We start from the raw sequence: 230,686 nt of genomic DNA, 5'->3' as shown, positions 1-230,686 counted from the left end.
CGAAGCGCCCTCAACCTATCCGCCCTACGCCGGCGCCCCGCAATATGCCGCCCGCGGCATCGGCGCGCTGTCGCCCGTGCAGCCGGTGCCGGTGCGTCCGGCTCCGTCCTTCGACAATCGCGCCGTGCCGCTGGACCCCACGCCCTGCGACCTTCGGCCGGCCGAACCCGGTCAGGACAGCGCCGTGCAGCCGCCCCCTGGCCAGGCCCCGGAAGACGGCGCCGCGATCCCCGGCCTGGGCGCCTCGCTGTCCGGCGATGGCAGCGGTGACGCCGCGCCCCCCGCCGCTCCGCTAGGCTGCGGCCAGGAGGCGCCGCCCGAACCGCCGCCGGAATATGCGCTGGACCTGGAGAGCGCCGACATCCCCCGCGGCCCGGTGATGGTGTACTCCGGCGTCTCGCGGCGCTCGCGCGCCTGGTTTTCCTCGGTCGGCGGACAAGGCGGGCTGCGCTACGGCGACCAGAACTGGATCTACCGCGACACCAGCGGCCCGGCCGTGGCGGTCGGCAACCTGAATACCAACGCCCCGTTCTGGGGCAGCGCGGCGCCGGTCGGCGGCCTGCAGATCTCGAACTGGACAGGTTCAGGCGCCGCCTTGCCGGAAGGCCGCTTCGGCTACTCCTCGTCGGTCGGCCGGCTCAACCGCATGGACCCCGGCGCCAGTTCCGGCGCCGTCGACTACGGCGCCTCGGTGGGCAGCGGCACGGTACGCTACGGCCTGACGCCGGCGCTCACCGTCGAGGGCCAGATGCAGAGCGCGCCCACCCTGACCACCCGCGGCATGGGCACCACCTACCAGGCTGGCGACTACGGCACGATCCAGGCCGGCGCCACGCAAAGCTCCTTCGACGCGGTCAACGCCTGGCGCTACCGCTTCGGCTACAACGTCGACGTGTCCGAGAACCTGAACCTGGGCTATACCAACGAGCAGATCGGCGCCGGCTTCGGCGACCTGTCCAACTACGGCGGCGGCGGCGTGGGCACCGCGCAGACCCGCAACACGCTGTCCGCCGGCGTGCCCATCCATGGCTGGGGCACGCTCAGCGGCACCTATTCCGGCTTGCGCGAAGGCACCACGCTGTCATCGCAGCGCGTCGGCCTGGCGCACAGCATGTTCGTGGCGCCGACCGTGAAGCTGGCGGTGGGAGCGGACCGCGACATCCTTACCGGCAATTACGAATGGCGCGCCAACCTGAGCATGCCGGTGGACACCTTCATGCGCGGCACCTGGCTGCAGTGGTAGCCCCGGCCTCGCGGCGGACGGAAAAGTCATCCCCGGCCGCCGCCCGCCGGATTGGGGCTTAAAATCCCCGCCATGATGCTTCCGACCTACCCCCATGTCTGACGCGCGCGCCCTTGAAATCCTGCAGCGCGTCTTCGGTTACGAATCCTTCCGCGGCGACCAGCAAGCCATCGTCGACCAGGTGATCGGCGGCGGCGACGCGCTCGTGCTCATGCCCACCGGCGGCGGCAAGTCGCTGTGCTACCAGATCCCCTCGCTGGTGCGCGAAGGCACCGGCATCGTCGTATCGCCGCTGATCGCGCTGATGCAGGATCAGGTCGACGCGCTGACCGAACTCGGCGTGCGCGCCGCGTTCCTGAACTCGACCCAGGAATGGCAGGTCGCCCGCGACGTGGAACGCGCCTTCCTGGCGGGCGAGCTGGACCTGCTGTACGTCGCGCCGGAACGCCTCTTGACCGACCGCTGCCTGCAGCTGCTGGAACGCGGCCGCATCGCGCTGTTCGCCATCGACGAGGCGCACTGCGTATCCCAATGGGGCCATGACTTCCGGCCGGAATACCTGGGCCTGTCCATGCTGCACGAGCGCTGGCCCGATGTGCCGCGCATCGCGCTGACGGCCACCGCCACCGCGGCCACCCGAAGCGAAATCGCGCAGCGCCTGTCGCTGGACGAGGCGCGCCATTTCGTCTCCAGCTTCGACCGCCCCAACATCCGCTACCGCATCGTCGAGAAGAACGAGGTGCGCAAGCAGCTGCTGGACATGATCCAGAACGAACACGAAGGCGAATCGGGCGTGGTCTATTGCCTGTCGCGCGCCCGGGTCGAGGAAACCGCCGAATTCCTGTGCAACCAGGGCATCGACGCCATGCCCTACCACGCCGGCCTGAGCGCCCAGGTGCGCGCCACCAACCAGTCGCGCTTTCTGCGCGAGGACGGCGTGGTCATGGTGGCCACCATCGCCTTCGGCATGGGCATCGACAAGCCCGACGTGCGCTTCGTGGCCCACATCGACCTGCCCAAGTCGGTCGAAGGCTACTACCAGGAAACCGGCCGCGCCGGCCGCGACGGCCTGCCCGCCACCGCCTGGTTGGCCTACGGCCTGCAGGACGTGGTGCAGCAGCGCCGCATGATCGACGAATCGCCTGGCGATGAAGCCTATCGCCGGCGCCTGGGCCAGCAGCTCGACGCCATGCTGGGCCTGTGCGAGACGGTCGAATGCCGCCGCGTGCGGCTGCTGGCCTACTTCGGCCAGCACATCAGCGCCTGCGGCAACTGCGACGTCTGCCTGGACCCGCCGCAGGCCTGGGACGGCACGGTGGCGGCGCAGAAAGTGCTGTCGGCCGTGTACCGTCTATGGAAGGAACGCGGCCAGCGCTACGGCGCCGGCCACATCATCGATATCCTGCGCGGCAAGTCCACCGAGCGCACCAAGCAGCACGGCCACGAGACGCTGAGCGTCTTCGGCGTCGGCGCCGACCTGAGCGACACCGCCTGGCGCGGCGTGCTGCGCCAACTGCTGGCGCAGGGCCTGCTGACCGTGGACAACGAGGGGTACGGCACGCTGGCGCTGACCGAAGGCAGCCGCGCCGTGCTCAAGGGCGAGCACCAGCTCATGCTACGTCGCGAATCCGAAAAGAAGGGCCGCGCGAGCAAGACCGGCAGCGGACGCGCCAAGGCCGCCGCCGTGGACCTGCCGCCGGAACTGCAACCGCTGTTCGAGGCGCTGCGCGCCTGGCGCGGCGAAGTGGCCAAGAGCCACGGCGTGCCGGCCTACGTCATCTTCCACGACGCCACGCTGCGCGAGATCGCGCTGGCCCAGCCCGAGACGCTGGACGCGCTCAGCCACATCAGCGGCGTGGGCGCGCGCAAGCTCGAAGCCTACGGCGAGGAAATCCTGCAGCGGGTGGCTCGGCCCATCGTCTGAGGCCGTCAAAACGCAAGCGCGGCGCCCGGGCGCCGCGCACAGGTTCCGCGCCCCGGGTCAGGGCGACGGCGGCGGCAGCAGCGGCACGGGCGGGCGCTCCTTGCCGAACACCGAGCGGTACGCCAGGATGTTGAACACCAGCACCACCGGAATCCCGATCACCGCGCCCGCCATGACCAGCCGCATCGAGCCCAGCGCGCCGGCGCCGTCCCACAGCGTCATGTCGTCCAGGATCAGGTAGGGGAACAGGCTGTAGGCCAGCCCGCACAGCATCAGCAGGAACAGCGCCACGCACAGCACGAAAGGCAGCCAGCTGAAACGGTCGGCCTGCCCCGGCAGTCGCGCCAGCAGCATTTCCGCCGCGACGAAGCCGCCCAGCATCAGCACCCAGACCGTGGCCGCGAGGCTCAGATGGGCGATGTTGCTCCACTTGTAGAAGATGCCCGCGTTGGCCAGGCCCAGCGTCACCGCGATCGCCACCATGCCCACGGCCGTCCAGCGGATGGCGTGGCGGGCCCAGTTCGCGGCCCGGCGCTGCAGGTCGCCATCGACCCGCATCACCAGCCATGACGCGCCCAGCAGCACATAGGCCGCCACCGCGCACAGACCCACGAACAACGCGAACCAGCCATAGCCGGCGTCGGATTGGTAGCCGGTGGCGATACGGCCCAGCAGCATGCCCTGGCCGAAGGCCGTCATCAGCGACCCCGCCCAGAAGGCGAAGATCCAGCGCGGCTTGTGCTCGTTGCGGGCGCGGATGCGGAACTCGAACGCCACGCTGCGCAGCACCACGCCCAGCACCATGAAGGTCAGCGGGCCATACAGCTTGCCCAGCACCGCGCCCCAGGCGAAGGGAAAGGCCGAGGCGAACAGGCCCATGCCCAGCAGCAGCCAGAACTCGTTGGCGTCGCGCCAGGGGCTGAGCAGGCTCATCATGCGGCCGCGCTCTTCGGCCGGCGCCAGTTGCAGCAGGATGCCCACGCCCAGGTCGAAGCCGTCCAGCACCACGCCGGCGGCGATCACCACGAACAGCAACGCCATGAAGGCCAGCGGCATCCAGAACGAGGGATCGTCGGGATTGAGCCCTTGCGAAGCGGCCAGCATCGCGATCATTGCGCACCTCCGCCCAGTTTGCGCACCGGCACCACGCCGTAGCGCGCCGCGTGGAACAGCATCCCGGCGAACGCGGCCAGCAACAGCGCGTACAGCAGGCCGTAGCCGATCAGGCCGTACAGCACCGCGCCGGACGAGGCCGTGCCCAGCACCTCCGTCTGCGTGATGGTGCCGTTCACCACGAAGGGCTGCAGACCGATGATCGACACCCACCAGCCCGCCACCACCGCGATGCCGCCCGAGAACATCATGCCGCACAGCATCCGCAGCCATCCGCGCGGCAGGCCGGACGGATCCAGCTCGCGCCGCCAGGTCCACATCAGCGTGACGCAGGACGCGACCAGCATCAGCAGTCCCAGCCCGACCGCCACGCGCAGGGACCAGAAGGTCAGCGCCACGGGCGGCAGCATGCCGGAATACTTGTCCAGCCCTTGATAGGAGCCATCGTCATTGCGATGCAGCCAGCGGCCGCCGGCATTGGAGATGGCCAGTTCGGCCTGATTCTGGTGCGACAGCGCGTCCGGCCAGGCGAACAGCACCAGGTTGGGCCTGGCGCCGCTTTCCCAGTAGCCCGCGGCGGCGGCGGCCTTGGCCGGCTGGTACTTGGCCATCACCTGCGCCGCGCCCACCACCGCCGGCCCTTGCAGCAAGGCGGCGGCCGCGGCGATGACCAGCGCGGCCTTGAAGGCGCAGCGCTCGCCGTCGCCCAGCGGCCGGCGCAGCGCCTGCAGCGCCGTCACGCCGATGATGAGAAACGCGGCCGCCAGGGCCGAGCCGAGCGCCACCTGCGCCATGCGCCAGCCGATCGACGGATTGAACACCACGGCAGCCCAGTCATAGACCTGATAGCGGCCATCCACCAGCAGCGCGCCGTCGGGCGTCTGCATCCACGATTGCAGGGCCAGCACCCAGAACACCGCCACCAGCTGGCCCACCGCCACCATCAGCACCGCCAGCGTATGGGCGCCGTCGGACACGCGGCGCTGGCCGAACAGCATGACGCCCAGGAAGCAGGACTTGAGAATGAAGACCGACAGGATGCCGTAGCCCAGCAAGGGGCCGGCCACATTGCCGATCTTGTCCATCAGGCCCGCCCACAGGCTGCCAAGCTGGATCAGCACCGGCACGCTGGCCGCCAGCGTCAGCACGAAGGACAGGGCGAAGATGCGAACCCAGAAGCGATAGGCGGCGGTCCAGCCGCCGTTGCCGCTCATGCGGGCGCGCAGCTTGAAGAACAGCAGGATCCAGGCCAGCGCCAGGGCGACGGACAGGAACAGCGCCAGGAAACTCAGACTGGTCACGAACTGCGCACGGGCCAGTGATAGAGTGGATATATCCATGATGCCAACAGGGTAGACAGGCCCATAAGTGTAGAGCCTGTCCCCGGAAGATGGGAGCCATTTGCAACCCGGCTTGACCAGCCCCCGGAGGCCCTCCTTGCGGATCATGGCAAAATTGACGCTTTGTCGCCGCTTTTTCCTATTCTTTCAAGAATGACTTCCGCCCCGACGCCGCCTTCCTCGCCGACTCCGGCCGCCGCCGCCCCCGCGGCCGCGTCCAATTTCCTGCTGAACATCGTCACGGACGATCTCCAGGCCAACCGCTACCAGGACAAGCGCTGGGCGGGCAAGCCCGGCCCGGCGGCGGTGCAGCAGCAGGGTCAGCCCGACCCGGCCCGGATCCGCACGCGCTTCCCGCCGGAGCCCAACGGCTACCTGCACATCGGCCACGCCAAGAGCATCTGCGTGAACTTCGGCCTGGCGCGCGACTTCGGCGGCGTCTGCCACCTGCGCTTCGACGACACCAATCCCGAGAAGGAAGACCAGGAGTACGTCGACGCCATCATCGAGGCCGTGCACTGGCTGGGCTTCGACTGGAAGGCCGACGGCAACGACAACCTGTATTTCGCCAGCGACTACTTCGGCTACATGTACGAGTTCGCCGAAGCGCTGATCGAGGCCGGCCACGCCTACGTGGACGCGCAGAGCGCCGACGAGATCCGCGCCAACCGCGGCACGCTGACCGAACCGGGCGTCAACTCGCCCTGGCGCGACCGCCCGGCCGCCGAATCGCTCGCGCTGCTGCGCGAGATGCGCGACGGCAAGCATCCTGACGGCAGCCTGGTGCTGCGCGCCAAGATCAACATGGCCTCGCCCAACATCAACCTGCGCGACCCGGTCATGTACCGCGTGCGCCACGCCCACCATCACCGCACCGGCGACAAGTGGTGCATCTACCCGATGTACAGCTGGGCGCATCCGGTCGAGGACGCGCTCGAAGGCATCACGCACAGCGTCTGCACGCTGGAATTCGAAGACCAGCGCCCGTTCTACGACTGGATCCTGGCGCGCCTGGCCGAACTGGGCAAGCTGGCGCAGCCGCTGCCGCGCCAGTACGAATTCGCCCGCCTGAACCTGAGCTACATCGTCACCAGCAAGCGCAAGCTGCTGCAACTGGTGCGCGAAGGCCACGTCGACGGCTGGGACGACCCCCGCATGCCGACCATCTTCGGCCTGCGCCGCCGCGGCTACACCGCGTCGTCGATCCGCCTGTTCTGCGACCGCACCGCCGTGTCCAAGTCCGACTCGCGCATCGACTACAGCCTGCTGGAGCAGGCCGTGCGCGACGACCTGGATCCGGTGGCCGCGCGCTCGGTGGCGGTGCTGGACCCGCTCAAGCTGGTCATCACCAACTACCCCGAAGGCCAGAGCGAAATCTGCACGGCGCCGCGCAATCCGCACGACCCCGAGGCCGGCCAGCGCGAATTCCCGCTGACGCGCGAGCTCTGGATCGAGCGCGACGACTTCCGCGAGGAAGCGCCGAAGAAGTACTTCCGCCTGTTCCCCGGCAACACCGTGCGCCTGAAGTACGGCTACGTGGTGCGCTGCACCGGCTTCACCAAGAACGAGGCCGGCGAGGTCGTGGAAGTCCAGGCCGAATACCTGCCGGACACCAAGAGCGGCACGCCGGGCGCCGACAGCGTCAAGGTCAAGGGCAACATCACCTGGGTCAGCGCCGCGCATGCCGTGCCCGCGCAGATCCATCTGTATGACCGCCTGTTCGCCGACCCGCGTCCGGACGGCGGCGACAAGGATTTCCTGACCTGCCTGAACCCGAACTCCAAACAGACCGTGACGGCCTGGCTGGAACCGGGCACCGTGGCGACGCCTGGCGCGACCTGGCAGTTCGAGCGCCTGGGCTACTTCACGGCGGACCTGAAGGAATCGACGGCGGAAAACCCCGTCCTGAACCGCGTCGTCACCCTGCGCGACTCTTGGGCGCAGGGCTGATTCCGGTTGCTTCGGCCAAAGGGCGCCTCCGGGCGCCCTTTTTGCATCTCCGAGGCCCGACCGGGCCGTCGAGGCAAGCGTCCGGGCCGGTGGCAAAAGGCGGAAAACACCCCGATTTCCCCTGAGCCAAACCGGAAGAAACCTCCCCCGGCGGGTTATCATGCCCGACATCCGCGCGCCGGCGGAACGGGCCCTTTTTCCCGTGCCCGGCCGCCATCCCACACCAAGATGAACACTGAATCCCTAGCCCTGGACTTCAAGAGCGCCACCCTGTATGCGATCCGGGTGGTCCTGCACAGCGCCGATCCCGAGCGCCTGAGCGCCGCGCTGGCCAAGCGCATGGCCGACGCCGGCAGCTTCTTCGAGAACGAACCCGTGGTGGTCGATGCCAGCCGCGTCGAGGAAACCATCGACTGGCCGGCGCTGATCGCCGCGCTGCGCGGGCACAACCTGCCGCCCATCGGCGTGGTGGCCGAAGGCGCCAACCTGGAAGCGGCCCGCAAGGCGGGCCTGACGCCCGTGGAACTGTCCACGCCGGCCCCGCGTCCCGCCCAGGCGGTGGACATGGCCCCGGCCAATGACGTCTCCACGCCGGTTCCCTCGATCCAGGCCGCCGCCGTGACGACCGCGCCCGCGCCCAGCGACATCGCCGAACCCGCGTCCTCCGGCAAGGCCGCGCCCTCGCCCAACCCCATGCCGGAACGCGAGGCCGCCAGCGCCACCTCGGCGCCTGCCCCGACCGCCTTCGCGCCGCACTCCTCGTCGGCGCTGGTCATCACCAAGCCGCTGCGCTCGGGCCAGCGCGTCTATGCGCGCCACACCGACCTGGTGGTCATCGGCATGGTCAGCCAGGGCGCCGAGGTCATCGCCGACGGCAACGTGCATGTGTACGGCCCGCTGCGCGGCAAGGCCATGGCGGGCGCGCGCGGCGATGCCACGGCCCGCATCTTCACCACGCACCTGGACGCCGAGCTGCTGGCCGTTGCCGGCGTGTATCGCGTGGTCGAGGACAAGCTCGACCGCTCGCTGCACAACCAACCGGCGCTGGTCCGACTGGACGGCGACACGCTGCGCATCGAGGCCCTGAAGGCCTGACGCAACACCCGATTCGCGCAAGGGCGCAAATCAACTACACACATTCTGTAAGAAGCCTTACAAGGGCTTTTTGCTTTACGATAACGCGATTTATTCGAACATAAGGGTTTGATCGTCATGACACGCATCGTTGTGGTGACTTCCGGCAAAGGCGGCGTGGGCAAGACCACGACCAGCGCCAGTTTTTCCGCGGGACTCGCGATGCGGGGCCACAAGACCGCTGTCATCGACTTCGACGTCGGCCTGCGCAACCTGGACCTCATCATGGGCTGCGAACGGCGCGTGGTGTACGACTTCGTCAACGTGATCCAGGGCGAAGCCACGCTGAACCAGGCCCTGATCAAGGACAAGCAGCTCGAGAACCTCTTCATCCTGCCCGCGTCGCAGACCCGCGACAAGGACGCGCTGACCCAGGAAGGCGTGGAAAAGGTCATCAACGACCTGAAGGAAATGGGCTTCGAGTACATCGTCTGCGATTCGCCGGCCGGCATCGAGACCGGCGCGCTGATGGCCGCCTACTTCGCCGATGACGCCATCGTCGTGACCAACCCCGAAGTCTCCTCGGTGCGCGACTCCGACCGTATCCTGGGCATCCTGGCCGCCAAGTCCAAGCGCGCCGTGGAAGGCAACGAGCCGGTCAAGGAATTCCTGCTGCTCACGCGCTACAACCCCAAGCGCGTAGTCGACGGCGAGATGCTGTCGCTGACCGACATCGAGGACATCCTGCGCATCAAGCTGATCGGCGTGATCCCCGAATCCGAAGCCGTGCTGCAGGCGTCCAACCAGGGCCTGCCGGCCATCCACCTGAAAGACACCGACGTGTCCGAAGCCTACAAGGACGTCGTCGCCCGCTACCTGGGCGAAGACAAGGCCCTGCGCTTCACCGACTACGAAAAGCCCGGTTTCCTGAAACGCCTGTTCGGAGGCAAGTAAGCAATGTCCTTCCTGTCGTTTCTGCTCGGTCAAAAGAAAACGTCCGCCTCCGTCGCCAAGGAGCGGCTGCAGATCATCCTGGCCCACGAGCGGGGCCGTGGCGATTCGCCCGACTACCTGCCGCAGCTGCAGCAGGAACTCATCGCCGTGATCTCCAAGTACGTCAAGATCAACCCCGAGGACATCAAGGTGCACCTGGAACGCCAGGACACGCTGGAAGTCCTGGAGGTGAAGATCGAGATGCCGCAAGGCGAGACCTCGAGCCCCAACGCCTGACGCCCGCCGGCGGGATCGCAAGTTCCCGCCCGCGCGCAACGGAGCACGGCCGCCACGCGGCGGCCGGCCAAAGCAAAACGCCCGGCATCGCGCCGGGCGTTTTTTCATGGGTGGCCGGAATGCAGCCGCCGCGTCAGCGCCGCTTGCCGACCTGGTCGCCGATCACGCCGCCGATGGCCGCGCCGCCGACCGTGCCGAGGATGCCGCCGTTGGTGATCACCGCGCCGGCCACGCCGCCCAACGCGGCGCCGCCCACGGTGCTTTTCTGGCGATGGCTCATGCTGTCCCACGACGAGCAGCCCGCCATGGTGACAGCCAGCGCGGTCGCCGCGCAGATCTTGGTGATGGATGCGATTTTCATGATGGGACTCCTGTTCTTGTTCCCGGAAAAGCGCTGGATCCTGCTGGTTGCGAGCGCGCGCTTCCCTCTTGGGTTGGAGCCTTCAGGATCGCAAAATATTCGCCTGCGCGCTGTGAAGTTTGCCCAGGAATTGTGTCAAACAGCGAGATAATCTTTGCGTTCCCTGGGGACAATGTTGCAGCCGGGGCCGCTATTTGACCAGACGTAACACGTCGCGAAAGCGCGGGTGCTCGCAGGTTTCCATCCACTCGAAGATCGCCATTTCGGTGGTGACGATATCCGCGCCATGCGCCCGCGCGCGGCGCAGCGCCGCATGATGGTCGGACGGCTTGCGCGAACCCGCCGCATCGGACACCAGCACGGCGCGATAGCCCATCTCGGTCAGCCCGATCACGGTCTGCAGCACGCAGATGTGCGCCTCGCAGCCCGTCACCAGCACGGTCTTGCGCGCGGCCGGCAGCCAGCCCTCGAAGCCCGGCTCGCGCGCCGACGAGAAGTGCATTTTCTGGAAGGTCGATTGCACCAGTTCGGCCAGCGGCGCCACGGTCACGCCCAGCATCTTGCTGTGATGCTCGGTGGCGACCACCGGCACCTCCAGCAGCCGCGCGGCCTGGGCCAGCTTGACGTTGGCCGCCAGGACCGCATCGCCGTCGTGGATCACGGGCATCAGGCGGCCCTGCATGTCGACGATGAGCAGCGTGGAATCGGAGGCTGGCAGCAGCATGGGGGATCTCCAGGAAAGCGGGCGCGGCAGCGAGCGCCGCACGGTTGACTCAATGATATCGCGGCGCCCGGCGATGGCCGAGTGAATGGCTACAGGTGAAAACTGAAAGATCACTCGGGATCATCGCGGATTGCCCCTGGCCGTCTCGGGATGGCATTCAGGGTGGGCGAACTTTCTCCCAAGCCGGCGAGGCGTTTGGCGGCCTCTCTCTGCACGAGTTGCCTCAACGCGCTTTGCACAAGCGCTGACGTAGCCTGGATTCCCGTGTATGAACGCACCAATTCAAGCAACTCGTCGTCCAGCGTCACGGTGGCGCGCATGTCGATCTCCTGCATGGCGAGTGAATAGGGATGCACCTCAAACGAGGCGGGCCTTCATTCCACCATCCAAAAAAAACCCGGCACGAACGGGCCGGGATTTTCGGACTGCCTAACAGGACGCCTTAATTCAAGGACACCCTGCTTCAAGAACGCCTTACTTCAGCGCCTTGTACCGCAGGCGCTTGGGCTTGGCGCCCTCGTCGCCCAGGCGGCGCTTCTTGTCGGCTTCGTATTCCTGGTAGTTGCCGTCGAAGAACACGACTTGCGAGTCGCCTTCGAACGCCAGGATGTGCGTGGCGATGCGGTCCAGGAACCAGCGATCGTGGCTGATGACCATGACGCTGCCAGGGAACTCCAGCAGCGCGTCTTCCAGGGCGCGCAGCGTTTCGACGTCCAGGTCGTTGGACGGCTCGTCCAGCAGCAGCACGTTGCCGCCGGCGATCAGCGTCTTGGCCATGTGCAGGCGGCCGCGTTCGCCGCCGGACAGCTGGCCCACGACCTTGTTCTGGTCGCCGCCCTTGAAGTTGAAGCGGCCCAGGTAGGCGCGCGAGGACATCTCGAACTTGCCCACCGTCAGCAGGTCGGCGCCGTCGGCCACGGCGTCGAACACGGTCTTCTTGTCTTCCAGCGCGTCGCGCGACTGGTCGACGTAGGCCAGCTTGACGGTCTGGCCGATCTTGACCTCGCCCGAATCCGGCTGCTCGCGGCCCGCGATCATGCGGAACAGCGTCGATTTACCGGCGCCGTTGGCGCCGATGATGCCGACGATGGCGCCCGGCGGGATCTTGAAGCTGAGGTTGTCGATCAGCAGGCGGTCGCCATAGGCCTTGCTGACGTTGTTGAATTCGATGACCTCGTTGCCCAGGCGCTCGCCCACCGGAATGAAGATTTCCTGGGTTTCGTTGCGCTTCTGGTATTCGTAGGACGACAGTTCCTCGAAGCGGGCCAGGCGCGCCTTGGCCTTGGCCTGGCGGCCCTTCGGGTTCTGGCGCACCCACTCCAGTTCCTTCTTGATGGTCTTCTGGCGGGCCGACTCGGAGGCCTCTTCCTGCTTGAGGCGGTCTTCCTTCTGCTCCAGCCAGGAGCTGTAGTTGCCCTTCCACGGAATACCGTAGCCGCGATCCAGTTCCAGGATCCATTCGGCGGCATTGTCCAGGAAGTAGCGATCGTGGGTCACGCCGACGACAGTGCCGGGGAACTTGTGCAGGAACTGCTCCAGCCACTCCACGCTTTCGGCGTCCAGGTGGTTGGTGGGCTCGTCCAGCAGCAGCATGTCGGGCTTGGACAGCAGCAGGCGGCACAGCGCCACGCGGCGCTTCTCGCCGCCGGACAGCTTGCCGACGATGGCGTCCCAGGGCGGCAGGCGCAGCGCGTCGGCGGCGATTTCCATCTGGTGCTCGATGTCGTCGGCGCCGCTGGAGGCGGCGGCGGCGATGATGGCTTCAAGCTCGGCCTGCTCGGCGGCCAGCGCGTCGAAATCGGCGTCCGGCTCGGCGTAGGCCGCATAGACCTCGTCCAGGCGCTTCTTGGCCGTGACCACCGCGCCCAGGCCTTCCTCGACGGCCTGGCGCACCGTGTGCTCGGGGTTGAGCTGCGGCTCCTGCGGCAGGTAGCCGATGTTCAGGCCCGGCATGGGGATGGCTTCGCCTTCGATCTCGCGGTCCACGCCCGCCATGATCTTCAGCAGCGTCGACTTGCCCGAGCCGTTCAGGCCCAGCACGCCGATCTTGGCGCCAGGAAAAAACGAAAGGGAGATGTCGCGCAGGATCTGCCGCTTCGGCGGCACGATCTTGCCGACGCGGTTCATGGTGTAGACGTATTGGGCCATGGGCTCGTATCGGATATGAGACTGGGAAACCGTCGATTGTAGGCCGGAACCCTTGCGGGCGCGCGACAGCGGCCGCGCGCCCTTGAGTGCCTCCCCGAGCGCGCCCGTCTCAGGACGATTTGCACAGGGACGGATCCTGCTCCGCCGCCTTGCGCCGCGCCTTCGCGGGCCGCCCCACGCGCATCTGCGCCAGCATCACGCCAGCCAGCGCCATGGCGCCGCCGACCAGGTGGAACAGATGCGGCTTTTCGCCCAGGAAGGTGGCGGCGATCGCCACGGTGACCACCGGCATCACGTTCAGGAAGATGCTGGCGCGGTTCGGCCCCAGGTGACGCACGCCCTGGATCCACAGGAACGGCGCGAACAGCGACGGGAATACGCCGGCGTAGAGCACCAGCGGCAGGTTGTCGGCATTGAGCGGCGACGGCGGCGCCAGCAGGAAGGTCGGCAGCAGGAACAGCGTGCCGAAGGCGATCTGCGCGTACAGCGATTGCCACGGCCCCAGCGGCAGCGCCCACAGGCGCAGCAGCACGCCATACAGCGCATAGGCCAGCGCGGCCACGCCCATCAGCAGGTCGCCCGGATTGGCGCCCACCTGCAGCAGCCGGGCCGGATCGCCCTCGCCGATCAGCAGCGACAGGCCGGCCAGCGACACCAGGCCGCCCAGCAGCGCCATCAGCGTGGGCCGCTCGCGCAGCACCAGCGCGCTGACCACGATGGTGAGCAGCGGGATCATGGCGGTGATGATGCCCATGTTGGTGGCGGTGGTGGTCGACGCGGCCACATAGGCCAGCCCCTGGTACAGCGCCATCGCCAGGCCGCCCAGCACGGCCAGCTTGGGCCAATGGCGCAGGATCTGGGCGCGCTGCGCCCAGGCGCCCGGCAGGGCGAAGGGCGTGAGCAGCGCGCCGGCCAGCGCCCAGCGATAGAAGCCGATGGCGGCGGGCGCGATGAGGCCGGCGGACATCTTGGTGACGATCATGTTGACCGACCAGATCAGGGCCGCCAACAGCGGGAAGAACAGGTAACGGGCGGGAGGATGGGAAACGGAAGCTTGCTGCATGATGCGCTCTTGCGGGAACGAGCGCTCAGTGTAGGACTTGTCTGACTCCAGGCATATAATGAATTTCAGACAAAGCACGCTCGAATCCGGACATGGACCCCGCTTCCTCCGCCCAACTGGCCAGCCACCTGCCCTACCCGCTGGCCTGCCGCATCCTGCATTTCACGCCGCATTCCAGCATGGCGCGCCACCGCTCCGATTGGGGCGAATTGAACTTCGCCATCTCCGGCATCATGGAGATCGGCATCGAAGGCGTGCTGTACCTGTCGCCGCCGCAGTACGCCATCTGGATACCGCCGGGCGTGTCCCACTGCTGCCAGAACGAGGGCGAAGTCCACTACGCCTGCATCGACATCCCGGCGGCGGCCTGCGCCGGCCTGCCGGCCGCTCCCTGCACGCTGGAGATCAGCCCCGTCATGCGCGCCGTGCTGGCCGATTTCGAGCGGCGCGGCATCACCTATCCGGATACGCCGGAAGACCGGCGCATGGCGCAGGTGGTGATCGACCAGACGCGCCAGGCGCGCGCCTACGCCAGCTATCTGCCGTCCACCACCGAGCTGCCGCTGGCCCCGATCCTGGCGGCGCTGCAGCGCGAGCCCGGCGACAAGCGCGGCGCGGCGCACTGGGCCGCCACCGCCGGCATCACCGAGCGCACGCTGCTGCGCCACTGCCAGCAGCATCTGGGCATGTCGTTCAACGACTGGCGCCAGCGGCTGCGCGTGGTCAGCGCGCTGGGCATGCTGGACGCGGGATTGCCGGTGCAGGATGTCGCGCGCCGGCTCGGCTACAGCACGCCCTCGGCGTTCATCGCCATGTTCCAACGACTGACCGGGGAATCGCCCGACAGCGCGCGGCGGCGCAGCGGCGACGCGCCGCGGGCATCGGCGTAGGACATTGCGGGCGATCCGCCGCCCCCGGCTGGCGGCGCGCGCCCTGCGAACCGCGTCATCCACGCGTCCGATGCAAGGCACGGCCGAACGCGCGACAATAGCGCCTGACCCGAATCCCCAAGCTACTCAATCTCATGCAGCGCCGCGCCATCAGAGCGCGGGCGCGCCCAGGAATCCTCATGTCCGCCTCCGCCACGCCTCCCGCCTCCTTGACCCGTTTCAGCTCGGCCGAGCTGGACATGCTGGCCAAGACGGCCGACGCCCTCAGCGCCTTCCTGGGCAAGCCCGTGCTGGCTGAAGTCGTGTTGGGCGAGGAAGGCACCGAATGGGTGACTTTCGGCGTGCCGCTGGACGAGAAGGCCGAAGCCGACGAATCCCAGGTCCATGTGCAGCTGGGCGGCCCCGGCGCGCGCCTGCTGGGCAATCGCGGCGGCCTGCCGCCGGCCGACGACGACACCTACGACTGCCTGTACCTGTGGGCCATCCAGATCACGCTCGGCGAGGGCGAGCGCTTCGTCAAGCTCGACCATGATGGCGAAGAGTCCGCCTGGTCGGACAGCCTGGAAGACGTGCTGCCCTTCGCGCTGAGCGAGGATCCGGACCTGGCGCAGGACGACGAGGATGAGGAGGACGAAGACGATGAAGACGACGACGCGGCCGATGGCGAACATCGGCACTGAGCCACGCGGCCACGAGGCGCCGCCTGCCCGCGCTTGAAATCGTGGCGTCCGCCGCCACGGACGGACGCCACGGACCACGCCTCAGGCCGTGATCCGCCCCTCCTGCACCGCATGACAAGCCACCACCGCCGGCCCGGCCGCGAGTGCCTGCGGCGCCTCGGTCTTGCAGCGCTCGTTGGCGTGCGGGCAACGCGGATGGAAGGTGCAGCCCGACGGCGGGTTCAGCGGATTGGGCACCTCGCCCGCCACCGCCGTGCGCGGCTTGCCGGCGCCGTTGATGTCGGGAATCGCCTCCAGCAGCATGCGCGTGTACGGATGACGCGGCCGCGCGAACAGCTCGTCGCGCGGCGCGACCTCCACCATGCGGCCCAGGTACATCACGCCGACGCGGTCGGCCACGTGATGCACCACCGCCAGGTTGTGCGAAATGAACAGATAGGTCAGGCCCAGCTCGCGCTGCAGATCCTTCATCAGGTTCAGCACCTGCGCCTGCACCGACACGTCCAGCGCCGAGGTCGGCTCGTCGCAGACCAGGAACTCCGGATTGACCGCCAGCGCGCGCGCGATCGAGATGCGCTGGCGCTGGCCGCCCGAGAACTGGTGCGGATAGCGGCCCTGGTCGGCCGGATCCAGCCCCACCTGCTTGAGCAGCTGGCCCACGCGCGCCGTGCGCTCGGCCGGCGTCATGGTGGTGTGGGTCAGCATGGGCTCGGCGATGATGCGGCCCACGCGCCAGCGCGGATTCAGGCTGGCATACGGGTCCTGGAAGATCATCTGCAGGCGCTTGCGCATGGCCCGGCCGCCGGATTCGGCCATGCCGGCCAGGGGCTGGCCGTCGAAGCGGATATCGCCGCGCGTCAGGCCGTACAGCCCGACCAGCATGCGCGCCACGGTGGACTTGCCGCAGCCCGACTCGCCCACCAGCGCCAGCGTCTCGCCGCGCGCGATGTCGAAGGACACGCCGTCGACGGCGCGCAGCATGACCTTGGGCTTGCCGGACAACTTGCGCTCCAGCCACGGCGGCGACACGTCGAACCAGCGGGCCGCGTCCCGGACTTCTACCAACGGGTGAGTGCCGCTCATGCCGCCACCTTTTCTTCATGCAACCAACAGGCGGCGCGGGAAGTGCCGGCCGCCATCAATTCAGGACGATCCTGCGTGCAGCGCGGCAGCTTCTGGCCGCAACGCGGATTGAACGCACAGCCCGTCGGGATGGCGTTCAAGCGCGGCATGCTGCCGTCGATCTGCACCAGCCGCTGGGCGTGGCTATCCAGCGCCGGGATCGAGCCCATCAGGCCGGCCGTGTAAGGGTGACGCGGCTTGTGGATCACGTCGGCCACCGGGCCGATCTCGGCCACGCGGCCCGCGTACATCACGGCGACGCGGTCGGCGGTCTCGGCGATCACGCCCATGTCGTGGGTGATCAGCATGACGGCCGTGCCCTGCTCGCGGCACAGGCGCTTGAGCAGTTCGATGATCTGCGCCTGGATCGACACGTCCAGCGCGGTGGTGGGCTCGTCGGCCACCACCAGGCGCGGTTCGGCGGCCAGGGCCAGCGCGATCACCACGCGCTGGCGCATGCCGCCGGAGAACTGGTGCGGATAGTGGTCGATGCGCTCGCGCGCCGCCGGGATGCCGGTGGCCGCCAGCAGCTCAACCGCGCGCGTGCGCGCCTGCGACCAGCTCAGGTCCAGGTGCGTGACGATGGTCTCGGCCAGCTGCCGACCCACGGTGTACAGCGGATTCAGCGAGGTCAGCGGATCCTGGAACACGGCGCCGATCTCGCGGCCGCGCACGCGGCGCATCTGCTCGTCGGGCAGGTTGTCGATGCGGCGACCGCCCAGCAGGATCTCGCCGGCGGCCACGCGCCCGGGCGGCTCCAGCAGGCCGATGATGGCCGCGCCGGTCAGCGACTTGCCGGCGCCGGATTCGCCGACCACGCCCAGGACCTCGCCCGCCTCGATCGAGAAGGACACGTCGTCCAGCGCGCGCAGCGTGCCGCGGCGCGTGGGGAACTCCACGCGCAGGTTGCGGACTTCAAGTAATGCGCTCATGGAAAAACCTCAATTCAGTCGCGGGTTGAGCGCGTCGCGCAGCCAGTCACCCAGGAGGTTGACCGACAGCACCAACAGCACCAGCGCCAGTCCGGGGAAGATGACGATCCACCATTCGCCGGAGAACAGGAAATCGTTGCCGATGCGGATCAACGTGCCCAGCGACGGCGACGTCGGCGGCACGCCCACGCCCAGGAACGACAGCGTCGCCTCGGTGATGATGGCGGTGGCCAGGTGCACCGTGGCCAGCACCAGCACCGGTCCCAGCACATTGGGCAGCACGTGGCGGAACATGATGACGGGCGAGGCCACGCCGATCACGCGCGCGGCCTGCACGTATTCGCGGTTCTTCTCCACCAGGGTGGAGCCGCGCACCGTGCGGGCGTACTGCGGCCAGCCGGCAAGCGCGATCGCGCCGACCAGCACCGGGAAGGCGATCACCTCGTGCAGCTCGCGCGGCACTGCGGCGCGCGCCACGCCGTCGATCAGCAGCGCGATCAGGATGGCCGGGAACGACAGCTGCACGTCGGCCACGCGCATGATGAAGGCGTCGATGCGCCCGCCCGCGTAGCCCGAGACCAGGCCCAGCACGATGCCGATGACCATGGACAGCGCCACCGCGGCCAGGCCGATCAGCAGGGACACCCGCGTGCCGTACAGAATGGCCGAGTACAGGTCGCGGCCCTGGCTGTCGGTGCCCAGCAGGTAGGTCGGCTGGCCATTGGCCTGCCATGCCGGCGGCAGCAGCGCGTCCAGCAGTTCCACCTTGGTCAGGTCGAAGGGATTGTGCGGCGCCACCCAGCCGGCGCCAAAGGAACCGATCAGCAGCAGCGCCAGCAGGATGGTGGCGGCGATGGCGACCGGGGCGCGGCGCCAGGCCCAGGCCAGGTCGCTGTCCCACCAGCGTTTGAGTACGGCGCGCATCAGTGAGCCCCCCCGGCGCGGGTCATCCCGGCGCGCAGGCGCGGGTCCACGACGAAATACAGAAGATCGACGATCAGGTTGATCACCACGAAGACCAGCGCGATCAGGCACAGATAGGCGGCCATGACCGGCACGTCGGCGAATTGCACGGCCTGGATGAACAGCAGGCCCATGCCCGGCCACTGGAACACGGTTTCCGTGACGATGGCGAAGGCGATGATGCCGCCCAGCTGCAGGCCGGTGATGGTGATGACGGGCACCATCGTGTTCTTGAGCGCGTGGCCGAAGTGGATGGCGCGGCGCTTGAGCCCGCGCGCACGGGCGAACTTGATGTAGTCCGAGCGCAGCACTTCCAGCATTTCCGAGCGCACCAGGCGCAGCACCAGCGTCATCTGGAACAGCGACAGCGTGATCGACGGCAGGATCAGGTGCTTCCAGCCATCGGCCGTGAACAGGCCCGACGACCACCAGCCCAGGCTGACGGTCTCGCCGCGTCCGTAGCTGGGCAGCCAGCCCAGCTGCACCGAGAACACCAGGATCAGCAGGATGCCGATGAGGAAAGTAGGCAGCGACACGCCCAGCAGCGAGCCGGCCAGCAGCAGCTGCGACAGCATGCTGTTGCGCTTGAGCGCGGTATACACGCCCAGCGGCACGCCGACCACCAGCGCCAGCACCGCCGCGACCAGCGACAGTTCCAGCGTGGCCGGCAGGCGCGACTTCAGCAGCGAGGAAACGGGTTCGCTCTGGCGCAGGGAGATGCCGAAATTGCCCTGCGCGGCGTTGGCGACGAAGTGGCCGAACTGGACGACGGCGGGCTCGTTCAGGCCCAGGCGCTCACGCAGCTCGACGCGTTCGGCGTCGGTGGCGTCCTGGCCCAGCATGATGGTGACGGGATCGCCGACGTATTGAAATAGCACGAATGCCAGCAGCGCGACGGTGAGCATCACCGCCACAGCCTGCAGCAGGCGGCGGAGTATGAAAGCGAACATAGGCGGAAAAAGGCAGGCAGGCGGCGCGCCTCAGCGCGCCGCCTGCGGGTTGGCCTGAATCAGTCGACCTTGACCCAATCGGCGACCAGACGGTTGTCGGCGCGATGGATGACGGTGACGTTCTTGCGCATGGCCCAGGGAATGACCTGGTCATGCAGGGGGATGTGACCGAAGTCCTTGGCGTGGCCTTCCAGCACCTTGATGATGTCGGCGTCGCGCTTGGCGGCGTCGGTCTGGGTCTTGATGCTGTCGATGACGGCGTCAAGCTCCTTGTTGCTGTAGTTGCCCAGGTTGTACATGCCGTCCGCGCCCTCGCCCTTGGTGCGGATCAGGTTCTGCAGCGTGTACATGGCGTCGAAGGTCGGCACGCCCCAGCCGAACAGATAGGCGCTGGTGTCGAACGACTGCACCTTGGGGAAGTAGGTCGAGCGCGGCATCGCGTTCAGCGTGGCCTTCACGCCGACCTTGGCCCACATGCCCACCACCGCCTGACAGATCGCCTCGTCGTTGATGTAGCGATTGTTCGGGCAGTCCAGCGTGAAGTTCAGCGTGCCGTCATAGCCGGCTTCCTTCAGCAGGGCGCGCGACTTCTCGGGATCGTAGGGCACGCGCTTGTGGACCGATTCGGCCCAGCCGTGCACCTGCGGCGCGATCATGGTGCCGGTGGGCGCCGACAGGCCGCGCATCACGGCGCGCTTGATGGCGTCCACGTCGATGGCGCGGTACAGCGCCTCGCGCACGCGGATGTCCTGGAACGGGTTCTTGCCCTTGATGTTCGAGTACTGCAGCTCGGGACGCTTCTGGTCCAGGCCCAGGTAGATGGTGCGGTATTCGTTGCCCTCGACCACCTTGGCCGACTGGCGCAGGCGGTCCAGGTCCTGGGCGGCCGGGTCCAGCACGAAGTCGATCTCGCCGGACAGCAGGGCCGCGGTGCGGGTGGCGTTCTGCTTGATCGGGGTGAACACCACCTCGGTCACGTTGCCGACCTTGCCGGCCTTGTTCCACCAGTCCTTGTTCTCTTCGAACACGGTGCGCACGTCGACTTCGCGCGTCTTCAGCTTGTAGGGGCCGGTGCCGTTGGTGTTGCGGGCGCCGTAGGTCTCTTCCTTGTTGACGTAATCCTGCGGCTTGGCGATGTTGTGCTTTTCCGCCCAGGCCTTGTTCATGATGAACACGTTGGTCAGCTGGCGCAGCAGCACCGGGTTCGGCGCCGACGTTTCGACCTCGAGGGTCAGGTCGTCGATCTTGCGCGCTTCCTTGATGCCGGTCGTGTAGGCCTTGTAGTTCGAGGTCGGCGCCATGGCGCGGTGGATCGAGAACACCGCGTCGTCGGCGGTGAAGGCCGCGCCGTCGTGGAACTTGACGCCGGGGCGCAGCTTGAAACGGTACAGCGTGGGCGAGACCTGCTCCCACTCCGTGGCCAGGCGCGGCACCACCTTGAAGGACTTGTCGTAGTCCACCAGCGGTTCGTACACATAGCTGTTGGCGGCGATGGTCATGCCTTCGTTCTGCGAGTGCGGGTCGAAGGTGAGGATGTCGCCCTGGGCGGCCCAGCGGAAAGTCTTGGCCTGTCCGATCGAGGGCACGGCCACGGCGGCGGCGATCGCGATAGCAATCAAAGTGCGGCGCATAGGTTCAACTCCTGACTGTAGTCTGAAAATACCGGCGCGATATTGCCTAGCGCCGGAACCCGCGTCAATTCAGGGTTTATGCGTACCGGAGACGGTTTTCAGAGAGAGGAACAAAACAGGGACGCATATGCTCGTAACAAAATAATTGAAGCGAACAGCGTTCGATCAAACACGCGACGCGCGACATTCCCGGAAAGCGGAACTCGGCCGGCATCCGGACGCTCAATCCTCGTCCGTTTCGGCCGTCGCCATCTCCAGCGGCACGTGCTCGGTCATCAACACTTCCAGCATCTCTATCAGCAACGTCGCCCGTTCTTCGCCGAACGGCGCCAGCACGGCCTTCTGATGCTGCAAGGCCTGTTCGCACAGGCCCGCGATCAGATTGCGGCCCTTGGTGGTGATGCACACGCGCGTCTGGCGCCGGTCGGCGCGCACGCCGGTGCGCTCGACCAGGCCATCAGCCTCCATCCGTTGCACCACCTTGCTCAGCGTGGGCTGCTTGGTGATGGCCAGCACGGCCAGCGTGCCGATGGTCTCGCCGGCGCTGCCTTCCAGGCTGGCCAGCACCCGCCATTCCGTGACCGACAGGCCGGCCGCGCGCACCTGCAGATGAAACTCGGCGGAAATGCGCTGGCTGGCCTGCGCCAGCAGATAGGCCAGATAACCGTCGACGAAACGCCCGCCGCCGGCGCCGGCCTGAATGCTCTTCTGCTTCTGCCACGCCATGTCTGTACGCTCCCGCGCCCGGTTGTTCGAGATTGTCATGCCCGTCCCGCATGCTTGCCGCGGACCATCGGCACGCGCATTGCACCACGGCGATGCGCGGCCGCGCCATGATGTGCCGCAATGCTGTTGCGCAGCACAGGGTATACCCGGAATCGCAACCCGTTTTTGCACAGTATTAGGGCGGATTGGCGGGTCAACACCTAAAGGATAGCCAGTATATACACCCTTGTTTTAGCGTGATATTTTTTTGATTCCATGAAATTTCATCTTTTTTGTTGACAGCTAAAAAGTTGACTTCTAAAGTATTTTTTAGAGCATGGATCCGCGACCATTCGATGTTGCGGAGCAGCAAGGCGCAAGGACCCGCGCAGCGGTCCGCGACTAGGGGTTCGAGATGGCTGAAAGGTCCTTCAAAAAAGAAGTCCAGCAATTGCGCATCGGCGCGGGCGAAGAGTTCCGCGGCGAAGGCATCCTCGCGGTCACCAAGGCCCTGCTGCAGTCCGGCGTGGGCTATGTGGCCGGCTACCAGGGTTCGCCCATCTCGCACCTGATGGACGTGCTGGCCGACGCCAACGAGATCCTGCAGGAACTCGGCGTGCACTTCGAGGCCAGCGCCTCGGAAGCCACCGCCGCCGCCACGCTGGCGGCCTCGGTCATGTATCCGATCCGTGGCGCCGTCACCTGGAAATCCACGGTCGGCACCAACGTCGCCTCGGACGCGCTGGCCAACCTGGCATCCGGCGGCGTCACCGGCGGCGCGCTGGTGATCGTGGGCGAGGACTACGGCGAAGGCTCGTCCATCATGCAGGAACGCTCGCACGCGTTCGCCATGAAATCGCAGATCTGGCTGCTGGACCCGCGCCCCAATCTCGAAAGCATGGTCAAGGCGGTGGAAGACGGCTTTTCGCTGTCCGAGGCCAGCAAGACGCCGGTGATGCTGCAATTGCGCATTCGCGGCTGCCATGTGCATGGCCGCTTCATCGCCAAGGAAAACAAGCGTCCCGCCTTCAGCCTGGCGCAGGCGCTGGAAAGCCCGGCGCGCGACACCAGCCGCATCGTGCTGCCGCCCGCGTCCTTCCTGCACGAGCAGGAAAAGATCAAGGACCGCTGGCCCGCCGCCATCCGCTATATCAAGGAACACAAGCTCAACGAGCATTTCGACGGCGACCAGTCCGACATCGGCCTGATCCTGCAGGGCGGCCTGTACAACGGCGTCATCCGCGCGTTGCAGCTGCTGGGCCTGGCCGACCACTTCGGCAACAGCCGCATCCCGCTGTACGTCATGAACGTGACCTACCCCGTCATCGAGGACGAGGTCATCGACTTCTGCCGCGACAAGCGCGCCGTGCTGCTGCTCGAGGAAGGCCAGCCCGACTACATCGAGCAGAACCTGCACGCGGTGCTGCGCAAGGCCGGCATCGCCACGCAGCTCTCGGGCAAGGACGTGCTGCCCATGGCCGGCGAGTACACCACCCAGGTCATGCGCGAGGGCCTGCGCGAATTCCTGCGCCGCAACCGACCCGAATCGCTGCAGACGCATCCGGCCGTGGCCGCCGACGCAGCCGCCGTCAGCGCCGCCCAGCCCGAGATCGTCGAGATCGCGCGCGCGCGGCCCGCCAGGCCCGTCGAGCAGCCCATCACCTTCCACAAGCATGTCGAGGGGCTGGCGGCGGTGGTGCCGCCGCGCCCGGCCGGCTTCTGTACCGGCTGCCCCGAGCGCCCGATCTTCTCGGCGCTGACGCTGGCGCAGGAAACGCTGGGCCAGCACCATATTTCCTGCGACATCGGCTGCCACCTGTTCTCGATCCTGCCGCCCTTCAACCTGGGCGCCACCACCATGGGCTACGGCCTGGGCGCGTCCAGCGCGGCGGCCTTCAACGTGCCGGCGGCCAAGCGCCCGATCTCCATCATGGGCGACGGCGGCTTCTGGCACAACGGCCTGTCCTCGGGCATCGGCAACGCCGTGTTCAACAAGTACGACGGCGTCATCGTCATCGTCGACAACTACTACGCGTCGGCAACCGGCGGCCAGGACATCCTGTCCTCGCGCGCCGAGAACCCCGACCGCTCCACCAACAACCCCATCGACCGCGCCGTGCGCGGCGTGGGCGTGCAATGGGTGCGCACGCTGGATCGCACCTACGACGTGGCCAAGGTGCGCGCCACCATCGAGGAAGCGCTCACCACCGACGTCAAGGGCCCCAAGGTCATCATCGCGCAGTCCGAGTGCATGCTGAACAAGCAGCGCCGCATCAAGCCGCTGTTCAACAAGGCGGTCAAGGAAGGCAAGCGCGCGGTCAAGGAACGCTTCGGCGTCGACCCCGACGTCTGCACCGGCGACCACGCCTGTATCCGGCTGTCCGGCTGCCCCTCGCTGACCGTCAAGGACAGTGGCGATCCGCTAAAGGAAGACCCGGTCGCGCATGTGGAAAGCAGCTGCGTGGGCTGCGGCAACTGCGGTGAAGTGGCCCATGCCGCCGTGCTGTGCCCCTCGTTCTATCGCGCCGACATCGTCCACAACCCCACCGGCGGCGACAGGTTCTTGGCCCGCGTGCGCGGGGCGGTGATCGGTTTCCTGCAGCGCCGCCGCGCGGCGCGCCTGGCGCAACTCGCACTCTGAGGCTCGGACATGGACAGCAGCATCAACACTTCCGCCGCCCCGCGCGCCGCCTCGCCGATCAAGATCGCCGTCCTGGCCATGGGCGGCCAGGGCGGCGGCGTGCTCGCCGACTGGATCGTCGACATGGCCGAGCACGCCGGCTGGTGGGCGCAGACCACCTCGGTGCCGGGCGTGGCCCAGCGCACCGGCGCCACCATCTATTACCTGGAACTGCTGCCCGAGGCCGACGTCGAACGCGCCGGCCGCGCGCCCGCGCTGGCGCTGATGCCCACGCCGGGCGACGTGGACCTGGTGGTGGCGGCCGAACTGATGGAAGGCGGCCGCGCCATCCAGCGCGGCCTGGTCACGCCCGACCGCAGCGTGCTGATCACGTCCTCGCACCGCAGCTACGCGGTCAGCGAGAAATCCGCGCCCGGCAACGGCATCGCCGATCCGAACAAGGTGCTGGAGGCCGGCCGCGCCGCCGCCAAGCGCTTCATGTGCTTCGACCTGCAGGACCTGGCCGACCGCGCCGGCAGCGTCATCAGCGCCAGCCTGTTCGGCGCGGTCGCCGGCAGCGGCGCCTTGCCCTTCTCGCGCGATGATTTCGAGGCCACCGTGCGCCGCGCCGGCCTGGGCGTGGACGCCAGCCTGCGCGCCTTCGCGCTGGGCTTCGACGCCGCCGCCCAGGCGCCCGAGCAGCCCGCGCCCATCGACCTGTCGCGTCCCGTGCCGGCCGCGCCGGAACAGGCCGCCAGCGCGCGCACCCAGCCGCTGCTGGACATGATCCGGCGCGACTTTCCCGCCTGTGCCCAGCCCATGCTGACGGCCGGCGTGCGCCGTCAGCTCGAGTTCCAGGACCTGGCCTATGCCCGCGAATACCTGGAGCGCATGAAGGCGCTGCGCGACCTGGACGCGCGCCACGGCGGCGAGGCGCGGCAATGGGAACTGACCTGCGCCGCCGCTCGCTACCTGGCGACCGCCATGGCCTACGACGACGTGATCCGCGTGGCCGACCTGAAGACCCGCGCCACGCGCTTCGAGCGCGTGCGCCAGGAAGTCGGCGCGCGCCCGGACCAGCTGGTCTACACCACCGAATTCATGCACCCGCGCCTGGAGGAAATCTGCGGCACCCTGCCCGCCGGGCTGGGCCGCTGGCTGGAAAACTCCAAGGCCTTCGGCGGCTTCGTCGAGCGCCGCCTGGGCAAGGGCCGCCGCATGCGCAGCGGCACGCTGAGCGGCTTCCTGATGCTGTACGCGCTGGCCGGCATGCGACGCTTCCGCCGCGCCACGCTGCGCCACCAGATCGAGAAGGCCGGCCTGGAGCAATGGCTGGATCTGGTCGCGCGGCTCGCGCCGCAGGACTATGCGCTGGCCGTGGAAACGGTCAACTGCCGTCGCCTGGTGAAGGGCTACAGCGACACCCACGTGCGCGGCGGCGGCAAATACCGCCAGCTGCTCGCGGCCGCCGAGAAACTGGCCGGCCGCCCCGACGCGGCCGCCAGCCTGCGCGCGCTGCGCGAAACGGCCCTGGCCAACGAGAAATGCGGCCCCATGGAACGCCAGCTGGCCGACCAGCTGGCGGCCTGAGACTCCCCGACGAATCACGCAAGAGGCAAGCGCCGTGCAAACCCTGAAACTCATCGTCCGCGAAGTCCGGCAGGAATCGCCGCTGATCCGTTCCTTCCGCCTGGCGCGCGAGGACGGCGGCGCGCTGCCCGCCTTCGGTCCGGGCGCGCACCTGAAGATCTCCGTCCCCGGCCTGCGCGAGCCGCGCAGCTATTCGCTGGTGCAGCTGACGCCGGACGCCGGCTGTTTCGCCGCGCCCGGCGAATACCGCCTGGGCGTGCGCCTGGAGGAAGACAGCCAGGGCGGCTCGCGCCACATGCACGCGCTGGTCGAGGGCGACACGCTGGCCGCCGAGGGCCCGCGCAACGACTTTCCGCTGCACGAAGCGCCGGCCGGCGACGATCCGGTGCTGCTGATCGCCGGCGGCATCGGCATCACGCCGGTGGCCTCGATGGCCGCCGCGCTGCGGGCCGCCGGCCGCGCCTTCCACCTGCATTACTGCGGCCGCAGCAAGGACCAGCTGGCCTTCGTGCCCGAGCTGCAGGCGCTGGCCGGCGACAGCCTGTCGCTGCACGGCGACGACGATCCCGCCAGCCGCTTCGACCTGCAGGCGCTGCTGGACGCCGCCTCGCCGCGCCAGCACCTGTACGTCTGCGGCCCCAAGGGGCTGATCGACGCCGTCATCGCCGGCGCCAAGGCCCGCCACTGGCCCGACGCCCACGTGCATTTCGAGCTGTTCGCCACGGCCGCGCCGCAGGCGGGCGACCAGCCCTTCGAGGTCGAGCTGCGCCAGTCCGGCCGCGTGCTGACCATTCCCGCCGACAAGACCATCGTCGACGTCATGGAAGAGGAAGGCTGCGATCCCATGTACGACTGCAAGCGCGGCGAGTGCGGCGTCTGCCAGGCCACCGTGCTGGAAGGCGAGCCCGACCACCGCGACTACTACCTCTCGGACACCGAGAAGGCCAGCGGCAAGGTCATCCAGATCTGCATCTCGCGCGCCAAGTCCGCGCGCCTGGTGCTGGATCTCTAGGAACACCCAGCCGCCGCCCCAACCAAGGAAGCGAACCGACATGGCCAAATACCGCGACAACCCCGACGCCATCCGCGCCCTGCTGCGCGAGACCGAGGTGCACCGTGACCTGTTCATCGACCAGGAGCTGTTCGAACTGGAGATGGAACGGCTGTATGCCAACACCTGGGTCTATGTCGGCCACGACAGCCAGGTGCCCAATCCCGGCGACTACATCACCACCACCGTCGGCAATCAGCCCGTGGTCATGGTGCGCCACGGCGATCGCTCGGTGCGGGTGCTGCACAACCGCTGCCCGCACAAGGGCACCATGGTGGCCGGCGAGGCCTGCGGCAATACCGGCAAGTTCTTCCGCTGCCCCTATCACGCCTGGACCTTCAAGACCGACGGCAGCCTGCTGTCCATCCCGCTGAAGAAAGGCTACGAGAACACCGGCCTGGAGCAGTGCGAGGCCAGCCAGGGCATGGCCGCCGTCAAAGACGTGCGCAACCACCGAGGCTTCGTGTTCTGCCGCCTGAATCCCGAGGGTCAGTCCTTCGAGGACTTCTTCGGCGAATCGCTGACCACGCTGGACAACATGGCCGACCGCTCGCCCGAGGGCCGGCTGGAGGTCGCCGGCGGCGTGATGCGCTACATGCACCGCTGCAACTGGAAGATGCTGGTCGACAACCAGACGGACACCTGTCACCCCATGGTCGCGCACGAGTCCTCGGCCGGCACCGCCGTCAAGGTCTGGGAGCAGGCGCCCGCCGGCACGCCCAAGCCCATGGCGGTGGAGTTGTTCGCGCCCTTCATCTCGCCCTATGAGTTCTTCGAGAACATGGGCATCCGCGTATGGGAAAACGGCCACGGCCACACCGGCGTGGCCGACTCGATCCACGCCGCCTACTCCGGCGTGCCCGGCTACTGGGAAGCCATGACGGCGGCCTATGGCGAGGAACGCGCCAAGCAGATCCTGGGCGATGTGCGCCACAACACCGTCTATTTCCCCAACATCATGGTGAAGGGCCCGATCCAGACGCTGCGCGTCTTCAAGCCCATCGCCGCCGACCGCACGCTGGTCGAGTCCTGGACCTTCCGCCTGGTCGGCGCGCCCGACCTGCTGCTGGAACGCACGCTGATGTACAACCGGCTCATCAACGCGCCCACCTCCGTGGTCGGACACGATGACCTGGAAATGTACGAGCGCGCCCAGGACGGGCTGCAATCGCGCGCCCGCGAATGGGTCAACGTCGGTCGCCTCTACTCGCCCGACGAACTGGGCCGGAAAAACGTCGTCACCAACGGCACCAACGAATGGCAGATGCGCAACCAGTACCGCGCATGGGGCCGCTACATGACCGGACAGGAGGCTTGAATGGCCGTCAGCGACCGCGAACTGATCGATTTCGTCTACGCCGAGGCGCGCATGCTCGATGAGCTGCGCTTCGAGGACTGGCTGGACCTGTACACCGAGGACGGCCATTACTGGATGCCGCTGGCCCACGGCCAGACCGACGCCAAGCTGCACGCCTCGCTGATGTACGAGGACAAGCTGCTGCTGCGCGTGCGCGTCGAGCGGCTGGCCGGCCAGCGCACCTTCTCGCAGCAACCCAAGAGCCGCTGCCACCATCTGCTGCAGGCGCCAACTGTCGAGCACGGCCATCCCGAATCCGCGCCGGCCGAAGGCCGCCACGTGGTGCGCACCGCCTTCCACTACGTCGAGACGCGCCAGGACGCGCAGACCCTGTATGCCGGCTGGACCACGCATCACCTGGTCGAACAGGACGGCGCGCTGCGCATCCGCCTGAAACGCGTCGACCTGGTGAACTGCGACGCCGCCTTCGGCAACATCCAATTGTTCATGTAGGAGCCGGTCGTGAGCGCGACAGTCCATCAAGCCTTCCGCGACAGCGCGGCCCGCCACGGCGCCCAGCCTTTCCTGTGCATCCTGCCCGAAACGGCCGAGGCCTACGGCATCGCCGCCGGCGAGCTGGCCTATGGCGCGGCCGCCGAGGCCATCGAGACGCTGCGCGCCGCCTATGCGCGCGCCGGCTATGGCCACGGCCACCGCGCCGGCCTGCTGCTTGAAAACCGCCCCGCATTCTTCCTGCACTGGTTCGCGCTCAACGCGCTGGGCGTGTCGGTGGTGCCCATCAATCCCGACCTGCGCGCCGCCGAACTCGAATACCTGACCGGCCACTCCGAAATCGCGCTGGCCGTGGCCCTGCCCGGCCGCCATGCCGAGCTGCTGGCCGCCGCCGCGCGCGCCGGCCGCGAACTGCGCGTGATGGGGCCCGACGACGCGCCCCCCGCCGCGCCCTTCGCCGCGCCGCTGGCCGGCAGCGAGCCGGGCGAGCTGAGCGAATGCGCGCTGCTGTACACGTCCGGCACCACCGGCCGGCCCAAGGGCTGCATCCTGCCCAACCGCTATTTCCTGCACGCCGGCGGCTGGTACGCGCGCATAGGCGGCCTGGCCGCGCTGCGCCCCGGCCAGGAACGCATGCTGACCCCGCTGCCGCTGGTGCACATGAACGCCATGGCCTATTCCGCCATGGCCATGGTGCTGACGGGCGGCTGCCTGATCCCGCTGGACCGCTTCCACCCGCGCAGCTGGTGGGACAGCGTGCGCGACTCGCGCGCCACGGTGCTGCACTACCTGGGCGTGATGCCCGCCATCCTGATGAAGGCCGAGCCCTCGCCCAAGGACGCGCAGCCGGGCATCCGCTTCGGCTTCGGCGCGGGCGTGGACCGCAAGCTGCACGCGCCCTTCGAGGCGCGCTTCGGCTTCCCGCTGCTGGAAGCCTGGGCCATGACCGAGACCGGCGCGGGCGCCGTCATCATCGCCAACAAGGAGCCGCGCCACATCGGCAGCAGCTGCTTCGGCGCCGAGGAAGACGACGTGCAGGTACGCATCGTCACTGACGCGGGCGTCGAGGCCGCCACGGGCGAACCCGGCGAGCTGCTGGTGCGCCACGCCGGCGACGATCCGCGCTACGGTTTCTTCGCCGGCTACCTGAAGGACGCCGCGGCGACGGACGAGGCCTGGGAAGGCGGCTGGTTCCACACCGGCGACATCGTGCGCCGCGAGGCCGACGGCGCACTGCGCTTCGTCGACCGCAAGAAGAACGTGATCCGCCGCAGCGGCGAGAACATCTCGGCCGTGGAAGTCGAAAGCGTGCTGATGCAGCACCCGCTGGTCAAGGCCGTGGCCGTGGCCGCCGTGCCGGACGCGGTGCGCGGCGACGAAGTGCTGGCCTGCGTGGTGCCGGCCGATCCGCTCGCTACCGACGCGGACCGGCAGGAAGCCGCCCGCGCCATCGTGCAATGGAGCCTGGAGCAGCTGGCCTACTACAAGGCGCCCGGCTACGTGGCCTTCGTCGACAGCCTGCCGCTGACCACCACCAACAAGATCCAGCGCGGCGAAATGAAGGCGCTGGCGCCCACGCTGCCCGGCACCGCGCACTGCGTGGACACCTGCGCGATGAAGAAGAAAAGCCCCGAGAATGCCCACGCCGGAGCCGCGCGATGAGCCGCCTCGGCTATGACGGCGTGGTAGCGGCGCTGCCCGTCACCATTCCCTACGAACGCTACAGCACGCATGCCGCGCACTGGTGGCTGGGCCGCGCCCTCGGCGCGCTGATCCGCCAGGCCGGCCTGGCCAAGACCGACGTGGACGGGCTGTGCGTGTCCAGCTTCACGCTGGCGCCCGACAGCGCCGTGGGCCTGGTCCAGCACCTGGGCATGAGCCCGCGCTGGCTGGACCACATTCCCATGGGCGGCGCCAGCGGCGTGGCCGCGCTGCGGCGCGCCGCGCGCGCCGTGCAGGCCGGCGACGCCGAGATCGTGGCCTGCATCGCGGGCGACACCAATCACGTGGACTCGTTCCGCAACACCGTCAGCCAGTTCTCGCGCTTCGCCCAGGACGCCGTGTATCCCTACGGCGCCGGCGGCCCGAACGCCAGCTTCGCGCTGCTGACCGCGCACTACATGCGCGAGTCCGGCGCCACCCGCGAGGACTTCGGCAAGCTCTGCGTGGCTCAGCGCGACAACGCGCTGCGCTACCCGCATGCGCTGATGAAGAAGCCGCTGACGCTGGAACAGTACCTGGGCGCGCGCGTCATCACCGATCCCATCCACCTGTTCGACTGCGTCATGCCCTGCGCCGGCGCCGACGCCTTCCTGGTGATGAGCGAATCGCGCGCGCGGGCGCTCAAGCTGCCCCATGCCCGCATCCTGTCCACCATCGAGCGCCACAACGCCTGGATCGACGACCCGATCCAGACGCGCGGCGGCTGGACCATGGACGTGGACGAGCTGTACGGCATGGCCGGCTGCGCGCCCGCCGACATGGACTTCCTGCAGGCCTATGACGATTACCCGGTCATCAACCTGATGCAGCTGGAAGACCTGGGCTTCTGCGCCAAGAACGAGGGACCGGAATTCGTGCGCCGCCACAGCTTCACCATCGACGGCAGCTTCCCGTTCAACACCAACGGCGGCCAGCTGTCGGTCGGCCAGGCCGGCGCCGCCGGCGGCTACCTGGGCCTGACCGAAGCGCTGCGCCAGCTGACCGGCACGGCCGGCGGCACCCAGGTGGCCGACGCCCGCATCGGCATGGTGAGCGGTTTCGGCATGATCAACTACGACCGCGGGCTGTGCACCGCCGCGGCCATCCTGGCGCGGAGCGACGCATGACCCAGCCCCTGGCCAAGCCTCCCAAGAAAGATCCGGTCGCGCGCACGCGCCAGCCCACGCTGCCGCCCGGCTGGCGCAGCCGCGCCGCGCTGGGCCTGACCGCCGCCGCGGCCGAGGGCCGCTTCGAATTGCAGGTCTGCGCCGATTGCGGCGCGGTCCAGTATCCGCCGCGCGAAGTCTGCGGCGGCTGCCTGTCCGAACAACTGTCCTGGCGCGCGGTGGATCCGTCCGGCACGCTGCTGGTCAGCACCACGCTGCACCATAGCAACGACCTGTATTTCCGTGAGCGCCTGCCCTGGCGCGTGGGCACGGTGCGCATGAGCGCCGGCCCCTCGGTGGTGGCGCACGTGCACCAGGATTGCGCCGACGGCGCGCCGGTGCGGCTGGCGCTCAAGCTCGACCGCAGCGGCCAGGCCGTGATGATCGCCCTGCCAGAAAGGAACACGCCGAACATGGAAGACGACAAGACCCTGCGCGAAACCTCCTGCGACCCCAAGTTCCGCCGCGCCCTGATCACCGACGGCAAGTCGGCGGTCGGCCTGGCGGTGGCGCGCGCGCTGCTGGACGCCGGCTGCCCGATGGTGTTCCTGGGCGACCCGCAGACCTGGCGCCGCGACCCGGCCTACGACGGGCTCGCGGCCGACGGCCGGGTGCAGACGCTGGCGCTGGACGTGACCGACACCGACTCGGTGGACCGCGCGGCGGCCTCCATCGGCGGCAAGGTCGAGATCCTGGTCAACACCGCCGACCTGGAGCGCGAAGGCGGGCTGATGCAGCGCAAGGACGTCAACACCGCACGCGACGCGCTGGACGTGAACGTGCTGGGCATGATGCGCCTGGCGCAGGCCTTCGGCCCCGGCCTGTGCGCGCGCGCCGCCGACGGCGTCAACAGCGCCGCCGCCTGGGTCAACGTGCTGTCCATCTACGCCCACATGAACCTGCCCGCGCGCGGCATGTGGTCCGCCTCGAAGGCGGCCGCGCTGTCGCTGGCCCAGTGCCTGCGCGCCGAGATGCGCGGCGCCGGCGTGCGCGTGCTGAACGTGTTTCCCGGTCCGCTGGACCATGAGTGGGAACAGCGCACCCCGCCACCGCGCGTGGCCCCGGTCACCGTCGCCGCCGCCATCGTCAAGGCCCTGCGCGACGGCGTGGAAGACGTGTACGTGGGCGACGTGGCGCAGGAATTCCGCGCCCGCATGGCCGAGAACCCCAAGGGACTGGAGCGCGAGCTGGGCGCCTGACGCCCGGCCACGCCCCTAAACGCCTCGCGCCCCGCGCGGGACCGAGCAGCAAACAACAAGGAGACGCAGCATGAGCCAGAACATCCTCGCCCAATTCATGACCGAACTGGTCTCCGGCCGCATCCGGCTGGTGGACCTGACCGAGACGCTGACGCCGGAATTCCCCACCATCGTGCTGCCGCCGGAATTCGGCCAGGCCTGGCCGTTCCGCATCGAGGAGATCTCGCGCTACGACGAGCGCGGCCCGGCCTGGTACTGGAACAACTTCTCCTGCTCCGAGCACACCGGCACGCACTTCGACGCGCCGGCGCACTGGATCTCCGGCAAGGACCAGCCCGACAACACGGTCGACACGATTCCGGTGGAGGCCTTCATCGCCAGCGCCTGCGTGATCGACTGTTCGGCCGAGGCGCGCGACAACCCCGACTTCCTGCTGACGATCGATTTCGTCAAGCAATGGGAAGCGAAGCATGGCCGCATCCCGGCGCGCTCCTGGGTGCTGATGCGCACCGACTGGTCCAAGCGCGCCAAGCCCGCCGAGTACCTGAACATGAAGGAAGACGGCGCGCATTCGCCCGGCCCGGACGCGGACGTGGTGCCCTGGCTGATCAAGGAGCGCGACGTGCACGGCTTCGGCACCGAATCGGTCGGCACGGACGCGGGGCAGGCCCAGCACCTGGATCCGCCGTACCCCTGCCACTACTACATGCACGGCAACAACCGCTACGGCCTGCAATGCCTGACCAACCTGGACCAGCTGCCGCCCACGGGCGCCGTGATTTTCTCGGCGCCGCTGAAGATCCGCAGCGGCTCGGGCAGCCCATTGCGCGTCCTGGCCATGGTGGCATGACCCACCCCCGAAGCGCCTGCGGCGCTTCCCCCTCCAGGGGGCGGCGCTGCGGACCGGCAAAGCCGGCTCCGCGCGCCCCCGCTCGCAGCGTCTCAAGACTGAATGAACTCGCTGCCAACACACAGCGCGATCAACAACCGACATGACAGGCAGGAACAACGCCATGAACCAACCTCAAGCAGCCATCGTCACCGGCGGCAGCGCCGGGATCGGCGCCGAGATCTGCCGCGCCATGCTGGACGCCGGCTATGACGTGATTTCCATGGCGCGGCGCGCGGGCGAGATGAGCCATCCGCGCCTGACCCACATGCAGGTGGACCTGCTGGACGAGCAGGCCACGGCCCAGGCCGCCGCCGAGGCGGTGGCGCGCCATCCGGTCAGCCACGTGATCCACAACGCCGGCGTGATCTGGCCCAACCTGCTGCCCGACGTCACGCAACAGGAACTGCACGGACTGACGCAGATCCACCTGGGCGCGGCCATCAGCCTGGTGCAGGCCGCCCTGCCCGGCATGCGCGAACGCGGTTTCGGCCGCATCGTGATGATGTCCTCGCGCGGCGCGCTGGGCCTGCCCACCCGCACCGCCTATTCCGCCACCAAGGCCGGCATGATCGGCATGGCGCGCACCTGGGCGCTGGAGCTGGCGCCGCATGGCATCACCGTCAACGTGGTCGCGCCCGGCCCCATCCAGACCGACATGTTCTACGACGTGATCGAGGCCGGCAGCGAGCGCGAGAAGCAGATCGCCAACGGCATTCCGGTCAAGCGCCTGGGCCGCTCGGACGACGTGGCGCGCGCGGTCATGTTCTTTTCCGATCCGGCCAACAGTTTCATCACCGGACAGACGCTGTACGTCTGCGGCGGCGCCAGCGTCAGTTCGATCACGATCTGAGGCTCGTCGCGCTACGGGTTTTGACGGATAGGTAAGCGCATGCGCCGCGTCTACAGTGCATTGCCTTGCCGTTCGTCCGCCGGCGGCCCGCCGCCGGCGCTGCGCCACCCGCCGCAGTCTCCGCAACACCGGCTGTCCCCAACGGTCAGCCGCAACAAACTCTGCTCCCACTCCGGAGGTTTTGCCATGCTGTCGAAGAAGCTCCCCCTGGCCGCCGCCCTCGCCGCCGCAGCGCTGTTCTCCCTGCCCGCGCTGGCGCAAGTCAAGGTCGGCGTCGTGTCCTCGTCGACCGGCCCCACCGCCCTGGTCGGCATCCCCCAGAAGAACACCGTGCCGCTGCTGCCCAAGAAGATTGGCGACCTGACGGTGGAATACATCTCGCTGGACGACGCCAGCGATTCCACCAACTCGGTCACCGCCTTCAAGAAGCTGATCTCCGAGCAGAACGTGGACGCGCTGATCGGCCCCTCGGGCTCGCCCAACGCCATGGGCGTGATCCAGTTCGCCGCCGAGGCCGGCGTGCCGATGCTGGCGCCGGTGGGCACGGCGGCCGTGGTGCTGCCGATGAATGAACAGAAGAAGTGGGTCTTCAAGACCACGCAGAACGACGACATCATCGCGCGCGCGCTGGTCGACCACATGGCCAAGACCGGCATCAAGACCGTCGGCTTCATCGGCCTGAACGATCCCTATGGCGAAAACTGGCACAAGGTGTTCTCGGCGCTGGCCGCCGAGAAGGGCATCAAGATCACCGCCAACGAACGCTACCTGCGCTTCGACAGCTCGGTCACCGGCCAGGCGCTGAAGATCCTGGCAGCCAAGCCCGACGCGGTGCTGGTGGCCGCCCCCGGCGCGGCCAGCGTGCTACCGCAGACGACGCTGTTCGACCAGGGCTACAAGGGCAAGTTCTACCAGACCCACGGCGCGGCGCTGCCGGACTTCCTGAAGCTGGGCGGCAAGAAGGTGGAAGGCACGATCCTGGCCGCCAGCCTGATGCTGGTGCTGCCGGAAATGCCCGACAACAATCCGTCCAAGAAGGTCGCGGCCGACTACATCGCCGCCTACGAGAAGCTCAACGGCTCCAAGCCCGCCACCTTCGGCGCCAACGTCTACGACGCCGGCCTGCTGCTGGAGAAGGCCATCCCGCAGGCCGAGAAGGCCGGCAAGCCGGGCACCAAGGAGTTCCGTAACGCGCTGCGCGACGCGCTGGAGCAGACCAAGGAGCTGGTGGGCACGCAGGGCGTCTACAACATGACGGCCGCTGACCACAGCGGTTTCGATGATCGCGGCCGCGAGCTGATCACCGTGAAGGACGGTAACTGGACGCTGGTGAAGTAGAAGGCCCCCCCGAAGCGCTCACGCGCTTCCCCCCAGGGGCATGCCTACGGACCGGCGGAGCCGGATCCGTGGCATCCCGATGGGGGGGCACCGTTTTTTTGGTACGAGGGTGGCGTGCCTGCGTGCTTTGTCTTACCCGGAATTCTGCATGAATGCTCAGATCGCCCTGATACTCGGGCAGGACGGCATCACCAATGGCGCGATCTATGCGCTGCTGGCCTTGTCCATCCTGCTGGTGTTTACCGTTACCCGCGTCCTATTCATTCCGCAAGGCGAGTTCGTCGCCTTCGGCGCGCTGACCATGGCCTCGCTGCAGGCCGGCAAGCCGGTGGCGCTGGTGTGGCTGCTGCTGGCCTTCGCGCTGGCCGAAGCCGTCTGTGACCTGCTGGCCTGGCGCAAGCGGCCGGCGCGCATGCGCGTCTGGCGCATCGCCGCCAAGGCGGTCTACCCCCTGATCCTGGCCGCCCTGCTCTACCGGCTGCCGCTGGCGCAGCTGCCGATGGCGGCGCAGGCGCTGCTGACGCTGCTGCTGGTGGTGCCGATGGGGCCGCAGCTGTACCGCCTGTTCTATCAGCCGATCGCGGCCGCCTCCACGCTGGTGCTGCTGATCGTCTCGATCGCCGTGCACCTGGCGCTGGTCGGGCTGGGCCTGCTGGCCTTCGGCGCCGAAGGCGCGCGCACCGCGCCGTTCAGCGACGCCGGGCTGACGCTGGGACCGGTCAACGTCAACAGCCAGGCGCTGTGGGTGGTGGCGGTGTCGGCGCTGCTGATCGTCGTGCTGTACCAGTTCTTCGAGCGTTCCATGTACGGCAAGGCCCTGCGCGCGGCGGCCTTCAACCGGCTGGGCGCGCGCCTGATGGGTATCTCGCCGGTGTTCGCCGGCCGCGCCACCTTCTTCCTGGCGGCGCTGATCGGCACGGTGTCGGGCATCCTGATCGCGCCCATCACCACCATGTATTTCGATTCCGGCTTCATGGTCAGCCTGAAAGGCTTCGTCGGCGCCATCATCGGCGGACTGGTCAGCTATCCGCTGGCCGCCGCGGGCGCGGTGCTGGTGGGCCTGATCGAGGCTTTCTCCTCGTTCTGGGCCAGCGCCTACAAGGAAATCGTCGTGTTCACCCTGATCATTCCCGTGCTGCTCTGGCGCTCGCTCAAGAGCCATCACGTCGAAGAGGAAGAAGAATGAATCCCCGCTTCGTCCTCCTGGCCTTCCTGGCCCTGCTGGCGCTGGCGCCGCCATTCCTGCCGCCGTTCTATGTCACGCTGCTGAACTACATCGGCCTGTACGCGCTGGTGGCGCTGGGCCTGGTGCTGCTGACCGGCGTGGGCGGGCTGACCAGCTTCGGCCAGGCCGCCTTCGTGGGCCTGGGCGCCTACACCACGGCCATCCTGACCACGCGCGCCGACAGCCTGCCGTCCTGGCTGGGCTGGCTTGGCGCCTCGCCCTGGCTGACGCTGCTGGCCGGCCTGCTGCTGACGCTGGTGGTGGCCTGGCTGCTAGGCGCGATCACGCTCAAGCTGTCCGGCCATTTCCTGCCGCTGGGCACCATCGCCTGGGGGCTGTCGCTGTACTTCGCCTTTGGTTCGATGGAAGGCCTGGGCGGACATACCGGCATTCCGGACATTCCCGCCATCTCGCTGTTCGGCAAGGCGCTGGACCAGGGCGAGACCATCTACTACCTGATCTGGGCCTTCCTGCTGCTGGCGGTCTGGTCCACCCGCAATCTGCTGGACTCGCGCGAGGGCCGCGCGATCCGCGCGCTCAAGGGCGGCCGCGTCATGGCCGAGTCGATGGGCGTGGACACGGCCCGCTCGCGCATGGTGATCTTCATCATCGCCGCGCTGCAGGCCTGCGCCTCGGGCTGGCTGTACGCGCACATGCAGCGCTTCGTCAATCCGAATCCGTTCGGCCTGCAGATGGGCATCGAGTACCTGTTCATGACCGTCATCGGCGGCGCGGGCCAGGTATGGGGCGCGCTGGTGGGCGCGGGCGTGTTCACCGTGCTCAAGCAGTGGCTGCAGGACCTGCTGCCCAAGGTGCTGGGCCAGACCGGCAATTTCGAGGTCATCGTGTTCGGCTTCGGCATGGTGCTGCTGCTGCACCGCGCGCGCAGCGGCCTGTGGCCCTTGCTGACGCGCTGGGTGCCGGTGCGCAAGGTCGAGCGCAAGCTGGACCTGGACGCCGCGCCGCTGCCGCGCAAGCCCATGCCGCCGCGCGGCGAGGTGGTGCTCAAGGCGGTGGACGTGACCCGCAAGTTCGGCGGGCTGGTGGCCAACAACGCCATGAACCTGGAGATCCGCGCGGGCGAGATCCTGGCGCTGATCGGCCCCAACGGCGCAGGCAAGAGCACCATGTTCAACCAGATATCCGGCGTGGACACGCCCACCTCGGGCCAGGTCACGCTGCTGGGCCAGCAGGTGGCCGGCGCCGGCGCGCGTCGCATCGCGCGGCTGGGTCTGTCGCGCACCTTCCAGCACGTGCGCCTGCTGGGCCGCATGAGCGTGCTGGAGAACGTGGCGATCGGCGCGCACCTGCGCGGCCATCGCGGCGTCATGCCGGCCGCCTGGCGGCTGGACCGCGCCGAGGAATCGCGCCTCCTGGCCGAGGCCGCGCGCCAGGTCGAACGCGTGGGCCTGGGCCGGCACCTGCATGACGAGGCCGGCTCGCTGGCGCTGGGTCAGCAGCGCATCCTGGAGATCGCGCGGGCGCTGGCTTCGGATCCCTGCATTCTGCTGCTGGACGAACCGGCCGCCGGGCTGCGCTACCAGGAAAAGCGCGAGCTGGCCGAGCTGCTGCGCAAGCTGCGCGCCGAAGGCATGGCGATCCTGCTGGTCGAGCACGACATGGATTTCGTGATGGGCCTGGTGGACCGCGTGGTCGTGATGGACTTCGGCGAGAAGATCGCCGAGGGCCTGCCCGCCGAAATCCAGCACAATCCGGCGGTGCTTGAAGCCTATCTGGGCGGAGTGGAATAAATGGCGGCGAAACTGCTGGAAGTGCAAGGCCTGCGCGTGGCCTACGACAAGATCGAGGCCGTCACGGGCGTGGACCTGGCGGTCGGCCAGGGCCAGATCGTGACCGTGATCGGCCCCAACGGCGCTGGCAAGACCACGCTGCTGTCGGCCATCATGGGCGTGCTGCCCTCGAGCGGACGCATCGTGTTCGACGGCAAGCCGCGCGAGCACGCCGAAATCGAGGAAATGGTCGCGGCCGGCATGAACCTGGTGCCGGAAAAGCGCGAGCTGTTCTCCGAGATGACGGTGGAGGACAACCTGATGCTGGGCGCCTTCGATCGCTACCGGCGCGGCCAGCGCGACCACGACGGCACGCTGGCCGAGGTCTATGACCTGTTCCCGCGCCTGCGCGAACGGCGCGGCCAGCTATCCGGCACGCTGTCCGGCGGCGAACGGCAGATGCTGGCGGTGGGCCGCGCGCTGATGGCCAAGCCCAAGCTGCTGATGCTGGACGAACCCAGCCTGGGCCTGGCGCCGCGCATCGTGCGCGAGGTCTTTCACATCGTCGCGCGCCTGCGCGACATGGGCGTGTCCATCCTGCTCATCGAGCAGAACGCGCGCGCCGCGCTGCAGGTGGCGGACTATGCCTATGTGCTGGAAACCGGCGCGGTGACGCTGGAAGGCCCGGCGGCGCAGGTGGCGCAGGATCCGCGCGTGGTCGAGGTCTATCTGGGGCTGGGGCACGGCGCGGCGGCGCAGGCGCCGGCCTGAAGCGGCGATCCTGGCATCCGCGCGCATGGGTCCCGGCGCCGGCCGCCGGGGAAACGGCTGGCGCTAGGCGATGCCCCGGCGCCGGTCGCGGCGGTACAGCGCGTAACCGAGCGGCCACATCAGCCCCACCATCAGCCGGCCCAGCGGCCGCGTCAGGCGGTAGGCTTGCACGGCCGTGGCCACGCCGGAGTGCTCCAGGTGCAGGCGGAACCGGGTGTAGCGCGCCGCCGCCATGATGAACTCGCGCGGCCGGTAGCGGAAGTATTCAAGATGGTGCTGCAGCATGTCCCAGGCCAGCAGGTACAGGCCCTGGGCATTGCTGCCCACCGCGACCGTGCCGCGGCTCAGGCTGTCCGTGCTGTCGTGGTAGACCCGCACCACCTGGTTGATGAAGCGGCTCAGATAGCCGGCGCGCGAGATCGCCCACCACACCAGGCTTTCCGGCACGAAACCGGCCACGTCCTCGGGGAAGGGAAACTTGCGCAGCACGCTGGTGCGCATGCAGCCGAACTTCTCGCCCTTGATGCGGTGGCGGAAATACACGTCGACGGCGGTGCTGTCGAACACGTCCTGCGGATAGCGGTCGCCGACGACGGAGCCATCGGGCCGGGCGCACAGGCCGGTCACGGCCACGTAGGAGTCGCGGCGCGCGGGCGGGATCGAGTCCCAGACCGACTTGAAGATCTGCAACGCGTCCGGCGGCATTTCGTCGTCGCTGTCCAGCCCGACGATCAGCTCGCCGCGCGCCTCGCGCACGCCGCGGTTGAACGCCGTTTTCTTGTGCTGGTTGTTTTGCCAGACATAGCGGATGGGAAACGCCGCGCGCGCCTGCCAGGCCAGCACCGAGGCGTGCGTGTTGTCCGTGGAGCCATCATCCACCACAACCCATTCGAAGTCCTTGAAGGTCTGCTGACAGAGCGACTCGTACACCCGGTGCAGCGTGCCCGCCCGGTTGTAGGTTGGGGTCAGAATGGTAAAGAACGGTGGTGTGTCGGCCATGCCTGCTATGCCCCTTTGCGATCGTCTGGGAACCGCTGCGGTCTTGATTTTGGTGTCTTCGTTGGTGTTTTCGCCTGAAGTTTAGGGGATATGCGCGTGCCCGCCCATGCCGCGGCATTTGAATTTGCAATCAAATCTGACAAGACGTCGTCTGATCTCCGGCGATCAACCAGGGCTCTCCGATCCGGGCAGCCGGAGTGGCGTAAACTCGGGCGGCAAAAACCGGAACGCCCATGGAAGCCCCGACCGTCCAGCTCAACGACATCGCCCTGTTTGTGGAAGTTGCCAAGCGCAAGAGTTTCAGCCTGGCCGCGCGCGCGCTGGACATGCCCACGTCCACCTTATCCCGCCGCATCAACGAGCTGGAGCGGGCCATCGGGCTGCGCCTGATCAACCGCAACACCCGCCGCCTGGACCTGACCGAGGCCGGCGCGGCCTACATGCGCCGCTGCCAGGGCCTGATCGACGAGGCCCGCCTGGCCCACGAGCAGCTGCTGGCGCTGGCCGGCGGCCCGTCCGGCAACCTGCGCGTGTCCATGCCTTACAGCCTGGCGATCTGGCTGCTGCCCGAGATCATCAACGATTTCACCGAGCGCTATCCGGACATCGAATGCGAGTTCGACCTCAGCATGCTGACCGCCTCGGATACGCAGGGTACGCCCTTCGACATCATGCTGCGCTTCGGCCGCAACTCCGACTACAACCTGCCGCCCACGGGCGAGCAGGGCAATGGCGGCCATAGCGGCGCCGTGGTGCAGGAGCTGGTGCGGCTGGACAACTACCTGTATGCGTCCGACCGCTACCTGGAGCGCCACGGCGAGCCGCTGACGCCGCAGGACCTGAGCGCGCACCAGTGCCTGCGCACCACCATCGACGACGAGCATTCGCACTGGATGCTGCACAACGGCAGCATCAGCGAGATGGTGCCGGTCAGCGGCCACCTGGCCGCCAACAACATGAGCATCGCCGGCACGCTGGCCGGCCTGGACCTGGCCATCACCCGCATGCCCCACTGCCGCGCGCTCGATCCCATCATCAAGCGCAACTCGCTCAAGCGCCTGCTGCCGGGCTGGTCGGTGGACCCGATTTCCATCTACGTCACCTACCCGTCCAGCATCCAGCCGGCCAAGACGCGGGCGTTCATGGATTTCATCCTGCCGATGCTGGGCCCGGCGCAGTAAGCGCTGCGGGCGAGCCCGCTTGCCGGCGGCGCGCCGTCAGCGAGCGCTTACCCTGACCACCGGCCCCTGGCCGGATTGGCGACGCAGAGCGGAAACGACAAAAAACCCGCATGGCTCGCGCCAGGCGGGTTTTTTCAGATCAGGACGCGGACCTAGTCGGCCCCGCGTCTCGCGTCAGAGCTTAGACGCGCTTGATCTTTTCCAGCATCTTGAAGACGCCCTTGGGCGACTTGACGAAGAGGCGCTTGAAAGCCTTGCCCAGGCAACGGCGTTCCAGGGTGTTGCGACGGACGCGCTTGCGTTCTGCCATGTTGATTCTCCTGCGTAGTAGGTTGGCGGGTAGCCGGATTTGCGGGTATCGGATTTGCGAATCAGGCTGCGGCAACCGCAATTGGCACCCAGCCCATCGCCCGCACAACCCAGTCACCATCTAACGACAGGCTGGCGGAAAATTCGGATAACTTGGCATTTTAGCCTGAAATCCGAAAAACACGCCAACCGGCCCTAAAAGAGCCCAAATCCAGGGCGGATCCTACAGTTTCGCCTGGACCTGCTCCGCGCTGGGCAGGGGCTCGACCGCGCCATACCCCAGCGTGGACAGGGCCGCCGCCACATTGGCATAGCGCACCGCGTCCTCCCAGGAATCGCCCTTGCAGCGGCGGGCCAGCAGGCTGCCGGCGAAGCAGTCGCCCGCGCCGGTGGCGTCGACCGCCTCCACCCGCAGCGCCGCCACCGGCTTGCGCCCGTGGCCGTCGTCGATGATGGAGCCGTCCTTGCCCAGCTTGAGCACCACCACCCCGGTGGCGCCGGCGTCGCGGATCCAGTCCAGCGTGCGTTCCGGGTCGTCATTGCCGGTCAGGTGCTGCATGTCGTCCATGCTGGGCAGGAACAGGTCGGCCTGGCGCAGCGCCTCGCGCAGGATGGCGCGGGCGCGGTCCACCGGCCACAGGCGCAGCCGCAGGTTGGAATCCAGGCTGACCTGGACGCCGGCGGCATGGGCGCGCTCGATGGCGGCGAACACGGTATCGCAGGCCGAGGTGCTGATGGCCAGGCTGATGCCCGAGACATGCAGGTAGCGGGCGCGCTCGATCAGCTGGCCCTTGAGACTGGCCGGCGTCATGCGGCTGGCGGCGGAATCGCGCCGCAGGTAGCTGAAGGAATGGCCCTGCGGGCCGTGCTGCACGAAGTACAGGCCGGTATGGGCGTCCGGGTCCACTTCCACGCCGGACGTGTCCACGCCCTCGGCCTTCCACAGTTCCAGCAGCTGGGCGCCGAAGCTGTCCCCGCCCACCCGCGTCAGGTAGGCGCAGCGCGCGCCCTGGCGGGCGGCGGCGATGACGGCGTTGGAGGTGTCGCCGCCGAAGCCCTGCTGGTATTGCGGCTCGCCGGCGCGGGTCTGGTTGAGTTCGACCAGGGGTTCGCCCAGGGCGACGATATCGATATCAGGCATGGGCGGCCTCGCGGGTCTGGATGATCTGCTTGACCAGCGCGGCGGTGTCGCGCGCGGCGAAGGCGGCTTTGTCATAGAGATTGCTGCCGATGCCGACGATGCTGGCCCCGGCGGCGAAATAGGCGCCCATGTTGTCCACCGTCACGCCGCCCGTGGGGCAGAACACCGTGTCCGGGTAGACCGACTTGAGCGCGGCCAGGTGCTTGGGGCCACCTGTGTCGGCGGGGAAGATCTTCACCATATCCACGCCCGCGCGCCGCGCGGCCAGCACCTCGGTGGGCGTGAAGGCGCCCAGCAGGCACAGGGCGCCGGCGGCATGGGCCATGTCCACGGCCTCGGTCGCCAGGGCCGGCGAGACCAGGAAGTCGGCGCCGGCCACCAGCGCCTCGCGCGCCTGGCTTTCGTCCAGCACGGTGCCCACGCCCAGCAGCAGCGCGTCGCCGTGCTTGTCGCGCAGCGCGCGCAGCAGGTCGGTCACGCCCGGGATGGTCCAGGTGAGTTCCAGCGTGGTGCAGCCGGCGGCCACCGCGACCTCGGCCGCATAGGCGGCGGCGGACGCGTCGGTGTAGCGCAGCACGGGCACCACCCTGGCGGCCAGCAGGGCGGCCAGCTTGGAGGCGCGGGAATCGACGGAGGCGTTCATGGGGTTCCTTTGGTGGGAGTTCGGACGGACGCGGCGCTCAGACGGCGCCGGAAGCCGCCGGCAGCATGGCGAGTTTGGCGGCGGCCGCATCGCGCAGCCGCAGCAGGGGATCGATATAGGCGGATTGCGGATCGTCGCGGCGGCGGAACAGCAGCGTGCTGACGCTGACACCGGCCACCGGCCGGCCGCCCGCGTCGCGCAGCGCCACGCCGTAGCAGACGATGCCGGGCTCGTTTTCCTCGTCGTCGACGGCATAGCCGCGCGCGGCGGTCTCGGCCAGCGCGACGCGCAGGGCCGGCAGGCTGGCCAGCGTGGACGGCATGCGCGCTTCCAGCGGCAGTCCGTCCAGCAGCCGTTCGCGCTCGGCCTCGCCCAGCGCGGCAAGATAAGCCTTGCCCACGGCGCTGGAATGCAGGGCCACGCCCGCGCCCACGCGCGACACCATGCGCACCGGACCGGGACTTTCCAGCTTGTCGATATAGACCATCTCGGCGCCGGCGGGCACCGCCAGGTGCACGGTCTCGCCGGTGGCGTCGCGCAGCGCCTGCAGCTCGGGCGCCAGCGCGGCGCGCAGGTCGAACTGGGACCAGGAGCGGCTGGCCAGCTGTAGCAGGCGCGGCCCGAGACGATAGCCGCCGCCGCTTTCCATCAGCATGCCCTGCTCGGCCAGCGCGGCCAGGATCCGGTAGACCGTGGGCCTGGGATAGCCGCAGGCGCGCGCCAGCGCCGCCGCGGTGGGCGGCTGCTGCGCATCGGCCACGGCCTGCAGCACGGTCATGAACTTGGCGAACGCCGCGGCGCCCGCCACCTTGGTCTCCAGCAAGGAATTCCCCATCCATTATCGGGTTATTCGCGTATGCCCAACGCATGACGCACGATTTTCAGACGAATCTGCGATACTGTTTATTTGTACAGTTTGGCGCAGCATGCTGTCCATAATATAGACAGCGTGCTCACGATATAGGCAATTATTCCATATCGCCGCGCCCGGAACCAGCGGCGCCGAGGCCGCCCGGACCAGCCCATTCCTTCAGGCTACGATACCGCCCCATGAGCTCAGAAATCCGCATCGTTGGCGCACGCCAGAACAACCTCAAGAACCTGGACCTGACCATCGCCACGGGCGAACTCGTGGTCGTGACCGGGGTATCCGGCTCGGGCAAAAGCTCGCTGGCCTTCGACACCCTGTACGCCGAGGGCCAGCGCCGCTACGTGGAAACCTTCTCGCCCTATGCGCGCCAGTTCCTGGATCGCATGGACAAGCCGCAGGTGGACCGCATCGAGGGCATCCTGCCGGCCATCGCCATCGACCAGACCAACCCGGTGCGCAGCTCGCGCAGCACGGTCGGCACGATGACCGAGCTGAACGACCACCTGAAGCTGCTGTTCGCGCGCGGCGCGCGCCTGTTCTGCCGGGGTTGCGGCAAGCTGGTGCGGCGCGACACGCCCGACTCGATCTTCCACGCGCTGGCCGAACGCTCGGCCGCCGCCGGCGATCCGCGCCTGGTCGTGACCTTCCCGATCGCGGTGCCGGCCAACTTCACCGAAGAAGAAGTCCGCGGCTTCCTGGAGCAACAGGGCTACACCCGCGTGCACGCCGAGGAAAACGCCGTGCCGCGCGCCGCCGCGCCGGCGAAGAAGGGCAAGGAAAAAGGCAAGGCCGCCAAGGCCGGCGCCGAGGCCCGCCGCATCCTGCACGTGGTGCAGGACCGCTTCCGCTTTTCCGGCGCCGAGCGTGAGCGCGTGATGGAAGCGCTGGACACGGCCCTGCGCATGGGCGCCGGCCACCTGGCCGTGCACGTCATGGACGACGAGGGCCAGGACGCCCAGGTCTGGAAGTACAGCGACCGCCTGCACTGCGCCGACTGCGATATCGAATACACCGATCCGCTGCCCAGCAGCTTCTCGTTCAATTCGCCGCTGGGCGCCTGCGAATCCTGCCGTGGCTTCGGCCGCGTCATCGGCATCGACTTCGGCCTGGTGATCCCGGACGAGACCAAGACCCTGCTCGAAGGCGCCATCAAGCCCTGGACCACGCCGTCCTACAAGGAATGCCAGGACGACCTGCAGAAGTACGCGCCGCGCGCCGGCGTGCCGCTGGGCGTGCCCTGGAAGGACATGAAGCCCGAGCACAAGCACTGGGTGCTGCACGGCACGCCCGACTGGAAGGGCGGCAACGACGCCTGGAAGCACCAGTGGTACGGCGTGCAGCGCTTCTTCGACTGGCTCGAAACCAAGGCCTACAAGATGCACGTGCGCGTGCTGCTGTCCAAGTACCGCAGCTACACGCCCTGCCCCGCCTGCAATGGCGCGCGCCTGAAGCCGGACGCGCTGCTCTGGCGCCTGGGCACGAAGGAAGAAGCCGACGCCGTGCTGCCGCCCGACGATGGCCGCTACCGCCGCTTCATGCCGGTGGGCGCGAGCTGGACGCGCGAACAGCTGGACGCGCTGGACGGCCTGTCGGTGCATGACGTGATGCTGCTGCCGATCGAGCGCGTGCGCCTGTTCTTCGACAAGCTGTCCTTCACCGGCGCGCTGGACGCCGCCACCGACCTGCTCATGACCGAGGTGCGCGCGCGCCTGAAGTTCCTGTGCGACGTGGGCCTGGGCTACCTGACGCTGGACCGCCAGAGCCGCACGCTGTCCGGCGGCGAGGTGCAGCGCATCAACCTGACCACGGCGCTGGGCACCTCGCTGGTGAACACGCTGTTCGTACTGGACGAGCCGTCCATCGGCCTGCACCCGCGCGACATGCACCGCGTGGTCGAGGTCATGCACCGGCTGCGCAACGCCGGCAACACGCTGGTGGTGGTCGAGCACGACCCGCAGGTCATGGTGGCCGCCGACCGCGTCATCGACATCGGCCCCGGCCCCGGCGAACGCGGCGGCCGCATCGTCTTCGACGGCACGCCCGCCGCGCTGCGCGCCGCGCCCACCCTGACCGGCGACTATCTCGGCAGCCGCCTGCGCGTCGAGGCGCCGCGCCCCATGCCGGTGGCGGCCAACACGCCGCGCCTGATCCTGGAAGGCGTCAGCGCGCACAACCTGAAGAACGTCTCGGTCGAGCTGCCGCTGGGCCGGCTGGTCTGCGTGACCGGCGTGTCCGGATCGGGCAAGTCCACGCTGGTGCAGGACGTGCTCTACCCCGCCCTGCTCAAGCAGAAGGGCAAGCCGACCGAGGCGCCCGGCGCCTTCCAGCGCCTGCTGGGCGCCGAGCAGATCGCCGACGTGGTCATGGTGGACCAGACCCCCATCGGCAAGACCGCCCGCTCCAACCCGGCCAGCTATGTCGGCGCCTTCGACGCGATCCGCAAGCTGTTCGCGCAGGCGCCGCTGGCGCGCGAGCGCGGCTACACCGCCGGCACCTTCAGCTTCAACGGCGGCGACGGCCGCTGCCCGACCTGCGGCGGCACCGGCTTCGAGCACGTGGAAATGCAGTTCCTGTCGGACGTCTACCTGCGCTGCCCCGACTGCGACGGCAAGCGCTTCCGCCCCGAGGTGCTGGAAGTGCGCGTCGAGCACCTGGGCAAGAGCGCGTCCATCGACGAAGTGCTGGAAATGACGGTCAGCGAGGCGCTGGACTTCTTCAAGGGCCTGCGCGACGTGCAGACCGGGCTGGCGCCGCTGGGCGACGTGGGCCTGGAATACGTGCGCCTGGGCCAGCCCGTGCCGACGCTGTCCGGCGGCGAGGCGCAGCGCCTGAAGCTGGCCGGCCACCTGGCCGAGGCCGCGCGCAGCGGCATCTCCACCGCCAAGGTCGCCAAGAAGGGCAGCCTGTTCCTGTTCGACGAACCCACCACCGGCCTGCACTTCGATGACGTGGCGCGGCTGATGCGCGCCTTCCGCAAGCTGCTGGCCGCCGGCCACACGCTGCTGGTGATCGAGCACAACCTGGACGTGATCCGCGCAGCCGACTGGCTGATCGACCTGGGCCCCGAAGGCGGCGACGCCGGCGGCCTGGTGATCGGCGCCGGCACGCCGCAGGACCTGATGGACAACCCCAAGTCGCATACCGGCGCGGCGCTGCGCGACTATGAAACCAGCATCCTGCCGACCCCGGTCGCCGACGTGGTCGTGTCCAGCGACATCGACGCGCAGGAAGCCGAACAAGCCGGCCTGAGCGCGCGCATCGCCGAGCCGGATGCGCCCTATGGCGCCGGCGACGGCACGCCGCTGCAATCGCTGATGCGCGCGCGCCGCCAGAGCGCCATGTCCATCGAGATCCGCAACGCGCGCGAGCACAACCTGAAGAACGTCAACGTCGAGATCCCGCGCGACAAGTTCACCGTGATCACCGGCGTGTCCGGCTCGGGCAAGTCCACGCTGGCCTTCGACATCCTCTTCAACGAAGGCCAGCGCCGCTACCTGGAATCGCTCAACGCCTACGCCCGCGCCATCGTGCAGCCTGCCGGCAAGCCCGACGTGGACGCCATCTTCGGCATCCCGCCCACGGTCGCCATCGAGCAGCGCACCAGCCGCGGCGGACGCAAGTCCACCGTGGCCACGATGACCGAGATCCATCACTTCCTGCGCCTGCTCTACGTCAAGCTCGGCACGCAGTACTGCCCCGACTGCAATGTCGCCGTCGAGCCCCAGAACACCGACCAGATCGTGGCCCGCCTGCTGCGCGAGCGCAAGGGCGAGCACATCGGCCTCCTGGCCCCGCTGGTCACCGCGCGCAAGGGCTACTACACCGACCTGGCCAAGTGGGCCGGCGCGCGCGGCCACTCGCACCTGCGCGTCGACGGTCAGTTCATTCCCGTGGCGCCGTGGCCGCGCCTGGATCGTTACAAGGAACACACCATCGAGCTGCCGGTGGCGGACGTGGTGGTCGATCCGGCCAACGAGGCCGAGCTGCGCGCCGCGGTCAAGAGCGCGCTGGAGAACGGCCAGGGCGTGATGTCCGTGGTCTGGCCGGTGAACAAGCTGCACGAGGCGCTGGACAGCGACCTGCAGCAACAGCACTTCTCGGTCAAGCGCGCCTGCCCGTCCTGCGGCATCAGCTTCCCCGAACCCGATCCGCGCCTGTTCTCGTACAACTCCAAGCACGGCTGGTGCACCGGCTGCTTCGGCACCGGCCTGCAACTGCAGGGCTTTGACGAGGAACAGACCGGCGAGGAAACCGCCTGGAACGCCTGGTACGAAGGCGAGGCCAAGGTCTGCACGCAGTGCGATGGCCAGCGCCTGAACCGCGTCGCCCGCGCCGTGCGCTGGCGCGACAAGTCGATCGCCGAACTGGCCTCGCTGCCGGTGTCGGACGCGCACACCTTCTTCACCGGGCTGGTGGCGCGCGGCCGCGAGGGCGAGATCGCCCGCGACATCCTCACCGAGATCCGCGGCCGCCTGAACTTCATGCAGGAAGTCGGCCTGAACTACCTGGCGCTGGACCGCGCCGCACCCACGCTGTCCGGCGGCGAGGCGCAGCGCATCCGGCTGGCCGCGCAGCTGGGCTCGAACCTGCAGGGCGTGTGCTATGTGCTGGACGAGCCCACCATCGGCCTGCACCCGCGCGACAACCGCATCCTGCTGGACGCGCTGGCGCGGCTGGAAGGCAACGGCAACACGCTGGTGGTGGTCGAGCATGACGACGACACCATCCGCCGCGCCTCGCACATCATCGACATCGGCCCCGGCGCCGGCGTGCGCGGCGGCCGCGTGGTGGCCCAGGGCAGCGCCCAGGACCTGATCGACGCCCCCGAATCCGTCACCGGCCGCTACCTGGCCCAGCCGCTCAAGCACCCGCTGCAGGGCCGCCGCCCGGTCGAGGCCGACACGCCCATGATCCAGATCCGCGGCGCGCGCCTGCACAACCTGCGCCATGTCGACGCGCAGATCCCGGTGGGCCGGCTGAGCGTGGTGACGGGCGTGTCCGGCTCGGGCAAGTCCACGCTGGCGCGCGAAGTGCTGCTGGACAACCTGATGCAGGCCGTCTCGCAGGGCAAGGCGCCCGGCTGGGCCGGCTGCGACAGCATCACCGGCTGGGAAGCCATCGACCGCGTGCTGGAAGTGGACCAGACGCCTATCGGCAAGACGCCGCGCTCCTGCCCCGCCACCTACGTGGGCTTCTGGGACGACGTGCGCAAGCAGTTCGCCGACACGCGCGAGGCCCGCATGCGCGGCTGGACCTCGGCGCGCTTCTCTTTCAACACCGGCGACGGCCGCTGCCCGATCTGCGAGGGCCAGGGCATGCGCACCATCGAGATGAACTTCCTGCCGGACGTGAAGGTACCCTGCGACGCCTGCAACGGCGCGCGCTTCAACCAGGACACGCTGAGCGTGCAGATGCGCGGCAAGAACGCCGGCGAACTGCTGTCCATGGAAGTGGACGACGCCATCGGCTACTTCGCCGCCCATCCCAAGATCCACCGACCGCTGCAGCTGATGCAGGACGTGGGCCTGGGCTACCTGACGCTGGGCCAGCCCTCGCCCACGCTGTCCGGCGGTGAGGCGCAGCGCATCAAGCTGGTGACCGAGCTGTCCAAGGCCCGCCTGACCGACGGCCTGATCAAGACCGGCCGCGCCTCGCGCATCCCGCACACGCTGTACGTGCTGGACGAGCCGACGGTCGGCCTGTCGATGGCGGACGTGGAGAAACTGATCCACGTGCTGCACCGGCTGGTCGAGGCGGGCAACACCGTGGTCGTGATCGAGCACAACCTGGACGTGATCGCCGAGGCCGACTGGCTGCTGGACCTGGGCCCCGAGGGCGGCACCGGCGGCGGCCAGCTGGTCGCCCAGGGTTCGCCGGAACACGTGATGACCCTGAAGGACAAGTCCCACACCGGCCGCGTCCTGACGGAATTCCTGGCTCATCAGCAATAGGCAAGCATGCTTTGTCGCTTTGAAGACCGGCTGGCCGGCCGCGCCCTGCGGCTGGACGGCTTGCGCCGCCGCATCGAGGCGCGCGCCGCCGCCGAGGTCGGCCCGGCGCTCCAGGCCATCGAGGCCGAGCGCCGCCAGGGCCGCTGGGTCGCGCTGATGCTGGACTACGAGCTGGGCGAATGGCTGCTGCCCGAGGCCGCGCGGGCCGCGCCCGGCGGCCCCTGGACGCCGCCGGCCGACGACGGCCGGCCACGGCTGCGCGCGCTGGTCTTCGACGGCAAGACCGACGAAGCGCCCTGGGACTCGCCCGGCCCGGACGCGCCCGCCGCCACGCTCACGCCCGCCGCGCCACGCATGGCCGAGGCCGACTACCTGCGCCGCATCGACGAGATCCGCGACCTGATCGGCGCCGGCGAGCTGTACCAGGTCAACTACACCCAGCCGCTGGACCTGCGCCTGGCCGGCGATCCGGCCACGCTTTACCGCCGCATCGCCGCGCGCAATCCGGTGGCGCACGCCGCCTTCATCCAGGACGGCGAGCGCAGCGTGCTGTCCTTCTCGCCCGAACTGTTCATCCGGCGCGACGGCGAGCGCCTGACCACCCGGCCCATGAAGGGCACGGCGCCGCGCCATCCCGACCGGACCGAGGACGAGCGCCTGGGCCGCGAGCTGCTGGCCAGCGAGAAGAACCGCGCCGAGAACCTGATGATCGTGGACCTGCTGCGCAACGACCTGGGCCGGCTGGCCGAGCCCGGCTCGGTGACGGTGGACGCGCTGTTCTCGCTGGAACGCTATCCCACGGTCTGGACCATGACGTCCACCGTCTCGGCGCGCGCCCCCCGCGCCTCGCTGGAAGACGTGCTGCGCGCGCTGTTCCCCTGCGGCTCCATCACCGGCGCGCCCAAGATCGCCGCCATGCGCCGCATCCGCCAGATGGAGATCGCGCCGCGCGGCCTGTACTGCGGCAGCATCGGCTGGCTGGCGCCGGACGGCGATTTCTCGCTGAACGTGGCGATCCGCACGCTGGTCGTGGACGCGGCGGGCGCCGGCGTCTACGGCGTGGGCGGCGGCATCGTCCATGACTCCGATCCGGCCTCCGAATGGCAGGAATGCCACTGGAAAGCCCGCATTCTCAAGGCCTGAGGGCCCAAATTCCCCGGGCCGGTAGTAGGATAGAACGCGGCCCGCGCCCGTCCCCCCTTCCCCAGGAGCGTCCCATGCAACCCGAACTGATCGAGACCATCCTGGTCGATGCCCAGCGCCGCATGCCGCTGCTGGCGCGGCACCTGAAGCGGCTGGAAGCCTCCTGCAAGGCGCTGGACTATGCCTGGGCCGGCCCCCCCGTCGAGGCCGACATCCTGGTCGCCGCCCTGGCCCTGTCCGCGCCCGGCCCGCACCGGCTGCGCCTGCTGGTGGCGCGCGACGGCGGCCGCAGCATCCAGACCGCCCCCCTGCCGCCGCTGCCGGCCGTGCAGGAAGTGATGCTGGCGCCCGAGGCGCTGCGTTCGTCCGAACCGCTGCTGCGCTACAAGACCACCCACCGCCCCTGGTACACCAAGACCATCGAGTGGCTGCCGTCCCACCCGCACCTGTTCGACCTGCTCTACCTGAACGAGCGCGGCGAGCTGTGCGAAGGCAGCCGCAGCAACGTCTACCTGCGCCTGGGCGCGCACTGGTACACGCCGCCGGTCGATTGCGGCTGCCTGCCGGGGGTGCAGCGCGCCGAGCTGCTGGAAACCGGCCAGGCGAAGGAAAAGGTGCTGACCCTGGCCGACCTGCACGCGGCGGACGGAATCCGCCTGTCCAACGCCTTGCGCGGCTGGATCGACGTGACGCTGCGCGCGGCCTGAGCCGACGCCGGCGCCAGTCGTCCACCCGGACGGCACACTAGACCGCCTCGCCCACGCCGCGCCGCTGGCCCAGCTGCTCGCGCGCCATGGCCAGCGCGATGCGCGGCGCATCCCACAAGGCCGGCAGGATCAGCAGCGAGACCGGCACGGCGGTGATCACGATGAACGATTGCAGCGCGCTCACGCCTCCCGCTCCGATCGTGATCAACACCACGGCGGCCAGTCCCATGCCGACGCACCAGAAGGCGCGCAGCCATTTCCTGGGCGTGTCGTTGCCGGACATGGCCATGGCCACGGTATAGGCCATGGCGTCGCCATTGGTGGCGACCGAGATGAAGCTCAGGAAGATGAACAGCGCGGACACCAGCCCGGCCCAGGGCAGATTCTGCGTGATGCCCAGCAGCATCGCCTCGGGTTCGTTGCCATGGGCCGTGACGCTGCCCGGATTCTGCAATTCGAGCCCGATGCCGGCGCCCCCCACCACCGTGAACCAGAACATGGTCACCAGCGGCGCGACGATGGACAGCGTGCCGATGATCTGGCGTATGCTGCGGCCGCGCGACACCTTGGCGACGTACAGGCCCATCATCGGCGCATAGCCGATGAACCAGCCCCAGTAGAAGATGGTCCACCAGTCCAGCCACTTCGGATCCGCGCGATACGTCGTCATCGGCAGGAAGTACTCCAGCTGCAAGCCGAACGCCGTGGGAAAGGCCGACAGGATGAACAGCGTCGGCCCGGCCACGATCATGAACAGCGCCAACCCGATCATGAGCCAGACATTGATCTCGCTGACCACGCGGATGCCGTTCAACCCCACCAGGCAGGACGTGGTGTACATGGCCGTCACCAGGACGATGGTGATGGACTGCGTGGTCAGGTCGTTCGGCAGGCCCCACACGGCGTGCAGCGCATTGCTGATCTGCAGGCCCAGGAAGCCGATCGGGCCGATGGTGCCGGCCACCACCGCGATGATGCAGGCGGCGTCGACCAGGCTGCCGATCATCCCCTTGAGCGCGCGCTCGCCCAGCAGCGGATACAGCAGCGTGCGAGGCGCCAGCGGCAGGCCCTTGTCGTAGTGCAGGTGCATCAGCACGATGGCCAGCAGGCTGCCGAGCACGGCCCAGGCCAGGAAGCCCCAGTGCACGAAGGACTGCGCCAGCGCCACGTGCGCCGCCATTTCGGTCTTCGGCTGCACCTGGGCAAACAGGGGCGGCGGACTGGCGAAGTGCATCAAGGGCTCGGCGGCGGCCCAGAACGCGCCGCCGCCCGCCAGCAGCGCGCACATGATCACGGCGATCCAGTTGAAGGTGCTGATGTCGGGCCGTCTGTCCACGCCGCCCAGGCGCACGCGGCCGCAGCGGCTGAAGCCGATGCCCAGGCTGATAACGAAGGTCGCCAGCATCAGGATCTGCCAGTACAGGCCGAACACCTTCGTCGACCAGGCGAACAAGGCGCTGACCAGCGCCGACACGGCGTCGATGTCCACCAGGGCCGCCGCCAGGAAGCACAGCAGGAAGCCGCCGCTGACGGCCAGCAGCGGCCAGTCCATGCCCTGCATAAGCGCGGGCCGCGCCTGCTCGCCGCCCGCTGCGCGGGCCGGAATCTCGTTCATGATTGTCTCCTCGTTATTTTTCCCCAAAGCCGCCCCAGACCTCATCGGAGGGCTGCCAGCCCGCGTGAACGGGCGTGGCGTGGGGTTTTCTTCATGGCCCCGCCGGCTCTCAAGGCCGTGGCGCGGTGCCCTGCTCCAGCTGATGCAGCCAGTTCAGCCCCATGATCCTGCGCAGTTCATCATCGACGAAGCCCCGCTCGCGCAGGCCCGCCGCGATCACGGGAAAGTCCCGGCTGTCGCGGAACCACGGCAGGGGCGCCGGCCAGTCCGCGTTGGCGGCCGATCCCTCGCCATAATCCTTGGCCTTGCTCCAGCGGCCGTTGCGCATCCATTCCAACACCTGCAGCGGCTGCTGCTGGCACAGGTCGGTGCCGATGCCGATGTGGTCCACGCCCATCAGGTCCGCCGTGCGCGCCACCATGTCGCAGAACTCGTCCAGGCGGCAGGCCGGGCCGCCGCGCAGATGGAAGGGATAGGTGCTGAAGCCCAGCAGCCCCCCGGATTGCGCGATCGCGCGCAACACGGCATCGGACTTGTTGCGCCGGGCAGGATGGAAGCTGCTGGGGTTGGCGTGGGAAATGATCACCGGCCGCGCGGACAGTTCAATGGCCTGCAGGGTGCTGCGCTCGGCGCTGTGCGACATGTCGATCAGCATGCCGACGCGATTCATCTCGCCGATCACCTGCCTGCCGAAGCGCGAAATGCCGTTGTCCTCGCTTTCGTAGCAGCCCGAGGCCAGCAGGCTCTGGTTGTTGTAGGTCAGCTGCATGACGAAGACCCCCAGCTGGCGAAACACCTCGACCAGGTCGATATCGTCCTCGATGGGCGAGCAGTTCTGGAAGCCGAAGAATACGCCTACCCGCCCCTCCCGTTGCGCCAGCGTAATGTCCGACGCCTGCCGCACGGGGCGGATCAGCCCGGGCCAGGCCTCGAAGCGGCGATTCCATTCCCCGATGCGCGACAGCGTCTCGCGCGCGGTCTCATGGTAGGCGATCGTCGCGTGCACGGCGCTCAGGCCGCCCTCGCGCATCTGGCGGAACAGCGCCTCGCTCCAGTTGGAATATTGCAGGCCGTCGATCACCAGCATGTCTTGCATGATCATGTTTCCTCAAGGACGGATGTAGACGGTCTTGACCGCCGTATAGAAATCGCGGGCGTACTGCCCCTGCTCCCTGGGGCCGAAGCTGGAATCGCCACGGCCGCCGAACGGCACGTGATAGTCGGTGCCGGCGGTGGGCAGGTTGACCATGACGCAGCCGGTGCGGGCGCGCCGCTTGAAATCGCTGGCATGCCGCAGCGACCGGGTGACGATGCCGGCCGTAAGGCCGAAACGCGTGTCGTTGAGCAAGGTCAGCGCATCCTCGTAGTCGCGCGCCTTGATGACGCAGGCGATCGGACCGAAGACTTCATCGCGGTTGATGCGCATGTCATTGCGCGTGTCGACGAACAGCGCGGGACGCATGTAGTACCCGGGGCGCTCATCCTCGATGCGCTCGCCGCCGCAGGCCAGTCGCGCGCCCTCGGCCCGCGCCAGCTCGATGTAACGCAGGTTCCGCGCCAGCTGGCCCTCGTCGATCACCGGACCGATGTGCACGCCCTCGCGCAAGGGATGGCCGACCTTCAGCTGCCCGATGCGTTCCACCAGCGCCTGCACGTAGCGGTCGTGTATGCCCTCGGTCACGATCAGTCGGGATGAGGCGGTGCACTTCTGCCCGGTGCCGAAGAACGCGCCATTCACCGCGCATTCCACCGCCAGGGGCAGATCGGCGTCGTCCAGCACCACCAAGGCATTCTTGCTGCCCATTTCCAGTTGACAGCGCACGAAATTGGCGGCCGTCGCGGCCGCGACCCGGCGGCCGGTCTCGACCGAGCCCGTGAAGCTCAGCGCCTGGATCGCCGCCGACTGGATCAGCCGCTCCCCGACCTCGGCGCCGCTGCCCATGACCAGGTTGAAGGCGCCTGCGGGCAGGGGCTGGCGCGCGATGATCTCGGTCAGCGCCCAGGCGCTGGCAGGCACGGCGTTGGCGGGCTTGAACACGACCGCGTTGCCAAAGGCCAGCGCCGGCGCGATCTTCCAGGCCGCCGTGGCCATCGGGAAATTCCACGGCGTGATGATGGCGACCACGCCGACCGGCTCGCGGCGCACCTCGATTTCCACGCCCGGACGCACGGAGTCCGCCGTCTCGCCCAGCTGCCGCAACACTTCGGCCGCGTAGTAGTGGAAAAACTGGCCCGAACGATGCACTTCGCCCACGCCCTCGGCCAGCGTCTTGCCTTCTTCGCGCGACAACTGCTCGCCCAGTTCTGCCTTGCGCGCGATCAGCTCGTCACCGATCGCCATGAGCACGCGCCAGCGTTCCTCCAGCCCGCTGCGCGCCCAGGCGGGCTGGGCGGCGGCCGCCGCCGCGATGGCCCGGTCGACCTGATCGGCGTCCGCCTGCGCATAGCGTCCCACCACGTCTTCGGTGTCGGCGGGGCTGCGATTGACGATGCTGGAAGCGCCCTCGACCCAGGCGCCGTTGATGTAGTTGCTGAATATGCTGCTGGCCATGCCTGCCTCCCTATGCTGTTGATCGCATGGTAGGAGCCGGCACATATAAAATAAAGTTAGTTCCAACTATTGTTTGATAAGTGAAACTTACCATGCTGCCAGACCTCAGGATCGTCCAGTTGCGCCATTTCGTCTGGGTCGTGGAACTGCAGGGGTTCCATGCCGCCGCGGAACGGGCGCATCGCACCCAGCCCGCCATATCCCTGTCCATCCGCGACCTGGAAGACAAGCTGGGCCAGCCCCTGTTCGAAAAACGCAATGCGCGCGTCGTCAAGCCGGACCTGACGCCCTTCGGCCAGCAGTTCCTCGCCTACGCCAGGGAATTGATCGACCATCACGACCGCGTGATGCGCGAGATGAACCTGGTGGCGCAGAACAAGTCCGGACATCTGCGCATCGCCTCGGTGCCATCGGTCGCCAGCCGCCTGCTGCCGGATATCCTCACGCGCTTCATCGGCCAGGATGCCGGCCTGCATGTCAGCCTGTTCGACGACAGCTCCGAGGCGGTGCTGGCCATGGTGAAGAACCGCCAGGTGGATTTCGGCATTTCCAGCGTCTGGGAGCCGGAAAGCGATCTGCGCTTCACGCCGATCTGGAAGGACAGCATCGGCGTGGTCTGCCACCGGGACCATCCGCTGGCGGCCAGGAAAAAGCTCGACTGGCAGCAGCTGCGCGGCCACCGGCTGATCGCCAACGGCACGTCCCGGCTGCTCGCGGGGACCAGCGCCGGCGAGCTGATCGCCGAATCGCAGATCTACATCTCGAACATGATTTCACTGCTGGCCATGATCGAGGCCGGCATGGGCATCACCACCCTGCCCCGCCTGGCGTTTCCCGCCGAGCCCGGCGCATTGCGCTTCATTCCGCTGGCCGCGCCCCTCGCCAGCCGCGACATCGGCCTGGTGCGCCTGGCCAATCGCTCGCTGCCGGTGGCCGCTCAGGCGCTGTTCGACTTCATCCTGCGCGACAACGGCCTCGCCTCCCGGAACTGAGCAGCCCCACTCATCAAAAACAGTCTCTCCATAAATTCCGCTTATCAAGCAATAGACCGATCTGAATTGCGCCGCCGGTCAGCCTGTCCCAATATCGACGGCACATCGACGCCTCGCATCCTGCTGTCCGCCATGCTGTCGCGGACGCACGGCGCCATTCCATTGAGAGTCCGAGTATGAACACGCTTAGCACCGGGGAAGCCAGCCAGGCCGAAGCCGCGACCCTGCCCATGCGCCCGGCCGGCCAGGTCATGGATCTGGAACGGCTGGGCAGCCTGCATCAGAGCCGCCTGAGCTTCATGCGCGCCCTGGTGCGCCGGATCATGCGCGAGCGCTGGCGGATCGACGCCTCGCGCTTCGAGCTGGACGCCGATGGCCACGGCACCGCGATCTACCGCATCCACACACCCAACGGCCTGTTCAGCTTCGTGCTGTTCTCCCAATACCTGGCGCCGGAAAAGCGCAACGACCGCGTCATCGCCAGCGAATGGGACCTGACCATGGCGCTGTGCGAAGGCGAGGTCGATCCGGACCAGTTGGACAGCCTGCGCCGCAACGTGCCCTTGCAGGAAGCCGGCAGGCTGGACGCCCGCACGATGGTGCTGTCGCGCGCCAACCGGAGCGTGCGCAACTTCGACTATGTCGTGGACGCGCTGGCCCGAGGGCGGCAGCCCGACGCGGCCCGGATCACGCGCGTCGGCTACCTGTACCGCACCACGGCGGTCTACGGCAGCGGCAAGCTGGGCATGGCCGACTGGGAAAAGATCCGGGACAGGCATCCTGATTTCGCCCGCCCCTTCGCCGCGGAAATGTTCACCTGTTTCATGCTGCGCAACTTCAGCCTGCGGCAGGCCGAGCATATCGCCCGCCATCGCGCGCCCGCCACGGCGGTGGCGCTCGAACCGGCGCTCAAGCGCTACTTCGGCATCGGCAATTCGACGGGCCTGGGCATGGCGCCCTACCTGATCAACCATCCGCAGCTCATCAGCCGCTGGGTCGAGATGCGCGAACTGGCGCTCGCCCGCATCGTCGCCGCGCCCGCCCCCGCCGCCGCGCGCGCACGACTGCCGCAGCTGCTGGACCGCGCCATCCGCCATCTCCGGGAGACCCATACCGAGGACGAATGGCAGACCGGCAACAACCAGCGCACCCTCGCGGACATGCAGGCCCTGTCCGGCTGGCTGGAAGGCGCGCGGCTGGAATCCTGGAATCCGCTGCTGGAGTGGGCGACGCGCCATTGCAGCCTGCAGGGCCAGGAACTGCTCAACTGCATCCTGCTGGAACTGCACCCGGAGCGGGTGGATGACCTGGATGAACGCCTGGCGCTGCCCGAACGCCTGGAACTGAGGCCGGACATGCCGTCCGCCGAGCTGCGCGCGCTGATCGAATCCGCCTACCGCTGGGCCCTGGAGATCGACTTCGACGCCGACGGCGCGCAGGCGACATTCTGGTACCGGTCGCAGGAAAAGCAGGAACCCCGGCTCGGCCTGTGCGGCATCGACGCGGGCCGCGAAAAACAGATGCCGCTGGGCATCGCCCTCTTGGCGCAGCAATGCCACCGGCGGCTGGTCCGTGACCTGGCCACGCATCCTCACGACCGGGTCGCGGATTTTCTCTTCCGCCATCCCGAGGATCGCGGGATCGTTCGCCGCATCCAGACCATGGCGGCGACGCGCTACGGCGAAATCCGCGCCAACCTGCTGGACCGCGACGTGCTGCCCATGCACCTGCTGCGCTGCAAGCTGTCCTTCTTCGGAGTGAGCAAGTTCGACCCGCGCTCGCGCCTGTGGGTCCGCAACACCATGTTCCAGGGGGCTCCCTTGCTGGAAGATATCGGACACCCCTTTGACGACGACTGGTTCCTGCCACTCGCACCCGCCCAGGAAACCGCCTGATGCTGATCTCCGCCAACGAACTGGCCGCCCTGCTCAAACGCGTCTTCGAAGGGCTGGGCTACCCGCAAGGCCAATACGAGGATGCCGCCGCCATGGCCGGCTGGCTGCCGCTGCATGGCGAAGACGGCCTGGACGCGCTGGCGTGGCAGGCCGACCCCGCGCTGCCCGCCACCGAACTGAGCGTCCCGGCCCCCGGCCGCCTGGTCGCACGATGCCATGGTCGCAGCGCGCTGGACGCCCTGCCGTCCCTGCTGGACCTGGCCTGCCTGCGCGCGTCCCGGCAAGGCCGGATCCAGCTGGAAATCCTGGACTGCCGCGATCGCAAGTGCGTCCTCAAGCTGCTGGCGGATTGCGCCCGCAAGGGCTGCTGGGCCCAGGCGCGATGGGACGACGGCGATGCGCCAGCGCATCGCCACACCGCCTGGATCGAAAGCGGCGCCGATTATCCGAGCTACCAGACGGCGGCCCTGCCGGAACGCGGCGCTGCGGAATCGCCACGCTCCCTGACGCTGACGCTGGATATCGAGCCCCTGCCTGCTCCCGCCCTCGAGGCCGACGCCGCCCGGATCGCCCGACGGGTCACGCCGGCGGACTACGCACAGGCCGGCCGGCGCGCGCTGGAACACGGTACAGAGGTGTCCCCGACGCTGTGGCAACGCCTGAACCGGCTCGCCGAAGCGGTCTTGGTGGAGAACTCGGAACAGTCGCGCAGCGGCGCGGGCGGTCGATGAGCCTGTAGGCCGGGGAGCGCGAAGCCTTCCTGGTTCTCAGAACCGGATCGAGCAGCGTATCCCCGCCGGGATGGCGTTGCCTTTGTTCTCGACCTTGAGCAGCACGGTGAAGGTGCCGCTGGCGGCGTCCATCACCCGGTCGATGCGCCAGACCTTGGCCTGAAGCGGCTTGTCGCTGATGGCCGCGTTGACCGTGACCTGGGCGCCGGCATCGGCCTTGATCTGACCGTAAAGGCCGTCGGGCACGACCACCTTGACCACCAGCGGATCGATCTGCGCGAGCTTGACGATCTTGTTGTCGTTGATGCGGTCGCCGGGGCCGGCATAGCGCTCGGCCACCACGCCGTCGAACGGGCTCTTGATGCTGCGCTCGGCCAGGATGGCCTGCTGCAGGGCGACCTGCAGCTGCGCCTGACGGCTGCGCGACGTCATCTCGTCGTAGTCGCCGGCGGGCAGCAGCTTGCGCTGGTACAGGTCGGCGTTGCGCTCCACCACGCGGCCCAGGTAGGCGGCCTCGGCGCGGCGCAGTTGCAGCGTGGCCTCGTCCACATTGGTGTTCAGCTCGGCCACCACCTGCCCCTTCCTGACCTCGTCGCCGCGCTGCACCAGCACCTTGTTCAGCACGCCGGCCGAGGGACTGCCCAGCTCCGACACCTGGAACGGCTCGATCAGGCAGGCCATGGGATGGCCCAGGCTGTCCGCCGGCGCGCCCAGGCCGGTCAGCGGCGGCAAGGCGGCATCGGGCGGCAGGCCCTGGGCCTGCGCGGCGCAGGCCAGCGCGGCGGCAAGGCCAAGGCAGGCGGGACGGAATGCGGCGGAAATCTTCATCTTCGACGGACCTCAGTCTCCCTGTCCGGAAAATGACAGGGAATTCTCCAATTCTTCGTCCGCGGACACCATGCTGCGGCGTTCGCGGGCCAGTTTTCTTTCGGTGCGCGCCTGCGCGTGGCGCAGCCAGCGCGCCGCGACGGCGCGCCAGCCGGGGAAGCTCATCGCCAGCAGCGCATCCATCGGCCGCGACCAGAGGCTGTTCCTGACGCTGTCCAGCACGGCGTCCTCCAGCGACAGGATGGCCTCGGCATGGCCGGGATCGCCCTGGCGGCCGCTGCGGCCTTCGAGCTGGCGGTCGATGCGGGCGGACTCGTGCCGCTCGGTCAGGATGACGTGCAGGCCGCCGGCCTCGCGCGCGGCGTCCGACAAGGGAATGTCGGTGCCGCGCCCGGCCATGTTGGTGGCGATCATGATGCTGCCGATCTCCCCGGCGCGCCCGACCAGCGCGGCCTCGTCGGCGTCCTGCTTGGCGTTGAGCACGACCGCCGGCAGCGCCGCCTCGGCCAGCACCCGGGCCACCTCCTCCGACGCCGCCACCGAGCGCGTGCCGATCAGCACCGGCACGCCGCGCGCATGCAGCGCGCGACAGCGTTCGCGCACGGCCGCCCATTTGTCCGCCATGGTTCGGTGCACGCTGTCCGGCGCGTGGATCCGGCGCGACTTGCGATGCGTGGGGATGCGGACCACGGGCAGGTTGTATACGCGGCCCAGCTCCGCCCGGATCTCGGCGGCGGTGCCCGTCATGCCGGCCAGCAACAGGTAGTGCTTGAAGAAGCGCTGGTAGCTGATGCTCTTGAGCGTGGCGCGCGGATCGCTGAGTTCCAGGCCTTCCTTGTGCTCGATCATCTGGTGCAGGCCCTGGCCCCAGGAACGGTCGGGCATGACGCGTCCGGTGAACTCGTCCACCACCATGACCTTGCCGTCGCGCACGATGTACTGCTCATCGAGCCGATACAGGTGCAGCACGGTCAGCGCGCTCAGGATCAGCTCTTCGCGCCGGAACGGAATGCCCCAGGGCGCGGGCAGGGCCGCGCAGGCCAGGCGCAGATGCTCGCGGCCGGACTCGGTGAGCGCGGCCCGCCGATGCTCCCGCTGGATCAGGTAATGTTCCTCCCGCATGCCCGCCGCCAGTTCCATGGCCTGGGCGGTGACGGCGCCGCCGTCCTCTTCCTGCACGCCCGAAATGATGAGCGGCGTGCGCGCCTCGTCGACCAGCACGCTGTCGGCCTCGTCCACGATGGCGAAGCACAAGCCGCGCAGGAACAGCTCGCCGACGCGCCCCTCGCCGCCGCGCAGCCGTTCCAGCCGCAGCCGGTCCTCGTCCTTGTCGTCGTCCAGCACGATCAGGTCGCGCAGATAGTCGAAGACCAGGGTCTTGTTCGAGCAGTACACGATGTCGGCCCGATAGGCCCGCCGCCGCTCGGCCGGATCCATTTCCATGCTGACCCAGGCCACGCTCAGGCCCAGCGCCTGATACAGCGGCGTCATGATCTGCGCGTCGCGCTCGACCAGATAATCGTTGGTGGTGATGACATGCACCGGCAGCCCGGCCAGCGCCGCCGTGGCGGCCGGCAGCGTGGCGGTCAGCGTCTTGCCCTCGCCCGTGTTCATCTCGGCCACCATGCCCTGCAGCATGGCCCAGCCGCCCAGCAGCTGCACATCGAAATGCGCCTTGCCCAGCGCCAGCCGGCCCGCCTGCCGCACCAGCGCGAAGGCGCGCGCGGCGCCGGCCTGGGTGATGCCGTTGCAGCGCAGGTCGAACGCCACCTCGTCGGCGCGCGCGCGCACGCCGGCCAGATCCAGCCCGGCCAGCCGGCCGGCCTCGCGATGCACCTGCGCCAGGATGCGGCGGGTGCGCCACAGCGGCTGACGCCGCTTGCGCGCCAGCCAGCGCAGCGCCGCCGTGCCCCAGGCCTCCAGCTTGTTGGCGTGCCGCTCGCTCTCCCTTTCGGGATAGAGCGGGTCGGGCGCCAAAGCAGCACAAATATCCATTTCAGTCATATCCACGAAGTGGAACGTCACAACTTGGCAAAACCGTCACGACCAGGGCCACACGGATCCGGCTATGCCGGTCCGTAGTGGCGCCCCCTTGAGGGGGGCCGCCCAGGTGGGAAGCGCGCAGCGCTGCGGGGGTGGGTTTCCTCCATTAGAGTTTTAGCTGGCGCAGCACCATCTGGCGCACCGCATCGTAGGCTCGCAGCGCGATCGGCCGGGGCTCGTGGGAGAACTTCACATAGACGCGCGCGCCCACGTAGCCGAGCGGCGCGTCCGGCGGCAATTGCAGGTCCATGACGAACAGGTTCTCCGCCGACTTGGCCCGCCCTTCCTGCGACTTGCGCGGATCCACGCCGATGCTGCCGCCGCCCTGCAGGCTCAGCGCCATGCTGGGCAGCTCGTCGGTGGCCGACGGCACTTCGCGCAGCACGCGCGCCTCGAACACGCGGCCCGCGTCCTGCACCAGCCGCACGCGCACGCCTTCCAGCGAGCGATGGATCCGCTCCAGGCTGGACTGCGGCACCACCACGCGCACCGTCTCGGCCTCGGTCAGCACATAGCCCAGCAGCTCGCCGCGCTGGACGTAGCGGCCGGTCATGTCCTCGGGCTGGGCCGAGACGTAGCGGCCGGCGTGCCGGCTGCGCACCTGTTGCGACTGCACCTGTTCATCGACCGCGCGCTTCTCGGTCAGCAGGCTCTGCCATTGATGGCGCGTGATGGCGGCCTGCACCGGATTCTGGGCATGGGCCTGCACGTAGCGCGCCTGGTACTCGTCGACCTGGGCGGCCAGCATGGCGTCGCGCCGCTGCAGTTCGTCGTTCTCCAGCGCCAGCAGCGGCGCGCCCGCCGCCACGAGCGCATCGTCCGCCGCCTGGCGCTCGCGGACGAAGCCGGCCACCGGCGCGCGCACCTGGGCCGACGGCGGCACCCAGACCACGCCCTCGGTATCGGTCGAGGACGGCATGGGCACGGCGCCCGCCAGTCCGGCCGCCGCCAGCACGCAGAGCGCGGTGATGGCATAGGACCGCCCCCGGCGCGCCTGGATCTGCGGGTCGGTGAACAGCTGCCGCGCCAGCCGCCACAGCGGCATGACGATGGTGTTCAGGATGGCCCAGCAGGCCAGCAGGACGCCGAAGAAAAAGAACTGCCCCGCCACCAGGAAGATGGCCAGGAACATGATGAACATGCGGTAGACAAAGGACAGCAGCGCATAGCCCACGAACCACCACTGCTCGCCCCGGCTGGCGCGCGGCGCCTCGACGGCGGCCAGGCCCAGCACGTAGCGCTTGAACAGATACCCGAGCCAGGCATTGGCGCGCTGCCCCAGGTTGGGAATCTCGATGGCGTCCGACAGCACGTAGTAGCCGTCATAGCGCAGCAGGGGATTGCCGTTCATGAAGAGCGTGGACACGCCGCACAGGATGATGACGTTGTAGGCCACGGACCGGCCCAGGCCCGGCTCCAGCTGCGTCCAGGCGATCATGGCCAGCGCCGCCAGGAACAGCTCCACCAGGATGCCCGCCCCCCCCACCAGCATGCGCCAGCGCTTGTCGGCGAAGCCGGCCGCCGCCGACGCGTCCACATAGGGAATGGGCACCAGCAGCAGGAACATCAGCCCGATCTCGTGGACCTCGCCGCCGCGCGCCTTGACCGCGCAGGCGTGGCCCAGCTCGTGGACGGCCTTGACCAGCGGATACACCAGCGCCATGGCCAGCACATTGCCGGCCGAGAACACCTGGTCCCAGACGTTGTGCGTCAGCGCCTTCCAGTGCATGGCGCCCAGCGCAGCGCCGTAGAGCACCACGGCCAGCCACAGCAGCCCGCCCACCCAGGTGAACAGCCAGCGGTAGTACGGCAGCGCGGCGCTCAGCCAGCGGTCGGGATCGAGCAGCGGCAGCTTGAGCGCGCTGGGATTGCCGACGTACTGCTTGATCTTCTGCGCGCGCTGGCGGCGGCGGCGCTGCACCAGGTCGCGCACGTCCGGCGCGCGATCGGTCATCAGCACGTCGGCGCGGTGCAGCTGGGACATCAGGCGGATGACCTCGTCCTGCGGCATGGCGTCGTCATCCAGCTGAGCGCAGGCGATCTCCCAGATCTGCTGCACGCTGCGGCGTCCATCCATCAGGCTGATCAGCAGGTTGGCCTCGGGCGTGTAGCGGTGGAATTCGCCGTTGCTCTGGTCCTGCATCACATACCAGACCTGCCCCCGGTAGGTGTGGCGCTGGATGTGGATGTGCGAGCGCAGGCGCGGCCGCAGCGCGCTGACGCGGTGCCAGGAATTGCTGTAGAGGGCGGTGGCCGTCATGTTCCGCTTCCTACCCGAACCAGGCCCACCACTTCAGGCGCAGCCAGTCCATGAAGCCGTGGGTCCAGATCCAGGCGTAGCGGCGCTCGCCGATGTCGATGCGCCCCACGCCCTCCATGCCCGGGCGCAGCGTGGCGCTCTCGCCCGGCGTCAGGCTGGCCTCCAGGCGGAACACCGTCTTGCCTTCCTGGACCTGGGCCAGCGGCACGATGCGCGTGACCGTGAAGGGGATCTGCCGGTCGGGCATGGCGGCCAGCGCCACCCTGCCGGTCTGCCCCACCGCCACGTCGTCGATCTGGCGATCCTCCACGTCCAGCCACAGGCGGTAGCCGTCCAGCGGCGAGAGCTTGAACAGCTCCTGACCGCGCTTGACCGCCTCGCCCAGCTGCTGGCTCAGGTCGCCGCTGACCAGCACGCCGTCGAACGGCGCGCGCAGGCTGGAACGCTGGATCTGCTGCCGGTAGAACTGGATCTGGGCCATGGCCTGGCGCGCCTGCGCCTGGGCGATGGCGGCGGCGGCGCTGTCGCCGCGCGCCATGGCCTCCTCGCCCTGGCGGCGGTACTGCACCTCCAGGTTGCCGGCGCGCAGCAGCTCCAGCTCGGTCTCGCGGGTATCCAGCACGGCCAGCACATCGCCCTGCCTGACCTCGTCGCCGGCGCGGCGGGTGGCCTCGGCGATATAGCCCTCGAACGGCGCCGCGACCACGCGCTGCACCACGCCCTGCACGGTGGCGAACGCGCCGACGCGATAGGGCCCGTGGGCCAGCGCGGCGAACAGCGCCAGCGCCGCCACCGCCAGCACCAGCAGCTTGCGGCCGATGTAGCGCGCGCCGAACAAGCGGCCCGCTTCGCGCAGCAGCGCGTCGCGGCCCTTGCGCCACAGGGGCCGTTCCTGGCGCAGCCGCTGGTACAGCACCCGGCCCGCCAGCAGCGCCACGCTCTGGCACAGCTCGATGTCCTGGCGGTCGAAACCGCGCCCGTCCGGCCGCTCGAACAGCAAGGCGCCGCGCGCCTCGGCGTCGGGCGCGAAGGGCACGGTCAGCACGTGGCGGTTGCCGAACTCGCGCGCCAGCTTGTGGTGGGCGCGCAGCTGGATGGTGCGGCCCTCGTCCTGGGGCAGGCAGAGCGTGGTGTTCTGGTCCACGGCCTCGTCCATGGCCTCGGCCACCGCCTGCACCAGGTTCATGTTCTGCACCAGGCGGCTGCTGTGCGACAGCGCCTGCACCTTGATGCGCCCGTCCTGGCGAAAGCCGATGCTCACGCGGTCGCATTCCAGGCGGGTCGCCAGGTCGGTCACCAGCGTCAGCGCCACGTCCTTGAAGCGGCCCTCCTTCAAGGCGCGCGCGACGCTGTTGACGACGTACATCAGCCGCTCGATGGTCAGCGCGCTGTCGTTGCGCTCGCCCTGCAGCAGCCAGGCCTCCAGCACGCCCGCGCCCCAGCGCAGGGCCTGCACCACGGGCTCGGGCGGCTGCGGCGCGGTCTCGAAGGCGGCCACGCCATGCAGGCGGCCGCCCAGCACGATGGGATAGGCCACGGTCAGGGCGCGGCCGTCGGCGGCCACGGCCGTCTCGCGGCCCTGCAGGCAATCATCCACCAGGTTGTAGAAACCCGGCCCGGGACGGCTGCCGGCGGGCGTGGCGGCCGCCACCTCGAACGGCCCGGTGTCCGGCTCGCCCAGGATCAGCGCGCCATGGCGCAGGTCCGCGAGCTGGCTGGCCTGCAGGGCCACCCAGGCTTGCAAGAACGCCTGCCGGTCGGCGCTGGAAGACAGCGCCGACCACCAGGCCAGGTCCGCGCGCTTCACCTGCGCGGCGACGATCGGATCATTCATCCTCGCTCAGGGCCTGCGCCTCCTCCAGCGGCATGTCCTGGCGGATCATGCGCACACCGGTCTTGCGACGGGCCTTGTTCTCCCATGTATTGGTTTTGGAATTGAACACCACCGAGCCGGTCGCGCCCAGCGCGCCGGACAGGCCCAGCACGCCCACGCCGGCCGCCAGGGCCGCGCGCTCGTCAGGCGCCCGATCCGGCGCGGCGGACGGCTGGAGCGCCGCCTCGCCGGCGGACGCCCGCGGACGCGGATCCTGCTCCTGCCCGTCGGCCTGCCGCCCTTGCTGCTGCTCCTCCTGATCCTGTTCCTGATGCGCGCCGTCCCCCGGCGCTTCCGTCCCGGCCGGGCCGGACAGCGCCATGCTTCGGCCCGCGTCCGACGCGTCCGCGCCACCACGCATGCTGACTACGCCAGGCGCGGCATCGCCGGCAGCATAGATCGAAATGCCGCCGTCGTGGCGTTCGATGACGATATCCGGACGCTCCGGCGCCACGCTGACGCGGCCACCATCCTGCGCGGCGTGGCCGGCGGACAGGAAGGCCACGCTGCGTTGCGTCCAGGCGCGTTCGAAAACCGGATGCGGCGCATGCCCCAGCGTGCCGGGCCAGGAATACAGCGCTTCCAGCGAGCGGGTGATCAGGTCGGGCGAGTTGCCGCCCGGGCCGAATCGCGTCAGGTTGACGACGCGGCTGCCCGACAGATCGAAGTAGATGGCCGCGAAATCGCCCACCATCACGTCCTTGGAGAAGCTGCCCCGGAACATGTCGGAACCGCTGCCGCCCAGCATGAAATTGCCGCCGGTGCCCGCCAGCAGGATGTCGTTGCCGCCGTAGGCGATGTCCAGCGTCTCGGCGACGCTGAAGCGATCGTTGACGAAGGTCACCCTGCCGTTGTCGCCGAACATGACGTTGGATCCGGCGCCGCTTTCCAGCACGTCGTTGCCGACGCCGCCGATCATCACGCCTTCGCCATTGTTGTAGAGCGAATTGTTGCCGCCCTGCGATGGGAAGGTGGAAGCGAAGGACAGGATGCGCCCCGCCGCCGTGTACAGCGCCTGCGCCGCGTTGCCGGCCATCAGGTTGAAGCCGCCGGCCGCCCGGATGCTGTCGTCGCCCATGCCGCCGAACAGCACGTTGCGCCCGCTGCCGACCGAGATGGCATTGCGGCCCGCCGTCGGCACATTGATGGTTTCCAGCGCGAGCAGGCCGGCGCCCGCCAGGTAACGGGCCTCGCCGCCCGGCGCGGCGGGATCGATGAAATCACCCCGATCGCGCAGGTAGTTGACCGGCGTCACCGTCACGATGCGGCCGAAGTTGGCGAACACGATGTTGTTGCCGTCGCCCGCGGTGATGGTGTTGCCGCCGACGGCCAGCCGGTCCGCCGCCGCGCCCACCGCCTGTCCGGCGGCCTGATCCGGACTCAGCACCAGCGTCAGCGCGTACAGCGAACGCAGGTCCGGCGAGCTGCGCATGTCCATGGGCGTCCCCAGGTCGATGTTCAGGCCGGCATTGCCGAACACGATGTTGTTGCCCTGGCCGGCATGGATCGTGTTGTTGCCGCCGCCGCCGGCGATCAGGTCGTTGCCCGAGCCGCCGTAGATCAGGTCGTCGCCGGCGCCGCCGTACAGGATCACGCCCTGGGTCGCCCCGCGCGCGTCCAGCACATTGTTGCCCGCCCTGCCGAAGGCCAGCGCCTGGCCCGCCACCCGGTGGCCGGGCGTGGCGGTGTAGTAGCGGTCGTCCTGGCTGGTGGAGCCGAACAGCAGCACCGGCCGGCTGGCGCCGCCCACGGTATCTCCCTGGACCACCAGCGTGTTGTTGCCGCCGCCGCCCTGCCCCAGGGTCACGGTGCCCACGGGCGCATGGCGCACGGTGTAGGTATCGTCGCCCTGACCCAGCATGGTGTTGACCGACTGCACGCCGTGGAAGACGATGCCGCGGTCATAGCCATGGATGCCGGCTTCGCTGGCCTGGAAGATGCTGCCCGCCGCCACGCCCACGCCCGGCGTCATGCCCAGTCCGGTGATGCGGCCGAAGTCGCCCGCCTGCGGGTTGTTATACAGCCTGCCCAGGCCGCTCAGCTGCGCGGCCATGTCCTGCATGCCCACCTGGCCGGTGAGCGAGCCGTCGTCGAACAGGCGGATGCGGTTGTTGGCCGCGGCCGTCGGCGCCTGGCCGGTATTGCGCGCGCCCAGCGGCGCGTCGGTCTCGCCGGGCAGGCCCACGCCGGCGCGCAGCGCGCCGTCGTAGTCCGGCTTGTCCAGCGCGCCGCCCTCGATCAGCAGGCTGCCCTGGATGCCGGACACGTCGTGCGGCTGGTCGGGATAGTTGGCATAGCTCACGCCCGTGACCGGATCCACGACGATCGTTGGCTGGTCGGTGGCGCGCGGCGCGCGCACCTTGCCCGGATCGTTGGGCGGTCCGGCGTGACCCGGATCGGCCACCGGCACGACGATGGATGGCAGGGCCACATCGTGCATGCCGGGCAGCGTGGTGAACAGCGTGGCCGACAGCCGCAGGTCGCGGCCGGCCAGGCTCACCGGCGGCAGGCCGATGCCCGGGCCGTCCTCCAGCTTGACCAGCACCTGCCGGGTCGTATCCCAGCCCTGCCCGCCGACGCCATTGGCGTCGAACGCCAGCACCACGCTTTCATGCCAGGTCTGACCGCCGTCGGTCGACAGCAGCAGGCCACGGCCCTGCAGGCCCTGGCGCACGGCCGCCAGCCCATCGCCGGCGGACAGGCCCGTGCCTTGCGTCAGCGAGCCGTAGAGCGCGGACGCCAGCATGGCGCTGGTCAGCGACACATAAGCCTGGCCGCTGGCCGGACGCGGCAGGATGCCCATGTCCAGGCTCACCGACAACGCCAACGGCGCGCCGCCGCTGCCGTTCAGCGCGCCCGGCTGGGCGGTGACGACGACGGGCTGCTTGCCGTCCAGCACGCCGCGCGAGCCGTCGCGGCCGCTGACGATGGTATTGCCCGCCGCATCGCCCGACAGGTCGAAGGTATTGCTGCCGCTGCCGCCGATCAGGGTGGTGATCACGTTGCTGCGCGTGGACAGCACATAGATGTGGTCGTTGCCCTCGCGCGCGTCCAGGTTCACCCTCTGGATATTCTGGTAGCGGGTGTTCAGCCCGGCGCCGCGCAGCCCTTCCTGCGTCAGCACGAAGGCATCATCCTCCTCCGTGCCCAGCGTGGTGTAGGTGTTCACGCCCGCGCCGCCGTCGATGGACAGTTCGCCGTTGACCACATAGCCGCGCGCGCCGCCGGCCTGCGCCTGATCCTGCTTGAAGGCGTAGACCATGAAGGCGTCGTCGCGCTTGCCGCCATGCAGCGCCAGCGGCGCGGCATTGCTGTAGACGCGGAACACGTTGACGCTGTTCTCGGCGCCGTAGATCGTCATGCCATGGCTGTTGCCGCGCGACAGATAGCCCTGCGTGGTGCGCACGGTATCAATCCCGTCGCCCGCCGCCACGCTCGGCGGCAGCCGGTCCAGCCCGTACAGCTGGCCGATCTGGAACTCGTTGCGCTTGGCCGGATCGCTGCCGAGGCCGCCGTCGATGACGACCTGCGTGCCGGTGTCGTCAATATAGAAACGGTTGCCGCCGTCCACCGCGTTCAGGCGCAGCCCGCCCGTGCTGGTGCGGTCATAGTTCACGCGCTGCACCGCGTCGGCGTAGCCCGCGCCCTGCGGCGTCAGCTTGGCCAGATAGCCGGCGCGCAGCAGGAAGGTCTCGTCCTGCGCGGTGCCATTGATGGTCAGCTGATTGACGCCCGCCAGGTTCTCGCGGCCCTGGCCGTCGGAATGATGGACATCGATCAGCACGGAGGTCAGCGTCTCGGCCAGATTGACGATGACGCGGTTGGAGCCCGCGCCGCCGTCGACGTCGACGCGATCGACCTGGCCGGGAACGGTCTGCCGGCTGCTCAGCGACGGCAGCTGGTCCAGCACGATGAGGTCGTTGCCCGCTCCCCCGGAAATCGACACGCCGCCCGCCAGCGCCCGCGCCGACAGATAGATGTAATCGTCGCCATCGCCGCCCAGCACCGTCGCGCCGGCTGCCAGCAGGATCCGGGACATCCAGATCTTGTCGTCGCCGGCGCCGGATTCGACGTGCAAACGGCCCAGGAAGTCCGCCATCGACAGGCTGACGAGATCCTGGCCCTTGCCGGTCAGGATCGTCGTCGCGCCATGCTGCACGGTCTCGGACAGCAACGCGCGGTTGTCGCCGTCGCCGGCGTCGATCCGCAGCATGCCCTGGCCGATTGTCCGCGTCAGCGTGATCTGGTCGGCATCCCTGCCGGTGATGATGGACGTATCGCCGCCCATCCTGACCGTGTCCAGCGCGACGACATTGCCGCCGTCGCCAGCGTCGATCGTCAGGTCGCCGGTCAGGCCGCTGTTCACCAGCGCGATCTGGTCCGCATCCTTGCCGGTCGTGACGGACGTATCGCCGCCCACCGTCGTGGTGTCCAGCTTGACGACGTTGCCGCCGTCGCCGGCATCGATCGTCAGGCCGCCGGCCAGGCCGCTGTTGACCAGCGTGATCTGATCTACGTCCTTGCCGCTCGTGATGCGCGTGTCGCCGCCCACCGTCACCGTCTCCAGCTTGACGACGTTGCCGCCGTCGCCGGCGTCGATCGTCAGGCCGCCGGTCAGGCCGCTGTTGACCAGCGTGATCTGATCCGCGTCCTTGCCGGTCGTGATGCGTGTAGCGCCGCCCACCGTCGTGGTATCCAGCCTGACGACATTGCCGCCGTCGCCGGCGTCGATCGTCAGACCGCCGGTCAGACCGCTGTTGACCAGCGTGATCTGGTCCGCGTCCTTGCCGCTCGTGATGGACGTGTCGCCGCCGACCGTCGCCGTGTCCAGCGTGACGACATTGCCGCCGTCGCCGGTCAAGATGGACAATCCGCCGCCGACGCGCGTGCCGATCACGGATACCGTGTCGTTGCCCGCGCCCGTCTCGATGCGCACGCCGCCCGAGGTTTCGGTCGACTGCAGCACCACGCGGTCATCACCGTCCTGCGTGGACACCGTCAGCAGCTGCTGCGCGATCAGGCGCGCGCGGATCTCGATATCGTCCTGGCCGGACCCGCCCAGGATCCGCATCGTGTTGCCCTGGGTCAGCAAGCCGTTGCCGTCCAGCGCGCCGCCAGCGTCGGCGGTCGCCCCGAAGCGGACGGTGTTGGCGCCGGTCTCGCTGCCGTGGATGACGATTTCCGGCGCCAGCAGGCGGCCGTCTATCGTGATGGCCGAGGCCTTGCCGTAGGCGCCGCGGTCATCGCGGTCCACGCGCAGGTTCATGCGCTGTCCGGCCGAGATCAGGCCGCCGGGCTGACCATTGGACGGAGCGGCGACATACAGGTTGTTGCCGGCCAGCAGGCTCGCCACGCCCACGGCGCTGAGCGCCGAGCCGGCCGCCACATGAATGTCCCCGCCCACGCCAGCCGCGCTGGAACGCGCCGCCAGCCAGACGTTGCGCGCCTCGATCCGGCCCACGTTGAGCGCCAGCGTCTGCGTGGCGCCCTGCGCATCGTCAGCCTGGGCCACCTGCGCCAGCGCGACGTCGCCGCCGGCCGTGGCGTTGAGCGTGGCCTGCGGCCCGATGGCCGCCACGATCAGCGCGTCGTTGACCGCCGCGCCGGCGGCGTCGGATTGGCCGTAGCCGCCGACCGAGCCGGCCGCCGTGAAATACAGGCTGCCGCCGATGACGACCGGATCGGCGCGGCCGGCGGACAGGCCCGGATGCGCGGTCTTGTCGTTGACGATACTGGCCTGGCTGCTCAGGCGGATCTCGTCGCGGTTGCGCGATTCCACGTGCGCCAGCGCCAGGTCATGCGCGCCCAGCTGGCTGATCGCCACGGCCCCCTGGGCCAGCGCGATCAGATAGCCGGACAGATCGGTCAACAGCGGCTGCGCCGCCACGCCGATGCCGCCGGACAGGGTGCCCAGCCAGGCATTGCGCGCGGTCAGCGCGGCCTGGCCCGGCGCCGTGCCGTTCAGGATGTCTTCCAGCGCGTAGATCCGCGCGTCGCCGCGCAGGCCATTGCCGTCCGCCACCGTCACGCCGCCCAGCCGCAGGCCATGCAGGCCATAGACGTTCAGGCTGGTTCCGGCCTGCGCCTTCAGCACGGCCTGACTATCGCTGGCCGACAGATTGACCAGCACGGGCGACCCGTCCGCCGACAGGTCCGCGCCCAGCTGGCCGACGGACTGCCCCGCGATCAGGACCACCTCCCGCGCATAGCCCAGCGCCGCAAGCGCCTGCGCGCTCAGTTCGCTGAGCGTGACGTTGGCGTATTGGCGCTGGCCCGCCGCCGTGGCGTTCAGGATCGACTGCCCCGCCTGCAGCGTGACGTTGCCGGCGGCGATCACCTGGCCCACGCGCAGGTTGGCGTCGGCCTGGTAGCTGGAGCCGGCCTGGGCCGTGCCCTTGGTATTGGCCAGCACCAGGTTCAGGTCGACGCCGCCCTGCTGCGCCACCCGCGCCACGCCGCCCGCCTCGACATAGAGCGCATGGCCCGCGCCCAGATTGAGTTGCAGCGCCTTGGCGCCGTCGTACTGGTAGATGCCGTTGGCGTCGCGGGTGCCCCCCACGATGTCGCGATTGGCGACCAGGCTGACCTGGCCCTGGCTCTCCAGCGTGCCCGCGTCGGTGCCGATGATGGAACCGCCCTGGGCGCTGACCGTGATGGTGATGCCCTTGGCGGCATGGATGTCGCCCAGGCGGATGCTGCCCTTGGGCGAGTCCAGGCCCACCGTGGTGTCGCTATAGGCCGACACCACGCCGTCGACCGCCTGCACCGCCAGCGAGCGGGTCAGGTTGATGGTGAGATAGCGCGGATCGCGCATGTCGCCCACCAGCGCGCCCGTCTTCAGCTGCTGCGCGCTGGCGCCGTCCTGCGCCACGAATGGCACGTCGACGGCCTTCCAGACCGGGTCCAGGAAGCCGCTGCCGATGTCCACCACCTGCAGGCCGGCGGTCCGGGCCGCGGCGATGTTCGCCTGCAGCTGCGCCAGCTGTCCGCCGGTCGCGCCTTCCAGCATCCGGCTGTTGTAGACGAAGACCTCGCGGCTGTTCTCGAACAGGCCGAAGCGGTCGGCGAACAGGAATTGCAGTTCGGTGCCCGCCGCCAGCCTGGCGCCGAGCTGCAGCGCGGCATCGTTCGAGAACATGGGATTGACCGCCCGCCACAGGCTGGCGTCGGTGAAGTCCACGTGGGCGCGGTCCAGCGAGACCGTGCCGGCGGGCCCGATATAGCGGTACAGCGTGTGATAGACGCCCGCCAGGTTGGCGGCATTGGCGCGCGACAGGATGGCCTTGTCGGCCTCCGGCAGCGCGTCGAAGATGTTGGCGCGCTGGTCGCCGCTGATCGTGCTCAGGTCGGGCAGCTTCAGCGTGTATTCGCCCAGCTGCGCGCCGATCGAGCCCTGCCCCGAGGTGCGCAGCGTAATGCCCTGCCCCGCCTTCACATTCAGGAAGCGATCCGCCGGCGGCACGCCTTCGGACTGGCTGTCGATATCGAAGACCTTTTCGTTGATGGTGGCGGACACCGGATACAGCAGGTTGTTCTCGATATTGCGCAGCGTCGCCGCCGAGAAGTAGAAGAAGTACCCGGTCCGGTAGCTGCTGCCGTACAACGCGATCTCGTCGGCCGTCTGCGCCGGCGCGTCGGTCTTCTGGACATAGTTGCGCACATAGGCCTGCGCGCTCGCCAGGTCAGCGGCCTTGAAGTCCACCGTGACAGCCTTGCCCATGCCGGGATACAGGGCCAGCAGGGCATCGTTCTGGCCCGCGCCCGTCTGGTAGAGCATGGCGTCGGCCAGCGTGGCCGCCAGGCGGATGCTGCCGTCGGCGCCGACGATGGCGTAGTACGCGGTGTCGGCCCGCAGTCCGCCGACCGCGTCGCGGAAGTAGATCTCGTCGCCGGTCGCCAGCGCGCGCAAGCCGCCCTTGCCGTCATCCACGATGAACATGTTGGCGAGCTTGAAGCTGCCGTCGGCCAGCCCCGTCAGCGCCGAAGACGCGCCCACGGTCGAGGTCAGGCGCTCGCGCCAATAGTTGTGGTACTCGGCCGTCTGCGCCAGTTCCTTGTTCACGGCGTAGTCATAGACCACCTGGTTGCGCACCGACTTCACCAGGTCCTGGACGCCCGCCAGGTTCAGGCTGGACGGCAGGTGATTGGGGTCGTAGGCCTGGTTCTTGAACTGCTCGTGCAGGGCCTGCATCTGCGCGCTCAGGCTCGCCGGATCCGCCATGGCCTGGGCCTGGAACAGATGCGTGCTGACCGTGAACATGCCGCGCAGATTGGCAGCGGCGAATCCCGTCAGCAACTGCGGCATGATGCCCGCGTCGGTGAACAGCGATTTAATCAGGGCCTGCCCGTCCGGCGTCTGCCTGAGCTGCTCGAACTGCTGGTACAGCATGGCCTGTTCCTTGGACGCGAACAGGCGAACGCGGTTGCCGCTCTCGACCAGCACGTAGTAGGCCACGTTGTTCTGCAGGCTGATGGTCTTGCCATCCTTGGCCAGCGCGTCGTTCAGGTAGACCCGGTCGTAGTTCTGCAGATTGCGGTAGCCGGTCACGTTGCCGGCGGCATCGAGCACCGGCACGATGTCGGTCTTGGTCAGGGTGATGACGTCGTCCGTGGCGACGGACGCGCCGCTGGCCGAGGCGTCCAGCAGCCTGACCGAGATGGCGCCGGGCGTGGCGCCCACGGCCTTCAGGATCTGCTCCAGCGTCAGCGCCTCGCCATTGGGCAGGAAGGCGTTGTCCGCCGTGTCGGCCAGCGTCACCACGCGGCCGTTCACGCTCTTGATGTAGTAGACCAGCGTCTGGCTGGAGCCGGCGAAGCTCAGCTCCACGCGCTGGCCGCGCGTCAGCGCGTCGTTGCCGGCCAGCGTCAGCGAGGCCGCGCCCTTGGCGGCCAGCGACTGCTGCGCGAAACCGGAATCGACCAGCCGGATGCCCGCGTTGACCACCATGCCGCCCAGATCGATCGGCTTCTGGCTCCAGTTCGGATCATTGGTGTCCAGATTGCGGTAGGCGTACAGCGCCTTGAGCTGCGATTCCTCGGCGTAGACATCGCCGGCGAACACGATCCGGCCCTTGAGCCAGGCGCTGTCCGGGCTCTGGGCCGTCAGCGGATTGCCGAACTCGTCCACCACGGATACGATCTTGAGCTTGCCGTTGTCGTAGACGCCCAGCTGATGGCCCGTGCGCGTCGTGCCGTCGTTGGTCATGAACAGGTCCAGGCCGGTCAGCGAAATGTTCTGGCCGCTGGCGAGCAGGGACTTGATCGCGTTGAGCATCTGGATGCGCGCGCCGTCGCTCAGGTTGGACGCGCTCAGGTCCCAGCTGAAGCCGTTGCCCAGGCTCACATAGTTGCCATACCTGGCCGCGCCGCCCGTTGTCGTCTCGGTGTACTGGTAGAAGGTGAGGTTCTGATTGCCCCACCAGCCCCAGGCCGAGCGGCTGTCCACCGCGAGCGAGCCCTGCATGAGCGCGGTCGCGCCCAGGCCGCGCCGGATCGCATAGGCGATCTCGCCCTTGTTGTCGCCCTTGCCCAGGCCCGTCAGGCCGAAGGTCAGTTCGGACGGCAGCTGCTGGGCGACGACGGTGTCGCTGCCGTCGCGCACGTAGTAGTGCTTCAGCGTGACGGTATCGTCCAGCACCAGCGACAGATAGTTGTCCGGGTGGTAGATGCCCATGGACACCGAACCGTCCGCGCGCTTCAGGTCGAAGGACTGGATCCGGCGCGTGACCTCGACGCCGTCGATGGTCAGCTTGATCTCGCTGCCCACCAGGCCATTGGCCGGGTCGTTGAGCCAGGCGACGTATTCCTGCACCGACGAGACAGTGGCCGGAATCTGCCAGCCGAGGGCAGCACCGGCCAGCGCGATGGTATTGCTGGTGACGCTGCGCTGGATCACCGAGCCGGCCTTGCCCAGCGCGGTGTTGGTCAGCAGGTCGTACAGCGAACCCGGGCCGGTCGGGATCTTGGCCGAGGGATGGGCGGTGTTGTAGGCGTTGATCGCCGCGATGACCGCATTCGTGATGTCGCTGTCGCCAGCCGGCGGGTTCTTGACCTGCGTTCCGTTGGCCGGCACCCCGGGCCGCGCGGCCTGGACCTTGTCGGCGTAGTTCTCGCCGCCATACTCGCCGCTGCCGCCGCCCAGCACCACATTGAGCGACACGTGGCCGTTGGTCGACGCGGAGATGCCCACATAGGGCGTCTTCAGCGTGATCAGCACCGTGTCGAAGTCCTGCGATCCCCAGTACCCGCCATTCTTCATGACCGGCAGGATCAGGTCGATCAGCAGCTTCTGGCCGCCGATCTCGACATAGGTGTACTTGCGCAGCGCGGCCAGCACGTCGGCGCCATTGCCGCTGGCGGCCAGCTGGTTCAGCTGCGCCTGCGTGAACGTCATCTGCAGGACGCCGGACCCCAGGGTCGACGCGGGCAACGTCGCCGGCAGGGTGAAGCGGATCGGCAGGTTGGCGTTGGACGTGTCGGTGGCGCCGGCCAGGCCATAGGCCGGGCCGAACAGCACGCCCTGGCTGCCGGCGGTGTAGCCGAGCGAGGCCATCGACACCGGCGCGGCAAACAGGCCGGTCGCCGAATCGTAGACCGAGAACTGGAAGCGGTAGTTCAGGCCGTCGTTCGACACCGCGATCAGCTTGCCCAGGATTTCCTGGCGCGCGTTGCCGTTCAGGCTGTTGTTGTACGCCAGGCGCACCAGGCGCCCGCCGTCCACCGCCGCCTTCAGCAGGACCTCGTAGTCGCCGGCGCGCTCGAAAGCCACGGCCAGGTAGCGCCCATCGCCTTCGAGCTGGGTGCTCAGGAAGGTCCCGGCGCCGCCCAGCGTGATGCTGGCCACCTGCAATGCCCGCACGCCCGACCAATAGCCTTCGTACCGCGCGATCTGCGCGTTCAGATCCGCCAGGATCCTGGCCGTGACCGTGGGATAGGCCTTCTCGGTCGCGGTGCGGGTATCGGCCTTCTCGCCGTCCAGCAGCGAGCCGCCGTTGAGCGTGATGCTGACACTGCCCAGCTGCGAGTACACCGAGGCCTGCGGATTGACCCAGTTCACCGGCTTGACCAGCACCAGGTCGGCGTTGGCCACGTTCTGCGCGATGTAAATGCTCTTGTCGGCGCCGGCCACGCCGCCGGCCAGTCCGGCCTGGGCCGCGAAGCCCTGGCGCGCATGGATGGACAGCGCCTTGGCGGCCGAGCCGATGGCGCCATAGCCGGCGTTCAGCTCGACGCGATTGCCCAGCACCACGGTGTCGTTGCCGGCCGAGGCGTGCGCGTAGATGCCGTTGAGCGCCTCGATATAGACGGTCCCGGCCGACGAGGCCACCTTCTGCAGCATGGCCCGGGAGCTGGTGCCGCCCTCGGAGAAATATGTCAGCCGGATATCGTTGCGCGCCTCGGCCCGGGTATAGCCCGCCGAACCCATGACGTTCAACTGGATGGAACCGCCCAGCGCGTAGGCCTCGACATTCACCGAGGCGGTGCCCGGCTGGATCTGCCCATTGGGATCGCGCGCCAGGATGCCGACCTCGCCGCGAGTCGTGATGGACGTCGACTTCGACGACGACACGGCCTCGATGCGCACGGTCTTGCCATTGCCGACGATCACGTTGCCGCCCAGCGTCACGTCGCCGTTGCTGCGGATATAGACCGCGTTCGGCTGCGAGCTGGAGCCCAGGAACGTCAGGTTGATGTCCTGCGAGGCCGGCACGTAGAAGGTATAAAGCTCCTGCTGCTTCTTCTCGACCACCTGCGTCAGCGTGGTGGTCTTGGTGCGCAGCCAGCCGCCGCCGCTGGAATGCGGCCCGTCGTTGCGCACGATGACGCTGGTGTTGTACTTGCGGTAGGTGACGACGAAGTCGGAACTCTCCAGCTGCTGGCCGCCCACCGTCACCACGCTGAAGCGGCCCAGGCCCGGGATGTAGATCGGCCCGTTCGGGTCCGCCCGCAGCTCCTGCTTGCCGCTGCCTTCCACGTAGTTCGGCAGGACCACGTCTTTCAGCTTGCCGCTGGCCGCGAGCTGGTCCCGCAGCACGCCAGGCACGGAAGATTCACTGGTATAGGCCACCACGGTCGACACCAGCACCGGGCGCGACTGCGCATAGGTGACGTAGGGGCCCTTCTTGGTGGTGTTCTTGTTGGTCAGCCAGCCCAGCGGATCGACGCCGTCGCCGATCAGGTTGAGCTGCTTGGTGACGTAGGTGGTCGTGGTCGTTTCGCTGGATTCCCAGCCCATGACCCAGACCATCACCTGGCCTTGGGCCGGCTTGTAGGTCGTGGTCAGCTGGCCGCCCAGGTTCCCCACCACGGCGCTGGAGCCGGCCGTGTTGCCCGGGCCACTGCCGTTGTCGTAGACCCAGACCCAGCCCGGCTGCCCCACGCCGGCGTTCGTCACCTGGACGAACTTGTTCCAGACCGTGTGCACCACCTGGTCCGCGCCGTTGAGCTCGTACAGGTCGCGCTGGCCGCGCGCGGTGTCGATGATCTCGATGCGGCCCTTGCGGTAGGTGCTGACGTCGATGTCGCCGGTCACCAGCGCATAGGTGGTCTGGTTGTCGATGCGCACCGAGGCATAACCGTTGGCGACGATCAGGTTGCCGTTGCCCACCGAGATGATCTGGCCCGTCAGCGTGATGCTGCCGCCCGCCAGCCGGATCGGATCCAGGATGATGGTCTGCGTGGCGTAGTCGAAGCGGCCCGTGATCGCGCCAAAGCGATTCATGGATCCGTCGGCGCTGTACGACACGCCGCTGCTCGCGTAGCCATTGTTGTCCTGCAACGACTTGTTCTTGTCGCCCCGGAAGGACGAATCGATGCGGATATAGGCGTCCGTGACCCCGCTCTGGATCTTGCCGTCGATGTTCAGCGTCAGGGCCGATATGTTCACCGCGCCCAGCGCGAAGATGCGCGAATCGCTGGCCGCCTTGTCTCTGGCGATGTAGGAGGAGAAGGAACCGAGGTTGCGGTAGCCCCACTTCAGCAGCACGTCCGAGGCCGTTTCACTGGCGCCCGTGCTGGCGGCATTGTTCTTGAAATAGTCGACGATGAACTTCCAGCTGTTCTCCAGCACCGTGGGATCGGCGCCGGTATTGAACCAGCCGTCGCTCTGCAGGCTGAAGTTGCCCTTGGCCTGGATGTCCAGGCTCAGCGCCGAGATCGTGCCGGTGACGTTGATGCTGCCCAGCGTGTTGACCACCGAGACCTTGCCCAGCGGATTGACCACCGCGCCCAGCAGGTTCAGGTCCACCGGCGCGTTGCCCACCAGCGCCATCATCTCGGCGTCCAGCGCGCCGCCGAATGGATCGGCGGCCCAGCCGTTCTTCAGCTGCAACACGCGCACTTCCGCCACGTCGGAACCGGTCGCGCCCTTGACCGACGCGTCGTTGATGTACAGATGACCGGACCTGAAGATCTTCATCTCGCCGTCGGAGCCCGGGCGGATGATGGTGCCGTCCATGACGACGGCGTCGTTCACGTTCATCAGCATCGGCGAATCGTTGACGATGTTGATCTGTGTGTTGGCGCGCGCGTCGATGCCGCCCGTCTTCACCCCGCTGGTATCGGCCGCGCTCACATAGACCGAGCCGCCGGACGCATACAGGTTGGGGATATCGACGTAGAAGGTGTAGAACGAATCCAGGTAACGGCCCTTGCTGTCCGTCAGCTGCAGGCTCTTGAGCTGCTGCTGCAGCGCCGCGATGTTGGCCTGGTAGCGCGCCACCGCCTGCGGGTCGGAGGCGTGCTCGGACTGCATCTTGGTCAGCGTGCGGATCTGCTGGCTGATGATGTTCTGCTGGCTGGCGTAGCGCAGCACCGGCTGGCCCAGGTCCACCGTCTTCAGCACGTAGTAGATGCTGCCCACCTTGTCGGCCGCGAAGCTGCCGAAGTCCCAGTCCAGCGCGCCGTCCTTGTCGTCCTGCGTCAGCGAGGGCGGGTTCTTCTTCCAGTAGCTGTTGCCGTAGTTTTCCGTGGCCAGGTTCAGGTTGCGGCTGTCCAGGCTGTCGTAGTAGTAATAGTCGTTGCCCTTCTTGATGATCATGCCGGTCGTGACGTTGACCTCGATGTCCTGCGCGCGGAACGCCGTCAGCTCATAGCGCACGTCGATGTTGACCGTGCCGCCGGCGCCGTTCAGGCTGGTCGAGTTGGCGCCCAGCAGCTTTTCCAGGATGGCCTTGACGGCGGGCGAATTCGGGTCGAACGAGACCGTCGGGTTGGCCTGCGTGGGCAGCACCAGCACGCCCGCCTGGGCCAGCGCCTTGAGCAGCTCGGCCGGGATCACGAATACATTCGCCGCGTTATTCACGCCGGCGATGATGCGCGTGGCGGACGAGGTCGCGACCTTGCTCGATGCCTTGTCGACCACGCCGGCGGCCAGCTTGACCGTCGGGTTCAGGTTCAGGCCGATCACCTGCACCGAACCGTTCACCTTGGCCTGGTCCAGCATCGACGGGTTGGTTTCCAGGCGCACGTTGCGCTGCGCCTTGATCAGCGAGCCATTCGTCGCCACGCCGTCGATCAGGATGGTGTTGATCTGGCGCGCCTTGGCGCCGCTGTTGACCAGCGGGATCTGCGCCACGCCCACCATCGTGAACGAGACGTTGTCGTTGGCCAGCAGATAGCCCGTGGACAGCGGATCCGAGACCTTGCTGTTGCCGGCCAGCGCCAGGATGTTGTCGCCCTCGATCGACGAATTGTCGATCTGGATGCTGTTGCGCACGGTCAGGTCGTTGTTGCTGTCGGTCTTGCTCGCGCTGGCCACCGAGATGATCAGCATGTCGCTGATCGTCGTGGTCACGCCGCGCGTATTGGCCGCCAGCGTCACGTCGCCGAAGGTGTTGCGCACGAAGGCGCCGTTGATCTTGACCTGGGCCAGCGCGCCGTCGGTGCTCAGGTGGTTGGTCGACAGCGTGACGGTGAATCCCGCCACGCCGGTGATCTTGTTGCGCTGGGTGTAGATGATGTCGTTGGTCGCCACCATGTCCAGCATGCCCGGAGTGCCGTAGTTCCCCCTGGCCTGCACCACCGTCGCGCCGGCCGTGTCGATGGTGTCGCCGGCCGCGCGCGCGCCGCTCACCTCGATGACGGACTGCGGACGGATCTTGACGTCATGCTTGCTGACGTCGGCGCCCACCAGCTTGACCGAATAGGCGCTGAGCGCGGATTCGCCGCGCACCGTGTTGCTGGCGCGGATGTCGACCTTGTTGCCGATGACCCGCGCCCCGCCGCTGATGCCGACATAGGACGAGCCGCCGATGTCGGCCTCGATCTTGCCCTGCCGGCCCGCCACCAGGGCGATGGTGCCGGCGTCCATGCTGACGCCCACCGACTGCGCCTGGCTGGCCGAGATGTTCAGCAGCGTGCCCTCGATCTGCGCGCGGTTGGAGATTTCCACGCGCGCGTCCAGGCTGGTGCTCAGCCTGGCGCTGTCCACCGAAATGGTGAGGCCGCCCACTTCCAGCGAGCGCGCCTCGGCCAGCAGGCCGGCCTCGCCGTTGCGGTCGGTCGTCGCCCTGGCCGTGACGCCGATCACGTCGCCGCGCAGGCTGGCGTTGTCGACCACGGCCTTGAGCGAGCCCTGCAGCACGGTTTCGGCGCTCATCACGCCGACGCCGATCACGCCGCCGGTGATCGCCTTGGAATAGGCCTTGCCATAGTACGTGCCTTGCGCGTTGACGCTGACCAGGCCGGGCGTGCGGCCGGACGCCGTGGTCACGCCCACGCCGTTCAGCACGGCGCCGTTGCGCGCCTCGGCCAGCGTGGTCGCGCCGATATCCACCTTCGCCTTGTTGACGTTCACGGCCAGGCCCGTCGTGGCGGCCACGCCGGCGGTCTGGGTGCGGCTGAAGTCCACCGCCACCAGCGCGTCCACGCTGACGCTCGGCGCCGACACCTGCGCCTCGGACACCGAGGCCGTGGTGGTGTCGCGGGAGATGTTCTCCGCGATGCCCACGCCCACCGCCGCGCCGATCACGCCCACGGCCACGCTGACCTGGGTCAGGTCGATTTCCGTCAACACATTGGTGTCGGCCTTCACGGCCAGCGCGCCCAAGGCGCCGACCTTGCCATTGCCGGTGATGCGGGCGCTGACGTTGTTGCGCGTGTTGTTGGTGACGCGCACGCCTGCGCCCGCGCCGGCCACGCCGGCGCTGGCCGCGACCGAGGCCGTCACCGCCTCCAGGTTCTTGAACTGCGTTTTCTCCAGCGCCAGCACCGACAGATTGTCATAGGCGCCCACCTCCTTGCCACCGGCCGTGCCGATGTAGGCCGACACGGTGTTTTCCGCCGTGGTGTCGACCAGCGACACCACCAGCGACACGCTGGCGCCGGGCGCCAGGCCCAGCGACGCCGCCACGCCATAGGCAGCCGAGCGTTCAATGATGCTGTCGTCCTTGGCCCGCACCGTCAGCGAGCCGCGCTCGCCGTCGATGCCGACGGTGATCGTCGAGCCGTCTATGTAGGCCGAGGTGTTGCTGGCATAGCGGTTACTGACCTGCACGCCCGAGCCGGCCACCGCCACGCCCGCGCCGACCACGGCCAGCGCGCCGGCGAAGTTGACGCTGTTCAGGGTCTCGCTGGACGTCGCCAGCACATCGAGATTGCCCTTGGCCACGGTGACGGTGCTGTTGGCGATGTAGGCCTGCGCGCCGTTGGTGCGCGTCACGCCGTCACCCGAATAGGCGCCGAAGGTATTGCTGGCGATGGACACGCCCATGCTGGCGCCCAGGCCGGCGCCGGTGACGCTGGCCGCCACCGCGCCGGTCACGGCGGTGATGGTCGACGTATTCTCGGCCGTGACCGACACGCCGGTGCCGGCTGTCACGGTCGAGCCCGTGAGGCGGCTGCCCGTCTCGTTCGCCACGACCTGGGAACTGCCCGCGCCCGCGCCGGAAACCGCCACGCCCGTCAGCGCGACCGCCGCCGAGGCCGCCACGGAGACACTGTCCACCGTGGCGGTTTGCCTGGCCGTGACCGATACGCCGTCGGACACCGTGATCGTGGCGCCGCTGACGCGCGCCTGCACGCTGGCCGCCGCCACATTCTTGACATCGGTGGCGCCCACCGCCACCGAACCGCCCTGCATGGAGAAGGCCAGCGAGGCGCCGACGGCCTTGGCCTTCAGGGTGCTGCCGTCCTGCGCAGCGACGCTCAGGCGCGCCATCTGCGCGCCCGTGCCCGTCACCGACAACACGCTGTTGTCGACATAGGCCTCGACGGCTCCCAGGGTCTTGTTGCCGGCCACGGCCGCGCCCACCGACAGGGCCAGGCCGGAACCCGTTCCCGCCGCGCTGGCGCCGACCGCCGTCGCCTCCAGCGTCGAGGTATTGGTCGCCTTGACCGTCAGGCTCTCGGCCGCGCGCACGGCGGTGTCGACCTGGGTCAGGCCATCCACATAGGCACGGGTGACCGCCTTGCTCGTGTTGAAGGCCGCCGCGCCGGCGCCGGCCAGCGCCACGCCGCCCATGGCCACCGCCACCGCGCCGGCCCCGACCTTGGCTTCCAGCCGCTGCACGCTGTCGGCCGTGACCGACACCGCGCCCAGGTTGGACAGCTTGCTGCCGGTCAGTCCGGCGCGCGCGCCGGCCGTTTCCGTGATGCTGTTCTCGGCCAGCGCCGAGCCAATGGCCAGCGAGGCGCCGGCCGCCGTGAAGCCCACGCTGGCGACCACCACGGTCGCCTTGATGGTGCCGCTCATGTCGGCATCGATATTCAAGGCATTGCCGGCATTGCCGTCGATGCGCGAGCCGTTGACCAGCGCCGTCGCGGACGAGCCGATCAGGTTGCGCGCATTGGCGCCGCCGCCCGCGAGCGAGACGCCGCCCAGGCCCGCGCCCACGCTCACCGACACCGCGACCGACACGGTCGTGATGGCGGCCTGGCTGTCGGCCTTGACCGTGATCGCCGGCGCGCCGGCGATCCGCAAGCCGTCCATGGTCGCCAGCGTGGTGTTGCCGATCTCGTTCTGCGCCAGCGAGGCGGCCACCGACAAGGCGGCGGTCGCGCCCAGCGACACCGCCACGGCGATCGCCACCGCGGCGATGGTGCTGTTGATCTCGGCCTGGTCCAGCGCCCTGACGGTCACGCTGCCCGCCTCGAAGCGGTTCTGCTGGTTCTGGTCGCTGATGCGCGCCGTGATGCCGGTCTGGATCTTGTTGACCGCGCGCGCGCCAGCGCCGGCGCCGGAGACGGCCAGGCTGGCGCCGTCGACGACGGGCGGCGCATAGGCCACCGACACCGCCACCGCGCCGGCCACCACGACCGCGTCGATGCTCTGCTTGCGGTCCACGTCGCCGTTGGCTTTGAACGAGACGTTGCGCGCATCCACGCTGACCGCGCCCGCCGTGACGGCGCTGCGGTCGATGAAGGCCACGATCTCATTGGCCGGACGGCCCGCGCCCAGCGCGACCACCTGGCCAGCGCTGTTGACGTCGTAGCCGATGACGTTCTCGGCCATAGCCACGCCGATCGAGGCCGAGGCCGCGGCGTACTGGCTGACCGAGACCGAGGCCGACATGCCCAACACCACCGCGTTGATGCGCGACAGGCCCAAGGCCAGCACGTCCACCGCGCCCGCCGCGCCGCCCGAGGCGCGGGTGTCGATGATGGCGCCGCTGATGCCGGCGCGCACGCTGGCCGAAATCACGTTGCGCGCCAGCGCGCCGCCGCCGCCGATGGCGGCGTTGGCGCTGCTGCCCGCCGACACCGCGACGGATGCGCCCAGGACCACCGACAGGATATCCGCCTGCTGGGTGGCGCTGAGCGTCAGCTTGCCGCCGCCCGTCTCGATGCGGCCGCCCGAGACCGTGGCCTCGACCGTGTTGAATACCTTGTTGACCGCGACGCTGGTGCCGACCGCGATGGCCACGCCGGCCGCGCCGGCCTGCACCGCGACCGCGCCGCCGATGGCGATCGCCGTGATGCTGGCCTCGTCGCTGGCCTTGACGGTGACGCCGGCATTGGCCACGCGCAGGACGGAATCCTCCACCCGCGCGCGCACCGTGGTGGCGATGCTGCTGATCGCCACCGACACGCCGATGGACGCGCCCACGCCGGCGCTGCCGGCCGATACCGCCACGCCCAGCGCGCCGGCCACGGTCACGATGCTGCCCGTGTTCGCGGCCGAGACGCGCACCGCGCCTTGATTCAGCGTGCCGCCGGACGGCGTGTCGACCCGCGTCAGGCGCGCCTCGACCGAGCCTTCGATGGTGTTGCCGCTGCCGGCGCCGGCGCCCGCGCCGGCAAAGCCCTGCCCCGCGGCCACCGCCGCCGCCACGCCGATGGAGACGGAGACGATGCGCGAATTGTTGACCGCATCGACCGAAATGCCGGTCTGCGTGCGCACCAGGGTGGTGGAGCCCGCATTGGTCTCGCTGGTGCCGTCGATGTAGGCCAGCGTCTGGTTGCCGATCCGGTTGTCGGTCGCCGCGACCCCGGCCGCGATGCCCGCGCCGCTGCCCGGCGACACCGCCACGCCCAGCCCGCCGGCCACGGCCAGCACATAGCCGTCGTCGCGCGCCTGCACCGCCACGCCCGCCAGCGAGCCGCCGGTCGCGCGCGATTCGATCTGGCGGGCATTGCGGATGCCTGCCTCGTTGCGGCTGTTGACCCGGTTGATGGACACGGAGCCGCCCACCGCCACCGCCACGGTGCCCACGGCCACGCTGCCTGCGACGGTGATGTTGTTGATCGCGCCCTCGAAGCGCGAGGACACCTGCACGTGTCCGCCGCTCACCAGGCCTTCGGTGTCGCGGATCAGCGCCTTCACGGAATGCGAGCGCGAGATGCCCAGCGGCGCGCCGCCCACGTAGTTGTACGACAGGCTGGCGCCCACGGCGACGCTGGCGCCCTGGCTGCCCAGGCCCAGCGCCACCGCGCCGGCCAGGCTGTTGATGGTGGAGGCGTCGCGCGCCTGGACCAGCAGGTCGCCGCCCGCCGTCACGGCCTGGCCGCTGGCGGTGCCGGCGATCTCGGCCGTGATGGTGTTGGCGATCCAGTTGAGCACCGCCGAGCCGCCGAAGCCCACGTTGGCGCCGGACCCGCCGGCCGCGACCGCGCCGCTGACCGCCATGGTGGATATCTGGGCGTCCAATCCCGGCGGCATGTCGTCGGGCCGGGCGAAGGTCGCCTGGACCACGATGTCGCCCGCGGCGGACAGCGCCGATCCCACCGCGCCCGCGTAGACGGTGTCGAACACCCGGTTGACCGCGAAGGCCATGCCGGCCGCCACGCGGCCGCCGATGGACACGGACACGTTGCCGGCCAGCGCCGAAATGCTGGCCGTGTCGCGGGCGGTGATGCGGATGTCGCCCGTGGTGGCCGTGATTGTCGATCCGTCCGTGACGCCCGCGTACACCGTGTTCTGGATGGTGTTGACCGCCAGCGAGCCGCTCACGGCCACGCCGGCGCCGCCGGCCAGGCCGACGGAGACGTTGTAGATGCTGGCGCGTTCTTCCGCGCTCACCTGCACGGCCTGCGCCGTCACCTGCGCGCCGCGGATGAGGGCGCGCACGCCGTTCTGCATGTCAGCCACGCCGACCGAGGCGCCGATAGCCGCCGAGGCGCCCTGCGTGGTGGAGATGCCCAGCGCGCCCGTGGCCGTGACGATGCGGCTGCTGTCCTGGGCCGAGACCGAGACGCGCCCGGCATCGGCGCGCAGCTGCGTGCCGGCGGCCGCGCCGCTGTTGTCGATGACCGCCTGCACTTCGGTGCGCGACAGGTTCACGCCGATGGCGCCCGCGCCGCCCAGGGACTTGCCGCCCGCGCCGGCCACGGTGATGCTGAGCATGCTGTTGGTCAGGCCGTGGCCCTGCGTCAGCGCGCCGATGTCCAGCGAAATCATGCCGCCGCCGCTGTCGAGCTTGTCGACCACCTTGCGCAGCGTGACGCCGCCCGAGCCGCTGGTCGCGCCCAGCTGGATGGCGATGCCGTCCTTGGCGTTCTGCAGCGAGGTGGCCAGCTGATAGCGGTAGCTGCCGTTCTCGGACACATTGATGACGTAGTAGCGCAGGCCGTCCACCAGGCCGGCAATGGCCGTGCCCTGGCTTTGGTAGACCACCAGGTCGCCGGTGGCCAGTCCGCCGTCGGTGGCCAGGCCCAGGCTGTTCTCGGCCGGATTGCGCGCATTGCCCGAGGCGGCGCTCAGCGTCGCGTCCTGGGCCGGGCCCTGGCTGATGACGGTCTGCTGGGTGCCATCGGGCTTGGTCGTGGTGGTGGACTGCGAGGTCTGCTGGTCGAGCTTGACCCGCGTGATGCCGATCATTGCATCCGGATTGACGGCGCTGGGCTTGCCCTGGCCGTCGAGCAGCTTGTTGCCCGCGGCATCGGCCAGGTAGTACTGGTAGCGTCCCGTGGCGGCGTTGAATTCGGACACATAGCCCAGCTGGGCCAGCGTCACGGCGCTGCCGTCGACCTGCTTGAAGCGCAGCGTGTTGCTGTCGATCACCTCGACCACGTAGACGTGGTTGTCGGTCAGCCCGGTCAGCACGCCCTGGGCGCCCAGGTTGACCACCACCTTGTCGCCCGTCGCCAGACCATGCGCCTTGGGCAGCGTCAGGCTGCCATTGGCGTTGAGCAAGGCGCCGGCGGGATTGTCCACGCTGAAGCGCTGCATCGCGCCGCCCGTCGTGGCGCCGCTGAAGTTCACCAGATTGCCCTGGCCGTCGCGCAGCTGGAACGACACCTGGCCGTTGACGGACCGGTCCAGATTGACCACGTAGTAGGTCACGCCGACCTTGAGCACGTCCTGGCCCTGGCGCAGGATGCGGTTGGCCAGCACGTTCTCGATCTGGCCATTGGCCAGCGAACCGCTGTAGACGATGGCCGAGCCTTCCTGCACGCCATCGAACGGGGCGTTGACCACCAGCCGGTTGTTGGCGCTGTCCACGCCCACCGTCGCGTCCGCGCCGTGGTACGGCTGCAGGTTGACGCGCGTGGCCTCTTGCATGCGCACGTGGGCGAAGCGGATGCCGGCGATGTTGCTCACCGCGCCGAACGCCAGCGCCTTGCCGCGCAGCGCGTCCTCCTGGGTGTCGGCCAGCTGGATGATGGCCTGGCCGTCCGGCGCCGCGCGCCGGATGATGTAGTAGATGCGGTCGCCGCGCAGGCTGCTGCCGTCGGCCAGCGTGATATTGCCGGCGCCGGCGCTCAGGTAGATGCCGTCGCCGGTCTGCCAGCCCGAGAACTCCTTGCCGGAACTGCCTTGCGGCGCGCTCATGCCGGCGTTGCCGGTCGTGTCCTTGCCGTTGATGATCTCGGCGGCCGCGCCGGTGAAGGTCAGCGAGCTGCCGCCCTGATTCACCGTGATGGCGCCGTCGTTCACCGCCAGCACGCTGCCGCCGTTCAACTGGGCGTTGCCGCCCGCCGCCAGCGGATCCACCAGGCCGGCGTACACGTTGATGTCGCCGCGAGTGACGCGCACGTCGCTGGCCACGATGGCGGCGGTCACCTTGGGATTGGTCGCCGGCGAGCCGTTGCCGGCCACCTCGGCGATCTGCACCTGCGCGCCCGAATCGGCCAGCTGCTTGCTGTCGAAGCTCAGCAGGTTGCGGTCGAAGGCGGTATTGCCGCCCATGATGTTGACGGCCACGGCCAGGCCCACGGCCGCTCCCTCGGTCGCCACCGCGCCCGCCACCGTGATGGCGTACAGCGCCGACGCATCCGAGGCATTGACGCGCACGGCCTGCCCCGAGAAGCCGGCCGCCTGGCCCGCCTTGACGGTGCTGTTCGAGATGCGCGCCTCGGTGGCGCCCCGCATCATGTTGACGTTGACCGCGCCGGCCAGCGCGAACTTCTTGGACAGCGCGCCTGCCGCGCCCACCGACACCATCAGCGGCGAGGAATGCGCCGACAGATCCAGCTTGCCCTGCACATCGATCGCGCTGTTCTCGATCAGCGCGCTGGTGCGCGAGCTGAATTCGTTGACGCTCACCGAGGCCCCCACGGCCACGGATCCGCCCAGCGTCACCGCCACGCCGCCGGTCACGGCCACCAGCGTATTGTTCTCGGTGGCCTTTACCGTCAGCGCGTTGGCCGTGATGGCGCTGCTGCCGGCCACGGCCGCGTTGTTGACATAGCGCGGCAGCACATAGGCCGCCACCGCCGAATGCACGCGGTTGACCTGGATCGAGCCCGCGCCCGCGAACATGGCCTCGCCCATGCCCACGCCGACGCCCACGGCGCCGCCGCCCAGGGCCGAGTTGTCCTCGGCGGTCACGCTGACCGAGCCGCCCTTGTTGTTCACGACCGAGCCCTGGATGCCGGCCAGCACCGCGTTGCCGATCTCGTTGTAGCTGATGGCGATGCCCACGCCGGCCTTCTTGCCCACGCCGGCGGCGCCGGTGATGGCGATCAGCGTGGTCTTGTCCAGCGCGCTGACGTTGATGTCGTGGCCGCTGCTGTCCGTGCCGTCATAGCGGACCTGGCTGTTCAGGATATAGCTCTCGATGCGGTTGGCGATCACGTTGACCGTCACCGAGCCGCCCACGCCGGCGCCGTCGCGCGCCACGCCCAGCGCGCCGGCGAAGCCCACCGCCACCTGGCTGGATTCGGCCGACACGTCGAGCTTGCCGGTATAGAGCAGTTCGATGGCCTGGCGGATGCCGGCCTCGACCCGGGTGCTGCTGATGTTCACCGCGACCGCCGCGCCCACGCCGGCCTTGCCGTCCGTCACCGCGCCGGATCCGGCCACCGTGGCCAGCACGCTGCCGTCGCGCGCCTCGACCTTCACGCCGCGCGCGCTGATCTTGGTGGCGTTGCCCAGCAGGGCGATATTGCCGTAGTTGGCCGTCGTCACCGCGGCCGAGCCGGCCAGGGCCACGCCCTTCTGGCCCTTGGCGCCGGCCATGCCGGCCGCCAGCGTCACCGCCACGCCCGTGCGGCGGGCCGACAGGGCCAGGTCGCCGGCCACCAGCAGGCTGCCCACCAGGGCAACCTCGGCGCGCGCCTCGCCGCCCAGCCCGTTCATGCTGTAGGCGCCGGCGATGCCGACGTTGGTCTTGGCATTGTCGGACTGCGCCAGCGCCACCGCGCCGGAAAGCGCCAGCGCATGGGTGCCGTTGGTCGCGCTGATGGTGGCGTCGCCGCCGATGGTGATCGTCAGACCGGCCGCGTTGATGTAGGCCTGGGCGAAGTCGTTGACCATGTTCACGGCGACCGCGCCGGATATCGCCACGCCCGCCTTGGACTGCTGCTGGCTGCCGCCGCCGCCCGAACCCGAGCCCGAGCCGCTGTCCTGCGTCAGCGTCGAGGTCGAGTTGCTCAGTTCCTTCAGGATGTCCGACAGCGACAGCAGCTCGTCGGGATCCGGCGCCGCGCTGTCCTTGCCCGGCGTCGCGCCGCCCTGGCTGGCCGGCGCCTTGGTGCCCAGCACATCGGTGCCGCCGCCGGCCGTGCCGCCCGCGCCGCCCGCGCCGGTCCCGTCGCCCGCGCCCGCCACCGGGCTGGATACCCGCGAGCCGGAGACGGCCAGATTGCCGACAAAGCCCTTGTTCTCGCTGCCGATGAGCAGCTTGCCCGCCGAGAACGAACCGGCGGCGCCCGACACCGGCGTGGCGTCGTCGCGCCGCTGGCCGATCAGGGCCTGGGTATCGCGGTTGACGTCATTGATGGCCACGCTCATGCCCACGCCCACGGTCTGGGAGCCGGCGGCGGCGCCGGCCACGGTGCCGACCCAGGTCGCGTCGCGCGCCTGGATCGACGCCGTGCCCGTGGCCGCCACGGTGGCGCCGCGCGCCACCTGGGCGACGGTAGTGGCGCTGGTCACGTTGACCAGCACCACGCCGTTCACGGCCACCGTCTTGGCCTGCCCGCCCGATGCGCCCAGCGTCACCGACACCAGCTCGTTGCCGGCCTCGACGTTCAAGTCCTTCGAGTAGATCCTGGCCGTGTCGGCGACGACGGCCTGGGTGTCGTGGGTCGCCACGTTGACATAGACCGACACGCCGATGGCCGAGCCGTCCTTGGATTGGCTGCCGTAGTCGAAGCCGTCCACCTTGGGCGTGAGAAAACCCTTGGCCAGATCCTTGCCGTAGGCCAGCCGGCCCTGCGTCTTTTCGCGGTCGGGCGCCTGCTTCAGCGATTTCTCGCCGCCGATCGACATCGACGGCAGGATGATGTTGCCCACCAGGTTCATGCGCTGGGTCGAATTCAGCGCCTTGATGTCGACATTGCCGGCCGCGCCGCCCGTGCCGCCGCGCGTGTCGATGAGGCCCGCCACGGTCGTGCGGGTCTGGGTCGATTGCACGTCGATGGAAAAAGCCCCCGACAGCGCCAGCTTCTTGCTCTTGGCGGTCGCGCTGACCCAGCTGCTGAAGCTGGACGAGATGCCGCCCGTGCTGCTCAGCGTGGCCTGGAGATTGTTCAGGAAGGCCTTGGCCGCGCCGGTCGCCACGCCCATCTTGGCCGAAGTGCCGTCGGCCGCCTTCCACTTGGCCTCGATGCCGTCGAACGGCGCGTACAGGTTGACCAGCCAGAGCTTGTTCGGGTCGATCTGGTTCAGGCTCTGCGCCGACACGGAGACGGCGCCGCCCTTGGTGGAAATGCTGGCGTTGGCGGCCACGCTCGCCGTCGTCTTGATGTCGTCGATGCTGACCACCACCGCCGCCGCCGCGCCCAGGTCGGAACCGTCCGGTCCGACATTGCGCTTGACCTGGTCGGTGGTGACGTCGTTCTTCTTTTTCAGGAACGATTGCTTGTCGGCGACAACCTTGTCGTCGACGCCGCTCATCACCGTGAATTTGGTGTTGTAGTTGCTGCGCGCCTCGACCTGCACGGCGCCGCCCGCGGTCGTGATCTGCGCGGCGTTCTGGCCATCGCCGATGCGCACCGTGGTGCTGAAGTTGTTGATCGCCATGCCCAGCGCGGCGCCGACCTGGAACTCGGTCGACGGCTTGTCGATCTCCTTCTGGATATCCTTGTCGTAGTCGATGATCTTCTGCGCGTCCTTCTTGGCCTTGACGTCGCGCAGCTTCTCCTTGAAGGTCCGGCTGTTGCTGTCCTCGACCAGCGCGCCGAAGAATGACTTCACGTACTGCGTGCCGGTGCCCAGGCCCTTGGTCACCGCGCCGGAAATGGGCGTGGCGACCTTGCCGATGACGGCCGACTTGGCTTCATACTGCACCTTGCTGGCATAGTCGCCGCCCGTGGCGGCGCGGCCGCCCAGGATGGTCTTGACCGAGATCGCGCTGCCGCCATCCAGCGTCAGCGCCTGCACCAGCACCTTGCCCGCGTCGCGCGCGACGATGACGCCGTCCATGAAGACTTCGGTGTTGACCTGGCTGTAGGCGAAGCCCACCGCCGCGCCAACCTTGGCGTACTTGGCGTCGTACTTGCCCGACTCCTGGGCGGGGCCGGTCGACGTGCTGCCCGACGCCGGCGGCACGACCTTGGTGTCGTCGCTCTCGGCCATGCTGCCCGAGACAGAGATGCTGATGCCGACCTTGTGCTTGGTCTGGGCCGCGACGGTCACGTCGCCGCCCATGCCGCTCGCGACGTAGGTGTAGGGATCGACGGTGGCGCGCAGCCCCGTCTCCAGCCTGGCGCCGCTGCCGATATGCACGGAGGCGTCGCTCAGCACCACGCTCACGCCCACGCCGATCACGGCCGGCACGGCGCCGATCTGGCCCGGCGTCAGCGAGATGGTCAGCGACTGGTCGCTGTCGGCCCGCACGGTGATGCTCTTGGCCGCCACCAGCCTGCCGTCGATGGTCACGCGGGAATAGCTCTCCAGCACGCCGACGGCGATGCCGGCGATCTTGGCCACCAGCGGGCTCAGCTCCACCTTGACGGTGTTGCTGGCCTTGACCGAGATGTCGCTGTTGGACACCAGCCTGGCATTGCTGCCGACATTGATGGACGTGCTGTACTTGATGCCGGCCCAGGCGGCCATGGCGCCGGCCGTGTCGGTGAAGGCCTTCACCGCCTCCAGCGCCTTGCTCGCGCCGCCGGTGATCTTGCCCCAGATGCCGCTCGACGCCGGACCGTTGTCGGGCTGCTTGTACAGGGCGCTGTCCAGCTTGGCGTCCAGGCTGATGCCGCCGCCGTTGGCGTTGGTCGCCCAGAGCGTGGCGTTCCTGACCGTGATGGCGGCCTCGACCGTGTAGATCTGCGCGACCGTGCTGCGCCACGGGCGATAGCTCTGCGCCACCACCTGGATCGCGCCGGCCGTCAGCAGGATGTTGGCGCCCGTGTCCTTGCCGATCGTGATCTGCTGGCCTTCCAGGCGCAGCGTGTGCTGGTTGTCGACGGTGATGTCATGCTCGACCGTGTAGGTCCCGCCCTTGACGGTCACGTTGCGCCCGGCGGCGGCCTTGCCGGGGTCGATGTCGACCACGCCCTTGTCGCCCAGGTCCAGCACGTAACCGACGTTGTCGGTGTTGGTGTCCATCTTGACGCCGACCAGCGCGCCGTTGGCCTGCAGCAGTTCGGACAGCGAGGTCGAGACGGCCGGAGCCGAGCCGGTCGCCTCGGCGGCGTACTTGAAGATCTGCACCGTGTTGTTGCTGCCGCCGGCCTGCGCCAGCGACAGGACGACCTGCGCGCCGCCGGTGACGGCCGGCTGCTGCACCACGAAGCTGACGTTGCTGGTGTTGCCCTTCAGGATGTTGAAGCCGCCGTGGCTGGCCAGCGTGACGGGCGCGTTCCAGGCCGTGGCGTCCAGTGTCACCGATCCGGTTTCGTTGCGGGCGTACAGCGCGGCGTCGTTCATGGCGCCGGCGGTGAACAGCACCTTGCCAAGCTGAGTGGCGCCGCTCAGGTAATAGACACTGTCCGTCGCGCCGGCGCCGGACGCTAGCACCACGCTCTGCTTTGTGTTGACCACCAGATGATGGGTGCCGGTTCCGGCCTGTGTCTGGATGCGGTTGCCTTCGCCTGTATCGCTGGCGCCCATGCCGTAGTTGACGATATAGGTGTTGTCGCCGCCGCCCGAGCGCACCAGGGCATTGCCGCCGGCCAGCGTGAACTCGGTGCGGTGGCCGACGGCCAGCGCGTCGCCCCGCAGCACGCCGTTGGCGTCGGAACCGCGCTGCAGCGCGCCTTGCGCGATCAGGCCCAGCTGCCAGGCGGCCTGCGACACGAGCACCGTGGAACTGGATGTGGTGCCGTCGGGGTTGAGCTGCGCCTGCATGCCGGGCAGCAGCGTATAGGCACCCGACAGGCCGGCGTTCAGCGCATCCTGGCTGTAGCGGATCTCCAGCTGTCCCTGGGCATTCAGGCTGGCGTCCAGCGCATACAGATAATCCCAGCGCGTGCTGGTGTCGGAGGCGGCCAGCAGCTTGCCGGCATTGGGGCCTTCCACGGCGACGCGCAGCGGCGCGCCGGCGGCGTCCACCATCACGCTGGCCTTGATCGCGTCGATCAGGTCCTGGATCGTGCGTATGCCTTCCAGGCCCACGTCCACGCGGGCGTTGCCGGCGGTGGGAAAGAGCAGGCTCAGCGCGGGACCGTTGCTGGCCTGGTAGCCGCTCTTCAGGTCGCTGAGATAGGTCTTGGTGGTGACGCCGGTGAAACCGGTGGTGTCGACGACGCGGCCATTGTCCTGCACGGTGATGGCGAAATCGTTGACGTTGGTGAAGGTCGAGACCAGCGTCTGCCCGCCGCTCGCGGCGAAGGTCAGGCGGCCGTTGGTGACGGTCAGGCTGTTGGCGCCCGTAGCGACGCGGATGGTGTTGTCGCCGGCCGAGCCAATGACGTCGCTGACGTAGGCGTTGCCGATGATGAAGGTGTTCGCCCGGCCGGCGCTGCCGTCGATGCTGACCCGCCCCCTGAATTCAGAGGTGTCGATCCAGTTGCTGTAGTCCCCGCCCACCACCTTGGCGGACGTGATGTTGCGGAACTTCGATCCGGTGATGTCGGTGGCGCCGCGCTGGATCCAGCCGTCCCAGCCCGCGCTGGCATTGCTGGTGCGCAGGGCCAGCCAGCCCGCGCCCTTGCGGGCGTCGGCATCGGCCTTCAGCTCGGCCGCCGTCGCGCCCGTCAGGCCATCGGCCATGGCCACCAGCTCGGTGCTGGCGTTCAGGCCGGTGCCGCCGGTGATGTCGTAGACGCCGCCCAGCAGGATGATCTGGTGCTGGCGGTTGGCGCCGTTGCCGGCCTTGATCACGCCGCCGGCCATCAGGCCGCTCACCAGCACGGTGTTGCCCGAGAAGGCCGAGGCATCGATCAGGGTGGCGTTCAGGCCGCCGTTCAGCATGGCGTCCGTGAACGTGCCATGCAGCGTATTGCTCAGGACCGCGCCGGCGCCGCCATTGGTGCCCAGGCCGTCGTCCACATGGGTGGCCTGCAGGCCCGTGTTGGTCAGGACGAAGTTCCAGCTGCCGTTCTCGGACAGCTTGTTGCTCAGCGCGCCCGCCTGGGCCCAGAGATCGTTGTTCCCTTGATAGCCGGTGAACGTGTTGTTGCCCAGGCCGCCGCGCAGCACGTTGGCGCCGGCGCTGCCGATCAGGGTCAGGTCGCCCGAATAGCCCGAGCCGTCCAGCGTGACAAGGGTGGCGGCGTGATAGGCGCTGCCCGGCGCCGCCGCGCTGTCGATGGTGCGATAGTCCTGCAGGGTCACGGCGGCCACGCCGTGCAGATCGACCCGGGTGGACGCCGTCGCGCCCGGCGGCGTGTTGGTCAGCACCGCCGTGGTCCTGTCGCCCGTCAGCGTCGCGTCGCTCTCGACGCCGCCAATGTACTCGGTGGTGCCGCCGTTCAGATTGCCGTTGCCGTAGATGACGTCGTTGCCGCCGCCGCCGCTGATGCGGTTGACGCCTCGACTGTTGGCCACGGTGATGATGTTGTCGCCCAGGCCGCCGACGATGTCGTTGCCATACTTGCCGCCCGCGCCGATCACGTTGGCGATGTTCAGCACGCCGCTCAGGCCGCTGGCGTCGTACAGGGCGGTGGCCTCGTCCTGGTAGTTCAGGTTGACGCTGACGTTGTCTTCGTAGGCCGAGTAGTCCAGCGTGGTCTTGCCCGCCACGCCGACGAAAATCTGGATGTCGAGATTGCTGACGAGCGCGGTCGCGCCCGCGAAGCTGTTGATGCTGCCGTCGCGCGCCACGCCGGCGCCCAGGTAGACGCTCACGCCGCCCTGCGTCTGCACGCGGGCGGTGATGTCGGCGCCGAATTGGGAGAGGTCCAGTGTGTTGCCGCTTTGGCCAGCCTGCTGGGTCAGGGTGAATCCGCTGATGCCGGCGCCGACGATGTAGGTGTTGCCGCCGCCGCTGCCCTTGATGATGTCCTGCGCGTTGCTGATGGTGACGGTGGTGTCGCCCACCACGGTGATGCGGTTGCCGCCTTGGGCCGAGCCCTTCACCGCGCTGATCGCCCGCACGTAGCCGAATCCGGTCGGCGGCGGCGGCGGCACGGCTTCGCCGTTGCCGCTGGCCGTGGGACCGGACAGGTCCACCGTCACGCCGGTCGCATAGCCGCTGTAGTCCAGCAGCGTCTTGCCGTTCTGCGAGGTGCCGACCAGGTTGAAGGTCTTGTCGCCGATCTTCAGGCTCTGGCTGCCGTCGGCCGACTTGAACACCACGTTGACCGTGCGCTCGGTCCAGTTGTTGTTGGCGTCGACCGTGGTGTAGCGGATCTGGTAGCTGTCGTTGTTGCTGATGATGGCGGTGACGTTGCCCTTGATCGCCGAGAAGTCCAGCGTGTTGTTGTCGTTGGCGTCGTCCTGGTTGCGCACCCAGACCCCATTCTCCTGCTTCATGCCCTGGCGCAGTTCGATGGTCGTGGTCGCGGCGGTGGAACTGTTGTTGAACACGAAGGTGTTGCCGCTGCCGTAGGCCACCAGCTTGTCGTTGGTCGCCACGCCGACCAGCGTGGAGCCGCCGGTCTGCACGCCGGTGGACGTCGCCATCACGCCATCCCAGCGCGCCACGGTCAGCGTGGTGGCCTCGATGGCGCCGTGACGGTAGTCCAGCACCCAGTCGCCGCCCAGCGCGGCGCTGCCGACGGTATGCGTGGCCGCGGCCACGTCGGCGCGCGTGATGGCGGACAGGCTGTCCACGAAGGCCACGCCGCCCTTGCCGGCGGCCACGTTGCAGCCGTAGAGCAGGATGTCACCGTGTTCGGCCATCGCGTCGCCCCAGGCGCGCAACTGGTCCTTGTAGGAATCGAGCTGGCCCTGGCCCAGCGTCGCCGAACCGAGCGTGAGCGAGCCGGCGCTGCCGTGGCTCATGATCTGCACGGCCGCCAGGTCCTTGTGCTGCCCCAGGATGCGGGTGATCTGGTCGACGCCGTCATAGCGGCCGTCCAGCACGATGATCTCGGTGTCATGGCTGCGCAGCACCTGCAGCTGCGGGCCCTCGCCCGTGGGCCGGGCCAGTCCGCCCAGTCCTTCGGTCTTGCCGCTGACCAGGCTGTACAGCCCCTGGACCATCTGCTCGGCGTTGTCGATGGACGGATCCACGAAGATGATCTGGCGCACCGGCGTGCGCTCGGACTGCGTGGTGTAGCCCTCGATGGCGGTCAGGGGCGCGGGCTGGCCGGCCGCCTGGCCCGGCAGCCAGGCCTTGGCGTCGCCCTGGCGCGCGGCGTTGGCCTTGGCGTACTGATCCAGCGAAATCTGTTCGCCCAGCACGCCCTGCTTCTGGAAGGCGGCGCGCTCGACCAGGTAGGGATGCGCGCCCGGCGCGCTGGTCTTCTTGGCCTGCGAGCCGGCCTGCCCGGGCTGGGCCGGCATGGTCACGGGCGCCTGCTCGCCAGCCGGCGGCGGAGGCGGCGGCACCAGTTCGGCCGACATCAGGTAGCGGCGCTCCAGCGCCTCGAACAGCGGCCGTCGCCGGAACAGGGATTGCTGCACCTCGCGGGAGGAACGGCCGGTCCAGAGTTTGCGCGCCAGTTTCTTGATGCTCATATCGCTACCCGATGTTCAATGTCGCCGGATCCGTTCCGGCCTAGATCGGAAATGGCCATCCCGCCGGGATGGCCCTGTCTGTTCATGCCGCCAGGCAGGACTACAGGATCTGCTGGCTGATCGCCGCGATGTCCGCCGCGTTCAAGGTTCCCGCCGCCTGCTTGAGCTTCAGCCCGTCCAGCACGAAGTTGTATCCCGCCTCGGCCTGCTGCCGCTTGGCGTTGTAAAGATTGCGCGTCGCGTCCAGCACGCTGACGACGTCGTTCAGGCCGGCCTTGAAGCCTTCTTCCTTTTGCCTGAGCGCCAGCTCGAACGACTGCACCGAGCTGTTCAGCGCCTTGATGCGGTCCATGCCGATGACGATGTTCTGGAACGAGGAAAACACCTGGCGCTGCACCTTGCGGCGCGCCAGGCTGAGTTCGGACGAGGCCGCGCCCAGCCGGCTGGCGGCGGCATGGCTCATGCCGTAGGTGTAGCCGCTCTGGAAGATGGGCACGCTCAGGTTCAGCGTGACGCGGGTGTCGCCGACGGTGCTGCCGCCGCCGAACAGGCTGCCGCCGGTCTCGTTGCGGCCGGTCGAGGCGCGCAGCGCCATGCTCGGGTAGTAGCCGGCGCGCTGCACCGATACTTCCTTCTCGGCCACGGCCACGGCGGCCGAGGCCGCGCGGATCGACCAGTTCTGCTCCAGCGCGGTGCGCAGCCAGACCTGCACGTCGTTGGGCTGTGGCACGGCCATGGGCAGGTCCTTGCGCACGCGGTGCAGCCTGACGTTGCCGTAGCCGATGATTTCCTGCAGGCCCTGTTGCTTGTCCAGGTAGTCGTGGCGGGCCAGCAGCGTGTTGGCCTCCTGCAGGTCCAGGCGGGCCTGCACCTCGCTCACGCCCACCTCGGTTTCCTGGCCGCTGCGGTAGCGCGCGCGCACCAGCTCCATCTGTTTCTGGGTGGTGTTGCGCTCGGCCTCGGTCAGCTCGATCTGGTCCTGGGCGGCCAGGATGCTCAGGTAGGCGGTGGCCGTGCGCAGCATCAGGTCCTGCTGGGCATAGGCGTAGCTGGCCACTTCCTTGCGCTCGGCTTCCTGCGACTGGCGCCACTTGTGGAAGGCGCCCAGGTCCAGGATGGGCTGGGTCAGGGTCAGCGCCCAGCCGTTCTCGTTCCAGTTGGCCTGGCCGGTCTGGTAGACGGCGTTCTGGCTGTTGATCACGTTCTGCTTGACGCGCGAGCGGTTGGCCTCGCCCGTCACGCTGGGCAGCAGCCCGGCGCGGGCCGCCATCACGCCATAGCCCACCGCCTGCAGTTCCTGGTAGGCGCCGCGCAGCTGCGGATCGTTCTGCAGCGCCATCATGTAGACCTGATCCAGCGTCATGGGATCCGCCTGCGCCGGCAGCTCGGCGGCGTTGTAGGCAGGCATCTCGTCGGCCCGGTACGCGGCCGGCGCGGGCAGCTGCGTCTTGTCGTCGAAGCGCGGCGCCGGCAAGGCCGCCACCTGGTCCATGCGGGCGCTGGGCGCGGGCAGCGCGTGGTCGCGCTCCTGCGGCCCCACCGGATCGGTGCGCAGCAGGCCCGCGTCGGTCTGTATCTGCGCGGGGGTGGCTTCGGTCTGCTGCGGCGCGCGCGCGGCGCAGGCCGTCAGCCCCAGCATGGCGGCCAGGGCTGCCGGCGTCATCCAGCGCCGGCGGCGCATGGTGTATCGATGGAGATCAGTCATAGTAAACAGTGAGGAACTCATGTCCGTCCCGCGCCGTGCCGGCCGCCAGGCTGTAGAGGCTGCGCGGCTCGTCGGGCACCAGCAGGGCCAGCACCTCGCTCTCGGGCAAGGCGAGGCTCCCGGCCAGGCGCAACAGATCGGGAATGAAATCGCGCAGCGGCAGATGCGCGCCACGGAAAGTCACGGTGAAGGAGTCGCGCCGGGTGTCGGCCTCGTCCACTTCCAGGAACATGAAGCCCGCCGGATCGGCGGCCTCGGCGGCGCGGGCGATGACGTCCCGGGCCGTTCCTCGGAGCACCGGCAGGGCCAGCCGCTCCAGATAAGCTTGCAGATGCCCTTCGAAGGCGGCGCGGCTGTCGAGATGCCGCATGCGATAGGCCGTGACGGCCGCCACGCTCTCATCTTCCGGATGCCACTTGTAGCCGCAGCCCAGCGGCAACACGCCGTGCTGGCGCAACGCCTCGGGCGCGGGCATGAATTCCAGGTAGATGCGATAGGTGCCGCCGTCGCCGATGTCCGGCTCGTAGGCGAAGAACATGGCGCGCGCCTGCTCCATGTCCTGCATCACCCGCAGCCACAGGGACTGCGGAATGGCCAGCTGGCGCGACAGCGTCGAGAAATCCAGCTGGCGCCAATGCTCGCGACGCACGCCGAGCAGGAAGCGGTTGCCGACCAGGCCGGCGGCCGAGAACTTCATCGACCATTCGACGCCGTCGATCTGCTTGTCCTTGAACAGCGACAACAGGCGGTCCGCCCAGAGGCGGCGCTCCCCCCGCAAGGTATGCAGGGGGATGTGCACCTGTTCGTCGCCGGCGCCGGGCGCCGGTGTCAGCGTCGCGGTCGTCATGCCAGCCGCCAGGCTCAGGCCGCCGCTTGCCGCGGCGCGGCGTCGGTGGAGGACGAGACTTCCTCCTGCTGCTGGGCGCGCTGGCGACGCTGGTCGTCCAGCATCGCCGCCAGGCGCGGCACGTTGCCGAGCGAAGCTCGGTGCAGCTCGATCAGACGCAGGATGCCGGCGCGCTGCAGCTCGACCACGCGCACGTCGTCCAGGCCGGCGAACTTCTGGTCGTCCACGACCCAGAAGCCGCTCAGGTAGCGCTCGCCGTCGGCCTGCGAGATGGTGATGGTCTTGGCCGTCAGCAGGCCCAGTTCGTTCAGGCGCTGCGCCATCTGCTTGGTCAGCTCCATCTCGCCCTGGAAGACGCGCAGGAATTCCATCATCTGCGTCAGGTAGCCGGTTTCCTTGCCGTCCTCGAACAGCGCCACGCCCTCGGCGCTGTTGATGCCGGGATAGGACTCGTCGATGCACACCGCCAGGCGTTCGGCCTCGGACGTGGTGCCCAGCACGAAGGGATAGCGGCGCGCGAAGGCCGGCACATAGGTGTCCGCCTGCCACATGCCGTCCGGCGTCACGAAGAGATTGGAGCGATCTTCCAGGCCCAGCAGCACGGCGACGTGGAAATTGTTGTGCTCGTCGCCCACGAAGACGATGGGATAGTGGCGGCCGGCGTCGGCGAACTCGCTGGCGGCGATGGGCAGCGCGTTGGTGTCGCGGGCGAAGGCATAGTGATCCGGCTGGATCTGGATCTTCGTGTCTTGGTGCGCGGCGCGGTCCAGCGCCACGGCGCGTTCGTAAAAAGCGGTTGCGGACATTTGGTAAACCCCCTGTAAAACTGTTACGTGTCTTTTCGCCGACATGAATGTGGCGCGCGCCGCGCGATTATTGGAAACCCCCGGATTTCCGCCATTCCCACGCGCAAGACTGCCGCCCGAATCTCACCGGGCCTCATTAAGATTAGAAACAATTAGAACGAATCCTGTCGCCAGCCGTCTATGCCTGAAATTGGGTATTTCTGCTCAGACTGGTCTTTAAATTCGAATAGGGAATGTGCTTAATCCAACCAGCCGTGCGCGCGTGCGGCGTGCACGGCTTTCGTGCGGGACGACACCAGCAGCTTGCGGTAGATGTGCTTGATATGGCGCTCGACGGTGTAGCGCGACAGATGCAGCTGTTCGGCGATCTCGCGGTTGCCCAGGCCCGCGGCCACCAGGCTCAGGATCTGGCTCTCGCGCGGACTCAGGGGCCCCGCCGCGTCGGGCAGTTCCACCGGCGGGCCCCGGAATTCCTGGATCAGGCGGCGCGTCACGAAGGGATCCAGCGGCGCCCCGCCGCTCAGCGCGCTGCGGATGGCGGCGCCGACCTCGATGTCGTCGCGCTCCTTGAACACATAGCCCGAGGCGCCGGCGCGCAGCGCGGCCAGCACGTCTTCCTCGAAACGCCAGGCCGACACCACCACGATCGTCATGTCGGGATTGGCCGCGTACATCTCGGAGATCAGGTCCATGCCGTTGCCGTCCGGCAGGTCCGGGTCCACCAGCGCCACGGACGCGGGCTGCCGGGATAAGCTGGCCCGGGCCTCGGCCATCGACCCGGCGGAACATAGCGATTCCGGCTCGTAGCCGAACTGCAGCAGGAGGCCTTCCAGCCGGCGCCGCGCCAGCGGCTCCGCACCGATCAACAGTACGGGCTGGCGCAGCACGAAGTCGAAGGTGGGCGGTTGCATGGACATGGAATCAAGACGCAAACGACAAGACCATATGGCGCCGCGCATGGACCATGACAATCCGTGGCGGATCAGATTCGTACTAAAGGCTGCATATCGGTGCTGCAAATTCCGGGAGCGGAGCATAGCACCGGGTATTTTCAGGAACACTCGAATCCCAGCCGGTGTTTACCCTGCATTTCATGGAAAACCCCAAGGCCGAAATTAATTCAATTTATATAGGCACAAATTCGATATATATTGAAATCTGCGATGAAATTAATTTCGCAATTTCTTTTTCATGATGCGGCCGCGCATCCACCGCGCGCACAGACCCTAGTCCGTGGCGGACGCACAATAGCAGCATTGCCAGCCCGCGACATCAGACTTTAGTCGTAGGACAGATCTTGGTCGCAACCTTATTGGTATTGACCCTAGCCCCGAATTGGTCCGCGTGGATTCAGACGGTCAGTGCAACATTGCGTCCAGCGCTTCGGCCGGGGTCTTGAACCCCAACGTTTTTCTGGGGCGGGAGTTTAGCTTGGCGGCAACGTCATCAAGCTCGCACTGCGTATAGTTGGCCAAGCCTGCTTTTTTGGTAAGTATTGGCGTAGCAGGTCATTTGTATTTTCGTTGTTGCCTAGCTGCCACGGGCTGCACGGATCGCAGAAGTAGACGGCCATATTCGTAGCAGTACTAAAGTGCCTGTGCGCAGACAACTCAACCCCGCGGTCCCAGATCAGGCTTCTCCTTGGTTGAACAGGAAGCTGGCGCATCTGCTCAACAAGGGCTCGAGTGACGGTTTCGGCCCGCTTGTCCTTGATCTTGCAAAGCACGGTGAACCGCGTACTTCTGTCGACGATCGTGGCGATAGCGCTCTGATTTGCTCCCACAATAAGATCGCCTTCCCAATGCCCTGGCAATGCGCGGTCTTCGATCTGCGCAGGACGAGAACGAATTGAGATACCGTGGGGAATTCCACCTGACCTGGCTGCCTGATGGGGTCTGGCATGGCGAAACGTTCGCTGGGTTCGCTGGTGCTTTTTTTTTCTTCTCGAAGGACGCCGCGAGCTTGAACAAACAGGGATCGATAGCTTGTTTCGTGAGAAATTCACATCGTCTTTCCGTCAGGAGATTGGCGTTTCAGCCATCCTGAAATCTGTTCGGGCGAACAGTCAGCTTCCAACAAACGTGTCACGATATCGCGCAGCTCAGGCTCACTGGATAGCAAGTAAGGCTTCGGGCGCCGACCACGCTTCAAAAATTGCTTTTCAGCATCGTACGCCCGGTACTTCGCCGGCCCGCCGTTGCGACGCACCTCTCTCGAGATCGTCGATGCTGACCGGCTCAACTCGCGACCAATAGCTCGACAACTCGCACCACCGGCCAGTCCCCGAGAGATCGACTCTCGCTCTTCTGTGGATAGGCATTCGGCACGGCGCGTCCTAGTCCGAGACATGATGCCTCCGAGGTACAGAAGATATGAAAAAACGGTCGCGGGAGGCTTGGCAACGTCGCGTGCAATGGAGCTCATCGGGGTCCCCTTGCGCCACAGATCCCAGACCCGAGACTTCCTCTCTGCGGTCATGGCACCGTAAATACGGACCATTGCACACCTCTACTCATCAGACTTTCAAGAGGGTGTTGCACTGACCGTCTGAATTCACAGCACCAAGATATCCCGCAATGTTCGATGTCCTTCACCTAACGAGTTGCACGCCTCCGCAGTTGACAGCTGGAAATGGGGCTGCGCTGCCAGCGTCGGGCAGCGAAGTCACATCTTTGCTTCGCAAACGGTCACAACTTTGTTTTGATCTACGGCTTTCGAACAACCTGACAAGACGCACTAGGACGTGTCGGTGGGATCAGCTTCTCAATAGGCCACCGGACCTCTCGGATCATTCAGCGCACGCGCTACCGTCATGATCGTGGTTGATTTGAGAGCCACGAAGCTCTGGACCTCTGTATACGCCGCCGATTGATCTCCCCTACCTTCGTTTCCATGTCCGGCATGTCATGCAGCGGCGTCTAGGGTTTCCTGACGTGCACCATACGGAGAAATTGCCACGCATCCATATTCAGCGGCTTTCCGGTTGCCAAATTGTCTTTCATGTGCCGACAAACGCGCTCAGCACGTTCCTGTGCGAGTTCGGAAGTATCGAACAGAATTACATCATCTTCTTCGGGACGCGCCTCAATTTCCCAGCCTTGGAAACCGGGCAAATGGACGTATAACTCTCCGCTTTCCAACTCGGCGACCACGAAGAATTTCTTGACCAGCATTCCCTCGTAGTCTTTTGTATGACCGATACGGAACACTTCATGAGCGACTTCAACTTTAACAACGTTCTGCATCATTTCGACCTATTTCGGACAAACACAAAAAACGCAGCTGGGGACACTTGATCCGGGCGCGGGATGATCGCCGAGATCAAAAAAGGATCACGAAGAGCCAGAGGTTCGATGAGCTCACCGAATTTCTTCAAGCGACTTTAACCACGAAGCATCCCCCTTTTCCACTCCCACATCTCCATTCCGAGCAGATGTCCATATTCATCAAAGCCGATCCGCTCGAAATGGTGTTGGATCGACGAGCGCGGTTTCGCCAGGAATCATTTCAGCAATCAATCCGCCGGTGACGGAATCGAGCGTCAAACCGTGATATGCGTGCATGCCCGAATGCGAACCACATGCCTTTGTGCTTCGGGGCAGGCCCAATAATCGGCATCATATTCGGCGTACACCGGCGACATCCCGTCCATGACTCCGGCCCGACCGGCTCCTAAAGCGGGAGCATGCGGCGCGCCACTGGCTCGACCGCAGCGAGCTGAACCAGTGTGCATGGCGCATCGCGCACACCGAGCTCCACCGCTGTCGTGAGCCGCATGCCTCGGGTCATGGGCGCAAGGAAAAATCCATACTCCGGATCCAGTACCGCTTGATGCAGAAGCGCACCATCGACCTTCATCAGCGCATCAGCATCGCAAAGACGATTGCGGCGATGTAGAGCGCAATGCCGTAGTACAGGTGCGAGATTACGCCCCGGCGACATGCCGCCCAGGGATCCGGCGTGCGCAAGCACAGGACTCCCATGCCGAATGCGGGAACGACGATGAAAAACGGTACCGCGAGCGTGAGAAGACCTGCTGCGATTGCCACTGCCCACGTCGGATCGGCAATCCAGTCCGTGCCGCCACCGAGCAGAATTGGCAGGAAACCAAACGCAGCGCCTAATGCGTAATGTGCGATCCAGCCGATCGCTTTTTCGCCGGGAATCGGAGGCGACGCGAAGATCGGCTTGTGGAAGAATCGTCCGCGAGTCATGTGCCCAATCCAGCGGCCCACGGCATCGAAGCCGTAATTCGGTACCTTGAACACCTTTTCGAGAAACACGGCCCACAAATCCGACAGCGCAGTGGCAGTCAGACCGATAAATAAGCCTGCGATGATGATGTCACTCATGGTTTTTCTCTCTGCTTTCTAGACAGGAAGCGCGTCGACGCCACCTATATCGAGTCGGGTTTTCCATGCATCAGGACGAAGCCACCGCCGAAGGATCGAGCGATGCGGCTCATGTCGCTCCGCCATCGCTGAAACGCCCTGCTCGCTGGGAATCTACTGTGCATTCAGGATCATGTTCAGCACGCGCCGCAGGGGTTCAGCAGCTCCCCATAGCAATTGATCACCCGTGGTCAACACGCTGTACATCCGCGGCTCGACGTTGAGGCGACGCAGTCTGCCCACACCGATCTTCAGCGATCCGCTGACGGCGGCAGGCGACAGCCGTTGAATCGTTTCCTGTCGGGTGTTCGGCACAAAACCTACCCACTTGTGCGCCTCGCGAATCAGCCTTTCGAGATGATGGAGTTCGACGTTCTCCTTCAGCTTCAGCGTGATCGCGGCCGAGTGACTCTGCAGCGCGGCGACACGAACGCAGAGCCCGTCAACCCCAATCGTTCCGGGTGGCAGACCAAGGATCTTGTTAGTCTCGACTTCCCCCTTCCATTCCTCGCGGCTCATACCGTTGCCGAGGTCGCTGTCGATCCACGGAATAATGCTGCCCGCGAGGGGCGCGCCGAACGCTTCGATTGGGTAATCACTCGCGCGTGGCGCTGCGTGTGCTTTCGCCAGCAAGTCGAGCACCGGCGTGTCGGAATCGGCAAGATTGTCGTTGTTGACACGCTTGGCGACGGCCGACATCTGGCCGAGCAGTTCCTTCACATGCTGTGCGCCGGCGCCCGACGCCGCCTGGTAGGTCATCATGCTCATCCATTCGACGAGCCCGGCGCGAAACAGCCCGGTCAGGCCGATGAGCGAGAGCGTGATCGAGCAGTTGCCGCCGATGTAGTTACGCACGCCTGCAGCGATGCCGGCCTCGACCTGTTCGTGGTTGACCGGGTCGAGCGCGATGATCGAATCGTCATCCATCCGCTTCGCGGACGCCGCATCGATCCAGAAGCCACGCCAGCCTGAAGCGCGCAGCACTGGATATGCAGCTTTCGTATAGTCGCCGCCCTGGCAGGTAATGATGATATCCATCTCGCCAAGTCTGTCGACTGAGTTCGCGTCGAGCAGACGGTGCTCAACACCAAGCGGGTCACGATACGAGCGCCCTGCCGCAGACGTGCTGAAATACGTCGGCAATATTCTCGAAAAATCGCCCTCTTCGCGCATCCGCTTCAGCAGCATGGAGCCAACCATACCGCGCCACCCCACCAGGCCGACCCTCATCATTGCTTCCCCTGCCTTATCGAAATCATTTCTATCTTGCTCAGCCTTGGTATTCAAGATGAACAAGCGGGTACGGCCTGCCTTGATCGTCGACAGGTGAATGGCCAATGCGCTTGAAGCCCATTTTTTCGTAGAAACCCACTGCTTGACTGTTCTGCTCATTAACGTCAGTCGTCATGTTGGGGTGAAGCGTCAGGCCGTGGCGAACCAGCGCCGCGCCAATGCCAGTACCTCGACAAGCCGGATCAACGAATAGCGCCTGCATGTGCCTGTTTTCGACGAACATAAAGGCCACCGGATAATCATTGGTATCGACCGCCAGCCATAGCGGCACTTGAGGCAAAAAGCCGCACACCATCTCGTCAATCGCGCGACGATCCTCCGGTGACAAAAAATCATGCGTCGCATCAACCGCATCTCGCCAGATTTCAATTGCGCGCGCGCCGTCTTCGGGCCGAGAGGCCCTAATCTCGATCGTTTTCGTATTTACAGTCATTGAATACCCCCCCACGAAGGAGGCTTCCATTCTCGATTAATCCACGCCCCAAACCTCGATCGAATTGGAGTGATAACCATTTCATTGAAAACGTGACGCTCTTCAAGTCCGCCCGCGCGCAAGCTGCAAGGCAACCTCTGCCACGCGCTGACCCAAATGGCGAGCCGTCGCCAGATCCGATTCCGGCGGCACAATCTCGGCCGCCTGATCGACATTGGATTGAGCCCCAGCACCGAGCCAGAATCCCAGGCGATTCAAGTCCTGGTCCGAGCCCGTGGTGGAGTTATTCGCAGGCGGCAGGGCGAGGTTGACCCAGTGCATGCCGTGTTGGGCGGCAAACAGCGCGATCTGGATCAAGGTGGCAAGTTTGTCGCCCGCGTGAGCGCCCGAGTTTGTAAACCCTGCGGCGACCTTGTCTTTCCATGCGCCTTTGGCGAGGACAGCATTCGAGGTCGCCTCCTGAAAAGTCTTGAATGCTGCCGACACGCTGGCCATGTAGGTGGGCGAGCCGAAGATGATGCCCTCCGCCAATGCTAAGTCGTCCCAGCGAGACAGCGCCTCCTCGGTGGTCAAGAGAAGCGCTTCCGCACCGTGAATGCGTTCTACACCGGCGCGCACCGCAGCAGCCTGCCTGGCAGTGTGGCCATACATGCTGTGATAGACGATTGCGATTCGGACAGTTGACATACCTGCTATTCCTTTGGCCGTGCGGCCGAAACCGATGGCTTGCGCCGGGCAAGCATTACCCGTGGGGTCGGCCGTCCAGCAGGCCCCATTGGGAAGAAGAAAGGTCAATGTTCAGCCGCCGGAACTAGCCGATGAGCCGATCCAGTTTGTCCAGAAAACGAGGCCAGGCCGAGCCGAGGCGCACGTAGCTGAGCGCGGTCGGAGACGGAAAGCCCGACTGCTCCATCTGCAGCAAAGTGCCTCCCTCATGCGGCGTCAAGGTCCAGGTGACAATCGTCTTCAGCCCGTTCGAGGATTCCGTGCCATCACCCCAGCGATAGCGGAGCAGTCGTTCCGGCTCCACATCGATGACCTGGCAATTCGTGATACCCGACCACCCGGGCAACGGCTTCGCGCGCAATGTAAAGCGGTGACCGACCTCAGGCACAAAGTCGTTGGCCAACAGCCACTCCTCGATCAACCACGATTGAGTGAGTGCACGCCACACTTTTTCGGGCGGATGCCGAAGGTTCCGCTCCACGACCAGGCTGTGCAACTCTCGCGGTGTAGTCATGTGTCCATCCTGTTCAGCAGGTCCGACAACGCGTCGATTCGATCCCGCCAGAACACGCCGTAGACACCGAGCCAGTCAATCAAGGGCGCGAGCCCCTCCGATCGAACGCGGTAATAGGTTTCTCGTCCATCAGGGCGCCCTTCCACCAACCCGGCCTGTCGCAAGACGGCCACATGCTTGGACACGGCGGGCTGCGATACGCCTGCATGCGCGGTCAGTCGTCCGACGGTCTGCTCGCCCTCATGGGAAAGCCGTTGAAAGATTGCCCGGCGGGTCGGGTCGCCCAACGCGGCGAACAGATCGTTGGCAGTAGGTTCCAATCAATAGCTCAAAAGTTATGATTCCGAATCATAACCGTAGAGTTCTGGATTTTCAACCCTGCCGCCCGCCATATTGACTCAGCAGAACCTGCTCAGGGTATGCGGCTAGTGCAAACGCTTCAGCCGGGGTCTTCATGTCGAGCGCCTGGTGCGGGCGTCGATGATTGTAAAAACGTATCCGGTCGCCTACAACGCGGCTGGCGTGCTGGATGGTCGCGAAGCGATGCCGATGCGCGCATTGTTCTTTGAGCGTACGGATCACGCGCTCAAGCGCAAGAGCGCGCTGGTGTTGGACATCATTCAAGGCAAGACCACCGTCGCCGAGGCGAGCCGCCAATACGACCCGTCGCCTTCAGAGGTCGAACAGTGGGTCGACGATGGCAAGCGGGGCATGGAGAATGCCTTGCGGGCCAATCCCCAGGACGTGCGCGAGCAGTACGAGCGTCAGTTCAAGGACCTTCAAGAGGCGTATGGCGAGGCGATGCTGAGCTGGCCGTCCAGCGTTTGATGTCGTCTTCCATCTTCATGCTCATCGTCAACTACCTCGATCATGACGTGAGCAGGTTTTCACTGGGTCAATACAAGCGTGCCTTCGCCCGACTTGGTCAGAAGTCCGATGCCCAGCAAAGGCTTTGCGACGGTCAGGGTGTTTGCGGCATCGTCAATGTCCAAGCCGACTCCGGCCGCGTCCACCGTGATGACGCGAGCCATCGACGTCATTGTCTTGCCCGTCACCTGCAACGTGCCACCGTTGAAGGCCAACCCGCCGACCGCCTCGCCCAGGCTCTCGTCCTTCGAGACCGAGAGCGTGCCGCGGGTCATGGTCGTACCGCCGGAATAGCTATTGGTGGCCGTCAGGATCATCGTGCCCGATATCTGCTTGACGACGCCACTCGAGGCCACCCCTGCGTTGTTCAAGGCGGCCCCCCAGCAATTAGTTCGATGCCGTGTGGTTGAAGTTGATCGTGCCCGTGCTAGAAACCGTGATACCGTCAGGCACCTGCACATCTCCGGGGGCACGTCAGACGGCCCATCCCCAACACCCGGAGCAAGGCGTAGAAAAGCCTCAGCCGGCGCAGCAGCCGCCGGATGTTGTGGCCGGCACCACATAGCACTGCGTGGATCGCATCGCCCAGCGCGCCCGTGAGCCAGTTCCGGCCATGCTTGCCGTCGGCCTTCATGTGCCCGATCGTCGGTTCGATGGCTCTGCGCCGCTTGATCATCGCCTTGAGCCCTCTCGGGTCAAACCGCGTCGCTGACCTGAGCGCAGGAGCCGAAAGCCCGACACCTCGACGCCACGGTAGCCGCGATCCACGACCGCCGTGGTGATCGGGCTTTTGGCAATGATACCCGCCCGCTCCAGCGCGTCGGCTAGCGCGTGCCCATCATACGGATTGCCCGGCATCGCGCGCGCCCCCAACCACGAACCCTTCCTTGAGCGTGGTCGCGATCGACACTTTCACCCCAAACTCGTACGGCGTTCTGGCCTTGCCCTTGCTGATGCACTACTCGACCTCTGGCGCATGCAGCGCGTACACGCAGCTTCAATCCGTGCTCGGCCGCGGCCTTGACCAGATGCTGGCGACTATGCTCGAGCACGCGCGAGTCCGTCGGATGCGCCACCGACTCGGGCGCGACCGTCGTGCCCACCACAATCACCGTCTTGACAATGGCCGCGCGCAACAGCCCGCCATCCTTGGCTGCGGCCACCGGGACGGGCTGCAACTCTTCCATGCTCGCCTCGCCCAGTCTCTGGCGCCATCTCGCCAGGATCGACGGAATGATCGGCGGCCCAGTCTGCAAATAGGTCTCGCCGGGGAATACCTGCCAATACGGATTTTCCACCCAGCCCCCCCACACAACCTCTTCGTCCGACAGGTCGAAGGCGTGTTGCAAATACAGCAGCCCGGCGATCGGCCTGGGCGCCGTCGCCGGGCGGCCTCGGCTCGATGTGAAACTCGACGAGCACACCGCCTCGATGCGCTGCCAGTCGAGCAGCTCGCCCAATCGCACGATCGGATACTTCAGGTTGATATGATCATGCAACGGGTATTCAAACAGCTTCCCACTCTGAGCTACCGGCGTCTACTAACTCATCTACACCTTGGCTAGATTTGCAGGAAATCGGGCTTCTAGCATCTCGAATCCGGCAAATTCACGCCATCTCTTCTACCAGAAGAGCCGCACGAAATAGGGCTCCGAAGGATTGTTCAGGGTTGACTAATTGACAATTTTGTCGAGACGGCGGATATGCCCGCCGTCGTACACGGCCCGCCTCGGTCCACCGGCCCCGGCATCAGGCCGCGCCGCCCTGGTCCGCGAACTCGTCCACCACCACCTGCCGCAGCCACTGGTTGGCCGGATCGCGGTGATTGCGCGCGTGCCAGAACACATTGATGACCGACTCCGGGATCTTCACGGGACAGGGCGCGGTGGCCAGCCCGAAGGGCTTGCAGGCGCAGTCGGCGAAGCGCCGGGGCACGACGGCGATCATGTCGGTGGCCTGCAGCACCGGTCCCACCGCCATGAAATGCGGCACCGTCAGCCGCAACCGCCGCCGGATGCCGGCGCGCTCGATGACCTCATCCACCACGCCATGGCCGGTGCCCTCGGACACGATGGCCACATGCTCGGCGGCGCGGAACTGGCGGATCGACACGCCCGAGCGGGCCAGCAGATGATCGTGACGAAAGATGCAGACATAGGGCTGTCGAAACAGCCGGCGCTGGAAGAAGCCAGCCTTCAAGGCCGGCAGGAAGCCCATCGCCAGGTCCACCCGGCCGCGCTCCATCTCGTCCTTCACATCCATCGAGGTGGTGCGCACCGTGCGGATGGTGACGCCCGGCGCCATGCCTTCCAGCGTCCGCATCAGCCTGGGCAGGAAATAGGATTCACCCACGTCGTTGACGCCGATCACGAAGCCGCGCTCGCTGCCGCGCGGGTCGAATGACGCGCGCGCGTTCAGCGTGCTGTGCAGCGCGCCCAGCGCGTCGGCGATGGGCCGGGCCAGCAATTGCGCGTAGGGCGTGGGCACCATGCCGCGCGCGGTGCGCAGGAACAGCTCGTCGCCCAGCAGCTTGCGCAGCCGGCCCAGCGCGTTGCTGACGCCGGGCTGCGAGATGCCCAGGCTTTGCGCCACAGCCGCCACCCGGCCGTGCTTCTGCAGCTCGTTGAAGACGACCAGCAGGTTCAGGTCCAGGTCTTTCAGGTCCATGCGCATGTCTCCACCAATATTCATTCTGGTGATCTGTTTAATTTTCCAGATTCTATTTATTAATTTGCCGGACTGCCGGATCATGCCCGGATAACAAGCCGGCGGCCACGACGCGCCGGCGCCGCCCGGCCGCGCCATGGCCGGCGACAACCTGGAGACAAGCATGTCCACGCCATCGATCGCCGCGCCCCGCGGCCGGAGGCGCCCATGAGCGCCGCCATCCCCGCCCGCCCCGAGGCGGCCGCCTGTCCAGGCGGCGACGCGCCGGCCGGCGCGTCGCCGTCCTGGCCCGAAGAGGGAGCCCACCGCATTCCCTTCGCCGTCTACACCGACGCGGCCCTGCACCAGCGCGAGCTGGAGCGTTTTTTCTATCAGGGCCATTGGAGTTATGTCGGCCTGGAAGCCGAGATCCCCAAGCCCGGCGATTTCAAGCGCACCGCCGTGGGCGAACGCTCAGTCATCCTGCTGCGCGACCAGGATGGACAGGTGCGCGTGGTGGAGAACGTCTGCGCGCATCGCGGCGTGCAGTTCTGCCGCGAGCGCCACGGCAACCGCAGCGAGTTCGTCTGCCCGTATCACCAATGGAACTACGACCTGCAGGGCAACCTGATCGGCGTGCCGTTCCGGCGCGGCGTCAAGCAGGACGGCAAGGTCAACGGCGGCATGCCGCCGGACTTCAAGCCCGAGGAACACGGCCTGACCAAGCTGGCGGTGGCCTGCCGCAACGGCGTGGTGTTCGCGTCATTCGACCATGAGGTCGAGCCGCTGGAGGACTACCTGGGACCCGACATCCTGCATTACTTCGACCGCGTCTTCGATGGCCGCGAGCTGGTGATCCATGGCTACAGCCGCCAGCGCATCCCGGGCAACTGGAAGCTGATGCAGGAGAACATCAAGGATCCCTATCACCCCGGCCTGCTGCACACCTGGTTCGTCACCTTCGGTCTGTGGCGCGCCGACAACCGCTCGGAACTGAAGATGGACCGGCATTTTCGGCACGCCGCGATGATCTCCACGCGCGGCCAGGGCGGCAAGGGCAGCGTCACCAGCGGCGTGTCGAGCTTCAAGGAACAGATGTCGCTGAACGACGACCGCTTCCTGGACATCGTGCCCGAGCCCTGGTGGAACGGGCCGACCGCCGTGCTGATGACGCTGTTCCCCAGCGTCATCATCCAGCAGCAGGTCAATTCCCTGTCGACCCGCCACATCCAGCCCGTCGGCCATGATGCCTTCGACTTCGTCTGGACGCATTTCGGCTTCGCCGAGGACAGTCCGGAAATGACGCGGCGGCGCCTGCGTCAGGCCAATCTGTTCGGCCCGGCCGGCTTCGTGTCTGCCGACGACGGCGAGGTGATCGAGTTCTCGCAGGCCGGCTTCGCGCAGAAGCCCTGGCACCGCAGCGTGGCGGAGTTGGGCGGCAAGACCGCCGAGAACACGGAGCACATGGTCACCGAGACGCTGATACGCGGCATGTACCAATACTGGAAAAAAAGGATGGCCCCCCCGAGCGCTGCGCGCTTCCCCCAGGGGCGCAGCTGCGGACCGGCGGAGCCGGATCCGCGCTGCCCGGATGAGGACGGTATTGCCTGAGTGGGGCGCGTTTCTTCTTGCCTTGTGGCGCTTTGCGCCGGGGATGACTGAACATGATTGACTTTGGCTTGTACTGGCAGATCGGCCAGCTTTATGCCGACTATGCAGCGGCGCTGGACGCGGGGGAATGGGACAAGTGGCCCGACTTCTTTGTCGAGGACTGCGTCTACAAAGTGGTGCCGCGCGAGAATCACGAACGGGGTTTTCCGCTGGCGACGATGTCCTTCGAGAGCCGCGGCATGCTCAAGGACCGCGTCTACGGCGCGACCGACACCATCTTCCATGACCCGTACTACCAGCGCCATGTGGTCGGCGCGCCGCGCGTGCTGTCGGTGGATGCCGGGCGCATCGTGTCCGAAGCCAGCTATGCCGTGTTCCGCACCAAGCCGAACCAGCTGACCACGGTCTACAACGTGGGGCGCTACGAGGACGTGATCCGGCGCACGCCGGACGGCCTGAAATTCGAATCGCGCCTGTGCATCTTCGACAGCGAGCTGATTCCGAACTCCCTCATCTATCCGATCTGACCAGGAGCCAGAACGCATGAGCACAGAATGGACCAGGGCCCTCGCGCGGGCCGACGTGCCGGACGAAGACGTCATCGCCGTGACGGCCGGCGGCAGGGAAATCGCGCTGTACGGCGTGGACGGCGAGGTCTACGCCACCGACAACCTCTGTACGCACGGCAATGCCAGGCTGTGCGACGGCTTTCTCATGGGCCACGAGATCGAATGCCCGCTGCACCAGGGCCGCTTCGACGTGCGCGACGGGCGCGCGCTGTGTTCGCCGCTGAGGGAAAACCTGGTCACCTACCCCGTCCGGATCGAGGACGGGATCGTGTTCGTGGCCTTGTAGGCTAGGCCGACGCCGGCGCGCTCAGCGCCAGGCGCAGCGCCTCGTTGGCGGCGGCCATGCCCATGGCCGCCGTCACCGTGACCACCGAGCCGTAGCCGGCGCAGGACAGGCCCTGCGGCGCGATGGCCTGGCCGGCGGCGCCCACCGCGTCCTCGCCTTCGGTCGGACGGGTCCAGGCGTCGGGCAGGATGGCGGGCTGGTCGAACCACAGCGCATGCACACCCATCTTCGGCACCCGCTTGAGCGCCTTGCCGTTGCGATCGGACGCGCGCGCAAAGCCGTGCTCCTTGCGCAGCTTGTTGCGCAGCTTGGACAGCAGCGCGTCGTTCACCGCCGCCGACAGGTCGCCGGCGCGCAGCGCCAGCGGATCGGTCTTGCCGCCCGCGCCGCCGCACAGCAGCATGGGCGCGCCCAGCGCGCGCGCTTGCAGGATCATGGCGATCTTCGCCGCAGCCTGGTCGGTGCAATCGATGATGACGGTATAGGGGCCGGGCAGCACCTGCGCCACATTCTCGGGCGAGACGAAATCGTCGACCAGGGTCAGCACGCATTGCGGATTGATGGCCTGAACCCGCTCGGCCATGGCCTGGACCTTGGACTGGCCCAACGTCTGCGTCAATGCATGGATCTGCCGGTTGACGTTGGATTCGGCGATGTGGTCCAGGTCGATCAGCGTCAGCGCGCCGACGCCGCAGCGCGCCAGCGCCTCCACCGTCCACGAGCCGACGCCGCCCAGGCCGGCCACGGCGACGTGGGCGGCGCGCAGGCGGGCGGGCGCGTCCGGCCCGTACAGGCGGGAAAGGCCGCCGAAGCGGCGGTCGGCGTCGGCCTGCTCGATATCGCAGGCGGCGGGAAATTGCGGCGTGTTCATGGGCGGTATTTTAGGGCAGGCCAGCGCCCCGCCGCCGGACCCGCGTCGCGCTAGCCGCCCGGCGCCGGCGCCGTCTTGGAAGAAGCCGGCGCAATGGCGGCATCCACCGCCGGCGCGTCGTCGCCGCCCAGCGCCTGGTACACCTTGACCTGGTTGACCAGCCGGTCCAGCCGGTTCTCGTCCCGGGCGATTTCCGCCGTCCGGCGCCGCTCCTGGGCATCCAGCCAGGCCCGCAAGGCCACCGAGCCCGCGCGATAGCGCACCTCGTACAGGCGCTCGGCCTCGCGCGCGGCGCTCAGCGCGGCTTCCAGCTGCTCACCGCGCTGACGCAGCTGGCCTCGATTGGACAAGGCGTTTTCCACATCCGCCATCGCCTGATACAGCGACTTGCGAAAGCCCACCACACGTTCCTCGTAATCGGTCCGGGAAATCTTCAGGTTCAACTGGCGCTGGTTCCATTGCAGGAATGGCAAGGTCAGGCTGCCGGCCAGCGAGGCCACCGGATTCTGCAACACCATGCCCAACGCGTCGCTGGAACCGCCCAGCGTCCCGGTCAGCGACAACGAGGGATAGAAGCTGGCGCGGGCCGCGTCCACATTGGACAGGGCCTGGCGCAGCCGCAACTCGGCCGCGCGCAGGTCGGGTCGGCGTCCCAGCAGCTCGGCCGGCACGCCGGCGCGCGCCATCGGCAAGGGTGCTTGCGGCAGGCGCGGCGGATCGCTCATCGTCCGGTCCGGCGGACCGTCGAACAGAATGGCCAGCGCATTCACATACTCCACCCGTTGTTGCACCAGCACGGCATGGGCCGCGACCTGGCTGGCCACGGTCTGCGCGGCCTCGGCCACTTCCAGCGCCGAGGCGCCGCCCGCCGCGTACTGGGCACGCACCAGCTCCTGCGTCTTGCGCGCGGCCGCGATGCTCTCCAGGCTGGTGGCGATGCGCTGATTGATGAAGCCGGTCTGCCAGTACAGGGTGGCGGTAGTGCCGACCAGGGACAGCGCCGCACTCTGGCGGTCCTGCTCGGTCGCCAGCGCTTCCCACTGGGCCGCATCGCTCTGGCGCGACAGCTTGCCCCACAGGTCCACTTCATACTGGACATTGAGCTCGACGCCGTACTTGCTGGCGCTGCCGCGGTCGCCGCGCAGGTTGCGCAGGTTGCGCAGGCGCGAGGTGTTGGCGGTCAGGCCCGGCTGCGGAATCAGTTTGTCGTCAGCCAGGCCAGCCTGGTACTGCGCGCGCTGCAACTTGATGGCCGCCACCGCCAGGTCGTTGTTGCGCGCCAGCGCCAGCTCGACCAGCCGGTTCAGTTCGGGATCGTTGAAATTGCGCCACCAGGCGCCGCCCTCGGCCAGCGCGCCAGCGGCGGACTCACCCGACGCCCGCGTCCAGGCCGCGGGTTCCCGGACCTCGGGTCGCTGGTAGTCGGTGCGCAGCAGGCCGCCACAACCCGACAGGGCCAGCAGCAGCGCCAACGCCGCCGGTTTGTGCATCATGGAAACTCTCATCGTCCTCATTCCCGGGCCAGGGCCTCTACGGGGTCCAGGCGCGCCGCGTTGCGCGCCGGCAGGTAGCCGAACAACACGCCGATCAGGGTGGAGCAGGTGAACGCCGCCACCATCGACGCCGAGGAATAAATCATGCGGAACGAGCCGCCCGTGGCCTTGGACACCAGCACGCCCAGCCCCAGCGACAGCGCGATGCCGACCATGCCGCCGATCAGGCAGACCAGCACGGCCTCGATCAGGAACTGCTGCATGATGTCGCCGCGCCGCGCGCCGACCGCCATGCGCACGCCGATCTCGCGGGTGCGCTCGGTAACGGACACCAGCATGATGTTCATGACGCCGATGCCGCCGACCATCAGCGAAATCAGCGCGATCATGGACACCAGCAGCGTCATGGTCGCCGTGGTGCGCTCGATGGTCTTGCGCACGGCGTCCGTGTTGAACACGAAGAAATCCTTGGTCACGTGCCGGCGCGTCAGCACCTGCACGATGGCCTTCTCGGCGGCGACCGGCGGCACGTCGTCCTTGACCCGCACCGTGATGCTGCGCAGATGGCGCTGGCCCAGCACGCGCGACAGCGCCGTGGTGTAGGGAATCCAGACGTTCAGCGTCTCGTTGCTGCCGAATACCGTGTCCTTTTTCTGCGTCACGCCGATCACGCGCGCCGGCATCGAGCCCAGGAAGATCACCTGGCCGATCGGGTCGGTATGCGAGCCGAACAGCTTGCGGCGCGTGCTGTCGTCGATCACGACCTCCTGGGCGCGGCGCGCCACGGCGGTCTCGTCGAAGAACTTGCCCTGGGCCAGCTTGAATGCGCGCACGCGGAAGAACTGCTCGCCCACGCCCTGGATCGAGCCGTTGACCGAGACATTGCGATAGCGCACCGTGCTGGTGGTGCCGACTTCCGGCGTCACGCTGTCGACGTAGCTCTCGCGCGCCAGCGCATCGGCGTCCGACGGCAGCAGGGTATGGATCTGCGCCGCCTTCTCGTCGCCGAAGTCCTTGCCGGGGAAGACCTCGACGGTGTTGGTGCCGATCTCGGCGATGTCGTCCATGATCTTGCGCCGCGAACCCTCGCCCAGCGCCACCACCGACACCACGGCGGCGATGCCGATGATGATGCCCAGCATGGTCAGCGAGGTGCGCAGACGGTGCGCGTTCATGGCCAGCAGCGCCATGCGCAGCGCTTCGCCGCAGCGATCCAGATAGGCCTGCCAGCCGGGCCGGCGCGGCATGGCCGCCGGCGCCTCGCGCTCGGCCTCGCGCCGCGGGGCATCGGGATTGCGGCGGTCGGACACGATCTCGCCGTCGCTGATCTCGATGATGCGCTGGGCATGGCGGGCCACGTTCATGTCGTGCGTGACCAGAATGATGGTGTGGCCGGCGGCATTCAGCTCTTCCAGGATGCGCAGCACTTCCTGGCCGGTGTGCGTGTCCAGCGCGCCGGTCGGCTCGTCGGCCAGGATGATCTCGCCGCCGTTCATCAGCGCCCGCGCGATGCTGACGCGCTGCTGCTGGCCGCCCGACAGCTGGCCGGGGCGGTGATCGGTACGGTCGCCCAGGCCCAGGCGCCCGAGCAATTCGCCGGCGCGCTGGTGGCGCGCCTCGCGCCGCTTGCCGGCGTAGACCGCCGGCACTTCCACGTTGCCCGTCGCGCTCAGGTCCGCCAGCAGGTGGTAGCGCTGGAAGATGAAGCCGAAGTGCTCGCGGCGCAATTCGGCCAGCTCGTCGGGGTCGAGTTCGCCGGTGCTGCGCCCGCTCACGCGGTAGTCGCCGCTGGTGGGGCGGTCCAGGCAGCCCAGGATATTCATCAGCGTGGACTTGCCCGAGCCGGACGCGCCAACGATGGCCACCATCTCGCCGGCCTCGATGGTCAGGTCGACGTTCTTGAGCACCGCGATGGTCTGCTCACCCGCCGGGAACTCCCGGCGCACGCCAGACAGGGAAATCAGGGGACTGCCCATGATCAATGGCCCGCGGCCGCCGGATCGGCCGCCGCGACCGAATCGACCGTGACCACGCGCTCGCCGGGCTGCAGCCCTTCCAGCACCTCGGCGCGCACATTGTTGTTCATGCCGATGCGCACCTGGCGCTCCTCGGTCTTGTTGTCCTTGCCGACCACGCGCACGGCGTAGCGCCCGTCCTGGCCGCGCTTGCCCAGCGCCGAGGACGGCACCACGATGGCGTCCTTGGCCTCGCCGCGCACGATGAAGACCTGCGCCGTCATGGAGATGCGCAGCCGCTCGTCGGGATTGGGCACGTCGAACAGGCCGTTGTAGTAGATCGCCGCGCTGGTCGCGCTGCCGGAGGCGGACGTCAGTGACGCCGTCGTCTCGTCCTTCTGGATCGAGTCCGGCGCCGGCTCCACCGCGCGCAGCGTGGCGTGATAGCGCTCGTCCGGCTCGCCCAGAATGGTGAAGTACACCGGCAGGCCGGGCTTGACGCGGGTGACGTCGGCTTCGGATATCTGCGCCTTGATGGTCATGGTGGCCACGTTGGCGACCTTGATGATCGTGGGCGCGCTCTGCATGGAGTTGACGGTCTGCCCCTGCTTGGTGATCACGGCCACCACCACCCCGTCGATGGGCGAGACGATGCGCGTATAGCCCAGGTTGACCTTGGCGATGTCCACGTCGACCTCGGCCTGCACGATCTGGGCGTCCAGCGAGGCGATCTCGGCGCGCGTCACGGCCAGCGTGGCCTCGGCCGACTCGAAGGACTCGCGCGAGCTGGCGTCGGCCGCCAGCATCTGGCGCTGGCGGCGATAGGCCAGCTCGGACTGCTTGAGCGTGGCGACCTTGGCCGTGCGGGCGGCGCGGCGCATTTCCAGCGCGGCCTGCTTGTTGCGCAGCTCGTTCTGCTGGGTCATGTCGTCGATTTCGGCCACCAGCTGGCCCTTCTGGACGCGATCGCCCAGCGCGACCTTCAGCGACTTGAGCTGGCCGGACACCTGGGCGCCGACGCTGACTCGCTCGATGGCGTCGATGGTGCCGCTGGCCAGCACGCTGTCCTCCAGGTCGGCGCGTGTGACCTCGGCGGACGCGAAGGTCGGCGGCGGGGGAGACGACAGGAATGCCGCATGCACGCCGTAGGCCACGACCAGCAGGACGCCGGCGATCAGGCCGTAGCGCGCGAGCTTGCTGCGAGGCTGCTTCATCTTCATATTGCCGCCGTCCCGGAACGGAGGGCGCGCCCCGGCAGGGAACGGCAGGCGCATGCGGTGCGCAGGGCGGATGATACGTGGGCGTTGCGGTTCATTGATCCTGGCTTCCTTATGTCCCCCACATCCTAAACACATCGGGCATCCAAAGAACCGGCAATGTGTCTCAAAAGGGTGAAGATCGGTAAAGCCGTCCGCCCGGCCTGTTTTGCGGGGCCGCCGGCCCCGCCGGATTGTTCCGTTGCGAGAACGATACAGCCTGGACGGCGCGCCCGGCGGCCCGGCGGCCCATGGCCTTGCCGCGAACGTGCCGCCATCTTGCGCGCACCTGCCGCCTAACGGCGCGACTTGGCCGCTAGATGGCTCCTATCTTGTTACGCATCTGACAAAGTATTTGCGGCAGCGCAAAACATCCTCGCCTCGACATAGCGCGACGATGCCGACAGAATGAATCCAAGTTACGCCGTGTCTACCTCTCATCGCTCCCCCTCCTCCAAGCCTGTTTCCCCGGAATTTTCCGGGGCGGCGCTGCTTTGCCTGCTGGCCATGATGAACCATGTGGCCCTGACCGGCGGGCGCATCACCGTGTCCCTGACCGCGCTGCAGATGGGCTTGTCGACCTTCAAGGTCGGCACGCTGGTGGCGGTGTTCGCCGTGCTGCCCATGCTGTTCTCGGTACGCGCCGGCCGCTGGGTGGACCGGGTCGGCGTGCAGCGCCCGCTGATCATCGGCACGGCGCTGGTCGCCGTCGGCACGGCGCTGCCCTTCATTTCCCAGACCCAGGCGGCGCTGCTGATCGCCTCCTGTTCGATTGGCATCGGCTTCATGCTGCACCAGGTCGCCACCCAGGACCTGCTCGGCCACGCCGAACCCACGCAACGGCTGCGCAACTTCTCCCTGATGTCGCTGGCGCTGGCCGGCTCGGGTTTTTCCGGGCCGCTGATCGCGGGGCTGGCGATCGACCATCTGGGCACGCGGCTGGCCTTCGGGCTGCTGACGCTGGGTCCGCTGCTGTCGGCTGGCGGCCTGTACCTGCTGCGGCGCCAGCTCGCCGCGATCAACTCCCAGCTGCTGGCCGGCGCCAAGGAAGCCGAGCGCCGCCGCGTGACCGAACTGTTGGCGGTGCCGGCCCTGCGCCGCATCCTGATGGTCAACACCATCCTGTCCGGCGCCTGGGACACGCATCTGTTCGTGGTGCCCATCTTCGGCGTGGCGATCGGTCTGTCGGCCACCACCATCGGCATCATATTGGCGTCGTTCGCGGCGGCAACCTTCGTCATCCGGCTGGTATTGCCGCTGATCCAGCGCCGGGTCCGTTCCTGGACCCTGGTGCGCGCGGCCATGGCCACGGCGGCCGTGGACTTCCTGCTTTACCCGCTGTTCAGCGACGTTAGCGTGCTGATCGTGCTGTCATTCATCCTGGGGCTTGCGCTGGGATGCTGCCAACCGAGTATGCTTGCATTGCTGCACCAGCACTCCCCGCCCGGCCGCGCGGCCGAAGCCGTGGGCCTGCGCATGGCGCTGATCAACGGATCCCAGGTGTCGCTGCCGCTCACGTTCGGCGCGCTCGGCTCGGTGATCGGGGTCGCGCCGCTGTTCTGGGCCTATTCGGTGGCCCTGATGGCGGGAGGCTGGGCGAACCGCAATCCGCCGCTCGAAACCGACGCCAAACCGTAACCATGCAGTCCCCTGCCACCCAAGACGCCGGCGTTTCCGGCGCCAGCCTGCCTTTCCGGCTCTGGACCCGTGAAGAGCGCCAGGCCTCGCTGGACGAGGCGTTGCGCCACTGGCGCAAGGGCGAGGACGTGTGGGTCTATGGCTACGGCTCGCTGATCTGGCGCCCGGATTTCGCCTTCGAGGAACGGCGGCTGGCCACGCTGCACGGCCATCACCGGGCGCTGTGCCTGTGGTCCCGGGTCAATCGGGGCACGCCGGAATGCCCCGGACTAGTGTTCGGCCTGGACCGGGGCGGCTCCTGCCGCGGCGTGGCCTACCGGCTGGCCGGCGACCAGGTGCCCGACTATTTCCCGGCGCTGTGGGACCGCGAGATGTCCACCGGCGCCTATCTGCCGCGCTGGATCAACTGCAGCACCGAGGCCGGACAGGTCCGTGCCCTGGTCTTCGTCATGAACCGCGACAACCCGGCCTACATCCGCGCCCTGCCCGAGCCGGAGCTGCTGGCCATCGTGCGCCGGGCCTCCGGCCGCTACGGCCCCTGCACCGAATACGTGGTGCAGACCGCCCAGGCGCTGCGCGCGGCGGGCATCCATGATTCCCGGCTGGACGCCATCGCCCGCCGCCTGGAAGCCGACAGCCACGCGCTGCCCGAGACGGCCTGACGGCGGCCCGGACACGCCGGCGCGACGCAATCCGGCAACAGGCGCCGGACAGGCCGGCTCCCGCCTGCGCCCGATATGAGCAAGCCCTGCGCAGGGTCAATAGGGGAGCGCCCGCCCGGGCGGTATAAACTCCCTGTCATCAACGCTGAATCAAAGTCCCATGTCCGTCTCCGATCTGCGTCAAAGCTACGAAAAGAACGTCTTGCTGGAAAGCCAGGCCAGCGCTTCGCCGCTGGAACAGTTTTCCCGCTGGTTCGACGAGGCCCAGGCCGCCAAGGTGCCCGAACCCAATGCCATGACGCTGGCCACGGTCGACGCCAGCGGCCAGCCCAGCGCGCGCATCGTCCTGATCAAGGGCTACGATGAGCGCGGCTTCACCTTCTTCACCAACTACGAATCGCGCAAGGGCACGGACCTGCTGGCCGAGCCGCGCGCCTGCCTGCTGTTCTTCTGGCAGCCGCTGGAACGCCAGGTGCGCATCGAGGGCGTGGTGGAAAAGGTCGCGGCCGAGGAATCCGACGCCTACTACCACAGCCGGCCCGCCGGCTCGCGGATCGGCGCCTGGGCCTCGCGCCAGAGCCAGCCCATCACGCGCGAAGAACTGGAAGCCCGCGAGCAGGAATTCCGCGCCCGCTACGGCGACCAGCCGCCGCGCCCGCCGCACTGGGGCGGCTACCGCCTGAAACCCACCGCCTTCGAATTCTGGCAGGGCCGCCCGTCGCGCCTGCACGACCGCCTGCGCTACGTCCCCGACGGCGCCGGCTGGAAGATCGAACGCCTATCGCCGTAGAGGCCCCCCCGAGCGCTGCGCGCTTCCCCCAGGGGCGCAGCTGCGGACCGGCGGAGCCGGATCCGCGCTGCCCCGATAAGGGTGGCGCCGCCGTGAACTTACATGACTGTTTCCAAGCCTGACTTCGACGCCGCCTTCTTCCGCACCGCATTGGGACGCTACGCCACCGGCGTGACGGTGGTCACCGCCGCCGACGCCGATGGCGCGCCCATCGGGCTGACGGTCAGCTCCTTCAATTCGGTGTCGCTGAATCCGCCGCTGGTGCTGTGGAGCCTGTCCGGCGGCTCGTCGTCGCGGGAGGCCTTCGAGCGCTGCGATCGCTACGTCGTCAATGTGCTGAGCGCCCACCAGATCGCGCTGGCGCGCCGCTTCGCCACCGGCAGGACACCCGACCGCTTCAACGGCCTGACCGTGGCGCGGGCGCCGGGCGGCACGCCGATGCTGGACGGCGGCTGCGCCGCCTGGTTCGAATGCCACAACCGCAGCCGCTACGTCGAAGGCGATCACGTCATCATGGTCGGCGAAGTCGAGCGCTGCGGCCACAGCGGCGAGCCGCCGCTGGTCTTCCATGCCGGCGGCTTCGACCTCACCCCCGCCGGCGCCCACGCCGCCAGGAAAACGCCATGACGACCCGCCGCTCTCGCGCACAGGCATTGTCCGCCGCCGGAGCCCGCCGATGAGCGCCGACATCGACTGCGTCGTGATCGGCGCGGGCGTGGTCGGCCTGGCGATCGCGCGGGCCCTGGCGCTGCGCGGACGCGAGGTGCTGGTGGCAGAAGCCACCGAGGCCATCGGCACCGGCACCAGCTCGCGCAACTCCGAAGTCATACACGCCGGCATCTATTACCCGGCCGGCAGCCTGAAAGCCCGGCTGTGCGTGCGCGGCAAGCATCTGCTCTACGCCTATTGCGCCGAGCGCGGCGTGCCGCACAAGCGCCTGGGCAAGCTGATCGTGGCCACCGACACGGCCCAGGCGGCCCAGCTGGAGGACATCGCCCGACGCGCGCGCGCCAACGGCGTGGACGACCTGCAATACATTTCCGGCGAAGAGGCCATGCGGCTGGAACCGGCGCTGCGCTGCACCGCCGCGCTGCTGTCGCCATCCACCGGCATCGTCGACAGCCATGCCCTGATGCTGTCCTACCAGGGCGACGCCGAGAACGCCGGCGCGCAGTGCGTGTTCCACACGCCGCTGGAATCCGGGCGCGTGCGGCCCGAGGGCGGCTTCGAGCTGCGATTCGGCGGCGCCGACGCGATGCGCCTGAGCTGCAACATCCTGATCAACGCGGCCGGCCTGCGGGCGCCGGCGCTGGCGCGCCGCATCGACGGCGTGCCGGCCGCCAGCATCCCCGCCAGCTACCTGTGCAAGGGCAGCTATTTCACGCTATCCGGCCGCGCGCCGTTCTCGCGGCTGATCTACCCCGTTCCGCAGCACGCCGGCCTGGGCGTGCACCTGACGCTGGACCTGGGCGGTCAGGCCAAGTTCGGTCCCGACACCGAGTGGGTCGACAGCGAGGACTACACCCTGGACCCGGCCCGCGCCGACGTGTTCTACGAGGCGGTGCGCAGCTACTGGCCCGCCCTGCCCGACCACGCGCTGGCGCCCGGCTACACTGGCATCCGCCCGAAGATCTCCGGCCCGCGCGAGCCGGCCGCCGATTTCATGATCGCCGGCCCCGCCGACCACGGCGTGCCCGGCCTGGTCAATCTATTCGGCATAGAATCCCCCGGCCTGACGTCCAGCCTGGCCCTGGCCGACGAAACCCTGGCGCGCCTGGCCGCCGCCTGATCCGACCTTCCTTTCATCCACGCATCCTCCAGACCATGCAGCACAACGACTACATCCTGACCCTGTCCTGCCCCGACCGCACGGGCATCGTGTATCGCGTCAGCGGTTTGTTGTTCGAACTGGGCTGCAACATCCTGGATTCCCAGCAATTCGGCGACGACGAAACCGGCCGCTTCTTCCTGCGCGTGCACTTCGACCTGCCGTCGGACATCCAGCCCGATGCGCTGCGCGCGCGCCTGGACACGCTGTCGGCCGAGTTCGGCATGGACCTGCAACTGCACGACGCCCGCCGCAAGGCGCGCCTGCTGATCATGGTCAGCAAGCAGGGCCACTGCCTGAACGACCTGCTGTTCCGCGTGCACAGCGGCCAGCTGCGCGCCGAAGTCGCGGCCATCGTCTCCAACCACAACGACTACGCGCCGCTGGCGGCCACCTACGGCATCCCCTTCCACCACCTGCCCGTCACGCCCGACACCAAGGCGCAGCAAGAACAGCAGGTGCTGGACCTGGCGGCCCGCGAGCACATCGACCTGGTGGTGCTGGCCCGCTACATGCAGATCCTGTCGGCGGACATGTGCCGCGCGCTGAACGGCCGCGCCATCAACATCCACCACAGCTTCCTGCCCAGCTTCAAGGGCGCGCGCCCCTATCACCAGGCGCACGCGCGCGGCGTGAAGATCATCGGCGCGACGGCCCACTACGTGACCTCGGACCTGGACGAAGGCCCCATCATCGACCAGGACATCGAACGCGTGGACCACACCATGACGGCCGCCGATCTGACCCAGGTGGGCAGCGACATCGAATCGCTGGTGCTGTCGCGCGCGGTGCGCAGCCACGTCGAGCACCGCATCCTGCTGAACCGCAACAAGACCGTCGTCTTCCGCTGATCGCGCGGATCCGGCCGGCGGCGGCCTTGCCCTTCCGGCCCTGCCCTAGCCCGCTTCAGGCCGCAACGTCGGCATGCGCGCCATCACCAGCCGCATCGCGCTTTCCTGCAACGGCGTGCGGCCCCCGGCCGGCCAGATCGCCTGACTGACCGAGCGCGCCTCGTGCTCGAAGCCGATGAAGCGCGTGCCGGCCAGCCCGCTGCGCGACAGGCAGGCCGGCACGATCGCCACCCCCAGCCCCTGCGACACCAGCGCGGCCACGCTCAGCCAGTGACGCACCTCGTGCCGCACCAGCGGCGTGAAGCCGGCCGTCACGCACAGCGACAGCACCGTCTCGTAATAGCTGGGCGAGGCCGCGCGCGCGAAGAACACGAAGTCCTCGCCGGCCAGCTCGACCAGCGCCAGGCTGCCGCGCCGCGCCAGCGCATGGCCGGACGGCAGGCAGACGACGAAGGGTTCCGCCACCAGGTCCTGCGCCTGCACGCCTTCGGGTAACGGGTTGGCGTGGATGAAGCCCAGGTCCAGCTCGCCGCGATGCACGGCCTCGATCTGGTCATGGGAATTCAGCTCGGCCAGCACGTGCTCCACCTCCGGCAGCTCGGCCCGCATGGCCGCCGACAGCGCCGGCAGGCCCCGGTACAGCATCGAACCGACGAAGCCGATGCGCAGCCGCCCGCGCAGCCCGGCATCGACGCGCCGCACCAGCACGCGCACGTCCTCGGCCTGCCGCAGCAGCGCCTGAGCCTCGCGGAACAGCACCTTGCCCGCCTCGGTCAGCGCCACCTGGCGGCTGGTGCGCTCCAGCAGGCGCGCCCCCACGCCCTGCTCCAGCTGGCGGATGGCATAGCTGAGCGGCGGCTGGGAAATATGCAGCCGCGCCGCCGCACGGCCGAAATGCCGCTCCTCGGCCACGGCGATGAAATAGCGCAAGAGGCGCGGTTCCAGGTCCATCGCCTGTCTCCCATCATCAATATTTTTTTTGGATCAATCCAGACAAATCAAGTATTTGCATAGATTAATCCAGCCGCGCACCATGCAGCATCCCTCCGCTGCCCAGGACCGCCCCATGGACACCGCCATGCCTGCCCCGCCGACCGCCGCCACGCCCGTGCCCGATTCGCGCGGCCTGAACCTGTTTCGCGCCGATCCCTACGCGGCCGCGCTCAGCCGCCTGTACCTGCCTGCGGCGCTGCACGCGCACCTGCTGCCGCACCTGGACCGGCTGGGCGCGCTGGCCGGCGGCCGCATGGACGCGCTGGCGGCCGACGCCGACAGGCATCCGCCCACGCTGTCGGTGCGCAACCGCGCCGGGGCCGACGAATCCCGCATCGACAAGCACCCGGCCTACGTCGAGCTGGAGCGCCTGGCCTACAGCGAATTCGGCCTGGCCGCGCTGTCGCATCGCGGCGGCGCGCTGGGCTGGCCCGAGCCCATGCCGGCAGCGGCCAAGTACGCGCTCAGCCATCTGTTCGTGCAGGCCGAGTTCGGCCTGTGCTGCCCGGTCAGCATGACCGATTCGCTGGCGCGCACGCTGCGCAAGTTCGGCGCGCCGGAACTCGTCGACAAGGTGCTGCCGCAGGTCACGAGCCTGGACTTCGACAGCCTGCGCCAGGGCGCCATGTTCATGACCGAGCAGGGCGCGGGCTCCGATGTCAGCGCCACCGAGGTCGTGGCCGAGGCGCGGCCGGACGGCAGCTGGCGTCTTAGCGGCGACAAGTGGTTCTGCTCCAACCCCGACGCCGGCTTCGCCATGGTGCTGGCGCGCAGCGAGACGCAGCCCGGCCTGAAGGGCGTGTCGCTGTTCCTGCTGCCGCGCGAGCTGGACGACGGCAGCCGCAACCGCTACCGCATCCTGCGGTTGAAGGACAAGCTCGGCACCCGCTCAATGGCCAGCGGCGAGATCCGTCTGGAAGGCGCCACCGCCTGGCTGGTGGGCGAGCGCGGCCGCGGCTTCAAGCAGATGGCCGACATGATCAACAACTCGCGCCTGTCCAACGGCATGCGCGCGGCCGGCCTGATGCGCCGCGCCGTCACCGAGGCGGTCTACTTCTCGCAGCAGCGCCGCGCCTTCGGCCAGCGCCTGATCGACATGCCGCTGATGCGCCGCCAGCTGGCCAAGATGACGGTCTGGGCCGAGCAGGCCCGCAGCGTGATGTTCCAGACGGCGCGCGCGCTGGCCGAGGCCGACCAGGGCCGCGCGGACCCGGCGCTAGCGCGCATCCTGACGCCGCTGATCAAGTTCCGCGCCTGCCGCGACGCCCGCAAGGTCACCGGCGACGCGATGGAGGTGCGCGGCGGCTGCGGCTACATCGAGGAATGGACCGAGCCGCGCCTGGTGCGCGACGCGCACCTGGGCTCGATCTGGGAAGGCACCAGCAACATCGTCGCGCTGGACGTACTGCGCGCCATCAACCGCGAAAACTCGCTGCCGGCCCTGCGCCGCCACGTCGACCAGCTGCTGGCCGAAGGCGTGCCTTGCACGGACGCGCTGGCCGCCACGCAGCAGGACGCCATCGAGCGCAGCTTCGCGTTCGCCGCCATGGCGGCCGAGGGCAACCGCGCGGAACTGGCGCGGCAGGCGGCGACGCTGCTGTATCACGCCGTGTCCATCGCCGCCCTGCGCCGGGAAGCCCGCGAGCCGGGCCTGGAAACGCGCGCGGTCCTGGCCGACCTGGTGTTGCGGCATCGCCTGGCCGCGCGCGACCCGTATTCGGCGCCCGCGAACGAAAGCGCCGACTGCGCCGCCATCCTGCAATACGCGCTGTAGCACCGCGCGCCCACGACGCCGGCGGCACAGCCGGCGCGCCACCACAATGGAGACAACCATGAAACGCCTGCTCATCCCGCTGCTGCTGGCCACCGCCACGCTCACCGCCGCCGCGCCAGCGTCCGCCGCCGACGCCTACCCCTCGCGTCCCGTCACGCTGGTCGTGCCCTTCCCGCCCGGCGGCCCGACCGACGCGATGGCGCGCCGCCTGGCCGAAAAGCTCAGGCAGCCGCTGAACCAGAACGTCATCGTCGAGAACCGCGCCGGCGCCGGCGGCAACATCGGCTCGGAATATGTGGCGCACGCCAAGCCCGACGGCTACACCATCCTGTTCGGCACCTCCGGCCCGCTGGCGATCAACATCAGCCTGTACAAGAACCAGGGCTATGACCCCGAGAAAAGCTTCGCGCCCGTCATCCGCATCGGCCACCTGCCCAACATCCTGGTGGTCCACCCCTCGGTGCCGGCGACCAACGTGCAGGAGCTGATCGCCTACGCCAAGCAGCACCCGGACAAGCTCAGCTACGCCTCGTCGGGCAATGGCGCGTCCTCGCACCTGGCCGGCATCCTGTTCAACCAGATGGCCGGCACGCAGATCATGCACATCCCGTACAAGGGCACCGGCCCGGCGCTGAACGACCTGCTTGGCGGCCAGGTATCCATGTCCTTCACCGACATCCTGACCGCGCTGCCGCACATCAAGGCCGGCAAGCTGCGCGCCATCGGCCTGGCCAGCGCGCAGCGCTCGGACGCGCTGCCCGACCTGCCCACCATTTCGGAACAGGGGCTGAATGGCTATGACGTCAGCGTGTTCTTCGGCATCGTGGCGCCCAAGGACACGCCGGCCGCGACGGTGAACCAGCTCAACCAGGCGTTCCGCGCGGCGCTGGCGGACCCCGACGTGAAACAGGCGCTGCAAAGCCAGGGCATCGTTGCGGCGCAGGACCAGAGTCCGGCCGCGCTGACGGGCTTCATCGCCGAGGAAGTGCCCAAATGGCGCGCGCTGATCAAAAGCGCCAACGTCTCTATAGATTGAGCCCCCCCGAGCGCTGCGCGCTTCCCCCCAGGGGGCGCAGCTGCGGACCGGCGGAGCCGGATCCGCGCTGCCCCGATCTTGGGACAGCCGTTGGGTGCGGAGCGCCGGGGGTGTGGCGGCAAGCGCATGACGCATCTGCTCCCCAGGGAAGCAACACTGACCACGAACCAGCGAGTACCTATGTTCCCCAAGCTTTCCGACGCCGGCGCGCTTGCCGGCTGCACGGTGATCGACCTGTCCCGCGTGCTGGGCGGTCCGTATTGCACGCAGATTCTTGCCGACCACGGCGCCGACGTGCTCAAGATCGAGCCGCCGGGCGGCGACGAAACTCGGGGCTGGGGGCCGCCGTTCCTGGGCGAGACGGCGTCCTACTTCATCGGCGTGAACCGCAACAAGCGCGGCATGGCGCTGGATCTGTCGCTGCCGGCGGGCCAGGAGCTGCTGCGCGCGCTGCTGGCCGACGCCGACGTGCTGGTCGAGAACTTCAAGCCCGGCACGCTGGAGAAATGGGGCTTGGGCTACGAGACGCTGAGCCAGGCGTTCCCGAAGCTGATCCATTGCCGCGTCAGCGGCTTCGGCGCCGACGGGCCGCTGGGCGGCCTGCCGGGCTACGACGCCTGCGCCCAGGCCATGTGCGGCCTGATGAGCGTGAATGGCGAGGCCGATGGCGAAGCCACCCGCGTCGGCCTGCCCGTGGTGGACATGGTCACCGGCCTGAACGCGGCCGTGGCGGTGCTGCTGGCGCTGAACGAGCGCGCGCGCAGCGGCCTGGGGCAGTTCCTGGACATCACGCTGTACGACTGCGCGCTGTCGCTGCTGCACCCGCACGCGCCCAACTATTTCTACAGCGGCAAGACGCCGGCCCGCAGCGGCAATGCGCATCCCAACATCGCGCCCTATGAAACGCTGCCCACCGCCAGCGGCCCGATCTTCCTGGCCGTGGGCAACAACCGCCAGTTCGCGCAGTTGGCCACCGCGCTGGGCGCGCCCGAACTGGCGCGAGACCCGCGCTACGCGGCCAACGCCGACCGGCTGGCCAACCGCCAGTCCTTGCGCGACGCCCTGTCGGCGCTGCTGGCGACGCACGAGGCCGCTGCGCTGGCGGACCGGCTGCTGCGCGCGGGCGTGCCCGCCGCCGCCGTGCAGACCGTGGACCAGGCCCTGGCCCATCCGCATACCCGCCATCGCGGCATGCTGCTGGAACAGGGCGACTACCGGGGCGTGGGCTCGCCGATCAAGCTGTCGCGCACGCCCGCCAGGCTGCGCAGGCTGCCGCCGGCGCTGGGCGGCCTGGAACCAGAGGCCGGCTAGCGGATCGAGCTGGCGACACGGCGTAGGGCCGCGTGCGCGGCTCGCCTAGCCGCCCTGCGCCAGGCCTTCGCGGCGCGGATCCGCGCCGCCCTGCAAGCCGTCCGGTCCGATCACGATGCCGTGGATGCCGCTGGGAAACTCGGTGATGCGCAGCGGATGCCCCATCGCTTCCAGCGCGGGCGCCAACGCCTCCAGCGCCGTGCCCTTTTCCAGCTCGGTGTCCTTGTTGCGGCTGCCCATGTTGGGCAGCGAGATCGCGGCCTGGATGTCCAGGCCCCAATCCAGCACGCCCACCAGCGTCTTGGCCACGTAGTTGATGATGGCACTGCCGCCCGGCGAGCCGACCACCATGTAAGGCTTGCCGTCGCGCAGCACGATCATGGGCGCCATGGCGCTGCGCGGGCGCTTGCCCGGTTCGATGCGGTTGGCCACGAGCCGGCCCTCGGGATCCTTGAACGCCGACGAGAAATCGGTCATCTCGTTGTTGAGCAGGAAGCCGCGCACGAAGATCTTGCTGCCGAACTCGTTCTCGATGGTGGTGGTCATGCTGATCGCGTCGCCGCGCGCGTCGACCGCCACCAGGTGGCTGGTGGATGGCTGCTCCAGCGCCGCGTCGCGACCCAGGCCCAGCAGCTTGCCCTCTGGGTCGCCGGGCAGCGCGACCTTCATGCTGCGGTCCGGCTGGATCAGCGCGCCGCGCCCGCGCAGATAGGCGGGATCGAGCAGCGCGCGCACCGGCACCTTCACGAAGTCGGGATCCGCCACGTAGAAATCGCGGTCCGCGAAGGCCAGCCTGCCGGCCTCCGCGAAGTAGTGCACGGCCTGCGCGCTATTGGGCGCGTAGCGGGACATGGGGTACTGCTCCAGCTCGCCCAGCATCTGCAACACCGCCAGCGGACCGCTGCTGGGCGGCCCCATGCCGCACAGCTCGTAGCCCCGGTACGCGCCGCAGACCGGCTCGCGACGCTTGGCCTGATAGCCCGCCAGGTCGTCCAGGCTCAGATCGCCGGGCTTGGCGTGACCGTGCACGGCCGCGACGATATCGCGCGCGATCGCGCCACGGTAGAAGGCGTCGGCGCCGCGCGCCGCGATCTCGCGCAGCGTTTGGGCGAACTCGGGATTCTTCAGCACATGCCCCACCGGCCAGGGCTGGCCGTCGGGCGCGTAGAAATAGGCCGCGGCGGCCGGCTGCTTCGGCAGCGCCTTGTTGCCGGCCAGCAGCGCGTGCAAGCGAGGCGATACCGGAAAGCCCTGCTCGGCCAGGCGGATGGCCGGCGCGAACAGGTCCGCCCAGGGCAGCTTGCCGTGCTCCTTGTGCGCCAGCTCCAGCCCGCGCAGCAGTCCCGGCGTGGCCACGGCCATGCCGTTGTTGACGGACTGCGCGAAGGACAAGGGCTTGCCGTCGGCATCAAGGAAGCGGTCCTGGCGAGCGGCCGCCGGCGCGGTTTCACGGGCATCGTAGGTCAGGACGCGCTTTTGCCCCGCCGAGTACAGCACCAGGAAAGCGCCGCCGCCGATGCCGGAGGACTGCGGCTCGACCAGATTCAGCACCAGCTGCGCGGCGATGGCCGCATCCACGGCGCTGCCGCCAGCCCGCAGCATTTCGTCGCCCGCGCGCGTGGCCCAGGGATTGGCCGACACCATCATGAAATGCGGCGCGCGCACCAGCTCGCGTTCGGCATAGCCCGTCGCCGCCTCGGGATTCCGGTCCGCCGCCTGCGGGCCGCGCGCCCACGCGGCGGGCGGGGCTGACGCGCCGGCGGCGATCAGGACGGCGGCAAGAACGGCGCGAACGGGCAAGGGCATGGCGGACTCCGGCGGGTAACGGTGAGCGTGGCAGCCCCCAATGATATTCAAATCCGCCAAGGGCGCGGCCGGGGCGCCCTGCAGGCATCCGGCATAGAATCCCGGTTCCGGCACTGCCCGCTCTTCCCGCTTTTCGCGTCATGCGCCTGCGTCACATCGAGATTTTCGAAGCCATCCGCCGCACCGGTTCACTGACCGAGGCCGCGGCCGCGCTGCACATTTCCCAGCCCGCCGCCAGCAAGCTGCTGGCGCATGCCGAGGCCCAGCTGGGTTTCAAGCTGTTCGAGCGCGTCAAGGGCAGGCTGGTGGCCACGCGCGAGGCCGAGATCCTGACGCCCGAGGTGGCGCGGCTGAACCAGGACCTGAACAGCGTGCGCCGGCTGGCGGCCAGCCTGCGCGACCGGCCGCACGGCCATCTGCGGCTGGGCAGCGCGCCGGCGCTGGGGCTGGGCCTGTTGCCCGGCGTGGTGCGCGCCAGCCGCGACGCGCATCCCGGCGTCACCTTCGACCTGCATACCTACCATAGCGCCGAGCTGGTCCAGGGGCTGCTGACGCGCGAGCTGGACGCCATCGTCACCTTCGACACCAATGACTATCCCGGCCTGACCCGCATCGGCCTGGGCCAGACCGAACTGGTGCACCTGAGCCTGGATCCGGGAACGGGTCCGCTGCGCCTGGCCGACCTGCCGCCGGACCACGCGCTGATCGTGCTGGACGCGCGCGACGCCGCCGGCGCGCTGCTGCAGCTGGCGCTGGACGCGCAAGGCGTGGAGGTGAACCCCGCGATCCAGGTGAAGACGCACTACATGGCCTGCGCGCTGGTGGAGGCCGGCTGCGGCGATGCGATCGTCGACGCCATCACCGCCAGTGCGCTGCTGCGGCCGGGCATGCACCTGCGCCGGCTGGAACCCGCGCTGCGCGTGCCCATCAGCATCATGATGCGCAACCAGGACCCGATGTCGGCCCTGCACCGCGACCTGATCGAACGGTTGCGCGCGGCCTGCGACACGCAGCTGGCGCGCCTGACCGAAGCCTGATCGCGGGCGCGCCGCCATCGCGACGCCAGGACTGGCCGCAATGAAAACGGGCGCCCCAGGGCGCCCGTGCAAACCCGGGACCGGCCCGGCCGGTCCCTGCGTCAAGCCGTCAGTCCAGCTTGATGTTCTGCTTCTTCACGACGTCCTTCGCCCAGTCGTACTGTTCCTTGATTTCCTTGGCGAACTCTTCCGGCGTATTGCCCGACGGCGCCGAGCCCTGGTCGTCCAGCGCCTTGATGACCTTCGGGTCCTTCAGCGCCACGACGGCGGCGTCGCGCAGCTTGTTCACGACTTCCATCGACGTGCCCTTGGGCGCCAGCAGGCCGTACCAGACCGGCTGGTTCAGCACCGGGAAGCCGGCGTCCTTGAAGGTCGGCACGTCCTTGATGGCATCGATGTTGCCCGGCCACGCGATGGCCATGGCGCGCAGCTTGCCCGCCTGGATCTGCGGCATGGAGGACGGCAGGTTGTCGAAGATGATTTCGATCTGGCCGCCGACGGCGTCGGCCACGGCCGGGCCCGAGCCCTTGTACGGCACGTGCACGATGTCGGTGCCCGTGGCCATCTTGAACGACTCACCCATCAGATGCAGCACGCCGCAGGTGCCCGAGCTGCCGTAGGAATACTTGCCGGGGTTCTTCTTCAGCTCTTCCAGGAAGCCCTTGAAGTCCTTGGCCGGGAACTTCGGATTCACGGCGACCACATTGGCCGTGTTGGCGAAGTTGGTGACCGGCTGGAAGTCCTTGATCGGATCGTAGGGCAGGTCGTTCGGACGGCAGGCCGGGTTCACTGCCATGGTCGACACGGTGGCGATCGACAGCGTGTAGCCGTCCGGCTCGGCGCGCGCGGCCTCGGATGCACCGATGGCGCCGCCAGCGCCGCCCTTGTTTTCCACGACCATGGGCTGACCCAGTTCCTGGCTCATGCGCTGCGTCACGAGGCGCGCGATGATGTCGGTGGAACCGCCCGGGGCGAACGGGACGATGACGCGGATGGCCTTGCTGGGATACTTGTCGGCGGCGTGCGCGGCCGAGACGCCCAGCGTGCCGGCGGCGCCGGTGGCCAGCGCGATGGCCACGGCCAGGGTGCGAGCTTTATTCATTGGTGTGTTTCCTCCAAGATAGCGAATCCGCCTGTGTGCGGATTGTGTAGCGGGCCGGCCGTCTGTGGACGGACGACGATTGGCGATGGGGGCGCTTAGTTATGCGCGCCGCCGCGTTGTGCGGCGCTGATTATGCGTTGCTGATGGAACACGCGCCCGCCAGAATGTCGGAGAATAGCAGCAAATGCTTACACCCGCCTAGGCAGAAAATCCCCTGCTGGCGCAACGAAAAAAGCCATTCCCCATGTCGGTCGCACTGCTGGTTTTCCCCGATTTCATGCTGGTCGCGCTGGGCTGGGCGCTGCGCCACAAGCTGGGCTTTTCGCGCGAATTCTTCGCCGGCGCCGAGCGTCTCGTCTACTTCGTGCTGTTCCCCGCGCTGCTGTTCCAGGCGATCCTGCGCACCCCCATCAGCGCCGGCAACGCCGCCCTGCTGCTGCAGGCCACGGCCGCCATGATCGCTGTCGGCGTCGCGCTGTCGTGGCTGGCCGGTCCGGTGCTGCGACCCTCGTCGATCGGGCTGGCGTCCGCCGCGCAATGCGGCTACCGCTTCAACACCTATATCGGCCTGGCGCTGTCGGCCAGCGTCGGCGGCGCGCAGGGGCAGACCATCATGGCGCTGATCATCGGCTTCGCCGTGCCCATGGCCAACGTGGTCGCGGTCTATGGCCTGGCGCGCCACAGCGGCGCCAACCTGCTGCGCGAGCTGGCGCGCAATCCGCTGGTGGTCTCGACGCTGGCGGGCCTGGCCTGCAACCTGGCGGGCCTGCAGCTGCCCGGCCCGGTCGACACGGTGCTGGCGCGGCTGGGCGCGGCGGCGATCGCGCTGGGCATCCTGTGCGTGGGCGCCAGCCTGGCCTGGGAAGGCGGCAAGGGCTATGGCGCACTGATCGCCTGGATGCTGGCCGTGAAACTGGCCGCGCTGCCGCTGGTGGCCTTGCTGGTGGCGCATCTGCTGGGCATGCCACCGCTGGAATCGCGCATGCTGCTGCTGTTCGGCGCGCTGCCCACGGCATCGGCCGCCTATGTGCTGGCCATGCGCATGGGCGGCGACGGGCGCATGGTGGCCCTGCTGCTATCGCTGGGCACGCTGGCCTCGGCGCTGACCATTCCGCTGTGGCTGATGCTGACGCAATAATCGCGGCAAGTCCTTCCAACCATTGCAAGATAACGGACGCCCGCGCCACGCGCGTCGTGGCGCCGGCTGTCCTGGCAACGGCGCGCCTTCCGCCTGTTGCGTCCGCGCAAAAAAATGCCGCCCCGACGGGGCGGCATTCGTGCTTTCAGCCTCTGCGCGTCGACCGCGCCTTTGGCCTCAGGGCTTCTTGGCGTTGGTCATGTCGGCCGGCACCACCCACTGGGCGAACTGTTCCTCGTTAAGGAAGCCCAGCGCCAGCGCCGACTCCTTCAGCGACAACCCTTCCTTGTGCGCCTTCTTGGCGATCTGCGCGGCCTTGTCATAGCCGATGTGCGGGTTCAGCGCAGTCACCAGCATCAGCGAGCGGTCGACCAGTTCGGCGATGCGCGCGTGGTTGGGCTCGATGCCCTGGGCGCAGTGCTGGTCGAAGCTGGCCATGCCGTCGGTCAACAGGCGCACCGACTGCAGGAAGTTGTGGATGACCAGGGGCTTGAAGACGTTGAGCTCGAAGTTGCCGCTGGCGCCGCCGATGTTGATGGCGACGTCGTTGCCCAGCACCTGCGCGGCCAGCATGGTCACGGCTTCGCACTGCGTCGGATTGACCTTGCCCGGCATGATGGAGCTGCCCGGCTCGTTCTCGGGAATGCTGATCTCGCCCAGGCCGGAACGCGGACCGCTGGCCAGCCAGCGCACGTCATTGGCGATCTTCATCAGGCCGGCGGCCAGCGACTTCAGCGCGCCGTGCGCGAACAGCAGCGCTTCGTGCGAGGCCAGGGCCTGGAACTTGTTGGGCGCCGACACAAAGGCCGTGCCGGTGGCGTGCGCCAGGTCGGCCGAGACCTTGGCGCTGAACTGCGGATGCGCGTTCAGGCCCGTGCCCACGGCGGTGCCGCCGATAGCCAGCTGGTGCAGGCCCGGCAGCGTGGCGCGGATCTGTTGCTCGGCCAGGTCCAGCTGGGCCACGTAGCCCGAGATTTCCTGACCCAGCGTCAGCGGCGTGGCGTCCTGCAGGTGGGTGCGGCCGATCTTGACGATGTCGTAGAACTCGGCGCTCTTGGCGGCCAGCGTGGCGCGCAAGGCCTTCAACGAAGGCAGCAGATGGTGCTCGACCTGAACGGCGGCGGCCACGTGCATGGCGGTGGGGAAGGTATCGTTGGACGATTGGCCGCGATTGACGTGGTCGTTCGGATGGACCTTGCGCGCTTCGCCGCGCTCGCCGCCCAGCAGCTCGGAGGCGCGGTTGGCCAGCACCTCGTTCATGTTCATATTGCTCTGCGTGCCCGAGCCGGTCTGCCACACGGACAGCGGGAATTCGTCAGGCCACTTGCCGGCGATCACTTCGTCGGCGGCGCGCGAGATGGCATCGGCGATCTTCGGATCCAGCTCGCCCAGGTCGGCGTTCACCTTGGCGGCGGCGCGCTTGAGCTGCGCCATCGCGGTGACCAGCGGCGCGGGCATCTTCTCGGTCGAGATCGCGAAGAAATGCAGCGAGCGCTGGGTCTGGGCGCCCCACAGGTGGTCCTGGGGGACCTCGATGGGGCCGAAGGTATCTTTTTCGATGCGGGTCTTCATGGCGCGTACAGCTCCGTAGCGGCGTCGTTCGCGGGCGGATTCACCCCGACGCATTTGAGAATAGCAATCAATTATGGATAACGTTATAGGTTAGCAGAAACCCGCATTCCTATAATCGCTGACATTCGATATATCCCTGTACCGCTTTTTACCACCTCTGGCCCTGTCCCATGTCCGCGCCCAAGCCTGTCCCCCTGAGCAGCCTGACCCTGCACCTGCCCGACGAATCCGCCACGGAATCGCTGGCGCGGCAGCTTGCGCCGCTGGTGTCCGGCCAGGCCGGCGCTCCGGCGGGCGGCGCCATCCACCTGCAGGGCGACCTGGGTGCGGGCAAGACGGCCTTCACCCGCGCGCTGTTGCGCGAATGCGGCATCAAGGGCCGGATCAAAAGCCCAAGCTACGCGCTGCTTGAATCCTATAAAGTTTCTAACTTATACTTCTATCACCTTGATTTTTATAGATTTAGTGATTCGCGCGAATGGTTGGACGCAGGATTCCGGGATTTACTGCGTGACGATGCGGTCGTTTTGATCGAATGGCCGGAGCGGGCAGAGGGTCTCTTGCCCCCGCCCGACCTGCAGATTTCCCTCGCCTACGCGGGCGAAGGACGCGACGCCAGCCTGACCGCGTACACCGCCCGAGGACAAACATGGTTGAACGCGATTGTCCCCCCGCCGCCAGCGCCCTGCCCAAGGCAGGCGCCGCCCGACGCCGCCTGATCAGCGTCGCCGCCACGCTGCTCGTCCTCCCCGTATTGCCACGCCTGGCCCAGGCCGCCACCATCCTCGCGGTGCGGACCTGGCCGGCCGACGAATACACCCGCGTCACGCTGGAGCTGGACAGCGAGCTCAAGGCGGAACAATTCACGCTGGAAAATCCCCACCGCCTGGTGGTGGACATCGAGGGCCTGACCATCAATGCGGCCCTCAATGATCTGGTGTCCAAGGTCCGGCCCGACGACCCCTATATCCAGAGCCTGCGCGTGGCGCAGAACCGGCCCAACGTGGTGCGGATGGTGTTCGACCTGAAGCAGGCGGTGGCGCCGCAGGTGTTCACGCTCAAGCCCGTTGCCGACTATCAGTACCGCCTGGTGCTGGACCTGTATCCCAAGGTCGCGCAGGATCCGCTGATCGCGGTGATCAACAAGCAGGGCGGTCCCGACGTCGACGATCCGCTGGCCCGCATCCTGGAAGACATCCAGCGCAATCCAGGCAGCAAGAACAACCCGCCGCCCGAGCCGCCGCTGGCGCGCGGCCAGCAGCCCGCCGCGCCGATTCCGACGCCCAAGCCGCCGCCCGCCTCCGCCGGACGCGGCAAGCAGCGCATGCTGACCATCGCGCTGGACCCCGGCCACGGCGGCGAGGATCCGGGCGCGATCGGCAGCAGCGGCCTGCGCGAGAAGGACGTGGTGCTGCGCATCGCGCGCCGGCTCAAGGCGCTGATCGACAGCCAGCCGAACATGCGCGCCTACCTGACGCGCGACGACGACTACTTCGTACCGCTGCACGTGCGCGTGCAGAAGGCGCGCCGCGCGCACGCAGACCTGTTCGTGTCCATCCACGCCGACGCCTGGATCAAGCCGTCCGCCAACGGTTCGTCGGTGTTCGCGCTGTCCCAGCGCGGCGCCACCAGCGCGCAGGCGCGCTGGATGGCCGACAAGGAAAACGCGGCCGACCTGATCGGCGGCGTGAACCTGGGCAGCCACGACCGTCAGGTCGCCAAGGTGCTGCTGGACCTGTCCACCACCGCGCAGATCAACGACTCGCTCAAGGTGGGCAATTCCTTCCTGGACGAGATCAAGAAGATCAACCGGCTGCACAAGAACAGCGTCGAACAGGCCGGCTTCGCCGTGCTCAAGGCGCCGGACATTCCGTCCATCCTGGTCGAGACGGCCTTCATCAGCAATCCGCAGGAAGAAGCGCTGCTGCGCAGCGCCTCGCACCAGGACAAGCTGGCGCAGGCCATGATGACGGGGATCCAGCGTTACTTCACCGCGAATCCTCCGCTGGCAAGGCTGGGCGATGTGAGCTGACCGGAACGTCCCATTCCCGCGTCCTGAAAAGAACAGGGCCATGCGCTGACGGCGCATGGCCCTGTTCTTTTGCGCGGCGCGTCTATTGGCGGCGCGAACGGATCAGCTTGAACAGGCCCGCGCCGACCACCGGCACGATGGCGGCGGCCAGGCCCAGCAGCACGATGGTGTTCAGGTGGTCCTTGATGAACGGAATGTTGCCGAAGAAGTAGCCGGCCGCCACCAGACCGCCCACCCAGGCCAGCGCGCCGGCGACGTTGAACAGCTGGAAGCGCCCGAACGGCATCTCGGCCACGCCGGCCACGAAAGGCGCGAAGGTCCTCACCACGGGGATGAAGCGCGACAGCACGATGGTCTTGCCGCCGTGCTTTTCATAGAAGGCATGCGTGCGCATCAGCGCGCCCCGGTCCAGGAAGCGCAGGTTCATCGAGAACACGCGCGGACCGATATAGCGGCCGATCGTGTAATTCAAGGTATTGCCCGTCACCGCCGCGATCAGCAGCAGCACCGACAGCATGACCGGATCGATCTTGCCCGTCGCGCCCAGCGCCCCGGCGATGAAGAGCAGCGAATCGCCAGGCAGAAAGGGCAGCACCACCAGCCCGGTCTCGGCGAACACGATCAGGAACAGCACGGGATACACCCAGGCGCCGTACTGGTCGACCCAGACGCTCAAGGTCTGGTCGATATGCAACACCATATTGAAAAAATCCAGCATCGACGCCATCCTGCCATGCGGTAGTGAAATCCGTCACCGACTATAGCCCAGGCGGTCCTGAGGCTAAAATCGTCACCATGGCCACCCCCGATACCCGTCCCCCGACCGACCGCCGTTCCATCCTCGCGCTGCCCGACCTGCTGATCAGTCAGATCGCGGCCGGCGAGGTCATCGAGCGGCCGGCATCCGTGCTCAAGGAAGTGCTGGAGAACGCGATCGACGCCGGCGCGCGCGCCATCGAAGTGCGGCTGGAAGGCGGCGGCATCCGCCGCATCGCCGTGACCGACGATGGCGGCGGCATTCCGCCCGAGGAACTGCCGCTGGCGCTGGCGCGCCACGCCACCAGCAAGATCCGCTCGCTGACCGAACTGGAATCGGTGGCGTCGATGGGATTTCGCGGCGAGGCGCTGGCCTCCATCGCCTCGGTCGCGCAGGTGTCCATCATCTCGCGCACGCGCGACGGCGAGCACGCCTGGCAGATCGACGGCGGCAGCCTGCAGGTCAGCCCCGCCTCGGGCCCGCCCGGCACCACCGTGGACGTGCGCCAGCTGTTCGACGCGGTGCCGGCGCGCCGCAAGTTCCTGCGCTCGGAAGCCACCGAATTCGGGCATTGCGTGGACGCGATGGAACGCATCGCGCTGGCGCATCCGCACATCGCGTTCCGCCTGTTCCACCACGACCGCGCGCAGCGCCAATGGCTGCCCGCCGATCCGCCGCAGCGCATCCGCGACGTGCTGGGCGCGGAGTTCGCCGAGCACGGCCTGCTGCTGTCGCATGCCGTCGGCACGGTGAGCCTGGCCGGCATGATCACCCGCCCGACCGCGGCCCGCGCGCGCGCCGACCGGCAATACCTGTACGTCAACGGCCGTTTCGTGCGCGACCGCACGGTCAGCCACGCGCTGCGCGCCGCCTACGCCGACGTGCTGCATGGCGACCGCCAGCCGGCCTATGTGCTGTTCCTGGACATCGATCCCGCCGCGGTGGACGTCAACGTCCATCCCGCCAAGCATGAGGTGCGCTTCCGCGACAGCGGCGCCGTGCACCGCTTCGTCTCGCACGCGGTCGGCCAGACGCTGGCGCAGACCGGCGGCGCGTCCGCCGTCACGCCGCAAGCCCATGACGCGGAACCCGGCGCTCTGCCGGCGCAGGACGCTGGCGCAAGCGCCACGGACGCCGCACGGAACGCATCCATCTCCCCGGACGCGGATGCCTCGCGGGCCTCGTGGCATGCGCCGGCCTCGGGCGCGTCCGCCGCCGGCATGCCCGCCGCCGGTACGCCCGCATCCGGGATGCACGCATCGGGTCACGCCTCGCAGCCGTCATCCGCGCGCCCGGGCTACACCAGCAGCGGCAACGCCGCGCCCTACGGCCTGCGTCCCTCGCCCGCGCCGCAACGGCCGCATACGCAGGTGCCGTTCCGCCTGCACGCCGAACCCGCCGGCATTCCGGCGGCCGACTGGCAGTCGCTGTACCGTCCGCTGAACGAAGACGCCGCGCCGCGCACGACGCCGCTGCGCGACTCGGCCGCCCTGCCCGCCGACGAGGAACACCCGCTAGGCATGGCCCTGGCCCAGGTCCACGGCATCTACATCCTGGCGCAGAACAAGCGCGGCATGGTGCTGGTGGACATGCACGCGGCCCATGAGCGCGTGGTCTACGAACAGCTCAAGCAGGCGCTGGACGCGCGCAGCCTGCCGCGCCAGGACCTGCTGGTGCCAGTGGTGTTCCACGCCCAGGAAAAGGACGTGGCCGTCGCCGAGGAATTCGAGGAACAGCTCGCCGAGCTGGGCTTCGAGCTGCGCCCGTCCGGCCCCACCTCGATCGCGGTGCGCTCGGTGCCCGCCATGCTGGCGCGCGGCGACATCGAAACGCTGGCCCGCGCCGTGCTGCGCGACCTGGGCGGCGTGGGCGTGTCGCGCCTGTTGACCGAGCAGCGCAACGAGCTGCTGTCCACCATGGCCTGCCACGGCTCGGTGCGCGCCAACCGCAAGCTCACCATCGAAGAGATGAACGGGCTGCTGCGGCAGATGGAAGCCACCGAACGCGCGGATCAGTGCAACCACGGCCGCCCGACCTGGGTGCAGTGGTCGGTGTCCGACCTGGACAAGCTCTTCCTGCGCGGACAATAGCCTTGCCTTCTTCTTCCGCATCCGGCCTGCCGCCGGTCATCTGTCTGGCCGGCCCGACCGCGGCCGGCAAGAGCGCGTCCACGCTGGCGCTGGCAGAACGCTGGCCGATGGAGATCGTCAACGTCGATTCGGCCACGATCTACCGAGGCATGGACATCGGCACCGCCAAACCCTCGCCCGCCGAGCAGGCGCGCGTGCCTCAGCATCTGCTGGACATCCTGGACCCCGCGCAGTCGTACTCGGCGGCCGAATTCCGCGCCGACGCGCTGCGCCTGATCGACGAGATCCGCGCGCGCGGCCGCGTGCCGCTGCTGGCCGGCGGCACCATGATGTACTACAAGGCGCTGCGCGACGGGCTGGACGACCTGCCGCAGGCCGACCCGGCGCTACGCGCCGAACTGGAAGCGCGCGCCGCCCGCGAAGGCTGGCCCGCGCTGCATGCCGAACTGGCCACGCTGGACCCCATCACCGCCGCGCGGCTGGCGCCCAACGACAGCCAGCGGATCCAGCGCGCGCTGGAAATCTGCCGCCTGTCCGGCCAGCCCATGTCCGCGCTGCTGCTGCGCGCGCAGCGCAAGCCGGACGAGGACGCCAACCAGTACCTGACGATCAGCCTGGAACCCTCGGACCGCGCCGCGCTGCACGCGCGCATCGAACAGCGCTTCGACGCCATGCTGGCGCAAGGCCTGATCGATGAAGTACGCGCCCTGCGCGCGCGCGGCGACCTGCATCCCGGCCTGCCCTCGGTGCGCTGCGTGGGCTACCGCCAGATGTGGGCGCACCTGGACGTCGAGATCGACCTGGCCGGCGCGCGCGAGCAAGGCATCGCCGCCACGCGCCAGCTGGCCAAGCGCCAGATCACCTGGCTGCGGGCGCAGCCTGAGCGTGTCATCGTCGATTGCCTGGCGCGGGACGCGGTGGCGCGCACGATCGACGCGGTGGCCGCCGCGCTGGGCGAACGCGCCTGACACGTCCACGGGGCCTGCTCCCCGTCACAGACGCGTCGCCCTCCGTCTGCCTCCCAAAATGAAAAAGCCCGCCGTAGCGGGCTTTTTCCTGCCGGCCGCTCAACGGCCGGGCGCGCTCAGACCACGAAGGTCTGCGCCATGCCGTCCTGCTGCTCGACGATCTCGCCGATGCGGTTGACGGTCTCGCCCTGCTCGCGCAGGGTCGCGGCGATGGCGTCGGCCTGGGCGGCATCGACCACCAGCACCATGCCGATGCCGCAGTTGAAGACGCGGTGCATTTCGGTGTCTTCCACGCCGCCCTGCTGCTGCAGCCACTGGAACAGCTTGGGCATTTCCCAGCCGTCGCGGTGCAGCTTGGCCGACAGGCCGGGCTGCAGGATGCGCGGCACGTTGTCCAGCAGGCCGCCGCCGGTGATGTGAGCCAGGCCCTTGATGGCGGTGCCGTGCTTGGCCAGCGCGGCCAGCACCTGCTTGACGTAGATGCGGGTAGGCGCCATGACCACGTCGACCAGCGGCTGGCCATGGAAGTCCTGGTCGGGACGGGCGTTGGCACGCTCGAGGATCTTGCGGACCAGCGAATAGCCGTTGGAGTGCGCGCCGCTGGACGCCAGGCCCAGCACCACGTCGCCGGTCTTGATCGACTTGCCGTCGATGATGGCCGACTTTTCCACCGCGCCCACCGCGAAGCCGGCCAGGTCGTATTCGCCGTCCGGGTACATGCCGGGCATTTCGGCGGTCTCACCGCCGATCAGCGCGCATCCCGACAGCTCGCAACCCTTGGCGATGCCGCCCACCACGGACGCCGCCGTATCCACGGACAGCTTGCCGCAGGCGAAGTAGTCCAGGAAGAACAGCGGCTCGGCGCCCTGCACCAGGATGTCGTTGACGCTCATGGCGACCAGGTCGATGCCCACGGTGTCGTGACGGTTCCACTCGAACGCCAGGCGCAGCTTGGTGCCCACGCCGTCGGTGCCCGACACCAGCACCGGCTCCTTGAACTGCTTCGGCACTTCGAACAGGGCGCCAAAGCCGCCGATACCGGCCAGGACCCCGGGACGCATGGTGCGGGCCGCGAGCGGCTTGATACGGTCGACCAGGGCGTCGCCCGCATCGATATCGACGCCAGCGTCGCGGTAGGTCAGGGGAGCGGAGGGTTGATTCGTCATGAGAAATGCCGTGGGATATGTAACAATTGCTGGGAATTGGGGTGGGTTGCCCGGCATTTTACGACGCCGCGGCCCGAAGCTGGCCACAAGCCGGTGCCGACGCCCCCCAAACGCCCGGAATCCGCCGGGAGCCAGGGCCTGAACGGCGGACTGGCGCGACACCGCCCCTCAGGTGGTTTAAAGTGTAGGGTTGGCCGATATCGGTTTTGGCCAGCCGTTTTGGTCAACCGATTGACCCGATTCTTGACCCATTCTGTTTGACCTGATTTTTACTGCGGGAATCCGTTGCCGGATCCTGCCGCCAGCGTGGCCTGGCGGCGCCGGCGACGGGCCTGGCGACACGGCGCGCGGCCTGGCCGCAGCCGGGCAGCCCGCGCGAGTCCCGTGGCGCGGATCCGGATGTCCGGACCGCTCCGCAAGCAAGCCTGATTGAATAGCTTCCCATGAACCGCCAGCTGCTGCTCGACGTTCTTCCTGCGCCAGCGCCTTCGCTGAACAATTTCATCGCCGGCCCCAACGGGGAAGCGCTCGCGGCGGTGCGCACGCTCGCCCCCGGCCGGGCGCTCTACATATGGGGCTCGGCCGGCTGCGGCCGCAGCCATCTGCTGCGCGCGCTCACCGCGCGCCCCGACGCCGTCTACATCCACGCCGCCAACGGCGAGAACATGCTGCGCGTGCTGGCCGGCGCCGACTCCAAGTCGCCGATGCCGAAGTTCGTCGCGGTGGACGATGTGCATCGCATGGACGACAACCGGCAGGCCGGCCTGTTCGCCCTGTACAACCGCTGGCGCGAATCCGCCGCCACCGGCCGCGCCTTCGCACTGGCCGTGGCCGGCGACCGCGCCCCGCTGTCGATGCCGCTGCGCGAGGACCTGCGCACCCGCCTGGGCTGGGACCTGGTGTTCCGCCTGGATCCGCTGTCCGACGCCGACAAGCTGGCCGCCCTGTCCGCCCAGGCGGCCGAGCGCGGCATGCACCTGGCGCCCGAGATCATCAACTGGATGCTGACGCACCATGAGCGCGACATCCGCAAGCTGGCAGCGCTGATCGACGCGCTGGACCGCTATTCCCTGGCCAACGGCCGCCCCATCACCCTGCCCCTGCTGCGCGCCATGCTCGCGGACCCCGACTCGCAACCCAAATGACCTCCCCACGTCTCGCCCTGTTCGACCTGGACCACACCCTGTTGCCGCTGGACAGCGACTATCAATGGGCCGACTACCTGGCGCGCACCGGCCGCGCCGGCGATCCGGACGAGGCCCGGCGCCGCAACGACGAGCTGATGGAGCGCTACAACCGGGGAGAGCTGACCGCCGAACAGGCGGCCGAATTCATGCTGGGCCTGTTGGCCGCGCATCCGCCCTATGAGCTGGCCGCCTGGCACGAGGCCTTCATGGCCGAAGTGATCCGCCCGTCGATCACGTCCGCCGCGCGCGCGCTGGTCGACGAGCACCTGCAGGCCGGCGACCTGTGCGCGGTGGTCACGGCCACCAACGGCTTCGTCACCGCTCCCATCGCCCGCGCCTTCGGCATCCCCCACCTGATCGCCACCGACGCCGAATACCGCCATGGCCGCTACACCGGCCGCATCCACGGCACGCCCAGCTTCAAGGAAGGCAAGGTGGTGCGGGTGGACCAATGGCTGGCCGGCATGGGCACGGCACTTACGGATTTCCCCGAATCGTTTTTCTATAGCGATTCGGTCAATGATGTGCCCTTGCTCGAAAAGGTGAGCCAGCCGGTCGCCGCCAACCCCAGCCCCGCCCTGCGCAAGATCGCCCAGGAACGCGGCTGGCGCGTGATCGATCTGTTCGATCACATGGAAGACTCCAAGTCCTGAACCCTGATGATTACCGAAACCATAAAAAAATTCGTCGGCCGCCTGTTCGCGCCTGCCAATCGCGGACCGCTGCGCATCGCCCGCGACAAGCACGGCATCGACCGCCGCAACGTCTCGCGCCATGCCATCAAGGTCTGCGAGGTGCTGCGCCAGCACGGCTATGACGCGTATATCGTCGGCGGCGCCGTGCGCGACCTGATCGTCGGGCTGGAGCCCAAGGACTTCGACGTGGCCACCAACGCCACGCCCGAGCAGATCCGCCCGCTGTTCCGCCGCGCCCGCATCATCGGCCGCCGCTTCCAGCTGGTGCACGTGGTGTTCGGCCAGGAGATCATCGAGACCTCCACCTTCCGCGCGCCCGCCTCGGAAGACCAGGAAACCGACGAGCACGGCCGCATCCTGCGCGACAACGTGTTCGGCTCGCAGGCCGAGGACGCGGCGCGCCGCGACTTCACCATGAACGCGCTCTACTACGATCCGCACACCGAGGAAGTCATCGACTACCACCACGGCGTGTCCGACCTGAAGAAGCGCCAGATCCGCATGATCGGCGACCCGGCCAAGCGCTACCGCGAAGACCCTGTGCGCATGCTGCGCGCGGTGCGCTTCGCCGCCAAGCTCAACGGCACCATCGACCCGGCCACGCGCCAGCCCATCGGCACCATGGCGGACCTGATCGAGAACGTGCCGGCCTCGCGCCTGTTCGACGAAATGCTCAAGCTGCTGACCTGCGGCCATGCCATGGACTGCCTGCGCCAGCTGCGCGCCGACGGCCTGCACAAGGGTCTGCTGCCGCTGCTGGACGTGGTGCTGGAACAGCCCGGCGGCGAACACTTCGTGGAGCTGGCGCTGGAGCGCACCGACGCCCGCGTGCGCGCCGGCAAGACCATCAGCCCCAGCTTCCTGTTCGCCGCGCTGCTGTGGCAACAGGTCGAGGTGCGCTGGAAGCAGCTGCGCGCCCAGGGCGAACACACCATCCCGGCGCTGTCGCAGGCCGCTGACTCGGTGCTCGACGAGCAGACCGAAAAGCTGGCCATCCAGCGCCGCTTCTCGTCGGACATGCGCGAGATCTGGTTCATGCAGCCGCGCTTCGAGCGCCGCATGGGCAAGACCATCTACCGCATGATCGAACAGCCGCGCTTCCGCGCCGCCTGCGATTTCCTGCAGCTGCGCGCCGCCGCCGGCGAGTTCGACAGCGTGCTGGCGCAATGGTGGATGGACCTGGCCAATGCCGACGACGACCTGCGCGGCGAAATGATCGAGGAAGTGTCGCGCCTGCCGCGCGATCCCGCCGACGCGCCGGCCTCGACCTCGGCCAACCGTCGCCGCCGCCGTCCCCGCCGCTCGCCGCGTAGCGGCTCGGCGTCGGAGTAAGCGATGAGCGCGGATCGCGTGCGCGCCTATATCGCGCTCGGCGCCAACCTGGGCGACAGCGCGGCCACCCTCAAGACGGTGCTGGACGAACTGCGCCAGACGCCTGGCATCGCCGCCGTGACCGCCTCGCGCTTCTACCGCACCGCTCCGGTCGAGGCCACCGGCCCCGACTTCGTCAACGCCGCCGCGGCGCTGGACACCACGCTGGCGCCGCTGGAACTGCTGGACGTGCTGCAGGCCCTGGAACTGCGCCACGGCCGCGAGCGCCCCTACAAGAACGCGCCGCGCACGCTGGACCTGGACATGCTGCTCCACGGCGACCAGTCCCTCGAAGACCCGCGCCTGGTCCTGCCCCATCCCCGCATGCACCTGCGCGCCTTCGTGCTGCGTCCGCTGCTGGACTTGGCCCCCACCCTGCGCGTCGCCGGCCGCCCGGCCGCCGACTGGCTGGCCGACATCCACGACCAGCCCATCTCCCCGCTGTAAAGGCGCCGCGAGACAACCGCCTCCCCATCCCGACATCCAAGCCAGGCACCACGCCCGGCCCCACACCGGCCTCCCGAATCGAGGCCGCACGGTGCCGGCTCGGCCGGTCCGTAGCGGCGCCCTGTTGAAGCGGGAGGCGCGCAGCGCTCGGTGGGGTCCTCTATTTGAATTCCATCATCGCGCGTTCAACATCTTCCACGCCGGGCAGTCCCGCCTCGTTGCCCAGATGCTGGATCTTGTGCGCCGACGCCGCGCGGGCAAACGTGAAGTGCTCCGACCACGGCAGTTCAGGACGATTCAGGTACGACCAGACATAGGCGCCGTGGAACACGTCGCCCGCGCCCGAAGTGTCCACGATGCGCTCGGCCGGCACACCCAGTGAAGCCAGTTCGCGGATCTTGCCGTCCTCGCCATACCAGAGCATGCCGCGCTCGCCCAGCGTGACGGCGCCGACGCGGCAACCCCGGGCCTGCAGGAATTCCAGCAGGCCTTGCGGCGACAGTCCCATCTGCTCGCACATGCGCTCGGCGCATACGGCCACGTCGATGTAGCGCAACAGCTCGTCGGTGTTCTCGCGCACGCCGCCGCCGTCCAGCGAGGTCAGGATGCCGGCCTGGCGGAAGGCGCGCGCGTAGTGCAGCGCCGCGTCGGGCTGATGGCCGTCCAGGTGCAGCGCGCGGTAGCCGCTGATGTCCAGGCGGGGGAAATCGTTCAGATAGTCGGCATCGCGGGCGCGCACGATGGCGCGCTTGCCGTGGTTGGGCATGATGCAGGACAGCGAGGACCGGCGCACCTGGCGCGTGTGCAGCGCCACGCCGTGGGCGGCCGCCATGTCGGCATACATGTGGCCCAGCCAGTCCGGCGCCATGGAGCAGATCAGATCGGGCGCGGAGCCCAGCTTGGCGCAGGCGAAAGCCGCCGTCACGGCATTGCCGCCGAAGGACACCGCGTAGTCGCTGGCCACGCTCTTCTCGTCCCCGGTCGGCCAATGATCGGCCAGCAGGGTGACGTCGATATAGGTATGTCCGATGAATAGGGACGTGCAGCTCATGTTCCTGCCTTGTAGGTCGCGCCGCCACAAGGCGGCGATCGCGTTGCAAAGGGATGATGGTCGTGGCGCTGGCCCGCCTAGCGGAGGCTGGCCGCCCGTGCAAGGGTCGCCTCCCGCGCGAACCACCCATCTTCGGGCCGCACCATGCTACGCCATTCCCCGCGCCCGCGCCGTCGCGATGCCGGCCCGGCATGATGCCAGTCTGGAACCGGCGGAATCGGGCATCGCTTTCGGGCGCTTTCTTTAATACTCAATATGAGTATAATTTTCCCGAACCCATTCCGGAACCGGAGACAGCCATGTCCATCAAGTCCGTCGCGTTCGACCACCCGACTTCCGCCGGCGCCTGCGGCGTTGGCCAGGCCTGGGCCCGCGTGCCCGCGCCGCAAAGCCCCGACCAGCAGCGCCAGGCCGCCGACCGGCTGCGCCGCCTGCTGCGTGAGCGCGACGCGGTGATGATCGCCCACTACTACGTGGATGGCCCGCTGCAGGACCTGGCGCGCGAAACCGGCGGCTGCGTCGGCGATTCGCTGGAAATGGCGCGCTTCGGCGCCAACCATCCCGCGTCCACCCTGGTGGTGGCCGGCGTGCGTTTCATGGGCGAGACCGCCAAGATCCTCAGCCCGCGCAAGCGCGTGTTGATGCCGGACGGCGAGGCCACCTGCTCGCTGGACCTGGGCTGTCCCGCCGACGCGTTCAGCCGCTATTGCGACGCCCATCCCGACCGCACCGTGGTGGTCTACGCCAACACCAGCGCCGCGGTGAAGGCGCGGGCCGACTGGGTTGTGACGTCCTCGGTAGGACAGGACATCGTGGCGCACCTGCACGCCCGCGGCGAAAAGATCCTGTGGGCCCCCGACCGCCACCTGGGCGCCTACATCCAGGCGCAGACCGGCGCCGACATGCTGCTGTGGCAAGGCTCCTGCGTGGTGCATGACGAGTTCAAGGCCGACGAATTGGCCGCGCTGTCGCGCGAGCACCCGCAAGCGGCCATCCTGGTCCATCCCGAATCGCCGGCCGGCGTCGCCGCGCTGGCCGATGTGGTCGGCTCCACGACGCAGCTGATCGCCGCCGCCGGCCGGCTCGATGCCGACACCTTCATCGTCGCCACCGACCAGGGCATCCTCCACGACATGCGGCAACGCCATCCGGGCAAGACCTTCCTGGCCGCGCCCACCGCCGGCCATGGCGCGACCTGCAAGAGCTGCGCGCTGTGTCCCTGGATGGCGATGAACGCGCTGGACGGCGTGGAGCAGGCCCTGACCTCGGGCCGAGGCGAAATCGCGCTGGATCCGGCCATCGCGCTGGCCGCGCGCCGGCCCATCGAACGCATGCTGGATTTCGCCGCCGCGGCTCGCCAGCCGGTGCGCAGCAGCGGCGACTTCGCGCGCGACGGCGCGCTGTACCGCCACTTCGGCCCGGCCTGAGGACAGGTCCATGCATCCGGAATCGACAGACGTGCTCGTCATCGGCGCTGGCCTGGCCGGCATGGCCACCGCCCTGTCGCTGCCGCCGCATCTGCGCGTGGTCATGCTGAGCAAGGGCCCGGCGGACGATTGCGCCAGCGCCTGGGCGCAAGGCGGCATCGCGGCGGCGCAGGCGCCGGACGACAGCATCGAGGCGCACGTCCAGGACACGCTGGTCGCCGGCGCCGGGCTGTGCGACGCCGACGCCGTGCGCGGCATCCTGGCGCAAGGCCCCGCGGCGATCGACTGGCTGCTCGGACTCGGCGTGCCCTTCACGCGGGAAGAGGATGGCCGCTCGCTGCACCTGACGCGCGAGGGCGGCCACGGCGCGCGCCGCATCGCCCACGCGGCCGACGCCACCGGGCGGGCCGTGCACGCCGCGCTGCTGCGGCAATGCCGCGCACGGCCCAACATCAGGCTGATCGAACATGCGGCCGCGCTGGATCTGCTGCTGGCCGAACCCGCCGATGCCGGCGCGACCCGGCGCTGCCTCGGCGCACGGGTGCGCGTCGGCGACGGCGATATCACGCCCTGGCTGGCCAGTCATACGGTGCTGGCGACGGGCGGACTGGGACAGGTCTATGCCCAGACCACCAACCCCGATGCCGCGACCGGCGACGGCGTGGCCATGGCCTGGCGCGCGGGCTGCCAGGTGGCGGACATGGAATTCGTGCAGTTCCACCCCACCGCGCTGCAGGTGGATGGCCGCGCGGCCGGCCTGGTGACCGAGGCGCTGCGCGGCGAAGGCGCCGTGTTGCGCCTGCCGGGCGGCGAGCGCTTCATGCCCGCGCACGACCCGCGCGCGGAACTGGCGCCGCGCGACATCGTGGCGCGCGCGATCTGGGCCGAGATGTCGCGTCTCGATCTGCCCTATGTGCACCTGGACATCTCGCACCGGCCGCGCGCCTGGCTGGAGCGGCACTTTCCCGCCGTGACGGCGCTGTGCGCCGCGCATGGCATCGACATCGCCACGCAGCCCATGCCGGTCGCGCCCTGCGCGCACTATGCCTGCGGCGGCGTCCGCGCGGACGTGGACGGCGCCACCGGCATCGCCAGCCTGCACGCCGTGGGCGAAGTCGCGCGCACCGGCCTGCATGGCGCCAACCGGCTGGCCAGCAATTCGCTGCTGGAATGCGTGGTGATGGGGCGGGCGGCGGCAAGCGCCATCGCCGCATCGGGCGATGCAGTAAACGCGGGAGCCTTGGCGGCGTCATCGCCGGCGCGGGCGCAACTGCCTGCTCGCCCAGCCACGCGGCCTGCCCCGGAAGTGCCCGGCGCGCCCGACACGATACGCGCTGCACTGCGACGCCTGATGCAGCAGCAAGCGGGCATCATCCGCAGCGATGAGGGGCTGGCCGACGCGGCCAGACGGATAGCAGCATGGCGCCGCGAATTGCCGCCCGATGCGGATCCCGGACGGGACGCCCGCTGGCTGGCGCTGCGCAACCAGCTGGATGTGTGCGGCCTGATCGTCGACGCGGCGGCGCGGCGGCGGGAAAGCCGGGGCGCGCACGCCAGCAGCGACTGGCCCGCCCTCAGCGACGCGCCGGGCGGCCCCTAGCTCTAGTTCCAGGCGCGGTGGCGGGATACGCGAAGTCGGGACGCGGCTCCCGGTCGCCAGGCCGCGCAGCCTCCCCTCCTGGTCTCGCCCCCCCAAATGCGCACGCCGAGTGGCCGGCAAGCCCGCGCGCTATACCGACTCGCCCGCTTGCGCCAGCACCTGCCTGGCCCGCGCGATGACCGGCGCGTCCACCATGCGCCCGTCCAGCATGAACGCGCCCGGCCCGCCATCGCGATGCGCGGCAAGCACGCGCCGCGCCCAGTCCAGCTCGGCGGCGGCCGGCGCGAAAGCCTGATGGATCAGCGGCACCTGGGCCGGATGGATGCAGAGCATGCCGCCAAAGCCCATCTGCTGCGCCCTGGACGCTGCGCGCGCCAGACCGGCGGTGTCCTGCACGCCGGGAAACACCCCGTCCAGCGCCGGCGGCAACCCGGCCGCGCGGGTCTGCAACAGCACCTGGATGCGGGCATGGTCGAGCACGATCCCGGCGCCCGGCGAGTCAGGCGACAACCCCAGGTCCAGCGCGTAATCCAGGCTGCCAAAGGCCAGCCGCGCCACGCCGGGCGTGGCCGCGACTTCCGCAAGATTGAGCACGCCGCGCGCCGTTTCGATGATGGGAATGACCGGCAGCCCCGTCTGTGCCGCATGACGCGCCTGCGCCAGGCTTTCGGCCTTGGGCAGCAGGATGGCGGTCACGCCGGCCTTGCCGCGCAGCGCCTTGAGATCGTCCTCGTGCCAGGGCGTGGCGGCGTCGTTGATGCGCACCCACAGGCGCGCCTGAGGATGCGTGCCCAGGAAGTCGCACAGCGCTTCGCGCGCGCTGTCCTTGGCTAGATGCTCGACGGCGTCTTCCAGGTCCACGATCACGGCGTCCGCGCCGCTGGCCAGCGCCTTGGGGATGCGCTCGGGCCGGGAAGCCGGCACGAACAGCGCGGTACGAACGATGGGATGGGTCATACGACCTCCGCGGCGTGCAGTCGCGCCACCTCGTCGGGCGCGTACCCCAATGATGCTAGCACTGCGTCGGTGTTTTCGCCCACGGCCGGCACGGGATCCATGCGCGGCGCGTAGGCGCTGTTGGTGGCGGGCGGCAACAGCGCCGGCAGCGCGCCGGCCGGGCTGCCGACCTCGCGCCAGCGCTGACGCGCCTGGAGCTGCGGATGCGCCCAGACCCCGGCCATGTCGTTGACGCGGGCATTGGCGATCTGTGCATCCTCCAGCCGCTGCGTGACCTGATCGATGTCCAGGCCGGCGAAGACGTCGACGATCAGCGTGCGCAGCGCCTCGCGATTGGCGGTGCGCTGCGAGTTGGACAGGAAGCGCGGATCCTCGGCCAGTTCGGCCTGGCGCAGCACCTGGGCGCAGAACACGCGCCACTCGCGTTCGTTCTGCAGGCCCAGCATGATGGTGGCCCCGCCGCCCACGGGAAACGGCCCGTAGGGATAGATGGTGGCGTGGGCCGCGCCCGCGCGCAGCGGCGGCGGCGCGCCGTCAAAGGCGTAATACATGGGATAGCCCATCCACTCGACCATGCTTTCCAGCATGGACACGTCGATGCGGCTGCCCTCGCCGGTCCTGCCGCGCAGCAGCAGCGCGTTCAGGATGGCCGAATAGGCATACATGCCGGCGGCGATGTCGGCGATGGAACAGCCGGCCTTGGACGGGCCGTCGGCCGTGCCGGTGACGGACACGAAACCGCTTTCGCTCTGGATCAGCAGGTCGTAGGCCTTCTTGTCCTGGTACGGGCCGCCTTCGCCATAGCCGGAGATATCGCAGACGATCAGGCGCGGGTGCTTCGCATGCAGCGCCTCGAACGACAGCCCCAGCCGCGCGGCCGCGCCCGGCGCCAGATTCTGCACCAGCACGTCGGCGCCGGCCAGCAGACGTTCCATCACGTCGCCGGCCTCGTCACGCTTGAGGTCCAGCGTCAGGCTTTCCTTGGAGCGGTTGGTCCAGACGAAGTGCGAGGACAGGCCGCGCACGCGCTCGTCATAGCCACGGGCGAAATCACCCGCGCCGGGGCGCTCGATCTTGATCACGCGCGCGCCCATGTCGGCCAGCTGGCGGGTGCAGAACGGCGCGGCGATGGCGTGCTCCAGGCTGACGACGGTGATGCCGTCCAGCGGGCGGGGGGCGGGCGCGCTCATGCCTCGAACCTCAGTTCGGCCTGGTGCGCCAGGGTGCCGTCCTGCTCGGCCCACAGCCTGGCCAGCCCCGAACCCTCCAGCCGGCCCGCGACATGGAAGGGCGTGGGCGAGATCAACGGCCGCAGGCCGCGATACGACAGATGCTTCAGCCTGGCCTGGGGATGGGCGCGGACGAAGGCGGCGACCATCTCGGTGGCGATCAGCGGCCCGTGCACCACCAGGCCGGGATAGCCCTCGACAGTGGTGACATAGGGATGATCGTAGTGGATGCGGTGGCCGTTGAAGGTCACCGCCGAATAGCGGAACAGCAGCACGGAAGTCGGCTCGACCGGGTCGCGCCACTGCGCCTCGGGCGCCGGCTCGGACCCGGACAACTTGGGCGGCGTGGGCTGGCGGTAGACGATGTCCTGTTCCTCCAGGATCGCGGCCTCGCCGTCCTGGCGGTATTCGTGGCGCACGGTGACGAACAGCAGCGCACCCGTGCGGCCGGTCTTTTCCTTGACGTCGGCCACCGTGGACACGCGCTCGGCCGGCACGCCGACCCTGAGCGGCCGGACGAATTCGACCCGGCCGCCGGCCCACATGCGGTTGCGGTCATGCGCCGGCGGCAGGAAACCGCCGCGCGAGGGATGGCCATCCGTCCCCAGCCCATCCTGGCTCACGGCGCTGATGAAGAAGGCCCATTGCCACAGCGGCGGCAACGCGTCGCCGCGGGCCGGCGCCGGCCCGCCCAGGGCGGCGGCGATGCGCGCGGCATGGCCGGGATCGAGCGCGTCGGCCAGGCGCTCGCTGCTGCCGATCCAGGCGGCGGGGTCGTTGGAGGTCATGCCGGTATCCTTGGTCGAGGGTTGCATGGCGGGAGCATGCCTGGAATGCGCGCTCCCTGTGAATTCATTTTTGCTCAAGCCCGCCTTTAGGGGGACCACCCCCGAGCGCTGCGCGCGCCCCCTCAAGGGGGCGCAGCCGCGGACCGGCAAAGCCGGCTCCGCGCTGCCCCGCTCGGGAGCGTCTGCGCCAGACAGATTCCGAGGATCGCACGGGTGGCGCGTCGCGCCACGGATCACTAATATGGCGCATGCACTTTGATCTTCCCGACCTCCGCCTGTTCATCCACATCGCCGAATCCCCCAGCCTGACGCAGGCGGCCAAGCGCGCCCACCTGTCGCTGGCCGCGGTCAGCGTGCGCATCAAGGCGCTGGAGAACCAGCTCAATACCCGCCTGCTGTACCGCGACAGCCGGGGCGTGGAGATCACGCCCGCCGGCCAGCGCCTGCTGCAGCATGCGCGCGTGATCCTGCGCCAGGTGGACCACCTGAAGCACGACTTCCAGGAACAGGCCGACGGCGACGCCGGCCATATCCGCATCTTCGCCAACACCACGGCGGTCACCGAGTTCATGCCCGACCTGCTGGCCCGCTACCTGGCCGGGCATCCGGGCGTGACCGTGGACCTGCAGGAGCGGCTGACGCGCGACATCGTGCGCGGCGTGCGCGACGGCACCACCGACCTGGGCATCGTGGCCGGCCCGGTGGACGCGCCTGAATTGCAGGCCATCCACTTCAGCACCGACCGCCTGGTGCTGGTGACGCCCAACGGCCACCCCTTGCAGGACCGCGCCAAGGTCAAGCTGACCGAGGCCGTCCGCTATCCCTTCATCACCATGCACGAAGGCTCCACGCTGGTGGCCTTCCTGCGCGAACAGCTGGAAATGGCCGGCCAGCGCCTGCCCCAGCGCATCCAGCTCTACAGCTTCGATTCCATCTGCCGCATGGTGCAGGCAGGCGTCGGCGTGGGCGTGATTCCGGATTCGGCCGCACGGCGCTACGGCGCCAGCCAGGGCCTGCGCGTGGTCGAGCTGGACGAACCCTGGGTGGTGCGCGAGCGCAAGCTGCTGCTGCGCGACATCGACGCCCTGCCCGGCTGCGCGCGCGAGCTGATCGCGCAGATACAGGAGTCGCGCGACGAGTCCGGCGACACGGCGCGGCCGGACGAAGCCGTGCGGGCTTCAGCCAAGCCGCGCGCTGCCGCCAAGACGCCGGCTGCAAGGACTCCGGCGGCAAGGACGCAGGCTGCCGAGACTCGGGCTGCGGAGACTCAGGCAGCCAGGCCGCAAGCGGCAAGATCCCCCCGCAGCGCGAAGGCCCCGCTCAAGTCCCGGTGAACGCCGGCGGACGCTTTTCGGCGAAGGCGCGCATGCCTTCCAGGTAGTCGTCGGTGTATCCCAGCTCGCGCTGCAACCGGGTTTCCAGGTCGAACTGCTGCGCCAGCGTATTGCCGCTGGACGCGTGCAACGCCTGCTTGGCCGCCGCGTAGGCACGCGTCGGCCCCGCCGCCAGCGTGGCTTCGATCTCGGCCAGCGTCGCCGCCAGCGCCTCGTCGGGCACCGCGCGCCAGATCAGGCCCCAGGCCTCAGCCTGCCGCGCGCTGACAGACTCGCCGAACAACGCCGCGCCCATCGCGCGGGCGGAGCCGACCAATCGCGGCAGGAACCAGGTGCCGCCCGCGTCGGGCAACAGGCCGATCTTGCTGAAGGCCTGCACGAAGCGGGCCGATTCCACCGCGTAGATCACGTCGCAGGCCAGCGCCAGGCTGGCGCCCGCTCCGGCGGCCACGCCGTTGAGCATGCACACCACCGGCACCGGCAACGCGCGCAGCCGCAGGATCAGCGGCCGGTAGCGCGTCTCCAGCCCCACGCTCAGGTCGCGACGCTCGCCGGCAGCGGGCGGCTTGCGTTCGGAGAGGTCCTGGCCGGCGCAAAAGCCCCGGCCCGCGCCGGTCACGATCAATCCGCGCAGGCCCTCGCAGGCCTCCAGCGCGTCCAGCGCGCGGGCCAGTTCGGCATGCATGGCCTCGGTGAAGCTGTTCAGCCGCTCGGGCCGGTTCAGCGTGATGCGGCCCACGCCCTGGCGCAACGAAAAACGGATCTGCGCATATCCGGCCTCGTCGTTGCCAACGTCCGCCACATCGTTCATGTTCCCTCCTCCTCCCGCGCCAGCGCTTCCAGCACCGCCAGCTGCTCGGCGCTATCGCCCAGCAGCTGGTCGGCGACGGTCAGCCGCTTGAAGTAGTCGCCCACCTCCAGCTCGTCGGTCATGCCCATGCCGCCATGCAGCTGCACCGCCGCCTGCGCCAGCTGCCGGCCGGCGCGCGCCGTTTCCAGCTTGGCCGACGCCAGCATGCGGCGGCGCCGTAGCGGGTCGTCCTCGGTCAGCGCGGCCGCCGCCACATAGGCCATGGACAGCGCCAGCTCCTTGGCCACGTACATCTCGGCGACGCGATGCTGCAGCGCCTGGAAGCTTGCCAAGGGCTGGCCGAACTGCTTGCGGGTCTTGATATAGTCGACGGTGATCTCCAGCAGGCGCTCCATCGCCCCGGCCGCATGCGCGCACAGCGCGGCCGTGCCCCAATGCAGGGACTCGGCCAGCGCCTGTCGCGCCGGCTCGCCCTGCGCCAATAGCGCTTCCGCGTCCAGCCGGACGCCGTCGAAGTCCAGCCGCGCGCAACGCGCGCCGTCCAGCGTGGGCGTGTCGGTCACGCGCGCGCCGGCGATACCCGCCGGCACGGCCAGGAGCAGCGGCGCGCCATCCTCGCCACGCGCGCAGACCAGCCAGACGGCGGCGGCCGCGCCGTGCCAGACCAGATGCTTGGCGCCGTCCAGCCGCCAGCCCAGGCCGTCGCGCGACGCGCGGCAATTCGCGGGATCGGGGTCATAGCGCCGGCCAGGCTCCTGCCAGGCCACGCTGGCGATGCACTCGCCCGAGGCGATGCCCGGCAGCCAGCGCCGGCGCGCGCCCTCGCCGCAAGCCGCCACCAGGGCCGCGCCCATCACGGCGCTGGGAATGACCGGCTCGGACACCAGTCCGCGCCCCAGTTCAAGATGCACCGGCAGCAGGCTGGCTGGCGGCTCGCCGAAACCGCCGCAATTCTCGGCGATGTTCAGGCCCAGCACGCCCAGGCCGGCCAGCGCATCCCAGGCTCCGGCGTCGAGCGTACCAGCCGCCTGGCGCTTGCGGCGCCGCGCCTGCGTCCAGTCCTGCGCCACCAGGCGCCGCAGGCTGTCGGCCAGCATGCGCTGTTCTTCGGTATAGATGAAATCCATGCGTGGTTTTCCTTGTGGGAGGGGGGCGCCGGGCTTCCGTCGACGGGCTGCCGCTGACGAGCATCCGGCGACCAGCATCCGGATGTCACAGCCCCAGCGCGTGGCGCGCGATGATGCCCTTCTGCACTTCCGTGGTGCCGCCGTAGATCGAGGTCTTGCGCATGTCGGCGTAGCCCGCGCCGGCGGCAGCCGCCATCTCCGGCCCCGGCCCGTGCCAGTCCGCGCCCGCCAGCATCCAGTCCGGGTCGTAGGGCCAGCAGTCCGGGCCGGCCACCTCCATCTGCAGCATGGCCAGGTCCTGCTGGATTTCGGAGCCGCGTATCTTCAGCACCGACGCCTCGGCGCCCGGCGCGCCGCCGTCGCCGGCGGCCACGCGCAGCAGCAGCATCTCCAGCGCCATGATGTCGGCCTCGATGCGCGAAATGCGGTCGCGCATGCGGCTGTCTTCCAGCAGCGGACGGCCCCGTGAAGTCGCCTGCCACGCCATGCGCTTGAGGATGCCCAGCTCGCGGTGGCAATGCCCGAGCCCGGCGATGCCGGTACGCTCGTGGCCGAGCAGGTACTTGGCGTAGGTCCAGCCCTGGTTCTCTTCCCCCACCAGGTTGACGGCCGGCACGCGCACGTTTTCCAGCCAGACTTCGTTGACGTCGCAGCCACCGTCCAGCGTCCGGATCGGACGCACGCTGACGCCGGGCGCTCGCATGTCCAGCAGCAGCATGGAAATGCCGCGCTGGGCGCGCGCGCCGTGATCGGTGCGGACCAGGCAGAACATGCGGTCGGCGTATTGCGCCAGCGTGGTCCAGGTCTTCTGGCCGTTGACCACGTACTCGCCGCCGTCGCGCTCGGCGCGGGTCGACAGCGAGGCCAGGTCCGAACCCGAACCCGGCTCCGAATAACCCTGGCACCACCAGTCCTGCACGCGGATGATGCGCGGCAGCAGCTCGGCCTGCTGCGCGGCGCTGCCGTACTTCATCAGCACCGGTCCGATCATGGACAGGCCGAAGGGCAGCAGCCTCGGCGCGCCCGCCTTGAAGCACTCGACCTCGAAGATCAGCCGTTGCAGCGCGTTCCAGCCGGTGCCGCCGTGCTCGACGGGCCAGGTGGGCGCGCCCCAGCCGCGGTCGGCCAGGACCAGGTGCCAGCGCACATAGTCGTCGCGTTCCAACCGCTGATGTCGCAGCACCTTGTCGCGGATATCCGGCGGCAGGCTGGCGGCGGCGAAGGCCGCGACCTCCTCGCGGAAGCGGCGCAGCTCGGGCGTCCAGGTCAGGTTCATATCTGTCTCCTTTTCCGGTATCTAGCCACGCGCGCTGGCGACCCGGCAATCTGCCTCTGCCGAAGACGGCCTTCCGCGCAGGCAGAGAGGGTCGCCCTACGGACGCGCAAAAGACCAGCTTCAGCAATGAAGAATGGCCGAAGCGCGTCACGCTGCGGACACTAGCAGCCATGTCCAACGCTCCCGTCCCGACCCCATGACCTCCCTCGACAGCCCGCCCGCCAACTGCGGCGCCGACGCCCTCTACCGCCGGGCGCTGGACCGGGGCATCTTCCTCATCCAGCGTTGCGGCGGCTGCGAGCGGGCCGTGTTCCATCCCCGCATGATCTGCCCCCATTGCGGCGCCGACCGTCTGTCCTGGTTCGAGCCGGACGGCGCCGGCGTGGTCTATTCGACCACCGTGGTGCGGCGCAAGCCCGAAGCCGGCGGCGACTACAACGTCGCGCTGGTCGACCTGAAGGAAGGCGTGCGGCTGATGAGCCGCGTCGAGGGCGTGCCACCGGAGGCGGTACGCATCGGCATGTCCGTGCGCGCCCGGATTGCGTCCGAGAACGGCCAGGGCCTGCTGGTGTTCGCGCCGCAACAGGAGGCAGCATGAAACTGCACGATCTGCGAGGCGCGGTGGCCGTGGCAGGCGTGGGCCACGCCGGCCTGGGGCAGGCCCAGGGCTATACCGAAATGGAAATCCTGGTGCAGGCGGCGCAGCGCGCCGTGGCCGATGCCGGCCTGTCCATGCGCGATATCGACGGCATCTGCACCGCCAGCGTGGCCGCGCCGATGTGGGCCATGCCCGTGATCGAGCACCTGGGCATACGGCCCACCTTCATCGACAGCACCATGCTGGGCGGCTCCAGCTTCGTGGCCCATCTGCTGCCGGCGCTGCACGCGCTGGCCTCGGGCCAGTGCCAGGCAGTGCTGGTCTGCTACGGCAGCACGCAGCGCACGTCGGCGCTGTCGCGCGCGGAGATCGGCCGGGTACGCAGGCAGTTCGATCCCCAACCCTACGAGACGCCCTACGAGCCGCTGAGCCCGCTGTCGTCCTACGCGTTGGCGGCTGCCCGCCACATGCACCAGTACGGCACGCGCCGCGAAGACCTGGCGCAGGTGGCGCTGGCCGCCAATCAATGGGCCCAGCTCAACCCCGAGGCCCAACTGCGCGAACCGGCCACGCTGGAACAGATCCTGTCCGCCCGCATGATGTCCGATCCGCTCAGCGCGCGCGACTGCTGCCTGGTGACCGACGGCGCCGGCGCCTACGTGCTGGTGCGCGCCGAACGCGCGCGCGACCTGCCTCGGCCGCCGGTGTATGTGCTGGGCAACGCCACCTCGGTCTGGAATCGCCAGATCTCGTCGATGGAAGACCTGACCATCACCGCCGCCACCGAGTCGGGCCGGCGCGCCTTCGAGATGGCCGGACTGAAGCCCGCCGACATCGATGTGGTCGAGCTGTACGACGCCTTCACCATCAATACCCTGCTGTTCCTGGAAGACCTGGGATTCTGCGCCAAGGGCGAGGCGCGCGACTTCATCGCCGGCGGCGCCATCGCGCCGGGCGGCCGGCTGCCGGTCAACACCAACGGCGGCGGGCTGTGCTGCGTGCATCCCGGCATGTACGGCGTATTCATCATGATCGAGGCGGTGCGCCAGCTGCGCGGCGAATGCGGCGCGCGCCAGGTGTCCGGCGCCGCGCTGGCGCTGGTGCATGGCAACGGCGGCACGCTGTCCAGCCAATCCACCGCCATTCTCGGCATCCAGGCCACGCTTTGAACCCGCGACATTCCATGCCTCATTCCGATTCCCCCGACCGCATCCACGACATCCTTGCCCGGCAGGCGCAGCGCCAGCCCGACGCCGTCTGCCTGTACGAAGAAGGCGGCGGCGTGGTCCGCTACGGCCAGCTGTGGCAGCGCGCGCAAGAGGCCGCGGCCTGGCTGGCCGGCCAGGGCGTGGCGCGCGGCGACCGCGTCATGCTGGTGGGCGAGAACTGCGCCGCCATGGTCGTGTCGCTGTTCGCCTGCAGCCTGGCCGGCGCCTGGCAGGTGGGCGTGAACGCGCGGCTGTCGGCGCGCGAAGTCGCCAGCATCCGCCAGCACGCGCGGCCCCGGCTCACGCTGTACACCAGCGGGGTTTCGTCCGCCGCGCGCGAACATGCCGAGACCGCCGGCGCCACGCCCGCCGCGCTGCCCGCCTGGGGCGGCGGCGTGGATGCCAGCCTCGCGTCCGAACCGCCCGCGGCGGAAACCGGCGAGCTGGCCGACGCCGTCGCCACCCTAATCTACACCTCGGGCACCACCGGCACGCCCAAGGGCGTGATGGTGCCGCACCGGGGCCTGCTGCATTTCGCGCGGATATCGGCGGCATCGCGGCGGCTGACGCCGCATGACATCGGCTACGCCGCGCTGCCGCTGTCGCACATCTTCGGCATCGCCACGGTGCTGCTGGCCACGCAGCACGCCGGCGCCAGCCTGGTGGTGCGCAGCCGCTTCGATACCGAGGACGTGTACCGCGCGCTGCGCCAGCCCGGCATCAGCATCCTGCAGGGCGTGCCCACCATGTTCAGCCGCCTGCTGGCGTCCGCGCCGCCGCGCGGCGAGCTGCGCGCGCCGAACCTGCGATATCTCTATACCGGCGGCGCCGCGCTGGACCCCACGCTCAAGCGCGACGCGGAACGCTATTTCGGACTGCCCATGCATCACGGCTACGGCATCACCGAATATGCCGGCTCCATGTTCATCACCGACATGGACCGCCCGCGCGGCGACTGCTCGTCCGGCTACGCGGTGGACGGCGTCGAATGGCGCATCGGCAGCCCGGACCGCGCCACGCCGGAGCCTGGCGAGCGCGGCACCATCCTGATCCGGGGGCCCGGCGTCATGCTGGGCTATTACCGCGATCCCGAGCAGACGGCGCGCGCGCTGTTGCCCGGCGGTTGGCTGGATACCGGCGATATCGGCTACGTGGATGCCGACGGCGCGCTGTTCATCGCCGGACGCAGCAAGGATCTGATCATCCGTTCCGGCTTCAACGTCTATCCCATCGAGGTGGAATCGGTCATCAACGCCTTTCCCGGCGTGCGGCTGTCGGCCGTGGTGGGGCGCCAGACCGAAGACCACAACGAAGAGGTCGTCGCCTTCGTCGAGCCGCTGCCCGGCGCCGCGCTGGACACCCGCCTGCTGATGCTGCACCTGCGCGCGCAGCTCGCGCCGTACAAGCGGCCCGCGCAGATCATTCCCATCGACGCCATACCCACCACGGTCAGCGGAAAAATCCTGAAGCAGCCGCTGAAAGACCGGTTGGCGTAGCCGCGGAGCCTGTTCCGCGGCGCGACCGGCCGGCGCACACAAGGAGACACAGCGTGAACCTCAAGACCCTGTTCGCCGCCGCGGCCACCGTCGCGGCCTTGGCCGCGACGCCGGCCTGGAGCGCCTATCCCGACCGGCCCATCCGCCTGCTGGTGGGCTATGCCCCTGGCGGTCCCGTGGACACCACGGCGCGCGTCTTCGCCAAATACCTGGGCGACAAGCTGGGACAGCCCGTGATCGTGGAAAACCGCGCCGGCGCCAGCGGCATGATCGCCTCGGACGCCACCGCCAAGGCCACGCCCGACGGCTACGTGCTGGGCTTCGCCGCCAGCCCGACGCTGACCATGTCGCCGCTGGTCCAGCGCAGCACGCTGTTCGATCCGCGCAAGGACTTCTCGCTGGTCGGCCTGGTGGTGGACTACGCCAACGTGCTGCTGATCGGCCCGCAAGTGCCCGCGACCAGCGTGCCTGAACTGGTCGACTACGCGCGCAAGCATCCGGACGCGGTGTCGTTCGGCTCGGCCGGCATCGGCGCCTCGAACCACCTGTCGGCCGAGCTGTTGAAGAAGCAGGCCGACGCGCCCATGCTGCACGTGCCCTATCGCGGCAATTCGCCCGCCATGGTGGATGTGATCAGCGGCAAGATCACCTTCATGTTCGACATCACCAGCACCGCGATCCCCTTCATCAAGAGCGGCAAGGCGCGCGCGCTGGCCGTCACGTCTCGCACTCGCAATCCCGAGCTGCCCGACGTGCCCACGATGATCGAGGCCGGCCTGAAGGACTATGAAGTGGTGGGCTGGTATGCGCTGGTCGGCCCGAAGCAGCTGCCGGACCCGGTGCACCAGCGGCTGACCAAGGCGCTGGCCCAGGTCTCGAGCGATTCCGCGTTCCGCCAGGCCATGACAGACGGCGGCTACACCATCAACGCCGGCGATTCGCGCGCCTTGCAGGAGCGCATCGACAAGGAATATGCCTTGTGGGCCGACGTGATACGCAGCGCCAACATCCAGGCCAACTGATGCGCGCTGCCCGTTCCTGAACCACCGCCGCGCCGCCCGGGCCGCGAGCCTCGCCCATCCTGGACGCGGCTCGCGGCGCATTCATTCCACGCGAATGTCCGCCTTGCGGATCACCTCGCGCCACTTTCCGATCTCGGCCGCGACGAAATCGCCGAACGCCCGCGGCGTGCCCGGCTTGGGCTCGGCGCCCGCGGCGATCATGCTGCTGGCGGTGGCGGGATCCGACAACACCTGTACCAGGTCCGCGTTCACCTTGGCGACGATGGCCGCCGGCGTGCCGCGCGGCGCCATCATGCCGCTCCACGAATAAGCCTCGTAGTCCGGCAAGCCGGATTCCGCGATGGTGGGCACGTCCGGCAGCAACGCCGAACGCCGCGGATTGCCCACGCCCAGCGCGCGCACCTTGCCGGCCTTGAGCTGCGGCACCGCCGAAGGTCCGTCAGCGAACATCAGCTGCACCTGTCCGCCCACCAGGTCCTGCATGGCGGGCGCGCTGCCGCGATACGGCACGTGCTGGATCCTGGTTCCGGCCATGGCATTGAACAGTTCGCCGGCCAGATGCGTGCCGCCGCCCGTGCCCGACGAGCTGAACGACAGCTTGCCGGGCTGAGCCTTGGCATAGGCGATCAGCTCGCTCACGCTGTTCACCGGCATTGACGGATTGACCACCAGCACGATGGGGAACACCGCCGCCATGCCCACAGGCTCGAAATCACGCAGGATGTCGTAGCTGAGGTTGTCACGCAGGCTGGGCAGCACCGCATGGTGGATGGAGGCGAAGAAAAGGCTGTAGCCATCGGGCTCCGCCTTCGCGGCGAACTGCGCGCCCACGATGCCGCCAGCGCCGGATTTGTTGTCCACCACGGTAGGCACGGACCAGAGACGGCCCAGCGGCTGGGTGGCGAAGCGCGCCGTGGTGTCGACCGGCCCGCCCGGCGGAAACGGCACGATGAACGTCACGGCATGGCCGGGCCAGGCGGATGCGGCGCGGACGGCAGGGAATGCGGCGGCGGCGCCCAGCCCCGCGACGACGCGGCGGCGTTGAGGATTGAACACGGCAGTCTCCAGAGTCTCGTTCTTGTCACCGGGCTGGCCGGCGCGACTTTCATTATTTGCCGAGACACGGAGATTGCCGCTACGCATTTTCGGAAGCCCCTCTTCGTTCGCACGCGCAGTCCGCTCGGCGGACACTTTCAGCGCGCTCCCCGAAAATCGGACTCTTACACGCCCAGCGGTCTCCCTGCCGGCGCTACTGCGCCTGCGCCGCCCGCTGCAGGTGGCCGATGAAACACTCGGCGAAGCTGGGCAGGTCGCGGCCGCGCTGGCGGCACAGCAAGCGGTCGCGCAGCGCCCACGGATCGTCGAGCTTGAGCACGTGCAACGCGCCCGGCCGGCTGTAGCGCGCGGCGCAGGCGCGCGGCACCACGGCGATGCCGGCGCCGGCCTCGACCATGCGGCACACGGCCTCGAAGCTGCCCACGTGCACGCGCTGGCAGATACGCTTGCCCAGGCCGCTGGCGATGTCCTCCAGGAAGGTCTGGATGGCGCTGTTGGGATGAATGCCGACGAACTGGTAGGCGTCGATCAGATCGGCGAAATGCGCGGACTCCAGGCTGGCCAGCGGATGATCCAGCGCGGCCACGACCGTGAGTTCGTCGCGGAACAGCGGCGTCACGTCCAGCCCTTCGACGTCGATGTTGCCGGCCACGATGCCCAGGTCGCCCGCGCCGGCGCGGATCGCAATCACGATATCGCCGGAGATCTTTTCCTCGAGCTCGACGTCCACGTCGGGATTCTCGGCCAGGAAGGTCGACAGCGCATCGGCCAGGAAGGAATTGGTGGCGGTCGTGTTGGCCAGCAGGCGCAGGCGGCCCTTCAGCCCGCTGGCGTAGGGCTGCAGGTCGGCGTTCAGGCATTCCAGCTGCCGGAAGACCGCGTTGGCATGCTTGAGCAGCACTTCGCCCGCCGGCGTCAGCGCCACGCCGGTGGCCATGCGCACCAGCAGCCGGGCCTTGAACGCTTCTTCCATGTTCTTGACGCGCGCGCTGGCAGCGGGCAGCGACAGGAAGGTGCGTTCTGCGGCGCGCGTCAGGTTGAGGGTTTCGCCCACGTTCACGAATAAACGCAGGTCGGTCAGGTCATGTCTCATGTTCCACCACGCGGAAGGGGGGCATCTCTAATTTTGAATTCTGTGTATGCCCGGCCGAATCTACCATGATGAAAACCCGCGAACCAGACTGGAAACCCGGGCTGGGATGCGGAACTGTTTTCCACGAATAGGGGAAGTCCAGTGAGCGGCATCGTGTCAGGCAAGGTGGTGGTGGTGACGGGCGCGGGCGGCGGCATCGGCCGCGAGATCGCGCTGGCGATGGCGCAGGCCGGCGCCAGGGTCGTGGTCAACGACATCGGCGTCTCGCTCGCCGGCGAAGGCGGCGGCGACGGCCCGGCCCAGGCCGTGGCGCGCGAGATCGCGGCGGCCGGCGGACAGGTCGTGGCCAGCACCGACAGCGTGGCCGCCTACGACAGCGCCAGCCGCGTGGTGCGCGCCGCCGTCGACGCGTTCGGCCGCATCGACGCGGTGATCAACAATGCCGGCAACCTGCGCGACCGGGTGTTCCACAAGATGAGCGAGGACGAGTGGGCGCAGGTCATCGCGGTGCACCTGAACGGCTCGTTCTACATGAGCCGCGCGGCCGCGCCTTACTTCCGCGAGCAGGAATCCGGCGCCTTCGTGCACATGACGTCCACCTCGGGCCTGATCGGCAATTTCGGCCAGGCCAACTACGCGGCGGCCAAGCTCGGCGTGGTGGCGCTGTCCAAGTCCATCGCGCTGGACATGGCGCGCTACAACGTGCGCTCGAACTGCATCGCGCCCTTCGCCTGGAGCCGCATGACCAGCTCCATCCCCGCCGAGACCGACGACGAGAAGGCGCGCGTGGCAAAACTCAAGAAGATGGAGGCCGGCAAGGTCGCGCCGCTGGCGGTGTACCTGGCCAGCGACGCCGCTGCCGCCGTCAACGCGCAGGTCTTCGCCGTGCGCGCCAACGAGATCATGCTGATGAGCCAGCCCAGGCCGCTGCGCAGCGTGCACCACGGCGAGGGCTGGACGCCGGAGCGCATCGGCGAGATCGCCATGCCCGCGATGCGCAAGCATTTCTATGCGCTGGAACGCTCGCCCGACGTGATCGACTGGGACCCCATCTGAGAGACGCCATGCCGCTGGACTACGCAACCGTGAAGGACTGGCGCTTCGACGAGGTGCGCCAGCGCTATGACGAGAAGGACGCCATGTTGTATGCCCTGGGCATCGGCCTGGGCCAGGACCCCGAGGACGAACGCCAGCTGCGCTATGTGTACGAGCGCGACTTGCTGGCCTTTCCCACCATGAGCGTGGTGCTGGGCTATCCCGGCTTCTGGGTCCGCGACCCGCGCACCGGCATCGACTGGATCAAGGTCGTGCACGGCGAGCAGCGCCTGGCCATGCACGCGCCGCTGCCGGCCTCCGGCGTGATCATCGGCCGCAGCCGCAACACGCATGTGGTCGACAAGGGCGCGGACAAGGGCGCGCTGGTGATCACCGAGCGCACGCTGCACGACGAGGCCGGCGCCTGCCTGGCCACGCTGACGCAGACCACCTTCTGCCGGGGCGACGGCGGCTTCGGCGGCGGCGACGACGGCCCCGCTCCCCTGCCCGCCACGCCGCAAGGCGTGCCGGACCTCCGCTGCGAACTGCGCATCGCGCCGCAGGCGGCGCTGCTCTACCGGCTCAACGCGGACCGCAATCCGCTGCACGCCGATCCCGAGGTGGCGCGGCGTGCGGGTTATCCGCGCCCAATCCTGCACGGGCTCTGCACTTACGGCGTCGCCGCGCACGCCATCGTCCGCGCCTGCTGCGGCTACGACGCCTCGCGCCTGGCCAGCCTGAACGCGCGCTTCTCGGCGCCGGTCTATCCCGGCGAGACGCTGCAATGCGACATCTGGCGCCTGCCCGACGGCCAGGTCCGCTTCCTGGCGCGCGCGCTGGAACGCGGCGTCGTGGTCATGAGCAATGGCACCGCCGAGGTGCGCGCATGAGCCGGCGCATGGATTCTGAAACACACGACGCATCCGCCGACGGCCAGGCCGCACGCCGCGCGCCGCTGGACGGCATCCGCGTGCTGGACCTGTCGCGCATCCTGGCCGGCCCCTGGTGCACCCAGAACCTTGCCGACCTGGGCGCGGACGTGATCAAGATCGAGCGCCCAGCCTCCGGCGACGACACGCGCGCCTGGGGACCGCCCTTCCTGAAGGACGGCCAGGGCCGCGACACCGAGGAATCGGCCTATTACCTGAGCGCCAACCGCAACAAGCGCTCGGTCGAGGCGGACATGGCAACGCCCGCGGGCGCCGCGCTGATCCGCGAGCTGGCCACGGCCAGCGACATCCTGGTCGAGAACTTCAAGGTGGGCGGTCTGGCCAAGTACGGGCTGGACTACGCCAGCCTGAAGGCGCTGAATCCGCGCCTCATCTATTGCTCGATCACCGGCTTCGGCCAGGACGGTCCCTACGCCGCGAGGCCCGGCTACGACTTCATGATCCAGGGGCTGGGCGGACTGATGAGCATCACCGGCGAGCGCGACGACCTGCCCGGCGGCGGACCGCAGAAGGCCGGCGTGGCCGTCACCGACATCGTCACCGGCATGTACGCCACCGTGGCGATCCTGGCCGCGCTGCAGGAGCGCCAGCGCAGCGGCCTGGGCCAGCATCTGGATATCGCGCTGCTGGACAGCCACGTGGCGCTGCTGGCCAACCAGAACTCCAACTATTTCCACAGCGGCGTCGCGCCCAGGCGCGCGGGCAACGCGCACCAGAACGTGGTGCCCTACCAGGTGTTCGCCGCCCGCGACGGCCATCTGATCGTGGCCACCGGCAACGAATCGCAGTACCGCGCCTACTGCGCCGCCATCGGCGCGCCGGAACTGGGCGACGATCCGCGCTTTGCCACCAACCGCCTGCGCATCCGCAACCGGGACGAGCTGGTCGGGCTGCTGTCGGCCATCATGCTGCAGGGCCGGCGCGACGACTGGATCGACAAGCTGGAAGCGGCGGGCGTGCCTTGCGGTCCGATCAACGACATCGCCCAGGCCTTCGCGCATCCGCAGGCGGTGGCTCGGCAGCTGCGCCGCGACCTGCCGCATCCGGCGGGCGGCGTCGCGGCGGTCACCGCCAGCCCGCTGCGCTTCTCCGACACGCCGGTGGCCTACCGCCGCGCGCCGCCGCTGCTGGGCCAGCACACCGAGGAAGTGCTGCGCGAGGTGCTGGGCAAGTCCGTGGATGAGATCGCGGCCTTCAAGCAGGCGCTGGCCTCGCGCTGACCAAGCGACGCTGCGGAGCGAGGATGCCGGCGTCGCATGATGGGCGGCTCGCGCGCGACTCACGATTCGCGCGCGACGCAATCCATGAATGAAAAATCCCCGCGCGGCATGACGCCATGCGGGGATCGGGTAACGCACACGGCCCCGGATGCCGGGCCGTGCGGGATCAGGAAGGATCAGGCCACAGCGACCGGGATCTTGCCGATCCTGGCCTGCCATTCCTTCGGTCCGGTGTTGTGGACCGAAATGCCCTGGGCGTCCACCGCCACGGTCACCGGCATGTCCTTCACATCGAACTCGTAGATGGCTTCCATGCCCAGGTCCTCGAAGGCCAGCACGCGGGCTTCGCGGATCGCCTTGGACACCAGGTAGGCCGCGCCGCCCACCGCCATGAGATAGGCCGAGCCGTGCTTGCGGATCGCCTCGATGGCGACCGGGCCGCGCTCGGACTTGCCGATCATGGAGATCAGGCCGGTCTGCGCCAGCATCATCTCGGTGAACTTGTCCATGCGGGTGGCGGTGGTGGGACCGGCCGGGCCGACCACTTCGTCGCGCACCGGATCGACCGGGCCCACGTAGTAGATGACGCGGTTGGTGAAGTCCACCGGCAGTTGCTCGCCCTTGGCCAGCATGTCCTGGATGCGCTTGTGCGCGGCGTCGCGGCCGGTGAGCATCTTGCCCGACAGCAGCAGGGTCTGGCCCGGCTTCCAGCTGGCGACTTCTTCCTTGGTCAGCGTGTTCAGGTCCACCTGCTTGGACTTGTTGTAGTCCGGCGCCCAGTGCACTTCCGGCCACTCGGACAGCGAGGGCGGATCCAGGCGCGCCGGGCCCGAGCCATCCAGCACGAAGTGGGCGTGACGGGTGGCGGCGCAGTTCGGGATCATGGCCACGGGCTTCGAAGCCGCGTGGGTCGGGAAGGTGTTGATCTTGACGTCCAGCACCGTGGTCAGGCCGCCCAGGCCCTGGGCGCCGATGCCCAGCGCGTTGACCTTTTCGTACAGCTCGATGCGCAGCTCTTCCAGCTTGTTCTGCGGGCCGCGCGCCAGCAGTTCGTACATGTCGATGTCTTCCATCAACGACTGCTTGGCCATCAGCATGGCTTTTTCAGCGGTGCCGCCGACGCCGATGCCCAGCATGCCGGGCGGGCACCAGCCCGCGCCCATGGTCGGCACGGTCTTGAGCACCCAGTCCACCAGCGAGTCGCTGGGGTTGAGCATGACGAACTTGGTCTTGTTCTCGGAACCGCCGCCCTTGGACGCGATCTGCACGTCGACCTTGTCACCGGGGACCAGGTCGACGTGCAGGATACAGGGCGTGTTGTCGCGGGTGTTCTTGCGGGCGAACAGCGGATCGTCCAGCACCGAAGCGCGCAGCGGATTGTCCGGGTTCAGGTAGCCGCGGCGCACGCCTTCGTCACAGAGTTCCTGCAGGCTGCGCTTGGTGTCGAAGCGCACGTCCATGCCGACCTTCAGGAACACGTTGACGATGCCGGTGTCCTGGCACAGCGGACGCTTGCCTTCGGCGCACATGCGCGAGTTGGTCAGGATCTGCGCCATCGCGTCGCGCGCGGCGGGGCTTTCCTCGCGCTCGTAGGCGCGGGCCAGGTGGCGGATGTAGTCCACCGGATGGTAGTAGCTGATGAACTGGATCCCGTCGGCGATCGACTGGACCAGGTCTTCTTCCTTGATGATGACGGACATGGCGAATTTGCTGTCTAGAGGGAAAACGTGAAAACGCGGCCGGGGCGACCGGCTGCACGGAAAGGGGAAAGCACTATTTTTGCCGCTGGGCCGCCCCGAGGCAAAAAGCCCCCTCGGGGGGCAGCAAGCTCGCGTAGCGAGTGCGGCGTGGGGGCATGTCCTATTTACCTTGCCAAACCGGCTTGCGCTTCTCGGCGAAGGCGGTGGCGCCTTCCTTGGCGTCGGCCGAGGTGAAAATGTGCGCGGTCAGCGGACGCTGGCGGTCGAACATCTCGTCCTGCGACCAGTCGCCCGATTGAGCCACGATGCTCTTGGCGGTCTGCACCGACAGCGGGCCGTTCTCGACGATGGCGCGGGCCAGCTCCAGCGCGCCGGCCAGGGCGCCGCCCGGCTCGGTCAGGCGGTTGACCAGTCCGAAGGCATGGGCGCGCTCGGCGGGCAGCATATCGCCGGTCAGGATCACTTCCATGGCGATGTGGTACGGCAGGCGGCGCGGCAGGCGCAGCATGCCGCCGGCGCCGGCCACCAGGCCGCGCTTGACCTCGGGCAGGCCGAACTTGGCGTTGCTGGCGGCCACGATCAGGTCGGACGCCAGCGCCATTTCGCAGCCGCCAGCCAGGGCGTAGCCTTCCACGGCCGCGATCAGCGGCTTCTTGGGAGGGCGCTCGGTCAGGCCGGCGAAGCCGCGGCCCTCGACGTAGGGACGCTGGCCGGACTTGGCGAAAGCCTTGAGGTCCATGCCCGACGAGAAGGTGCCGCCGCCGCCCGTCAGGATGCCGATGCGCACGTCGTCGCGGCTATCGAGCTGATCCAGCGCCGCCGCCATGGCCTGCGCCGTTTCCAGGTTGATGGCGTTCTTGGCCTCGGGACGGTTGATCGTGATGATCTGGATGCCGTCGGTGACTTCCACCGTGATCAGGTCGGACATGGGACAACTCCTTTTTTCGGGTCTGCCGGAATCGAGTTCCAGTTTTATATAAGACTTGGGTACAAGCCGGAATCATACGACCATTGGTTTGCCGGCGCAGGCGTACCCGGCCGGGGTGTCCGCCAGGCGCGCGCCGGCCCCGGCGGCCAGCGGGCGGCGCCTGATCCGGCCCCATTCCCGCCCACGCGCCCGGCCCTGCCCCGGGGCCAGTTAAAATGCCCGGTTTGCCACGCCATGGGCAGGCCCTGCCCCGCGGCCGATTTCCTAGAATCCTATGCTCACTTTTCAGCAAATCATCCTTACGCTCCAGGAATACTGGGACAAGCAGGGTTGCGCCCTGCTGCAACCCTACGACATGGAAGTCGGCGCCGGCACCTCGCACACCGCCACCTTCCTGCGCGCCATCGGTCCGGAGCCCTGGCGCGCTGCCTATGTGCAGCCCTCGCGCCGCCCCAAGGACGGCCGCTACGGCGAGAACCCCAACCGCCTGCAGCACTATTACCAATACCAGGTGGTGCTCAAGCCCGCGCCCCCGGAAATCCTGGACCTGTACATCGGCTCGCTGAAGGCGCTGGGCATCGACCCGGCCGAGCACGACATCCGCTTCGTCGAGGACGACTGGGAAAATCCCACGCTCGGCGCCTGGGGCCTGGGCTGGGAAGTCTGGCTCAACGGCATGGAAGTGACCCAGTTCACCTACTTCCAGCAGGTCGGCGGCCTGGATTGCACGCCGACCACGGGCGAGATCACCTATGGCCTGGAACGCCTGGCCATGTACCTGCAGGACGTGCAGAGCGTGTACGACCTGGTCTGGACCGAAGGCGCCAACGGCCGCCGCGTGCTGTACCGCGACGTGTTCCACCAGAATGAAGTGGAGCAGTCCACCTACAACTTCGAGCATTCCTCGGCCCAGATGCTGTTCGCGCATTTCAACGACTACGAAGCCGAGGCCAAGCGCCTGATGGACGTGCCGCTGGCCCTGCCTGCCTACGAGGCCACGCTGAAGGCCGCGCACACCTTCAACATGCTGGACGCGCGCGGCGCGATCAGCGTGACCGAACGCGCCGCCTACATCGGCCGCATCCGCAACCTGTCGCGCGCCGTCGCCCAGGCTTACTACGACTCCCGCGAGCGGCTGGGCTTTCCCATGCTGGATCGCGACCAGGCCGCCGGGGAGACTGCATAAATGACGACGAACATCCGCCCCCTGCTGGTCGAGCTGCTGACCGAAGAACTCCCGCCCAAGGCCCTGCAGAAGCTGGGCCAGGCTTACGCCGAAGGCGTGCGCGCCACGCTGGCGCGCCATGGCCTGCTGGCCGATGGCTGCACGACAGAGGCCTATGCCACGCCGCGCCGCCTGGCGGTGCGCCTGTCGGCCGTGCTGGCCCAGGCCCCTGACCAGGCCTACGCCGAAAAGCTGATGCCGGTGAAGATCGGCCTGACCGAAGACGGCCAGGCCACGCCCGCGCTGCAAAAGAAGCTGGCCGCCAAGGGCCTGGAAAACATCGACCTGGCCACGCTGGAACGCGAATCCGACGGCAAGCAGGACTACCTGGTCGCCCGCGGCACCGCCCCCGGCGCCGCGCTGGCCACGGGCCTGCAGGAAGGCATCGCCGCCGCCATCGACGGCCTGCCCATTCCCAAGGTCATGCGCTACCAGCTGGCCGACGGCGTGACCACCGTCAAGTTCGTGCGTCCGGCCCACGGCCTGATCGCGCTGCACGGCGCCGACGTGGTGCCCGTGACCGCGCTGGGCCTGGCCGCCGGCCGCGAAACGCTGGGCCACCGCTTCATGAGCAATGGCCCGGTGGCGATACCCGACGCCGACGCCTATGCCGCCACGCTGGCCGACAAGGGCCGCGTCATGGCCTCGTTCGAGGGCCGCCGCGCCGATATCGAGCGCCAGTTGCTGGACCACGCCGGCCGCCTGTCCGCCACGCTGGGCGACGATCCGGAAGTCGCCGCGCTGCTGGACGAAGTCACCGCGCTGGTCGAGCATCCCACCGTCTACGTGGGCGAGTTCGAGGAACAATTCCTGCAAGTGCCGCAGGAATGCCTGATCCTGACGATGCGCCTGAACCAGAAGTACTTCCCGCTGTTCGACCCGGCGAGCGGCCGCCTGACGCACCGCTTCCTGATCGTGAGCAACATGCACACGGCCAATCCGGTGAACATCGTCGAAGGCAACCAGCGCGTGGTGCGCCCGCGCCTGGCCGACGCGCAGTTCTTCTTCAACACCGACCGCAAGACGCCGCTGGCCGCGCGCGTCGAGCAGCTGGGCGCTATCGTCTACCACAACAAGCTGGGCACCCAGCTCGAACGCGTCGAGCGCGTGCGCGCCATCGCCCGGGGCGTGGCGCAGCAGCTGGGCGGCGACGTCTCGGCCGCCGACCGCGCCGCCCTGCTGGCCAAGGCCGACCTGGGCTCGAACATGGTGGGCGAGTTCCCCGAGCTGCAAGGCATCATGGGCGCGTACTACGCGGCCGGCGACGGCGAACCGGCCAGCGTGGTCGAGGCGCTGCGCACCCAGTACCGCAACCGCTGCGACGCCCCGGTCAACGCCGACACGCTGACCGCCGCCACGCTGTTCATCGCCGAACGCGCCGAAACCCTGGTCGGCATCTGGGCCATCGGCCTGGCGCCCACCGGCGAGCGCGATCCCTTCGGCCTGCGCCGCGCCGCGCTGGGCCTGATCAGCGCCTTCGAGCAGCTGGCCGCCGGCGGCTGGCTGAAGATCAACCAGGACGGCCCGCTGTCGCTGGACGATCTGCTCGACCTGGCCGCTGGCACCTTCCCTGCCGGCAAGATCCCCGCCGACACGCTGGCCGAGGTGCGCGCCTTCATTTACGAACGCTACCGCAACCAGCTGATCGCCGATTCCGACCGCAACGCGGTCGAAGCCGTGATCGCGCTGACGCCGCCGCTGCATCAGGTGGGCGAGCGCGTGCGCGCCGTGGCCGCCTTCGCGCAAATGCCCGAAGCCGCCAGCCTGGCCGCCGCCAACAAGCGCATCGGCAACCTGCTCAAGAAGGCCGAGGGCGAGATCGGCCAGGTGAACGACGCCGCGCTGGTCGAGCCCGCCGAAAAGGCGCTGGCCGCCTCGGTCGCGACGCTGCGCCCGCAGGCCGAGGCGCAGTTCGCGACCGGCGACTTCGCCGCCAGCCTGCGCACGCTGGCCCAGGCGCGCGAGCCGGTGGACGCCTTCTTCGCCGACGTCATGGTCATGGCCGAGGACCCGGCCGTGCGCGCCAACCGGCTGGCCCTGCTGGGCCAGCTGCATGGCCTGATGAACCAGGTCGCCGACATTTCCAGGCTGGCACAGTGAAACTGATCATCCTCGACCGCGACGGCGTCATCAATCAGGACAGCGACGCCTTCGTCAAAAGTCCCGACGAATGGATCGCCCTGCCCGGCAGCCTGCAGGCCATCGCCCGGCTGACCCAGGCCGGCTGGAAGGTGGTGGTTGCCACCAACCAGTCGGGACTGGCGCGCGGCCTGTTCGACATGGACACGCTCAACGCCATCCACGCCAAGATGCGGCGCGAGCTGGCCGCCGCCGGCGGCAGCATCGACGCCGTCTTCCTGTGCCCGCACGGGCCGGACGACAACTGCGTCTGCCGCAAGCCGCTGCCCGGCATGTTCGAGCAGATCGGCGCGCGCTACGACGCCGACCTGAACGACGTGCCGGCGGTGGGCGATTCGCTGCGCGACCTGCAGGCCTCGTCGGCCGCCGGCTGCGCGCCCTGGCTGGTGCTGACCGGCAACGGCGCGAAGACGCAGGCCAAGGGCGGCCTGCCGCCCGGCACGCGCATCTGCGACGACCTGTCGGCCGTGGTCGACCTGCTGTTGCAAGACAAAGAGGCCTGACCCGATGGCCCGGCTCCGTTCGCTGCTTTACGCCATTTTCCTGATCGTCACGGTCATTCCCTACGCCTTCGCCTGCGTCCTGTGGGCGCCGCTGCCGCTGCACCTGCGCTACAAGCTCACCGTGGGCTGGCCGCGCCTGGCGATCTGGGGCGCGCGCGTGATCTGCGGCATCCGCTGGCAGGTGAAGGGCTGGGAAAACCTGCCCGACGGCCCGGCCGTGATCCTGTCCAAGCACCAGTCCGCGTGGGAAACGCTGTTCTTTCCCGCCTACATGCCGCGCGAAGTCTGCTTCGTCTACAAGAAGGAACTGCACATGGTGCCGTTCTTCGGCTGGGGCCTGGCGCTGCTGCGCATGATCGCCATCGACCGCAGCAAGGGCCGCGACGCCTTCGAGCAGGTCGTCGCCCAGGGTCGCAAGCGCATGGACGAGGGCCGCTGGCCCCTGCTCTTTCCGGAAGGCACGCGCGTGCCCCCGGGCCAGGCCGGCCGGTTCAAGATGGGCGGCGCGCTGCTGGCCTCGCGCACCGGCGCCAAGGTCATCCCAGTGGCGCACAACGCAGGCGAATGCTGGCGACGCAACGCCTTCGTGAAGCGCCCGGGACTGGTTACGCTGTCCATCGGACCCGCGATAGAATCTCAGGGACTCCCCCCCGAGGAACTGAACCAGAAGGTCCAGGACTGGATCGAAGGGGAAATGCGGCGTCTCAACCCTGAAAGGTATGTCTAGCAGCGCTCAGCTCGAACTCCTGTTCGACTCGCGGGAAACCGGCGCGCCGGAAGGCGTGCCGCCGGCGGACGCCGCGCCGCGCGCGACGCCCGGACCGCGCCCCGCGCCTGACGCGCCGTCCCCGGCGCGTCTGCCGGATCCGTCCCCCGCCCACTCGGGCGAACCGCTGCTGACGCTGTCCCCGAATGCCTCGGCCCGCGTGCCGACGCCCTGCCCCGACCCGCTGCCGCCCGGCGCCCGCTGGCGCGAGGTGAACACCGACGAACAGCCCATCGGCTTCGTGCTGCTGCGTTCGCGCCGCCGCAGCATCGGCTTCGTCATCACCGACGACGGCCTGCGCGTCACCGCGCCCAACTGGGTCACGCTGGGCCAGATCGACGACGCGGTGCGCGAGAAAGCCCGCTGGATCCTGAACAAGCTGCGCGAATGGCACGCCCGCAAGCGGCAGCTGGCCATGGCGCACACGCGCTGGCAGGCCGGCGGCGAGCTGCCTTATCTGGGCCGGCGCATCGTCATCGGCGTGGGCGGCGACAGCCGCCAGGCTGCGCTCTCGGGCGACGCCGACGCCCCGCGGGACGGCGACACGCTGTGGCTGGCCCTGCCCGCCAACGCCGACCAGGGCCGCATCCGCGACGCCGCCCAGGCCTGGCTGCAACAGCGCGCCGGCGCCTGGTTCGGCGCGCGCCTGGCGCATTTCCTGCAGATCAGCGGCCTGAAGATCCGCCGCTGGCGGCTGTCTTCCGCCGCGACCCGCTGGGGCTCGTGCACCAGCGACGGCAACATCATGCTGAACTGGCGCCTGATCCACTTCGCGCCGGCCATCATCGACTACGTGATCGCGCACGAGCTGGCCCACCTGCGCGAAATGAACCACAGCCAGGACTTCTGGCGCGAAGTGGGCCAGATCCTGCCCGATTTCGAGGACGCCAAGAACATCCTGCGGCGCCACGATCCGGCATCCCTGCCTCAATTCTGAGGCGCCTTGGAGACACGACGATGCTGCTGCTGATTCCCGGCCCGGTGACCACCGACGCACGGGTGAGGGCCGCCGCGGCGCAGGACTATGCGCCCTGGGACAACGATTTCCGCGAACTCTACCGCCAGGTCTGCGCCGGCGTGCTGCGCGCCGCCTGCGCGCGGCCCGACGAACATGTCGCGCTGGCCTTGCCCGGCTGCGGTCACTTCGCTGTCGAGGCCGCGATCCGCACGCTGGTGCCGCCAGGCGGACGCCTGCTGGTGCCGTCCACCGGCGCCTATGCCAGCCGCCTGCAGCGGCTCGCCGCCGAGGCCGGCCGCGTGGCCGTGCCGCTGTACGTGGGCGTGCGCGACCGCATCGATCCGCAGGCCGTGGCCCAGGCCCTGGAACAGGACCCGACGATCAGCCACGTGGCCCTGGTCTACAGCGAAACCAGCAGCGGCATCTGCCACGATGCGCCCGCCATCGCCCGCGTCGCGCAGGCGCTGGGACGGCGCGTCATCATCGATGCGGTCTCGGCCTTCGGCGCGCTGCCGCTGGATCTGTCGGACCTGCCGGCCGTGGACGCGGTGGCCCTGACCGCCAACAAATGCCTGGAGGGCCTGCCCGGCGCCGCCTTCGTGGTGGCGCGGCGCGACAGCCTGGACGCCGCGCAGGGCCGCGCCGGCAGCTGGTCGCTGGACCTGGCCGACATCTATCAGCAAAGCCTGCAGCCCAACGCCGGGCCGCGCTTCACCCCGCCCGCGCCCACGCTGGCCGCCTTCGCCGTCGCGCTGGCGCGCTATCATGAGGAAGGCCGCGAGGCGCGCCTGGCGCGCTACACGGCCAATATGCGCGCGCTGTACCAAGGCGTCGGCGAGATCGGCCTGACGCCCTGGCTGCCGCCGGCGCTGCAGGGCCCCATCGTCGTCAATGTACTGGCCCCGGACACGCCGGCCTGGGACCTGCAGGCCTTCGTCGACGCGCTCAAGCGCCGAGGCTACGTGCTCAGCAATTTCAAGAACACCGAACAGCCTTCCTTCCGTGTCGGCTGCATCGGCGCCTTCGCAGCCGACCAGATGCGGCAAGCCGTCCAGGCCATGGGCGAGGCGCTGTCCGAACTCGGCATCCGCGGGACCGCCGCCGGCCAGAAGCCGGCGCTCCCTTCCACCCTGACCGCATAGGAAACACCAACATGCGCCTGCTACACACCATGCTGCGAGTCGGCAACCTCGACAAATCCATCGACTTCTACACCAACGTGCTCGGCATGCGCGTCCTGCGCCGCAACGACTATCCGGACGGCAAGTTCACGCTGGCCTTTGTCGGCTACCAGGACGAGGCCGAAGGCGCCGTCATCGAGCTGACCCACAACTGGGACACCGACAAGTACGACCTGGGCAGCGGCTACGGCCACATCGCCCTGGAAGTCGACAATGCCTACGAAGCCTGTGACAAGGTCAAGGAACGCGGCGGCAAGGTCACTCGCGAAGCCGGCCCGATGAAGCACGGCACCACCGTCATCGCCTTCGTCGAAGACCCCGACGGCTACAAGATCGAGTTCATCCAGAAAAAAGGCCGAGTGGACTGACACCCATGATCCACACCATCCTGAAGATGGGCGACCCTCGGCTGCTGCGCGTGGCCGCGCCCGTGGCGCATTTCGGCACGCCCGAGCTGCGCGCGCTGGTCGCGGACATGTTCGAGACCATGGCCGCCGCCCAGGGCGTGGGACTGGCCGCGCCGCAGATCGGCGTGGACCTGCAACTGGTGATCTTCGGCTTCGACCGCAACGAGCGCTATCCCGACGCGCCGGCGGTGCCGCAGACCATCCTGTGCAATCCGGTCATCACGCCGCTGTCCGACGAGATGGAAGACGGCTGGGAAGGCTGCCTGTCGGTGCCCGGCCTGCGCGGCCTGGTGCCGCGCTATCGCCATATCCGCTACACCGGCCTGGATCCGCAGGGCCAGCCGATCGAGCGCGAGGCCGAGGGCTTTCACGCCCGCGTGGTGCAGCATGAATGCGACCACCTCATCGGGCGCCTGTATCCGTCCCGCATCCAGGACTTCAGCAAGTTCGGCTACACCGAGATCCTGTTCCCCGGCATGGATCCGAACCAGGACGATTGAGGCCGCCGCGACACGGCGGCCTCAATCGCCGCTGGGTTGCGCATTGTCGCGGCCCGCGCCGGGCGACAGTTCCTCCGGCGCGAAATCATCCACCTGCAGCACCTCGGCCGCCGATGCCTCGGCGGCCTCCAGCTGCGCCGCCTGCGCATCGGTGATGGCGCCCTGCCGATGGGCCTCGCGCCAGTCGCGCAGGCCGGACTGGCGTAGCCGGTCGCGTAGCGGCTGCACCGCTTCCGCCAGCGCGAACGCGCGCGTCAGCTGCCCCAGCGGGTCCGGCCCGGGCTCGCGCTGCAATTCCGCCGCCAGGCGGTCATGCGTGGGCGAGGGCTTGAGCAACAGCTCGGCGCATTCGCGCGTCAAGGCGTCGTCCGGCCCCTTGGCGAGCCGCAGCGGCAGGATGGCGGCGCGCAGGCCCCAGGCCAGCACCCGGCCCGGCAGGTTGGACAGCACCTGGTCCATGGCGCCCTCGATGCGAGCCGCGCCCTGCTCCATGCACCAGCGCACCAGCGGCAGGTCGTCGTGCTTGCGGCCTTCGTCTTCCCAGCGCTTGAGCACGGCCGACAACAGATACAGCTCGGACAGAATGTCGCCCAATCTTGCGGAGAGCAGCTCGCGGCGCTTGAGCGCGCCGCCCAGGCTGGCCAGCGAGGCGTCGGCCAGCAGCGCGAAGCCGGCGGCGTAGCGGCCCAGCCTGCGGTAGTGGCGGGCCGTCGGCCCCGATGTGGGCGTGGGCGCCAGCATGCCGCCGGTCCAGGCCCGCCCGATGGCGCGCAGGGACGTCATGCCGACGTGCCGCAGATGACGCCAGAACACGTCGTGGAAGACCTCCATGCCGCGCTCTTCGTCCGGATTGCCCAGCGCCAGCATCTCGGGCATCAGGTACGGATGCGCGCGGATGGCGCCCTGGCCGAAGATGATCAGGTTGCGCGTCAGGATGTTGGCGCCTTCGACCGTGATGGCGATGGGCACGGCGCGGTACAGCGAACCCAGGTAGTTGCGCGGCCCGTCGATCACGCCCCGGCCCGCGTGCACGTCCATGGCGTCGTTGACCGACTGGCGCATGCGCTCGGTCGCGTGATATTTCATGATGCCGGATACCACGGCCGGCTTGACGCCCTGGTTCAGCGCCGCGCAGGTCAGGCGGCGCGCGGCCTCGACCAGGTAGGCGTTGCCGGCCAGGTTGGCCAGCTTTTCCTGCACGCCCTCGAAGCGCCCCACCGGCAGGCCGAACTGCTCGCGCACACGCGCGTACATGCCGGTGGCGTGAGCCCCCAGCGCGGCCGCCGCCGCCGACAGCGAGGGCAGCGAAATGCCACGCCCGGCCGCCAGCGCGCTCATCAGCATCTGCCAGCCGTGGCCGGCGCGCTCCTCGCCGCCGATCAGCGCGTCCAGCGGCACGAACACGTCGCGGCCGCGATTGGGGCCGTTCTGGAAGGCCTGCATGGCGGGCAGATGGCGCCGGCCGATCTCCACGCCCGGCGCATCGACCGGCACCAGCGCCACCGAGATGCCGATGTCGCGCGGCTCGCCCAGGATGCCGTCGGGATCGGACAGCTTGAAGGCCAGCCCCAGCACCGTGGCCACCGGCCCCAGCGTGATGTAGCGCTTGTGCCAGTTCAGCCGGATGCCGATCAGCTCGCGCCCATCCACCACCTGGCGGCAGACCACGCCGGTGTCGGTCATGGAGGCCGCGTCCGAGCCGGCCTCGGGGCTGGTCAGGCCGAAGCAGGGAATCTCGCGCCCGTCGGCCAGGCGCGGCAGCCAGTAGTCGCGTTGCGCCGGCGTGCCGAACTGCATCAGCAGCTCGCCCGGTCCGAGCGAGTTGGGCACCATCACGGTGACGCCGGCGGTGACCGAGTAGGCGGAGATGCGGCGCACCACCTCGGAATGCGCGTAAGGCGAGAAGCCCAGGCCACCGTAGCGGCGCGGGATGATCATGCCGAAGAAGCGCTGCGCCTTCAGGAAGGCCCAGACCTCGGGCGGCAGGTCGCGGCGGTTCCAGCTGATATCCCATTCGTCCAGCATGGCGCACAGCTGCGCCACGGGCCCGTCGATGAACTTCCGCTCGTCCGGCGTCAGCGTGGCGGCCGGCACGTCCAGCAGCTTGCGCCAGTCCGGATTGCCGCTGAAGAGATCGGCCTCCCACCAGGTGTCGCCGGCCTCGATGGCCTCGCGTTCGGTCGCGGACATGGGCGGCAGCGCGCGGCGCGCCCAACGGTAGGCAGGTTCGGAAACGCGGCGCCGGCGCCAGGCGTTGAAATCCATGGGCTCCCCTTTTGCTGTCGTCGTCCCCGGGCCGTCGGCCCTGGGACGCATCGGGTCAAAGTACCAGAATTGCGGACGCGCGACCACGCGGGGGCCGCCCGACTCTGCGACAATGCCCGGGCGCCCAGTCGAACCGCGCCCCGCGCCCAGGCGCGCAGGGCCGACGCCGCGCGGCCCATTTTTCGTACCATCAGGCCCAAGACATGCTGAACAAACTCTGGCTGAGTTTCTTTCTCGCCGCCGCGGCAGCCGCGTTCTACCGCTGGCTCGCCATCGGCGACGCCGAGGTCTTCCGCGCCATGATCGCCAGCCTGTTCGACATGGCCCGCGTGTCGGTTGAAGTCATGGTGCTGCTGTTCGGCACGCTGACGATGTGGCTGGGATTCCTGCGCATCGCCGAGGGCGCGGGCCTGGTGGAACGGCTGGCGCGGCTGCTCGGCCCGCTGTTCGCGCGCCTGATGCCCGAGGTGCCGCGCAACCATCCCGCCATCGGCCTGATCACGCTGAACTTCGCCGCCAACGGCCTGGGCCTGGACAACGCGGCCACGCCCATCGGCCTGCGCGCCATGCGCGAGCTGCAGTCGCTCAATCCCAAGCCCGACACCGCCAGCAACGCGCAGATCCTGTTCCTGGTGCTCAATGCCTCGTCGCTGACGCTGCTGCCGGTGTCGCTGTTCATGTTCCGCGCGCAACAGGGCGCGGCCGATCCGACGCTGGTGTTCCTGCCCATTCTGCTGGCCACTTGCGCCTCCACGCTGGCCGGCTTCCTGGCGGTGGCGTTCTGCCAGCGCCTGAAACTGACGGATCCGGTGGTGCTGGCCTGGCTGGGCGGCGGCGCGCTGGCGCTGGGCGGCTTCATGGCACTGCTGGCCAGCATGACGGCCACCGCCATCGCCGCGCTGTCCTCGCTGCTGGGCAACCTGACGCTGTTCTGCATCCTGCTGCTGTTCCTGCTGGCCGGCGCCTGGAAAAAGGTGCCGGTGTACGAGGCCTTCGTCGAGGGCGCCAAGGAAGGCTTCGACATCGCCAAGAACCTGCTGCCCTACCTGGTGGCCATGCTTTGCGCGGTGGGTATGCTGCGGGCCTCGGGCGCGCTCGACTTCCTGCTTGACGGAATCCGCTGGCTGGCCGCCCAGGCGGGCTGGGACGCGCGCTTCGTGGACGCCCTGCCCACCGCCCTGGTCAAGCCCTTTTCCGGCAGCGCGGCGCGCGCGCTGATGCTGGAGACCATGACGCACTTCGGCGTGGACAGCTTCCCCGCGCTGCTGGCCACCGTGGTGCAGGGCAGCACCGAGACCACCTTCTACGTGCTGGCGGTGTACTTCGGCTCGGTGGGCATCCTGCGCGCGCGCCACGCCGTGGCCTGCGCGCTGGTGGCCGACGCGGCCGGCGTGCTGGCCGCGATCGGCGTGTGCTACTGGTTCTTCGGTTGAACGCCGCGCCTTCGAGCCGGCGACGGCGTTGTCGGGCCAGGCAGGGCCCGGCCTTGCGCGGCCGCGCCTGACTCGGCCCGACCTGACGCGGCCCGACCCACCCGCATCAATCCACCAGCAGGATCTTCATGCCATTGGTGCCGCCGCTGTCACGATAGAAATCGCCCTTGGTCAGGATGACCCAGTCGCCGCTCTGCACCAGGTTGCGCTTGCGCAGTTCGTCGATGGCCGCGTTGCTCAGGTCGGCGGGCTCGTAGTCGGACGGCGCGAAGGGAATCGTGTAGACCCCGCGGAACATCGTCACACGATTCTGCGTGACACTGTGCGGGCTGTAGCAGTAGATCGGCACGCCCGAACGGATGCGCGACATGATCAGCGGCGTGTGGCCGCTTTCGGTCAGCGCGATGATGGCCTTGACGCCGGGGAAGTGGTTGGCCGCGTACATGGCGGCCAACGCGATGGTCTCGTCGCAACGCGTGAAGGTCTCGCCCAGGCGATGGTGCGACTGGGTCGAGGTCGGGTGCTTTTCCGCGCCCAGGCAGACGCGCGCCATGGCCTGCACCGTCTCGACCGGGTATTGGCCCGAGGCGCTCTCGGCCGACAGCATGACGGCGTCGGTGTAGTCGAGCACGGCGTTGGCCACGTCGGAGACTTCGGCGCGCGTGGGCATGGGGCTGGAGATCATGGACTCCATCATCTGCGTGGCCGTGATCACGACCTTGTTCAGCGTGCGCGCGTGCTGGATGATGCGCTTCTGGATGCCCACCAGCTCGGCGTCGCCCACTTCCACGCCCAGGTCGCCACGCGCCACCATGACGCCGTCGCTGGCGCGGATCAGCGCATCCAGCGCCTCGTCGTCGGCCACGGCCTCGGCGCGCTCGATCTTGGCGATGATCCAGGCATCGCTGCCGGCCGCGTGCAGCAGGGTCCGCGCCTCGTCGATGTCGCTGCCGTAACGCGGAAACGAGACCGCCACGTAATCCAGTTCCATCTCGGCGGCGAGCTTGATGTCGACGCGATCCTTGTCGGTCAGGCTGGGCGCGGACAGGCCGCCGCCGCGGCGGTTGATGCCCTTGTTGTTGGACAGCGGGCCGCCGACAGTTACGGTGGTGCGGACCTCGTCGCCCTCGACGCTATCCACCACCAGCACCACGCGGCCGTCGTCGAGCAGCAGCTCGTCGCCCACGCGGCAGTCCTGCACCAACTCTGGGTAATCAATGCCGACGATGCTGGCCGTGCCCGCTTCCTTGGGATGGACGCGCGACAGGGTGAAGGGCTGGCCCACCTGCAGTTGCACCAGCTTGTCGGTGAAGCGCGCGATGCGGATCTTCGGTCCTTGCAGGTCGCCCATGATCGCGACGTATCGGCCCTGCCGCGCCGCGATCTCGCGCACCAGGCGCGCGCGTTCGCGGTGGTCGTCGGCGCTGCCGTGCGAGAAGTTCAGTCGAGCCACATCCAGCCCGGCCCGGATCAGGGCCTCGATGCGCTCGGGCGTCGACGTCGACGGTCCCAGGGTGGCGACAATTTTGGTGCGGCGCAGTACGGGCATGGGAATCCTATCTCGCAAGAAACAACGGAAACGCTATGGTACGACGCGATGCGAGCGCGCGGGTATCATGAACGCCACCTATCCTGACCAGGCTTGTCCGCATCGTGAAAATCGTCATCGCACCCGACTCCTTCAAGGAAAGCATTTCCGCGCCAGCCGCGGCCGAGGCCATCGCCCGCGGCGTGAAAGCCGCTATTCCCGGCGCGCAGACCGTCTGCGTGCCCATGGCCGATGGCGGCGAGGGCACGGTCGAGGCGGTGCTCGCCGCCGCTTCGGGCGAAGCGCGCATGCAGACCGTGAACGATGCGCTGGGCCACAAGGTCGACGCGGTCTGGGGCATGCTGGCGGACGGCACGGCCGTCATCGAAATGGCCGCCGCTTCCGGCCTGGAGCTGATCGCGCCGGCGCGCCGAGATCCGATGCGCGCCAGCAGCCACGGCGTGGGCGAGCTGATCCTGGCCGCGCTCGACGCCGGCGCGCGCCACATCATCCTGGGCCTGGGCGGCTCCGCCACCAACGACGCCGGCGCAGGCATGCTGACCGCGCTGGGCGCGCGGCTGCTGGACGCCGAAGGACACAGCCTGCCGCCCGGCGGCGGCGCGCTGGCGCGGATCGCCTCCATCGATATCCATGGACTCGACCCCAGGCTGGCCGGCGCGCGCATCGACGTGGCCAGCGACGTGGACAATCCGCTCTGCGGTCCGCAGGGCGCGTCGCACGTATTCGGTCCGCAGAAAGGCGCGACGCCCGCACAGGTGCATGAGCTGGACCAGGCGCTGGAACGTTTTGCCGACATCTGCGCGCGCAGCCTGGGGGTCGACCATCGCGATGCGCCCGGCGCGGGCGCCGCGGGCGGCCTGGGCTTCGCGGCCAAGGCATTCCTGGACGCGCGCTTTCGCCCCGGCGTGGACATCGTGGCCGAGCTGGGCGGACTGGCGCAAGCCGTGGAAGGCGCCACGCTGGTGTTCACCGGCGAAGGCCGGATGGATGCGCAGACGCTGCGCGGCAAGACGCCGGCCGGCGTCGCCCGGATCGCCCGGCAGGCAGGCGTGCCCGTGGTGGCCCTGGCCGGCTCGCTGGGCGAAGGCTACGAGGCCCTGCACGCCTGCGGCATCAGCGCGGCGTTCAGCCTCGCGCCCGGCCCCATCACGCTGCAGCAGGCGCTCAACGACGCCGAACGCCTGCTGCACGATCGCGCGCGCGACGTGATGCAGCTATGGATGGCCGCGCAGAAACGCATGCTGTAGCGCAGGGCGCCGGCTGCCGCGCTTGCGGCAGGCCGGCAATCAAGGGGGCCCGTATGGTGAAGAAAGGGTCAGGCGCTCAGCCGGCCTGCAGCACGCCCGCCGCGACCAGCGCGTCGGACAGGCGGATATACCGGTCCACCGACACGTCCTCGGCGCGCGCCGTGGGCGCGATGTCCAGCGCTTCCCAGGGCACCTGGGGCGCCCAGTCCGCCAGCACGCGGCGCAGCATCTTGCGACGCTGGGAAAACGCCCGCGCCACCACCGTCTCGAACGCCCTGGCGCTGACGGGACGCAGGCGGTCCCCGGGCAGGGGCATCATGCGCACGACCGCCGACACCACCTTGGGCGGCGGGTCGAAGGCCTCGGGCGGCACGTCGAACAGCTTGTGCATGCGGTAGCGCGATTGCAGCATCACCGACAGGCGGCTGTAGTCGCTGGAGCCGGGCTCGGCCACCATGCGGTCGATCACTTCCCGTTGCAGCATGAAATGCTGGTCGCGGATGTGGTCGGCCGAGGCCATGAGGTGGAACAGCAGCGGGCTGGAGATGTTGTACGGCAGATTGCCGACCACGCGCAGTCCGGGGCCGAACTGCGCGAAATCCACGGTCAGCGCGTCGGCCTCGACCACCGTCAGGCGGTCGGCCTCGAACTGCTTGCGCAGCCGCGCGGCCAGATCGCGATCGATCTCGACCACCGTGAGACGATCCAGCCGCTCCAGCAGCGGCCGGGTGAGCGCGGACAGGCCGGGCCCGATTTCAACCACCGCATCGCCACGGGCGGGCGCGACCGCCCGGACGATGGACTCGACGACGCTGTCGTCGGTCAGGAAGTTCTGGCCAAAGCGCTTGCGCGCCTGGTGTTGAGACATGAGCGGCCTAGCGGTTGTTCTGTTGGATGCGCTGTTGCTTTTCCAGGCGGTTATCCACGTAGGCCTGGGCGCGCAACTGGTCCAGCCAATCCTCGAAGGCGGGCTGGGCGCGACGCTCGAACAGGATCTGGCGGGCCTTCATGCGCGCCATTTCGTCGGTCGCGTCATGCTGGCGGCGCTCCTCGACCTGGATCAGGTGCCAGCCGAACGGCGATTGCACCGGCTGGCTGATTTCGCCAGGCTGCAACGCATTCATCGCCGATTCGAACGGCGGCACGGTTTCGCCGGGATTCAGCCAACCCAGCTCACCGCCCTGCGGCGCGGTCGAGTCCTGCGAATATTGACGCGCCATGTCTTCGAACTTGGCATCGCCCGCCACCAGGCGTTGGCGCACCTGTTCCAGGCGTTGACGCGCCAGCTGGTCGCTCATGACCGTGGACGTCTTGATCAGGATGTGGCGCGCGCGGGTTTGCGTGACCTGCGTGGATGCCGGCTGCCGCTGCGGCTGGGACTTCGGCTGCGGCGCTTGGGCAGGCGCGGGCGCGCGGGCGGTGCGGGCCGGAGCCGGCTGCGCGGTGCCGCGGTCCAGCACCTTGATGATGTGGAAGCCGTTGCCACTCTGGATCAGGGCGCTGACCTGGCCCTTCTGCAGATTGCCGACCGCCTTGACGAACAGGTCGGGCCAGCCGTCCAGCGGACGCACGCCCATGACGCCGCCCTGCAGCGCCTCGGGACCGTCGGAGGACGCGGCCGCGAGGCTGGCGAAATCGTCGCCGCGCTTGGCGCGGGCCAGCAGGCCCTCGGCCTTCTTGCGCAACGCGGTCAACTGCTCAGGCGATGAACCTTCAGGCACACGCACCAGGATCTGCGCGAGCGCATACAGCATCGGCCCGCTGGGCACCGCCGCCTGCTCCGGCGCGGGTTCCGGCTGCGCCTGCGGCTGAGGCTGGGGTTCGGCCTGCGTCTGCGCGGCGAACGCCGGGTTGCGGCGCTGGTCGCGCAGGAAGGCATCGACTTCCGCATCCGAAATCACGATGTTGGAATCGACGGCGCGCTGGCGCAGGCGGTCCATGCGGATCTCGTCGCGCAGGGACTTGCGATAGCTATCCCAGGACACGCCCGATTTTTCGATTTCCTTGCGCAGCTGGTCCACGCCGATCTTGTTGCGCGCCGCGATGGCTTGGGTGGCCTGGTCCACCTGCGCGTCATCCACGCGGATGCCCATGCGGTCGGCCTCGTGGCGCTGCACGCGTTCCATGATGAGACGCTGCAGCACCTGGTGCTGCAACGTCTGGCCGTCAGGCACCTGGATGCCGCGCGCCTTCAGGTCGCCGGCGATGCGCAGCGACGCTTCATGCAGTTCGCGCAGCGTGATCACGTCCTTGTCGACGACGGCGGCAATGCCATCGACGAACTGCTCGGACTGCGCGGGCGCCGCGCTTTTTTGCGCGGCGGCGGGCTTGCCGCCGCCCTTGCCAGCGGACTCCGCCGCATGAGCAGCCGGCAAGCCGGCGCAAAGGGCCAACAGCAAGGCGCTGCCGGACAGGCGGCGCAAGGAGTGCAACCTACGCATCATTCATACCTTTCAAATGTGGTCCCGTTCGGCACAGGCGGGGTAATGCGGCTGTAGCCGGGGATACTTCTGTTCAGCAGGGTCATCGGGTCGGTTCCGAGGGAACCCAGGCCTGTCAACTCAAGCTGGAAGAACACGGCGGAGTTGGCGTCCTTGGCCGACACCGCGTAACGCTGATAGACCACGCGGCCCACCCAGCAGCAATCACCCTTGTATTCCAGGCCGGCGATGGCCTGGGTGACGCGGGGAGAGTCGTTCAGGTTCGCCACGGTCGAGCTCGGCCCGGAGCGCAGGGAATAATCGACCCGGCCCACGCCATACCAGCGCTTAGTGAACGGCCACTGCACGGCCAAGCTGACCTGGTTCTGACCCTGCGGCTGGTAATAGACCCCGGGCTGCGGGTCGCGCTGGTAACGATAGGACAACGCGACCGTCGTCAGCCGCTGAGGCGACCAGCGCGTGCTCACCAAGGCGCGCGACCAGCGGTTGTCATAGGGATTGTATTGAGCGGCCAAGTCGGTGCTCAACGTGTCGGTCAGGGCAGCGCTGGCGGCCACCAGGAAGTCCGACCGCACGTTGCTGCGCGGCGTCTCATTGGGCAGCGTGACTTTCTGGTTCTCGAAATAGATGCGTTGAGCCGCCGACAGGGACAGGCGCTCGAACCCGGTGTTCGCATCCAGCCAGCGCGTCGTCAATGCCGCGGTCACCTGATCCGCGTTCGCGATGCGGTCCCAGCCGCCGGTGTACGTATTCTCTTCGAACGCCTGCGAGAAACTGAAATCGGCCAGCGATGTGTCGAACACCGGCAAGCGGCTTTGATCCCGGTACGGCACCCTGAGATAGTACAGCCGCGGCTCCAGCGTCTGAATGGACGATTTGCCGAACAGCGTGGTTTCACGGTCGAACACCAGACCGGCATCCACCGAGAAGATCGGCACCGTGCGCGACGCGCCGCGCGGGAAATTCGACGACCCGGGCATGCCGGGCCAATCGGTGCGATACCAATTCGTCTGGTACTGCGTGAAATTCACGCCTGCCTTAGGCACGATGAACCAGCCCGGCCGGACGATCGGATAGGAAATCGTGGGATAGGACTGCAGGCGATCGCCATCCGGACCATAGCGCACCGAGCTGACCAGGGGCTGGCGGAAACGCACGGCGGTGGACGTCCAGTCGACGTCAAAGCCGCCCCAATCGTAGCGTGCGCCGCGCAGATAGAGTTCAGGCACCTTGTCGTAGGGCGGAATCAGCGGCGCGTCCGGATCCTGCAAGGTCTGATACTTGTAGACCTGGACGTAGGTACTCCAGTAATTCGAACTCCAACCGACCCGGCCGCGCTGCGGCAGGTAGGTCGTGGAAGCCTGGTTCAGGCCCAGTTGGGAAATATCGCGGAAGTAGTTGTTGTCCGATACCTTGGCGTAATCCCAATCGGTATAGAAGCCATTGCCCAATACCTGCTGATGCGTCCAACGGAACATCCAGCGATCCCGGTCGCGGATCTGGTCGTTCGGCAGATAGGTGCCGACCAGCGTGCCGTTATAGGCCCACCCCATATAGCGGAACTCGCCGCCCAGCTGTGTACCGCGCTTGGAAAAATACCGCGGCTGCAAGGTCAGGTCGTAATTCGGCGCCAGGTTGAAGTAGTACGGAATCGAGATGTCCAGGCCACCCTGGCTGGTCGTCCCGTAGGTCGGCACCAGGAAGCCCGACTTGCGCTCCTTCTTGACCGGGAAGGTCATGTAGGGCGAGGCCAGGATCGGCACGTCCTTGAAATACAGCACGCCGTTGCGCGCCACGCCTTCGTTCTCGTCGAAATCGACGTCGACCGTGGTGGCCTTGATGTACCACGACGGCTTCTCGCAGTTGCAGCCGCTGTAGGTCACGGTGTGCAGCCGCATCTGCGACTTGCTGAAGATATCCGCGTGCTCGGCGACGGCGAAGCCGCCGGTGGCGCCCATCCAGAAATTCGGCTTCTCGATCTCGCCCGTGTACTTGTCGACGTTGAACTTGGCCCGCGGACCGGTCACCAGGGTGCCGTCGCGCATCATGCGCGCGCTGCCCTCGACGTCGACCTCGCCGCTGTCCTTGCGGTAATTGATGCGGTCGCCCTTGATGACGCCGTCGATACGGCGCACCTGCGCGTTGCCGGTCAGGGTCAGGTCGGAGTCCGGATCGCCGTCGATTGAATCGGCTTCGAGATAAGCGGGAATATTGCCGTCCGGCAGGCTGTGCAGCCTCAGGCCGGGGGACGTGCGCAGCACGGGCGCCGAAGCGGCGGGCGTTGCTGACGCGGCCGTCCCTTGGCTGCCCTGGGCCTGAGCGGCCCCGGCAACGCTGACAGCAGATAGGATCAACCACCGAACCTTGCGCACGAGTGAAAAAAGCCCTTATCGACGATGGAAGAAGCCGGCACTGGCGCTCGCAGGGAGCCAAAGCCAACGGAAATGACCCGGTATTATAGAGAAGCCGCGCCACGCGCCCAGACTTATGTGCGCCGGGCGCAAAATTCCGCAATATCGTCCTTCCCACACGGATCTTTCTTGAAAACCCCTCTAGACCCCCGCCTGACGCAGATCCGCAACTGGCTGACCGGCCTGCCCGCCTCCCTGAACCTGGCCGTGGACACCCTGCGCCCGGCTTCCGCCGACGCAAGCTTCCGCCGTTATTTCAGGCTGGACGCGGGCGACCGGACGCTGATCGTCATGGATGCCCCGCCCGAGCACGAAGACTGCCGCCCATTCCTGCATGTGGGCGGGCTGCTGCGCGGCGTCGGCCTGAATGTGCCTGCCGTGCTGGAGCAGGACCTCGGCCAGGGGCTGCTGCTGCTGTCCGACCTGGGCCAGCAGAACTACGTCGAGCGCATCCGCGCCGGCATCGGCGACCGCGAGCTGCAGACCCTGTACCGCGAAGCCCTGGCCGCCCTGGTCAAGATGCAGCAGGCGCCGGTCACCGGCCTGGCGCCCTACGATACGGCCCGACTGGCGCAGGAGCTCACGCTCTTCCCGGAATGGTACGTGAGCCGGCATCACGGCGTGACGCTGGACGACAAGATGAGCAGCGCACTGGAGAAGATCTTCGCGCTGCTGTCCGCCAGCAACGGCGGACAGCCCACGGTCCTGGTCCATCGCGACTACCATTCGCCCAATCTCATGGTCTGCGACCAGCCTCAATATGGCCCCAATCCCGGCATCATCGATTTCCAGGATGCGCTGGCGGGCCCCATCACCTATGATCTGGCCTCGCTGGTGACCGACGCCCGCACCACCTGGGAAGAGCCCCAGCAGCTGGACTGGGCGATCCGCTACTGGGAAATGGCGCGCGCCGCCGGCCTGCCGGTGGATGCCGACTTCGCCGAATTCCACCGCGCCTATGAATGGATGGGCCTGCAGCGCAACCTGCGCATCCTGGGCGTGTTCGCACGCCTGAACCACCGCGACGGCAAGAAGCACTACCTGGACCACATGCCCCGCGTGAATGGCTATGTGCGGCAGGTGGCGCAGCGCTACGGCGTGTTCACTCCCCTGCTGCGCCTGCTGGACTCGCTGGACGGCCGCGAAACCAAAGTCGGGTACACGTTCTGATGCGGGCCATGATCCTGGCCGCGGGCCGCGGCGAGCGCATGCGCCCGCTGACCGACCGGCTGCCCAAGCCCCTGCTGCCGGCGGGCGGCCAGCCCCTGATCGTCTGGCACCTGCGGCGCCTGGCCGCAGCCGGCATCCGGGACATCGTCATCAACCACGCCTGGCTGGGCCACGAAATCGAACAGGCCCTGGGCGACGGATCGAACCACGGCGTGCGCATACGCTATTCGCCCGAACAGACGGCGCTGGAAACCGCCGGCGGCATCGTCCAGGCGCTGCCTCTGCTGGGCGACGCGCCCTTCCTGGTGGTCAACGGCGACGTCTGGTGCGACTGGCAGCCGGACGCCGCCCACGCCCTGGCCGCCGACCTGAAGCCGGACAGCGCCTGGCTGCTGCTGGTGAACAACCCCCAGCACCACCCAGACGGCGATTTCGTGCTGGAACCGGACGGACGGGTCCATGATGGCGACGGCCCGCGTTTGACCTTCTCCGGCATCGGCGTCTACCATCCTGGCTTGTTCGCGGGCCTGGCCCGAGGCACGGCGGCCCGGATGGCCCCCCTGCTGCGCCAGGCCATGGCGCGCAACGCAGTGCGGGGCGCGCGCCACACGGGCAGGTGGACCGACGTCGGCACGCCGGAACGGCTGGCCGAGCTGGACGCCGAACTCGGCGGCAAGCCCTGCTGACGTCCACATATTTCACAATATCAAGGTGCGCAACCAGGCTTGTCCGCGCGCCCAACCACCCTCGCTGGCGGGGTATCCTCTGACGCTTTGGCGCGCCTCAGGCGCGCCTGCCGCATACGTCGCAGAGTTTTTCTAGGAATTTGGGGATGTTTGGAAAATCGCAACGGGCCGTATTCAAGCCCTCCGTCTATCAGCCGGGCCAACGCACGCGGCGCATGCCGCGCTGGCTGGTGCTGCTTCTGGTGGGCATCGGGCTGGGCGCCGGCGGCGTGCTTTTCCTGCAGACCAATTACGGCCCGCAGCGCCTGACGGTGGAGCAATCCGAACAGCTGCACAGCGAACTCAGCGCCGCCAACCTGGAACGCCAGCGCCTGCAGTCCCAGCTGGAAGAAACCACCCAGCAGCGCGACGCCAACAAGACCGGCCATGAAAAGCTCACGTCCGACCTGGCCGAGGCCCGCAGCAAGATCGACGCGCTGAACAAGGAACTGGTGCTGTTCCAGGACGCCATGCCGCCCGACCCGCGCGGCGGCAACCTGGGCATCCGCTCGGCCACGTTCAAGCGCGCGCCCGGCCTGCTCGACTTCCAGGTGCTGGTGATGCGCGAAGAGCGCCAGGGCGCGCCGTTCAAGGGCACGCTGACCTTCTCCATCGACGGCAGCTATCCCAATGGCCGCGTCGCCACCATCACGCCGGAAGGCCCGACGCTGAACGTGGACCGCTACGACTACGCGCTCGGCCAGCTCAAGCTGCCCGAGGGCTTCACGCCCAAGGTCGTGGTGCTGCGCGTGATGGACGGCGCGCAGAAGCAGCAGGCCATGCGCATCTATTACGTGCGCAACTGATCGCCCCCGCCGGGCGCGGCCCCCGCGCCCATTCCGGCCCCGCCTGGAGCCGGCCCTTCACGCCGCCTTCGGCGCCGTGGCGCCCAGCTGCTGCGCCGCCTCGTCCATGAACTGCGCCATGCGCACATCCAGCTCGGTGACACCGCCCGCGTCATGCGTGGTCAGCAGCACATCCACCCGGTTGTAGACGTTGGTCCATTCAGGATGATGGTCCAGCTTTTCCGCGAACATGGCGGCGCGCGCCATGAAGGCGAAGGCGGCATTGAAGTTGGCGAAGCGGTAGCGTTTCTCGATGGCGTCGCGCTCGGCAACGGCCTGCCAGCCGCTCAACGCGGCCACCGCGATCTGGGCGCCGATGCGCGCGGGCGGAAACATGCTCATGATGGACTCCTGGCTATCAAATGGCTCAAGGCGGCGGCGCCCCGCGCCCGCCGCCTCGCTCGCCGGACCGCGGTCGCGCCTATTGCTTGACGGCGTACAGGTAGATCTCCACCCGCCGGTTCGCCGCGCGCCCCTCGGCGGTGGCATTGTCGCCGATCGGATCGTTCGGCCCGCGCCCCTCGACCGACAGACGGCCGGCGGCCACGCCCTGGCGCGCCAGGTAGTCCGTCACGCTCTTGGCCCGATTAACCGACAGGGCCTGGTTATGCGCCATCGCCCCGGTGCTGTCGGTATGGCCGACGACCTTGGCGCGCAGCTCCTGATGCTGATTGAGCGAGCGCGCCACGGAATCCAGCACGGGCAGCAGCGCCGGCTTGAGCTGGGTCTTGTCGGTATCGAACGAGACATTGCTGGGGATATTGACCTTGAGGCTGCCGTCGGGCATTTCGACCACGTCGATCCCCAGCGAGGACGCGCCGGACTTCTGCACATCGTCCTTCACGACCTTCCAGTTGTAGCCGACCAGGCCGCCCGCCACGGCGCCGATGCCCGCGCCGATCGCGGCGCCCTTGCCATTGCCGATCAGAGCGCCCAGGCCCGCGCCCACCGCCGCGCCCGCGCCCGCGCCTATGGCGGTATTGTTCTGCTGCTGCGTGGCGCAGCCCGCCAGCAGCCCTCCCGAAACAACGACCACAGCGATACGGTTGAACATTGTTCTTGAGTTCATGACAACCTCCACTTACCCGTCGGATCAGCCGGGAGATTCCGGCTGATCCATGCTAGCAAGCGCGCCGGAGCCGCGCGCAACATTTTGTAGAGGCCGCTCTCGTCCTTGCGACCGACTGCGGCCGGCCGATGCCGAGCGCCGGCAGGCTTTCAGGCGCCAAAGCGCGCCAGCCACGGCAGCGCCTCGGCCAGGCCCGGCGATTGGCGTTCCGGCTCGGGCGCGCCGGGCGGCAGCGCCAGGCCGACGCGGTTGTGCCAATAGGTCCGCAGGCCCACGCGGCTGGTGCCGAACAGATCGTAGCCGGAGCCCGCGACGAAGGCTGCGCGCCCGGGCTGCACGTCCAGCCGCGCCAGCGCCAGCTGGTAAGGCTGCGGGTCCGGCTTGTAGTAGCCCGCCTCTTCCGACGTCACGACCACGTCCCAGTCCACGCCCAGCAGCGCGGCGGCGCGATGTCCCAGCGCCCTGGAGCAGTTGGTGACCACGCCCAGCCGGCAATGCGGACGCAGCGCCGCCAGCAGCTCGCGCGCGCCGTCCCAGGCCGGCAGCAGCCCCCAGTTCGCCTCCAGCGCGGCAGGCGCGGAAGCGGGCAGGCCGACCGCCTCGGCGGCCTCGGCCACCAATTGCTCATAGGGCAGGTAGGCGCCGCAACCATAGGTGCGGCGCAGGTACTCCGCGCGCCACGCGCGTCCCTGCGGCTCCGAACCGGCGGCGGCGTTCCAGACCGTCCAGGAATCGAGCAAGGCGGTCAGCAGGTCGAACAGCACCGCCTGGGGAAAACCGTTCCCGGCATCGGGACGAGGATGGACGGGGCTGGCGCCGGTGTTCGTAACAGACATGGAATGGACACTCCGGAAAACTGCGGAAGCAATCACTATAAGAAGCCGCGCCCCCGCTGTGATTCAGTCTCCATGCAACCGACATTTAGGTTGGACTTAACGGCAGCGCGCCCTCCCGGCCAACCGCCGGGCCGGCAGGACGCGGCCTCGCCGCCGTGTCGCCATGGTAAAAATGCCCGGACGACTGCTCCGGTCGAACTACCAAGGTGATGCCATGAACCCGACTTCTCCGTCCCGTATCCCCGCAACCCTGATACCCGGAGACGGCATCGGCCCGGAAGTCGTCGAAGCCACCGTGCAGGTGCTGGACGCCCTGGGCAGCCCGTTCGACTGGGACGTGCAGCAGGCCGGCATGGCCGGCGTCGCCAGCGCGGGCGATCCACTGCCGGCCGCCACGCTGGCCAGCATCCGCGAGCGCCGGCTGGCGCTGAAGGGGCCGCTGACCACGCCCGTCGGCACGGGCTTCCGCTCATCCAATGTGCGCCTGCGCGAAGAATTCGAGCTGTTCGGCAACGTCCGCCCGGTCAACACCATCGTGCCCGGCCGCTACGAGAATATCGACCTGGTGCTGATCCGGGAAAACCTGGGCGGCTTCTATGTCGCGCACGAGTTCTACATCCCGCAGGGCAACGATCCGCACGCGGCGGCCGTCTGCACCGGCATGAATACGCGCGAAGGCAGCGAGCGCATTGCCCGCTTCGCGTTCGAGTACGCGATCCGGCATGGCCGCAAGAAAATCACCGTGGTCCATAAGGCCAACATTCTCAAGGCGCTCACCGGCCTGTTCCTCGAGGCCTGCAAGCATGTCGCCAAGGAGTACGAGGGCCGGGTCGAGGTGGACGACATGATCGTGGACGCCTGCGCCATGCAGCTCGTGCTCAATCCCTGGCGCTTCGACATGCTGTTGTGCACCAACCTGTTCGGCGACATCCTGTCCGACCAGCTGGCCGGCCTGGTCGGCGGCCTGGGCATGGCGCCGGGCTCGAACTTCGGCAGGGACGCGGCCATCTTCGAGGCGGTGCATGGCTCGGCCCCCGACATCGCGGGCAAGGGCGTGGCCAATCCGATTTCGCTGATGCTGGCCGCCGCCATGATGCTGGAGCATGTGGGCCGTGCCGGCGACGCCCAGCGGCTGAAGCAGGCCATCTCCGCCACCATCAACGCCGACAAGGTGGCCACGCGCGACCTCGGCGGCACGGCCGGCACGCGCCAGTTCGCCGAGGCGGTCTGCCGGCGGCTCTAGCGGGCCGTCAGCGCAGGCGTCGGCGGTGCGCCACCCAGGCCACCGCCGCGGTGAACACCGCCACCAGCGCGCAGATGATCCAGAAGCCGCCACGGTCCTCCGCCAGCGGGATGCCGCCCACGTTCATGCCGAACAGGCCGGCCATGATGTTGATGGGCAGGGCCAGCACCGTGACCAGGGTCAACGTGAACAGCGTGCGGTTGTTCTGTTCCTGCAGGCGCGCCGCGATCTCTTCCTGCAGCAACCTGATGCGCTCGATCAGGCCCGCCATGTCGCCCAGCACGACGGAGAATTCTTCCGTCGATTCGCGCAGCTCCTGCACGTCGCGTGGCTGCAGCCAGGCCGGCGGACGCGCCAGCAGGCGGAACACCGAGCCCGGCTCGGGGGCCAGCGTGCGCTGCAACCGCACCAGCACCCGGCGCGTTGCCGCCAGGTCCACCCGCGCCGGTCCCGCATGCGCGGCCAGGAAGCGGTCCTCGATCCCGTCCACATCCAGGCTGGCCTTGCGCACGATCTCGGTCATCAGGTCGGCCTGATCCCGCATCAGGTGCGCCAGCAGCTCGGCCGGAGAACGGAAGCGCTCGCCCCGGCGCACATGCTCGCGCAGCCGGTCCAGCGAGCGCAACGGCTTGTGGCGCAGCGTGACCAGCAGCTTGCGCCTCGCGCAGACCCACAGCGTGGCCACCTGGGCCGGCGTGCGCTCGAAATCGAAGATCACGTCGTTGAACACGGCGACCAGCGCGCGCTCCTGCTGCTCGATGCGCGTCGAATGGGCCGCCTCGCCCAGCATGGCGATGAAGGCATCCGGCAGTTCCAGATGCGCCCGCAGCCAGCGCACGCAACCGGCCTGGGACAGGTTCATGTGCAGCCAGAGGAAATCGCCCTCTTCCGATTCGCTCGCGCTATCCGCCAGCCGCTGCTCCAGCGCCTGCGAATCGAGTTCGGCGCCGGGACCGTCCGGCGTGAATCGGAAGGCGCAGATCAGGCCCGAGATGTCGGATTCATAGCCGGCTGCCGTCGATGTCGTCATCATGATCCGCGCTCATGGCGTAGCGATGGCGGGCCGTTGCGGCCCGCCCTGGGATCGGGATGGTGACGCCGGAATGTGACAGTCGGAAGACAGGCGCCGGCCAGTTCAATAGCGGTCAGGCACGAACATGTGCTCGGGCACGGGATGGCGCAGGTAGTCCTCGTGATGCACGCGCTCCGGCAACTGCACTTCCGGGTGATCCACCGGCAGATAGGGCACCTGGTCCAGCAGGTGGGTGATGCAGTTCAGGCGGGCCTTTTTCTTGTCGTCGGCCCGCACGATCCACCAGTGCGACTCAGGGATGTGAGTGCGCTCCAGCATGACTTCCTTGGCCTGCGTGTATGCCTCCCAGCGGCGGCGGCTCTCCAGGTCCATCGGGCTCAGCTTCCATTGCTTGAGCGGATCGTTGATGCGGCTCTCGAAGCGGGCTTCCTGTTCGTTGTCCGACACCGAGAACCAGTACTTGATGATCTGGATGCCACTGCGGGCCAGCATCTTCTCGAACTCGGGCGCGGAGCGGAAGAACTCCTCGTACTCGGCATCATTACAAAAGCCCATGACCCGTTCCACGCCCGCGCGGTTGTACCAACTGCGGTCGAACAGCACGATCTCGCCCGCGGCGGGCAGATGCGCCGAATAGCGCTGGAAGTACCATTGCGTGCGCTCGCGCGAGGTCGGCGCCGGTAGCGCGGCCACGCGGCATACGCGCGGATTCAGGCGCTGCGTGATGCGCTTGATGACGCCGCCCTTGCCGGCGGCATCGCGCCCCTCGAACAGCACGACCAGGCGATGGCCGGAGTGCACCACCCAGTCCTGCAGCTTGACCAGCTCGCCCTGCAGGCGCAGCAGTTCACGGAAATAGCGCTGGCGATTGGCGCGCCAGTCTTCGTCGGAGGTATCTTCGCCGTCCAGCCGGCGATCGTCCAGTTCCAGCTCCAGCTCTTCGTCCAGGCTGTCGATCAGATCCGCCTGCAGGCGCAGTTGCCGCTCCAGCGCGGCCACGCCGTCGCGTTCGAGTGCGTTATCCATGTAGCCCCCCATGGCGCGCCGGGCGCGCTGTTGTCTTGCAGGCACATACCTGTCCCGCCCGATTCTGGACGATGAATATGACAGGCGCTTGTCCCGGGCCAATGCGGCCCTCTGTCACGCCCATGCACGCCCGCTGTGGGAATAGCGGCAGCCCCCATCGTCGCAATTGCCATTGCCATTGCCGACGACGTTGACCGTGACGGTTGAAATGCCGGAAATGAACGTGGGGGTATAGGTGGGAATGCTGACGGGTGGCGCAGGCTACGCCAGCCTGGGTAGGCCGCGAAAACAAAAAGGCCGTTGACGGATTCGTCAACGGCCTTCGGTATTCTGGTGGGCTGTGAGTGGCTCGAACACTCGACCTACGGATTAAGAGTCCGCTGCTCTACCAACTGAGCTAACAGCCCGACGCAAACTCACTCATCAATCACTCAGCCCCTTGCGGTTTCTGCTGCGATTCGCTGTCGCTGATGTGTGAGTAGCGAAGAAGAAAGATTATAGAGAGCTTTTTTGAATCGTGCAAGTCGCTCCCAAGAAAATTTCCTCTCAGGCCGCGAATCCCCCGTCCACCGCGAGGCTCGCGCCCGTGACATAGCGCCCATCAGGGCCGGCCAGGAAGGCGACCATACCGGCGATGTCCCGGGTTTCACCATAGTGCGGCAAGGACAGCACCGCCACCATGTCGCCGGCGCGCTCGCCGTCGGCCGGGTTCATGTCGGTGTCGATCGGCCCCGGGTGCACCACATTGACGGTGATGCCGCGCGGTCCCAGGTCGCGCGCCAGCCCGCGCGTCAGGCCGAGCAAGGCGGACTTGCTGGCGGCATAGATCGTCACGCCGGCGCGGCCGGCGCGCTCGGCCAGGCAACTGCCGATGTTGATAATGCGGCCGCCGTTGGGCATGGACGGCTGCAGCGCCTGCACGGCGACGAAGGGCGCGCGGACGTTGACGGCCATGGTGCGCTCGTAGTCGTCCAGGCTGGCCTGCGCCAGATCGCCGGCGATGAACACGCCGGCGTTATTGACCAGCACGTCGACCGGCCCCAGCTCATCCAGCGCTCGTTCGGCGGCGCGGCGCAGCTGATCCGCGTCTGCCGCATCCGCCTGGATGGCCAGCGCCCTGCCGCCGCCGGCCTGGATTTCGGCGACCAATTCGCCGGCCTTGCCGGCCGACGATGCGCTGACATAGGTGAAGGCCACGTCCGCGCCGTCGGCCGCCAGCCGCCGGACGATGGCGGCGCCGATGCCGCGGCTGCCGCCGGTCACGAACGCCACTTTGCCCTGGAGATTTCGCATGGAGACACCTTAATTTGTAGTGATTAATACAAATATCATCGCCGCCCCGCCTCGGCGGCGTCAATGATTTTCTTATCGATCAACACAAAATACTGCGCCAGCTTAAAATCACACGCATGGCAGAACGAGGACGCCCCCGCAACTTCGACCGCGACCAGGCCTTGCGCAAGGCCATGGAGGTCTTCTGGTCGAAAGGATATGAAGGCGCATCGCTGACCGACCTCACGGCGGCGATGGGCATCAACTCGCCCAGTCTCTATGGCGCGTTCGGCTCGAAGGAAGCGCTGTTCCGCGAGGCCGTCGAGCTGTACCGCCAGACCGACGGCGGCGCCGCGCGCCAGGCGCTGCAGAACGCGCCCAGCGCCCGCGACGCCATGCAGGGCATGCTGCTGGCAGCGGCCGAGCGTTTCACCACGCCCGGCCTGCCTCCCGGTTGCATGATCGTGCTGGGCGCGCCGGCGGGCACGGTCAGCCCGCCCGGCATCGGCGAGTTCCTGTGTGAAGGCCGGCGCGAGATGCAGGCCCGCATCCTGGCGCGGCTGAACCAGGGCGCGGCCGGCGGCGAACTGCCTGACGACGCGGACTTGAAAGGACTGGCCGCGTTCTACACCACGGTGCTGCACGGCATGTCCATCCAGGCGCGCGACGGCGCCAGCCGCAAGACGCTGCAGGCCGTGGCGCGGCAGGCCATGTGCTCCTGGGACGCGCTGGCCGGCGTCCCGCCTCCGGACCACGCCCCCTATTGAAGAACGGCGCCATGATCCGCATCGACCTGCGGCGCCTCATCCTCTGGATCAGCCTGCTGTCGATCATGCTGGTGCTGGCGGGCGGCCTGCACGCCAGCTATCTCGTGCAGCGCGACCTGCTGCTGCATAACGCGCAGGAAGACAACCGCGCCTACGCATCCAAGCTGGCCGCGACCACCGAGTATTTCCTGAACGACCTGCGCCGCTATCTGGCGTTCAGCGCCGAGATGCTGGCGGACATGCAGGCGCATCCGGAACTGATGGCCGAGGAAACCCGCCGCCAGGAAACGCAGCTCGGCCATTTCAACTCCAGCTTCATCGTGTCGCCGCAGGGCAAGGTGCTGTCAGCCTCGGCTTCCGTGCCGGACCTGCTGGGCCGGCAGATGCACAGCACGGCCGCGCAGGACGCGATACAGACCCAGCGCCCCACCATCAGCGAACCGTTCCAGGGCCGCAGCGGCCGCTGGCTCATTCTCTACACGCATCCGATCTTCTCGGCCGACAAGCGCTACATCGGCTATATCGCCGGCACGCTGTATCTGCACCAGGACAACGTGCTGGACCGCCTGCTGGGCCAGCACTTCCACCGCGACGACTCGGTCCTGCGCGTCATGGACCGCAACGGCACACTGATCTATGACCGCGACCGCAGCATGCTGGGCAAGCCGGCGGCCGAACTGCAGGCGCTGGCGCCCGCGCTGCGCGGCGAGACGGGAGAATTGCGCTTCGTCGACGCTCACGGCCGCGAGATGCTGGCCGGCTATGCGCCGGTGCCGAGCACGGGCTGGAGCCTCATCGCACAGCGACCGGTGGCGGGCACGCTGCAGCCCCTGAGCGACCTGCTGCTCGCCACCGCCCGCAACACCCTGCCCCTGCTGCTGTTGTCCATCGCGTCGCTCTGGCTGCTGTCCAGGCTGATCGCCAAGCCGCTGGGCGAACTTGCCGGCTTCGCCAAGCGCATGCAGGACCTGGATTCCGCCGACGGCATACGCGGCGTGCGCTCCTGGTACTTCGAGGCGACCCAGCTCAAGCGCGCACTGCTGATGGGCCTGGCGTCCATGCACCACAAGATGCGCGACCTGCGCCGCAAGAGCGCCACCGACACGCTGACCGGCCTGCTCAACCGCCGCGGCCTGGAAGAAGCCATGGCGATGTTGCAGGCCGAGGACACGCCGGTCGCCATCGTGGTCATCGACATCGATCACTTCAAGAACATCAATGACCGCTATGGCCACGCCGCTGGCGACCGGGCGCTACAGAGGCTGGCCAGGCAGATGGCGGACAGCGCCCGCGCCAGCGATACGCTGGCCCGCGCGGGCGGCGAAGAATTCGTGATGCTGCTGCCGGGCGTGCCCATGGCCGCCGCGGTAGCCGCGGCGCACCGGCTGCGCCTGAAAGTCGCGACCTCGCCCGATCCCGACCTGTCGGCCCATCCGATCACGCTGTCGGCCGGCGTGGCGCACTATCCCACGCACGGCGCCACGCTGGAGGCGGTATACCAGCGCGCGGACCAGGCGCTCTATTACGCCAAGAACCATGGCCGCAACGCCGTGGCCGCCGCCGACGACCTCGTGCGCGGCGGCCTGCGCAGCACCCTGCCCTGAAGACGGATTCCCGCCGCCGCTACTTGCCCTTGCCAGCCGCCGACGCGCCTTTCGCCTGTTTGAGCAGCGCGCCGCAGGAATTGCCCTCGTCGGCGCTGGGACCGATCAAGGCCAGCAGGCCCGCGGCCGGCGTCAGCAGCACGCCCAGCGCCACCATGCCGGCGCCGCGCGCCGCCAGCGGCAAGGCCTTCACGCCCACGTCCGGCTTGCCGAACGTGCCCTGCACGTATAGCGGGGATCGCAGGGAAAAGAGACGGAAGCCCTTGCTGTCTGGCGTGATATCCAGGTTCAGTTTCTCGTTCTTGAAGTCGGCGGTTCCCGTGATGCCGATCAGCGCGTTCTCGGTATCGAACACGAACACGCGCGGCGTCATCGTGCCGCTCTTCATCTGCAGGTCGGCCACGCCGCAATTGATCTTCACCTCGTCGTCGCCGAACAGCTTGGAGACGACGTAGTTGCCCACGTTCAGGCCGGCGATCTCCATCAGGCTGCGGCTGATCACGCCGTCGTTGACCAGCATCTTCACGTCGCCGGTCGCGGAGCCCAGCAGGGCCGCCACGGAATTGCCGGAGCCCGTCAGCGCCAGGTCGCCATGAAGCTCGCCCAGCGTCTTCTGCATGGACGGCGAAGCCGGGAAGAGCTGTTTCAGGCGCAGGCGCCGCGCATGCACCTCGATCCGCCCGGACAGCGGCGCTCCGGAGCCGTCCAGGCGCGCCGTCGCGGCCATGCTGCCGCCCGCCATGCCGAACTTCAATGGATCCAGCGTCAGCACGCCGTCCTGCAGGACCACGTGGACGCTGAGATCGGACAGGGGCAGCTTGCTGTCGTGGATGATGCTGGCCGCTTCCAGCGCCACATCGGCATCCATGTCGCGCCAACGATCGGTGCGGAATGCCTGCGTCGGCAGGACCTTGCCGCCGGGCGGCCGGGCGGGCGCGCTCTTGTCCTTGTCCTGGGCCGGCGCCGCCTTGCCCGAGGGCACGCCGATCAACGGCCCCAGGTCGGCCATGCGCAGCAGCTTGGACGAGAGCTTGCCGGTCAGCCTGGGGCGCGGCGCGCCCAGCGCGAAGGACACATCGCCATGCAGGTCGCTATTGCCGACCTTGCCGTTGAAGTCCTTGTAGTCGAACACCGCGCCGCCCTGGCGCCGCAGCCGCGCCACCAGATGGCCGTCGGTGGAGTAAGGCGGCGTGTCGGGCAGCGTGACGCCGGTCAGCGGATAGAGCTGCGCCATCGATCCGCCCGACAGCTTGAGCCGCAGGTCCAGCGCGGCCAGGCTGGCCGGATCGCGCAGCGTGCCCACCACCGCCGCGCGCGTGCCGCCCACGCTCAGATCCGCCTGCACCGGGAACGGCTGGCTCGCATCCTGCATGGCCAGCATGCCGCCGACCTTGCCCTCGCCCTTGACCGGCAGGTCCTTGTACTTGCCCGAGACCTTCCAGCCGAACACATAGTCGCGCGGCGCGGGCGCGGACTCGCCGGACGGCGCTCGCGCGGCGGGGCTGGCGGCGACGTCGGGGGACCCGGCGGCGGGCGCGCCATCAGCCGGCGCCTGCGGCGCGAAATCCGCGCCGGCCACGTCGGCGAAAGGAACAGGCTTGCCCAGCGGATCCACCTGCAGCGTCAGATCCGCCTTGAGGATCTCGTCGCGCAAGCCGACCTGGCCCTTGTCGAAGCCGATCTCGTTGATGTCCAGCACCCACGGCGACGGCTCGCCGGTGTCGGGCATGGTGAACTGCCAATTGGCCCGGCCATCGGCCAGACGCTCCAGGTCGGCGGCAGGCTCGGTGAGTTGTATGCGCCGGATGACCACGCGCTGGCTCAGCAGCGGCAGCGGCGACAGGCTGAACTCGCCGCGCTTGAGCGTGGCGAAGGCCGGCGCCTTGGCCCAGGGCGCGTTGCCGACGGAGATATCCTGCGCGCTCACGTGCGGCCACGGCACCCAGCCGCGCCATCCACCCTCATCCGGCTCGCGCGCCCAGCGCACGCTCAGGTCGCCGTTGATGGCGAAGGGCCGCCCGATGGCGGCGCTGACGCGCTCGTTGATCATCGGCCTGGCGCGGTTCCAGTCGAACAGCGCCACGACGGCCACCAGGGCCGCGATGGCCACGCCGATCACGGCGAAAACCCCGATCGCTACTTTTCTTGTGCGTGTCATGGTTATTATCCTTGGCGTCGCGACGATGGCAGGCCGTCGCCGCTCCTGTGCCCCGTTCAGTCCCCTATAGGGTAGCCCGACCCGCCGGACGGGTTAAGCTTGCCGGCCCGAGAATGTGTATGGATTTTTCCGGCCTGGCACGCGTCAAGGGCTCGCCGTAACCGGCGCGGCAGCCCGGCCGGCGCCGCCGCGCTTGCTGCGGCGCCTGATTCGGGCAGACGGCGCGTGCCGGAAGGCGCATGGAGCGCGGAGTTACAAAAAGACAGGACTACGCGACCCGGATGGACCCGTTCCGCGAGGAACGGATGGCAGAACTACCTGGAGGCCCGATGCGGCATTCAACCTTGATTTTCGTGGCAGCGGCGTTCGCGCTGCTGACTTTCAGCCGCCTGGCCCTGGCCGCGTGGCAATGGCAGCGCGTGCGCAATGCCGGCGGACTGCTGCCGCTGATGCTGGGCGGCCTGCGCATCGACGCGCACCAGATCGCCGTCATGGCGGCCCTGCCCGCCGTGCTGTCGCCCTGGTTCGGCCATTTTTCGTTCGCCGCCGACGCGGCGGCCGTGTGGTACCTGGCCAGCTTCATCCTGCTGGCCTTCCTGGAAATCGCCTCGCCCGCCTTCATTCTGGAATACGACTCCCGCCCCAACCGCCTGTTCGTCGAATACCTGAAGCATCCGCGCGAGGTCTCCGGCATGCTCTGGCGCGGCTACAAGGCCGCGCTGGTCGGCGGCCTGGCCCTGGTGGCGCTGATCGGCTGGGGCGCGCTGCGCCTGTTCTGGCCGGCCGCGCCCGACGCGCCGCTCAGCTGGTGGCAGATGCCGCTGGCCAGCCTGGCGATCCTGGCCGTGGTGATCCTGTCCATCCGCGGCACGCTGGGCCACCGCCCCATGAACCCGTCCTCGGTGGCCTACAGCTCCGACGGCATGCTCAACACGCTGGCGCTGAACTCGCTCTACAACGTCTTCTATGCCGTCTACAGCATGAAGAACGAGAAATCCGCGTCGGCCGTCTACGGCAACATGGACGAAGCCGAGATGCATGAACGCGTGCTCAGGCAGGCGGGCCTGCCCGTCCCGCCCGCCAACGCCGACTATCCCAGCCTGCACGCGCAACCCGCGACCCGCAAGACGAAGCGTCCGCTCAACGTGGTGATCATCCTGGAGGAAAGCCTGGGTGCCCAGTACAGCGCGGCGCTGGGCGGCGCCAACCTGACGCCCGAACTCGACGCCCTGGCCCGCGAGTCCTGGGCCTTCACCCGCGCCTACGCGACCGGCACCCGCTCGGTGCGCGGGCTGGAAGCGGTCGTCACCGGATTCCTGCCCACGCCGGCGCAAGCCGTGCTGAAGCTGCCGCGCTCGCAGCGCGGTTTCTTCTCGCTGGCCGACCTGCTGGGCCGGCACGGCTATCACTCGCGCTTCATCTACGGCGGCGAATCGCACTTCGACAACATGAAGGGCTTTTTCCTGGGCAATGGTTTCAAGCAGGTCGTGGACCGCGCGGATTTCGTGGATCCGGCCTTCGTCGGCACCTGGGGCGCATCGGACGAAGACATGTTCAACCAGCTGGACCGGCTGCTGCGCGCAGACAGCGACCAGCCCACTTTCACGCTGGCCTTCAGCGTCTCCAACCATTCGCCCTGGGAGTACCCGGCCGGCCGCATCCAGGTCGACGGCAATCCGGCCACCGTGGAGAACACCGTGCGCTATGCCGATTGGGCGCTGGGGCGCTTCTTCGAGCGCGCCAAGGCCTCGCCGTATTGGGAAAACACGGTATTCCTGGTCGCGGCGGACCATGACTCGCGCGTGTTCGGCGCCAGCCTGGTGCCGGTGCGGCACTTCCATATCCCCGCCGTGATCCTGGGCGCCGGCATCGAGCCTCGGCGCGACGAGCGCCTGATCAGCCAGATCGACCTGGCGCCGACCCTGCTGTCGCTGACCGGCGTCGACACCGAGCACCCCATGATCGGCCACGACCTCACCCGCAGCACGCCGGGCCGCGCCATCATGCAGTACGACAACACTTATGGGTACCTGAAGGAAGACCGGCTGCTGGTGATGGCGCCCAGCAAGACGCCGGTGCAATACCGCTACACCGCCCCCGAGGACTACACGCCCGAGGCGCTGGATCCCGAGCTGGCGCGCGAGGCACTGGCGCACGCGCTGTGGCCGAGCTGGGCCTACCGAGAAGGCCGCTATGCCCTGCCCGGCCAGGCCGGGCCCGCGAACCCGGTCTGATCAGCCGGTCTGCCCCGGACGCGCGAACTCCCGCCGCGCGCGTTCCGAGGCGGCATGGCAATGGCAGCCGGGGTCATGGTCGTTGACCATGCCCACGGACTGCATGAAGGCATAGACCGTGGTCGGCCCCACGAACTTCCAGCCCAGCTTCTTGAGCGCCTTGGAAAGGGCCTGCGACTGCTCGGACACCGACGCGCCGCGATTGGACGGCGCCTTGCGCGGCGCTTCGTAGCGCCACAGGAATGCCGCCAGGGAGCCCTCGCGCTCGATCATTTCCAGCGCCCGGCCCGCGTTGTTGATCACGGCTTCTATCTTGCCCCGGTGGCGCACGATGCCGGCATCGGCCAGCAGCACCTGGATCTCTTTTTCACCGTAGCGGGCCACGCGCGCCGGATCGAAACCGGAAAAGCCGCGGCGAAAGGCCTCGCGCTTGTTCAGGATGGTCCGCCAGCTCAGGCCCGACTGGAAACCCTCCAGGCTCAGCTGTTCGAACAGGGCGCGGTCGTCGGCCACGGGACGGCCCCATTCCAGATCGTGATAGGCCGTGTAATCGGCGGAGCCGTCGAGCCAGCCGCAGCGGGCCAGCCCATCGGGGAAATCGGTCTTGAGGCTCATTGGTGGCGCTCCCGGCGCATTCTCAGAACGAGATGCTAACCCAGGCAGGCGCCCGTCCCCGCGCGCAGCGCCGCATTTATCCCATGGCCGCCCGGGTCCGCAGGCGCGCTTTCGCCGGCATCGCCCGGTGACAAAAAAATCGTGGATCGCGCGACGGAAATCCCGCTACTATCCATTTCCCTGATCCCGCGCGGGCGATCCCGCGCCTCCCGGATCGACCCGCCGGGCTTGCGCGACGCAAGCCCGTTTTGCGTCCACGCCGGGACCGGACAGGCTTACGGACTTTCCGCCATGTCCTTGCTAGAAACCTCGCCCATCACTTTCGTTTCGCCCGCCGTCCTGGCTGGCGACGACCCCGCCGCCAATCCCTGCCTGGACTGTGGCGCGTGCTGTTCGCACTTCCGGGTCTCGTTCTATTGCGGCGAGCTGGCGGGCGAGAACGGCGGCCAGGTGCCCGTGGAACTGGTCACCCAGCTCAGCCCGCTGCGCGCCTGCATGAAAGGCACGGAAATGGGCGGCGGGCGCTGCATCTCGCTGCGCGGGGAACTGGGCAAGCCGAGCATCCACTGCGCCATCTACGAAAACCGCCCCACGCCCTGCCGCGAGTTCGATATCTGGCTGCCGGACGGCACGCCCAACCCGGATTGCCAGCGCCTGCGCCTGGCCCTGGGCCTGCCGGCGGTGCCGCCGCGCCCCGACGCGGAAAACGATCCGCTCGGCCCGCAGCCGCAGCATCCCGACCAGCCCGCCGCCGCCTGAGACGCCGCTCTATGACTTGTCGGCCGGCGCGCCGTCGAGCTGCCAGGCGCTGCGCGTCGACGCGAGGATCTTGCACAGGATAGCCGGAAAGGCAGGCACGCCGACAGGCGGACGAACGCCGGCATGCGCGGCGGGCACGGCGCGCGCGATGACGCCGCCGCTGCCAGCCCTGGAAAGAATCTGGATCGTCTGAACAGACATGAGTACACCCCTGAAGCATCGCGGGCGGACGGCCAGACCTGCCTGTCCTACCCTGACGCCATCGTAGACAGCGGGCATTTCAGAAGATCGGCGATTCTGTCGAAAAAGGGTAAAGAACGGTAAATGCGGACGCCGGCAACGCCCCCGGAACGCCCCCGGAACGCGCTCGGCCGGCGAGCTAGTCGCGGCCAGCCACGTAACGCGACGGCGTGACGCCGAACGCCGCCCGAAAGCTGCCGATGAAGGCACTGGTGCTCTCGTAGCCCACGGCCAGCGCAGCCTCGGTGACGGATCCGCCACGGCCCAGCATCTCCAGCGCGCGCAGCAGGCGCGCCCGCTGCCGCCACTGGCCGAGCGTCACGCCGGTTTCCTGGCGGAAGCGGCGCATCAGCGTGCGCGACGACATGTTCAGGCGCTGCGCCCAGTCATCGATGCCGGAAGGATCGTCCGGCGTGCTCAGGAGCGAGTTGGCCAGATCCTGCAGGCGCGGGTCCTCGGGCATGGGCAAGGGCATGGGATCGTGCTCGCGCAGGCGGACCTCCTCGAGCAGCACCTCGAACAACTGCGCCAGATACGCCTCCGACAGCATGCCGGGCGGACCACTGGCGATGCGCTCGACCACGGCCTCGATCAGCCGCGACGACGGCCAGGACCGGCAGACAGAGGGCAACTGCGCGCAGGCGTCCGGCCGCACGAACAGGAAAGAACCATGGGCATCGCCGAACCAGCGCGCGCCGTGCATCACGCCCGGCGGAATCCAGCCCAGGCTGCCCGGCATCACCGTCCAGACCTCATTGCCCGCCTGGACCAGCACCAGGCCCTCGTGCACCAGCGCCAGCATGCCCTCGTCGTGACGGTGCTGCGGCACGTATATGCCCTTGGTCTCGCGCCGGCCGCGTACGCTGTGCGGGGTCAGCAGGAGATTGCCGGAAAAAAGCGCGGATTCCTCGCGGTACATGATCGTAAAAACGTGGGCAGGGACATGAAGCCCCGGTCTGCGGATGATATGCAAATGTACATCATTCTCATCTTCTCGGCATTCCACGCAAGCCGTCATGTGCCCACGCCCGGATGGCGCCTGGCGGGCACGGCCCAGGGCCTTGCGCATGCGCAGACATCGCGTGGTCCATCCGCTGCGACATGCTTGACCTGAAGTTCGCTTGAGTTCCGATACTGTCCCCCGATTCACGCGCCACCCCTCCGCATACGCTCGCAATCGAGATTGGCAGGTTTGCGCTACTGATTGACGGGATCCCGTTAGCGGGAAATTTTGAAAATAGACATCATTCTCATCAGGCCGGCCCTACCCTGACTGGAGAACCCACATGGACCACACCCGATTGCGCGATGCAGGCATCAAGGCCACCTATCCGCGCCTGAAGATCCTGGACATCTTCCATCAACACGCGGGCGAGCACATGAGCGCGGCGGACCTCTACCGCAGCCTGATCGCCGACCGCAGCAACATCGGCCTGGCCACGGTGTACCGGGTGATCACGCAACTCGAGGAAGCCGGGCTGCTCAAGCGCACGCAGCTCGACGCGCACACCACCGTGTACGAAATAAACGACAAGGGGCACCACGACCACATGGTCTGCACGCATTGCGGCCGGATCCTGGAATCCAGCGATCCCTCGATGTCGCGGCTGGTCGGAGACATCGCCAGGCGCAGCGGCTTCGCGCTGGAGTCCTACAGCCTGGTGCTCTACGGCGGTTGCGGATGCCGCAAGGGCGCCGCCGCCCACCTTCACGGAGAATTCGAATGAACCGAGATCAGTTTTTCTTTCACGACCTGTCCCACTTCCCCATCGTGACCGCCAAGCACGGCGGCGCCCCGGATGGCTATTCCGCCAGCTGGATACGCGAAATGGAGATGCTGGTGAACAACCCTCAGCCTTTCGTCTTGGTGGTGCCCGACATGCGGCAGGAAGCCGGACACGAAGACCGCAAGGCGATGGTGGAATGGCAGACGACGAACATGCCGCGACTGCGCGCGCGCTGCCGCGCTTTCATCGCGGTGGAGCGGGACGCTGAGGCGCTGGAGAAGATCCGCAAGCGCGCCGAGAAGATGGCGCGTGCCTTCGACATGCCGTTCCTGGCGGTCGCCAGTGCCACCGAAGCCATGCAGTGCGCCCGCGAAGTGCTGGGCCAGGCCGGCCCGGGCGGCTTCAACCTGAGCTGAAGCGTCCGGCTCAACCCAACCCCCTGGCCGGGCCACAGGCCCGGCATTTGCAACGCGTCCTTCGGGGCGCGTTTTTTTGCCCGTCTCGCGCGTGCGACTCGCACAATCGCCCGGGAATTGCCAAAACCTGGCAAAGCCGCGCTGGGGCACAGGAGCAAGTCATCCTCGTCTTCCCGGCCTTAAGAGTCGGCGGCCCGCGCCGTTGTTGGTAAGTGCCCTGGCCGCAGGGCACTTCCGACAACCCATTTCACGAGCCGTTCAACGCATGAGCCGCGCCCTCGCCTGTGCCTTCTGCCTATCGACGCTTGCGCAAGGCGCTCCGCTGCTGGAGAAAAACGGCACCGCGATCTGCAGGACCTGCGCCGAAGGCTTCTTTTCCCAGTTCGCCGAACACGCCTGGACCATGGCCGCCACGCTGGAAGAACAGTTGGACGTACTGCTGGCCGAGAGCCAGCGCGCGCTCGAGCACAGCGCCGCACTGTCCGAACGCGCGCGCAGCTGCGGGCTGAGCCTGCATGACCTGACGGCGGCGATGCGGCCTCGGCTGTTGTCCTGAAGCGCTTGACCTGGCTCCGCCATGCCGGGGGTTGTTACCTCGAATTTGCCCCTGGATTTGCCCCCGACCAGCGCGCTCCAAAAAGAAAACGCCGCTCTCAAAGAGAGCGGCGTCATCGTCAACCTCACCAGTGCATCGCCCAGGAACAGAGCCCGGCATACGCTGAAATTCGGGGTGGTGGGTTGTGCGAGACTCGAACTCGCGACCAACGGATTAAAAGTCCGCTGCTCTACCGACTGAGCTAACAACCCGACCGAAGCCAGAAATTATGGCCGATTTGCCCGATCTTGTCAAAGAATCCGGCGACCGTAAGATCAGCGCAACATGCCAGGCCAGCGCCAGGAGGCGCTCTCCCGCCCAGTCATGAAAAACGCCCCCAGGACCAGGCTTGCCGCCTGTGCCTTGGGGGCGCAGTCGAATCGGCGGCCAGGCAATCCCGGCCGCGAGACCCGTTCTGGACTTACCAGGCCGCCACCACGGCGCCCTTGTACTTGGTCTCGATGAACTGCTTGACCGCGGCGCTGTGATAGACCGACACCAGCTTGGCGAACTCCGGACGGTCCTTGTCCTTCTCGCGCACCACCAGCACGTTGGCGTAAGGTGAGTCCGGCGACTCCTGGGCGATCGCGTCCTTGGCCGGGTTCAGGCCGGCTTCGAGCGCGAAGTTGGTGTTGACAGCCGAGGCGTCGGTGTCGTCCAGCGAGCGCGGCAGCTGGGCGGCGTCCAGTTCGATGAAGCGCAGCTTCCTGGGATTCTCGATCACGTCGATCGGCGTCGCCTTCAGGCCGGCTTCCGGACGCAGCTTGATCAGGCCGTTGGCCTGCAGCAGCAGGAGCGCGCGGCCGCCATTGGTCGGATCGTTGGGCAGGCCGATGCGCGCGCCTTCCTTCAGCTCGGACAGCGACTTGATCTTCTTGCTGTAGATGCCGATCGGGAAGATCACGGTCTTGGCGATGCTGACCAGCTTGTAGCCCCGGTCGGCATTGGCGTTGTCCAGGTAAGGCTGGTGCTGGTAGCTGTTCAGGTCCAGGTCGCCCGAGGATAGCGCCACGTTGGGCTGCACGTAGTCGGAGAACTCGATGATCTGGATGTTCAGGCCCTGCTTGGCGGCTTCCTGCTGCACCACTTCGAAGATCTGCGCATGCGGGCCGGCGGTCACGCCGACTTTCAGCGGTTTGTCCTGCGCCAGCGCGGGCTGGGCAAACACGGCGGCGCCCAGGGCGAACGCGGCCAACGACTTCAAAACCTTGATGCTCATGTTGCGAATATCCCGAATGTCGGAAGTAGGAAAGAATGGGCTCAGCGGTGCGAGAGCCGGCGCACGAGACGGTCGCCGAAGCTCTGGATGGCCTGCACCAGCACGATCAGCACCACCACCACCGCCGCCATGACCTCGGTCTGGAAACGCTGGTAGCCGTAGCGGATGGCCAGGTCGCCCAGGCCGCCGCCGCCGATCGCGCCCGCCATGGCGGAATAGCCGATCAGGCTGACGATGGTGACGATGGTGGCGGCGATCAGGCCGGGCAGCGCCTCGGGCAGCAGCACCTTGACGATGATCTGCATGGGCGAGGCGCCCATGGCGCGCGCCGCCGTGACCAGGCCCGGATCGACTTCGCGCATGGCGTTCTCGGCGATGCGGGCCATGAAGGGAATGGCCGCGACCGACAGCGGCACGATGGCGGCGGTGGTGCCGATCGAGGTCTGCGCCACCAGCCGCGTGAACGGAATGATGGCGACCATCAGGATCACGAAGGGCACCGAGCGCGTGGCGTTGATGATGGCGCCCAGCACGTGGTTGACCGGCTGGTTTTCCAGCATGGCGCCACGCGCCGTGACGGTCAGCGTCACGCCGAGCGGGATGCCGATCAACACCGCGATGGCGCTGGCCACCCCCACCATCAGCAGGGTGTCAAGCAGCGACGTAATAAGCAGGTCGATCAGTTGCGGGCTCATGAGCAATTTCTTCAACGGTAATGTCACGGGCGGCCAGCGCCGCGACGGCGTCCTTGACCGCGGCGGGCGCGCCTTGGACCAGCACGAACATCGTGCCCACGGCCACGCCCTGGATATCTTCTACACGGGCCTGCACCAATCCCACGTCCAGCGAGAACTGGCGGGACAGATCGGATAGGAAGGCGCCCGAGGCGTCATTGCCGGTCAGCGACAGGCGCAGCAGGCGCACGGCCTGGCCAGGCTGGGCGGCGGCCAGTGTTTCGATGCGCTGCTTGGCGGCGGCCAGCGTAGCGTCGGTCAGATCGGACGCGGTGGCCGCCGACACCATGGCGCGGGTGACTTCGTGGCGCGGCTGCGCGAACACTTCGCGCGTGCTGCCCATCTCCACCACTTCGCCTTGCGACAGCACGGCCACGCGGTCGCAGACCTCGCGCACCACTTCCATCTGGTGCGTGATCATGACCACGGTCACGCCGGTCTTGCGATTGATGTCGCGCAGCAAGGCCAGGATGTTGTGCGTGGTTTCGGGATCCAGCGCCGAGGTGGCCTCGTCGCTGAGCAGCACGTCCGGGTCATTGGCCAGCGCGCGCGCGATGCCCACGCGCTGCTTCTGGCCGCCGCTGATCTGGCTGGGATAGCGGTCGCGCAGGTGCTCCAGGCCGACCAGGGCCAGCAGGCGCTCCACGCGCGCCGGGATCTCGCTCTTGGGCACGCCGGCGATTTCCAGCGGCAGCGCGACGTTGCCGTACACAGTACGGCGCGACAGCAGGTTGAACCCCTGGAACACCATGCCGATGCGACGGCGCTGCGCGCGCAGCTGCGCTTCGCCCAGGCCGGTCAACGGCTGGCCGCCGATGGCGATCGAGCCCTCATTCGGCCGCTCCAGCAAATTGATGCACTGGACCAGCGTGCTCTTGCCAGCGCCGCTGGGACCAATGATGCCGAAGACCTCGCCCTGCTCGATGTGCAGGTTGATGCCGCGCAGGGCCTGGAACAGGCCATGCGGCGTGGCGTAGGTCTTGGAAAGGTTCTCGATGTGAATCATGGCAGGCGATTCTGTATCTTTTCTCTTCTAAAGAGAACGACCGTATTTTTCATTTTTTATAACTACAAGAAATATAGAATTTGCCAGCAGCGCTAGCAAACATGAGCGCGACGTCCGCGCATCAAGGGCAAAGGGCAGTCGGGAAGGAAAGCCTTCCTGACTGCCCTTGTTCAGCGCGGCTTGCGTTGCGCGGAAAACCGGGGGCGCCGACCTGTCCGGCCGCAGCCCCTGTCGCTCAGCGCGCCCGCGAGATACGGACCTCGGCGCCGCGGCGCTTGACCTCCAGCCCCTCGGACGGCGAGATGCGCAAGCCTTCCAGGCCCTTGATGTAGCTCGAGCCCTGCATCTGCATGACACGGATCTTGTTGCGCATGACAACGGGGTTGTGCACCGGCATGCCGAACATCCAGACCTCGTCCAGGATGCGGGCCGAGTTGAACTCGCCCGTATGCTGGGCGGCGGGGCCGAGACAGAGCATGTGGCCTTCGCGGCCGAACACCGGGAACTGGCCCAGTTCGCACTCCAGCGTCCAGGTGGTGCCGCCTTCGTAGCGATGGCCCGTGTTCAGGTCCCACCAGGCGTCGCCCTTGGGCAGGTACACCCGCACGCTCTTGCCGGGCTCGGTGATCGGCGCCACCAGCAGGGCCGGGCCCAGCAGGTATTGCAGATCCCAATCGTGGGCATGCTCGTCGTTGGGGAAGGACAGCGCCATCGAGCGCTGCACCGGCAGGCCCGTGCGCGCGGAATCCTCGATCGCGCCCAGCACATAGGGCACCAGGCGATAACGCCACTGCATCCAGGTGCGGACATGCGCCAGGACCTCGTCGCCGAAATCCCAGGGCATCAGGCCGTTCACGCCCTGGAACGAGAAGTTCGCGGAGAACACACCCATGGCCAGCCAGCGCAGGTACAGCTCGGGCGTCATGCCCGCCAGATCGCGCGAGGCCGAACCGATGCCGTGCACCTGCACGGGCACGCCGCTGGCGCCGATCGACAAGGCGGTGCGCAACGTGTGGCGCAGGCCGTCCCAGCTGTTTTCAGCCTGCGGGCCCGTCTGCCAGGGCAGGCGCTGCGCCGCGGGGAACAGATCGGAACTGGGCACCACGCCCTCGGGCGGCACCTTCAGGCCGGCCACGGCATCGAACAGCGCGCGCCGCACCAGCAGGGGATACATGCTGCGCAGCGCCGCGCCGGTCTCGCCGTTGCGCGCATTCACGCCGTCGGGAATGGCGATCTGCGCGTCGCAGGCGGGCGCGTCGAGCCCGTCCTCGATCAGCTGGCGATGACGTTCGACCCAGAGGTTATAGATGTCGCGGTAGGTCAGGTCCAGCAGGCCGTAAGGCTGGCCGGACGTCGCGGGAATACCGTCGAACACCTGCGCCGAGCCGTCGTCCTTCGACAGCAGCCAGCCCCGGTCTTCCAGTTCCTCGAACAGCGGGCTGCTCTTGAGCACGCCCGGAAAGCCGGAGGCCGCCACATGCACGTTGTGCTTGTGGAACAGGGCCAGCATCTGCTTGGCATCCGGGAAGCGCTGGGCGTCCCATTCGAACACGGTCTTGTCGGACAGGAAGCCCCAGGCCGCCGGCTGGGCCAGCGTCACGGCGTCGACCGGAATCTGGTTCTCGCGCATGCGCGCCAGCAAGGCCACCGTCTGCGTGGGCATCTCGCCGCTGGCCTGCTGCAGCCAGGCGCCCATCGCCCAGAGCACGGGCTGGCCGGCGCGGCCGGTCAGCGCGGTGTACTGGTTCAGGATCTCGCCCGGCTCGCCGGCGAACAGGAACAGGTCCAGCACGGCGTCGTCGACGGTCAGCACATAGGCCGACTCCGCCGGCGCGGCGCCCACCGCGTGCTCGACGCGGCGCATGGTGTTCACATAGACGCCCCAGCCTTGCGGGCTCCAGGCCAGGGGCAGCGCGCGGTGCTCGGGATCGTCGGACACGACGGATTCTTCGCGCCGGTTCAGGTCGCCCGGGGTTTCGCCCAGGCCGTAGACGCGCTCGTTGGCGCCCAGCGTGAAACCGGCGGTCCAGGCGGCCGCCTCGGTGTCATCCAGCGCATTGTGGCCGAATGCGGGCGTATGCGCGGACACCTCGGACTCGAAGACCTTGGTCTCGCCGCGGTACAGCGCCACGCGCACCGGATTGGAGCGGACCTCGAGTGTCACGTCTCCTTGCGCGATACGCCAGCCGTCGCCGTCGTCGCGCGGACTGATCGTGGACTCGCCCACGGCCTCCTGGCGCGCGAGCAGCATTTCCGCGACGGCGCGCGCACGCGCGCCCGGCTTGTCATCATTGAGCAGACTCGCCTCGCCGAAGCGCAGGCGGAAAACTCCAGGCGCATGCGCCTCGACTACCAGATGCAACCCATCGCCCGCGTCGAAATCGATGCGACTGGGGCGAGACGTCAACAGCTCGATGGTATCGAGCTGGGTAGTATGGGCAAAGTCGAACTTGGGCGGCACAGAGCATCCCCCGGCTTAAGCCAAAAACCATCAAAAGTCGTTATTTTGACGGATTTGGGCTTTGAAATAAACTCGGTCCCTCTTTTGGGCGACCAATTCATACAAAAAAAGGGCCGTAAAAGCCTGACATCGGTCCCCGGCCCGGCACGTCCGGGCACCTCGCAAACGCTGCCACGCCCTATGAAACCGGGCCCATCTTGCGGCAAATCCACGCAATTTTCGTGACTGGCCGTCAATAACGGCCTGTCACAATAGGAATTACCCCTCTTTTGCATCGCCCTTCATCGAGGCGTCACCAATCCGGCCAGATCCCGCTCCAGCGGCGAAGGTTCGCCCATCAGGCGGGCGCCGATCAGGTCTCCCATGAGCGCGGACCAGGACAGGCCGCGCGAGGCATAGCCCGCGGCCATCCATAGTCCCGGGGCATGGGCCAATTCCCCCACGGCGGGCAGGCGGCCGGGCAGAACCGCCCGCCACCCCGCCCAACCGGGCAGGCTGCCGGGCGTCAGCGCATTCCAGGCCGGACCGACGGCGCCCAGCAAGCCGGCGGCCTTGCCCAACGTGACCTGCTGCCCCTCTGCGCTGATCAGCGCCTGTTCCGCGCCATGGACATAGGTGCTGCCGGCCACGCAGCCCTCGCCGGTATCGGGCAACAGATAGCCCTCGCCGCCAATGATGCAACGCGGTCCGCCCTCCAGCGCCGCGGCGGGCAGCAGCGTGACCTCGCCGGCCAGCGCGTGCATCTGCGCCACGCGCGGCAGCCAGGGCTCCAGCAGTCCGCTGGCGTCCAACACACCGCGGGCGCCGGCCGCGTTGGCCAGGATCATCGTGTCCGCGCGCGCCAGTTCCCGGCCCGCCGCGTCCAGCGCCTGCCATTGCCCGCCATCCTGATGGACGCGCGCGACCTGCGCCGGCAGCACCGTCACGCCGGGCAAGGCCAGCAGGGTTTCGATCAGGCGGCCCGGCTGCATCAGCATGCCCTGCGCGAAATACGCGCCGCCGCGCGCCACCGGCATGCCGGCCAGCGCGCCGGCTTCATCGCGATCAACCTGCCGCACCCACTCGGCGGGAAACGCCAACGTTTCCAAGGTGCCCGCCAGCGCCGCCGCGCGCCCTTCGTCGCGCTCCAATTGCACCGTGCCGCAGACGCGCGGTGCGGCGCCCTCGGGCAAGTCGCGCCAACGCGCCAGCGCCCGCGCGCTGCCCGCGCGCGACAGCCGGGCGCGCGCATTGTCGTCACGCGCCACCACCGGCGTCAGCGCCGCCGCCATGTGACCGGCATGCGCTGCCACGCCACCGGCACGAGCGGCGTCCAGCACGGTCACGCGCCAACCGCGTAGCGCCAACCCCTGCGCGATGCCGGCGCCGGCCAGGCCTGCGCCCACCACGACGGCGTGGCCGCGCGGCCGGATGCGGGCGCGCGCCTGCGCGGCCCGCGCGCCCTCTGCCCTGGCGGTGGCGACCGTCATGTGCCACTTGCCGCCATAGCCGGTTTCACGGCGCGCGTCGAAACCGGATTCGGACAATGCCCGACGCAGCTCGCCGGTGCAGGCCCAGGTGGCCAGGGTCGCGCCCGGCGCTGCCATGGCGGCCAGTTCGCGCAGCAGCGCCGGTTCCCACATGCGCGGGTTGCGCCCGGGCGCAAAACCATCCAGGAAATACGCATCCACGCAGGCGTCCAAACGCGGCGCCACCGTTTGCGCCTCGCCAAAGGCCAAGGTCAGCGTGACGGCCCCGCCGTCGAATTCGAGCCGATGCAAGCCAGGCAGCGGCAGCGGCCATTGGGCCGCCAGCTCGCGCGCCAGGCCGGCCAGCGGCCCGGGCGCGTGGCGCGCCAACAGCGCGGCCAGATCCGCCGGAGCGAAGGGATGGCCTTCGACCGCCAGCACGTGCAGCGCCGCGCTGCGCGCCGGGTCGTCGCGCCATGCCCGCCACAGCGCCAGGAAATTCAGGCCCAGCCCGAACCCGGTCTCGCAGACCGTGAAGGCATCCCTGCCGCGCCAGCGTTCCGGCAGGCCATTGCCCCGCAGGAATACATGCTCGGCCTGGCCCAGCGCCCCCGCCGGCGAATGGTAGACGTCGCCATAGGCCGGACTGTAGAGCCGGCCTTCGGCATCGAGGGCAACCGTCGCCGGCGCCAGGGGAACATAGGACGAAGACATGAGGGACCAGGATTCAAGCAGATTCGGGAATGACGCGAATTATCGGACGGCGCGACGGCCCCGCGCGGCCCGGCCACGCGGCGCAGACGTTGGATGCGCGCCACGCGCGGCGCGGTTTTGGGGCCGGACGCAACAAGGCTGACGCATGCGGGGCGTAAACTGGCCGCATGGATACCTACGATCAGCCCCGCTCGATGGGTTCGCCCATAGACCTGTGCGCCACGATCGACGCGGCGGTCACCGCCGCGCACGCCGGCGCCGCCATCCTGCAATCCTACGCGCATCACCGCGCCGATCTCGTGATCGATCGCAAGGCGCGCAACGATCTGGTGTCACAGGCGGACCGCGAAGCCGAAGCCGCCATTATCCAGGAGCTGCGCGCGCGCACGCCGCAATTCGGCATCGTGGCCGAGGAAACCGGCGGACAGGCCCAAGGCAGCGCCACCTGGTACATCGACCCGCTGGATGGCACCACCAATTTCCTGCATGACATCCCCCACTACGCAGTTTCCATCGCATTGATCGCGCACGCCGGCGCATCGGTGTCTGCCGGCCAGCCGCTGGCCGAGGACGCGCCGGTGGTTGGCGTGGTCTACGACCCCTGCCGCGAAGAACTGTTCACCGCCGTCTACGGCCTGGGTGCATGGCTCAACGGCCGGCGCATCTCGTGCTCGCGCACGCAGACGCTGGATGACGCGGTGCTGGCCACCGGCTTCCCTTTCCGCGACTTTTCCTTCGCCGGGCAATACATGCCCATGCTGCATGACGCCATCAATCGCGCGCGCGGCGTGCGCCGCATGGGCGCGGCCGCGCTGGACCTGGCCTGGACGGCCTGCGGCCGCTATGACGGCTACTGGGAAATGGGGCTGGCGCCCTGGGATGTGGCCGCCGGCACGCTGCTGGTGCGCGAATCCGGCGGCATGTGCTCAGACATGCACAAGCGCGACTCCTGGCCGATCGGCGGCCGGGTCGTGGCGGGCAACGCCGCCATCGGCCAGGCCCTGCATGAAATGATCGCCCCGCACCTGGACAAGCCAGACTGAACCTGCGCCCGGCTCAGGCCGCGGGCCTGGCCGCCGCCTCGACGTCGGGCCGCAGCTCGCGGCGCAGGATCTTGCCCACGTTGCTCTTGGGCAGCTCATCGCGGAACTCCACATAGCGCGGCCGCTTGTAGCCCGTGAGCTTGTCCTTGCACCACTGCTGCACCTGCTCCTCGGTCAGCGACGGATCCTTCTTCACGACGAAGACCTTCACGGCCTCGCCCGAGTGTTCGTCCGGCACGCCGATGGCCGCGCATTCCAGCACGCCCGGATGCTGGGCCACGGCAGCCTCGACTTCGTTCGGATAGACCTTGAAACCGGACACCGCGATCATGTCCTTCTTGCGATCGACGATGCGCGTGTAGCCCTGCTCGTCCATGATGCCGATGTCGCCGGTGCGGAAGTAGCCGTCGGCCGTCATGGACTGGCGCGTCTCTTCCGGCTTGCGCCAGTAGCCCAGCATGACCTGCGGCCCGCGGATGCCGACCTCGCCGCGCTCGCCCAGCGGCACCTCGTTGCCCGCGTCGTCCAGGATGGCCACGTCGGTGGACGGCAGCGGCAGGCCGATGGACCCGGAATAGGCGGTGGCGTCGGTGGGATTCACCGTGGCCACCGGCGAGGTCTCGGACAGGCCGTAGCCTTCGATCAGGGGCCGTCCGGTGATCTTCAGCCAGCGCTCGGCCACCGCCTGCTGCACCGCCATGCCGCCGCCCAGCGTCAGCCGCAGCACGGAAAAGTCCAGCTTGGCGAAGTCCTCGTTGTGCGCCAGCGCGTTAAACAGCGTATTGACGCCGGGGAACAGATTGATGGGCACCTTGCGCCAGGCATTGATCAGCGAAGGCTGGTCGCGCGGATTGATGATGAGCACGTTGCGCATGCCCGCATGCAGGCCGTAAAGACCGCAAACCGTCATCGCGAACACGTGATACAGCGGCAGCGCGCTCAGGATGGTGAGCTGGCGGTCCGCCAGGTCGTGGATCACGGGCTGGGCCACGGCCTCGGTCTGCAGCACATTGGCGGTCAGGTTGCGATGCGACAGCATGGCGCCCTTGGGCACGCCGGTGGTGCCGCCGGTGTATTGCAACACGGCCACGTCGTCCATCGACAGCGCCGGAGGCGTGAACGGCCGCCGCGCGCCGTCGGCCAGGACCGCCGGCAGCATGCGCGCGCCGTCGATCTGCCAAGCCGGCACGATCTTCTTGATATAGCGCGCCACGAAGTTGACCAGCGGCGCCTTGAGTCCGCCCAGCAGGTCGCCGGGACCGGTCACGACGATGTGCTTGAGCTCGCCGCGAGCGCGCACGTTCTGCAGCGTGCGCGCGAAGTTCTCCAGGATCACGATGACCGAGGCGCCGCTGTCCAGCAGCTGGCGCTGCAGCTCTTCGGCCGTGTACAGCGGATTGACGTTGACGACGATATGGCCGGCCCGCAGCGCGCCCAGCATGCTCACCAGGTAGGCCGGCACGTTGGGCATCATCAGCGCGACGCGCGACCCCTTGGGCAGGTTCAACGACTGCAGCCACGCGGCGAAGGCGCGGGCATGCGCGTCGAGCTGGGCGTAGCTGATGTCGGTGCCCATCGCCGTGCAGGCGGTTCGGGCCGCATGGCGCTGGCAGGCCCTGTCCAGCAAATCGACCAGCGAGGCATAGCCCTCGGTGGAAATCTCTTGGGGAACACCTTGCGGATAGTGCGCGAGCCACGGACGAGCCATAGTGTTTGCCTCCATTAATTCGATTTTCGAATGATGATACCCTTGTTGAGTTCCCTTTCGTCCCCCGAATTTTCCCCATGAAACTGCTCGAACCCATCGTCGCCTGGCACAACGATATCGCCGGCATCCGGCGCGACATCCACGCGCATCCCGAACTGGCTTTTGAAGAGTTCCGCACCGCCGACGTCGTCGCGGCCAAGCTTGAGGAATGGGGCATCGAGATCGATCGCGGCCTGGGCGGCACCGGCGTGGTCGGCATCATCCGCGGCAAGCTCCCCGGCGAGCGCGCGGTCGGCCTGCGCGCCGACATGGACGCGCTGCCCATGCAGGAAGCGAACACCTTCGCCCACGCCAGCCAGCACGAAGGCAAGATGCACGCCTGCGGCCACGACGGCCACACGGCCATGCTGCTGGCCGCGGCCCGCTACCTGTCGCAGCACCGCGATTTCGCCGGCACGGTCTACGTGATCTTCCAGCCGGCCGAGGAAGGCGGCGGCGGCGCCAAGCGCATGATCGACGACGGGCTGTTCACGCGCTTCCCGATGGAAGCCGTGTTCGGCATGCACAACTGGCCCGGCATGCCGCCCGGCAAGTTCGGCCTGACGCCCGGCCCCATCATGGCGTCCAGCAACGAGTTCTCGATCGTCATCAAGGGCAAGGGCACGCACGCCGGCATGCCCAACCTGGGCATCGACCCGGTCATGGCGGCGGTGCAGATGGCGCAATCGCTGCAGACCATCATCACGCGCAACCGCAACCCGCTCGACGCCGCGGTGCTGAGCATCACCCAGATTCACGCCGGCAGCGCCGACAATGTGGTGCCCAACCACGCCGAGCTGCGCGGCACGGTGCGCACCTTCACGCTGGACGTGCTGGATCTGATCGAACGCCGTATGGAAGAGATCGCCCGCCACACCTGCGCGGCGATGGACTGCGAAGTGGAATTCAAGTTCCAGCGCAACTACCCGCCCACCATCAACCATCCCGACGAAGCCGCCTTCTGCGCCGAGGTGCTGCGCGGCATCGTCGGCGAGGACATGGTCGACGACCACGTCCAGCCCACCATGGGCGCCGAGGACTTCGCCTTCATGCTGCAGGAACTGCCCGGCTGCTACGTCTGGATCGGCAACGGCATGGGCGAGCATCGCGCCCACGGCCACGGACTGGGGCCGTGCATGCTGCACAACGGCAGCTACGACTTCAACGACGAACTGCTGCCGCTGGGCGGCACCTATTGGGTCCAGCTGGCGCTGCAGCGCCTGGCCAAGCCGCAGGCCTGAAATCAGGTCCGTCAGGCGGCCCGGCTGGGACCGGGCCCCTGATGCAGCGCGCGGCGCGCAGTCCTAGGCGCCGTCCGCCGGCCCGATCGCCATGCACATCGCCAGGAAGCGCCCGGCGGCACGTGCCGCGGCATCCGCGTGCGGCACCAGGATGCTCAGCGTGCGGGTCAACGGCCGGGGCAGCAGCCGCAACGCGGCCAGCGCGCCGTCCTCGTGCCGCATCGACATCACCGACACGAAGCCCACGCCCAATCCGGCGCGCACCGCCTGCTTCACCCCTTCCACGCCCGCCAGTTCCAACCCCACCGACGGCGTAAGGCCGGCATCGGCGAAAGCGCGCTCGACCAGCCGCCGCACCCCCGAACCCGGTTCGCGCATGACCAGCGGCGACGCGGCCAGGTCGCGCAGGGTCACGGCGCCCTTGCCCGACAACGCATGGTCGGCGCGCACGATCGCCACCACTTCATCCTGGCGCCAGGCATGCACGGCCGTGTCTGCCGGCAGTCCGGCGGGCACGTCGCCCTCGATGAAAGCCAGGTCCAGAACGGGCAGCCGCTCGACGATTTCGCGCGTGTTGCCATCCGACAAGTGCAGGCTCACGGCCGGAAACGCCTGCCGGAATTCGGCCACCAGTCGCGGCAGCAGGTAGCTGGCCGGCGTGGTGCTGGCGCCCAGGCGCAGCACGCCCGTCTCCAGCCCGCGCCAGGATTCGCGCACGGCCTGCGCCTGCCGGTACACCTGGCGCAATTGGCGGGCCTGCTCGGCCAGTCGCTCGCCGGCCTCGGTCAGCGCGATGCCATGGCCGCTGCGGCGGTATAGCGGCTCGCCGAACCACTCCTGCAGCATGCGCAACTGGCCCGACACCGCCGGCTGCGACAGGTGCAGCGTCTGCGCCGCGCGACTGATGTTGCCGGTGTCGGCCACACAGGCGAAGGTGAGCAGCTGGTCTGGGGTCATAAGAGCATGGCCGCTTAAATATCAGAATTTCCGATATTAAATATTCAAAATAAAGATTTTTCAAATAATAGTGGCAAATCTAATATTCCACCCAGTTATTTAGATATTCCAGAAGGCCCGCCATGAGCGCTTCGACCAGCACCGCCGCCCCGCTTCCCGCCTCGCCCGCCGCCCACGCGGCCGCCCCCGCCGCCACGCCCTGGCGCGACAAACTCAACGGCGTCCTGTTCGTCGGCCTGATGGCCGCCGCCGTGATGCAGCTGGCGGACCTGCCCGCCATCCGGCACATGGGTTTCTCGCCGCTGGTGGTCGGCATCGTCTGCGGCATGCTCTACGGCAATTTCTTGCGCGGCACCATGCCGGCGGACTGGGGCGTGGGCGTGAACTTCACCGCCCGCCGGCTGCTGCGCATCGCCGTGGCCTTTTATGGCCTGAACATCAGCATCCAGCAGATCGTGGCCGTGGGCCTGCCCGGCCTGGCGGTTTCCGTGGCCGTGGTGCTGGGCACCCTGCTGATCGGCACCGTGGTCGGCCAGCGCCTGCTGGGCCTGGACCGCGACACCGCCATGCTGACCTCTGCCGGCAGCGCCATCTGCGGCGCGGCCGCCGTGCTGGCCTTCGAGCCCACCCTGCGCTCGGCGCCCCACAAGAGCGCGGTCGCCGTTGCCACCGTGGTGCTGTTCGGCACGCTGTCCATGTTCCTGTACCCGGTGCTCTACCACGCCGGCTGGCTCAACCTGGACACCCAGGCGCTGGGCATCTACATCGGCGGCACCATCCATGAAGTCGCCCAAGTCGTGGGCGCGGCCAGCAACGTGGACCCGGCCACCACCGAAGTCGCCACCATCGTCAAGATGACCCGCGTGGCCCTGCTGGTGCCGGTGCTGCTGGTGCTGGGCATGTACCTGCGCAACGCCGCCAGCCACGCCGGCGGCCAGGGCAAGGGCGCCAAGCTGCCCATCCCCTGGTTCGCCATCGGTTTCCTGGCGCTGGCCATCATCAATTCGCTGAACATCCTGCCGGCGGACGCCGTGGCCGCGCTGCGCCGCCTGGACGTGTTCGCGCTGACCATGGCCATGACGGCGCTGGGCATCGAAACCCGCTTCGCGCAGATCAAGAAGGCCGGCCCCCGCGTCATGGCCCTGGGCCTGATCCTGTACGTCTGGCTGCTGGTCGGCGGCTACGGCATCGTCAAGCTGGCGTCCTGAGCCGGGCCCGGCCCGCAACGACCGCGGCGCGCGCGCCGCGGTCTTGTTTTTCCTGCATAATCGGCTGGTTTCCAGGCATTGGAGCCAGCCGCATGTCCTCCAGCACCCCCACCCCCTTCACCACCCTGCCCGCCAATCGCGACGCCGTGCTGCGCGTCATGCCGATGCCGGCGGACGCCAATATCCACGGGGACGTGTTCGGCGGCTGGATCATGTCGCAAGTGGACATCGCCGGTTCGATCCCGGCGGCGCGCCGCGCCGCGGGCCGCGTGGCCACGGTGGCGGTCAACGCCTTCCAGTTCAAGGAGCCCGTGTTCGTGGGCGACCTGCTCAGCTTCTACGCCGCCATCGTCAAGACCGGCAACACCTCGATCACGGTGTCCGTCGAAGTCTATGCCGAGCGCCAGCGGCTGGACGCCGAAGTCGTCAAGGTCACCGAGGCCGTCCTGACCTACGTCGCCACCGACGAAGCCCGCCGCAGCCGCCCCCTACCCAAACTTTGAGCCGTAACGCATGACGCCATCCGCCGCCGCGCACAAGCTGCCCGCGACGCCCCGCCGCCTCGACCCGGAAGACGCCCAGCACGCCCTGGCCGAAGTGCAGGAACGCCTGCGTCGCCAGCAGCTGGTCGCCGACCTGGTGCATCGCCAGGAAGAAGGCGACGCCAAGGCCAACCTGGTCGAGGACCTGGTTCACCGGCAGCACGAAGCCGAGCTCAAGACGCTGCTGGACGGCCTGCATCCGGCCGACATCGCCTTCATCCTCGAATCGCTGCCCAAGGACGAACGGCAGACGATCTGGAAGCTGGTCAGCCCCGAACACGACGCCGACGTGCTGCTCGAGGTCGAGGACTGGGTCCGCGAATCGCTGATCGAGGCGATGGACCGCCAGGACCTGGTGGCGGCGACCGGCAACATGGACGCCGACGAGCTGGCCGACCTGGCGCCGGACCTGCCGCCCGACGTGGTGGCGGAAGTCCAGAAGGGCCTGACCGAGGAAGAACGGGCGCAGCTGCTGGAAGCCATGGGCTATCCGGAGGACAGCGTGGGCGCCATCATGGACTTCGAGATGGTCCGGGTGCGCGAGGACGTGACGCTGGAGGTCGTGCTGCGCTACCTGCGCCGCCTGCACGAACTGCCCGACCATACCGACCAGATCTTCGTGGTCGATCGCCAGGACAAGCTGCAGGGCATCCTGCCGCTGTCGCGCCTGCTGGTCAGCGAACCGGAAACCGAGGTGCGGGCGGTCATGAATTCCGACTTCCTGACGCTCAATCCGCTGGATTCGGACGCCGACGCGGCCGGCGCCTTCGAACGCTATGACCTGGTTTCGGCTCCCGTGATGGACGACCAGGGCCGTCTGATCGGCCGCGTCACCATCGCCGACGTGGTGGATGTGATGCGCGAAGACTCGCAGGAGCAGGCGCTGTCGCGCGCCGGTCTGCAGGAAGAGGACATCTTCGCCCCCGTGTCCACCGCGTTGCGCAACCGCGCGCCCTGGCTGCTGTTCAATCTCTGTACCGCCGCCACGGCTTCGTTCGTGGCGTCGCAGTTCGAGGGCACGGTCAGCCAGATCGTGATCCTGGCCTTCCTGATGTCCATCGTCGCCGGCATCGGCGGCAACTCGGGCAACCAGACCATGACCCTGATCATCCGGGCGCTGGCGATGGGCCGGATCACCGGACGCAACCTCTGGCAGCTGGTCAAGCGCGAGCTGTTCGTCACGCTGATGGTAGGACTGTGCGGCAGTCTGGTGGCGGCGCTGTTCGCCTGGGCGATTTCGCATTCCTTCGCCATCGCCTTCGTGATGATGGCCGCAATGATCTGCAACATGCTGGTCGGCGCCTCGGTCGGCGTGCTGGTGCCCATGGTGCGCGCGCGTTTCGGCAAGGATCCCGCCATGGGCTCGTCAGTGCTGCTGACCTTCGCCACCGACTCGCTGGGCTTCTTTATTTTCCTGGGGCTGGCCACGCTTTTCCTGCTGTAGCGCCAGCCCAACAGACTTGGCTGAAAACAGCTGCACTGCACACTTATTGACCAATCTTGACAGAAAACCGACAGGGAAAACCCTAGATCATCAAGTACAGTAATAGGCTTGTCATTTTCTTCGCCTATCCCTGCAATGATCGCCAGACTCCGGATTGCCTTGCTTGGCTTGGCGCTCTCGGTTTTCACCGTCAGCGCCCAGGCTTGTGACAACCTGCCCTCCTGGGCGCAATCGGCCTGTGCCCGGCTAGACCAGATCTGGTCCGAAGGCAACAACGACCTCTATATCAGCGGCTATTCCTGGCACAACCGCTCCATGTACAGCGCGGAGAAGATCCGCAGCTTCAACGAGCGCGCCTGGGGCGGCGGCTACGGCCGCAGCATCTACGACGAGGACGGAGACTGGCAGGGCCTGTATGGCATGGCCTTCCTGGACTCACACAGCAAGGTCCAGCCGATCGCCGGCTACGGCTTCCTGAAGATCGGCCGGGTCAGCGAGAATTTCCGCCTGGGCGCCGGCTACACCGTGTTCCTGACCTCGCGCCAGGACATCATGCATTACATCCCCTTCCCCGGCGTGTTGCCGCTGGTCTCGGCCGGCTACAAGGACGCCATGCTCTACGCCACCTACATTCCCGGCGGCAAGGGCAACGGCAACGTGCTGTTCATGTTCGGCCGCTGGTCCTTCTGACGGCCAGAGACAGGGGGTTTCAGCAAGGCTGGCCCAGGCGTCGCACCAGCTCGCCCAGGCGCATATCGTCGATGCCGTGCGCGCGCAATGCGCGCTCGGTTTCGATCACATAGTCCAGGCACGGGCCGGAATGGCCCACCGCGTTGCGCACCGACGCCAGCAGGCGGTCGTCGCTGACGTCGGCCGCGTATTCCTGGCAGGCGCGGTTGAGCAGGAACACCAGCCCGCGCACGGGCGCTTCCTTGGTATGGCAGGTCAGCCAGCGCGGGCAATAGGCGCCCGTCACCATCTCGCGGCGCCAGAGCATCTCGAAGACCGTCCGCACGTCGCTGGCGGCGATCTGGAAGGCCACCCCACGGCAACAGCCGCCTCGATCCAGGCCGAACACCAGGCCGGGATTGTCCGGCGAGCCGCGATGATCGTGCGACCACAGGCAAAGGGACCGGTGATAGCCGCGCACCGTCGCCAGCCGCCGCTCGCGCCAGGCAAAGCCGGGATGCCAGATCAGGGAACCGTAGGCAAAGACCCAGAGATCCTCGCTGCCGTTCCAATCGGTCAGGAGATCGTCCACCGACGCCGCGCGCCGGGCCGGGGATTGCTGCGACTGAGCCAGACCGGCGCAATCGCCGGCGGCGGGTACTGCCAAAGCCATGAGGACCCTTTGATATCCCGATTCATTCCCATCCGGGGAATGGGCGATATCCTACGCCGGGCCGTGCGCAAAAGCATTGCGAGATAAGGCTTAAGCAACGCACCGAAAGAAATTTGTGTTTCGCGGACGGGGCCCTGAGAGAAAAAAAATTGCGCGAACGGATTTCAGCCCCTTTCCGGGCGCGAAACCGGCCGTCAGACCGCGTCCAGCGGCAGCTCGGTCGTGCTCTTGATGACTTC

General features: G+C 68.3%; 175 protein-coding genes, 2 tRNA genes and 3 pseudogenes (2 of these 180 only partly in view). 89 read left to right on the top strand and 91 right to left on the bottom strand.

Translation table 11 applies throughout. The annotated features are described in order from the left end of the window. Together C2U31_RS09735 and recQ are read left to right on the top strand one after the other, a co-directional pair. On the top strand, window positions 1-1,243 hold the 3' portion of the coding sequence (locus C2U31_RS09735; RefSeq protein ID WP_103272665.1) for a fimbrial protein. Its footprint begins 95 nt before the window's first position; 1,243 of the gene's 1,338 nt are visible here — the last part of the coding sequence; its start codon lies off the left edge, out of view; the stop codon is at window positions 1,241-1,243. Between the two features lie 94 nt (window positions 1,244-1,337). Beyond that, window positions 1,338-3,167 (top strand): DNA helicase RecQ, encoded by a 1,830-nt coding sequence (gene recQ / locus C2U31_RS09730; protein WP_103272664.1) that lies wholly within the window; start codon window positions 1,338-1,340, stop codon window positions 3,165-3,167. A 57-nt stretch (window positions 3,168-3,224) separates the two neighbouring features. On the opposite strand, the gene C2U31_RS09725 is transcribed toward recQ, so the two are convergent. Then, entirely contained in the window at window positions 3,225-4,280 is a 1,056-nt protein-coding gene (locus C2U31_RS09725) for a cytochrome d ubiquinol oxidase subunit II (protein WP_103272663.1), read from the bottom strand. After that, on the bottom strand, window positions 4,277-5,620 hold the full coding sequence (locus tag C2U31_RS09720; RefSeq protein WP_103272662.1) for a cytochrome ubiquinol oxidase subunit I: 1,344 nt from the start codon (window positions 5,618-5,620) through the stop codon (window positions 4,277-4,279). The genes C2U31_RS09725 and C2U31_RS09720 overlap by 4 nt, the downstream gene beginning before the upstream one ends. Before the next feature lie 153 nt (window positions 5,621-5,773). On the opposite strand from C2U31_RS09720, the gene C2U31_RS09715 reads away from it, so the two are divergent. The 4 genes from C2U31_RS09715 to minE all read left to right on the top strand — a co-directional run bounded on the left by C2U31_RS09715 (window position 5,774) and on the right by minE (window position 9,874). Then, a complete protein-coding gene (locus tag C2U31_RS09715) occupies window positions 5,774-7,570 on the top strand; it encodes a glutamine--tRNA ligase/YqeY domain fusion protein (RefSeq protein WP_103272661.1) in 1,797 nt (598 codons plus the stop codon). Between the two features lie 228 nt (window positions 7,571-7,798). Continuing rightward, window positions 7,799-8,665 (top strand): septum site-determining protein MinC, encoded by an 867-nt coding sequence (gene minC / locus C2U31_RS09710; RefSeq protein ID WP_103272660.1) that lies wholly within the window; start codon window positions 7,799-7,801, stop codon window positions 8,663-8,665. Window positions 8,666-8,782: 117 nt separating this feature from the next. Beyond that, entirely contained in the window at window positions 8,783-9,598 is an 816-nt protein-coding gene (gene minD, locus C2U31_RS09705; RefSeq protein ID WP_103272659.1) for a septum site-determining protein MinD, read from the top strand. 3 nt (window positions 9,599-9,601) lie between these two features. After that, on the top strand, window positions 9,602-9,874 hold the full coding sequence (minE, locus tag C2U31_RS09700; protein WP_103272658.1) for a cell division topological specificity factor MinE: 273 nt from the start codon (window positions 9,602-9,604) through the stop codon (window positions 9,872-9,874). 133 nt (window positions 9,875-10,007) lie between these two features. On the opposite strand, the gene C2U31_RS09695 is transcribed toward minE, so the two are convergent. From C2U31_RS09695 to C2U31_RS09675, 5 genes are all read right to left on the bottom strand, one after another. Next, window positions 10,008-10,235 carry a glycine zipper 2TM domain-containing protein gene (locus tag C2U31_RS09695; RefSeq protein WP_103272657.1) on the bottom strand — a complete coding sequence of 76 codons (228 nt, stop codon included), beginning with the start codon at window positions 10,233-10,235 and terminating at the stop codon, window positions 10,008-10,010. Window positions 10,236-10,425: 190 nt separating this feature from the next. Then, on the bottom strand, window positions 10,426-10,959 hold the full coding sequence (locus tag C2U31_RS09690) for an isochorismatase family protein (protein WP_103272656.1): 534 nt from the start codon (window positions 10,957-10,959) through the stop codon (window positions 10,426-10,428). 110 nt (window positions 10,960-11,069) lie between these two features. After that, window positions 11,070-11,279 (bottom strand): type II toxin-antitoxin system VapB family antitoxin, encoded by a 210-nt coding sequence (locus C2U31_RS09685; RefSeq protein ID WP_103276328.1) that lies wholly within the window; start codon window positions 11,277-11,279, stop codon window positions 11,070-11,072. A gap of 154 nt (window positions 11,280-11,433) precedes the next feature. Next, window positions 11,434-13,107, bottom strand: coding sequence for an energy-dependent translational throttle protein EttA (ettA, locus tag C2U31_RS09680; RefSeq protein WP_103272655.1), 1,674 nt, complete (start codon window positions 13,105-13,107; stop codon window positions 11,434-11,436). Between the two features lie 109 nt (window positions 13,108-13,216). Continuing rightward, window positions 13,217-14,170, bottom strand: coding sequence for a DMT family transporter (locus C2U31_RS09675; RefSeq protein WP_103272654.1), 954 nt, complete (start codon window positions 14,168-14,170; stop codon window positions 13,217-13,219). Between the two features lie 92 nt (window positions 14,171-14,262). Between C2U31_RS09675 and C2U31_RS09670 the strand changes: the two genes are divergently transcribed. Further along, the gene (locus tag C2U31_RS09670; protein ID WP_103272653.1) at window positions 14,263-15,060 is read left to right on the top strand and encodes a helix-turn-helix transcriptional regulator; all 798 of its coding nucleotides are present in this window, start codon (window positions 14,263-14,265) and stop codon (window positions 15,058-15,060) included. Window positions 15,061-15,239: 179 nt separating this feature from the next. Beyond that, the gene (locus tag C2U31_RS09665; RefSeq protein WP_103272652.1) at window positions 15,240-15,740 is read left to right on the top strand and encodes a hypothetical protein; all 501 of its coding nucleotides are present in this window, start codon (window positions 15,240-15,242) and stop codon (window positions 15,738-15,740) included. 81 nt (window positions 15,741-15,821) lie between these two features. Here the strand turns inward: C2U31_RS09665 and C2U31_RS09660 are convergent, their stop codons facing one another. From C2U31_RS09660 to C2U31_RS09635, 6 genes are all read right to left on the bottom strand, one after another. Beyond that, entirely contained in the window at window positions 15,822-16,823 is a 1,002-nt protein-coding gene (locus C2U31_RS09660; RefSeq protein WP_103272651.1) for an ABC transporter ATP-binding protein, read from the bottom strand. Beyond that, on the bottom strand, window positions 16,820-17,794 hold the full coding sequence (locus tag C2U31_RS09655) for an ABC transporter ATP-binding protein (protein ID WP_103272650.1): 975 nt from the start codon (window positions 17,792-17,794) through the stop codon (window positions 16,820-16,822). The genes C2U31_RS09660 and C2U31_RS09655 overlap by 4 nt, the downstream gene beginning before the upstream one ends. Before the next feature lie 9 nt (window positions 17,795-17,803). After that, window positions 17,804-18,718, bottom strand: a complete 915-nt coding sequence (locus tag C2U31_RS09650) for an ABC transporter permease (protein ID WP_103272649.1) — start codon at window positions 18,716-18,718, stop codon at window positions 17,804-17,806. Next, window positions 18,718-19,707 (bottom strand): ABC transporter permease, encoded by a 990-nt coding sequence (locus C2U31_RS09645; RefSeq protein WP_103272648.1) that lies wholly within the window; start codon window positions 19,705-19,707, stop codon window positions 18,718-18,720. The genes C2U31_RS09650 and C2U31_RS09645 overlap by 1 nt, the downstream gene beginning before the upstream one ends. A 59-nt stretch (window positions 19,708-19,766) precedes the next feature. After that, window positions 19,767-21,338: an ABC transporter substrate-binding protein gene (locus C2U31_RS09640; RefSeq protein ID WP_103272647.1), complete on the bottom strand. Its 1,572-nt coding sequence runs from the start codon at window positions 21,336-21,338 to the stop codon at window positions 19,767-19,769. A 222-nt stretch (window positions 21,339-21,560) separates the two neighbouring features. Then, window positions 21,561-22,064, bottom strand: coding sequence for a MarR family winged helix-turn-helix transcriptional regulator (locus tag C2U31_RS09635; protein ID WP_103272646.1), 504 nt, complete (start codon window positions 22,062-22,064; stop codon window positions 21,561-21,563). Window positions 22,065-22,458: 394 nt separating this feature from the next. On the opposite strand from C2U31_RS09635, the gene C2U31_RS09630 reads away from it, so the two are divergent. From C2U31_RS09630 to C2U31_RS31170, 14 genes are all read left to right on the top strand, one after another. Continuing rightward, the gene (locus C2U31_RS09630) at window positions 22,459-24,684 is read left to right on the top strand and encodes an indolepyruvate ferredoxin oxidoreductase subunit alpha (protein ID WP_103272645.1); all 2,226 of its coding nucleotides are present in this window, start codon (window positions 22,459-22,461) and stop codon (window positions 24,682-24,684) included. Window positions 24,685-24,693: 9 nt separating this feature from the next. Next, the gene (locus tag C2U31_RS09625) at window positions 24,694-26,253 is read left to right on the top strand and encodes an indolepyruvate oxidoreductase subunit beta family protein (protein WP_103272644.1); all 1,560 of its coding nucleotides are present in this window, start codon (window positions 24,694-24,696) and stop codon (window positions 26,251-26,253) included. Window positions 26,254-26,287: 34 nt separating this feature from the next. After that, entirely contained in the window at window positions 26,288-27,265 is a 978-nt protein-coding gene (locus C2U31_RS09620; RefSeq protein ID WP_103272643.1) for a PDR/VanB family oxidoreductase, read from the top strand. A 40-nt stretch (window positions 27,266-27,305) separates the two neighbouring features. Continuing rightward, window positions 27,306-28,622 (top strand): aromatic ring-hydroxylating dioxygenase subunit alpha, encoded by a 1,317-nt coding sequence (locus C2U31_RS09615; protein ID WP_103272642.1) that lies wholly within the window; start codon window positions 27,306-27,308, stop codon window positions 28,620-28,622. Further along, on the top strand, window positions 28,623-29,114 hold the full coding sequence (locus C2U31_RS09610; protein ID WP_103272641.1) for an aromatic-ring-hydroxylating dioxygenase subunit beta: 492 nt from the start codon (window positions 28,623-28,625) through the stop codon (window positions 29,112-29,114). 9 nt (window positions 29,115-29,123) lie between these two features. Further along, complete coding sequence (locus tag C2U31_RS09605) at window positions 29,124-30,776, top strand: AMP-binding protein (RefSeq protein ID WP_103272640.1); 1,653 nt, start codon at window positions 29,124-29,126, stop codon at window positions 30,774-30,776. Then, on the top strand, window positions 30,773-31,942 hold the full coding sequence (locus C2U31_RS09600) for a thiolase family protein (RefSeq protein WP_103272639.1): 1,170 nt from the start codon (window positions 30,773-30,775) through the stop codon (window positions 31,940-31,942). Before C2U31_RS09605 ends, C2U31_RS09600 begins: the two co-directional genes overlap by 4 nt. Continuing rightward, window positions 31,939-33,180 (top strand): SDR family NAD(P)-dependent oxidoreductase, encoded by a 1,242-nt coding sequence (locus tag C2U31_RS09595; RefSeq protein WP_103272638.1) that lies wholly within the window; start codon window positions 31,939-31,941, stop codon window positions 33,178-33,180. Before C2U31_RS09600 ends, C2U31_RS09595 begins: the two co-directional genes overlap by 4 nt. A gap of 70 nt (window positions 33,181-33,250) precedes the next feature. Next, window positions 33,251-34,030 carry a cyclase family protein gene (locus C2U31_RS09590; RefSeq protein WP_103272637.1) on the top strand — a complete coding sequence of 260 codons (780 nt, stop codon included), beginning with the start codon at window positions 33,251-33,253 and terminating at the stop codon, window positions 34,028-34,030. A gap of 163 nt (window positions 34,031-34,193) precedes the next feature. Next, window positions 34,194-34,922, top strand: a complete 729-nt coding sequence (locus C2U31_RS09585; RefSeq protein WP_103272636.1) for an SDR family NAD(P)-dependent oxidoreductase — start codon at window positions 34,194-34,196, stop codon at window positions 34,920-34,922. A gap of 186 nt (window positions 34,923-35,108) precedes the next feature. Continuing rightward, window positions 35,109-36,260 (top strand): ABC transporter substrate-binding protein, encoded by a 1,152-nt coding sequence (locus C2U31_RS09580; protein ID WP_103272635.1) that lies wholly within the window; start codon window positions 35,109-35,111, stop codon window positions 36,258-36,260. Window positions 36,261-36,408: 148 nt separating this feature from the next. Further along, entirely contained in the window at window positions 36,409-37,446 is a 1,038-nt protein-coding gene (locus C2U31_RS09575; RefSeq protein ID WP_103272634.1) for a branched-chain amino acid ABC transporter permease, read from the top strand. Further along, complete coding sequence (locus tag C2U31_RS09570) at window positions 37,443-39,236, top strand: ATP-binding cassette domain-containing protein (protein WP_103272633.1); 1,794 nt, start codon at window positions 37,443-37,445, stop codon at window positions 39,234-39,236. Before C2U31_RS09575 ends, C2U31_RS09570 begins: the two co-directional genes overlap by 4 nt. Beyond that, window positions 39,237-39,986 carry an ABC transporter ATP-binding protein gene (locus tag C2U31_RS31170; RefSeq protein WP_103272632.1) on the top strand — a complete coding sequence of 250 codons (750 nt, stop codon included), beginning with the start codon at window positions 39,237-39,239 and terminating at the stop codon, window positions 39,984-39,986. Between the two features lie 63 nt (window positions 39,987-40,049). On the opposite strand, the gene C2U31_RS09560 is transcribed toward C2U31_RS31170, so the two are convergent. Next, window positions 40,050-40,985: a glycosyltransferase family A protein gene (locus tag C2U31_RS09560; RefSeq protein ID WP_103272631.1), complete on the bottom strand. Its 936-nt coding sequence runs from the start codon at window positions 40,983-40,985 to the stop codon at window positions 40,050-40,052. 233 nt (window positions 40,986-41,218) lie between these two features. Between C2U31_RS09560 and C2U31_RS09555 the strand changes: the two genes are divergently transcribed. Next, entirely contained in the window at window positions 41,219-42,166 is a 948-nt protein-coding gene (locus C2U31_RS09555) for a LysR family transcriptional regulator (protein ID WP_103272630.1), read from the top strand. Window positions 42,167-42,347: 181 nt separating this feature from the next. On the opposite strand, the gene C2U31_RS31115 is transcribed toward C2U31_RS09555, so the two are convergent. From C2U31_RS31115 to C2U31_RS09540, 4 genes are all read right to left on the bottom strand, one after another. After that, entirely contained in the window at window positions 42,348-42,476 is a 129-nt protein-coding gene (locus tag C2U31_RS31115; protein WP_006226408.1) for a hypothetical protein, read from the bottom strand. Window positions 42,477-42,698: 222 nt separating this feature from the next. Continuing rightward, window positions 42,699-43,616: a sugar kinase gene (locus tag C2U31_RS09550; protein ID WP_103272629.1), complete on the bottom strand. Its 918-nt coding sequence runs from the start codon at window positions 43,614-43,616 to the stop codon at window positions 42,699-42,701. Further along, a complete protein-coding gene (locus C2U31_RS09545; protein ID WP_103272628.1) occupies window positions 43,609-44,259 on the bottom strand; it encodes a bifunctional 4-hydroxy-2-oxoglutarate aldolase/2-dehydro-3-deoxy-phosphogluconate aldolase in 651 nt (216 codons plus the stop codon). Before C2U31_RS09545 ends, C2U31_RS09550 begins: the two co-directional genes overlap by 8 nt. A 37-nt stretch (window positions 44,260-44,296) precedes the next feature. Then, the gene (locus tag C2U31_RS09540) at window positions 44,297-45,094 is read right to left on the bottom strand and encodes an IclR family transcriptional regulator (RefSeq protein ID WP_103272627.1); all 798 of its coding nucleotides are present in this window, start codon (window positions 45,092-45,094) and stop codon (window positions 44,297-44,299) included. Between the two features lie 215 nt (window positions 45,095-45,309). Here C2U31_RS09540 and uvrA point away from each other — a divergent pair, with 215 nt between their 5' ends. From uvrA to C2U31_RS09525, 3 genes are all read left to right on the top strand, one after another. Next, entirely contained in the window at window positions 45,310-51,081 is a 5,772-nt protein-coding gene (gene uvrA / locus C2U31_RS09535; RefSeq protein ID WP_103272626.1) for an excinuclease ABC subunit UvrA, read from the top strand. Window positions 51,082-51,087: 6 nt separating this feature from the next. Beyond that, window positions 51,088-52,224, top strand: coding sequence for an aminodeoxychorismate synthase component I (locus C2U31_RS09530; RefSeq protein WP_103272625.1), 1,137 nt, complete (start codon window positions 51,088-51,090; stop codon window positions 52,222-52,224). A gap of 74 nt (window positions 52,225-52,298) precedes the next feature. Continuing rightward, window positions 52,299-52,931 carry an aminotransferase class IV family protein gene (locus C2U31_RS09525; protein ID WP_103272624.1) on the top strand — a complete coding sequence of 211 codons (633 nt, stop codon included), beginning with the start codon at window positions 52,299-52,301 and terminating at the stop codon, window positions 52,929-52,931. 37 nt (window positions 52,932-52,968) lie between these two features. On the opposite strand, the gene C2U31_RS09520 is transcribed toward C2U31_RS09525, so the two are convergent. The 3 genes from C2U31_RS09520 to C2U31_RS09510 all read right to left on the bottom strand — a co-directional run bounded on the left by C2U31_RS09520 (window position 52,969) and on the right by C2U31_RS09510 (window position 57,085). Next, window positions 52,969-54,546 (bottom strand): BCCT family transporter, encoded by a 1,578-nt coding sequence (locus C2U31_RS09520; RefSeq protein ID WP_103272623.1) that lies wholly within the window; start codon window positions 54,544-54,546, stop codon window positions 52,969-52,971. Window positions 54,547-54,655: 109 nt separating this feature from the next. Continuing rightward, window positions 54,656-55,642, bottom strand: coding sequence for a dipeptidase (locus C2U31_RS09515; protein ID WP_103276327.1), 987 nt, complete (start codon window positions 55,640-55,642; stop codon window positions 54,656-54,658). Window positions 55,643-55,654: 12 nt separating this feature from the next. Next, window positions 55,655-57,085 (bottom strand): aldehyde dehydrogenase family protein, encoded by a 1,431-nt coding sequence (locus C2U31_RS09510; RefSeq protein WP_199771027.1) that lies wholly within the window; start codon window positions 57,083-57,085, stop codon window positions 55,655-55,657. 104 nt (window positions 57,086-57,189) lie between these two features. On the opposite strand from C2U31_RS09510, the gene C2U31_RS09505 reads away from it, so the two are divergent. The 3 genes from C2U31_RS09505 (at window position 57,190) to C2U31_RS09495 (ending at window position 60,715) form a co-directional block, all read left to right on the top strand. Next, the gene (locus C2U31_RS09505; protein WP_103272621.1) at window positions 57,190-58,089 is read left to right on the top strand and encodes a LysR family transcriptional regulator; all 900 of its coding nucleotides are present in this window, start codon (window positions 57,190-57,192) and stop codon (window positions 58,087-58,089) included. 176 nt (window positions 58,090-58,265) lie between these two features. After that, a complete protein-coding gene (locus tag C2U31_RS09500; protein ID WP_103272620.1) occupies window positions 58,266-59,984 on the top strand; it encodes a hypothetical protein in 1,719 nt (572 codons plus the stop codon). Then, complete coding sequence (locus tag C2U31_RS09495) at window positions 59,984-60,715, top strand: DUF3726 domain-containing protein (protein WP_103272619.1); 732 nt, start codon at window positions 59,984-59,986, stop codon at window positions 60,713-60,715. The genes C2U31_RS09500 and C2U31_RS09495 overlap by 1 nt, the downstream gene beginning before the upstream one ends. 36 nt (window positions 60,716-60,751) lie before the next feature. Here C2U31_RS09495 and C2U31_RS09490 read toward each other — a convergent pair whose 3' ends face one another. From C2U31_RS09490 to C2U31_RS09400, 20 genes and pseudogenes are all read right to left on the bottom strand, one after another. Beyond that, window positions 60,752-61,543 carry an efflux RND transporter periplasmic adaptor subunit gene (locus tag C2U31_RS09490; RefSeq protein ID WP_103272618.1) on the bottom strand — a complete coding sequence of 264 codons (792 nt, stop codon included), beginning with the start codon at window positions 61,541-61,543 and terminating at the stop codon, window positions 60,752-60,754. 12 nt (window positions 61,544-61,555) lie between these two features. After that, window positions 61,556-63,538 carry a preprotein translocase subunit SecA gene (locus tag C2U31_RS09485; RefSeq protein ID WP_103272617.1) on the bottom strand — a complete coding sequence of 661 codons (1,983 nt, stop codon included), beginning with the start codon at window positions 63,536-63,538 and terminating at the stop codon, window positions 61,556-61,558. 154 nt (window positions 63,539-63,692) lie between these two features. Continuing rightward, window positions 63,693-65,846: a hypothetical protein gene (locus tag C2U31_RS09480; RefSeq protein ID WP_103272616.1), complete on the bottom strand. Its 2,154-nt coding sequence runs from the start codon at window positions 65,844-65,846 to the stop codon at window positions 63,693-63,695. A gap of 10 nt (window positions 65,847-65,856) precedes the next feature. Beyond that, window positions 65,857-67,680, bottom strand: a complete 1,824-nt coding sequence (locus tag C2U31_RS09475; protein WP_103272615.1) for an HlyD family secretion protein — start codon at window positions 67,678-67,680, stop codon at window positions 65,857-65,859. Then, window positions 67,673-99,556, bottom strand: coding sequence for a DUF4347 domain-containing protein (locus tag C2U31_RS09470; protein ID WP_103272614.1), 31,884 nt, complete (start codon window positions 99,554-99,556; stop codon window positions 67,673-67,675). Before C2U31_RS09470 ends, C2U31_RS09475 begins: the two co-directional genes overlap by 8 nt. 100 nt (window positions 99,557-99,656) lie before the next feature. Further along, window positions 99,657-101,261 carry a TolC family outer membrane protein gene (locus tag C2U31_RS09465; RefSeq protein WP_233772715.1) on the bottom strand — a complete coding sequence of 535 codons (1,605 nt, stop codon included), beginning with the start codon at window positions 101,259-101,261 and terminating at the stop codon, window positions 99,657-99,659. Further along, complete coding sequence (locus C2U31_RS09460; protein WP_103272612.1) at window positions 101,254-102,108, bottom strand: hypothetical protein; 855 nt, start codon at window positions 102,106-102,108, stop codon at window positions 101,254-101,256. Before C2U31_RS09460 ends, C2U31_RS09465 begins: the two co-directional genes overlap by 8 nt. Window positions 102,109-102,122: 14 nt before the next feature. Then, window positions 102,123-102,914 (bottom strand): SapC family protein, encoded by a 792-nt coding sequence (locus tag C2U31_RS09455; protein ID WP_103272611.1) that lies wholly within the window; start codon window positions 102,912-102,914, stop codon window positions 102,123-102,125. A gap of 239 nt (window positions 102,915-103,153) precedes the next feature. Further along, the gene (locus tag C2U31_RS09450; protein WP_103272610.1) at window positions 103,154-103,831 is read right to left on the bottom strand and encodes a response regulator transcription factor; all 678 of its coding nucleotides are present in this window, start codon (window positions 103,829-103,831) and stop codon (window positions 103,154-103,156) included. Between the two features lie 509 nt (window positions 103,832-104,340). After that, window positions 104,341-104,919 (bottom strand): IS30 family transposase, encoded by a 579-nt coding sequence (locus C2U31_RS31210; protein WP_199770979.1) that lies wholly within the window; start codon window positions 104,917-104,919, stop codon window positions 104,341-104,343. Further along, window positions 104,916-105,263 carry a transposase gene (locus tag C2U31_RS31205; RefSeq protein WP_369869783.1) on the bottom strand — a complete coding sequence of 116 codons (348 nt, stop codon included), beginning with the start codon at window positions 105,261-105,263 and terminating at the stop codon, window positions 104,916-104,918. Before C2U31_RS31205 ends, C2U31_RS31210 begins: the two co-directional genes overlap by 4 nt. A gap of 569 nt (window positions 105,264-105,832) precedes the next feature. After that, entirely contained in the window at window positions 105,833-106,162 is a 330-nt protein-coding gene (locus C2U31_RS09440; protein ID WP_103272609.1) for a hypothetical protein, read from the bottom strand. A 198-nt stretch (window positions 106,163-106,360) separates the two neighbouring features. Beyond that, window positions 106,361-106,760 (bottom strand): annotated as a pseudogene (locus C2U31_RS30955) (NAD(P)/FAD-dependent oxidoreductase); the annotation flags it as partial. A gap of 11 nt (window positions 106,761-106,771) precedes the next feature. Continuing rightward, window positions 106,772-107,266 carry a DUF2938 family protein gene (locus C2U31_RS09430; protein ID WP_103272607.1) on the bottom strand — a complete coding sequence of 165 codons (495 nt, stop codon included), beginning with the start codon at window positions 107,264-107,266 and terminating at the stop codon, window positions 106,772-106,774. Between the two features lie 153 nt (window positions 107,267-107,419). Next, entirely contained in the window at window positions 107,420-108,535 is a 1,116-nt protein-coding gene (gene asd, locus C2U31_RS09425) for an aspartate-semialdehyde dehydrogenase (protein WP_199771026.1), read from the bottom strand. Window positions 108,536-108,575: 40 nt separating this feature from the next. Continuing rightward, a complete protein-coding gene (locus C2U31_RS09420) occupies window positions 108,576-109,061 on the bottom strand; it encodes an acetyltransferase (protein WP_233772713.1) in 486 nt (161 codons plus the stop codon). Between the two features lie 72 nt (window positions 109,062-109,133). Next, the gene (locus tag C2U31_RS09415) at window positions 109,134-109,718 is read right to left on the bottom strand and encodes a flavodoxin family protein (RefSeq protein ID WP_103272605.1); all 585 of its coding nucleotides are present in this window, start codon (window positions 109,716-109,718) and stop codon (window positions 109,134-109,136) included. A 124-nt stretch (window positions 109,719-109,842) separates the two neighbouring features. Continuing rightward, window positions 109,843-110,271, bottom strand: a complete 429-nt coding sequence (locus C2U31_RS09410; RefSeq protein WP_103272604.1) for an SRPBCC domain-containing protein — start codon at window positions 110,269-110,271, stop codon at window positions 109,843-109,845. Continuing rightward, on the bottom strand, window positions 110,268-110,591 hold the full coding sequence (locus tag C2U31_RS09405; protein ID WP_103272603.1) for a helix-turn-helix transcriptional regulator: 324 nt from the start codon (window positions 110,589-110,591) through the stop codon (window positions 110,268-110,270). Before C2U31_RS09405 ends, C2U31_RS09410 begins: the two co-directional genes overlap by 4 nt. A gap of 52 nt (window positions 110,592-110,643) precedes the next feature. Beyond that, on the bottom strand, window positions 110,644-110,853 hold the full coding sequence (locus C2U31_RS09400; protein WP_233772711.1) for an integrase core domain-containing protein: 210 nt from the start codon (window positions 110,851-110,853) through the stop codon (window positions 110,644-110,646). On the opposite strand from C2U31_RS09400, the gene C2U31_RS09395 reads away from it, so the two are divergent. Beyond that, a complete protein-coding gene (locus tag C2U31_RS09395; RefSeq protein WP_103276325.1) occupies window positions 110,821-111,099 on the top strand; it encodes a transposase in 279 nt (92 codons plus the stop codon). The genes C2U31_RS09400 and C2U31_RS09395 overlap by 33 nt on opposite strands. 59 nt (window positions 111,100-111,158) lie before the next feature. On the opposite strand, the gene C2U31_RS30475 is transcribed toward C2U31_RS09395, so the two are convergent. From C2U31_RS30475 to C2U31_RS09380, 3 genes and pseudogenes are all read right to left on the bottom strand, one after another. Then, window positions 111,159-111,509, bottom strand: a complete 351-nt coding sequence (locus C2U31_RS30475) for an autotransporter-associated beta strand repeat-containing protein (RefSeq protein ID WP_158658329.1) — start codon at window positions 111,507-111,509, stop codon at window positions 111,159-111,161. 74 nt (window positions 111,510-111,583) lie between these two features. Next, window positions 111,584-112,637, bottom strand: a pseudogene (locus tag C2U31_RS09385) (transposase). Window positions 112,638-112,887: 250 nt separating this feature from the next. Beyond that, the gene (locus C2U31_RS09380; RefSeq protein WP_103276323.1) at window positions 112,888-113,805 is read right to left on the bottom strand and encodes a LysR family transcriptional regulator; all 918 of its coding nucleotides are present in this window, start codon (window positions 113,803-113,805) and stop codon (window positions 112,888-112,890) included. Window positions 113,806-114,012: 207 nt separating this feature from the next. On the opposite strand from C2U31_RS09380, the gene C2U31_RS09375 reads away from it, so the two are divergent. Genes C2U31_RS09375 through C2U31_RS09365 form a run of 3 tightly spaced genes read left to right on the top strand, consistent with a single transcriptional unit; the run spans window position 114,013 to window position 116,250 of the window. Then, window positions 114,013-115,395 carry an aromatic ring-hydroxylating dioxygenase subunit alpha gene (locus C2U31_RS09375; RefSeq protein WP_233772709.1) on the top strand — a complete coding sequence of 461 codons (1,383 nt, stop codon included), beginning with the start codon at window positions 114,013-114,015 and terminating at the stop codon, window positions 115,393-115,395. Window positions 115,396-115,448: 53 nt separating this feature from the next. Further along, window positions 115,449-115,922 (top strand): aromatic-ring-hydroxylating dioxygenase subunit beta, encoded by a 474-nt coding sequence (locus C2U31_RS09370; RefSeq protein ID WP_103272602.1) that lies wholly within the window; start codon window positions 115,449-115,451, stop codon window positions 115,920-115,922. A gap of 16 nt (window positions 115,923-115,938) precedes the next feature. Next, complete coding sequence (locus tag C2U31_RS09365; RefSeq protein WP_103272601.1) at window positions 115,939-116,250, top strand: non-heme iron oxygenase ferredoxin subunit; 312 nt, start codon at window positions 115,939-115,941, stop codon at window positions 116,248-116,250. Window position 116,251: 1 nt separating this feature from the next. Here the strand turns inward: C2U31_RS09365 and C2U31_RS09360 are convergent, their stop codons facing one another. Genes C2U31_RS09360 through C2U31_RS09345 form a run of 4 tightly spaced genes read right to left on the bottom strand, consistent with a single transcriptional unit; the run spans window position 116,252 to window position 121,783 of the window. Continuing rightward, window positions 116,252-117,121 carry a ThiF family adenylyltransferase gene (locus C2U31_RS09360; RefSeq protein ID WP_369869758.1) on the bottom strand — a complete coding sequence of 290 codons (870 nt, stop codon included), beginning with the start codon at window positions 117,119-117,121 and terminating at the stop codon, window positions 116,252-116,254. 50 nt (window positions 117,122-117,171) lie between these two features. Then, a complete protein-coding gene (locus C2U31_RS09355; protein ID WP_233772708.1) occupies window positions 117,172-118,614 on the bottom strand; it encodes an efflux transporter outer membrane subunit in 1,443 nt (480 codons plus the stop codon). A 17-nt stretch (window positions 118,615-118,631) separates the two neighbouring features. After that, entirely contained in the window at window positions 118,632-120,590 is a 1,959-nt protein-coding gene (locus C2U31_RS09350) for a MacB family efflux pump subunit (protein WP_103272598.1), read from the bottom strand. A gap of 2 nt (window positions 120,591-120,592) precedes the next feature. Then, the gene (locus tag C2U31_RS09345) at window positions 120,593-121,783 is read right to left on the bottom strand and encodes an efflux RND transporter periplasmic adaptor subunit (protein WP_103276322.1); all 1,191 of its coding nucleotides are present in this window, start codon (window positions 121,781-121,783) and stop codon (window positions 120,593-120,595) included. Window positions 121,784-122,251: 468 nt separating this feature from the next. Here C2U31_RS09345 and C2U31_RS09340 point away from each other — a divergent pair, with 468 nt between their 5' ends. The 6 genes from C2U31_RS09340 to purU all read left to right on the top strand — a co-directional run bounded on the left by C2U31_RS09340 (window position 122,252) and on the right by purU (window position 127,594). After that, window positions 122,252-123,463: an MFS transporter gene (locus C2U31_RS09340; RefSeq protein WP_369869757.1), complete on the top strand. Its 1,212-nt coding sequence runs from the start codon at window positions 122,252-122,254 to the stop codon at window positions 123,461-123,463. Between the two features lie 2 nt (window positions 123,464-123,465). After that, a complete protein-coding gene (locus C2U31_RS09335) occupies window positions 123,466-124,125 on the top strand; it encodes a gamma-glutamylcyclotransferase (protein WP_103272596.1) in 660 nt (219 codons plus the stop codon). Window positions 124,126-124,285: 160 nt separating this feature from the next. Beyond that, the gene (pdxH, locus tag C2U31_RS09330) at window positions 124,286-124,915 is read left to right on the top strand and encodes a pyridoxamine 5'-phosphate oxidase (protein ID WP_103272595.1); all 630 of its coding nucleotides are present in this window, start codon (window positions 124,286-124,288) and stop codon (window positions 124,913-124,915) included. Window positions 124,916-125,017: 102 nt separating this feature from the next. Beyond that, window positions 125,018-125,542 carry a flavin reductase family protein gene (locus C2U31_RS09325; RefSeq protein ID WP_103272594.1) on the top strand — a complete coding sequence of 175 codons (525 nt, stop codon included), beginning with the start codon at window positions 125,018-125,020 and terminating at the stop codon, window positions 125,540-125,542. A 49-nt stretch (window positions 125,543-125,591) separates the two neighbouring features. Further along, entirely contained in the window at window positions 125,592-126,704 is a 1,113-nt protein-coding gene (locus C2U31_RS09320) for an NAD(P)/FAD-dependent oxidoreductase (RefSeq protein WP_103272593.1), read from the top strand. Between the two features lie 35 nt (window positions 126,705-126,739). After that, window positions 126,740-127,594, top strand: a complete 855-nt coding sequence (gene purU / locus C2U31_RS09315) for a formyltetrahydrofolate deformylase (protein ID WP_103272592.1) — start codon at window positions 126,740-126,742, stop codon at window positions 127,592-127,594. 45 nt (window positions 127,595-127,639) lie between these two features. Here purU and C2U31_RS09310 read toward each other — a convergent pair whose 3' ends face one another. After that, window positions 127,640-128,545: a LysR family transcriptional regulator gene (locus tag C2U31_RS09310; protein ID WP_103272591.1), complete on the bottom strand. Its 906-nt coding sequence runs from the start codon at window positions 128,543-128,545 to the stop codon at window positions 127,640-127,642. Window positions 128,546-128,660: 115 nt separating this feature from the next. Between C2U31_RS09310 and C2U31_RS09305 the strand changes: the two genes are divergently transcribed. From C2U31_RS09305 to C2U31_RS09295, 3 genes are all read left to right on the top strand, one after another. Then, on the top strand, window positions 128,661-130,361 hold the full coding sequence (locus tag C2U31_RS09305; RefSeq protein WP_103272590.1) for an acyl-CoA dehydrogenase family protein: 1,701 nt from the start codon (window positions 128,661-128,663) through the stop codon (window positions 130,359-130,361). A 58-nt stretch (window positions 130,362-130,419) separates the two neighbouring features. Beyond that, on the top strand, window positions 130,420-131,397 hold the full coding sequence (locus C2U31_RS09300) for a tripartite tricarboxylate transporter substrate binding protein (RefSeq protein WP_103272589.1): 978 nt from the start codon (window positions 130,420-130,422) through the stop codon (window positions 131,395-131,397). Window positions 131,398-131,577: 180 nt separating this feature from the next. Continuing rightward, window positions 131,578-132,708 carry a CaiB/BaiF CoA-transferase family protein gene (locus C2U31_RS09295; RefSeq protein WP_103272588.1) on the top strand — a complete coding sequence of 377 codons (1,131 nt, stop codon included), beginning with the start codon at window positions 131,578-131,580 and terminating at the stop codon, window positions 132,706-132,708. Between the two features lie 45 nt (window positions 132,709-132,753). On the opposite strand, the gene ggt is transcribed toward C2U31_RS09295, so the two are convergent. After that, on the bottom strand, window positions 132,754-134,508 hold the full coding sequence (ggt, locus tag C2U31_RS09290) for a gamma-glutamyltransferase (RefSeq protein ID WP_199771025.1): 1,755 nt from the start codon (window positions 134,506-134,508) through the stop codon (window positions 132,754-132,756). A gap of 146 nt (window positions 134,509-134,654) precedes the next feature. Here ggt and C2U31_RS09285 point away from each other — a divergent pair, with 146 nt between their 5' ends. Next, a complete protein-coding gene (locus tag C2U31_RS09285; protein WP_103272586.1) occupies window positions 134,655-135,551 on the top strand; it encodes a LysR family transcriptional regulator in 897 nt (298 codons plus the stop codon). Window positions 135,552-135,660: 109 nt separating this feature from the next. Here C2U31_RS09285 and C2U31_RS09280 read toward each other — a convergent pair whose 3' ends face one another. Continuing rightward, the gene (locus tag C2U31_RS09280) at window positions 135,661-136,653 is read right to left on the bottom strand and encodes a tripartite tricarboxylate transporter substrate binding protein BugE (protein WP_103272585.1); all 993 of its coding nucleotides are present in this window, start codon (window positions 136,651-136,653) and stop codon (window positions 135,661-135,663) included. Window positions 136,654-136,897: 244 nt separating this feature from the next. On the opposite strand from C2U31_RS09280, the gene C2U31_RS09275 reads away from it, so the two are divergent. Continuing rightward, on the top strand, window positions 136,898-137,791 hold the full coding sequence (locus C2U31_RS09275; protein WP_103272584.1) for an AEC family transporter: 894 nt from the start codon (window positions 136,898-136,900) through the stop codon (window positions 137,789-137,791). Between the two features lie 177 nt (window positions 137,792-137,968). On the opposite strand, the gene fumC is transcribed toward C2U31_RS09275, so the two are convergent. Next, window positions 137,969-139,363, bottom strand: coding sequence for a class II fumarate hydratase (gene fumC, locus C2U31_RS09270; protein ID WP_103272583.1), 1,395 nt, complete (start codon window positions 139,361-139,363; stop codon window positions 137,969-137,971). A gap of 170 nt (window positions 139,364-139,533) precedes the next feature. Here fumC and tsaE point away from each other — a divergent pair, with 170 nt between their 5' ends. Both tsaE and C2U31_RS09260 read left to right on the top strand, forming a co-directional pair. After that, complete coding sequence (gene tsaE / locus C2U31_RS09265) at window positions 139,534-140,082, top strand: tRNA (adenosine(37)-N6)-threonylcarbamoyltransferase complex ATPase subunit type 1 TsaE (RefSeq protein ID WP_103272582.1); 549 nt, start codon at window positions 139,534-139,536, stop codon at window positions 140,080-140,082. After that, the gene (locus C2U31_RS09260; protein ID WP_158658328.1) at window positions 140,013-141,395 is read left to right on the top strand and encodes an N-acetylmuramoyl-L-alanine amidase; all 1,383 of its coding nucleotides are present in this window, start codon (window positions 140,013-140,015) and stop codon (window positions 141,393-141,395) included. Before tsaE ends, C2U31_RS09260 begins: the two co-directional genes overlap by 70 nt. Before the next feature lie 82 nt (window positions 141,396-141,477). Here the strand turns inward: C2U31_RS09260 and C2U31_RS09255 are convergent, their stop codons facing one another. Further along, window positions 141,478-142,113 (bottom strand): VTT domain-containing protein, encoded by a 636-nt coding sequence (locus C2U31_RS09255; protein WP_103272581.1) that lies wholly within the window; start codon window positions 142,111-142,113, stop codon window positions 141,478-141,480. 77 nt (window positions 142,114-142,190) lie between these two features. Here C2U31_RS09255 and mutL point away from each other — a divergent pair, with 77 nt between their 5' ends. Both mutL and miaA read left to right on the top strand, forming a co-directional pair. After that, window positions 142,191-144,242 (top strand): DNA mismatch repair endonuclease MutL, encoded by a 2,052-nt coding sequence (gene mutL, locus C2U31_RS09250; protein WP_103272580.1) that lies wholly within the window; start codon window positions 142,191-142,193, stop codon window positions 144,240-144,242. 2 nt (window positions 144,243-144,244) lie between these two features. After that, window positions 144,245-145,210 (top strand): tRNA (adenosine(37)-N6)-dimethylallyltransferase MiaA, encoded by a 966-nt coding sequence (gene miaA / locus C2U31_RS09245; RefSeq protein ID WP_199770977.1) that lies wholly within the window; start codon window positions 144,245-144,247, stop codon window positions 145,208-145,210. Window positions 145,211-145,326: 116 nt separating this feature from the next. On the opposite strand, the gene purM is transcribed toward miaA, so the two are convergent. Further along, on the bottom strand, window positions 145,327-146,376 hold the full coding sequence (gene purM, locus C2U31_RS09240) for a phosphoribosylformylglycinamidine cyclo-ligase (RefSeq protein WP_103272579.1): 1,050 nt from the start codon (window positions 146,374-146,376) through the stop codon (window positions 145,327-145,329). Between the two features lie 443 nt (window positions 146,377-146,819). Between purM and hda the strand changes: the two genes are divergently transcribed. The 4 genes from hda to C2U31_RS09220 are packed head-to-tail and all read left to right on the top strand — an operon-like array spanning window position 146,820 to window position 150,076. Further along, on the top strand, window positions 146,820-147,521 hold the full coding sequence (gene hda, locus C2U31_RS09235) for a DnaA regulatory inactivator Hda (RefSeq protein ID WP_103272578.1): 702 nt from the start codon (window positions 146,820-146,822) through the stop codon (window positions 147,519-147,521). Continuing rightward, window positions 147,518-148,216, top strand: a complete 699-nt coding sequence (locus C2U31_RS09230) for an HAD family phosphatase (protein WP_103272577.1) — start codon at window positions 147,518-147,520, stop codon at window positions 148,214-148,216. Before hda ends, C2U31_RS09230 begins: the two co-directional genes overlap by 4 nt. 6 nt (window positions 148,217-148,222) lie before the next feature. After that, a complete protein-coding gene (gene pcnB, locus C2U31_RS09225) occupies window positions 148,223-149,590 on the top strand; it encodes a polynucleotide adenylyltransferase PcnB (RefSeq protein WP_103272576.1) in 1,368 nt (455 codons plus the stop codon). A 3-nt stretch (window positions 149,591-149,593) separates the two neighbouring features. Then, the gene (locus C2U31_RS09220; RefSeq protein WP_103272575.1) at window positions 149,594-150,076 is read left to right on the top strand and encodes a 2-amino-4-hydroxy-6-hydroxymethyldihydropteridine diphosphokinase; all 483 of its coding nucleotides are present in this window, start codon (window positions 149,594-149,596) and stop codon (window positions 150,074-150,076) included. 160 nt (window positions 150,077-150,236) lie between these two features. Here the strand turns inward: C2U31_RS09220 and C2U31_RS09215 are convergent, their stop codons facing one another. Beyond that, a complete protein-coding gene (locus tag C2U31_RS09215; RefSeq protein ID WP_103272574.1) occupies window positions 150,237-151,127 on the bottom strand; it encodes a sugar kinase in 891 nt (296 codons plus the stop codon). Window positions 151,128-151,426: 299 nt separating this feature from the next. On the opposite strand from C2U31_RS09215, the gene nadA reads away from it, so the two are divergent. Then, window positions 151,427-152,554, top strand: a complete 1,128-nt coding sequence (gene nadA, locus C2U31_RS09210; protein WP_103272573.1) for a quinolinate synthase NadA — start codon at window positions 151,427-151,429, stop codon at window positions 152,552-152,554. Window positions 152,555-152,564: 10 nt separating this feature from the next. Continuing rightward, on the top strand, window positions 152,565-154,154 hold the full coding sequence (gene nadB / locus C2U31_RS09205) for an L-aspartate oxidase (protein ID WP_103272572.1): 1,590 nt from the start codon (window positions 152,565-152,567) through the stop codon (window positions 154,152-154,154). A gap of 129 nt (window positions 154,155-154,283) precedes the next feature. Here the strand turns inward: nadB and C2U31_RS09200 are convergent, their stop codons facing one another. From C2U31_RS09200 to C2U31_RS09190, 3 genes are read right to left on the bottom strand one after another with little or no spacing between them, the layout of a single operon-like run. Continuing rightward, complete coding sequence (locus tag C2U31_RS09200) at window positions 154,284-155,111, bottom strand: CoA ester lyase (RefSeq protein ID WP_103272571.1); 828 nt, start codon at window positions 155,109-155,111, stop codon at window positions 154,284-154,286. Continuing rightward, window positions 155,108-156,301 carry a CaiB/BaiF CoA-transferase family protein gene (locus tag C2U31_RS09195; RefSeq protein WP_103272570.1) on the bottom strand — a complete coding sequence of 398 codons (1,194 nt, stop codon included), beginning with the start codon at window positions 156,299-156,301 and terminating at the stop codon, window positions 155,108-155,110. The genes C2U31_RS09200 and C2U31_RS09195 overlap by 4 nt, the downstream gene beginning before the upstream one ends. Further along, a complete protein-coding gene (locus C2U31_RS09190) occupies window positions 156,298-157,128 on the bottom strand; it encodes a MaoC family dehydratase N-terminal domain-containing protein (RefSeq protein WP_103272569.1) in 831 nt (276 codons plus the stop codon). Before C2U31_RS09190 ends, C2U31_RS09195 begins: the two co-directional genes overlap by 4 nt. Before the next feature lie 248 nt (window positions 157,129-157,376). Between C2U31_RS09190 and C2U31_RS09185 the strand changes: the two are divergent. Further along, window positions 157,377-158,261: pseudogene (locus tag C2U31_RS09185) on the top strand (LysR substrate-binding domain-containing protein); the annotation flags it as partial. Window positions 158,262-158,448: 187 nt separating this feature from the next. On the opposite strand, the gene paaG reads toward C2U31_RS09185, so the two are convergent. From paaG to C2U31_RS09170, 3 genes are all read right to left on the bottom strand, one after another. Then, window positions 158,449-159,273 carry a 2-(1,2-epoxy-1,2-dihydrophenyl)acetyl-CoA isomerase PaaG gene (paaG, locus tag C2U31_RS09180; protein WP_103272568.1) on the bottom strand — a complete coding sequence of 275 codons (825 nt, stop codon included), beginning with the start codon at window positions 159,271-159,273 and terminating at the stop codon, window positions 158,449-158,451. Then, window positions 159,270-160,400: an acyl-CoA dehydrogenase family protein gene (locus C2U31_RS09175; RefSeq protein WP_103272567.1), complete on the bottom strand. Its 1,131-nt coding sequence runs from the start codon at window positions 160,398-160,400 to the stop codon at window positions 159,270-159,272. The genes paaG and C2U31_RS09175 overlap by 4 nt, the downstream gene beginning before the upstream one ends. A gap of 85 nt (window positions 160,401-160,485) precedes the next feature. Then, window positions 160,486-161,676, bottom strand: coding sequence for an acyl-CoA dehydrogenase family protein (locus C2U31_RS09170; protein ID WP_103272566.1), 1,191 nt, complete (start codon window positions 161,674-161,676; stop codon window positions 160,486-160,488). 196 nt (window positions 161,677-161,872) lie between these two features. On the opposite strand from C2U31_RS09170, the gene C2U31_RS09165 reads away from it, so the two are divergent. From C2U31_RS09165 to C2U31_RS09150, 4 genes are read left to right on the top strand one after another with little or no spacing between them, the layout of a single operon-like run. Then, window positions 161,873-162,274, top strand: coding sequence for a Zn-ribbon domain-containing OB-fold protein (locus tag C2U31_RS09165; RefSeq protein WP_103272565.1), 402 nt, complete (start codon window positions 161,873-161,875; stop codon window positions 162,272-162,274). Continuing rightward, complete coding sequence (locus tag C2U31_RS09160) at window positions 162,271-163,443, top strand: thiolase (RefSeq protein ID WP_103272564.1); 1,173 nt, start codon at window positions 162,271-162,273, stop codon at window positions 163,441-163,443. Before C2U31_RS09165 ends, C2U31_RS09160 begins: the two co-directional genes overlap by 4 nt. 14 nt (window positions 163,444-163,457) lie before the next feature. After that, window positions 163,458-164,978, top strand: coding sequence for a class I adenylate-forming enzyme family protein (locus C2U31_RS09155; protein WP_103272563.1), 1,521 nt, complete (start codon window positions 163,458-163,460; stop codon window positions 164,976-164,978). Between the two features lie 53 nt (window positions 164,979-165,031). After that, window positions 165,032-166,000 (top strand): tripartite tricarboxylate transporter substrate binding protein, encoded by a 969-nt coding sequence (locus C2U31_RS09150; protein ID WP_103272562.1) that lies wholly within the window; start codon window positions 165,032-165,034, stop codon window positions 165,998-166,000. Window positions 166,001-166,081: 81 nt separating this feature from the next. Here the strand turns inward: C2U31_RS09150 and C2U31_RS09145 are convergent, their stop codons facing one another. Beyond that, window positions 166,082-167,056 (bottom strand): tripartite tricarboxylate transporter substrate binding protein, encoded by a 975-nt coding sequence (locus C2U31_RS09145; protein WP_103272561.1) that lies wholly within the window; start codon window positions 167,054-167,056, stop codon window positions 166,082-166,084. A 193-nt stretch (window positions 167,057-167,249) separates the two neighbouring features. Continuing rightward, on the bottom strand, window positions 167,250-168,149 hold the full coding sequence (locus C2U31_RS09140; protein ID WP_103272560.1) for a LysR family transcriptional regulator: 900 nt from the start codon (window positions 168,147-168,149) through the stop codon (window positions 167,250-167,252). A gap of 141 nt (window positions 168,150-168,290) precedes the next feature. Here C2U31_RS09140 and C2U31_RS09135 point away from each other — a divergent pair, with 141 nt between their 5' ends. Genes C2U31_RS09135 through C2U31_RS09125 form a run of 3 tightly spaced genes read left to right on the top strand, consistent with a single transcriptional unit; the run spans window position 168,291 to window position 171,354 of the window. Beyond that, window positions 168,291-169,205, top strand: a complete 915-nt coding sequence (locus C2U31_RS09135; protein ID WP_103272559.1) for an SDR family NAD(P)-dependent oxidoreductase — start codon at window positions 168,291-168,293, stop codon at window positions 169,203-169,205. Window positions 169,206-169,213: 8 nt separating this feature from the next. Next, a complete protein-coding gene (locus C2U31_RS09130) occupies window positions 169,214-170,074 on the top strand; it encodes a MaoC/PaaZ C-terminal domain-containing protein (RefSeq protein WP_103272558.1) in 861 nt (286 codons plus the stop codon). Window positions 170,075-170,082: 8 nt separating this feature from the next. Then, window positions 170,083-171,354, top strand: a complete 1,272-nt coding sequence (locus C2U31_RS09125) for a CaiB/BaiF CoA-transferase family protein (protein ID WP_103272557.1) — start codon at window positions 170,083-170,085, stop codon at window positions 171,352-171,354. A 176-nt stretch (window positions 171,355-171,530) separates the two neighbouring features. On the opposite strand, the gene C2U31_RS09120 is transcribed toward C2U31_RS09125, so the two are convergent. Together C2U31_RS09120 and C2U31_RS09115 are read right to left on the bottom strand one after the other, a co-directional pair. Continuing rightward, window positions 171,531-173,054 (bottom strand): fumarate hydratase, encoded by a 1,524-nt coding sequence (locus C2U31_RS09120; protein WP_103272556.1) that lies wholly within the window; start codon window positions 173,052-173,054, stop codon window positions 171,531-171,533. Window positions 173,055-173,214: 160 nt separating this feature from the next. Continuing rightward, complete coding sequence (locus tag C2U31_RS09115) at window positions 173,215-173,982, bottom strand: crotonase/enoyl-CoA hydratase family protein (RefSeq protein WP_103272555.1); 768 nt, start codon at window positions 173,980-173,982, stop codon at window positions 173,215-173,217. A gap of 274 nt (window positions 173,983-174,256) precedes the next feature. On the opposite strand from C2U31_RS09115, the gene glyQ reads away from it, so the two are divergent. The 8 genes from glyQ to def are packed head-to-tail and all read left to right on the top strand — an operon-like array spanning window position 174,257 to window position 181,661. Continuing rightward, complete coding sequence (gene glyQ / locus C2U31_RS09110) at window positions 174,257-175,168, top strand: glycine--tRNA ligase subunit alpha (RefSeq protein WP_103272554.1); 912 nt, start codon at window positions 174,257-174,259, stop codon at window positions 175,166-175,168. Beyond that, window positions 175,169-177,307, top strand: coding sequence for a glycine--tRNA ligase subunit beta (gene glyS / locus C2U31_RS09105; protein ID WP_103272553.1), 2,139 nt, complete (start codon window positions 175,169-175,171; stop codon window positions 177,305-177,307). Next, on the top strand, window positions 177,304-177,849 hold the full coding sequence (gene gmhB / locus C2U31_RS09100) for a D-glycero-beta-D-manno-heptose 1,7-bisphosphate 7-phosphatase (RefSeq protein WP_103272552.1): 546 nt from the start codon (window positions 177,304-177,306) through the stop codon (window positions 177,847-177,849). Before glyS ends, gmhB begins: the two co-directional genes overlap by 4 nt. Before the next feature lie 4 nt (window positions 177,850-177,853). Next, window positions 177,854-178,576, top strand: a complete 723-nt coding sequence (locus C2U31_RS09095; RefSeq protein WP_103272551.1) for a 1-acyl-sn-glycerol-3-phosphate acyltransferase — start codon at window positions 177,854-177,856, stop codon at window positions 178,574-178,576. Next, entirely contained in the window at window positions 178,569-179,552 is a 984-nt protein-coding gene (locus tag C2U31_RS09090; RefSeq protein WP_103272550.1) for a M48 family metallopeptidase, read from the top strand. The genes C2U31_RS09095 and C2U31_RS09090 overlap by 8 nt, the downstream gene beginning before the upstream one ends. A gap of 20 nt (window positions 179,553-179,572) precedes the next feature. Then, window positions 179,573-180,715 (top strand): 2-aminoethylphosphonate--pyruvate transaminase, encoded by a 1,143-nt coding sequence (locus tag C2U31_RS09085; RefSeq protein WP_103272549.1) that lies wholly within the window; start codon window positions 179,573-179,575, stop codon window positions 180,713-180,715. A gap of 11 nt (window positions 180,716-180,726) precedes the next feature. After that, window positions 180,727-181,122 carry a lactoylglutathione lyase gene (gene gloA / locus C2U31_RS09080; RefSeq protein WP_103272548.1) on the top strand — a complete coding sequence of 132 codons (396 nt, stop codon included), beginning with the start codon at window positions 180,727-180,729 and terminating at the stop codon, window positions 181,120-181,122. Window positions 181,123-181,127: 5 nt separating this feature from the next. Then, complete coding sequence (gene def / locus C2U31_RS09075; protein ID WP_103272547.1) at window positions 181,128-181,661, top strand: peptide deformylase; 534 nt, start codon at window positions 181,128-181,130, stop codon at window positions 181,659-181,661. A gap of 21 nt (window positions 181,662-181,682) precedes the next feature. Here def and C2U31_RS09070 read toward each other — a convergent pair whose 3' ends face one another. Further along, complete coding sequence (locus C2U31_RS09070; protein ID WP_103272546.1) at window positions 181,683-183,926, bottom strand: acyl-CoA dehydrogenase; 2,244 nt, start codon at window positions 183,924-183,926, stop codon at window positions 181,683-181,685. 203 nt (window positions 183,927-184,129) lie between these two features. On the opposite strand from C2U31_RS09070, the gene C2U31_RS09065 reads away from it, so the two are divergent. Continuing rightward, window positions 184,130-185,359 carry a nucleoside recognition domain-containing protein gene (locus C2U31_RS09065; protein ID WP_103272545.1) on the top strand — a complete coding sequence of 410 codons (1,230 nt, stop codon included), beginning with the start codon at window positions 184,130-184,132 and terminating at the stop codon, window positions 185,357-185,359. 106 nt (window positions 185,360-185,465) lie between these two features. Here the strand turns inward: C2U31_RS09065 and pyk are convergent, their stop codons facing one another. After that, entirely contained in the window at window positions 185,466-186,908 is a 1,443-nt protein-coding gene (pyk, locus tag C2U31_RS09060) for a pyruvate kinase (RefSeq protein WP_103272544.1), read from the bottom strand. A 104-nt stretch (window positions 186,909-187,012) separates the two neighbouring features. Here pyk and C2U31_RS09055 point away from each other — a divergent pair, with 104 nt between their 5' ends. After that, on the top strand, window positions 187,013-188,155 hold the full coding sequence (locus C2U31_RS09055) for a glycerate kinase (RefSeq protein ID WP_103272543.1): 1,143 nt from the start codon (window positions 187,013-187,015) through the stop codon (window positions 188,153-188,155). Window positions 188,156-188,231: 76 nt separating this feature from the next. Here C2U31_RS09055 and rsmA read toward each other — a convergent pair whose 3' ends face one another. From rsmA to C2U31_RS09040, 3 genes are read right to left on the bottom strand one after another with little or no spacing between them, the layout of a single operon-like run. After that, on the bottom strand, window positions 188,232-189,023 hold the full coding sequence (gene rsmA / locus C2U31_RS09050; RefSeq protein WP_103272542.1) for a 16S rRNA (adenine(1518)-N(6)/adenine(1519)-N(6))-dimethyltransferase RsmA: 792 nt from the start codon (window positions 189,021-189,023) through the stop codon (window positions 188,232-188,234). A gap of 7 nt (window positions 189,024-189,030) precedes the next feature. Next, window positions 189,031-190,599, bottom strand: coding sequence for a peptidylprolyl isomerase (locus tag C2U31_RS09045; protein WP_103272541.1), 1,569 nt, complete (start codon window positions 190,597-190,599; stop codon window positions 189,031-189,033). Then, window positions 190,596-192,968 carry an LPS-assembly protein LptD gene (locus tag C2U31_RS09040; RefSeq protein ID WP_103272540.1) on the bottom strand — a complete coding sequence of 791 codons (2,373 nt, stop codon included), beginning with the start codon at window positions 192,966-192,968 and terminating at the stop codon, window positions 190,596-190,598. Before C2U31_RS09040 ends, C2U31_RS09045 begins: the two co-directional genes overlap by 4 nt. A gap of 168 nt (window positions 192,969-193,136) precedes the next feature. Between C2U31_RS09040 and C2U31_RS09035 the strand changes: the two genes are divergently transcribed. From C2U31_RS09035 to C2U31_RS09025, 3 genes are all read left to right on the top strand, one after another. Further along, window positions 193,137-194,177, top strand: a complete 1,041-nt coding sequence (locus C2U31_RS09035; RefSeq protein ID WP_233772702.1) for an aminoglycoside phosphotransferase family protein — start codon at window positions 193,137-193,139, stop codon at window positions 194,175-194,177. Beyond that, the gene (gene murU / locus C2U31_RS09030) at window positions 194,177-194,863 is read left to right on the top strand and encodes an N-acetylmuramate alpha-1-phosphate uridylyltransferase MurU (RefSeq protein ID WP_103272538.1); all 687 of its coding nucleotides are present in this window, start codon (window positions 194,177-194,179) and stop codon (window positions 194,861-194,863) included. The genes C2U31_RS09035 and murU overlap by 1 nt, the downstream gene beginning before the upstream one ends. Window positions 194,864-195,009: 146 nt before the next feature. Next, window positions 195,010-195,708 carry a DUF6776 family protein gene (locus C2U31_RS09025; protein WP_103272537.1) on the top strand — a complete coding sequence of 233 codons (699 nt, stop codon included), beginning with the start codon at window positions 195,010-195,012 and terminating at the stop codon, window positions 195,706-195,708. Window positions 195,709-195,765: 57 nt separating this feature from the next. On the opposite strand, the gene C2U31_RS09020 is transcribed toward C2U31_RS09025, so the two are convergent. From C2U31_RS09020 to C2U31_RS09010, 3 genes are all read right to left on the bottom strand, one after another. Further along, the gene (locus C2U31_RS09020) at window positions 195,766-196,089 is read right to left on the bottom strand and encodes a 4a-hydroxytetrahydrobiopterin dehydratase (RefSeq protein WP_103272536.1); all 324 of its coding nucleotides are present in this window, start codon (window positions 196,087-196,089) and stop codon (window positions 195,766-195,768) included. Between the two features lie 79 nt (window positions 196,090-196,168). Further along, window positions 196,169-196,816 carry an OmpA family protein gene (locus tag C2U31_RS09015; RefSeq protein WP_103272535.1) on the bottom strand — a complete coding sequence of 216 codons (648 nt, stop codon included), beginning with the start codon at window positions 196,814-196,816 and terminating at the stop codon, window positions 196,169-196,171. 149 nt (window positions 196,817-196,965) lie between these two features. Further along, a complete protein-coding gene (locus C2U31_RS09010; RefSeq protein ID WP_103272534.1) occupies window positions 196,966-197,652 on the bottom strand; it encodes an HAD family hydrolase in 687 nt (228 codons plus the stop codon). A gap of 214 nt (window positions 197,653-197,866) precedes the next feature. Here C2U31_RS09010 and C2U31_RS09005 point away from each other — a divergent pair, with 214 nt between their 5' ends. Beyond that, window positions 197,867-198,895, top strand: a complete 1,029-nt coding sequence (locus C2U31_RS09005) for an isocitrate/isopropylmalate dehydrogenase family protein (RefSeq protein ID WP_103272533.1) — start codon at window positions 197,867-197,869, stop codon at window positions 198,893-198,895. 7 nt (window positions 198,896-198,902) lie between these two features. Here the strand turns inward: C2U31_RS09005 and C2U31_RS09000 are convergent, their stop codons facing one another. The 4 genes from C2U31_RS09000 to C2U31_RS08985 form a co-directional block, all read right to left on the bottom strand. Then, window positions 198,903-199,928, bottom strand: a complete 1,026-nt coding sequence (locus C2U31_RS09000) for a transporter (RefSeq protein WP_103272532.1) — start codon at window positions 199,926-199,928, stop codon at window positions 198,903-198,905. Window positions 199,929-200,030: 102 nt separating this feature from the next. Then, window positions 200,031-200,954, bottom strand: a complete 924-nt coding sequence (gene ppk2, locus C2U31_RS08995) for a polyphosphate kinase 2 (protein WP_103276319.1) — start codon at window positions 200,952-200,954, stop codon at window positions 200,031-200,033. A 331-nt stretch (window positions 200,955-201,285) separates the two neighbouring features. Beyond that, window positions 201,286-201,361: transfer RNA gene (locus C2U31_RS08990), tRNA-Lys, on the bottom strand. 139 nt (window positions 201,362-201,500) lie between these two features. After that, window positions 201,501-202,247, bottom strand: a complete 747-nt coding sequence (locus C2U31_RS08985; RefSeq protein WP_103272531.1) for a 3-oxoacyl-ACP reductase family protein — start codon at window positions 202,245-202,247, stop codon at window positions 201,501-201,503. A gap of 116 nt (window positions 202,248-202,363) precedes the next feature. Between C2U31_RS08985 and C2U31_RS08980 the strand changes: the two genes are divergently transcribed. Next, window positions 202,364-202,993 carry a TetR/AcrR family transcriptional regulator gene (locus C2U31_RS08980; RefSeq protein ID WP_103272530.1) on the top strand — a complete coding sequence of 210 codons (630 nt, stop codon included), beginning with the start codon at window positions 202,364-202,366 and terminating at the stop codon, window positions 202,991-202,993. 11 nt (window positions 202,994-203,004) lie between these two features. Next, window positions 203,005-204,597 carry a diguanylate cyclase gene (locus C2U31_RS08975; protein WP_103276318.1) on the top strand — a complete coding sequence of 531 codons (1,593 nt, stop codon included), beginning with the start codon at window positions 203,005-203,007 and terminating at the stop codon, window positions 204,595-204,597. Between the two features lie 19 nt (window positions 204,598-204,616). On the opposite strand, the gene C2U31_RS08970 is transcribed toward C2U31_RS08975, so the two are convergent. After that, window positions 204,617-206,755, bottom strand: coding sequence for an AsmA family protein (locus C2U31_RS08970; RefSeq protein ID WP_103272529.1), 2,139 nt, complete (start codon window positions 206,753-206,755; stop codon window positions 204,617-204,619). A gap of 329 nt (window positions 206,756-207,084) precedes the next feature. On the opposite strand from C2U31_RS08970, the gene C2U31_RS08965 reads away from it, so the two are divergent. After that, window positions 207,085-208,989: an LTA synthase family protein gene (locus C2U31_RS08965; RefSeq protein WP_103272528.1), complete on the top strand. Its 1,905-nt coding sequence runs from the start codon at window positions 207,085-207,087 to the stop codon at window positions 208,987-208,989. On the opposite strand, the gene C2U31_RS08960 is transcribed toward C2U31_RS08965, so the two are convergent. Beyond that, window positions 208,990-209,604, bottom strand: a complete 615-nt coding sequence (locus C2U31_RS08960; RefSeq protein WP_103272527.1) for a DNA-3-methyladenine glycosylase I — start codon at window positions 209,602-209,604, stop codon at window positions 208,990-208,992. Window positions 209,605-209,895: 291 nt separating this feature from the next. On the opposite strand from C2U31_RS08960, the gene C2U31_RS08955 reads away from it, so the two are divergent. Continuing rightward, a complete protein-coding gene (locus tag C2U31_RS08955) occupies window positions 209,896-210,363 on the top strand; it encodes a YkgJ family cysteine cluster protein (protein ID WP_103272526.1) in 468 nt (155 codons plus the stop codon). Between the two features lie 9 nt (window positions 210,364-210,372). Here C2U31_RS08955 and C2U31_RS08950 read toward each other — a convergent pair whose 3' ends face one another. Together C2U31_RS08950 and C2U31_RS08945 are read right to left on the bottom strand one after the other, a co-directional pair. After that, window positions 210,373-210,564 (bottom strand): hypothetical protein, encoded by a 192-nt coding sequence (locus tag C2U31_RS08950; protein ID WP_103272525.1) that lies wholly within the window; start codon window positions 210,562-210,564, stop codon window positions 210,373-210,375. A gap of 178 nt (window positions 210,565-210,742) precedes the next feature. Further along, window positions 210,743-211,522, bottom strand: a complete 780-nt coding sequence (locus C2U31_RS08945) for an AraC family transcriptional regulator (RefSeq protein ID WP_103272524.1) — start codon at window positions 211,520-211,522, stop codon at window positions 210,743-210,745. A 367-nt stretch (window positions 211,523-211,889) separates the two neighbouring features. On the opposite strand from C2U31_RS08945, the gene C2U31_RS08940 reads away from it, so the two are divergent. The 3 genes from C2U31_RS08940 to C2U31_RS08930 all read left to right on the top strand — a co-directional run bounded on the left by C2U31_RS08940 (window position 211,890) and on the right by C2U31_RS08930 (window position 213,302). Next, window positions 211,890-212,330 carry a Fur family transcriptional regulator gene (locus C2U31_RS08940; protein WP_103272523.1) on the top strand — a complete coding sequence of 147 codons (441 nt, stop codon included), beginning with the start codon at window positions 211,890-211,892 and terminating at the stop codon, window positions 212,328-212,330. Further along, window positions 212,327-212,746 carry a hypothetical protein gene (locus C2U31_RS08935; protein ID WP_103272522.1) on the top strand — a complete coding sequence of 140 codons (420 nt, stop codon included), beginning with the start codon at window positions 212,327-212,329 and terminating at the stop codon, window positions 212,744-212,746. Before C2U31_RS08940 ends, C2U31_RS08935 begins: the two co-directional genes overlap by 4 nt. 265 nt (window positions 212,747-213,011) lie before the next feature. Then, window positions 213,012-213,302: an MSHA biogenesis protein MshH gene (locus tag C2U31_RS08930; protein ID WP_103272521.1), complete on the top strand. Its 291-nt coding sequence runs from the start codon at window positions 213,012-213,014 to the stop codon at window positions 213,300-213,302. A gap of 175 nt (window positions 213,303-213,477) precedes the next feature. Here C2U31_RS08930 and C2U31_RS08925 read toward each other — a convergent pair. From C2U31_RS08925 to mnmC, 6 genes are all read right to left on the bottom strand, one after another. After that, window positions 213,478-213,553 (bottom strand) — tRNA-Lys (locus C2U31_RS08925). A gap of 209 nt (window positions 213,554-213,762) precedes the next feature. Then, window positions 213,763-214,560 carry a MetQ/NlpA family ABC transporter substrate-binding protein gene (locus C2U31_RS08920; RefSeq protein ID WP_103272520.1) on the bottom strand — a complete coding sequence of 266 codons (798 nt, stop codon included), beginning with the start codon at window positions 214,558-214,560 and terminating at the stop codon, window positions 213,763-213,765. 41 nt (window positions 214,561-214,601) lie between these two features. After that, window positions 214,602-215,255 carry a methionine ABC transporter permease gene (locus C2U31_RS08915; protein WP_103272519.1) on the bottom strand — a complete coding sequence of 218 codons (654 nt, stop codon included), beginning with the start codon at window positions 215,253-215,255 and terminating at the stop codon, window positions 214,602-214,604. Beyond that, on the bottom strand, window positions 215,212-216,300 hold the full coding sequence (locus C2U31_RS08910; protein ID WP_103272518.1) for a methionine ABC transporter ATP-binding protein: 1,089 nt from the start codon (window positions 216,298-216,300) through the stop codon (window positions 215,212-215,214). Before C2U31_RS08910 ends, C2U31_RS08915 begins: the two co-directional genes overlap by 44 nt. Window positions 216,301-216,535: 235 nt before the next feature. After that, window positions 216,536-218,761, bottom strand: coding sequence for a TIM-barrel domain-containing protein (locus C2U31_RS08905; RefSeq protein WP_103272517.1), 2,226 nt, complete (start codon window positions 218,759-218,761; stop codon window positions 216,536-216,538). A gap of 281 nt (window positions 218,762-219,042) precedes the next feature. Next, complete coding sequence (gene mnmC, locus C2U31_RS08900; protein WP_103272516.1) at window positions 219,043-220,923, bottom strand: FAD-dependent 5-carboxymethylaminomethyl-2-thiouridine(34) oxidoreductase MnmC; 1,881 nt, start codon at window positions 220,921-220,923, stop codon at window positions 219,043-219,045. A 167-nt stretch (window positions 220,924-221,090) separates the two neighbouring features. On the opposite strand from mnmC, the gene C2U31_RS08895 reads away from it, so the two are divergent. After that, window positions 221,091-221,966, top strand: a complete 876-nt coding sequence (locus tag C2U31_RS08895; protein ID WP_103272515.1) for an inositol monophosphatase family protein — start codon at window positions 221,091-221,093, stop codon at window positions 221,964-221,966. A gap of 13 nt (window positions 221,967-221,979) precedes the next feature. Here the strand turns inward: C2U31_RS08895 and C2U31_RS08890 are convergent, their stop codons facing one another. After that, window positions 221,980-223,674, bottom strand: a complete 1,695-nt coding sequence (locus C2U31_RS08890; protein WP_199770975.1) for an AMP-binding protein — start codon at window positions 223,672-223,674, stop codon at window positions 221,980-221,982. 77 nt (window positions 223,675-223,751) lie between these two features. On the opposite strand from C2U31_RS08890, the gene C2U31_RS08885 reads away from it, so the two are divergent. After that, window positions 223,752-224,954 (top strand): M20 aminoacylase family protein, encoded by a 1,203-nt coding sequence (locus tag C2U31_RS08885; RefSeq protein ID WP_103272513.1) that lies wholly within the window; start codon window positions 223,752-223,754, stop codon window positions 224,952-224,954. A 63-nt stretch (window positions 224,955-225,017) separates the two neighbouring features. Here C2U31_RS08885 and C2U31_RS08880 read toward each other — a convergent pair whose 3' ends face one another. Further along, the gene (locus tag C2U31_RS08880; protein WP_103272512.1) at window positions 225,018-225,911 is read right to left on the bottom strand and encodes a LysR family transcriptional regulator; all 894 of its coding nucleotides are present in this window, start codon (window positions 225,909-225,911) and stop codon (window positions 225,018-225,020) included. A gap of 122 nt (window positions 225,912-226,033) precedes the next feature. On the opposite strand from C2U31_RS08880, the gene C2U31_RS08875 reads away from it, so the two are divergent. The 4 genes from C2U31_RS08875 (at window position 226,034) to pagP (ending at window position 229,795) form a co-directional block, all read left to right on the top strand. Next, window positions 226,034-227,119 (top strand): YeiH family protein, encoded by a 1,086-nt coding sequence (locus tag C2U31_RS08875; RefSeq protein WP_103272511.1) that lies wholly within the window; start codon window positions 226,034-226,036, stop codon window positions 227,117-227,119. Window positions 227,120-227,211: 92 nt separating this feature from the next. Further along, window positions 227,212-227,622, top strand: a complete 411-nt coding sequence (locus C2U31_RS08870) for an acyl-CoA thioesterase (protein WP_103272510.1) — start codon at window positions 227,212-227,214, stop codon at window positions 227,620-227,622. A gap of 10 nt (window positions 227,623-227,632) precedes the next feature. Continuing rightward, on the top strand, window positions 227,633-229,105 hold the full coding sequence (gene mgtE / locus C2U31_RS08865; protein WP_103272509.1) for a magnesium transporter: 1,473 nt from the start codon (window positions 227,633-227,635) through the stop codon (window positions 229,103-229,105). Window positions 229,106-229,240: 135 nt separating this feature from the next. Then, window positions 229,241-229,795 carry a lipid IV(A) palmitoyltransferase PagP gene (gene pagP, locus C2U31_RS08860; protein ID WP_103272508.1) on the top strand — a complete coding sequence of 185 codons (555 nt, stop codon included), beginning with the start codon at window positions 229,241-229,243 and terminating at the stop codon, window positions 229,793-229,795. Window positions 229,796-229,814: 19 nt separating this feature from the next. Here pagP and C2U31_RS08855 read toward each other — a convergent pair whose 3' ends face one another. Together C2U31_RS08855 and C2U31_RS08850 are read right to left on the bottom strand one after the other, a co-directional pair. Next, complete coding sequence (locus C2U31_RS08855; protein ID WP_103272507.1) at window positions 229,815-230,447, bottom strand: gamma-glutamylcyclotransferase; 633 nt, start codon at window positions 230,445-230,447, stop codon at window positions 229,815-229,817. 194 nt (window positions 230,448-230,641) lie between these two features. Then, window positions 230,642-230,686, bottom strand: partial view of an Lrp/AsnC family transcriptional regulator gene (locus C2U31_RS08850; RefSeq protein WP_103272506.1) — the final stretch only. It continues 414 nt past the right edge of the window; only the last 45 of its 459 coding nucleotides appear in the window; its start codon lies beyond the right edge, outside the window; the stop codon is at window positions 230,642-230,644.

This window comes from Achromobacter sp. AONIH1 (genome assembly GCF_002902905.1).
In the GTDB taxonomy this organism is placed as follows: Bacteria; Pseudomonadota; Gammaproteobacteria; order Burkholderiales; family Burkholderiaceae_B; genus Achromobacter.
The sequence above is the reverse complement of the archived record's forward strand: the minus strand, read 5'-3'. Positions and strand labels throughout refer to the sequence as shown.

Bases quoted from the DNA above. Each gene is read 5' to 3' on its own strand.
- recQ (WP_103272664.1), top strand. From the start codon at position 1,338: ATGTCTGACGCGCGCGCCCTTGAAATCCTGCAGCGCGTCTTCGGTTAC.
- C2U31_RS09725 (WP_103272663.1), bottom strand. From the start codon at position 4,280: ATGATCGCGATGCTGGCCGCTTCGCAAGGGCTCAATCCCGACGATCCC.
- C2U31_RS09720 (WP_103272662.1), bottom strand. From the start codon at position 5,620: ATGGATATATCCACTCTATCACTGGCCCGTGCGCAGTTCGTGACCAGT.
- C2U31_RS09715 (WP_103272661.1), top strand. From the start codon at position 5,774: ATGACTTCCGCCCCGACGCCGCCTTCCTCGCCGACTCCGGCCGCCGCC.
- minC (WP_103272660.1), top strand. From the start codon at position 7,799: ATGAACACTGAATCCCTAGCCCTGGACTTCAAGAGCGCCACCCTGTAT.
- minD (WP_103272659.1), top strand. From the start codon at position 8,783: ATGACACGCATCGTTGTGGTGACTTCCGGCAAAGGCGGCGTGGGCAAG.
- minE (WP_103272658.1), top strand. From the start codon at position 9,602: ATGTCCTTCCTGTCGTTTCTGCTCGGTCAAAAGAAAACGTCCGCCTCC.
- C2U31_RS09695 (WP_103272657.1), bottom strand. From the start codon at position 10,235: ATGAAAATCGCATCCATCACCAAGATCTGCGCGGCGACCGCGCTGGCT.
- C2U31_RS09690 (WP_103272656.1), bottom strand. From the start codon at position 10,959: ATGCTGCTGCCAGCCTCCGATTCCACGCTGCTCATCGTCGACATGCAG.
- C2U31_RS09685 (WP_103276328.1), bottom strand. From the start codon at position 11,279: ATGCGCGCCACCGTGACGCTGGACGACGAGTTGCTTGAATTGGTGCGT.
- ettA (WP_103272655.1), bottom strand. From the start codon at position 13,107: ATGGCCCAATACGTCTACACCATGAACCGCGTCGGCAAGATCGTGCCG.
- C2U31_RS09675 (WP_103272654.1), bottom strand. From the start codon at position 14,170: ATGCAGCAAGCTTCCGTTTCCCATCCTCCCGCCCGTTACCTGTTCTTC.
- C2U31_RS09670 (WP_103272653.1), top strand. From the start codon at position 14,263: ATGGACCCCGCTTCCTCCGCCCAACTGGCCAGCCACCTGCCCTACCCG.
- C2U31_RS09665 (WP_103272652.1), top strand. From the start codon at position 15,240: ATGTCCGCCTCCGCCACGCCTCCCGCCTCCTTGACCCGTTTCAGCTCG.
- C2U31_RS09660 (WP_103272651.1), bottom strand. From the start codon at position 16,823: ATGAGCGGCACTCACCCGTTGGTAGAAGTCCGGGACGCGGCCCGCTGG.
- C2U31_RS09655 (WP_103272650.1), bottom strand. From the start codon at position 17,794: ATGAGCGCATTACTTGAAGTCCGCAACCTGCGCGTGGAGTTCCCCACG.
- C2U31_RS09650 (WP_103272649.1), bottom strand. From the start codon at position 18,718: ATGCGCGCCGTACTCAAACGCTGGTGGGACAGCGACCTGGCCTGGGCC.
- C2U31_RS09645 (WP_103272648.1), bottom strand. From the start codon at position 19,707: ATGTTCGCTTTCATACTCCGCCGCCTGCTGCAGGCTGTGGCGGTGATG.
- C2U31_RS09640 (WP_103272647.1), bottom strand. From the start codon at position 21,338: ATGCGCCGCACTTTGATTGCTATCGCGATCGCCGCCGCCGTGGCCGTG.
- C2U31_RS09635 (WP_103272646.1), bottom strand. From the start codon at position 22,064: ATGGCGTGGCAGAAGCAGAAGAGCATTCAGGCCGGCGCCGGCGGCGGG.
- C2U31_RS09630 (WP_103272645.1), top strand. From the start codon at position 22,459: ATGGCTGAAAGGTCCTTCAAAAAAGAAGTCCAGCAATTGCGCATCGGC.
- C2U31_RS09625 (WP_103272644.1), top strand. From the start codon at position 24,694: ATGGACAGCAGCATCAACACTTCCGCCGCCCCGCGCGCCGCCTCGCCG.
- C2U31_RS09615 (WP_103272642.1), top strand. From the start codon at position 27,306: ATGGCCAAATACCGCGACAACCCCGACGCCATCCGCGCCCTGCTGCGC.
- C2U31_RS09610 (WP_103272641.1), top strand. From the start codon at position 28,623: ATGGCCGTCAGCGACCGCGAACTGATCGATTTCGTCTACGCCGAGGCG.
- C2U31_RS09600 (WP_103272639.1), top strand. From the start codon at position 30,773: ATGAGCCGCCTCGGCTATGACGGCGTGGTAGCGGCGCTGCCCGTCACC.
- C2U31_RS09595 (WP_103272638.1), top strand. From the start codon at position 31,939: ATGACCCAGCCCCTGGCCAAGCCTCCCAAGAAAGATCCGGTCGCGCGC.
- C2U31_RS09590 (WP_103272637.1), top strand. From the start codon at position 33,251: ATGAGCCAGAACATCCTCGCCCAATTCATGACCGAACTGGTCTCCGGC.
- C2U31_RS09585 (WP_103272636.1), top strand. From the start codon at position 34,194: ATGAACCAACCTCAAGCAGCCATCGTCACCGGCGGCAGCGCCGGGATC.
- C2U31_RS09580 (WP_103272635.1), top strand. From the start codon at position 35,109: ATGCTGTCGAAGAAGCTCCCCCTGGCCGCCGCCCTCGCCGCCGCAGCG.
- C2U31_RS09575 (WP_103272634.1), top strand. From the start codon at position 36,409: ATGAATGCTCAGATCGCCCTGATACTCGGGCAGGACGGCATCACCAAT.
- C2U31_RS09570 (WP_103272633.1), top strand. From the start codon at position 37,443: ATGAATCCCCGCTTCGTCCTCCTGGCCTTCCTGGCCCTGCTGGCGCTG.
- C2U31_RS31170 (WP_103272632.1), top strand. From the start codon at position 39,237: ATGGCGGCGAAACTGCTGGAAGTGCAAGGCCTGCGCGTGGCCTACGAC.
- C2U31_RS09560 (WP_103272631.1), bottom strand. From the start codon at position 40,985: ATGGCCGACACACCACCGTTCTTTACCATTCTGACCCCAACCTACAAC.
- C2U31_RS09555 (WP_103272630.1), top strand. From the start codon at position 41,219: ATGGAAGCCCCGACCGTCCAGCTCAACGACATCGCCCTGTTTGTGGAA.
- C2U31_RS31115 (WP_006226408.1), bottom strand. From the start codon at position 42,476: ATGGCAGAACGCAAGCGCGTCCGTCGCAACACCCTGGAACGCCGTTGC.
- C2U31_RS09550 (WP_103272629.1), bottom strand. From the start codon at position 43,616: ATGCCTGATATCGATATCGTCGCCCTGGGCGAACCCCTGGTCGAACTC.
- C2U31_RS09545 (WP_103272628.1), bottom strand. From the start codon at position 44,259: ATGAACGCCTCCGTCGATTCCCGCGCCTCCAAGCTGGCCGCCCTGCTG.
- C2U31_RS09540 (WP_103272627.1), bottom strand. From the start codon at position 45,094: ATGGGGAATTCCTTGCTGGAGACCAAGGTGGCGGGCGCCGCGGCGTTC.
- uvrA (WP_103272626.1), top strand. From the start codon at position 45,310: ATGAGCTCAGAAATCCGCATCGTTGGCGCACGCCAGAACAACCTCAAG.
- C2U31_RS09530 (WP_103272625.1), top strand. From the start codon at position 51,088: ATGCTTTGTCGCTTTGAAGACCGGCTGGCCGGCCGCGCCCTGCGGCTG.
- C2U31_RS09525 (WP_103272624.1), top strand. From the start codon at position 52,299: ATGCAACCCGAACTGATCGAGACCATCCTGGTCGATGCCCAGCGCCGC.
- C2U31_RS09520 (WP_103272623.1), bottom strand. From the start codon at position 54,546: ATGAACGAGATTCCGGCCCGCGCAGCGGGCGGCGAGCAGGCGCGGCCC.
- C2U31_RS09515 (WP_103276327.1), bottom strand. From the start codon at position 55,642: ATGCAAGACATGCTGGTGATCGACGGCCTGCAATATTCCAACTGGAGC.
- C2U31_RS09505 (WP_103272621.1), top strand. From the start codon at position 57,190: ATGCTGCCAGACCTCAGGATCGTCCAGTTGCGCCATTTCGTCTGGGTC.
- C2U31_RS09500 (WP_103272620.1), top strand. From the start codon at position 58,266: ATGAACACGCTTAGCACCGGGGAAGCCAGCCAGGCCGAAGCCGCGACC.
- C2U31_RS09495 (WP_103272619.1), top strand. From the start codon at position 59,984: ATGCTGATCTCCGCCAACGAACTGGCCGCCCTGCTCAAACGCGTCTTC.
- C2U31_RS09490 (WP_103272618.1), bottom strand. From the start codon at position 61,543: ATGAAGATTTCCGCCGCATTCCGTCCCGCCTGCCTTGGCCTTGCCGCC.
- C2U31_RS09485 (WP_103272617.1), bottom strand. From the start codon at position 63,538: ATGGATATTTGTGCTGCTTTGGCGCCCGACCCGCTCTATCCCGAAAGG.
- C2U31_RS09480 (WP_103272616.1), bottom strand. From the start codon at position 65,846: ATGACGGCCACCGCCCTCTACAGCAATTCCTGGCACCGCGTCAGCGCG.
- C2U31_RS09475 (WP_103272615.1), bottom strand. From the start codon at position 67,680: ATGAATGATCCGATCGTCGCCGCGCAGGTGAAGCGCGCGGACCTGGCC.
- C2U31_RS09470 (WP_103272614.1), bottom strand. From the start codon at position 99,556: ATGAGCATCAAGAAACTGGCGCGCAAACTCTGGACCGGCCGTTCCTCC.
- C2U31_RS09465 (WP_233772715.1), bottom strand. From the start codon at position 101,261: ATGACTGATCTCCATCGATACACCATGCGCCGCCGGCGCTGGATGACG.
- C2U31_RS09460 (WP_103272612.1), bottom strand. From the start codon at position 102,108: ATGACGACCGCGACGCTGACACCGGCGCCCGGCGCCGGCGACGAACAG.
- C2U31_RS09455 (WP_103272611.1), bottom strand. From the start codon at position 102,914: ATGTCCGCAACCGCTTTTTACGAACGCGCCGTGGCGCTGGACCGCGCC.
- C2U31_RS09450 (WP_103272610.1), bottom strand. From the start codon at position 103,831: ATGTCCATGCAACCGCCCACCTTCGACTTCGTGCTGCGCCAGCCCGTA.
- C2U31_RS31205 (WP_369869783.1), bottom strand. From the start codon at position 105,263: ATGTCTCGGACTAGGACGCGCCGTGCCGAATGCCTATCCACAGAAGAG.
- C2U31_RS09440 (WP_103272609.1), bottom strand. From the start codon at position 106,162: ATGATGCAGAACGTTGTTAAAGTTGAAGTCGCTCATGAAGTGTTCCGT.
- C2U31_RS09430 (WP_103272607.1), bottom strand. From the start codon at position 107,266: ATGAGTGACATCATCATCGCAGGCTTATTTATCGGTCTGACTGCCACT.
- asd (WP_199771026.1), bottom strand. From the start codon at position 108,535: ATGAGGGTCGGCCTGGTGGGGTGGCGCGGTATGGTTGGCTCCATGCTG.
- C2U31_RS09420 (WP_233772713.1), bottom strand. From the start codon at position 109,061: ATGGAAGCCTCCTTCGTGGGGGGGTATTCAATGACTGTAAATACGAAA.
- C2U31_RS09415 (WP_103272605.1), bottom strand. From the start codon at position 109,718: ATGTCAACTGTCCGAATCGCAATCGTCTATCACAGCATGTATGGCCAC.
- C2U31_RS09410 (WP_103272604.1), bottom strand. From the start codon at position 110,271: ATGACTACACCGCGAGAGTTGCACAGCCTGGTCGTGGAGCGGAACCTT.
- C2U31_RS09395 (WP_103276325.1), top strand. From the start codon at position 110,821: ATGCGCGCATTGTTCTTTGAGCGTACGGATCACGCGCTCAAGCGCAAG.
- C2U31_RS09380 (WP_103276323.1), bottom strand. From the start codon at position 113,805: ATGGACCTGAAAGACCTGGACCTGAACCTGCTGGTCGTCTTCAACGAG.
- C2U31_RS09375 (WP_233772709.1), top strand. From the start codon at position 114,013: ATGAGCGCCGCCATCCCCGCCCGCCCCGAGGCGGCCGCCTGTCCAGGC.
- C2U31_RS09370 (WP_103272602.1), top strand. From the start codon at position 115,449: ATGATTGACTTTGGCTTGTACTGGCAGATCGGCCAGCTTTATGCCGAC.
- C2U31_RS09365 (WP_103272601.1), top strand. From the start codon at position 115,939: ATGAGCACAGAATGGACCAGGGCCCTCGCGCGGGCCGACGTGCCGGAC.
- C2U31_RS09360 (WP_369869758.1), bottom strand. From the start codon at position 117,121: ATGAACACGCCGCAATTTCCCGCCGCCTGCGATATCGAGCAGGCCGAC.
- C2U31_RS09355 (WP_233772708.1), bottom strand. From the start codon at position 118,614: ATGATGCACAAACCGGCGGCGTTGGCGCTGCTGCTGGCCCTGTCGGGT.
- C2U31_RS09350 (WP_103272598.1), bottom strand. From the start codon at position 120,590: ATGGGCAGTCCCCTGATTTCCCTGTCTGGCGTGCGCCGGGAGTTCCCG.
- C2U31_RS09345 (WP_103276322.1), bottom strand. From the start codon at position 121,783: ATGAAGCAGCCTCGCAGCAAGCTCGCGCGCTACGGCCTGATCGCCGGC.
- C2U31_RS09335 (WP_103272596.1), top strand. From the start codon at position 123,466: ATGCAGTCCCCTGCCACCCAAGACGCCGGCGTTTCCGGCGCCAGCCTG.
- pdxH (WP_103272595.1), top strand. From the start codon at position 124,286: ATGTCCGTCTCCGATCTGCGTCAAAGCTACGAAAAGAACGTCTTGCTG.
- C2U31_RS09325 (WP_103272594.1), top strand. From the start codon at position 125,018: ATGACTGTTTCCAAGCCTGACTTCGACGCCGCCTTCTTCCGCACCGCA.
- C2U31_RS09320 (WP_103272593.1), top strand. From the start codon at position 125,592: ATGAGCGCCGACATCGACTGCGTCGTGATCGGCGCGGGCGTGGTCGGC.
- purU (WP_103272592.1), top strand. From the start codon at position 126,740: ATGCAGCACAACGACTACATCCTGACCCTGTCCTGCCCCGACCGCACG.
- C2U31_RS09310 (WP_103272591.1), bottom strand. From the start codon at position 128,545: ATGGACCTGGAACCGCGCCTCTTGCGCTATTTCATCGCCGTGGCCGAG.
- C2U31_RS09305 (WP_103272590.1), top strand. From the start codon at position 128,661: ATGGACACCGCCATGCCTGCCCCGCCGACCGCCGCCACGCCCGTGCCC.
- C2U31_RS09300 (WP_103272589.1), top strand. From the start codon at position 130,420: ATGAAACGCCTGCTCATCCCGCTGCTGCTGGCCACCGCCACGCTCACC.
- C2U31_RS09295 (WP_103272588.1), top strand. From the start codon at position 131,578: ATGTTCCCCAAGCTTTCCGACGCCGGCGCGCTTGCCGGCTGCACGGTG.
- C2U31_RS09285 (WP_103272586.1), top strand. From the start codon at position 134,655: ATGCGCCTGCGTCACATCGAGATTTTCGAAGCCATCCGCCGCACCGGT.
- C2U31_RS09280 (WP_103272585.1), bottom strand. From the start codon at position 136,653: ATGAATAAAGCTCGCACCCTGGCCGTGGCCATCGCGCTGGCCACCGGC.
- C2U31_RS09275 (WP_103272584.1), top strand. From the start codon at position 136,898: ATGTCGGTCGCACTGCTGGTTTTCCCCGATTTCATGCTGGTCGCGCTG.
- fumC (WP_103272583.1), bottom strand. From the start codon at position 139,363: ATGAAGACCCGCATCGAAAAAGATACCTTCGGCCCCATCGAGGTCCCC.
- tsaE (WP_103272582.1), top strand. From the start codon at position 139,534: ATGTCCGCGCCCAAGCCTGTCCCCCTGAGCAGCCTGACCCTGCACCTG.
- C2U31_RS09260 (WP_158658328.1), top strand. From the start codon at position 140,013: ATGGTTGAACGCGATTGTCCCCCCGCCGCCAGCGCCCTGCCCAAGGCA.
- C2U31_RS09255 (WP_103272581.1), bottom strand. From the start codon at position 142,113: ATGCTGGATTTTTTCAATATGGTGTTGCATATCGACCAGACCTTGAGC.
- mutL (WP_103272580.1), top strand. From the start codon at position 142,191: ATGGCCACCCCCGATACCCGTCCCCCGACCGACCGCCGTTCCATCCTC.
- purM (WP_103272579.1), bottom strand. From the start codon at position 146,376: ATGACGAATCAACCCTCCGCTCCCCTGACCTACCGCGACGCTGGCGTC.
- hda (WP_103272578.1), top strand. From the start codon at position 146,820: ATGAACCGCCAGCTGCTGCTCGACGTTCTTCCTGCGCCAGCGCCTTCG.
- C2U31_RS09230 (WP_103272577.1), top strand. From the start codon at position 147,518: ATGACCTCCCCACGTCTCGCCCTGTTCGACCTGGACCACACCCTGTTG.
- pcnB (WP_103272576.1), top strand. From the start codon at position 148,223: ATGATTACCGAAACCATAAAAAAATTCGTCGGCCGCCTGTTCGCGCCT.
- C2U31_RS09220 (WP_103272575.1), top strand. From the start codon at position 149,594: ATGAGCGCGGATCGCGTGCGCGCCTATATCGCGCTCGGCGCCAACCTG.
- C2U31_RS09215 (WP_103272574.1), bottom strand. From the start codon at position 151,127: ATGAGCTGCACGTCCCTATTCATCGGACATACCTATATCGACGTCACC.
- nadA (WP_103272573.1), top strand. From the start codon at position 151,427: ATGTCCATCAAGTCCGTCGCGTTCGACCACCCGACTTCCGCCGGCGCC.
- nadB (WP_103272572.1), top strand. From the start codon at position 152,565: ATGCATCCGGAATCGACAGACGTGCTCGTCATCGGCGCTGGCCTGGCC.
- C2U31_RS09200 (WP_103272571.1), bottom strand. From the start codon at position 155,111: ATGACCCATCCCATCGTTCGTACCGCGCTGTTCGTGCCGGCTTCCCGG.
- C2U31_RS09195 (WP_103272570.1), bottom strand. From the start codon at position 156,301: ATGAGCGCGCCCGCCCCCCGCCCGCTGGACGGCATCACCGTCGTCAGC.
- C2U31_RS09190 (WP_103272569.1), bottom strand. From the start codon at position 157,128: ATGACCTCCAACGACCCCGCCGCCTGGATCGGCAGCAGCGAGCGCCTG.
- paaG (WP_103272568.1), bottom strand. From the start codon at position 159,273: ATGAACGATGTGGCGGACGTTGGCAACGACGAGGCCGGATATGCGCAG.
- C2U31_RS09175 (WP_103272567.1), bottom strand. From the start codon at position 160,400: ATGGATTTCATCTATACCGAAGAACAGCGCATGCTGGCCGACAGCCTG.
- C2U31_RS09170 (WP_103272566.1), bottom strand. From the start codon at position 161,676: ATGAACCTGACCTGGACGCCCGAGCTGCGCCGCTTCCGCGAGGAGGTC.
- C2U31_RS09165 (WP_103272565.1), top strand. From the start codon at position 161,873: ATGACCTCCCTCGACAGCCCGCCCGCCAACTGCGGCGCCGACGCCCTC.
- C2U31_RS09160 (WP_103272564.1), top strand. From the start codon at position 162,271: ATGAAACTGCACGATCTGCGAGGCGCGGTGGCCGTGGCAGGCGTGGGC.
- C2U31_RS09155 (WP_103272563.1), top strand. From the start codon at position 163,458: ATGCCTCATTCCGATTCCCCCGACCGCATCCACGACATCCTTGCCCGG.
- C2U31_RS09140 (WP_103272560.1), bottom strand. From the start codon at position 168,149: ATGAGACATGACCTGACCGACCTGCGTTTATTCGTGAACGTGGGCGAA.
- C2U31_RS09130 (WP_103272558.1), top strand. From the start codon at position 169,214: ATGCCGCTGGACTACGCAACCGTGAAGGACTGGCGCTTCGACGAGGTG.
- C2U31_RS09125 (WP_103272557.1), top strand. From the start codon at position 170,083: ATGGATTCTGAAACACACGACGCATCCGCCGACGGCCAGGCCGCACGC.
- C2U31_RS09120 (WP_103272556.1), bottom strand. From the start codon at position 173,054: ATGTCCGTCATCATCAAGGAAGAAGACCTGGTCCAGTCGATCGCCGAC.
- C2U31_RS09115 (WP_103272555.1), bottom strand. From the start codon at position 173,982: ATGTCCGACCTGATCACGGTGGAAGTCACCGACGGCATCCAGATCATC.
- glyQ (WP_103272554.1), top strand. From the start codon at position 174,257: ATGCTCACTTTTCAGCAAATCATCCTTACGCTCCAGGAATACTGGGAC.
- glyS (WP_103272553.1), top strand. From the start codon at position 175,169: ATGACGACGAACATCCGCCCCCTGCTGGTCGAGCTGCTGACCGAAGAA.
- C2U31_RS09095 (WP_103272551.1), top strand. From the start codon at position 177,854: ATGGCCCGGCTCCGTTCGCTGCTTTACGCCATTTTCCTGATCGTCACG.
- C2U31_RS09090 (WP_103272550.1), top strand. From the start codon at position 178,569: ATGTCTAGCAGCGCTCAGCTCGAACTCCTGTTCGACTCGCGGGAAACC.
- C2U31_RS09085 (WP_103272549.1), top strand. From the start codon at position 179,573: ATGCTGCTGCTGATTCCCGGCCCGGTGACCACCGACGCACGGGTGAGG.
- gloA (WP_103272548.1), top strand. From the start codon at position 180,727: ATGCGCCTGCTACACACCATGCTGCGAGTCGGCAACCTCGACAAATCC.
- def (WP_103272547.1), top strand. From the start codon at position 181,128: ATGATCCACACCATCCTGAAGATGGGCGACCCTCGGCTGCTGCGCGTG.
- C2U31_RS09070 (WP_103272546.1), bottom strand. From the start codon at position 183,926: ATGGATTTCAACGCCTGGCGCCGGCGCCGCGTTTCCGAACCTGCCTAC.
- C2U31_RS09065 (WP_103272545.1), top strand. From the start codon at position 184,130: ATGCTGAACAAACTCTGGCTGAGTTTCTTTCTCGCCGCCGCGGCAGCC.
- pyk (WP_103272544.1), bottom strand. From the start codon at position 186,908: ATGCCCGTACTGCGCCGCACCAAAATTGTCGCCACCCTGGGACCGTCG.
- rsmA (WP_103272542.1), bottom strand. From the start codon at position 189,023: ATGTCTCAACACCAGGCGCGCAAGCGCTTTGGCCAGAACTTCCTGACC.
- C2U31_RS09045 (WP_103272541.1), bottom strand. From the start codon at position 190,599: ATGATGCGTAGGTTGCACTCCTTGCGCCGCCTGTCCGGCAGCGCCTTG.
- murU (WP_103272538.1), top strand. From the start codon at position 194,177: ATGCGGGCCATGATCCTGGCCGCGGGCCGCGGCGAGCGCATGCGCCCG.
- C2U31_RS09025 (WP_103272537.1), top strand. From the start codon at position 195,010: ATGTTTGGAAAATCGCAACGGGCCGTATTCAAGCCCTCCGTCTATCAG.
- C2U31_RS09020 (WP_103272536.1), bottom strand. From the start codon at position 196,089: ATGAGCATGTTTCCGCCCGCGCGCATCGGCGCCCAGATCGCGGTGGCC.
- C2U31_RS09015 (WP_103272535.1), bottom strand. From the start codon at position 196,816: ATGAACTCAAGAACAATGTTCAACCGTATCGCTGTGGTCGTTGTTTCG.
- C2U31_RS09010 (WP_103272534.1), bottom strand. From the start codon at position 197,652: ATGTCTGTTACGAACACCGGCGCCAGCCCCGTCCATCCTCGTCCCGAT.
- C2U31_RS09005 (WP_103272533.1), top strand. From the start codon at position 197,867: ATGAACCCGACTTCTCCGTCCCGTATCCCCGCAACCCTGATACCCGGA.
- C2U31_RS09000 (WP_103272532.1), bottom strand. From the start codon at position 199,928: ATGATGACGACATCGACGGCAGCCGGCTATGAATCCGACATCTCGGGC.
- ppk2 (WP_103276319.1), bottom strand. From the start codon at position 200,954: ATGGATAACGCACTCGAACGCGACGGCGTGGCCGCGCTGGAGCGGCAA.
- C2U31_RS08985 (WP_103272531.1), bottom strand. From the start codon at position 202,247: ATGCGAAATCTCCAGGGCAAAGTGGCGTTCGTGACCGGCGGCAGCCGC.
- C2U31_RS08980 (WP_103272530.1), top strand. From the start codon at position 202,364: ATGGCAGAACGAGGACGCCCCCGCAACTTCGACCGCGACCAGGCCTTG.
- C2U31_RS08975 (WP_103276318.1), top strand. From the start codon at position 203,005: ATGATCCGCATCGACCTGCGGCGCCTCATCCTCTGGATCAGCCTGCTG.
- C2U31_RS08970 (WP_103272529.1), bottom strand. From the start codon at position 206,755: ATGACACGCACAAGAAAAGTAGCGATCGGGGTTTTCGCCGTGATCGGC.
- C2U31_RS08965 (WP_103272528.1), top strand. From the start codon at position 207,085: ATGCGGCATTCAACCTTGATTTTCGTGGCAGCGGCGTTCGCGCTGCTG.
- C2U31_RS08960 (WP_103272527.1), bottom strand. From the start codon at position 209,604: ATGAGCCTCAAGACCGATTTCCCCGATGGGCTGGCCCGCTGCGGCTGG.
- C2U31_RS08955 (WP_103272526.1), top strand. From the start codon at position 209,896: ATGTCCTTGCTAGAAACCTCGCCCATCACTTTCGTTTCGCCCGCCGTC.
- C2U31_RS08950 (WP_103272525.1), bottom strand. From the start codon at position 210,564: ATGTCTGTTCAGACGATCCAGATTCTTTCCAGGGCTGGCAGCGGCGGC.
- C2U31_RS08945 (WP_103272524.1), bottom strand. From the start codon at position 211,522: ATGTACCGCGAGGAATCCGCGCTTTTTTCCGGCAATCTCCTGCTGACC.
- C2U31_RS08940 (WP_103272523.1), top strand. From the start codon at position 211,890: ATGGACCACACCCGATTGCGCGATGCAGGCATCAAGGCCACCTATCCG.
- C2U31_RS08935 (WP_103272522.1), top strand. From the start codon at position 212,327: ATGAACCGAGATCAGTTTTTCTTTCACGACCTGTCCCACTTCCCCATC.
- C2U31_RS08930 (WP_103272521.1), top strand. From the start codon at position 213,012: ATGAGCCGCGCCCTCGCCTGTGCCTTCTGCCTATCGACGCTTGCGCAA.
- C2U31_RS08920 (WP_103272520.1), bottom strand. From the start codon at position 214,560: ATGAGCATCAAGGTTTTGAAGTCGTTGGCCGCGTTCGCCCTGGGCGCC.
- C2U31_RS08915 (WP_103272519.1), bottom strand. From the start codon at position 215,255: ATGAGCCCGCAACTGATCGACCTGCTTATTACGTCGCTGCTTGACACC.
- C2U31_RS08910 (WP_103272518.1), bottom strand. From the start codon at position 216,300: ATGATTCACATCGAGAACCTTTCCAAGACCTACGCCACGCCGCATGGC.
- mnmC (WP_103272516.1), bottom strand. From the start codon at position 220,923: ATGTCTTCGTCCTATGTTCCCCTGGCGCCGGCGACGGTTGCCCTCGAT.
- C2U31_RS08895 (WP_103272515.1), top strand. From the start codon at position 221,091: ATGGATACCTACGATCAGCCCCGCTCGATGGGTTCGCCCATAGACCTG.
- C2U31_RS08890 (WP_199770975.1), bottom strand. From the start codon at position 223,674: ATGGCTCGTCCGTGGCTCGCGCACTATCCGCAAGGTGTTCCCCAAGAG.
- C2U31_RS08885 (WP_103272513.1), top strand. From the start codon at position 223,752: ATGAAACTGCTCGAACCCATCGTCGCCTGGCACAACGATATCGCCGGC.
- C2U31_RS08880 (WP_103272512.1), bottom strand. From the start codon at position 225,911: ATGACCCCAGACCAGCTGCTCACCTTCGCCTGTGTGGCCGACACCGGC.
- C2U31_RS08875 (WP_103272511.1), top strand. From the start codon at position 226,034: ATGAGCGCTTCGACCAGCACCGCCGCCCCGCTTCCCGCCTCGCCCGCC.
- C2U31_RS08870 (WP_103272510.1), top strand. From the start codon at position 227,212: ATGTCCTCCAGCACCCCCACCCCCTTCACCACCCTGCCCGCCAATCGC.
- mgtE (WP_103272509.1), top strand. From the start codon at position 227,633: ATGACGCCATCCGCCGCCGCGCACAAGCTGCCCGCGACGCCCCGCCGC.
- pagP (WP_103272508.1), top strand. From the start codon at position 229,241: ATGATCGCCAGACTCCGGATTGCCTTGCTTGGCTTGGCGCTCTCGGTT.
- C2U31_RS08855 (WP_103272507.1), bottom strand. From the start codon at position 230,447: ATGGCTTTGGCAGTACCCGCCGCCGGCGATTGCGCCGGTCTGGCTCAG.